The organism is Bradyrhizobium sp. CCBAU 53340, assembly GCF_015291645.1.
Classification (GTDB): Bacteria; Pseudomonadota; Alphaproteobacteria; order Rhizobiales; family Xanthobacteraceae; genus Bradyrhizobium.
Genome location: NZ_CP030055.1, coordinates 1471845 through 1700044 on the forward strand (window position 1 = coordinate 1471845; position 228200 = coordinate 1700044).

At 64.1% G+C, this 228200-nt stretch carries 201 protein-coding genes and 4 pseudogenes (2 of these 205 cut by a window edge); 120 read left to right on the top strand and 85 right to left on the bottom strand.

All coding sequences use genetic code 11. The features are described from left to right. The 3 genes from XH89_RS06920 to XH89_RS06930 form a co-directional block, all read left to right on the top strand. Window positions 1-131: the 3' portion of an amidase gene (locus tag XH89_RS06920; protein ID WP_194466353.1), read on the top strand. It extends 1294 nt beyond the left edge of the window; only the last 131 of its 1425 coding nucleotides appear in the window; the start codon falls outside the window, past its left edge; its stop codon occupies window positions 129-131. A 253-nt stretch (window positions 132-384) separates the two neighbouring features. After that, window positions 385-1389 (top strand): ABC transporter ATP-binding protein, encoded by a 1005-nt coding sequence (locus XH89_RS06925; RefSeq protein WP_371825202.1) that lies wholly within the window; start codon window positions 385-387, stop codon window positions 1387-1389. After that, window positions 1382-2353, top strand: coding sequence for an ABC transporter ATP-binding protein (locus XH89_RS06930; protein ID WP_194466355.1), 972 nt, complete (start codon window positions 1382-1384; stop codon window positions 2351-2353). Before XH89_RS06925 ends, XH89_RS06930 begins: the two co-directional genes overlap by 8 nt. 169 nt (window positions 2354-2522) lie before the next feature. Here XH89_RS06930 and XH89_RS06935 read toward each other — a convergent pair whose 3' ends face one another. Further along, window positions 2523-3929 (bottom strand): MFS transporter, encoded by a 1407-nt coding sequence (locus XH89_RS06935; protein WP_194466356.1) that lies wholly within the window; start codon window positions 3927-3929, stop codon window positions 2523-2525. A gap of 257 nt (window positions 3930-4186) precedes the next feature. On the opposite strand from XH89_RS06935, the gene XH89_RS06940 reads away from it, so the two are divergent. After that, window positions 4187-4495, top strand: coding sequence for a hypothetical protein (locus tag XH89_RS06940; protein ID WP_194466357.1), 309 nt, complete (start codon window positions 4187-4189; stop codon window positions 4493-4495). A 20-nt stretch (window positions 4496-4515) separates the two neighbouring features. Continuing rightward, window positions 4516-5409, top strand: coding sequence for a sigma-70 family RNA polymerase sigma factor (locus tag XH89_RS06945; protein WP_194466358.1), 894 nt, complete (start codon window positions 4516-4518; stop codon window positions 5407-5409). 3 nt (window positions 5410-5412) lie between these two features. Here the strand turns inward: XH89_RS06945 and XH89_RS06950 are convergent, their stop codons facing one another. Beyond that, entirely contained in the window at window positions 5413-7200 is a 1788-nt protein-coding gene (locus XH89_RS06950; protein ID WP_194466359.1) for a peptide ABC transporter substrate-binding protein, read from the bottom strand. Between the two features lie 391 nt (window positions 7201-7591). Here XH89_RS06950 and XH89_RS06955 point away from each other — a divergent pair, with 391 nt between their 5' ends. Then, window positions 7592-9913 (top strand): molybdopterin guanine dinucleotide-containing S/N-oxide reductase, encoded by a 2322-nt coding sequence (locus XH89_RS06955; RefSeq protein ID WP_194466360.1) that lies wholly within the window; start codon window positions 7592-7594, stop codon window positions 9911-9913. A gap of 30 nt (window positions 9914-9943) precedes the next feature. Here the strand turns inward: XH89_RS06955 and XH89_RS06960 are convergent, their stop codons facing one another. Further along, on the bottom strand, window positions 9944-10519 hold the full coding sequence (locus tag XH89_RS06960) for a TetR family transcriptional regulator (RefSeq protein WP_194466361.1): 576 nt from the start codon (window positions 10517-10519) through the stop codon (window positions 9944-9946). Between the two features lie 147 nt (window positions 10520-10666). Between XH89_RS06960 and XH89_RS06965 the strand changes: the two genes are divergently transcribed. Then, window positions 10667-12109, top strand: a complete 1443-nt coding sequence (locus XH89_RS06965; RefSeq protein ID WP_194466362.1) for an MATE family efflux transporter — start codon at window positions 10667-10669, stop codon at window positions 12107-12109. Window positions 12110-12113: 4 nt separating this feature from the next. Here the strand turns inward: XH89_RS06965 and XH89_RS06970 are convergent, their stop codons facing one another. Then, the gene (locus XH89_RS06970) at window positions 12114-12500 is read right to left on the bottom strand and encodes a hypothetical protein (RefSeq protein ID WP_194466363.1); all 387 of its coding nucleotides are present in this window, start codon (window positions 12498-12500) and stop codon (window positions 12114-12116) included. A gap of 212 nt (window positions 12501-12712) precedes the next feature. Between XH89_RS06970 and XH89_RS06975 the strand changes: the two genes are divergently transcribed. From XH89_RS06975 to XH89_RS07015, 9 genes are all read left to right on the top strand, one after another. Continuing rightward, the gene (locus tag XH89_RS06975; RefSeq protein WP_194466364.1) at window positions 12713-13507 is read left to right on the top strand and encodes a MetQ/NlpA family ABC transporter substrate-binding protein; all 795 of its coding nucleotides are present in this window, start codon (window positions 12713-12715) and stop codon (window positions 13505-13507) included. A gap of 126 nt (window positions 13508-13633) precedes the next feature. Next, a complete protein-coding gene (locus XH89_RS06980) occupies window positions 13634-14668 on the top strand; it encodes a putative FMN-dependent luciferase-like monooxygenase (RefSeq protein WP_194466365.1) in 1035 nt (344 codons plus the stop codon). Between the two features lie 32 nt (window positions 14669-14700). Further along, a complete protein-coding gene (locus XH89_RS06985; RefSeq protein ID WP_194466366.1) occupies window positions 14701-15300 on the top strand; it encodes a CMD domain protein in 600 nt (199 codons plus the stop codon). 15 nt (window positions 15301-15315) lie between these two features. Beyond that, on the top strand, window positions 15316-15894 hold the full coding sequence (locus XH89_RS06990) for an alkylhydroperoxidase domain protein (protein WP_194466367.1): 579 nt from the start codon (window positions 15316-15318) through the stop codon (window positions 15892-15894). Between the two features lie 61 nt (window positions 15895-15955). Next, window positions 15956-17107, top strand: a complete 1152-nt coding sequence (locus tag XH89_RS06995) for an ABC transporter substrate-binding protein (RefSeq protein WP_194466368.1) — start codon at window positions 15956-15958, stop codon at window positions 17105-17107. A gap of 53 nt (window positions 17108-17160) precedes the next feature. Continuing rightward, on the top strand, window positions 17161-18984 hold the full coding sequence (locus tag XH89_RS07000; RefSeq protein WP_194466369.1) for an ABC transporter permease: 1824 nt from the start codon (window positions 17161-17163) through the stop codon (window positions 18982-18984). After that, window positions 18984-19832: an ABC transporter ATP-binding protein gene (locus tag XH89_RS07005; protein WP_194466370.1), complete on the top strand. Its 849-nt coding sequence runs from the start codon at window positions 18984-18986 to the stop codon at window positions 19830-19832. The genes XH89_RS07000 and XH89_RS07005 overlap by 1 nt, the downstream gene beginning before the upstream one ends. After that, window positions 19829-20569, top strand: coding sequence for an ABC transporter ATP-binding protein (locus XH89_RS07010; protein WP_194466371.1), 741 nt, complete (start codon window positions 19829-19831; stop codon window positions 20567-20569). Before XH89_RS07005 ends, XH89_RS07010 begins: the two co-directional genes overlap by 4 nt. A 180-nt stretch (window positions 20570-20749) precedes the next feature. After that, window positions 20750-21775 carry a HoxN/HupN/NixA family nickel/cobalt transporter gene (locus XH89_RS07015; protein WP_246767754.1) on the top strand — a complete coding sequence of 342 codons (1026 nt, stop codon included), beginning with the start codon at window positions 20750-20752 and terminating at the stop codon, window positions 21773-21775. 5 nt (window positions 21776-21780) lie between these two features. Here XH89_RS07015 and XH89_RS07020 read toward each other — a convergent pair whose 3' ends face one another. Together XH89_RS07020 and XH89_RS07025 are read right to left on the bottom strand one after the other, a co-directional pair. Further along, a complete protein-coding gene (locus XH89_RS07020) occupies window positions 21781-23292 on the bottom strand; it encodes an ATP-binding protein (protein WP_194466372.1) in 1512 nt (503 codons plus the stop codon). A 105-nt stretch (window positions 23293-23397) separates the two neighbouring features. Next, window positions 23398-23722, bottom strand: a pseudogene (locus tag XH89_RS07025) (YkgJ family cysteine cluster protein); the annotation flags it as partial. 303 nt (window positions 23723-24025) lie between these two features. Between XH89_RS07025 and XH89_RS07030 the strand changes: the two are divergent. Both XH89_RS07030 and XH89_RS41195 read left to right on the top strand, forming a co-directional pair. Then, entirely contained in the window at window positions 24026-24913 is an 888-nt protein-coding gene (locus tag XH89_RS07030; RefSeq protein ID WP_246767755.1) for a Tat pathway signal protein, read from the top strand. After that, the gene (locus XH89_RS41195) at window positions 24889-25077 is read left to right on the top strand and encodes a hypothetical protein (RefSeq protein WP_246767756.1); all 189 of its coding nucleotides are present in this window, start codon (window positions 24889-24891) and stop codon (window positions 25075-25077) included. Before XH89_RS07030 ends, XH89_RS41195 begins: the two co-directional genes overlap by 25 nt. 25 nt (window positions 25078-25102) lie before the next feature. On the opposite strand, the gene XH89_RS07035 is transcribed toward XH89_RS41195, so the two are convergent. The 5 genes from XH89_RS07035 to XH89_RS07055 form a co-directional block, all read right to left on the bottom strand. Continuing rightward, a complete protein-coding gene (locus XH89_RS07035; protein WP_194466373.1) occupies window positions 25103-26167 on the bottom strand; it encodes a ketopantoate reductase family protein in 1065 nt (354 codons plus the stop codon). Between the two features lie 1110 nt (window positions 26168-27277). Beyond that, entirely contained in the window at window positions 27278-27913 is a 636-nt protein-coding gene (locus XH89_RS07040) for a MarR family winged helix-turn-helix transcriptional regulator (protein ID WP_194466374.1), read from the bottom strand. A 683-nt stretch (window positions 27914-28596) separates the two neighbouring features. After that, complete coding sequence (fliI, locus tag XH89_RS07045; RefSeq protein WP_194466375.1) at window positions 28597-29922, bottom strand: flagellar protein export ATPase FliI; 1326 nt, start codon at window positions 29920-29922, stop codon at window positions 28597-28599. 36 nt (window positions 29923-29958) lie between these two features. Next, window positions 29959-30687, bottom strand: a complete 729-nt coding sequence (flgF, locus tag XH89_RS07050; protein WP_194466376.1) for a flagellar basal-body rod protein FlgF — start codon at window positions 30685-30687, stop codon at window positions 29959-29961. Window positions 30688-30690: 3 nt separating this feature from the next. Continuing rightward, entirely contained in the window at window positions 30691-31482 is a 792-nt protein-coding gene (locus XH89_RS07055; RefSeq protein ID WP_194466377.1) for a DUF1217 domain-containing protein, read from the bottom strand. Between the two features lie 142 nt (window positions 31483-31624). On the opposite strand from XH89_RS07055, the gene motA reads away from it, so the two are divergent. The 38 genes from motA (at window position 31625) to XH89_RS07245 (ending at window position 63512) form a co-directional block, all read left to right on the top strand. Further along, window positions 31625-32521: a flagellar motor stator protein MotA gene (gene motA, locus XH89_RS07060; RefSeq protein WP_194466378.1), complete on the top strand. Its 897-nt coding sequence runs from the start codon at window positions 31625-31627 to the stop codon at window positions 32519-32521. Continuing rightward, complete coding sequence (locus XH89_RS07065) at window positions 32518-33459, top strand: flagellar motor switch protein FliM (protein WP_194466379.1); 942 nt, start codon at window positions 32518-32520, stop codon at window positions 33457-33459. Before motA ends, XH89_RS07065 begins: the two co-directional genes overlap by 4 nt. Continuing rightward, complete coding sequence (locus XH89_RS07070) at window positions 33440-33754, top strand: hypothetical protein (RefSeq protein ID WP_194466380.1); 315 nt, start codon at window positions 33440-33442, stop codon at window positions 33752-33754. Before XH89_RS07065 ends, XH89_RS07070 begins: the two co-directional genes overlap by 20 nt. 74 nt (window positions 33755-33828) lie before the next feature. Further along, a complete protein-coding gene (gene fliN, locus XH89_RS07075) occupies window positions 33829-34203 on the top strand; it encodes a flagellar motor switch protein FliN (RefSeq protein WP_027535981.1) in 375 nt (124 codons plus the stop codon). A 2-nt stretch (window positions 34204-34205) separates the two neighbouring features. Beyond that, a complete protein-coding gene (locus XH89_RS07080) occupies window positions 34206-35246 on the top strand; it encodes a flagellar motor switch protein FliG (protein ID WP_194466381.1) in 1041 nt (346 codons plus the stop codon). 13 nt (window positions 35247-35259) lie between these two features. Then, entirely contained in the window at window positions 35260-36345 is a 1086-nt protein-coding gene (gene flhB / locus XH89_RS07085) for a flagellar biosynthesis protein FlhB (RefSeq protein WP_194466382.1), read from the top strand. 64 nt (window positions 36346-36409) lie between these two features. Then, window positions 36410-36811 (top strand): flagellar basal body rod protein FlgB, encoded by a 402-nt coding sequence (flgB, locus tag XH89_RS07090; RefSeq protein ID WP_194466383.1) that lies wholly within the window; start codon window positions 36410-36412, stop codon window positions 36809-36811. Window positions 36812-36822: 11 nt separating this feature from the next. Beyond that, window positions 36823-37239 carry a flagellar basal body rod protein FlgC gene (flgC, locus tag XH89_RS07095; RefSeq protein WP_194466384.1) on the top strand — a complete coding sequence of 139 codons (417 nt, stop codon included), beginning with the start codon at window positions 36823-36825 and terminating at the stop codon, window positions 37237-37239. Between the two features lie 2 nt (window positions 37240-37241). Next, window positions 37242-37571: a flagellar hook-basal body complex protein FliE gene (locus XH89_RS07100; protein WP_194466385.1), complete on the top strand. Its 330-nt coding sequence runs from the start codon at window positions 37242-37244 to the stop codon at window positions 37569-37571. A gap of 19 nt (window positions 37572-37590) precedes the next feature. Then, window positions 37591-38382, top strand: coding sequence for a flagellar basal-body rod protein FlgG (gene flgG, locus XH89_RS07105; protein ID WP_194466386.1), 792 nt, complete (start codon window positions 37591-37593; stop codon window positions 38380-38382). A gap of 13 nt (window positions 38383-38395) precedes the next feature. Then, window positions 38396-38872 carry a flagellar basal body P-ring formation chaperone FlgA gene (gene flgA, locus XH89_RS07110; RefSeq protein ID WP_246767757.1) on the top strand — a complete coding sequence of 159 codons (477 nt, stop codon included), beginning with the start codon at window positions 38396-38398 and terminating at the stop codon, window positions 38870-38872. Continuing rightward, complete coding sequence (gene flgI / locus XH89_RS07115) at window positions 38869-39999, top strand: flagellar basal body P-ring protein FlgI (RefSeq protein WP_194466388.1); 1131 nt, start codon at window positions 38869-38871, stop codon at window positions 39997-39999. Before flgA ends, flgI begins: the two co-directional genes overlap by 4 nt. Before the next feature lie 67 nt (window positions 40000-40066). Beyond that, window positions 40067-40831: a MotE family protein gene (locus XH89_RS07120; RefSeq protein ID WP_194466389.1), complete on the top strand. Its 765-nt coding sequence runs from the start codon at window positions 40067-40069 to the stop codon at window positions 40829-40831. Next, the gene (flgH, locus tag XH89_RS07125; protein ID WP_194466390.1) at window positions 40832-41527 is read left to right on the top strand and encodes a flagellar basal body L-ring protein FlgH; all 696 of its coding nucleotides are present in this window, start codon (window positions 40832-40834) and stop codon (window positions 41525-41527) included. Window positions 41528-41557: 30 nt separating this feature from the next. Beyond that, the gene (fliL, locus tag XH89_RS07130) at window positions 41558-42001 is read left to right on the top strand and encodes a flagellar basal body-associated protein FliL (protein WP_194466391.1); all 444 of its coding nucleotides are present in this window, start codon (window positions 41558-41560) and stop codon (window positions 41999-42001) included. Further along, the gene (gene fliP, locus XH89_RS07135) at window positions 41998-42738 is read left to right on the top strand and encodes a flagellar type III secretion system pore protein FliP (RefSeq protein ID WP_194466392.1); all 741 of its coding nucleotides are present in this window, start codon (window positions 41998-42000) and stop codon (window positions 42736-42738) included. The genes fliL and fliP overlap by 4 nt, the downstream gene beginning before the upstream one ends. Window positions 42739-42980: 242 nt before the next feature. Then, entirely contained in the window at window positions 42981-43886 is a 906-nt protein-coding gene (locus tag XH89_RS07140) for a flagellin (protein ID WP_194466393.1), read from the top strand. 269 nt (window positions 43887-44155) lie between these two features. Continuing rightward, entirely contained in the window at window positions 44156-45064 is a 909-nt protein-coding gene (locus XH89_RS07145; RefSeq protein WP_194466394.1) for a flagellin, read from the top strand. Between the two features lie 285 nt (window positions 45065-45349). Further along, window positions 45350-46258: a flagellin gene (locus XH89_RS07150; protein ID WP_194466395.1), complete on the top strand. Its 909-nt coding sequence runs from the start codon at window positions 45350-45352 to the stop codon at window positions 46256-46258. Between the two features lie 307 nt (window positions 46259-46565). Continuing rightward, window positions 46566-48191 (top strand): flagellar basal-body MS-ring/collar protein FliF, encoded by a 1626-nt coding sequence (gene fliF, locus XH89_RS07155; protein ID WP_194466396.1) that lies wholly within the window; start codon window positions 46566-46568, stop codon window positions 48189-48191. Further along, entirely contained in the window at window positions 48188-48895 is a 708-nt protein-coding gene (locus XH89_RS07160; RefSeq protein WP_194466397.1) for a hypothetical protein, read from the top strand. The genes fliF and XH89_RS07160 overlap by 4 nt, the downstream gene beginning before the upstream one ends. A 7-nt stretch (window positions 48896-48902) precedes the next feature. Beyond that, window positions 48903-50222 (top strand): MotB family protein, encoded by a 1320-nt coding sequence (locus XH89_RS07165; RefSeq protein WP_194466398.1) that lies wholly within the window; start codon window positions 48903-48905, stop codon window positions 50220-50222. Beyond that, complete coding sequence (locus tag XH89_RS07170) at window positions 50219-51391, top strand: chemotaxis protein (protein WP_194466399.1); 1173 nt, start codon at window positions 50219-50221, stop codon at window positions 51389-51391. The genes XH89_RS07165 and XH89_RS07170 overlap by 4 nt, the downstream gene beginning before the upstream one ends. Then, on the top strand, window positions 51388-52722 hold the full coding sequence (locus tag XH89_RS07175) for a flagellar hook-length control protein FliK (protein WP_194466400.1): 1335 nt from the start codon (window positions 51388-51390) through the stop codon (window positions 52720-52722). The genes XH89_RS07170 and XH89_RS07175 overlap by 4 nt, the downstream gene beginning before the upstream one ends. After that, window positions 52673-53257 carry a lytic transglycosylase domain-containing protein gene (locus tag XH89_RS07180; RefSeq protein ID WP_194466401.1) on the top strand — a complete coding sequence of 195 codons (585 nt, stop codon included), beginning with the start codon at window positions 52673-52675 and terminating at the stop codon, window positions 53255-53257. Before XH89_RS07175 ends, XH89_RS07180 begins: the two co-directional genes overlap by 50 nt. Before the next feature lie 102 nt (window positions 53258-53359). Beyond that, window positions 53360-54613, top strand: a complete 1254-nt coding sequence (locus tag XH89_RS07185; RefSeq protein ID WP_194466402.1) for a flagellar hook protein FlgE — start codon at window positions 53360-53362, stop codon at window positions 54611-54613. Between the two features lie 46 nt (window positions 54614-54659). After that, window positions 54660-56135, top strand: coding sequence for a flagellar hook-associated protein FlgK (gene flgK / locus XH89_RS07190; protein ID WP_194466403.1), 1476 nt, complete (start codon window positions 54660-54662; stop codon window positions 56133-56135). Window positions 56136-56138: 3 nt separating this feature from the next. Next, window positions 56139-57185, top strand: a complete 1047-nt coding sequence (locus XH89_RS07195) for a flagellar hook-associated family protein (RefSeq protein WP_194466404.1) — start codon at window positions 56139-56141, stop codon at window positions 57183-57185. A 42-nt stretch (window positions 57186-57227) separates the two neighbouring features. Next, window positions 57228-57575 carry a flagellar biosynthesis regulator FlaF gene (gene flaF, locus XH89_RS07200; protein WP_194466405.1) on the top strand — a complete coding sequence of 116 codons (348 nt, stop codon included), beginning with the start codon at window positions 57228-57230 and terminating at the stop codon, window positions 57573-57575. Continuing rightward, complete coding sequence (gene flbT, locus XH89_RS07205) at window positions 57575-57985, top strand: flagellar biosynthesis repressor FlbT (RefSeq protein WP_194466406.1); 411 nt, start codon at window positions 57575-57577, stop codon at window positions 57983-57985. The genes flaF and flbT overlap by 1 nt, the downstream gene beginning before the upstream one ends. A gap of 14 nt (window positions 57986-57999) precedes the next feature. After that, window positions 58000-58422: a flagellar hook assembly protein FlgD gene (gene flgD / locus XH89_RS07210; RefSeq protein WP_194466407.1), complete on the top strand. Its 423-nt coding sequence runs from the start codon at window positions 58000-58002 to the stop codon at window positions 58420-58422. A 2-nt stretch (window positions 58423-58424) separates the two neighbouring features. Next, window positions 58425-58691 carry a flagellar biosynthesis protein FliQ gene (gene fliQ, locus XH89_RS07215; protein ID WP_194466408.1) on the top strand — a complete coding sequence of 89 codons (267 nt, stop codon included), beginning with the start codon at window positions 58425-58427 and terminating at the stop codon, window positions 58689-58691. Window positions 58692-58770: 79 nt separating this feature from the next. Then, window positions 58771-60852, top strand: coding sequence for a flagellar biosynthesis protein FlhA (gene flhA / locus XH89_RS07220; protein WP_194466409.1), 2082 nt, complete (start codon window positions 58771-58773; stop codon window positions 60850-60852). Beyond that, window positions 60849-61601 (top strand): flagellar biosynthesis protein FliR, encoded by a 753-nt coding sequence (fliR, locus tag XH89_RS07225; protein WP_194466410.1) that lies wholly within the window; start codon window positions 60849-60851, stop codon window positions 61599-61601. Before flhA ends, fliR begins: the two co-directional genes overlap by 4 nt. A 5-nt stretch (window positions 61602-61606) precedes the next feature. Then, window positions 61607-62026 carry a hypothetical protein gene (locus XH89_RS07230; protein ID WP_194468393.1) on the top strand — a complete coding sequence of 140 codons (420 nt, stop codon included), beginning with the start codon at window positions 61607-61609 and terminating at the stop codon, window positions 62024-62026. Beyond that, window positions 62023-62508: a rod-binding protein gene (locus XH89_RS07235; protein WP_194466411.1), complete on the top strand. Its 486-nt coding sequence runs from the start codon at window positions 62023-62025 to the stop codon at window positions 62506-62508. Before XH89_RS07230 ends, XH89_RS07235 begins: the two co-directional genes overlap by 4 nt. A gap of 24 nt (window positions 62509-62532) precedes the next feature. Then, window positions 62533-63057 (top strand): flagellar biosynthesis protein FlgN, encoded by a 525-nt coding sequence (locus XH89_RS07240; protein WP_194466412.1) that lies wholly within the window; start codon window positions 62533-62535, stop codon window positions 63055-63057. Continuing rightward, the gene (locus XH89_RS07245) at window positions 63054-63512 is read left to right on the top strand and encodes a hypothetical protein (RefSeq protein WP_194466413.1); all 459 of its coding nucleotides are present in this window, start codon (window positions 63054-63056) and stop codon (window positions 63510-63512) included. Before XH89_RS07240 ends, XH89_RS07245 begins: the two co-directional genes overlap by 4 nt. Before the next feature lie 121 nt (window positions 63513-63633). Here XH89_RS07245 and XH89_RS07250 read toward each other — a convergent pair whose 3' ends face one another. Further along, window positions 63634-64404, bottom strand: a complete 771-nt coding sequence (locus XH89_RS07250) for a response regulator transcription factor (RefSeq protein ID WP_194466414.1) — start codon at window positions 64402-64404, stop codon at window positions 63634-63636. Between the two features lie 810 nt (window positions 64405-65214). Between XH89_RS07250 and XH89_RS07255 the strand changes: the two genes are divergently transcribed. Then, window positions 65215-66159, top strand: coding sequence for a hypothetical protein (locus XH89_RS07255; protein WP_194466415.1), 945 nt, complete (start codon window positions 65215-65217; stop codon window positions 66157-66159). 13 nt (window positions 66160-66172) lie between these two features. Here XH89_RS07255 and XH89_RS07260 read toward each other — a convergent pair whose 3' ends face one another. Beyond that, window positions 66173-66751, bottom strand: coding sequence for a MarR family winged helix-turn-helix transcriptional regulator (locus tag XH89_RS07260; RefSeq protein ID WP_194466416.1), 579 nt, complete (start codon window positions 66749-66751; stop codon window positions 66173-66175). 539 nt (window positions 66752-67290) lie between these two features. On the opposite strand from XH89_RS07260, the gene XH89_RS07265 reads away from it, so the two are divergent. Then, window positions 67291-68517: an MFS transporter gene (locus tag XH89_RS07265; RefSeq protein ID WP_246767876.1), complete on the top strand. Its 1227-nt coding sequence runs from the start codon at window positions 67291-67293 to the stop codon at window positions 68515-68517. Window positions 68518-68630: 113 nt separating this feature from the next. Beyond that, complete coding sequence (locus XH89_RS07270) at window positions 68631-69518, top strand: dienelactone hydrolase family protein (protein ID WP_194466418.1); 888 nt, start codon at window positions 68631-68633, stop codon at window positions 69516-69518. Between the two features lie 40 nt (window positions 69519-69558). Here the strand turns inward: XH89_RS07270 and XH89_RS07275 are convergent, their stop codons facing one another. Further along, window positions 69559-70416, bottom strand: a complete 858-nt coding sequence (locus XH89_RS07275) for an SDR family oxidoreductase (RefSeq protein ID WP_194466419.1) — start codon at window positions 70414-70416, stop codon at window positions 69559-69561. Between the two features lie 148 nt (window positions 70417-70564). Here XH89_RS07275 and XH89_RS07280 point away from each other — a divergent pair, with 148 nt between their 5' ends. Continuing rightward, on the top strand, window positions 70565-71311 hold the full coding sequence (locus tag XH89_RS07280) for an HAD family hydrolase (protein WP_194466420.1): 747 nt from the start codon (window positions 70565-70567) through the stop codon (window positions 71309-71311). Window positions 71312-71324: 13 nt separating this feature from the next. On the opposite strand, the gene XH89_RS07285 is transcribed toward XH89_RS07280, so the two are convergent. Both XH89_RS07285 and XH89_RS07290 read right to left on the bottom strand, forming a co-directional pair. After that, window positions 71325-71732 carry a nuclear transport factor 2 family protein gene (locus XH89_RS07285; protein ID WP_194466421.1) on the bottom strand — a complete coding sequence of 136 codons (408 nt, stop codon included), beginning with the start codon at window positions 71730-71732 and terminating at the stop codon, window positions 71325-71327. Window positions 71733-71821: 89 nt separating this feature from the next. After that, a complete protein-coding gene (locus XH89_RS07290) occupies window positions 71822-73303 on the bottom strand; it encodes a mannitol dehydrogenase family protein (protein ID WP_194466422.1) in 1482 nt (493 codons plus the stop codon). A gap of 145 nt (window positions 73304-73448) precedes the next feature. Here XH89_RS07290 and XH89_RS07295 point away from each other — a divergent pair, with 145 nt between their 5' ends. The 6 genes from XH89_RS07295 (at window position 73449) to uxuA (ending at window position 79800) form a co-directional block, all read left to right on the top strand. Next, window positions 73449-74243, top strand: coding sequence for a FadR/GntR family transcriptional regulator (locus XH89_RS07295; protein WP_194466423.1), 795 nt, complete (start codon window positions 73449-73451; stop codon window positions 74241-74243). 87 nt (window positions 74244-74330) lie between these two features. Then, a complete protein-coding gene (locus XH89_RS07300; protein ID WP_194468394.1) occupies window positions 74331-75290 on the top strand; it encodes a sialic acid TRAP transporter substrate-binding protein SiaP in 960 nt (319 codons plus the stop codon). A 212-nt stretch (window positions 75291-75502) separates the two neighbouring features. After that, the gene (locus XH89_RS07305; protein WP_194466424.1) at window positions 75503-76081 is read left to right on the top strand and encodes a TRAP transporter small permease; all 579 of its coding nucleotides are present in this window, start codon (window positions 75503-75505) and stop codon (window positions 76079-76081) included. A 4-nt stretch (window positions 76082-76085) separates the two neighbouring features. Beyond that, on the top strand, window positions 76086-77492 hold the full coding sequence (locus XH89_RS07310) for a TRAP transporter large permease (RefSeq protein ID WP_194466425.1): 1407 nt from the start codon (window positions 76086-76088) through the stop codon (window positions 77490-77492). Beyond that, a complete protein-coding gene (locus tag XH89_RS07315) occupies window positions 77489-78538 on the top strand; it encodes an L-idonate 5-dehydrogenase (RefSeq protein WP_194466426.1) in 1050 nt (349 codons plus the stop codon). Before XH89_RS07310 ends, XH89_RS07315 begins: the two co-directional genes overlap by 4 nt. 74 nt (window positions 78539-78612) lie before the next feature. Beyond that, window positions 78613-79800 (top strand): mannonate dehydratase, encoded by a 1188-nt coding sequence (gene uxuA / locus XH89_RS07320; RefSeq protein ID WP_194468395.1) that lies wholly within the window; start codon window positions 78613-78615, stop codon window positions 79798-79800. 248 nt (window positions 79801-80048) lie between these two features. Here uxuA and XH89_RS07325 read toward each other — a convergent pair whose 3' ends face one another. Further along, complete coding sequence (locus XH89_RS07325) at window positions 80049-80705, bottom strand: TetR/AcrR family transcriptional regulator (RefSeq protein ID WP_194466427.1); 657 nt, start codon at window positions 80703-80705, stop codon at window positions 80049-80051. Between the two features lie 216 nt (window positions 80706-80921). Between XH89_RS07325 and XH89_RS07330 the strand changes: the two genes are divergently transcribed. From XH89_RS07330 to XH89_RS07340, 3 genes are all read left to right on the top strand, one after another. Next, the gene (locus XH89_RS07330) at window positions 80922-82259 is read left to right on the top strand and encodes an MFS transporter (protein WP_194466428.1); all 1338 of its coding nucleotides are present in this window, start codon (window positions 80922-80924) and stop codon (window positions 82257-82259) included. Window positions 82260-82281: 22 nt separating this feature from the next. Next, on the top strand, window positions 82282-83742 hold the full coding sequence (locus tag XH89_RS07335; protein WP_194466429.1) for a carboxylesterase/lipase family protein: 1461 nt from the start codon (window positions 82282-82284) through the stop codon (window positions 83740-83742). Between the two features lie 116 nt (window positions 83743-83858). Continuing rightward, window positions 83859-84017, top strand: a complete 159-nt coding sequence (locus XH89_RS07340; RefSeq protein ID WP_194466430.1) for a hypothetical protein — start codon at window positions 83859-83861, stop codon at window positions 84015-84017. A 15-nt stretch (window positions 84018-84032) separates the two neighbouring features. Here XH89_RS07340 and XH89_RS07345 read toward each other — a convergent pair whose 3' ends face one another. Together XH89_RS07345 and XH89_RS07350 are read right to left on the bottom strand one after the other, a co-directional pair. Next, entirely contained in the window at window positions 84033-85334 is a 1302-nt protein-coding gene (locus tag XH89_RS07345; protein WP_194468396.1) for an MFS transporter, read from the bottom strand. Between the two features lie 170 nt (window positions 85335-85504). Continuing rightward, entirely contained in the window at window positions 85505-86341 is an 837-nt protein-coding gene (locus XH89_RS07350; protein WP_194466431.1) for a transporter substrate-binding domain-containing protein, read from the bottom strand. A gap of 205 nt (window positions 86342-86546) precedes the next feature. Between XH89_RS07350 and XH89_RS07355 the strand changes: the two genes are divergently transcribed. The 9 genes from XH89_RS07355 to XH89_RS07395 all read left to right on the top strand — a co-directional run bounded on the left by XH89_RS07355 (window position 86547) and on the right by XH89_RS07395 (window position 94841). After that, a complete protein-coding gene (locus XH89_RS07355) occupies window positions 86547-87464 on the top strand; it encodes an NAD(P)-dependent oxidoreductase (RefSeq protein WP_194466432.1) in 918 nt (305 codons plus the stop codon). A gap of 214 nt (window positions 87465-87678) precedes the next feature. Beyond that, the gene (locus tag XH89_RS07360; RefSeq protein ID WP_194466433.1) at window positions 87679-88032 is read left to right on the top strand and encodes a RidA family protein; all 354 of its coding nucleotides are present in this window, start codon (window positions 87679-87681) and stop codon (window positions 88030-88032) included. Between the two features lie 111 nt (window positions 88033-88143). After that, entirely contained in the window at window positions 88144-89805 is a 1662-nt protein-coding gene (locus tag XH89_RS07365; protein ID WP_194466434.1) for a thiamine pyrophosphate-binding protein, read from the top strand. A gap of 3 nt (window positions 89806-89808) precedes the next feature. Next, window positions 89809-91074: an FAD-binding oxidoreductase gene (locus XH89_RS07370; protein ID WP_194466435.1), complete on the top strand. Its 1266-nt coding sequence runs from the start codon at window positions 89809-89811 to the stop codon at window positions 91072-91074. 9 nt (window positions 91075-91083) lie between these two features. Continuing rightward, a complete protein-coding gene (locus tag XH89_RS07375) occupies window positions 91084-91827 on the top strand; it encodes an aspartate/glutamate racemase family protein (protein ID WP_194466436.1) in 744 nt (247 codons plus the stop codon). Window positions 91828-91929: 102 nt separating this feature from the next. Then, on the top strand, window positions 91930-92631 hold the full coding sequence (locus XH89_RS07380) for a GntR family transcriptional regulator (RefSeq protein ID WP_246767758.1): 702 nt from the start codon (window positions 91930-91932) through the stop codon (window positions 92629-92631). A 234-nt stretch (window positions 92632-92865) separates the two neighbouring features. Next, window positions 92866-93408: a thiamine pyrophosphate-binding protein gene (locus XH89_RS07385; protein WP_194466438.1), complete on the top strand. Its 543-nt coding sequence runs from the start codon at window positions 92866-92868 to the stop codon at window positions 93406-93408. A gap of 5 nt (window positions 93409-93413) precedes the next feature. Next, window positions 93414-94004 carry a thiamine pyrophosphate-dependent enzyme gene (locus XH89_RS07390; RefSeq protein WP_194466439.1) on the top strand — a complete coding sequence of 197 codons (591 nt, stop codon included), beginning with the start codon at window positions 93414-93416 and terminating at the stop codon, window positions 94002-94004. A gap of 57 nt (window positions 94005-94061) precedes the next feature. Then, window positions 94062-94841, top strand: coding sequence for an SDR family NAD(P)-dependent oxidoreductase (locus XH89_RS07395; RefSeq protein WP_194466440.1), 780 nt, complete (start codon window positions 94062-94064; stop codon window positions 94839-94841). Between the two features lie 146 nt (window positions 94842-94987). Here XH89_RS07395 and XH89_RS07400 read toward each other — a convergent pair whose 3' ends face one another. The 3 genes from XH89_RS07400 to XH89_RS07410 are packed head-to-tail and all read right to left on the bottom strand — an operon-like array spanning window position 94988 to window position 98758. Next, window positions 94988-95782 (bottom strand): IclR family transcriptional regulator, encoded by a 795-nt coding sequence (locus XH89_RS07400; RefSeq protein ID WP_194466441.1) that lies wholly within the window; start codon window positions 95780-95782, stop codon window positions 94988-94990. A gap of 19 nt (window positions 95783-95801) precedes the next feature. Next, window positions 95802-97535, bottom strand: coding sequence for an FAD-dependent oxidoreductase (locus XH89_RS07405; protein ID WP_194466442.1), 1734 nt, complete (start codon window positions 97533-97535; stop codon window positions 95802-95804). Between the two features lie 8 nt (window positions 97536-97543). After that, complete coding sequence (locus XH89_RS07410) at window positions 97544-98758, bottom strand: ABC transporter substrate-binding protein (protein ID WP_194466443.1); 1215 nt, start codon at window positions 98756-98758, stop codon at window positions 97544-97546. Between the two features lie 329 nt (window positions 98759-99087). Between XH89_RS07410 and XH89_RS07415 the strand changes: the two genes are divergently transcribed. Next, complete coding sequence (locus tag XH89_RS07415) at window positions 99088-100389, top strand: MFS transporter (RefSeq protein ID WP_194466444.1); 1302 nt, start codon at window positions 99088-99090, stop codon at window positions 100387-100389. A 6-nt stretch (window positions 100390-100395) separates the two neighbouring features. Here XH89_RS07415 and XH89_RS07420 read toward each other — a convergent pair whose 3' ends face one another. Beyond that, entirely contained in the window at window positions 100396-101880 is a 1485-nt protein-coding gene (locus XH89_RS07420; RefSeq protein WP_246767759.1) for a hypothetical protein, read from the bottom strand. Between the two features lie 47 nt (window positions 101881-101927). Next, entirely contained in the window at window positions 101928-102896 is a 969-nt protein-coding gene (locus tag XH89_RS07425) for a LysR family transcriptional regulator (RefSeq protein ID WP_194466445.1), read from the bottom strand. 137 nt (window positions 102897-103033) lie between these two features. On the opposite strand from XH89_RS07425, the gene XH89_RS07430 reads away from it, so the two are divergent. From XH89_RS07430 to XH89_RS07455, 6 genes and pseudogenes are all read left to right on the top strand, one after another. Beyond that, entirely contained in the window at window positions 103034-104347 is a 1314-nt protein-coding gene (locus tag XH89_RS07430; protein ID WP_246767760.1) for a cation:dicarboxylate symporter family transporter, read from the top strand. 18 nt (window positions 104348-104365) lie between these two features. After that, entirely contained in the window at window positions 104366-105400 is a 1035-nt protein-coding gene (locus tag XH89_RS07435; RefSeq protein ID WP_194466447.1) for a PdxA family protein, read from the top strand. Continuing rightward, window positions 105390-106836: pseudogene (locus XH89_RS07440) on the top strand (MmgE/PrpD family protein). The gene XH89_RS07435 and the pseudogene XH89_RS07440 overlap by 11 nt, the downstream one beginning before the upstream one ends. 15 nt (window positions 106837-106851) lie before the next feature. After that, window positions 106852-108288: an MmgE/PrpD family protein gene (locus XH89_RS07445; protein WP_194466448.1), complete on the top strand. Its 1437-nt coding sequence runs from the start codon at window positions 106852-106854 to the stop codon at window positions 108286-108288. 121 nt (window positions 108289-108409) lie between these two features. Further along, window positions 108410-109200: pseudogene (locus XH89_RS07450) on the top strand (fumarylacetoacetate hydrolase family protein). Between the two features lie 192 nt (window positions 109201-109392). Further along, window positions 109393-109806, top strand: coding sequence for a hypothetical protein (locus tag XH89_RS07455; RefSeq protein WP_194466449.1), 414 nt, complete (start codon window positions 109393-109395; stop codon window positions 109804-109806). A 71-nt stretch (window positions 109807-109877) separates the two neighbouring features. On the opposite strand, the gene XH89_RS07460 is transcribed toward XH89_RS07455, so the two are convergent. Beyond that, window positions 109878-110729 carry a CoA ester lyase gene (locus XH89_RS07460; RefSeq protein ID WP_194466450.1) on the bottom strand — a complete coding sequence of 284 codons (852 nt, stop codon included), beginning with the start codon at window positions 110727-110729 and terminating at the stop codon, window positions 109878-109880. Then, window positions 110729-111181 (bottom strand): MaoC family dehydratase, encoded by a 453-nt coding sequence (locus XH89_RS07465; RefSeq protein ID WP_194466451.1) that lies wholly within the window; start codon window positions 111179-111181, stop codon window positions 110729-110731. Before XH89_RS07465 ends, XH89_RS07460 begins: the two co-directional genes overlap by 1 nt. A gap of 225 nt (window positions 111182-111406) precedes the next feature. Here XH89_RS07465 and XH89_RS07470 point away from each other — a divergent pair, with 225 nt between their 5' ends. Further along, window positions 111407-112573: an acyl-CoA dehydrogenase family protein gene (locus XH89_RS07470; RefSeq protein WP_194466452.1), complete on the top strand. Its 1167-nt coding sequence runs from the start codon at window positions 111407-111409 to the stop codon at window positions 112571-112573. A 29-nt stretch (window positions 112574-112602) separates the two neighbouring features. Here the strand turns inward: XH89_RS07470 and XH89_RS07475 are convergent, their stop codons facing one another. From XH89_RS07475 to XH89_RS07485, 3 genes are read right to left on the bottom strand one after another with little or no spacing between them, the layout of a single operon-like run. Next, the gene (locus XH89_RS07475; RefSeq protein ID WP_194466453.1) at window positions 112603-114180 is read right to left on the bottom strand and encodes an AMP-binding protein; all 1578 of its coding nucleotides are present in this window, start codon (window positions 114178-114180) and stop codon (window positions 112603-112605) included. Window positions 114181-114213: 33 nt separating this feature from the next. After that, complete coding sequence (upp, locus tag XH89_RS07480; protein WP_194466454.1) at window positions 114214-114849, bottom strand: uracil phosphoribosyltransferase; 636 nt, start codon at window positions 114847-114849, stop codon at window positions 114214-114216. 9 nt (window positions 114850-114858) lie between these two features. Next, window positions 114859-115662 (bottom strand): crotonase/enoyl-CoA hydratase family protein, encoded by an 804-nt coding sequence (locus tag XH89_RS07485; RefSeq protein WP_194466455.1) that lies wholly within the window; start codon window positions 115660-115662, stop codon window positions 114859-114861. 86 nt (window positions 115663-115748) lie between these two features. On the opposite strand from XH89_RS07485, the gene XH89_RS07490 reads away from it, so the two are divergent. Beyond that, window positions 115749-116330 (top strand): TetR/AcrR family transcriptional regulator, encoded by a 582-nt coding sequence (locus XH89_RS07490; protein ID WP_194466456.1) that lies wholly within the window; start codon window positions 115749-115751, stop codon window positions 116328-116330. 32 nt (window positions 116331-116362) lie between these two features. On the opposite strand, the gene XH89_RS07495 is transcribed toward XH89_RS07490, so the two are convergent. Beyond that, window positions 116363-116830: a hypothetical protein gene (locus tag XH89_RS07495; protein WP_194466457.1), complete on the bottom strand. Its 468-nt coding sequence runs from the start codon at window positions 116828-116830 to the stop codon at window positions 116363-116365. Window positions 116831-117428: 598 nt separating this feature from the next. On the opposite strand from XH89_RS07495, the gene XH89_RS07500 reads away from it, so the two are divergent. The 6 genes from XH89_RS07500 (at window position 117429) to XH89_RS07525 (ending at window position 125605) form a co-directional block, all read left to right on the top strand. Further along, the gene (locus tag XH89_RS07500) at window positions 117429-117518 is read left to right on the top strand and encodes a K(+)-transporting ATPase subunit F (protein WP_194466458.1); all 90 of its coding nucleotides are present in this window, start codon (window positions 117429-117431) and stop codon (window positions 117516-117518) included. A 71-nt stretch (window positions 117519-117589) separates the two neighbouring features. Beyond that, window positions 117590-119293, top strand: a complete 1704-nt coding sequence (gene kdpA, locus XH89_RS07505) for a potassium-transporting ATPase subunit KdpA (RefSeq protein WP_194466459.1) — start codon at window positions 117590-117592, stop codon at window positions 119291-119293. A 33-nt stretch (window positions 119294-119326) separates the two neighbouring features. Continuing rightward, complete coding sequence (gene kdpB, locus XH89_RS07510; RefSeq protein ID WP_194466460.1) at window positions 119327-121441, top strand: potassium-transporting ATPase subunit KdpB; 2115 nt, start codon at window positions 119327-119329, stop codon at window positions 121439-121441. Between the two features lie 109 nt (window positions 121442-121550). Next, window positions 121551-122156 (top strand): K(+)-transporting ATPase subunit C, encoded by a 606-nt coding sequence (locus XH89_RS07515; protein ID WP_194466461.1) that lies wholly within the window; start codon window positions 121551-121553, stop codon window positions 122154-122156. A gap of 39 nt (window positions 122157-122195) precedes the next feature. Then, window positions 122196-124919: a sensor histidine kinase KdpD gene (locus XH89_RS07520; RefSeq protein WP_194466462.1), complete on the top strand. Its 2724-nt coding sequence runs from the start codon at window positions 122196-122198 to the stop codon at window positions 124917-124919. After that, entirely contained in the window at window positions 124916-125605 is a 690-nt protein-coding gene (locus tag XH89_RS07525; protein ID WP_194466463.1) for a response regulator, read from the top strand. The genes XH89_RS07520 and XH89_RS07525 overlap by 4 nt, the downstream gene beginning before the upstream one ends. Window positions 125606-125674: 69 nt before the next feature. Here the strand turns inward: XH89_RS07525 and XH89_RS07530 are convergent, their stop codons facing one another. Beyond that, window positions 125675-126562: a Ku protein gene (locus tag XH89_RS07530; RefSeq protein WP_194466464.1), complete on the bottom strand. Its 888-nt coding sequence runs from the start codon at window positions 126560-126562 to the stop codon at window positions 125675-125677. A gap of 118 nt (window positions 126563-126680) precedes the next feature. Between XH89_RS07530 and ligD the strand changes: the two genes are divergently transcribed. Beyond that, window positions 126681-129338, top strand: a complete 2658-nt coding sequence (gene ligD, locus XH89_RS07535; protein WP_194466465.1) for a DNA ligase D — start codon at window positions 126681-126683, stop codon at window positions 129336-129338. Window positions 129339-129464: 126 nt separating this feature from the next. On the opposite strand, the gene XH89_RS07540 is transcribed toward ligD, so the two are convergent. Next, window positions 129465-129629 (bottom strand): DUF3309 family protein, encoded by a 165-nt coding sequence (locus XH89_RS07540; protein WP_018318514.1) that lies wholly within the window; start codon window positions 129627-129629, stop codon window positions 129465-129467. 182 nt (window positions 129630-129811) lie between these two features. Between XH89_RS07540 and XH89_RS07545 the strand changes: the two genes are divergently transcribed. Continuing rightward, window positions 129812-130129: a polyhydroxyalkanoic acid system family protein gene (locus XH89_RS07545; protein WP_194466466.1), complete on the top strand. Its 318-nt coding sequence runs from the start codon at window positions 129812-129814 to the stop codon at window positions 130127-130129. A gap of 3 nt (window positions 130130-130132) precedes the next feature. Here the strand turns inward: XH89_RS07545 and treY are convergent, their stop codons facing one another. Genes treY through XH89_RS07575 form a run of 6 tightly spaced genes read right to left on the bottom strand, consistent with a single transcriptional unit; the run spans window position 130133 to window position 144138 of the window. Beyond that, window positions 130133-132913 (bottom strand): malto-oligosyltrehalose synthase, encoded by a 2781-nt coding sequence (treY, locus tag XH89_RS07550; protein ID WP_194466467.1) that lies wholly within the window; start codon window positions 132911-132913, stop codon window positions 130133-130135. Window position 132914: 1 nt separating this feature from the next. Beyond that, window positions 132915-134666 carry a malto-oligosyltrehalose trehalohydrolase gene (treZ, locus tag XH89_RS07555; RefSeq protein WP_194466468.1) on the bottom strand — a complete coding sequence of 584 codons (1752 nt, stop codon included), beginning with the start codon at window positions 134664-134666 and terminating at the stop codon, window positions 132915-132917. After that, window positions 134663-136741, bottom strand: a complete 2079-nt coding sequence (gene glgX / locus XH89_RS07560) for a glycogen debranching protein GlgX (RefSeq protein ID WP_194466469.1) — start codon at window positions 136739-136741, stop codon at window positions 134663-134665. Before glgX ends, treZ begins: the two co-directional genes overlap by 4 nt. Window positions 136742-136744: 3 nt before the next feature. Continuing rightward, a complete protein-coding gene (gene glgB, locus XH89_RS07565; protein WP_194466470.1) occupies window positions 136745-138892 on the bottom strand; it encodes a 1,4-alpha-glucan branching protein GlgB in 2148 nt (715 codons plus the stop codon). Then, the gene (gene treS, locus XH89_RS07570; protein ID WP_194466471.1) at window positions 138885-142178 is read right to left on the bottom strand and encodes a maltose alpha-D-glucosyltransferase; all 3294 of its coding nucleotides are present in this window, start codon (window positions 142176-142178) and stop codon (window positions 138885-138887) included. The genes glgB and treS overlap by 8 nt, the downstream gene beginning before the upstream one ends. Window positions 142179-142188: 10 nt before the next feature. Continuing rightward, entirely contained in the window at window positions 142189-144138 is a 1950-nt protein-coding gene (locus tag XH89_RS07575) for a maltotransferase domain-containing protein (RefSeq protein ID WP_194466472.1), read from the bottom strand. A 204-nt stretch (window positions 144139-144342) separates the two neighbouring features. Between XH89_RS07575 and malQ the strand changes: the two genes are divergently transcribed. Further along, window positions 144343-146322, top strand: coding sequence for a 4-alpha-glucanotransferase (gene malQ / locus XH89_RS07580; RefSeq protein WP_194466473.1), 1980 nt, complete (start codon window positions 144343-144345; stop codon window positions 146320-146322). A 30-nt stretch (window positions 146323-146352) separates the two neighbouring features. Beyond that, window positions 146353-148155: a glycoside hydrolase family 15 protein gene (locus tag XH89_RS07585; RefSeq protein ID WP_194466474.1), complete on the top strand. Its 1803-nt coding sequence runs from the start codon at window positions 146353-146355 to the stop codon at window positions 148153-148155. Between the two features lie 12 nt (window positions 148156-148167). Here the strand turns inward: XH89_RS07585 and XH89_RS07590 are convergent, their stop codons facing one another. Genes XH89_RS07590 through XH89_RS07620 form a run of 7 tightly spaced genes read right to left on the bottom strand, consistent with a single transcriptional unit; the run spans window position 148168 to window position 156389 of the window. Continuing rightward, the gene (locus tag XH89_RS07590) at window positions 148168-148845 is read right to left on the bottom strand and encodes a phytanoyl-CoA dioxygenase family protein (RefSeq protein WP_210345238.1); all 678 of its coding nucleotides are present in this window, start codon (window positions 148843-148845) and stop codon (window positions 148168-148170) included. 25 nt (window positions 148846-148870) lie between these two features. Further along, on the bottom strand, window positions 148871-149683 hold the full coding sequence (locus tag XH89_RS07595) for an HAD family hydrolase (protein ID WP_194466476.1): 813 nt from the start codon (window positions 149681-149683) through the stop codon (window positions 148871-148873). Window positions 149684-149712: 29 nt separating this feature from the next. After that, window positions 149713-150252 carry a gluconokinase gene (locus tag XH89_RS07600; protein ID WP_194466477.1) on the bottom strand — a complete coding sequence of 180 codons (540 nt, stop codon included), beginning with the start codon at window positions 150250-150252 and terminating at the stop codon, window positions 149713-149715. Next, on the bottom strand, window positions 150239-150988 hold the full coding sequence (pgl, locus tag XH89_RS07605; RefSeq protein ID WP_194466478.1) for a 6-phosphogluconolactonase: 750 nt from the start codon (window positions 150986-150988) through the stop codon (window positions 150239-150241). The genes XH89_RS07600 and pgl overlap by 14 nt, the downstream gene beginning before the upstream one ends. Beyond that, window positions 150988-152499, bottom strand: coding sequence for a glucose-6-phosphate dehydrogenase (gene zwf, locus XH89_RS07610; protein WP_194466479.1), 1512 nt, complete (start codon window positions 152497-152499; stop codon window positions 150988-150990). The genes pgl and zwf overlap by 1 nt, the downstream gene beginning before the upstream one ends. Before the next feature lie 29 nt (window positions 152500-152528). Further along, window positions 152529-153527: a phosphogluconate dehydrogenase (NAD(+)-dependent, decarboxylating) gene (gene gnd / locus XH89_RS07615; RefSeq protein WP_194466480.1), complete on the bottom strand. Its 999-nt coding sequence runs from the start codon at window positions 153525-153527 to the stop codon at window positions 152529-152531. 12 nt (window positions 153528-153539) lie between these two features. Beyond that, the gene (locus XH89_RS07620; RefSeq protein WP_194466481.1) at window positions 153540-156389 is read right to left on the bottom strand and encodes a bifunctional transaldolase/phosoglucose isomerase; all 2850 of its coding nucleotides are present in this window, start codon (window positions 156387-156389) and stop codon (window positions 153540-153542) included. Between the two features lie 291 nt (window positions 156390-156680). Between XH89_RS07620 and XH89_RS07625 the strand changes: the two genes are divergently transcribed. The 4 genes from XH89_RS07625 (at window position 156681) to XH89_RS07640 (ending at window position 162432) form a co-directional block, all read left to right on the top strand. Then, window positions 156681-157358 carry an STM3941 family protein gene (locus XH89_RS07625; protein WP_194466482.1) on the top strand — a complete coding sequence of 226 codons (678 nt, stop codon included), beginning with the start codon at window positions 156681-156683 and terminating at the stop codon, window positions 157356-157358. A 298-nt stretch (window positions 157359-157656) separates the two neighbouring features. After that, complete coding sequence (locus tag XH89_RS07630) at window positions 157657-159600, top strand: PrkA family serine protein kinase (protein WP_194466483.1); 1944 nt, start codon at window positions 157657-157659, stop codon at window positions 159598-159600. 19 nt (window positions 159601-159619) lie between these two features. Next, complete coding sequence (locus XH89_RS07635; protein ID WP_194468398.1) at window positions 159620-160897, top strand: YeaH/YhbH family protein; 1278 nt, start codon at window positions 159620-159622, stop codon at window positions 160895-160897. After that, complete coding sequence (locus tag XH89_RS07640) at window positions 160894-162432, top strand: SpoVR family protein (protein WP_194466484.1); 1539 nt, start codon at window positions 160894-160896, stop codon at window positions 162430-162432. Before XH89_RS07635 ends, XH89_RS07640 begins: the two co-directional genes overlap by 4 nt. Window positions 162433-162556: 124 nt before the next feature. Here the strand turns inward: XH89_RS07640 and XH89_RS07645 are convergent, their stop codons facing one another. The 6 genes from XH89_RS07645 to XH89_RS07670 form a co-directional block, all read right to left on the bottom strand. Then, window positions 162557-162988: a DUF1801 domain-containing protein gene (locus tag XH89_RS07645; RefSeq protein ID WP_194466485.1), complete on the bottom strand. Its 432-nt coding sequence runs from the start codon at window positions 162986-162988 to the stop codon at window positions 162557-162559. Then, complete coding sequence (locus XH89_RS07650; protein ID WP_194466486.1) at window positions 162985-163197, bottom strand: hypothetical protein; 213 nt, start codon at window positions 163195-163197, stop codon at window positions 162985-162987. The genes XH89_RS07645 and XH89_RS07650 overlap by 4 nt, the downstream gene beginning before the upstream one ends. A 45-nt stretch (window positions 163198-163242) precedes the next feature. Beyond that, window positions 163243-163674, bottom strand: coding sequence for an SRPBCC domain-containing protein (locus XH89_RS07655; RefSeq protein ID WP_194466487.1), 432 nt, complete (start codon window positions 163672-163674; stop codon window positions 163243-163245). Further along, window positions 163671-163994 (bottom strand): helix-turn-helix transcriptional regulator, encoded by a 324-nt coding sequence (locus XH89_RS07660; protein WP_194466488.1) that lies wholly within the window; start codon window positions 163992-163994, stop codon window positions 163671-163673. The genes XH89_RS07655 and XH89_RS07660 overlap by 4 nt, the downstream gene beginning before the upstream one ends. A gap of 201 nt (window positions 163995-164195) precedes the next feature. After that, complete coding sequence (locus XH89_RS07665; RefSeq protein ID WP_194466489.1) at window positions 164196-164645, bottom strand: DsrE family protein; 450 nt, start codon at window positions 164643-164645, stop codon at window positions 164196-164198. Window positions 164646-164687: 42 nt separating this feature from the next. Next, window positions 164688-165299 (bottom strand): hypothetical protein, encoded by a 612-nt coding sequence (locus XH89_RS07670; protein WP_194468399.1) that lies wholly within the window; start codon window positions 165297-165299, stop codon window positions 164688-164690. A 209-nt stretch (window positions 165300-165508) separates the two neighbouring features. Between XH89_RS07670 and XH89_RS07675 the strand changes: the two genes are divergently transcribed. After that, window positions 165509-166093 (top strand): STM3941 family protein, encoded by a 585-nt coding sequence (locus tag XH89_RS07675; RefSeq protein WP_194466490.1) that lies wholly within the window; start codon window positions 165509-165511, stop codon window positions 166091-166093. Between the two features lie 153 nt (window positions 166094-166246). Here XH89_RS07675 and XH89_RS07680 read toward each other — a convergent pair whose 3' ends face one another. The 10 genes from XH89_RS07680 to pqqA all read right to left on the bottom strand — a co-directional run bounded on the left by XH89_RS07680 (window position 166247) and on the right by pqqA (window position 176412). Next, window positions 166247-167302 (bottom strand): 2-oxoacid:ferredoxin oxidoreductase subunit beta, encoded by a 1056-nt coding sequence (locus tag XH89_RS07680; RefSeq protein ID WP_194466491.1) that lies wholly within the window; start codon window positions 167300-167302, stop codon window positions 166247-166249. Next, window positions 167299-169146 (bottom strand): 2-oxoacid:acceptor oxidoreductase subunit alpha, encoded by a 1848-nt coding sequence (locus XH89_RS07685; protein ID WP_194466492.1) that lies wholly within the window; start codon window positions 169144-169146, stop codon window positions 167299-167301. The genes XH89_RS07680 and XH89_RS07685 overlap by 4 nt, the downstream gene beginning before the upstream one ends. After that, window positions 169116-170915 carry an FAD-dependent oxidoreductase gene (locus XH89_RS07690; protein ID WP_194466493.1) on the bottom strand — a complete coding sequence of 600 codons (1800 nt, stop codon included), beginning with the start codon at window positions 170913-170915 and terminating at the stop codon, window positions 169116-169118. Before XH89_RS07690 ends, XH89_RS07685 begins: the two co-directional genes overlap by 31 nt. Window positions 170916-171304: 389 nt before the next feature. Further along, window positions 171305-171982, bottom strand: coding sequence for a DUF4286 family protein (locus XH89_RS07695; RefSeq protein ID WP_194466494.1), 678 nt, complete (start codon window positions 171980-171982; stop codon window positions 171305-171307). A gap of 20 nt (window positions 171983-172002) precedes the next feature. Then, window positions 172003-172989 carry a prolyl aminopeptidase gene (gene pip / locus XH89_RS07700; RefSeq protein WP_194466495.1) on the bottom strand — a complete coding sequence of 329 codons (987 nt, stop codon included), beginning with the start codon at window positions 172987-172989 and terminating at the stop codon, window positions 172003-172005. Beyond that, the gene (gene pqqE / locus XH89_RS07705; RefSeq protein WP_194466496.1) at window positions 172979-174172 is read right to left on the bottom strand and encodes a pyrroloquinoline quinone biosynthesis protein PqqE; all 1194 of its coding nucleotides are present in this window, start codon (window positions 174170-174172) and stop codon (window positions 172979-172981) included. The genes pip and pqqE overlap by 11 nt, the downstream gene beginning before the upstream one ends. Then, a complete protein-coding gene (gene pqqD, locus XH89_RS07710; RefSeq protein ID WP_194466497.1) occupies window positions 174169-174480 on the bottom strand; it encodes a pyrroloquinoline quinone biosynthesis peptide chaperone PqqD in 312 nt (103 codons plus the stop codon). The genes pqqE and pqqD overlap by 4 nt, the downstream gene beginning before the upstream one ends. Window positions 174481-174492: 12 nt before the next feature. After that, window positions 174493-175248, bottom strand: coding sequence for a pyrroloquinoline-quinone synthase PqqC (gene pqqC, locus XH89_RS07715; protein WP_371825222.1), 756 nt, complete (start codon window positions 175246-175248; stop codon window positions 174493-174495). A 20-nt stretch (window positions 175249-175268) separates the two neighbouring features. After that, window positions 175269-176198: a pyrroloquinoline quinone biosynthesis protein PqqB gene (pqqB, locus tag XH89_RS07720; RefSeq protein ID WP_194466499.1), complete on the bottom strand. Its 930-nt coding sequence runs from the start codon at window positions 176196-176198 to the stop codon at window positions 175269-175271. A gap of 133 nt (window positions 176199-176331) precedes the next feature. Beyond that, window positions 176332-176412 (bottom strand): pyrroloquinoline quinone precursor peptide PqqA, encoded by an 81-nt coding sequence (pqqA, locus tag XH89_RS07725; protein WP_007595659.1) that lies wholly within the window; start codon window positions 176410-176412, stop codon window positions 176332-176334. Window positions 176413-176660: 248 nt separating this feature from the next. On the opposite strand from pqqA, the gene XH89_RS07730 reads away from it, so the two are divergent. The 5 genes from XH89_RS07730 (at window position 176661) to tarD (ending at window position 180514) form a co-directional block, all read left to right on the top strand. Beyond that, window positions 176661-176918, top strand: a complete 258-nt coding sequence (locus tag XH89_RS07730; RefSeq protein WP_194466500.1) for a hypothetical protein — start codon at window positions 176661-176663, stop codon at window positions 176916-176918. A 177-nt stretch (window positions 176919-177095) separates the two neighbouring features. Continuing rightward, window positions 177096-178496 (top strand): amidase family protein, encoded by a 1401-nt coding sequence (locus XH89_RS07735; protein ID WP_194466501.1) that lies wholly within the window; start codon window positions 177096-177098, stop codon window positions 178494-178496. A 2-nt stretch (window positions 178497-178498) separates the two neighbouring features. Continuing rightward, a complete protein-coding gene (locus tag XH89_RS07740; protein WP_194466502.1) occupies window positions 178499-178975 on the top strand; it encodes a glutathione peroxidase in 477 nt (158 codons plus the stop codon). Then, window positions 178972-179229 carry a DUF3297 family protein gene (locus XH89_RS07745; protein ID WP_092237479.1) on the top strand — a complete coding sequence of 86 codons (258 nt, stop codon included), beginning with the start codon at window positions 178972-178974 and terminating at the stop codon, window positions 179227-179229. The genes XH89_RS07740 and XH89_RS07745 overlap by 4 nt, the downstream gene beginning before the upstream one ends. Window positions 179230-179344: 115 nt before the next feature. After that, the gene (tarD, locus tag XH89_RS07750; RefSeq protein ID WP_194466503.1) at window positions 179345-180514 is read left to right on the top strand and encodes a D(-)-tartrate dehydratase; all 1170 of its coding nucleotides are present in this window, start codon (window positions 179345-179347) and stop codon (window positions 180512-180514) included. A 121-nt stretch (window positions 180515-180635) separates the two neighbouring features. Here tarD and XH89_RS07755 read toward each other — a convergent pair whose 3' ends face one another. From XH89_RS07755 to XH89_RS07765, 3 genes are all read right to left on the bottom strand, one after another. Then, on the bottom strand, window positions 180636-181823 hold the full coding sequence (locus XH89_RS07755; protein ID WP_194466504.1) for a DUF418 domain-containing protein: 1188 nt from the start codon (window positions 181821-181823) through the stop codon (window positions 180636-180638). A 46-nt stretch (window positions 181824-181869) separates the two neighbouring features. Beyond that, window positions 181870-183222, bottom strand: coding sequence for a malonyl-CoA decarboxylase (locus tag XH89_RS07760; RefSeq protein ID WP_194466505.1), 1353 nt, complete (start codon window positions 183220-183222; stop codon window positions 181870-181872). A gap of 174 nt (window positions 183223-183396) precedes the next feature. After that, entirely contained in the window at window positions 183397-184248 is an 852-nt protein-coding gene (locus XH89_RS07765) for a helix-turn-helix transcriptional regulator (RefSeq protein WP_194466506.1), read from the bottom strand. Between the two features lie 60 nt (window positions 184249-184308). Between XH89_RS07765 and XH89_RS07770 the strand changes: the two genes are divergently transcribed. Further along, complete coding sequence (locus XH89_RS07770; RefSeq protein WP_194466507.1) at window positions 184309-185481, top strand: MFS transporter; 1173 nt, start codon at window positions 184309-184311, stop codon at window positions 185479-185481. Between the two features lie 10 nt (window positions 185482-185491). Here XH89_RS07770 and XH89_RS07775 read toward each other — a convergent pair whose 3' ends face one another. The 3 genes from XH89_RS07775 to XH89_RS07785 all read right to left on the bottom strand — a co-directional run bounded on the left by XH89_RS07775 (window position 185492) and on the right by XH89_RS07785 (window position 188692). Beyond that, window positions 185492-186826, bottom strand: coding sequence for a hypothetical protein (locus XH89_RS07775; RefSeq protein WP_194466508.1), 1335 nt, complete (start codon window positions 186824-186826; stop codon window positions 185492-185494). A 188-nt stretch (window positions 186827-187014) separates the two neighbouring features. Next, the gene (locus tag XH89_RS07780) at window positions 187015-187728 is read right to left on the bottom strand and encodes an aspartate/glutamate racemase family protein (RefSeq protein ID WP_194466509.1); all 714 of its coding nucleotides are present in this window, start codon (window positions 187726-187728) and stop codon (window positions 187015-187017) included. 79 nt (window positions 187729-187807) lie between these two features. Next, on the bottom strand, window positions 187808-188692 hold the full coding sequence (locus tag XH89_RS07785; protein WP_194468400.1) for a LysR family transcriptional regulator: 885 nt from the start codon (window positions 188690-188692) through the stop codon (window positions 187808-187810). 217 nt (window positions 188693-188909) lie between these two features. On the opposite strand from XH89_RS07785, the gene aspA reads away from it, so the two are divergent. Together aspA and XH89_RS07795 are read left to right on the top strand one after the other, a co-directional pair. Beyond that, window positions 188910-190343 (top strand): aspartate ammonia-lyase, encoded by a 1434-nt coding sequence (gene aspA, locus XH89_RS07790; RefSeq protein WP_194466510.1) that lies wholly within the window; start codon window positions 188910-188912, stop codon window positions 190341-190343. Between the two features lie 42 nt (window positions 190344-190385). Continuing rightward, complete coding sequence (locus XH89_RS07795; RefSeq protein ID WP_210345239.1) at window positions 190386-191711, top strand: dicarboxylate/amino acid:cation symporter; 1326 nt, start codon at window positions 190386-190388, stop codon at window positions 191709-191711. Between the two features lie 184 nt (window positions 191712-191895). Here the strand turns inward: XH89_RS07795 and XH89_RS07800 are convergent, their stop codons facing one another. Continuing rightward, on the bottom strand, window positions 191896-192147 hold the full coding sequence (locus XH89_RS07800; RefSeq protein WP_194466511.1) for a histidine kinase: 252 nt from the start codon (window positions 192145-192147) through the stop codon (window positions 191896-191898). A gap of 134 nt (window positions 192148-192281) precedes the next feature. Further along, window positions 192282-193676: a cytochrome P450 gene (locus XH89_RS07805; protein WP_246767761.1), complete on the bottom strand. Its 1395-nt coding sequence runs from the start codon at window positions 193674-193676 to the stop codon at window positions 192282-192284. Window positions 193677-194974: 1298 nt separating this feature from the next. On the opposite strand from XH89_RS07805, the gene XH89_RS07810 reads away from it, so the two are divergent. Continuing rightward, a complete protein-coding gene (locus tag XH89_RS07810) occupies window positions 194975-195742 on the top strand; it encodes an RICIN domain-containing protein (RefSeq protein WP_194466513.1) in 768 nt (255 codons plus the stop codon). A gap of 389 nt (window positions 195743-196131) precedes the next feature. On the opposite strand, the gene XH89_RS07815 is transcribed toward XH89_RS07810, so the two are convergent. The 6 genes from XH89_RS07815 to XH89_RS07840 form a co-directional block, all read right to left on the bottom strand. Further along, window positions 196132-196980: an SDR family NAD(P)-dependent oxidoreductase gene (locus tag XH89_RS07815; RefSeq protein ID WP_194466514.1), complete on the bottom strand. Its 849-nt coding sequence runs from the start codon at window positions 196978-196980 to the stop codon at window positions 196132-196134. 288 nt (window positions 196981-197268) lie between these two features. Next, window positions 197269-197922 carry a nitroreductase family protein gene (locus XH89_RS07820; protein ID WP_246767762.1) on the bottom strand — a complete coding sequence of 218 codons (654 nt, stop codon included), beginning with the start codon at window positions 197920-197922 and terminating at the stop codon, window positions 197269-197271. A gap of 100 nt (window positions 197923-198022) precedes the next feature. Further along, window positions 198023-198940 carry an NADP-dependent oxidoreductase gene (locus tag XH89_RS07825; protein ID WP_194466515.1) on the bottom strand — a complete coding sequence of 306 codons (918 nt, stop codon included), beginning with the start codon at window positions 198938-198940 and terminating at the stop codon, window positions 198023-198025. A gap of 47 nt (window positions 198941-198987) precedes the next feature. Continuing rightward, the gene (locus tag XH89_RS07830; RefSeq protein ID WP_210345240.1) at window positions 198988-199404 is read right to left on the bottom strand and encodes a hypothetical protein; all 417 of its coding nucleotides are present in this window, start codon (window positions 199402-199404) and stop codon (window positions 198988-198990) included. Between the two features lie 126 nt (window positions 199405-199530). Beyond that, complete coding sequence (locus XH89_RS07835) at window positions 199531-200463, bottom strand: AraC family transcriptional regulator (protein ID WP_194466516.1); 933 nt, start codon at window positions 200461-200463, stop codon at window positions 199531-199533. Window positions 200464-200712: 249 nt separating this feature from the next. Continuing rightward, complete coding sequence (locus tag XH89_RS07840; protein ID WP_194466517.1) at window positions 200713-200940, bottom strand: hypothetical protein; 228 nt, start codon at window positions 200938-200940, stop codon at window positions 200713-200715. A 657-nt stretch (window positions 200941-201597) separates the two neighbouring features. On the opposite strand from XH89_RS07840, the pseudogene XH89_RS07845 reads away from it, so the two are divergent. Further along, window positions 201598-203133: pseudogene (locus tag XH89_RS07845) on the top strand (methyl-accepting chemotaxis protein); the annotation flags it as partial. 243 nt (window positions 203134-203376) lie between these two features. After that, complete coding sequence (locus tag XH89_RS07850; RefSeq protein ID WP_194466519.1) at window positions 203377-205644, top strand: cation:proton antiporter; 2268 nt, start codon at window positions 203377-203379, stop codon at window positions 205642-205644. 62 nt (window positions 205645-205706) lie between these two features. Here XH89_RS07850 and XH89_RS07855 read toward each other — a convergent pair whose 3' ends face one another. The 3 genes from XH89_RS07855 to XH89_RS07865 form a co-directional block, all read right to left on the bottom strand. Continuing rightward, a complete protein-coding gene (locus XH89_RS07855) occupies window positions 205707-206423 on the bottom strand; it encodes an imm11 family protein (RefSeq protein WP_194466520.1) in 717 nt (238 codons plus the stop codon). Between the two features lie 274 nt (window positions 206424-206697). Beyond that, window positions 206698-209853, bottom strand: coding sequence for an efflux RND transporter permease subunit (locus XH89_RS07860; protein ID WP_194466521.1), 3156 nt, complete (start codon window positions 209851-209853; stop codon window positions 206698-206700). A 13-nt stretch (window positions 209854-209866) separates the two neighbouring features. Further along, window positions 209867-211051 (bottom strand): efflux RND transporter periplasmic adaptor subunit, encoded by a 1185-nt coding sequence (locus XH89_RS07865; RefSeq protein WP_194466522.1) that lies wholly within the window; start codon window positions 211049-211051, stop codon window positions 209867-209869. A 254-nt stretch (window positions 211052-211305) separates the two neighbouring features. On the opposite strand from XH89_RS07865, the gene XH89_RS07870 reads away from it, so the two are divergent. Further along, window positions 211306-212097 (top strand): transporter substrate-binding domain-containing protein, encoded by a 792-nt coding sequence (locus XH89_RS07870; RefSeq protein ID WP_194466523.1) that lies wholly within the window; start codon window positions 211306-211308, stop codon window positions 212095-212097. 49 nt (window positions 212098-212146) lie between these two features. Here the strand turns inward: XH89_RS07870 and XH89_RS07875 are convergent, their stop codons facing one another. Then, entirely contained in the window at window positions 212147-213322 is a 1176-nt protein-coding gene (locus XH89_RS07875) for a YncE family protein (protein WP_194466524.1), read from the bottom strand. 236 nt (window positions 213323-213558) lie between these two features. Between XH89_RS07875 and XH89_RS07880 the strand changes: the two genes are divergently transcribed. Next, window positions 213559-215259 carry a phospholipase C gene (locus XH89_RS07880; protein WP_194466525.1) on the top strand — a complete coding sequence of 567 codons (1701 nt, stop codon included), beginning with the start codon at window positions 213559-213561 and terminating at the stop codon, window positions 215257-215259. 17 nt (window positions 215260-215276) lie between these two features. Next, entirely contained in the window at window positions 215277-216617 is a 1341-nt protein-coding gene (locus XH89_RS07885; protein WP_194466526.1) for a cytochrome-c peroxidase, read from the top strand. Window positions 216618-216625: 8 nt separating this feature from the next. Here XH89_RS07885 and XH89_RS07890 read toward each other — a convergent pair whose 3' ends face one another. The 4 genes from XH89_RS07890 to XH89_RS07905 all read right to left on the bottom strand — a co-directional run bounded on the left by XH89_RS07890 (window position 216626) and on the right by XH89_RS07905 (window position 220529). Further along, entirely contained in the window at window positions 216626-217267 is a 642-nt protein-coding gene (locus XH89_RS07890) for a glutathione S-transferase family protein (RefSeq protein WP_194466527.1), read from the bottom strand. Window positions 217268-217314: 47 nt separating this feature from the next. Beyond that, the gene (locus tag XH89_RS07895; RefSeq protein ID WP_194466528.1) at window positions 217315-218388 is read right to left on the bottom strand and encodes a hypothetical protein; all 1074 of its coding nucleotides are present in this window, start codon (window positions 218386-218388) and stop codon (window positions 217315-217317) included. A gap of 89 nt (window positions 218389-218477) precedes the next feature. Beyond that, on the bottom strand, window positions 218478-219971 hold the full coding sequence (locus tag XH89_RS07900) for an NAD(P)/FAD-dependent oxidoreductase (RefSeq protein WP_194466529.1): 1494 nt from the start codon (window positions 219969-219971) through the stop codon (window positions 218478-218480). A 108-nt stretch (window positions 219972-220079) separates the two neighbouring features. Then, the gene (locus tag XH89_RS07905; protein ID WP_057743125.1) at window positions 220080-220529 is read right to left on the bottom strand and encodes a cupin domain-containing protein; all 450 of its coding nucleotides are present in this window, start codon (window positions 220527-220529) and stop codon (window positions 220080-220082) included. A 186-nt stretch (window positions 220530-220715) separates the two neighbouring features. Between XH89_RS07905 and XH89_RS07910 the strand changes: the two genes are divergently transcribed. Next, window positions 220716-221741: an AraC family transcriptional regulator gene (locus tag XH89_RS07910; RefSeq protein ID WP_194466530.1), complete on the top strand. Its 1026-nt coding sequence runs from the start codon at window positions 220716-220718 to the stop codon at window positions 221739-221741. A 75-nt stretch (window positions 221742-221816) separates the two neighbouring features. Here XH89_RS07910 and XH89_RS07915 read toward each other — a convergent pair whose 3' ends face one another. After that, window positions 221817-223679, bottom strand: coding sequence for an ATP-binding protein (locus XH89_RS07915; protein ID WP_194466531.1), 1863 nt, complete (start codon window positions 223677-223679; stop codon window positions 221817-221819). Window positions 223680-223830: 151 nt separating this feature from the next. Beyond that, entirely contained in the window at window positions 223831-224463 is a 633-nt protein-coding gene (locus tag XH89_RS07920; RefSeq protein WP_194466532.1) for a helix-turn-helix domain-containing protein, read from the bottom strand. Window positions 224464-224687: 224 nt separating this feature from the next. Here XH89_RS07920 and XH89_RS07925 point away from each other — a divergent pair, with 224 nt between their 5' ends. The 3 genes in view from XH89_RS07925 to XH89_RS07935 are tightly spaced (at most 27 nt apart) and all read left to right on the top strand, a layout consistent with a single transcriptional unit that may run on beyond the window. After that, window positions 224688-226382 (top strand): peptide ABC transporter substrate-binding protein, encoded by a 1695-nt coding sequence (locus tag XH89_RS07925; RefSeq protein WP_194466533.1) that lies wholly within the window; start codon window positions 224688-224690, stop codon window positions 226380-226382. 27 nt (window positions 226383-226409) lie between these two features. Further along, a complete protein-coding gene (locus XH89_RS07930; RefSeq protein WP_194466534.1) occupies window positions 226410-227360 on the top strand; it encodes an ABC transporter permease in 951 nt (316 codons plus the stop codon). 4 nt (window positions 227361-227364) lie between these two features. Next, window positions 227365-228200: the 5' portion of an ABC transporter permease gene (locus XH89_RS07935; protein WP_194466535.1), read on the top strand. The gene runs 40 nt beyond the window's last position; 836 of the gene's 876 nt are visible here — the first part of the coding sequence; its start codon is at window positions 227365-227367; its stop codon lies off the right edge, out of view.

Here is a 228200-nt window from a genome sequence, read left to right on the forward strand (position 1 = left end):
GTGGTGTCGTCAGAGGAATGCCCATCGGTCTCCAGGTGATTGCGCCGCCGAACCAGGAGGCGCTCGTGCTGCGGGTCTGCCGGGCTTTCGAACTCGCCTGGCCCTGGGCCCAGCGAAGGCCGAGACCTTGACGGAGAAGCGCGCGATGCTTGAATGGCAAAACGTTCTCAGTCTTCTGGTCCGGCAGCGGCCCCCTGCTTCAGACCGGCCGACCGGAAGCGCCGCCGGATATGGCTGCTTGCCCGAAAACAACAACCGCGGTTTGGCCCGTACCGAAGATTGGCCGAATTTGGCGAGTGAGGATCCCCGGCTCTGGACGATTTCAACCGAGTTTCTTGTCGAGGCCGGGGCAGCCGAATGCACTCGAGTGGATCGGAGATGACCATGTCGCTGTTGCGGGTCGAGAATCTCCGGACCTATTTCGACACGCGATCCGGAGTGATGAAGGCCGTCGACGGCGTTGATCTCGAGGTTCGCGAGGGCACGACGCTTGGGATCGTCGGCGAATCCGGTAGCGGCAAGAGCGTCACCGCGCTCTCGATCATGCGCCTGATCGAGAAGCCGGGACGCATTCTGTCAGGCAGCCACATCTATTTTGAAGGTGAGGATCTCGCCGCGGTCTCCGAACGGGAGCTCGAGAGGGTCCGGGGAAATCGCGTGTCGATGGTGTTTCAGGAACCAATGACCTCGCTCAACCCGGTCTATACGGTCGGCAATCAGATCGTCGAAGCCATCAGGCTGCATCGTCGCGTGAGCGTTCGCGAGGCGCGCGAGCGTGCAATCGAGCTGCTGGAGCTCGTAGGAATTCCCTCGCCCGAGCGTCGTATCGATGCCTTTCCGCACCAGATGTCGGGGGGAATGCGGCAGCGCGTCATGATAGCGATGGCGCTCGCCTGCGAGCCCAAGCTCTTGATCGCCGATGAGCCGACGACTGCGCTCGACGTCACCATTCAGGCGCAGATTCTCGAACTGCTCCGGCAATTGCGCGACAAGCTGGCGATGGCGGTGATCCTGATCACCCACGATCTCGGCGTGGTCGCCGAGATGTGCGATGACGTTGCGGTGATGTATGCGGGCGAGGTGGTGGAGCGGGGCTCCGTCGACGCCGTCTTCCGCACCCCCCAACACCCCTATACCGAGGCATTGCTGAGGTCGATTCCTCTGTTGGGAATGACGCAGGCCGAGCCGCTGAACGTGATCCCCGGTATGGTTCCGAGCGCGCTCCAATGGCCGGTGGGCTGCCGGTTTGCGGCGCGTTGCAGCCACGCGTTCGACCGTTGCCACCGCGAAGCACCGGAGTTGGTCGCGACCAGCTCGGGATATGCAGCCTGCTGGCTGCGCGGAAATGCACCGGGTAGCGCCCAACGGGGAGCAGCCAGCAATGCATGAGCCGTTGTTGAATGCCCGTGGTGTTAAAAAACATTTCCCGATCCGGGGTGGGGTATTGGGACGCAACGTCGTCCATGCGCGGGCTGTTGACGGCATAGACTTGAGCGTCGACCCTGGCGAGACGCTTGGCCTGGTCGGCGAATCCGGCAGCGGCAAATCCACACTCGGACGGATTCTGGTAGGGCTGATGAGGCCGAGCGCCGGAGAGCTGTCGTTCAACGGCACGAAGATGGCCGGTCTGGACGGAGCGGAGCTGCGGCGCTCGCGGCGTCAAATGCAGTTCATCTTTCAGGATCCGAGCGGATCTCTCGATCCCCGCATGAAGATCCACGAGATCATTGGGGAGGGCCTCGATGCCCAGCGCGTCGAGCGTCCCGCGCGTGACAGGCTGATCGCCGAAATGCTCGACAGGGTGGGGCTGCGGCGGGAGGCCGCGCAACGCTATCCTCATGAGCTGTCAGGTGGCCAGCGTCAACGTGTCGGAATTGCACGGGCGCTCGTGCTTCGACCGAGACTCGTGGTTGCCGACGAGCCGGTGTCCGCGCTCGACGTCTCGATTCAATCGCAGGTGCTGAACCTGCTCGTGGAGCTCAAGCGCGAGCTGCGCCTGACCTACGTCTTCGTCTCGCACAATCTCGCGGCCGTCAGCTATGTCAGCGACCGCATCGCGGTGATGTATCTCGGCAAACTTGTCGAACTCACATCTGCCGAACGGCTCTGTCGTGCGCCCCTGCATCCCTATACCCAAGCACTATTGTCGGCAGTGCCGGAGCCGATTCCCGGCCGCCGGCGACAGACCGTCATCTTGCGGGGAGACATTCCCAATCCGATCCAGCCACCCTCCGGGTGCCGCTTTCGAACGCGTTGTCCGCTGGCACAGCCGATTTGCGCAGAAAAAGAGCCGCAGCTGGTCCCGAGGTTGATTGGCGTCGCAAATCATCTCGTTGCCTGCCATTTCGCGTGACCGGCTCTGTCACTGGTGCTTCATACCGAGCGTAGAACATCGCGTTCGTCCCACTGCAAGACAGGCGACAACGGCTGTCGCAGCTAGTTTCGTGATGTCACCGTGGTCATCGCGCTCCTGTTCCAAGACTTGGGCGATCGGCGCTGGCTAGCCTCTATCATTGTGAGCATCACGCATCTTGCGGGGCGGCTGCGCCGGAGATGCGTCGCCGTGCCGGCAGGAAGAAGCCCGCAATCGCGCCGGCCAGCGAGAGCGTTGCGGCGAGGCTCATCGCCGCAGCAAATCCGCTCTCGAAATGCGCGGCCGAATCGACCGCACCGTTGGCCGAGAAGCTTGCCACCAGCGCGGCGATGCCGAACATGCCGCCGAGGAAGCGGCCCATGTTGAAGACGCCGGACGCCTTACCCATTTCGGTCACCGCGACCGAGCTCAGGATGGCGTTTTGCGCTGCTGGCATCGCCATCGAGACGCCGACGCCGGCCAGCACCAGCGGCGCGACCAACGCGGAGTAGGGAACCGCGGCGCTCACGATCTCGGCGATCCAGCCGAGGCCGATCGCCTGCATCAGCAATCCCATCACTACCAGCGGCCGCTCGCCGAGCCTGTTGACGACTGCGCCGGCTACCGGGGCGGTGACGAACAGCGTCGCTGTCCACGGCAGCAGGCGCAGTCCGGCGCCGAAGGCGTCGAAGCCCAGCGTGATCTGCAGAAACTGCGGCAGTAAGAACAATACGCCGTACATCGCGGCATAGAACAGCACGCTTGCCGACATGCCGGAGGCGAGGGCGCGCGATGCAAACAGCCGCATCGGCACCATCGGCGCGGCCACGCGCAGCTCCCAGAACACGAAGCCGGCTGCGAACACCAGGCCTGACATCAGCGTGGCGGTTACTTCGCCGCTCGCCCACCCCACAGCGTTGCCGCGCAACAGGCTCCAGACCAGCGCGAGCGCCGCAAGCGCCACGAGCGACAGTCCTGGGATGTCCAATGCGGCGGCCGGTCCGAAGCTTTCGCGCAGCCGTGCCAGCACCAGGGCGATCGCCATCAGGCCGATCGGTAGGTTGATCCAGAACACCCAGCGCCAGCCGAAATGTTCGGTGATGAAGCCGCCGATGGCGGGGCCTATGATCAGCGCGCATCCGGTGATGCCGCTGAAGATGCCGAGCGCGCGGGCGCGCTCCTCTCGGCCGAACGTGCCGCTCAGGATCGCCATCGCGAGCGGCATCACGAGCGCGGCGCCGGCGCCTTGCAGCGCGCGGGCGGCGATCAGTGCGGTGGCATTGCCTGCCAGCGCGCAGGCCACTGACGCAACGACGAACAGGGCGATCCCGGTCGCAAACATGCGGCGGCGCCCGAAGCGGTCGCCGAGCGCGGCGCCGGTCAAGAGCAGCACGGCGAAGGTCAGGTTGAAAGCGTTGACGGTCCATTGCAGCGTCTCGACCGGACTGCCAAATTCGGTACGGATGGCCGCGAATGCCGTCGTGACGATCATGGCGTCCAGCGCCATCATGAAGGATGCCAGCGCGGTGACGCCAAGCACCCAGCTCTTCTCGGCGCGATTGGTCGGGGTCTGCATTGCCCTCTCTCCTTTTGCGGCGCCGTCCTGTCGCGGCGCACTCTGCGGGCTAGACGAGGCCGACGGGGCAAAGGGTGCGCCCGGAAATAATTTTTTGCGGGCCGAATCCTTTGGCGGCCGGCGAACGTCCTTGGGGGTGACGCGGCCATTGACACGAGCTTGAGCCGGGAAAATCGGAGCGCCGGCTTTCCGGCAAGGTCATGACAAAGTGGACGATGCTGCGACGAGCAACCAGGTGAATAGCTGAGGAGCGCGCGATGCGACGGACGTTGATCAGATACAAGGCCAAGCCGGAGCTGGCCGACAAGAACGCCGAGCTGGTCTCGGCCGTGTTTGCGGAATTGAAGGCCGCCAGCCCCGATGGCGTTCGCTATCTGACGCTGCGGCTGGAGGACGATACCTTCATCCATTTCGTCGAGGCTGCGGCCGAAGACGGCTCGAGCCCGATCCCGAAGCTCAAAGCGTTTCAAGCGTTCCAGGACGGCATCCGCGACCGCTGTGCGGAGCCGCCGCTGGTTCGTGATGTGAGAATCGTCGGCAACTACCGTATGCTGGACGAGTCCTGAACAGGCGAGGCGGAGGAACAATGGCGCCAGACCCACTGGCCACCATCGATATCGAGGCCGTGCTGGCGGGGATGCGACCGAGGCTGCATCGCTATTGCGCCCGCATGGTCGGTTCGGTCATCGACGGTGAGGACGTGCTGCAGGATGCGCTGATCAAGGCGATGGAAGCGCTGCAATCGGCCACGCCCGTCGTCGTCCACCCGGAGGGCTGGTTGTTCCGCATCGCGCACAACACCGCGCTGGATTTCCTGCGCCGCCGCAACCGGCAGGAGGCGCTTCATTTGGCTGAGGAGGTGGAGGTGATTGCCGACCAGCTCGATGACGTGGCAAGGCGCCAGATCGCCGCGACCAGCCTGCGTACCTTCATGCGGCTGCCGGTAGCGCAGCGGTCCAGCGTGATCCTGATGGACGTGCTGGGCTGCTCGCTTGCCGAGGTCTGCGACATCATGGATTTCAGCCTGCCGGCGGTGAAGGCCGCGCTGCATCGTGGGCGCACGCAGCTGCGTGAGTTCGCCGAGGAGCCGGACGACGCGCCGCAACCGGGCCTCTCGGAAGCCGACCGCGCGCGGCTCAACGCCTATGTCGGCCATTTCAATGCGCGCGACTTCGACGCCATCCGCGCCATGATCGCCGATGACGTCAGGCTCGAGCTCGTCAATCGCACCAGGTTGAAAGGCAAGGCCGAGGTGTCGAAATACTTCGGCAATTACGCGAAGGTCAGCGACTGGCACCTGGTGGCCGGACAGGTGGAGGGACGTCCGGCGATCCTGGTGTTCGATCCCAACGAGCCGAACGGGCCGCCGAAATATTTCATGCTGCTCAAATGGTCCGCCGACAAGCTCGCCACCATCAGGGATTTTCGTCACGCGGCCTACGTGATCGATGGTGCGGAGTGCGTGGTGGATAGAGGGTGATCGTCAGCTTCGATACCAGCTCGCCAAATTCCAGGTGGTGACATCCCACCCGGAGATGTCGGTCATGAGGCCATTGACGGCGCCACCGACGATGTAGCGTGACAGCAGCGGCAGGAACACGTTGGCCTCGCAGAAGATCTCGTTGACCTTGATCAGCAGCGCGGCGCGCTTGACCGGGTCGAGCTCATTCTGCGCGGTCTTGTAGGCCTTATCGACCTCCGGGTCGGACCAGCGCGAGACGTTGCGGCCGAGCCATTTGTTGTCCTTGCTTGCGATTTCCCAGGAGACGCATTGGTTCAGGAACCGCTCCGGGTCGGGCTGCGGCTGCGTCGCGTTGTACATCTCCATGTCGCAATAGAATTTCGTGTAGGTGTCGGGATTGCCGGCGTCCGACGAGAAGAACACCGATGCGGTGACCGATTTGAGCTCGAGCTCGATGCCGGCCTTCTGGCAGGCCTGCTTGATGATGGCCTGCGTCTTCTGACGCGGCGCGTTGGTCGAGGTCTGGAACACGTATTTCAGCTGCTTGCCGTCCTTCGCGCGGATGCCGTCGGGGCCGATCTTCCAGCCGGCCTCGTCGAGGATCTTGTTCGCCTTCTCGATGTTGAACTCGTATTTCAGCCTGCCCGATTTGAACTGCGGGGGCTGGTTGACGAAGCTCGCCGTGGCGATTGCGGCGCGGCCGTAGATGAACTTCTGGATCCCGTCGCGGTCGATCAGCAGGTTGAGCGCCCGGCGGACGGCCGGATCGGACAGTGTCGGGTGTTTTGTCCTGGCGTTGGATCGTTCGCCGTCGACCTCGGTCCAGGGGTCCGTGGTGTTGAGGATGATGAACTCGATGCCGCCGGCGGTCGTGTACTCGACCTTGCCTTTGCCACCAGTCTCCATGCGCTTGAGGATCTCGTCCTCGACCAGCAGATTCCAGGCATAGTCGTATTCGCCTGTTTGCAGCACGGCGCGCGCCGCGGAGACCGCATCGCCGCCGCCCTTGATCTCGAATGTATCGAAATAGGGCTGGTTCTTGACGTGATAGTCGGGATTGCGTTCGGCCCGGAGCAAATCGCCCGGCTTGAACTCGACGAATTTGTAGGGTCCGGTACCGACCGGCTTCAGATTGCCTGGCGCGTCGCGCGATTTCGCACCAGCAAAGTCGCCGAAATGATGCTTTGGCAGGATCTGGCCGACCGCGCCGATGAAGGGATCGGCCCAGAAGGGGGTTGGGGCCTTGAAGACCACCTTGACGGTGTGGTCGTCGATCTTCTCGACAATGATGTCCTTGTAGGATCCCGTGGTGTAGGCGGCCGTGGCGAGATCAGCGGCATAGGTCCAAGTGAAGACGACGTCGTCGGCGGTGAAGGGCTTGCCGTCATGCCATCTCACGCCCTGCTTCAGCTTCCAGATCACGCTGGTGCCGTCAGCAGAGAGACCGCCATTCGCCTTGGTCGGGACTTCGGCGGCGAGGCAGGGGATGAGATTGCCCTCCTTGTCCCAGCCGGCAAGCGGCTCGAAGAAGATGCGCGAGGCGACCTGATCCTTGGTGCCGAGCGCGAAATGCGGATTGAGCAAGGTGGGGGCTTGCCAGACCAGCATCTTGAGCGGACCGCCGCCGCCGGCCTTGGTTGGCTTGTAGGGGAGGGTGGCGTCGGCCATCGCGACGTCGTTCCAGAGCAGGATCTGGCTCGCAACCGGCGCTGTGATCCCGACCGCGGCCATGGTCTGGATGAACGAGCGCCGCGACAGCGTGCCCTGCTTAACCCCCGCGATGAACTCGCGGATGTCGTTTTCGTCCATCAGATGACCTCCACCTGCCACAAGAACAGTCGTCACCGGCCGCCCATCATGTTGCATCGGGCACGAGGCGGCAATGCCGACGATGGTGGAGAGTCCTGCGGCGAAATGGCGGGTGCGGGACAACGAGCGCAACTCCCTCCCCGTCATCCTTCGAGGCTCCGCTCGCGATGCATGCGCATCGCAAGCCTCGCACCTCAGGATGACGGGTCGCTGGAACGCAACGATGAGGCTTGAACTCCGCCACCAAGGGCTGCGATCTGCGGGATGCCGCCATGCGCGCAGGTTCCGGGCATCGGTAATCCGTTGCCCTGCGCGCGCGGCCCTCATTATATTGGCGCGATGATTGTGACCGGAGCTGCCTGCTCGGCGCTCCGTGATTGAGGGCCACGCGATGGACGATACAATTGGCTTTCCCGACCCCGGCCTGGATTTGTCTGACGGATTCAAGCCGCACACCTCGCATTGGGGCGTTTTTTCCGCGCGCAATGGCGAGTCCGGGCTCGAGGTAAGGGCCTATGCGGGCGATCCGGATCCGAACGGCATCATCGACAATTTTCCGGGTGCGTTGCGCCATCAGGCGCGCATCGCCCAACCGGCCATCCGGCGTGGCTGGCTCGAGCGCGGGCCCGGTCCCGATGACAGGCGCGGCCGCGACGAATTCGTCTCCGTCAGCTGGGAGAAGGCGCTCGATCTGCTCGGCGACGAGCTGGCACGCATCCGCGACACGCGCGGCCCCGGCGCGGTGTTCGGCGGCTCCTATGGCTGGTCGAGCGCAGGCCGCCTGCATCACGCGCAGAGCCAGGTCCACCGCTTCCTCAACATCGCCATGGGCGGCTATGTCCGCTCGGTGAACTCCTATTCGTCCGGCGCGTCCTCGGTGCTGCTGCCGCAGATCCTGGCGGGCTATGAGGACATCACCAAGCGCAACGTCACCTGGCAGCAGATCGCTGAAAAGACCGAGATCGTGCTCGCATTCGGCGGCATGGCGCTGAAGAATTCGATGGTGGCCGGCGGCTCCATCAGCAAGCATGTCGAACGCGGCGCTATGCAAGCGGCGCGCAAGCGCGGCTGCGAGTTCATCCTGATGAGCCCGCTGCGCGAGGACTTGCCGGTGGAAGCCGGTGCCGAATGGATGACATGCATCCCGGGCACCGACACCGCGCTGATGCTCGGCATGGTCCACACGCTGGTCAGCGAAGATTTGCACGACCAGGCTTTCCTCGATCGCTACACCGAGGGCTGGCCGGTGTTCCTGCGCTATCTCACCGGCGAGAGCGACGGGCAAGCCAAGGACGCCGCATGGGCTGCCGCGATCTGCGGCATCGACGCTGATGCGATCCGCAAGCTGGCGCGGCGCCTTGTCGGCAAGCGCGCGCTCATTACCATCTCGCATTCGCTGCAGCGCGCCGAGCATGGCGAGCAGCCGGTGTGGATGGGCATGGTGCTGGCGGCGGCACTCGGCCAGATCGGTCTTGCCGGCGGCGGTTATGCCTATTCGCTGGGCGCGATCGGCTATTACGGCCGCCGCGTCAACGACCTGCCTGGACCGACGCTGGGGCAGGGGCGCAACGGCGTCCGTGATTTCATCCCGGTGGCGCGAATCGCCGACATGCTGCTCAACCCTGGAAGCACCTATCGCTACAATGGCGAGACGCGCACCTATCCTGACATCCGACTGGTCTACTGGGCCGGCGGCAATCCCTTCCATCACCACCAGGACATCAACCGCCTGCGCAAGGCCTTTGCTAAGGTCGACACGCTGGTCGTGCACGAGCTCGCCTGGACCGCGACCGCCCGCCACGCCGACATCGTGCTGCCCTCGACCATGACGCTCGAGCGCGAGGACATCGGCTACTCCAGCAACGATCCCCTGATGGTCGCGATGCACCGCATCGCCGAGCCGTTCGGGCTCGCCCGCGACGACTACGAGATTTTTGCCGATCTCGCCGATCGCCTCGGCGCCCGCGAGCCCTTCACGGAGGGGCGCACTTCGCGGCAATGGCTGGAGCATCTCTACGAGCCGGTTCGCGCCTCGCTCGCCAAGCGCGGCCTGGAGGCCCCGAGCTTCGAGGAATTCTGGAAGCGCGGCAGCCTGGTGGTGCCGCAGCAGCCCGACGATGGCGGCCGCTTGCGCAGTTTCCGCGAAGATCCGGTCGCGCATCCGCTGCCGACGCCGAGCGGGCGCATCGAGATCTATTCCGCGAAGATCGCCGGCCATGGGGACGCGGATTGTCCGGGCCATCCGGTCTGGCTCGAGAAGAGCGACATGCCCAAACCCGGCGCGCCGTGCTTCCTCGTCGCCAATCAGCCGGTGACGCGGCTGCACAGCCAGCTCGATTTCGGCGGACATTCGCTGGGCGCAAAACATCGCGGCCGTGAGGTCGCGCGGATGAATCCGCGTGATGCTGATCCGCGGGGCATCAAGGACTGCGACATCATTCGCCTGTTCAACCAGCGTGGCGCCTGCCTCGCGGCGGTGCATGTCACCGACGACATTGCGCCCGGCGTCGTGCAACTGCCGACTGGCGCCTGGTACGATCCGATGGACCCGGAGGACGATGCGCCGCTCTGCGTTCACGGCAATCCGAACGTGCTCACCCGCGACATCGGCACCTCGTCCTTTGCGCAGGGCTGCACCGGGCAACTCACTACGGTGGAGGTGGAGAAGTTTACCGGCAACCTGCCGCCGATCCGGGCGTTTGATCCGGTGTAGCCACGCATGGCAGCCGGACGTGCGAGCGCGTCAGCGCTCGTTCGCGATTGTCACCGCAGCGTCCACCGCATTCTCCAGGATCTCGTCAGACAATGTCTTGTCGTTGACCGCGCGCGCCAATTGCAGCGCGCCGACCATAGTCGAATAGACCGTGATCGCCTTGCGCCGTCGCTCGTCTGCGGTACCGTGCCTGATTTGCTCCGCCATCAGCGCGACGATGTCGGAGACCTTGCCGGTAAAGGCATCGCGCGTTGCCTTGGGATGCCGCGCGATCTCGGCGACCAGCGCAGCGGTCGGGCAGCCGGTGCCGGCGCGATCGCGGTGTCGCGCTGAGAGATAGTCGCGGATCACGGTTTCGACCGCGACGCCATTCTCGAGATTGGCCTTGTGCCGCTCCTCGCGCCGGGTGAGTGCATCCAAGAGCACCTCCCGCACCAAATCCTCCTTGGAGGCGAAGTGGGTGTAGAAGGCGCCGTTGGTGAGACCGGCCTCCGACATGATGCCGGCGAGCCCGACCGCGGCGATCCCGCTCTCGCGGAACTGCGCCGAGGCGACATCGAGGATGTGCCGGCGGGTCTCGTCCTTGTGTCCTTTTTCGTAGCGCATGGCCTCAACTCCCTCCCGGTGCCCAGCCTGAATTTCATGGCCACGACATCGTGAGCGATTTGCTATTGCATTACGATCATAATAATACATTATGACCATAATTCAATAGCTGCCGCGGCAGCCTCGGAACAGAACAGGATCTCAGGAATGTCAGTCGAGGACGTCGCCGCACCGCCTTTGTCGGCAATAGAGGCTCCGGCGCGCAGCGCGGCCGCGCCTCGTCCGGCAGCGACGTCCGCCGACCAGCGGCGCGCCGCGCTTCTGACCGCGCCGATCCTGCCGACGCTGCTCAGGCTCGCGGCGCCGACGGTGACGGTGCTGGTGGCGCAGACCGCGGTGAACGTCGCCGAAGCCTATTATGTCGGCTATCTCGGCACCGATGCGTTGGCGGGTGCCGCGCTGGTGTTCCCGATCTTCATGCTGATGACCATGATGTCGAATGGCGGGTTCGGCTCCGGCGTCGCCTCATCGGTGGCACGCGCAGTCGGCGCCGGTCGCCGCGACGATGCGGATGCGGCGCTATTCCACGCCATCGTGCTTGCGATCATTGCGGGCGGGCTGTTCACGCTTGGGGTGCACTTCGGCGGCACGGCGCTGTTCCGTACGCTAGGCGGCCGCGACGGCGCGCTCGATGCAGCCGTCACCTATTCCAGCTATCTGTTCGCCGGCGCCATTCCAGCGTGGATCGTCAACCTCCAGGCCGCGGCGCTGCGCGGCTCCGGCAACGTCAAGGTGCCGGCGCTGGTGACGCTGATCGGCGCCATCGTGACCATTCCCGTCTCGCCGCTGCTGATCTTCGGCTTCGGCCCCGTCCCAAGTCTCGGCATTGGCGGCGCCGGCATTGCTTTCGGCCTGTATTACGGCGCAGCGATGCTGTTCCTGCTGCGCCACATGTCTACAGGCGCGTCCGGCCTGAGGCTGCACATCGTGCCGCTGCGCGCAAAGATCTTCGGCGACATGCTCAAGGTCGGCATCCCCACCGCGTTCAATGCCGTGCTGACCAACCTCACCGTCATCCTCGTCACCGGCGCAGTCGGCCTGTTCGGCACCTCGGCGCTCGCCGGCTACGGCATCGCCTCGCGGCTCGACTACATCATGATCCCGCTGCTGTTCGGGATCAGCACGGCAACGCTGACCATGGTCGGCGTCAACATGGGCGCGGGCCAGACCGCGCGGGCGCAGCGGATCGGCTGGGTCAGCGGCGCCGCCGGCATGATCATGACCGGCTCGATCGGGCTGCTGGTTGCGATCTTTCCGACCGCCTGGCTGCATCTATTCAGCCACGACGCCGGCGTCGTGAGCGAAGGCATGACTTACCTGCGCATCGTGGCGCCGGCCTATGCGGCGCTTGGGTTCGGCTTCGTCTCGTCGTTCGCAGTCCAGGGCACCGGCCGCGCGCTGGGCCCGCTTGCCGGCTCCATCGTGCGCATCCTGATCGCGGCTGGCGGCGGCTGGATCGCAGTCGCAAGCTTCGGGGCCGGAATGACCGGGCTCGCCACCATGGTCACCATATCGCTCGCCGCCTATGCGGCGATCTGCACGCTGATCATGCTGTCGCCGTCGACTTGGCGCGCCGAGCCGCGGGCCTGACTGATCAGCGGATGCTGGTCACGCCCACGGCCAGAACAGACAGCAGCAGCACGTTGGTCAACAACTGCAACGCGGTTTTCGGCTGCGCCATCCAGCACGAGACCTTCTCGGCGAAGCCGAGATGAGCGTCGAGGAATACCGGCTCGGTGGTGTGCCGGAAGAAACGCGGGAACTTCGGCCCAAGCCACGGCACCGCCAGGCCGTGGAATATCGAGGCGATCGCGACGAAGATCGCGGCGCCATAGCGCTCGCCGACGATCTCGGAGGCGCCCATCAGCTTCACCGTGAGCACGGCGCCGGCATAGATCGGCAACCCCTGGCACAGCGCATAGAGCAGGAAACCTTCGAGCCGGTTCAGCGCGGCAAACTTTGGAGCGGCGAGGGCGGTCATGGCGGATCTCCTTGGGTCTGTTGCCGCCATTCTCGCGTTCCCGGTCCGCGCGCGCCGTGATACATCTCACGCTGGCCGCCAAAGCCGTTCGTTTCGCGTTTGGTAGCGCTGAGAGAAACGTTGCCCGCCGCCGGCGGCAAATATGAATTTCCATTTCATTGATTTCGTCCGGCGGAGAAGCGAATACGGTTCCAATTGTTGTCGCTGAGTCCATGGAGACCAAGATGTCGTTTCGTCCCGCCCTGATCCTCGCAACCGTGCTCGCCGCCTGGTCGGCCGCAGCGAGCGCCGAGACCATCAAGATCGGCGTGACGCCGGGTCCGCATGCGCAGATTCTGGAGGCCGTGAAGCCGATCGCCGCCAAGCAGGGCCTCGACATCCACCTCATCGAATTCTCGGACTACGTGGTGCCGAATGCGGCGCTCGATGCCGGCGAGATCCAGGCCAATTCGTTTCAGAATCAGCCTTACCTGGACAACCAGAAGGCCGACCGCGGCTACAAGATCGAGTCGGTCGCGCTTACCGTGAATTTTCCGATCGGCGTCTATTCGAAGAAGCACAAGGCCTTCGCCGACATTCCCGAGGGCGGCAAGGTCTCGATCCCCAACGATCCGACCAATGGCGGCCGCGTCCTGCTGCTGCTGCGCGACAAGGGCGTGATCAAGCTGAAGGACGGCGTCGGCTTCAAGCCGACCGTGCTCGACATCAGCGAGAATCCGAAGAAGCTGAAATTCATCGAGGTCGATGCTGCGCAGGCGCCGCGCGCGCTCGACGACGTCGACGCAGCCGCGATCAACACCAATTATGCAACCCAGGCAGGCCTCGATCCGGTCAAGGATCCGATCCTGCGCGAGGACCCCAAGGGCCCCTACGTGAACCTGATCGCGGTGCGCAGCGCCGACAAGGACAAGCCCTGGGTCAAGACCCTGGTCGACAGCTACCACACGCCCGAGGTGAAGGAGTTCGTCCTCACCAAGTTCAAGGGCGCGGTGCTGCCGAGCTGGTAGGCAGCCTGCCCAGCCAAAGTTCTGCGTGGGAGACCGATCCCGGCGGGCAGCCTTGCACATTGCCCGCTTGTCTCCAGCTTCAGCAACCGACATCATCGGGGCCCATCCTCGCCCGACAGGGGTCGTATGAAACGCCTTGCAAATCTGAAACGCCTGGGATTCTTCACGCGCCTGCTCGATGAGGCCCCGCCGGCCGAGCGCTACCGCAATGCCGCCGAGCAGATCGTGCGCGCCGAGAAGGCCGGCCTCGATTCGGCGTGGATCGCGCAGCACCACTTTCACGAGCGCGAGGGCGGCCTGCCGTCGCCCTTCGCCTTCCTCGGCTATGTCGCGGCCCAGACCTCGCGCATCCGCCTCGGCACCGGCATTGTCACTCTGCCGCTGGAGAGCGCGGTGCGGGTGGCGGAGGACGCAGCTGTGCTCGATCTGCTCTGCAACGGCCGGTTCGAGCTCGGCGTCGGCACTGGCGGCAATCCGTCGGCCTTCGCTGCCTTCGGCCTTGACGGCACCCAGCGCAACGAGATCTTTGCGCGCAATCTGGAGGTGGTCCGCAAGGCGCTGACCGGCAGGCCGCTCGAGGGCGGCGACACGCTCTACCCGCAGCGGCCGCAGCTGGACAAGCGGATCTGGCAGGCGACCTTTTCGGTGGCGGGCGGCGCCCGCGCCGGCAAGGCCGGCGACGGTCTCTTGCTCTCGCGCACCCAGCCGCGGGCCAAGGACGCGCCAAACGCGACACTGGCCGAAATCCAGAACCCGATCATCGATGCTTATCTCGCCGCGCTGCCGCCGGGCGCCGAGCCTCGCATCATGGCCTCGCGCAGCGTGTTTGTCGCCGACGATCATCGCGAAGCGATACGGCTTGCCGATATCGGGCTGCGGCGCGCGCTGCCGCAATTCATGAAGAGCGGGCACCTTCCCCCGGGCGAGACGCTGGAGCAGATGATCACGGCGTTCGACACCCATGTCGGCGGCGCTGACGAAGTGATCGCCTCGCTGCGCACGGATGCGACGCTGGAGCGGATCACTGATCTGGTGTTCCAGGTCCATTCGGTGGATGCGCCGCACCCCTTTGTGCTGCGCTCGATCGAGCTGGTGGCGGACAAGGTCGCGCCGGCGCTGGGCTGGGCCCGGACGGCGCCCGAAGTGGCCCTCGCGGGCTAGTCGGGATTTGATGGATTGCACGAGGCATTATGATGAGTACGCCTGACATCATCGACACGCTTGCCGGCATCAAGCCGGGATCGGCGCTGGACGCCATTCGCGGAAAGCGCCTGCAAGCGCGCGAAAACGCGGAGAAGAGCTATCTCTCGCTGTTCGAGCCGATCGATGCCGGTGATTTTTCGCTGCTCGAACGCGCGGCAGTCGCGGCCTTCGTGATCGGGCTCCATGGCGAGTCCCCCGTTGCGGCCTTCTATCGCGACAAGCTTGCCGCGACCGCCGGCGGCGCGGTTCTGGTTAAGGCGATCGACGCCGAGATCGCGCGGGGCAAGACTTCGGGCCCCTATGGCTCGTTTCCGGCAGGCCCGCTGTCGGTCGAGAATACGGCAGGCCTGATTTATCGCGTGGACGCGGCGGGCAAGTCAGCCCTTGGTCCTCGCCTCGTTGCGGCGCTCGAGCATGCGCATCTTCTGGTGTTCCGGCCGCGTGATGCGGCATCCAGCGACGTGAAGGCGCTGCTCGGCGCCGGCTGGTCGACCACGGGCATCGTCACCTTCTCCCAACTCGTCGCGTTCCTGTCGTTCCAGGTGCGGGTCGTCAGCGGCTTGCGCACGCTTGCCGCCGCGACCGCATAAGAGGAGGCCGCCATCATGAGCGCAACCGTCAATCCGCCCGTCGTCTTCACCCAGGATGAGCTCGGCTGGGTCTCCTGGATCGAGCCGCTGCCCGAGGCCGAGCTGACCGAGCGGCATTTCAATGGGCTGGTCGAGCGCGCCCGCGCCAAGTCGGAATATTTCCGCCTGCTGGTGCGCGACCCCGAGGTGCTGGAGGCCCGCACCAAGACCGACAAGGACATCTTCTATAACGTCGCCGACGGCCTCCCGCGCGCCGAGCGCGAACTCGCCGCGGCTGCGACCTCCCGCTACAATGGCTGCATCTATTGCGCCTCGGTGCATGCGCGCTTTGCCAGCACCTATTCCAAGCGCCGCGAGGATGTGCAGAAGCTGCTCGATGAAGGCGTCAAGGCCGATCTCGGCGAACGCTGGAACGCCGTGGTCAAGGCCTCGGTCGCGCTGGCATCGACGCCAATCGCGTTCGGCCCGGACAATATTAAGGAGCTGCGCCGCGCGGGCCTCGACGACGCCGAGATCGTCGACGTCATCAACGGCGCCTCGTTCTTCAACTGGGCGAACCGGCTGATGCTGTCGCTCGGTGAGCCCTCGAAATAGGCGGTCTCACCGGCACAAAACTTGCTGCTTGTTATCAACACCTGAGTGGATGGAGCCGTGCATGAGCAACATCAATCGCCGAATCCTGGTCAAGGGCTCGCTCGCCATGATGGCGGGCGCGGCCTTCTCCCGCAGCGCCTTCGCCGACGCCGATCCGATCATGCTCGGCGTCAGCGGTCCGCTCACGGGGCCGAACGCACAATATGGCACGCAATGGAAGCAGGGCTTTGATCTCGCGCTCGACGAGATCACGGCCGCGGGCGGCATCAACGGCCGCAAGCTCGCCTATCAATTCGAGGACAGCCAGAGCGACCCGCGGCAATCGGTCGCGATCGCGCAGAAATTCGTCTCCGATCCCAAGATCGTGCTGGAGCTCGGCGACTTCTCCAGCCCCGCGTCGATGGCGGCCTCGCCGATCTATCAGCGCGGCGGCCTCGTGCAGTTCGGCTTCACCAATTCGCATCCCGACTTCACCAAGGGCGGCGACTTCATGTGGAGCACCTCGGTCAGCCAGGCCGACGAGCAACCGCTGCTGGCGCGCTATGCGGTGAAGAAGCTCGGCCTGAAGAAGCTTGCGGTGCTGCATCTCAACACCGATTGGGGCCGCACCAGCCGCGACTATTTCAACAGCGCCGCCAAGGAATATGGCGCGGAGATCGTCGTCACCGAAGGCTATATCGCCGAGGAGCGCGACTTCCGCTCCACGCTGGTGCGGGTGCGCGACGCCAATCCGGATGGCCTAGTCCTGATCTCCTATTATTCCGACGGTGCGCTGATCGCGCGCCAGGCGCGGCAGGTCGGGCTCAAGCAGGTGATCTGCGCCGCGAGCTCGGTCTATTCGCCGAAGTTCATCGAGCTTGGTGGTGATGCCGTCGAGGACGTCCATGTCGGCACGCGCTACTTTCCGGAAGATCCGCGGCCCGAGGTGCAGAACTTCATCGCCGGCTTCAAGAAGAAGTATAACGGACAGGAGCCGGATGCTTTCAACGCCTACGCCTACGACGCCATGAACATGGCCGCGGCCGTGCTGAAGATCGGTGGCACCGATCGCAAGGCGATCCGCGATGCCTTCGCCAAGGTGAAGGATGTCCCGAGCGTGATCTTCGGCACCGCGACGTTCGACGTCGCCACCCGCCGCGTCAAGGGTGCGATGAACGCCGAACTCGTCGTGCGCAACGGTCGCTTCGCGGTGTGGGACGGCAAGCCCACCTGATCTCTTGGCCGGGAGCTCTCGCTCCGGCCGTCTCCCTTCATTAGGAACCTTGTGTGTCTTCCTGGCTCGACTACACCATCAACGGGCTGATCGTCGGTAACGTCTACGCCCTCGTTGCAGTCGGGCTCGCGCTGATCTTCGGCGTTAGCCGGCTGATCAACTTTGCGCAGGGTTCGATCTACCTCGTCGGCGCCTATATCGGCTGGGTCGCGGTGGTGCAGCTGCATACGCCGCTGCCGCTCACCATCATCTTCGTTGCGGTGGTGGCGGCACTGGTCGGGCTGATCATCGAGCGGTTCGGCTTGCGGCCGCTGCAGAACTCCGTGCGCATCGCGCCGCTGCTGGCGACGATCGGCATCAGCTTCGTGCTCGACCAGCTGGTGATGCTGACCTTCTCGCCCAATCCGCGCGCGCTGCCGAGCCAGCTGCCTGACGTCCGCTACCAAATCGGCGGCGGCACCATCGGCCCGCTGGATCTCTTGATCGCCGGCGTCGGCATTTCCAGCGCGCTGCTGCTGTTCGTGTTCCTGCGCTATACCAAGCTCGGCTGGGCGGTGCGCGCCGCCTCGCAGGACCGCGACGCCGCGATGCAGATGGGTGTCGATGTCAACCGCGTCAATCAGGCGGTGTTCGGCATCGCGGCCGCGCTCGGTGGTGTCTCCGGCATGCTGGTCGGCATGTACTACAACCAGATCGACACCGCGATGAGCCTGCAGGCGACGCTGAAGGGCGTCGTCGCCGAGGTCGTCGGCGGTGCCGGCAATGTGCCCGGCGCTGTCATCGGCAGCATGCTGCTTGGCCTCGTCGAGAGCTACGGCGTCGCCGTATTCGGCACCAGCTACCGCAACCTGTTCGCCTTCCTGCTGCTGGTGGTCGTGCTGGTGCTGCGGCCGAACGGGCTGTTTGCCAGCGCCCGGCAGGCGCCGCCGGAGCCGCTCACCGGCACCTTCATTGCGCCGAGCCGCCCGGTGCGCATTCCGCGCTGGGCCCTGGCTGTCGCGGTCGCCGCGTTCGCGATCCTGCCGCTGCTGCCGGTGTCGTTCTACGTGCTTCAGACCCTGATCAACGCCTGGCTGCTCGGTATGCTCGCGCTGAGCCTGACGCTGGTCGCCGGCACGATCGGGCAAGTCTCGCTCGGACACGCCGCGCTGCTTGCGATCGGTGCCTATACCTCCGCGCTGCTGTCGCTGACATTGAATGTACCTGTCGGCCTTGCCATCATTGCTGGCGGTCTGATGAGCGCAGCCCTCGGCACCATCCTGATCTCGCCGTCGTTTCGGCTGCGCGGGCATTACGTCTCGATCGCGACGCTCGCGATCGGCGAGATCGTGTCGCTGGTGATTCTGAACTGGGAGAGCGTCACGCGCGGCCCCATCGGCATTTCCGGCATCCCGCCGCTGTCGCTGTTCGGCTACGAGCTGATCAGCCCGACCTCGATTTACTGGTTCAGCTTTGCCGTGATGGTCGTGCTGGCGCTGCTGCAGGCGCGTCTGCTCGGCTCGCATCTCGGTCGCAGTTTTCGCGCGATCCGCGACGACGATATCGCCGCGCGCGCCTATGGGCTCAGCCTGAACCGCTACAAGTCGCTCGCCTTCATCTTCGGCGGGTTTGCGGCCGGAGTCAGCGGCGGCATCGCCGCGCATCTCTATTCCTACATCAATCACGAAACCTTCAACACGCAGCAATCGATCCTAGCGCTGACGGTCGTGATCCTCGGCGGGCTCGGCAATGTCGTCGGCGCGATTCTCGGCGCGGTCGCGCTGGTCGGTTTGCCCGAAGTCTTCCGGATCGCGGCGGAGTACCGTATCCTGATCTACGGCATCGTGCTGCTGCTGCTGGTGCGGTTCAGGCCCCAGGGCCTGTTGGGGACGATCTGATGGCGGAGGCAGATGCACCGCTGTTGTCCCTGTGCGGGCTGACGCGCCGCTTCGGCGGCCTGACGGCTGTCGATGGTATCGATCTCGATCTCGCCAAGGGTGGGCTCGTCAGCATCATCGGCCCGAACGGTGCCGGCAAGACCACACTGTTCAATCTCGTGACCGGTCTCGATCGCCCGGATGCGGGCGAGGTTCGTTTCGAGGGACGGGACATCACCGGGCTTTCGCCGGAGCGGCTCGCCGCGCAGGGCATCGCGCGCACGTTCCAGCTTGGCCGCGTCTTCGGGAATCTCAGCGTGATGGACAACGTCCTCATTGGTGCCCACACGCGGCTGCGTGCCGTGAAGCCGGCCGTGCCTGTGATCGGCCCGCTGCTGGAACTGGGCCTGGCGCTGCTGCGGCCTGCCAGCGTGAAAGCCGAGGAAGAGCGGCTGCGCGAAGAAGTCAAAAGCATTCTCGCCCGCTTCGGCGAGCGGCTGCTGCCGCGGATCGATCAGCCGGCCTATAGCCTGTCCTACGCCAACCGCCGACGCGTCGAGATCGCCCGCGCGCTCGCGCTGAAGCCGCGGCTGTTGCTGCTGGATGAACCGACCGCCGGCATGAACCCGAGCGAGACCGCGGAGATGCAGGCGCTGGTCGCCGAATTGAAAGCCGAAGGGCTGACCATTCTCCTGATCGAGCACAAGCTGGAGATGGTGATGCAGCTATCCGATCGCGTCATCGTCATGGATGAAGGCAAGAAGATCGCTGAAGGGCCGGGCGATCAAGTGCGCAATGATCCCAAGGTGATCGAGGCCTATCTCGGCCACGGACTATCAGGGACGACGGAGCAGGAGAGCGCGGCATGACCACGAGCGCGCCCGAAGCGCTGCTGGCGCTGACTGATGTCAACACGTTCTACGGCCAGGCCCAGGTGCATTTCGACCTGTCCATCAAAGTCAATCGCGGCCATATCGTCTGCCTGCTCGGCGGCAATGCCAGCGGCAAGTCGACAACGATGAAGATCATCCTCGGCCTGGTGAAGCCGCGCTCGGGCGAGGTGACGTTCGACGGCGCCTCGCTGATCGGCCTCACCACGCCGCAGATCGTTCGCCGCGGCATCGCCTCGGTACCGGAGGCGCGGCGGCTGTTCGCGGATATGAGCGTCCGCGAGAACATTTTGATGGGCGCCTTCGTGCGCAACGACCGCGAGGCGGTGGCACAGGATCTCGACAAGATGCTGACGCTGTTCCCGAAGCTGGGTCAGCGGCTGACGCAGCGGGCCGGTTCGCTCTCCGGCGGCGAGCAGCAGATGGTCGCGATGGCGCGCGCGCTGATGAGCCGACCCAAGATGATCGTGATGGACGAACCGACCATGGGCCTGTCGCCGCTCTATGTCGACCGCGTGCTGGAACTGATCCGCACCATCAACCAGGAGGGCGTCTCGGTCTTCATGGTCGAGCAGAACGCCAGCCTCGCGCTCGAGATCGCGCACGAGGCCTACGTCCTCCAGACCGGCAGGATCGTGCTGTCGGGCCCGGCCCGGACGCTGAAGGAAGACCCCCGCGTGCGCGACGCCTATCTCGGTGGCTCGGAGGCCGCGTAAGGCACTGCTTTTCCCACATTGTCATGGCCGGGCTTGACCCGGCCATCTATGCCTTAGTTTTGCCGCTCCGAGGACGTGGATGCCCGGGACAAGCCCGGGCATGACGACCTCATTCGGGCTGGTCAGTATGACCATCCTGTGAAAATATCAAACCGTTGTGTGCAATGGGCGTGCGGCGGAATGCGTGTCGTGACGAGATGGTCTGTGCGGGCGATCGAGCCCGGAATGGTGCTGCTGTTCGGCGGGCTCCTCGCCGCCAACATCGCCGCATGGGCCTGGGCCTTTGCGGCGTTCGGCGACCGGACCGCAGTGATGGCGACTGCGCTGCTCGCCTGGGTGTTCGGCCTGCGCCATGCCGTCGATGCCGACCACATCGCCGCCATAGACAACGTCGTGCGCAAGCTGATGCAGACGGGCGATGCGCCGCGCAGCGTCGGCCTCTATTTCGCGCTCGGCCATTCCAGCGTGGTCGTCGTCGCGAGCACGCTGCTCGCACTCGGCGTGGTCAGCCTCGGCGGCGACAGCTTGCTGAGGGATATCGGCAGCCTGATCGGCACCTCGGTGTCGGCGCTGTTCCTGCTCGCGATTGCGGCGATCAATCTGGCGATTTTCGCCGGCCTGTGGCGGACGTTTCGCGCCGCGCGCGAGCAGGGCGTTCATGACGCCGCCGGGCTCGATGCGCTGCTCGGCCATCGCGGCTTTCTCGCGCGCCTGCTCGGCCCGATGTTCCGCCTGGTGACAAAGCCCTGGCACATGTTTCCGCTCGGATTGCTGTTCGGCCTCGGTTTCGACACCGCGACCGAGATCGGCCTGCTCAGCATCTCCGCCACCGAAGCGGCACGCGGTGCCTCGCTGGCCGACATCCTGGTCTTCCCCGCGCTGTTCGCGTCGGGCATGGCGCTGGTCGATACCGCCGACTCCGCGCTGATGGTCAGCGCCTATCGCTGGGCCTTCGTCGATCCCATGCGCAAGCTCTGGTACAACCTCACCATCACCGGCGCGTCCGTCGCGGTCGCGCTGTTCATCGGCGGCATCGAGGCGCTTGGCCTGATCTCCGATCGGCTTGGACTTGACGGCGGCGTGTGGGCGCTCGTCGACGCTCTCAATGAATCGCTCGCCAGTGTCGGTTTCGCGGTGATCTCGCTGTTCGCGATCGCCTGGCTGGTCTCGAGCCTGCTTTATCGCCGCATGTTCGCGGCGGCGTGACGGCGTTAGGCCGACGCCGCGCTTGGCATTTGCTCGGCCGGCTGATCGTCGCCGTTGGGATCGCCCGGCGCGGTCGCCCAGGCCAATTCCACCAGCGTCACGATCCGGCGCCCGCCGCCGTCGAGCTGGACCACGATCAGGCCTTGCTCTTCCATATAGCCGAGCAGCCGCTGCGCCCGGCGCAGCGAATGCGAGCCGTAGGCGCGGGCGATGGCGATGTCGCCGGGACATGGCCAGCCTTCCTTGGCCGCGCGCGCGATCATCATGAACACGCCCTGCATGTCGTCGGGCAGGATCGAAGCGCGCAGCGTCACTTCCTGCCATGCGTCGTCCTCGGCGATGTCAGTGCCGAGCCCTGCGCGTGCGTGTGTCAGCATGCGGCGGAATTCGCTCAAGTCGGGCACCGATGCACCGAGGCCTTCGATGCGGCAGCGAACCACGAACTCCTGATAGAGCACGCCGATGGCGCGGAAGCCGGCATCGGGTGCGGCCAGCACGGCCCGCAACGTGCGATCGACCCGCTCGCGCCGCTCCGCAAGCTCCTCGGCGTTGACCGGCTCTTTGACCACTTCGGAGCTGATCTCGGGCGCCGCCGCCTTGGCGGCACGTAGCTGCTCGAGCAGATCAGGCGCCGGCCGGCGCTGCGGCCGGCTGGCATCAGGCGGCGGTGCCGCCAGAATGACCGCGCGTGCATCTTCAAGCGTGGCCTCCGGCAACGGCATCAGCCGCGGCGTCGAATTGCGCGGGCTGGTGTCGGTCGGGCCGATGTTCAGCCGTAACGGACGGCGTGACAGCGCCGGTCCCAGCGCCATGAATTGCCCGCGTTCAAGATCGCGAAAGGCTTCCGCCTGCCGCCGCTCCATGCCGAGCAGATCGGCGGCGCGCGCCATGTCGATGTCGAGGAAGGTCCGGCCCATCAGGAAATTCGAGGCTTCGGCCGCGACGTTCTTGGCGAGCTTTGCCAGCCGCTGCGTCGCGATGATGCCGGCGAGCCCGCGCTTGCGGCCGCGGCACATCAGATTGGTCATGGCGCCGAGCGACAGTTTTCGCGCTTCGTCCGATACCTCGCCGGCAACCGCCGGCGCAAACAGCTGAGCCTCGTCGACCATCACCAGCATCGGGTACCAATGGTCGCGCTCGACGTCGAACATGCCACCGAGGAAGGCCGCCGCGCGCCGCATCTGGTTCTCGGCATCCAGCCCTTCGAGATTGAGCACGGTGGAAACCCGATGCAGCCGCGCACGTTCGCCAGCCACTTGCAGCCCGCGCTCGGTGTGGTCCTCGGCATCGATCACGAGATGGCCGAAGCGTTCGGCCAGCGTGACGAAATCGCCCTCGGGGTCGATGATGGCCTGTTGCACCCAGGGCGCGCTCTGCTCCAGGAGGCGCCGCAGCAGATGCGACTTGCCGGAGCCGGAATTGCCTTGCACCAGGAGCCGGGTCGCCAAGAGTTCCTCGAGGTCCATGGCCGCCGCGGCGCCCGCCGTGGTCAGCCCCATCTCGATCGCAACCGTCATGTCCCCGACTCAAGTCCCCGTCATCAGCGGCAAGGGACTTATCAATCGAAGCGGGATGCGTCGAGCAAAACAGGACGAATCATGCCCGGTTGCCCACGGCCGATTTCAGCCAAGATTCGAACCAAGATTCGAAAGCCGTAGAAGTGCGGGCCGGTAGGGGCCTGCGGTCGTCGTCCTCGTTCCCGGGAATCGCGCAGGAGCCGAATTCCTGCCTGATCCGTTCGATCTCGGCGATGCGCTCGTGCAGCCGCTGCAAATGCTCGGCCGATGTCGCTCGCCAGAATCTGAAAGCATCCGCGGTCAGCGGCAGGAATGCCGTTCCCGACAGTGTCGGTTCGGGGACGATGGTGCGTCCGAGCAACAGGAACCTGTTCTTGCCGGAGACGACGAGGGTCGCATAGCCACGATTGCCGATTCGCCTGATCCCATGATTTCCGGGCGGAGCGCCGGGCGACACGTTTGCGTGATGGGAGCTGTACGGCTATCCGTCAGCGCAGCGCGACATTGACGCCGATCTGCCCGCCATAGGCTACAACCGCCTCATGCTCGGTCAGCTCAACGAAGCGATGGCCGAATTCCTCGACGCCGGCCGCATCGTGCCGGACTCGCGTGGCGAGCGCTGCTCGACCGAGCTTTCCGGCCGAACTTGCGCCGCGTCAATGTCGGAGACGCTTGTACGCGGCATCCTCTCCGAGGCAGGGCGAGGATTTGCATGGTCAGCCGACGAGGTTTCATGGCGGGAGTTGCCTGTGCGGCCGTGCTGCGGCCGCAGCCGTCGCACGCCGCCGCGGCCATGACATATGAGGAGGCGGTGCGCACCACCTGGGCGCCGCTCCGCGCCGAAGGCGGCATCGGTGAAATCGTCCGTTACGCGACGCTGGCTGCCAACAGCCACAACACCCAGCCCTGGCGCTTCACTTTGGGGCCGCGAAGCATCGCCATCGCGCCTGACGTCGCGCGTCGTTGTCCCGCGGTCGATCCGAACGATCATCATGTCTTCGTCAGCCTTGGCTGCGCGGCCGAGAACCTGACGCATGCGGCCCTCGCCTTGGGGCTTCGGCCGGCGCTGCGCTTCGAAGCCGACACGATCAAGGCCGATTTCGAGAACGCTTCGGCGGAACGATCGCCGCTGCTGGCCGCGATCCCGCACCGGCAGTCGACGCGCGCGGTCTACGACGGCAAGCCTGTCGCGAACGATCTGCTGCGCGAGCTCGAGCAGGCAGGCCGCGGCGAAGGCGTCGCAATCCTCCTCATCACCGACCCCAAGCAGATGGCGGCGATCACGGACTACGTGGTCGAGGGCAACACGACGCAGATGCGTGACACCAGGTTCATGGACGAACTCAAGGCCTGGATGCGCTTCAGCGAGCGGGAAGCGGTCGCGACGATGGACGGCCTGTTCTCGCGTGCGTCGGGCAATCCGGCCTTGCCGCGATGGCTGGCGCAACCGCTGCTGCCGTTCGTGTTCACCGAACGCGGCGAGAATGACAAATATTGCGCCTGCATCGAAAGCTCGGCGGGCCTTGCGGTGTTCGTTGCCGAGCATGACGACGCGGCCATTGGGTCGAGGTGGGCCGCGCCTGCCAGCGCTTTGCGTTGCAGGCGACGGCGCGCGGACTGAAATATGCCTTCGTCAACCAGCCGGTCGAAGTGCCGCGCCTTCGCCGCCAGCTGGCCGCCTATCTCGATCTCGGTTCGCGCCGGCCCGATCTCGTGGTGCGTTTCGGCGCCGGGCCGGAGCTGCCGAAGTCCTTGCGCCGGCCCGTCGCTCAGGTGATTGCGTGAGGCGCAGCGCTGCGGCGCTGCCCCGTCACTGCGCGCCCGACCCGCCTTGGACGATCTTCTCGTTCAGCTTCTGGTCCACGGTCTCGACGGTGCGATCGATCTCGGCATTGGGCACGCCGAGCTGATGCGAGATCAGCTTCACCAACAGGTCGACGCGCTCGATGAAGGGGGCGCCGCTCGCCACCGCGCGCGCCGCCGACGAGGGCTTCAGCAGGCTTTCGGCGGCCTTGGCGTATTTCGCAAACGGCACCTGGTCCTCCGGATCGGCGCCGAGGCGGCGGGCGATGGCGTCGACATGGTCGTAGATCGTCTGCGAGCGCTTGAGGTCGCCGTGAACGGCGTCGCGGATCGACTGCGGCTCGTGCGGCGTGATGCAGCGGTAATTGCCGGTGAGCAGCATCGACCATTTCGCCAGCGGCACGAACAGGGAATCGAACACCTTCAGCTTCACCGGCACGTCCTTGCCGTCGAGCGTGACCGCGTCGATGTCGGCCTCCAGCTCGCGCAGCACCTTGTTGTGCTTCTCGTCGGCGAAGACCGAGGCCTTGAAGTTGGTGGGCAGGCCGACATGCAGCACGTTCGCGGCTTCTTCCGGCGGACGGAAGGCCTGCGGATCGGGCGAGCACAGCGTCACCAGCCCCGGCTCGAACCGCTCCCACACCTGCGCATTGGTGTAAGCCTCTTCGAGATCCATGTCTGATAGCGCCGGGATGCGCTTGAGATAAGGCAGCGGCGGCATGTTCATAATCGACAGGCACGGCAGCCTCGCCGCGGCGATCTTGACCATCAGCATGCGGACCGTGTGGTTGGTGTATTGCGGCTCCTGCATCGCCAGGCCGACCATGTCGTAGCGGGACACGTCGACATTCTGCGGTGTCACCGCATCCAACTTGCCGGGCAGGTCGCGCGAGAAGATCGCGCGGTGCACGGCCTCGTCCCGCAGCTTGATGCGCACCTCGGTACCGTCGCGGTTAATCAGCTCTGCGGTCTTGGCGCGGCAGACCAGGGTCACGTTGTGCCCGGCCATCAACAGCTTGGTGCCCAGCAGGGAGCCGTAGGAAGCCCCCAGAATCAATATGTTACGCGCCATGCTTCGTCCCCTGGAAGTGTCATGTGATTGTTGCGCCCGGAAGCCATAGCCCGAGGGCGGGTTGGCGGCATGTAAAGCGAACCGCGCCAGAATGGCAACTGGGATAATGCATACAAGGAACGGCCGATATTCCGTCGCCCGGGCGCAGCGCAAGTCAACGGCGAAACACCGCGACGTGGCGTCAAGTGGCCTTCGTAAAAGTATTCCGCTTTACCGAAATTCGGAATTAGCGTATGTGTCGCTCATCCCGGCTCATCCTTGAGGGGCGATCGTACGTCGTCACTGATCGCGAGCCGGGCTTGCGGTGGACGCGGCAGCGTCGGCGCGAGAGGTGCGGGCAGGGCGGGTAGTCCCTGTGAGCCCGAAACCGCGTGCGGACGAGCGGCGCTGTTCAATTCGTCTCGCCAACATTCTTCGGGCATGCGTGCACGCGGCCGAAAGACTCTGTGGCTTCAGGCGAATATGCGTACGGCAAAACCGTGTGGTCCTGGCCGTCGTCGCTACGGTCAAGCTGTCGCGGAGGTGTCAGCGAGCCCAACCGGGCGGACGGCATCGTCAATTCGCGAAGCGAGGGAGGCCAGAGGGAATTCGGCTCCCGGGAGAGCGCGGCATAAGCCGTCAACCCATCGCGCAGGGAAGGCCGAGTGATTGGCACCACCTGTATGCTGCTGTGCGGTCTCTTTGCGCTACATCTTCGCGCAGCAGACCGCGGGTGCGAGGTCAGCACCCGGTCTTCCCTGCGCCCTCTTGGACAAGAGGGTGGAGAGATCAAGCAAAGCTCGGGCGAATGCGCCGCGAGGTCGAGAAGGTGTGCCTGCGCCTACCCACTCGCCGTCATCGCCCGCCTTGTGCGCACCTGCGCACTGGGGCGGGCGATCCAGTATTCCAGAGGGGTTACGATCGAGCCGAGAAGCCGCGGCGTACTGGCTTCCCCGCTTTCGCGGGGAATGACAGTGTCATTTGGAGAACCGAATTGTCGCCTCATACTCCGTCATTGCGAGCGCAGCGAAGCAATCCAGAATCCCTCCGCGGAACGACTCTGGATTGCTTCGCTGCGCTCGCAATGACGATGGAGGGCAACGTGAGACCCGGCTCTAACGCCCCGCGGCCTCACCCCTGGCTTGCCACGCGCACGCGATCGAAATGCTCCTCGATCCTGGAGCGGTCGCGGGTGCGCTCGAAGCTGGTGCAGAGCAGCTCCGTCTCGTCGAGCGAGACGGGGGCGCGGTACAACCGGCACATGAACTCGGCGGTGCTGCGTCCCTTGCCTGAGCCGGGGCTGCGCTCGGCCAGGAACATGCAATCGCGGCAGATGCTGGCATCGAGCCGCTGATGGGCTGCATCGAGATGATTGAGAACCTCGCGGAGCGAGTCGCGCAACCTGACGCATTCCTCGGCGCCGAGCGAATTCACCGCATTGACCACGTGATTGATCGGATCATGCTGGCTCAGGCATTTCTCGCCCTGCGGGGTGACGTGCAGGACGACAGAGCGCTTGTCCTCCTGCGACGGCTTGCGCACCAGGAAGGACTTGCTCTCCAGCGTCTTCACGATCTGCGATGCGGTCGCTCTTGTCGCGCCGATGAAGCCGGCGAGCGCCGATGGCGTGCGCGAGAAGCGATTGGCGCGGCCGAGAAACCGCAGCGCCATCCATTCCCGATCGCGCAATCCGTGCTGATTGCCTTCGAAATACCAGGCTCTGGCTGCCTGAACCAGCAGCTCGACTGCTTCCCGTGCCAACGGCATGAATTCCTACCTCGCCCTGCGCGAGAAACGGTGCGGCCGATGGCATGCAAACCGCAGAGTCGTCGAACGTGAGCCCGAGCTGCCGTCACTGCCGGACGATGGATCGGAGTTGTTCAACCGAAGCCCCTGAGTTCAAGTTACACGCAGACGTTTCTTATGTTCCACCGAAAACGATGAATGAGCTTCTCAACAAAATCAAGTCAAGACACTCATGGAGGACGCACGTCGTTGCGGACGAAAGTAACGTTCAAGACAATCTCACTCCTTCAGAACACATGATGGTGAATGAATACGCAGTCAACAGGCGAGATGCACGTAGTTCTACGCCCGCTTGATTGCACCGTTGTCACACGTCGTTGATGCAAAGCTGATCGAAGCTTGTGCACTTCGGGCGGTGTGAGCACGAAAGTCATCCACAACTTCCGCGATCTGCTTCCGGAATGGCCAAGAAGGCGTCAGGGGAATTCGGAGGAATTGCACGCGCCGGTTGTTGCGTTGTTGCGCGCGGCGTGCCGCCTGCACATCGTTTGCCTAATCCGCCGATCGCGCTCATTCAAGCGGTGGAGATCGGCGCGGCAAAGCTCACCGGCGAACAGTCGCCTATGCAGTTTGTGCCACGACATGCGTGCATCGAGGGCAACATGCACGGATTCGATTCGCGCTCGCGGCGAGCTGCTTGGCCGCTACTCGCCCTTGAGCATGTCCCGCAGTTCGCGGAACGGATCGGCGCTCGGTGGCGCCGAAGCGTCCTGCCGCATCGCGTTGTAGATGCGCGGCACCATGTCGATCGCCTGGTCGAGCCCCGAATCACGGCCCGGCTGGTATCCGCCCATCAGGCGGAGGTCGCTTGTGTCCTCGTATTTGGCGATCAGGGTGCGCAATTTGCTCACCAGTTCGCGCTCTTCGGGGTCCCAGACGTTGTGGGCGAGGCGGGAGACCGAGGCCAGCACGTCCACGGCGGGATAGCGCGCCTGGTCGGCGATGTGCCGGGAGAGCACGATGTGCCCGTCCAGCGTGCTGCGGATGGTGTCGGCGATCGGCTCATTGTGATCGTCGCCGTCGACCAGCACGGAGAAGATGCCGGTGATGGTCCCGGATCCCTCCTCGCCGGGCCCGGCGCGCTCCAGGAGGCGCGGCAGATCGGTGAAGACCGTTGGGGCATAGCCGCGCGCGACAGCGGGCTCGCCGGCGGCGAGTGCGACCTCGCGGGCGGCGTGGGCGAAACGGGTGATCGAATCGACCACCAGCAGCACCGATTCGCCGCGGTCACGGAAATATTCGGCCATGGCCATTGCCGTCTTCGGCGCAAGACGCCGCATCATCGGGCTTTCGTCACCCGTCGAGACGATGGTGACGGCGCGGTTGCGGTCGTTGCCGAGCACGTCCTCTATGAATTCGCGCACCTCGCGGCCGCGCTCGCCGACCAGCGCCAGCACCACGGTGTCGAAGCCCTGGCTGCGGGCGAGCATCGCCAGCAGTGTCGATTTGCCGACACCGGAGCCGGCGAAGATGCCGACACGCTGGCCGGCGCAGATCGGGGCAAACAGGTCGATGACACGCACGCCGGTGCGCAGCGGCTTGTGGACGCGCGCCCGCTTCATCGCCGGCGGCGCCTCCGCCTCGGCCGAGACCGCCCGCGATCCCGGGGTGAGAGGGCCCATTCCGTCCAGCGGCGCGCCGAGCGCATTGATGACGCGACCCTTCCAGCTCGGATCCGGCGCGAACGACAAGGCCGGCATGCGGTAGGCGACCGAGCCGAGCCCGCCGCCGAATTGCCGATCAAACGGCTTGGCGATGATGCCGTCGCTGTCGATCCGCACCACTTCGCCGATCTGGGGTTTGCCGCCGGTATTGACGCCGATCAGCTCGCCCAGCTTGACCGAGCGCGACAGGCCGGAAACGCGGAAATGCGTCGGTGCGATCTCGGAGATCGCACCGCTGATGCTGGCCAGCGGCGTGCTCTGGTGAAGTTCGAGCAGCGCCCACTCGAGTTGCCGGAGAGCGTTCAAGGAAATCGTCCACCCATGTTACGCGCGAGGCGCAGTCTACTTGCTGGGGTCGCCCAGCGTCTGGATTGCGTTCCGGAGCGTGCTCTCGGTGCCGTCGATCAGCGAGTTGGTGCTGTCGAAGGCGCGCGAGGCCGCCATCAGCTTCGTCAACTCCATCATCGGATTGGCGCTGGAGCCCTCGACATAACCCTGCTTGAAGCCGTCCCGGCTGAAATCGGCGATGGCGGTGGCGGGCCGGTCGGGCGTGACTCCGGAATTGCCGTAACGTTCGAGATTGGCGTCCGCGGGAATGTTGAACAGTCCGATGGTGCCGATCTCGTTGTTGTCCTGGGTGATCGCGCCGCTGCGCGAGATCGAGACCGGTCCGCCGTTCGGGTCGAGCGTGAGCGGTGCGCCGCCGGAATCGATGACGGGAAAGCCCGACACCGTCTGAAGATCGCCGTTGGGGGCGATCTGGAGCCGGCCGTCGCGGGTATAGACCGTGCCGTTGGGGCCGGCGAAGGCGATAAAGCCCTGTCCGACCACGGCGACGTCGAGCGGATTGCCGGTCTCGGTGACGTTGCCGGCTTCGCGCGAGATGATGTTCTCGCCGGGCGAGGAGAACGCGACCGGGGTGGCGGCGGCCTTGGAGAGCACCGTCTCGAATTTCACGACGTCGGTGCGGAAACCCGACGTGTTGACGTTGGCGACGTTGTTGGCGATCGTCTGAAGACGCTTTTCAAGCGCGACCTGCGCCGACAATCCCACATAAAGAGCCGATTGCATGGCTTACCTGTTGAACCTGATGTTCTGAAGTGTCGTGAGCGTGCCGGTGTCCAGGCTCGCGGTCGACGTCGATGCGCCGGTAATCAGCACCAGCGCGGGGTTGGTCGAGGGGTCGCTCTGGGCCTGGGTTGCGTCCCACATCGCAGCGAAACGCTGCACGAACCTGGTGACCTTGGTCGGGTCCTGGAAATCCGTGAGATTGATCTTGTCGGTGATCATCTTGGCCTGCATGTCGATATCGGACGAGCTGATCGTCGGCGACCAGCCCATCGCGGTTTGCACTACCTGGGTCAGGGCCTTGTCGGCGAGGATCTGGTAGGGGCTCTTGATCGAGGAGGCTTTGCGCGTGAAATACAGCGCCAGCCGCAGGCCCTCGTTCTGGTCGCCGGCGTTCTGCTCCAATGTCTGGGTGGCATATTGGCTGGCCGTGCCGGTCGTGGCCGCGGCGCTCTGGGTCGCATTGGCGCCGAGTGCCGCGAAATTGAAGGCGGCGGCGAACTCCCGGTAGCGGGCGTCGGTCAACTTGTTGGCGAAGCTATTCGAGCTCGCGATACCCTCGGTCAGCACCTTCCGCATGAACGCCTTGGCGTAGATCATGTCGTCGAGGCCGTAGGCCTTCATCGCATAGGAATAGAGCCTGTAGTTATTGAGGAAGTCGTCGATACTCTTCACCTTGCCGATATTGGCGAGGTAGTAGGCGGTATCTCGGCTGACGTCGGGCTGCTGCTCGACCTGAGTGAGCGACCTGCTCATGTCCGTAGTCAGTCTGGTGTAGTCCGCGATGGTGGAAAGCATGGCACGCGTCCCTTTTGCCGCCGTTGCGACATCGTCCCAAATTGCCGCCAATTGCTTGCGCGGGGCTGGCCTTGCCGAAGCCAGCTTCGCGCAAGGCTCGCCGACTAGGTATTCCCGGTGGGATCGGCGATGGAGTGGCGGGTTGCTCAGTTTCGTGGGGGTTTTCATCACGGTAGTGGCGCTGCTCGGCGGATTTGCCGCCATGGGCGGGCACCTGGCCGTCCTGATGCAGCCGTGGGAATTCGTGATCATCATGGGCACCGCGGTCGGCACCTTCATCGTGGCCAATCCGTGGAAAACGGTCGTGGATACCGGGGTTGCGTGCATGCAGGCCATCACCGGCGCGGTGCCGGGAGAGCGCTATTATCTCGATCTGCTTGGTGCGCTTCACGCCCTGATGCGCGAGCTGCGCGGCAAGGGCCGCAACGAGGTCGAGGCGCATATCGACGATCCCTCGTCCTCGGAGATTTTCAAGGCGTTTCCGAGCGTGCTCGGGGATCCGGCGCTGCTCCAGTTCATCTGCGACTATGTCCGCCTCATCATCATGGGCAATGCGCGCACGCACGAGATCGAGGCGCTGATGGATGAGGAGATCCATACCATCGTGAAGAGCAAGCTGACGCCCTACCATGCGCTGGTGACGGTGTCCGAGGCGCTGCCGGCGCTCGGTATCGTCGCCGCCGTGCTCGGTGTCATCAAGGCCATGGGCGCGCTCGATCAGTCGCCGAAGCTGCTGGGCGGCTTCATCGGCGCGGCGCTGGTCGGCACTTTCGCCGGCATCTTCCTGTCCTACGGCATCATTTCGCCCTTCGCGCTGAAGATCAAGATGACGCGCGAGAAGAAGTGCCGGCCCTACATCATCGTCAAGCAGACGCTGCTGGCGTTCATGAACGGCGCCATGCCGCAGATCGCCGTCGAGCACGGCCGCAAGATGATCGCGAGCGGCGAGCGGCCGTCGATCGACGTCGTCGAGAACGAGACGATCGCGGGTCCTAAGGTCGTCGTGACCGATGCTGAACCCAAGGCTGCACGCGCATGACGATGGAAGACGTCGAGGTCGATCAGCGGAAGCAGTTGCCGAACTATCTGCTGGACGCCGCCGGCATTTCGATCGAACGCATGCCGATGCTCAATGTGATCTTCGATCGCATGGCAGCATCGTGCACGGACAGCCTGCAGCCGTTGGCTGGCACGCCCTGCTACTTCTCGGTCAACGGCATCACCAACGACCGCGTCGGCGACATCATCAAGGACTACGAGGGCAACGCGGTCGCCGCCGTGCTCTATGCCGAGCAGTGGGACTCCCGCGTCATCATCGTGCTCGACCGGGACTTCGTGTTCACCATGGTGGAGGCGATGTTCGGCTCCGACGGCGCCGAGCCGCCGCTCGACGTCGAGCGCGCGTTCTCGAACATCGAGATCCGCCTGGTCCAGGCGCTGTTCGAGCGTTTCGCCAAGGCACTTCAGACCGCCTTCGTCGGCACGTCCAACGTCACCTTCCGGGTCGAGCGGGTCGAGACCGCCATGGCATCGCTGGCGATCGGGCGCAGCGGCAACATGTCGATCTGTGCCAACATCATGTTGCAGGCGCTCTATCGCGGCGGGCAGATGTTCCTGATCATTCCGCACTCTGCGCTCAATCCGCTTCGGCAGAAGCTTACTCACGTCGTCGTCAGCGAAGGCGGCGCTGCCGATCCGCGCTGGCGCGAGCAGATGGAGAGCGAGGTCCATCGCACCGAGGTGACGTTGAGCGCAGTGCTCGACGAGAAGATGATAACCCTCGATGACGTCGTGAAGTTCAAGGTGGGGCAGGTCCTGGAGCTCGAGGCCACGCCGCGCACGCTGGCGCGGCTCGAGAGCAACAACCAGGTGCTGTTCTGGTGTCAGATCGGCCAGCTCGATGGCTACTACGCCATGCAGGTGGCAGATCCCGTCGATCAGAAGCGGGAGTTCGTCGATGATATCCTATCTCGTTGATGCGGTGCTGCTGATCGCGCTCGCCTTCACCAGCATGCGGGTGACCCGGATGCACCGCGAGCTGGCGCGGCTGCGCAGCTATCAGGGCGAGTTCTCGACCATCGTCCACGAGACCGCGGGCGCGTTCGACACGGTGATCACGGCGGCGCACGATTCCACTGCAAATCTGGGTCGGCTCGCCAACGTGCTGAGCGCGAAGATCGACCAGGCCCATGAAGCGATTGCCGCACTCGATGCGCGCAGCGGGCTCCAGGCTGCTGCGACCGCGAATGGTGCCGAGGCCAACAAGCATTAGAGCCGGGCCGGCTGAAGAGACAGACCGGAACGTTGCGGCGCTCCGGGGGCGGAAATACCAAGAGGCGATACCAAATGGCGCAATCCTTCGACTACGAGTCTGCAACCGCATCCGACGATGCCGAGACCTCTCCGCTGGAGCGGCTGGCCGAGATCGCTGCGCGCACCGCGGAAGAAACCGGCAAGTTCGCCAATGTCGATGCCATCCTGCGCATTCCCGTCACCATGCAGGTGGTGCTGGGATCGGCGACGATTCCGGTTGCGAATTTGATGAAGCTCGGCCGCGGCGCCGTGGTTCCGCTCGATCACCGGGTTGGCGAGCCCGTGGATGTCGTGGTCAACGGCCGCGTCGTTGCTCGCGGCGAAGTCGTCGTCGTGGAAGAGGACAATTCGCGCTTCGGTGTCTCGCTCACCGAGATCGTCGGACCGCTGGGGCAGGGTGATTCCTGACCATGGCGGCACAGGTCGGCGTCGCTCCCGTCAAGCAGCGAGGCGTTGCCGCGCTGGGCGGAACAGAAAAGGTCGCAGCGCTCCTGCTGGCGATGGGCCGTCAGGCCGCCGCGAGCGTGCTTGCGCAGTTCGAGCCCCAGGATATCCGCATCGTCACCAAGGCCGCGGCCGAGCTGCGGCCGATCACGGCGCAGGAACTGGAAGGGATCGTCGAGGAGTTTGCCCAGCAGTTCTCGATGGGCGCGAATATCCTCGGAACCATCGGCGGCCTCGAGGCGGTGCTGGGCGACGTGCTGCCTGCCGACCAGGTCACGGCGATCATGTCGGACTTGCTTGGCAATTCAAGCCGGTCGGTGTGGGATCGCGTCTCGTCGGTGTCGGAAAACTCGCTGGCGACCTACCTCTCGAAGGAGCATCCGCAGACGGCGGCGCTGATCCTGTCCAAGGTCAAGCCGTCCTGCGCGGCCAAGGTGATGAGCCAGCTGCCCTCGAGCCTGCGCAACGAGCTGATGCGGCGCGTGCTCAGCCTCAAGCCGATCGTCGACGACGCGATGAAGGTTCTCGAGAAGACGCTGCACGAGGACCTGACGCTCAACTTCGCCCGCAACCTCGGCGCCGATACCTACGCCCGTGTCGCCGACATCATCAACAAGATGGAGCGCGGCCATATCGAGGACATGCTGAAGAGCCTGTCGGAGAAGCGGCCGAAGTCGGCCGAAGTGCTGAAGGAGCTGCTGTTCACCTTCGACGACGTCGTCAACCTGACGCCGAAGGCGCGCACCATGATCTTCGATCAGGTGCCGACCGATCGCATCGTCGTGGCGCTGAAGGGGACCGACAGGCAATTCCGCGAGCTGATCCTGTCCTCGGTCGCCTCGCGCGTCCGTCGCGTCGTCGAACACGAGCTCGCGATCGGCGAGCCTTCGAACCAGCGCGACGTGCTGGAGGCGCGCCGCGTGATCACCGATCTCGCACTCGACCTCGCCGAGAAGGGTGAAATCGAGCTCAACCCCGACCAGGAGGATGAGCTGGTCTTCCGCTGACCGCTGAACGGGCATGGCAGAGACATCCGACCAGGAGAGCAAAACAGAAGAGCCGACCGAGAAGAAAGTCCGCGATGCGCTCGAACAGGGCAAGATTCCGGTCTCTCGGGAGGCGTCGATGTTCGCGTCCATGGCGGCGCTGATGGTGATTCAGGCGTTCCTGATCGGGCAGGGCGTGCAGCAGCTGACGCCGACATTGATGGGCTTCCTCGACGATCCCGGTGGCTTTCGCCTCAGGACCGCGGCGGACGCGCAGAACCTTCTCACCGTCGTGGGCCTCGAAGCCTTGCGGTTCCTGGTCCCCCTCGTCGTGATCCTGGCGGTGTTCGGGCTCGCAGCCTCGCTGTTGCAAAATGCGCCGCGGCTCGTGTTGGACCGCATCATGCCGGATTTCTCCCGCATCTCGCCGGCCAGCGGCTGGAGCCGCATCTTCGGAACGCAGGGTCTCGTGGAGTTCGCCAAATCGCTGTTCAAGCTCGCCTCGGTGACGTCAGTCGTCTGCTTCGTGCTGCGATCGTCGGAAGCGAGGGCATTCGAGGCGATGTATACCGATCCGGTCGCGCTGCCGGAGATGATCCTCACCATCGCGATGCGGATCGTGTCGGCAATCTGCATCGCGACGATTGTGCTGGTCGCAATCGATCTTGCCTGGGCGCGCTTCCACTGGCGGCGTGAGCTGCGCATGACCAAGCAGGAGATCAAGGACGAGCACAAGCAGGCCGAGGGCGATCCCCTGGTCAAGGCGCGCCTGCGGTCGCTGGCGCGCGACCGTTCGCGCCAGCGCATGATCGCTTCCGCCGCACGGGCGACGCTGGTGATCGCCAATCCGACGCATTTCGCGATCGCGCTGCGCTATCAGCGCGAGGAGAATCCGGCTCCGCTCGTGGTCGCCAAGGGCATGGATCTGGTTGCGCTGAAAATCCGCGAGGTCGCCGAGCAGAACAAGATTCCGGTGATCGAAAACAAGGCGCTCGCCCGCGCGCTCTACGAGGCGGTGCAGGTCGACCAGGTGATTCCGGCCGAGTTCTTCCGTCCTGTCGCCGAGATTATCTACTTCTTGCAGTCGAAGCAGTCGCCTCGGCCCGAGAAGGTCCAGTAGATTTCCGAGGATGGTGCTTCGCGCAACAGCTTGACGAAAGCTTAACGCCCTACGGTCCTTTCCAATGAACCATAATGGGGCCGTCGTGGGACCGCTTTATCTCTTCGAACTCGCATCGTCGCAAGCGCGCTGGCTGGAGCTTCGTCAGTCGACCATCGCCACCAACGTCGCCAATGCCAATACGCCAGGATTCAAGGCGCGCGACGTGGAGCCCTTCAACAGGGTGCTCGATGGAATGCCGGTCAGACTTGCGACGACGTCGCCCGCGCATATGCAGCTGTCTCCGGCCGAAACCGATACGCGCGCGACCGCAAAGAAGGACAGCTGGGACGTCGTCCACTCCGGGAACTCGGTCAGCCTCGAGCAGGAGATGATCAAGGGCAGCGACGTCAACCGCGACTATTCGATGAATTCGGCGATCGTGCGCTCGTTCAACCGCATGATCCTGAGCAGTGCGAAGACCTGAGGTGAACTAACATGCTGGACGCTCTATCGGCTTCATTGACGGTCGCAAGTTCCGGGCTCGAAGCGCAATCGACCCGCATGCGCGTCGTCTCGGAGAATCTCGCGAACGCAAGCTCGACCGGACGCACTGCGGGTGCGAATCCTTATCAGCGCAAGACGATCACCTTCGATGCCGCATTGGATCGTGCCTCGGGTACCCAGCTGGCGAAGGTCAAGGAGATCGGGGTCGACACCACGCCGTATCGTGTCGAGTACGATCCGGGCCATCCCGCCGCGGACAAGGCCGGCTATGTCAAGATGCCCAACGTCAACATGATGATCGAGATGGCGGACATGCGGGAAGTCAATCGCTCCTATGAAGCCAATCTTCAGGTCGTGAAGCAGGTGCGGTCGATGCTCGGTATGACCATCGATCTGCTGAGGGGCTGACAATGCTTGAGGCGATTTCATCCACCGCGATCACCGCGGGACAGGCGGCGTCCCGTGCGACCGAAACACAGTCGATTGCACCGACGGCGACGTCCGCGGTCCAGTCCACCGACGATCTTGGCTTCGATTCCGTGATGAAGCAGGTGACCACGGACGCGATCGGAACGTTGAAGGCCGGCGAGGCGGCGTCGATCTCGGCAATGCAGGGCAAGGAATCGACGCGCAAGGTCGTCGAAGCGCTGATGTCAGCCGAGCAGGCCCTGCAGACGGCGGTCGCGGTCCGCGACAAGGTCGTGCAGGCCTATCAAGAAGTCGTTCGCATGTCGATTTGATCCGAGGGAGTGACCTTAAGTGAAATCGCTCGCCATTGCCGCGACGGGCATGAATGCCCAGCAGACCAACATCGAAGTCATCGCGAACAACATCGCCAACATCAACACGACGTCGTTCAAGCGCGCGCGTGCGGAATTCACCGATCTGTTCTACCAGATGGACCGCATGCAGGGCGTCTCGAATGTCAACGGCTCCTCGCCGATCCCGGAAGGCGCCAATCTCGGCCTCGGCGTCAAGTCCGCCGCGATCCGCAAGCTGCACATTCAGGGCGCGCTCACCCAGACCGGCAACCCTTATGACTTGGCGATCAACGGCCGCGGCTGGTTCCAGGTGCTTGGTCCCAACAACGAGGTGCAATACACCCGCGCCGGCTCGTTCAACACCAATGCCAACGGCCAACTGGTGACGATGGACGGCTACTTGCTGGACCCCAACATCACGGTCCCGCAGGGAACGGTGCAGGTCACTGTCAACCAGACCGGTCAGGTGTTCGCCAAGCTGGACACGGAAGTCAATCCGCGGCAGATCGGCCAGCTGAACCTTGCCAATTTCGCCAATGAAGCGGGCCTCGAGCCGCTGGGCAGCAATCTGTATCGCGAGACCACCGCCTCAGGCACGCCGGTCGTCGGCCTGCCCGGCGATGCCGGCTACGGCAAGATCAACCAGCATTATCTCGAGGCCTCGAACGTCGATCCCGTCAAGGAGATCACCGAGTTGATCTCGGCGCAGCGAGCTTACGAGATGAATGCCAAGGTCATCCAGGCGTCGGATGAAATGGCGCAGACGGTATCGAAGAATCTCAGTCGCTAGTCCCGGTGTGTCGATGTTGAACAGGGTGAGCCTGATCGCGCGCGGCTTGGCCGCTGCGCTGCTGGTTCTCGTCTCCGCGCGGCTCGCCGTGGCGGACGAGCGACGACTTCCTGTGCCGGCGGTCGCGATTCGCGCCGGCGAGCTGATCAAGGACGACATGATCACCGAGCGCTCTTTCGCGCCGAACGTGCTCGGCGTCGCCCTGTTCGTCGAAGGGCGTCAGGTCTTGGTCGGACGCATGGCGCGGCGGGCGCTGCTGCCGGGGCAACCGATCCCGACCAATTCGGTGGAGGATCCCTGGACCATCGCCCGTGGCGCCACGGTCAAGGTCGTGGTCGAGGATTCGGGTCTGTCGATCGTGACCTACGGCGCCGCGATGCAATCGGGCGCGCCAGGCTCCCTCATCACCGTGCGGAACACCGACACGGGCGTGATCATCCGGGCCATTGTCCAGCCGGACGGCACCGTCAAGGTCGCGGACGGGTCATGACCAGATTCCTGCTTGCGCTCGCCCTGATTGTTTCCGCCGCCAGTGCTCAGGCCGCGGTCCGCATCAAGGACATCGCTGATATCAAGGGCCTGCGCGAAAACCAGATCGTGGGCTACGGTCTCGTCATCGGCCTCAATGGCACCGGCGACACCCTGCGCAACGCGCCGTTCACGGAACAGTCGCTCCAGTCGATGCTCGAAAACATGGGCATCAATGTCCGGAACGAGACGACCAGTACAACCAATCCGGCGCGGCCGACCACTCTGCGCACGCGCAACGTCGCGGCCGTGATGGTGACTGCGGACCTGCTGCCGTCGATCGGGCCGGGCGAACGGATGGACGTGACGGTGTCGTCGCTCGGAGATGCGACGTCACTGCTCGGTGGCACGCTGGTGATGACGTCGCTACGCGCCGCCGACGGTGCGGTCTACGCGGTGGCGCAGGGCGCCGTCACGGTCGCCGGTTACAGCGTTGGGGGCCAGGCCCAGAACCTCAGCCAGGGAACGCCGACGGCGGGTCGCATTCCGAACGGTGCGCTGGTCGAGCGCGAGGTGCAGGGAAGTCTCCATGAGATGGAATATCTGGTGCTGGAGCTGAAAAACCCCGACTTCGTTACCGCGACGCGAATCCTCGACGCCGTCAATCGCTATGCCGGCGGGCGCTATCGCGCCCAGATCGCCTTCGAGCGCGACTACCGGACGATAGTGCTGTCGAAGCCGCGCTATGTCGGGCCGGTGCGATTTCTCGCCGAGATCGGCGAACTGACCGTCGAGCCCGACACGCCGGCGCGGGTGGTGATCAATGAACGCACCGGCACGGTGGTGATCGGACGCGACGTGCGGATCTCGACCGTTGCCGTCACACACGGAAATCTGACGGTCCGCGTCACCGAATTGCCCGTGGTGTCGCAGCCGGCGCCGTTCTCGCAAGGCCAGACGGTCGTCGTGCCGCAGACCGTGGTCGAGGCCAACGAGGCCGGCTCGCAGGTGGCGATCCTGAGCGGCGTCGATCTCCAGCGCCTGGTGCGAGGGCTCAATCAGATCGGACTGAAGCCATCAGGCATCATCGCGATCCTCCAGGCGATCAAGACGGCCGGCGCGCTGCAGGCCGAAGTCATCGTGCAATGATGCATAAGCGTCGTGCAAGCTTGGTCGCTCAATGCTCTGGTCTCGACCGAGAATCGTACGCGGCCCGATGCTGAAGCTGGATCACAAAGCGCAACTTCTACTCCTGGCCGCGTTGTTCGCGCTCGCGAGCGGCTCGCCCGTGCTGGCGCTGGACGAGCCGAAGCCGTCAAAGCCGCTCAATTTGCTTTCCTTCGCCCGCGCGCGTGCGCCTGGGCCGCAGAAACCGCACGGATCGACGGCACCGGCATCAAGCGAAAACATACGAGCGACGGCCTGGGTGGCCGAAGAGCCTGGCCCCGCGACGACCGGTGCGGTGCCGACGTCGGCTGCGCCTCCGCCGGCACCCGCACCTGTGCCGCCGCGTCCGGCGAAGCCCGGCAGCGTGACCGCCCCGCCGAAGCCGGCGCCGGCTCAGGGGGGCGCGCCTGCGGACAACGAAGTCGCGCTGTTCTGTAGCAACGTGGCCGACCCCGCCGTCGATGCCAGGCTCGCCTGGCAGCTGAAAGAATTGGAAAAGGCCGAGAGCCAGCTGCGCGATCGGATCGCCGAAGTCGAGGCCAAGCGGGCCGAATATGAGAAATGGATGGCGCTTCGCGACGATTTCCTGAAGAAGGCCGAGGCGAGCGTCGTCGAGATCTATTCGCGCATGAAGCCGGACGCGGCCGCGACCCAGATCGCCGGCATGGCCGATGAGACCGCCGCTGCGGTGCTTGCAAAGCTCAGCCCGAGGAGTTCCAGCGCGATCTTCAATGAGATGGAGACGTCGCGTGCGGCCCATCTCGCCGATCTGCTCGGCGGAATGCGTCGCGTAGACGACGGAAAGACCAAGTAGATGAAGCAGCCGATCCTCATCCTGTCGCTCGTGCTTCTTGCCGGATGCTCCCATGACCCGGCCGAGATCCTGACCGGCCCGCAGGTGTCGCCGGTCGGTAGCGGCCTGAGATCGCAGGCCGCTCCGATTCCCGTGACGCCGCGCGTCCGAACCCCCGTGAGCTATCGGTCGACCTGGGACGACGGCACCGATCTCTACCGCGACCCGCGCGCCTGTCGCACCGGTGACGTCGTGACGGTGATCATCTCGATGCAGGACAAGGCAAAGCTCGACAACAAGACCGATCGCTCGCGCGATTCGCAGATCAAGTTCGGGCTCGACTGGCTGATGAACGTCGCCGGATGGAGCGACGCCGGCCAGGCCAACGCCAACCTCTCGACCAACAGCCAGATCAAGGGCAACGGCCAGATCGATCGCGCAGAGGACATCAAACTTTCGATCGCCGCCGTCGTCACCGACGTGTTGCCGAACGGAAACATGATGATCAGCGGTTCACAGGAATTCAAGGTCAATACCGAGATGCGCGTGCTCAATGTCGGCGGCATCGTACGTCCACGCGACATCTCGCGCGGCAACACGATCTCCTACGAGAAGATCGCCGAGGCGCGCGTGTCGTATGGCGGTCGGGGAAATCTGTCTGACGTGCAGCAGCCTGGATGGGGACATCGGATCTATGATGCCGTGGCACCGTTCTGAAGCTCGCGCGTCGCGGGAGCAGGGGGCGTCATGCGCCTGATTGCCGCCATCGTCGTGCTGACCCTGGTCGCGATCGGGGCGGGTGCGCTTGCGGGCTTGCACCTGTTCGCCGCAGCCGAACGCGTCGCCGACGCGAAGAAGGGCGCTACCCCGCCGCCGATTGCGTCGAGCTATACCGGCAGCGCCCGGCTTCGGAAGCTGTCGCCGATCGTGACCAATCTCGCGGCGCCGGCCAACAACTGGGCCCGGGTCGAGGCCTCCATGGTGATCGACAGCATGAGCGACGAGGATGCCGGCATCCTCGCCGCCCATATCAGCGAGGACATCGTCACCTACTTGCGTTCAGCCTCGGTCACGCAGTTCGAAGGGACGCGCGGGCTTCAGCATCTGCGCGACGACCTGTCCGAACGCGCCAGCATCCGCTCGTCCGGCAAGGTCCGCGAATTGATCATTGAGACGTTGGTGATCCAGTGAAATTGAGAGTCCTGCTGCTCGCGTTGCTGTTGGTCGTGCTGCCCGAAGTGGCGTTCGCCCAGATCCCGGACCTCAATTCGCTGCTGCCGCCGGGCAACGGCTCGACCAGCGGCCGCATCATTCAGCTGATGGCGCTGCTGACGGTGCTGTCCGTCGCGCCGGGGCTGCTCATCATGGTGACGAGCTTCACCCGCTTCGCCGTCGCGCTGTCTTTTCTTCGCGCCGGCCTCGGTCTGCAGACGACGCCTCCGAACCTGGTGCTGATCAGCCTCGCACTGTTCATGACCTTCTACGTCATGGCCCCGACCTTCGATCGCGCCTGGGAAACCGGCGTGCAGCCGCTGATGAAGAACGAGATCTCGGAGGAAGAGGCCTATCTGAAGATCAGCGATCCGTTTCGAGAGTTCATGCTGGCGCATGTCCGCGACAAGGATCTGCAAACGTTCGAGTCGCTTGCTGCGGAAAGCTTCCGCAAGAAGCTCGACGACAAGCGTATCGACATGCGCATCATCATCCCGGCCTTCATGATCTCCGAGCTCCGGCGTTCGTTCGAAATCGGATTCCTCATCATCCTGCCGTTCCTCGTCATCGACATGATCGTGGCGACGCTGACCATGTCGATGGGCATGATGATGATGCCGCCCTCGATCCTCGCGCTGCCGTTCAAGGTGCTGTTCTTCGTGCTGATCGACGGCTGGAATCTGCTTGCCTCCGGGCTGGTCCGCTCGTTCTCGTAAAGCGCGATCATCGACCTAACGGTTGGTTAAGGTTAGCAAGCCGTAACATTAACCATATGATTTTGTTGAAGAACTCAATTCCGTCTTAATCCGGAAGCAAGATTCGACGTGCTAGCAATGCGGCACGGCGGGTTGGACCCTACCCACATCAGTCCAAAGGCATGATGCCGCCCCTCCGTACCGGTGAAAGCCCGGTATGTCCCCTCGTGAAAATGTAACGCGTACATAAAGGGACATTCGCAATGTCAAGCCTGCTTACGAACTCGACCGCAATGACCGCCCTCCAGACCTTGCGGTCTGTGAGCTCGCAACTCGCTACCACGCAGACCCGCATCTCGACCGGCCAGCGCGTCTCGACCGCGTCGGACAACGCCGCCTATTGGTCGATCGCAACCTCGATGCGCGCTGACAACGCCGCGCTCTCCGCCGTCTCCGACTCGCTCGGTCTGTCGGCCGCGACCGTCGACACTGAATACACCGCTCTGACCTCGGTTGTCGGTGACAGCAACGGTGGTCTGACCAAGCTGCAGTCGCTGCTGGTCGAAGCCAAGACCGCAGGTATCGACCGAACCAAGATCCAGGCGGACGTCACCCAGATCCAGCAGCAGATGCAGGCGACCGCGTCCGCGGCGACCTTCAACGGCGTGAACTGGCTCAGCACGACGACGGCCACCCCGACGACGGTTGACCTTGTGTCGTCGTACTCCCGCGTCGGCGGCACGCCGACCACCGGCGCCATCACCCTGACCGTTGCCAACTACTCGCTCTATACCTCGTCCACCAGCGGTATCCTGGACAAGGTGAGCGGCGGTGCGTCGGTCAACACGATCGACATCTCTACGCTGACCGACTCGGCAGCCGACCAGACCACGCTCGATGGTTACATCGCGCAGGTCACCGGTGCGATCAACTCGGTGGCTTCGGCCGCCGCGAACCTCGGCGCCGTCAAGAACCGTATCTCGACCAACACGGACTTCGTGAAGTCGCTGATGGACTCGGTGAGCCGCGGTATCGGCCAGCTCGTCGACGCCGACATGAACCAGGAGTCGACTCGTCTGTCGGCCCTCCAGGTCCAGCAGCAGCTCGGCGTGCAGGCGCTCTCGATCGCCAACAGCAGCAGCCAGAGCATCCTGTCGCTGTTCCGCTAAGTCTGGCGACAATCTGAGGGGGCCGCGCTTCTCGCAAAGCGCGGCCCTTTCGTTTGATGCCCCGTCCTGCGCTCGCAGCAACTTTGGTTTCCCTGTTGCGGCGGGGACACAGAGCCACAAGCCTCGCACAAGCTTCGAGCGCTACGATCGCCGTACGACAGGTTGGGCCCTAACCGGATATCCGCAGCCCAAAGGCATGACGCCGCCCTGTCGTACCGGTGCAAGTCCGGTATGTCCCCAAACAACTCGATCTTCAAAGGGACATCAAAATGGGTTCTAGCCTTCTCACTAACTCCGCCGCTATGACCGCGCTGCAGACGCTGCGCAACGTCAGCTCCAGCCTGCAGACCACGGAAAACCGCATCTCGACCGGCCAGCGCGTCGCCACCGCGTCGGATAACGCTGCCTACTGGTCGATCGCAACTTCGATGCGCGCCGACAACGCCGCGCTCTCCGCCGTCTCCGACTCGCTCGGTCTGTCGGCTGCGACCGTCGACACCGAATACACTGCTCTCACCGCGGTCGTCGGCGACAGCACCGGCGGCCTGACCAAGCTGCAGGCGCTGCTGGTCGAAGCCAAGACCGCCGGCATCGACCGCACCAAGATCCAGGCCGACATCACCCAGATCCAGCAGCAGATGAAGGGCACCGCCAATGCGGCGACCTTCAACGGCGTGAACTGGCTGAGCACGACGACGGCCACGCCCGCGACCTTCGACCTGGTGTCGTCGTTCTCGCGCGTCGGCGGCACGCCGACCATCGGCTCGATCACGCTGACGATCTCGAACTACTCGCTCTATACCTCGTCCACCAGCGGCATCCTGGACACGGTGAGCGGCGGTGCATCGGTCGACACGATCAGCATCAGCACGCTGACCGACTCGGCGGCCGACCAGACCACGCTGGATGGCTACATTCAGCAGGTCACGACCGCGATCAACTCGGTGGCTTCGGCCGCCGCCGATCTCGGCGCCGTCAAGAACCGCATTGCGACCAACACCGACTTCGTCAAGACCCTGATGGATTCGGTGAACCGCGGTGTCGGTCAGCTCGTCGACGCCGACATGAACGCGGAATCCACCCGCCTTCAGGCGCTGCAAACCCAGCAGCAGCTCGGTGTTCAGGCGCTCTCGATCGCCAACCAGAACAGCCAGAGCATCCTCTCGCTGTTCCGCTAGGCTTGAAAACGATCTGAGGGAGCCGCGCTTCTCGCGAAGCGCGGCTCTTTTCGTTTCGGCGTGAATTGTCGCGCCAAGTTCTCGGCTCAGCGCCCCGGACTGGCTCACCCGCCTGTCGTGCGGTCACAGAGCCACAAGCTTCGCGCAAACTTCGCGTGCTATCGCCGCCGTTACGTCAGGTTGAGCGCGTATTTCCGCAGCTCAAAGGCATGATGCCGCCCTGTCGTACCGGTGCAAGCCCGGTATGTCCCAAAATTTCAATTCGTTTTCAAGGGGACGTCAAACATGAGTTCTAGCCTTCTCACCAATTCCGCAGCGATGACCGCGCTGCAGACCCTGCGCAACGTCAGCTCGAGCCTGCAGACCACGGAAAACCGGATCTCGACCGGCCAACGCGTCGCTACCGCATCGGACAACGCTGCTTACTGGTCGATAGCAACCTCGATGCGCGCCGACAACGCCGCACTCTCCGCCGTCTCCGACTCGCTCGGTCTGTCGGCTGCGACCGTCGACACCGAATATACCGCTCTCACCGCGGTTGTGGGCGACAGCACCGGCGGCCTCACCAAGCTGCAGTCGCTGCTGGTCGAAGCCAAGACCGCGGGTATCGACCGCACCAAGATCCAGGCCGACATCACCCAGATCCAGCAGCAGATGAAGGGCACCGCCGCGGCCGCGACCTTCAACGGCGTGAACTGGCTGAGCACGACGACGGCCACGCCCGCGACCTTCGACCTGGTGTCGTCGTTCTCGCGCGTCGGTGGCACGCCCACCATCGGCTCCATCACGCTGACGATCTCGAACTATTCGCTTTACACCTCGTCTACCAGCGGCATTCTGGACAAGGTGAGCGGCGGTGCCTCGGTCGATACGATCAGCATCAGCACGCTGACTGACTCGGCAGCTGACCAGACCACGCTGGATGGTTACATCACACAGGTCACTGCGGCGATCAACTCGGTAGCTTCGGCCGCCGCCGACCTCGGCGCCGTCAAGAACCGCCTCGCGACCAACACCGACTTCGTCAAGACCCTGATGGATTCGGTGTCCCGCGGCGTGGGCCAGCTCGTCGACGCCGACATGAACGCGGAATCGACCCGCCTGCAGGCGCTGCAGACCCAGCAACAGCTCGGCGTCCAGGCGCTCTCGATCGCCAACCAGAACAGCCAGAGCATCCTCTCGCTGTTCAAGTAGGCCTTCGGCTTCGAGCAGACCGTGCTTCCCCCGGGGAGCACGGTCCCGCCGTGATCGGCGGACGTCACGGCACATGATGCGCCCGCCATCGATTTTCCGACGCCAGACCTCGTGCAAGCTGTTTGTAGCCGATCGCGCGCTTGCGCGTTCGATCGTCCGCCCGTCGTTGTCGCATTGTCGGCGTCACTCCGAGTACTTGTAAAATTGCAACGCCTCGACCGCGAAGCGACGCATTCGCATTTTCGCGCAACCTTCAGACAAGGTTGGCAGCGGAGTGTCCTCACCATTCGCATTGGTACGAGGTCATATGCTCAGTCGCGCGCAGCTACAGCAGCTGCTCAACAATCTGCTGGAACTTGGGCCGCGACGTCTGATGGCCTTGGGATTGATCGGCTTCGCCGTTCTCGTCACCGTGGTCGGGGGCGCCTATTATCTGAGCCGGCCGGAATTCGAATCCCTCTATACCGGCCTGACCCGTGAGGACGTCACGCGCATCGGCGCGGCGCTGCGCGAGCAGAACATCGCCTTCGACATCAATGCGGCCGGTGACGCCGTTTCCGTTCGTCCGAGCCAGACGAGTCAGGCCCGGATGCTGCTGGCCGAGAAGGGGCTGCCGACCAGCGCCAATTCCGGCTACGAGCTGTTCGACAAGATCGGATCGCTTGGGCTGACCTCCTTCATGCAGGAAGTCACCAAGCTTCGCGCCCTCGAGGGCGAGATCGCGCGCACCGTTCAGCTGATGAAGGGCGTCAAGGCAGCGCGGGTGCACATCGTAATGCCGGTGCGTGGCTCGTTCCGCTCGACGCAGCAGCCGCCCTCGGCGTCGGTCGTGCTGCGCACCGATGGTGCGATCGAGGCGCGCACGGCGCAATCGATCCGCCATCTCGTCGCGGCCGCCATTCCCGGCATGACGCGCGACAAGGTCACCGTGCTCGATGCCGACGGCTCGATGCTGCTGGCCGAGGAGGACGAAGCCAGCGCCGCGCCGACCAAGATGGCGAACCTTCAGAAGACCGTCGGCGGCATGGTGCAGGAGAATATCCGCAAGGCGCTGACGCCCTATCTGGGCCTGGACAATTTCGAGGTCAGCGTGGCGCCGCAGCTCTCGACCGACAAGCGCCAGATCAACGAGACCGTCTACGATCCGGAAGCCCGCGCCGAGCGCTCCGTCCGCAATGTCCGCGAAAACGAGAAGTCATCGAACGCCGACCGCTCGACGCCGACCACCGTGCAGCAGAACCTGCCGGATCAGCAGGTCAATGCCGGCGGCACCAAGAATTCCAGCGAAGACAAGACGCGCCGCGAGGACGTCACCAATTTCGAGGTCTCGTCCAAGACCACGACGACGGTGAGCGACGGTTACACGGTCAAGAAGCTGTTCATCGCCGTGCTGGTCAATCGCGCGCGGCTCATCGCCGATCTCGGCGACAAGACCAATCAGGCCATCGTCGACAGCAAGCTCGCCGAAATCAGCCAGCTCGCAGCCACCGCCGGCGGGCTGGACAAGGCGCGCGGCGACCAGATCCAGGTGACCGCGGTCGACTTCGTCGAGGGCTCGCGCGATCTCGCGCCGGTGCCGCCGATCAGCTTCGTCGAGATGATGAACAAACAGCTCGGCAGCGTCATCAACGCGGTGACGATCCTGGCCGTCGCCTCGATGCTGGTCTGGTTCGGGCTTCGACCTGCGGTCAACGGCATCCTGACCCATCGTGCGGCGCAGGAGCAGACCGAAGCGGCGGAGGCCGCCGAGCTCGAAGCTGTCTCGGCTCTTGCCCTGGCCGAGAGCGAGGACCCCGAGCTCAACCTCGTCGAGGACCTCGAAGGCAAGATGCAGCGGACGCCGCAGAAGCGGCTGGAGCAGATCGTTCGCCTCGATCAGATGCAGGCGGCAGCAATCCTTAAAGACTGGATGCGACGCGAGGAGGCGGCATGAACGCGGCAATCGGAAAACTCCTGACGCAATTCGACGCCAACGGCCGGGCCAAGTCACCTCCACCCCCGCCGCCGAAGATTCAGGACGTTCTGGCAAGGAAGGAAATCCGGCGCGAGCCCCAATCGCAGCCGCAACCTCAAGCGCAGCGTCAGGAGCGTCCGGCCCAAGCGCAGCCGCAACTTCAGCCGCCGCCCGCACAGGAGGCGGCCCCCGTCAATCTCCTCGAAGACGCCTATCGGCGCGGCCATACCGCAGGTCTCGCGGAAGGCGAGGCCAAGCTTGCCGAGGAGCGGGTTCGCAGCGCGATCCGGCTCGGCGAAGAGCGGGCCAAATGGTCCGACCAGCAGGCGGTCGCGATCGTCAACGGCTTTGATGCCGCCTGCCGCGAGATCGAGAGCAACATCGCCAGCTCCGTGGCCCGGATCCTGCTGCCGTTCCTCGCCGAGGCGGTTCGCGACAAGGCGATCGGATCCCTGGTCGAGCAGATCTCGGCGTTGACCTCCAATTCTCCGGTGCCGGCGTTCCGTGTCACCGGCCCGAGCGAGCTCATCGATCTCGTCAGGACGCAACTCAATCTCGCCGGCCGCACCGGCGTCGAATACCAGTCCGCCGACACCGTCGAGGTTCGTGTCCTTGCCGATCAGACGGCGATCGAGACGCAGATCTCGACCTGGATGGACCGGCTGAAAGAAGCGCGTCGGTAATCGCGCCATGGAAGAGGTCAAGCACGAGCTCGTCATCATCCGCAGGCGAGGCGCCTTCGAGGACGAGAAGGCGCATGGCGGCGTCTGGAAGATTGCCTACGCGGACTTCATGACCGCGATGATGGCGTTCTTCCTGGTGATGTGGCTGCTCAACGCCCTCAACCAGGACCAGAAGCAGGTGGTCGCGAGCTACTTCAACCCGATCAAGCTTGCGGAGAACGCGCCCGCGCCGAAAGGCCTGAAGGATCTCACCAAGAAGGAGCCGACGACGTTCGACGGCCAGGACGGCAAGCGGCAGCCCGCGGGGCCGAACGAGGAGCGCCGCGGCGACTCGCCGACGGCCGAGAAGCCGCCGTTCTATGAGGAGAAGGTTCTGTTTCGCGATCCCTACGCGACGCTCGCCGAAATTGCAGCCAGCTCCAACCAGGCCTCGGGTCAGCGGCGCGCCGGTGCGCTGACGTCTGCGGAAGAAGACGGCCTCAAGGGTGGCGATGCCTATCGTGATCCGTTCGATCCCGGCTATTGGAAGCTCGCGCCCGAGGCCTCGAAGGAAGCCGACCGGATCATGGACGGCGAGCCGAAGCCGAATGCATCCGCGCGCGACAACCCAGCCGCTACCAATCAGGGCGACCCGCGCCGCGGCACGACCGATGACACGGGCGGCAGCGTCGCCCCCGACGCCCCGGCGTCGTCCACGAGCTTGTCGCCGCTGTTGCCGCCGGGACCGGCGCCATCATCGTCTGCGCGCGACAACAGCGTCCAGCCGAATACGCAGGCCAACCTTCAGGCCAGTGCCGCGCTTCAGGCGCGTCCCGCCGATGCTCCGAAGGAATCCGAGCCGCGCGATGCGGCCCAGACCCAGCAGCCGACCATCAAGCAGCTTCAGTCTGCGATTGCCGATGCCCTGTCGGATATCAAGGCCGGCGCCGGACCGGTGGCTGAAGTTCGTCAGGTCGAAGAGGGTCTGCTGGTCAGCCTGACCGACGATGCGAGCTTCGGCATGTTCGCGGTCGGCTCCGCCGAGCCGCGACCGGAGCTCGTCCGCGTCATCGACAAGATCGGCCCGCTGCTCGCGAAGCGCCGCGGCATGATCATCGTGCGCGGTCACACTGACAATCGTCCCTACAAATCGGACGCCTACGACAATTGGCGGCTGTCTACGGCGCGCGCGCAAATGGCCTACTACATGCTGGTGCGCTCCGGCATCGATGCGCTGCGGATCGAGCATGTCGAAGGCTATGCCGACCGCCGACCGAAACTGCCCAACGATCCGGCGGCACCGCAAAATCGGCGGATCGAGATCCTGATCCGGGAGAAACGCCCTTGATCAGGCCGCTCCTCCGCGCCGCGCTGCTGATGGTGCTTTCGCTTGCGGCGACACGCGCATCTGCTGAAGCTGCGCCGCCGTCCGGCGAACCGTATGAGCTCGTCCGGGCATTGCAGGCGGTGCAGGATGGCATCGCCAGTGGCGACACCGCGGCGCATGGCAGCCATATCGCGCTGATCCGGCAGATCGGCGAGAAGTTTCTCGCCGCCGATCCCGGCGTGTGGAGCAATCCGCAGAATGGCCAGGCGGTTGTGATCTATCTGCTATCAGGGGGTGCTCCGCAGATCGTCCGCAAGCTGCCGCGCGACAAGATCAATGTCGACGCCAAGCTGTTCGATGGTGCGCTCGCTTACGTCGAGGGACGGCAGGACGAGGCGAGAGACCTGCTCAAGGACATCAAGCCGCGCACAATTTCGTCCGGCATGGGCGGGCAGGTCGCGCTGGTCCAGGGCGCGCTGTTCGCACGCTCCGAGTCATCGTTCGCGATCGAGCGCCTCGATGACGCGCGCCTGCTGCTGCCTGGCACGCTCGTCGAAGAGGCGGCGCTGCGCCGCGAGGTCCTGCTGGTCGGGCAAGCCGAGGATTTCGACAAGTTCGAGTTCCTGACGCTGGCCTATATCCGCCACTACCGCAGTTCGATCTATGCCGGTGATTTCTGGCAGCGCTTTTCCACGGGCCTGACGCAATCGAGCCTGGCGCTGGATGATCGCCGCTTTGCGCGGATCGCGGCGCTGCTGGAACAGGTCGATCGCGCCAGCCGCCTCAAGCTCTATCTGGTGATCGCGCGCGGCGCACTGATCCGTGGCAAGCTCACCGTCGTCAGGCTCGCAGGCGAGCGGGCTCTGACGCTCAGCGCCGATGCCACGGCGGATCGCGAGCGCGCCCATTTGTATCGTGGTGCGTCTCGTGCACTGACCGACGAGTATGACGGCGGCTTGGCCGAGTTGAAGGCGCTCGACCGCTCGAAGCTGTCGGAACGCGACGTCCAGCTCCTCAACGCAACCCTCCAGCTCGCGCTCGACGTCCGCAAGCCGATCGCCGGCGCGCCGACCGATAAGCCTCCGCCCACGCCGGCGCGGATCGATCTTGCGTCGTCCGACGCAATGCTCGCGCGGGCAAAGACGCAGCTCGACGAACTGGAGCCGCTCACCAAGGATCGTCGTCCATGACCAAACTGAGTGGAACCACCGGACAGCTTTTCTCAGGCCTGGCCGAAAGCCTGACGCGCGGGGTGTCTCGCTCGACAAAGGGCGCGGCAACGACGGGCGGGAAAACCGTCGACGATTCCTCGTTCCACGATCTGCTCCACACCGTCTCGAACATGGCGAAGCGGGCATTGGACGATCAGGGCGCCGACACGACTGCGAAGGCCGCTTCGGTGCGCCCCCGCCTGGCTCCGCTGAGCGAGCGCGCAACGAAGGATGAGTCGGTGCGGGAGCGCGCCGAGGAGACCAGGTCGTCGGGCAAGGACCCGGTCGACCAATCCGCGAAAGCGGATGTCCCGATCAGATTGAGCGTTCCGACGGTCGTGGGTCAGGAGCTCGCCGCCGCGCCTGCCATGTCGTTGCAGGCGCCGCAGCCGTCAAGCGACAAGGAGATGTCGGCTCGTGACGAGCGGCCGATGGCAACAAAGCGTAACGTCCAAAGCGTGGCAAGCACCGCGACGGCAGATGCCGCGCGATCCGCCGCTCCGCAGTCGACCGTCGCGCGTTCAGCGACCGATGCATCGGGTCCGCGCCCGCAGCCTCCGGCCGTGCAGGGCGCGGCGATAGCCCAGGCTATGCCGCAGGGAAGTGACGTTCAGCCGAAGGCCATGCCCGTCACACCCGGCTTCGAAGTCGTCACGGCGAATGTCGAGCGCGCGGCCAAGGCCGCGGGCCGGGACGCGCTGCCGGAAACGATCAAGGTCACGGTGCTTCAGCAGGAAACGCATCTGCCTCCCGTTGCGCAGTTCAGCGCGACCCAGCAAGTCGCGAACGCCGTGGTATCCGAGCTCAAGAGCTCAGCCGCGCCGACTGCATCCACCGCGACCGACCTCGTGGGCGCCCCGAGCAACTCTCCGGATCAGCCGCTCAAAATCCTCACCGTCAATCTCGAGCCGCCGTCGCTCGGCAATGTCACCATGCGCCTTCGTCTGGTCGGAAACGAGGTCTCGGTTCAGCTGGCCGCCGAGCGCAAGGACACCAGCACGATGCTGGATCAGCAGCGCGACCAGATCCGCGACCTGATGCAGTCGGTAGGCTACGTAGCCGACGTTGCGCCGGTGCAGCACGGCTCGCTCGACGGATTCCAGTCCGGATCCGGCCAGTCGCAGCCGCAGCTCTCCGGCCAGCAACAGCAATCATCCCAATCTCAAGGCGCGTTCGGCGGCGCCGGCACGTCGTCCGGTCAGTCGGATGGCGGGACTAGGCAAGCCCGGCAGGAACAACAGCCCAACCAGGAGGCACGCCATGACCAGGACGTGGCGCCGCATACTCGTCGCGGCTCTGTTTATCTGTAGTGCCGGCGCTGCCGCGGCGGCGACGACCGACACGACGGGCCCCTGCGAGCGCGAGATGGCGCGCGCCTCGCAGCAGCACGGAATTCCGCTCGGCATTCTCTATGCCGTCGGCCTCACCGAGACCGGCCGGCGCGGTGCACTCTATCCTTACGCGCTCGGCGCCGAAGGACAGACCGTGTTCGCCAAGGACGTGGACGATGCGATGGCGAATTTCGAGGCGATGCGAGCCAAGGGTATCAAGCTGATCGATCTCGGCTGCATGCAGATCAACCACTATTTCCACGGCGACAAGTTCGCGTCGGTGCGCGCGATGTTCGATCCGGCAAAGAACGTCGACTACGCCGCGCGTTTCCTGAAAGAGCTGAAGCAGCGCGAGGGAAGCTGGACCATGGCGGTCGCGCGCTACAATGCCGGTCCCAGCAATCAACCGGCGCAGAAGCGGTACGTCTGCCACATCGTGGCGCATCTCGTTTCCAGCGGCTTCGGCGCATGGACCGACAAGGCGCGCTCGTTCTGCCAACCGAAGACGACGTGAAATGACGAAGCACGACATGAAGTTGTGTATCGCCGCGAACCATCAGCCCCGCGCAAGCAAGACCCCCCATTGTAATTCCAATCTGCGAAAGGAGCCCACTACATGAGCCTGTATGGTGTTATGCGCACCGGCGTTTCCGGGATGAATGCGCAATCCAACAAGCTGTCGACGGTCTCGGACAACATCGCGAACGTCAACACGGTCGGCTACAAGCGGGCTTCGACGGAATTCTCCTCACTGATCCTGAAGAGCGGCTCCGGCAATTACGATTCCGGCGCGGTCGAGACCACGGTCCGCTACGCCATCACCGATCCCGGTAACCTCCAGTTCACGACCTCGACGACGGACCTTGCGGTCCAGGGCAACGGCTTCTTCGTGGTGCAGGACGCCAACGGCAACAACTTCCTCACGCGTGCCGGCTCGTTCGTGCCTGACAGCACCGGCAATCTCGTCAACACCGCCGGCTTCCAGTTGATGGGCTATAACATCCAGAATGGCGCCGCACCCAGTGTTGCTGCCAACGGCTTCGGCGGCCTCCAGGTGATCAACGTCAACAAGATGGCGTTGCAGGCCGCGCCGTCGACCTTGGCCACCGTTGCTGCCAATCTGGATCCGAGCGCCGCGATCGTTGCTGCGCCCGCCGCGGCGGCTGGTCCAGGAAACTACACGTCGAAGACGTCGATGGTGACCTACGACAACATCGGCAATCCGGTGACGCTCGACGTCTACGCCGCCAAGACCGCCGCGAACACCTGGGACATCGAGGTCTACAACGGCGCAGCCGCGCTGACGAGCGGTCCCTCTGCCGCGACCACGTTCAAGTTCGACGTGAGTTCGACCGGAAAAGGCAAGCTGGACCTTGTGGGTCCGCCGCCGAGCGCGACGTCGCTCACGGTCGCCATTCCCGGCGGATCTGGCACGTTCAAGATCGACATGTCGGCCATGACGCAGGTCGCCTCGAGCTTCGACTTCAAGGCGACCGTCGACGGCAATGCACCGTCCGCCGTCGACAAGGTCAACATCGACAGCAAGGGCGTGGTCACCGCGGTGCTCAAGAACGGCACCCAGTTGCCGAGCTTCCAGATCGCGCTCGCGACAGTGCCGAGCCCGGACCATCTGACGCCCGAGGTTGGCAACGTCTATTCGCCAAACCTGGATTCCGGAAACGTGCAGGTGGGCCTCGCCGGCCAGGGTGGTCTCGGAACCATTCAGTCGGGCGCGTTGGAAGACTCCAACGTCGATCTCGCGAACGAATTGACCTCGATGATCGAGGCCCAGCGCGGCTTCACCGCGAATTCGAAATCGTTCCAGACCGGCGCCGATCTACTCGACGTCGTTGTCAACCTGAAGCGCTGAGTCTCTCAGCGCCGATTCCGGGCAAGAGAACGTTCAAGAGCACGCCATGTCCATTACCTCGGCCCTCGACTCCGCCCGCTCCTCGCTCATGGCGTCGGGCATCCAGTCGTCGACCATTTCGCGCAACATCGCCGGAGCCAGTACAGCCGGCTATTCGCGCAAGATCGCCGTGCTGGACAATCTTCCCGGTGCCGGCGTCTATGTGGCGGCGATCCAGCGGGCCGCTTCGTCAGGCCTCTACAGCAACGTCCTGACCGCGACCTCCGCTGCTGCCACGCAGAGCGCGATCTATGACGGTCTTCAGAAGATCGCCTCTGCCACGGTGGACGATCCGCAGCTCGACCAGTCGCCCACGGCGCAGCTGAATGCGCTGAAGCAGGCGTTGCAGCAATATGCCAACGCGCCTGACAACACCACGTTGGCGCAGGCAGCCGTCACGTCCGCGAAGGACATGGCGACCGCGCTCAACCAGGCAACCCAGACCGTGCAGTCGGTCCGCGAGGGCGCGGATGCCGACATCAATATCTCGGTCCAGAACATCAACCAGCTGCTCTCCCAGTTTCAGGCCGTCAATACGGCGATCGTGAAGGGGACGATCGCCGGCGACGATGTGACCGATTATCTCGACCAGCGCGACAGTATCGTTTCGAAGCTGTCCCAGGAGGTCGGCGTCACGATGTCGATCCGCACCAACGGCGATGCCGCGCTCTACACCGACAGCGGCGTGGTGTTGTTCGACAAGACGGCGCGGACGGTGAGCTTCGCCCCGACCACCTCCTACTCGGCGAGCATCTCGGGTAACGCGGTCTTTATCGACGGCGTACCCGTGACCGGCGCCAATTCGGTGATGCCGATCAAGTCCGGCAAGCTCGCCGGTCTCGCCCAATTGCGCGACAACGACACGGTCACCTATCAGAGTCAGCTCGACGAAATCGCTCGCGGCCTGATCAATGCCTTCAAGGAAAGCGATCAATCGGGCGCGGCGCTGCCCGACGTTCCCGGGCTTTTCACCTACCCCGGCGCGCCGGCAATGCCGGCAAGCGCGACGGTCTCGGTGGGACTGGCCGGAACAATTTCTGTTGCTGCATCGGTCGATCCGAAGCTGGGCGGCAACCCAAATCTGCTGCGCGACGGCGCGATCAGCGGCAACGTCGCCTACAAATACAATACCGCCGGCAACGGCGGCTATTCGGTTCGGCTTCAGCAGCTCATCGGCAATATGGATGCGTCGCAGCCGTTCGACGCGACCACGCAAGGCAAGCCGAACGGCAGCCTGATCGACTATGCGTCGTCGTCGACGAGCTGGATCGAGAACCAACGCAAGACCGCCAACGACAACTCGCAGTACCAGAACACGCTGCTCACCCGCAGCACGACGGCGCTGTCGAACGTCAACGGCGTCAACATGGACGACGAGATGTCATTGATGCTCCAGGTCGAGCGCACCTATTCGGCATCGTCGAAGATCATCACGACCGTCGACCAGATGTTGCAGAGCCTGCTGGCAGCCGTGGGGAATTAAGTCATGATGAGCGCAAACTACATTTCCACCCTGATGCTGTCCTCGTCATTGAGGTACTCGATCACGAACAATCAGGCCGCGCTGAGCAAGGCGTCGACGGAGGCGACCACCGGCCGCTTCGCCGATGTCGGCCTCGAACTCGGAGCCACGACGGGCGGCGACGTCACCCTGCGGGCGGACCTGAGCTTCGCCGATCAGCTGGTCGATACCAACGGGCTCGTCGCGGGACGCCTGGACGTGACCCAGGACCGCATCACCCAGCTCAGCTCGACCGCGACGGACTTTCTCAAGGACCTGATCGCGGCCCGCAGCACCGACGGCGGCGGACGGATCATCCTGCCGCCCGCGTCCTCCAACCTGCAGGATCTGATCGGCGCGCTGAACATTTCCTACAACGGCTCGTACCTGTTCTCGGGCATCAATACGCAGACCCAGCCGATCACGGCTTACACAGCCGGCTCGGCCAGCAAGAACCAGGTCGATAGTGATTTCCTTTCGACTTTCGGCTTCTCGCAATCCTCGGCTAGCGTGAGCAGCATTACTCCGGCCCAGATGCAGACGTTCCTCAACACCAGCTTCGATGCGGAGTTCACAAGCCCGGCCTGGAACGCCAACTGGTCGTCGGCCACCGACCAGGTCATGCAGAGTCGCATCTCCACGACCGAGATTGCCGATACGTCAGTGAGCGCCAACCAGATCGGCTTCCGCAAGCTGGCCGAGGCCTACACCATGATGGCCGATCTCGGCAACGCGAACCTCAATCAATCGACGTTCCAGGTCGTGGTGGACAAGGCCATAGGCCTCGTCGGCAGCGCGATCACCGACCTCGCGACGCTCGGCGGCGACGTCGGCACGGTTCAGCAGCGGATCACCACCGCGACCGACAAGCTCAAGACCCAGAAGGACATCCTGAACAATCAGATCGTCGGCATGGAGAAGGTCGATTCGGCGGAAGCGGCGACACGCGTCAATGCACTGCAGACCCAGATCCAGACGGCGCTCGCGCTCACCTCCCAGCTCCAGAAGATCAGCCTCATCAACTATCTCTGAGCCTTTTCATTTTCCTGCTAATTCCTGCGCAGAGTTGTCCGGATGACGTTTGAAGCCTATGAGACGGTCGTTGAAGATAGTGGTTACGAGGCGCGGGGGCGCGAGCGTCAAGCGCTCAGTCTCGGTATCGACCGGCTGGAGCGGCTCCAGAAGGAGCAGCGCTTCAATATGGAGGATCAGGTCCAGAGCCTGCTCTATGTCCGGCGGCTGTGGACCATCTTCATCGAGGATCTTGCGCATCCCGAGAACGGGCTGCCCGAGCAGCTGCGCGCCGACATCATCTCGATCGGCTTGTGGGTGGTCAAGGAAGCGGATCGCCTGCGCGAAGAAAAGTCGAACGACGTGATGCAACTCGTCGAAATCAACCGCCTGATCCGAGACGCGCTTTAATGAAGATCTCCTTGCGGGCCGGCGAACGGGTCTACATCAACGGCGCGGTGCTGCGCGTGGACCGCAAGGTCTCGCTCGAGCTCGTCAATGACGTGATGTTCCTGCTCGAAGGGCAGGTGATGCAGGCCTCCGATGCCACTACGGCGATGCGCCAGCTCTATTTCATCGTCCAGCTGATGCTGATGAACCCGACGGATATCGCTGCCGCCGCCTCGCTCTATGCGCAGCATCACGCCGCGCTGCTCGCGGTGTGTGAGAACCGCGAGATGCTGGACGGGCTCGCCGCGATCGACGAGATGGTCGGCGGGACCCGCTATTTCGAGGCGCTCAAGCGGATCCGGGCGCTGTTTCCCCTGGAGCAGGCGATCCTGGCCGGCGCCACCACGGAATCCCCAATCAAGGCTGCCTGACAGCGGAGAGCTACATGAACGTCACCAGCGCGACCGATAGCACGAGCACCAGTTCGACCAGCTCGAGTTCGTCTACGTCGGGCACGTCGAGCACGGGCGTCGACTACAATACCTTCCTCCAGCTTCTCATCGCCGAGATGAAGAACCAGGATCCGACCAATCCGATGGATACGTCGCAATATATGAGCCAGTTCGCGCAGCTGTCGTCGGTCGAGCAGGCGATGCAGACCAATACGAAGCTGGATTCGCTGCTGTCGTCCCAGTCGTTGTCGCAGGCGGACGGGCTGATCGGAAAGACCGTCAGCTTCGCCGATTCGACCGGAGCGACCTTCACCGGCAAGGTCGCGTCGATCTCCATCAACAACAACGGGTCCGTCGCGACACTCCAGGACGGCACCAAGGTTGCGGTCGGCCCTGGCCTCACGATCAGCGGCTAACCATGAACGAGCGGGATGCCCTCGACATCGTCCAGGCGGCGATCTGGACCATTCTCGTCGCCTGCGGACCCGCGGTCGGCGCGGCGATGCTGGTCGGCATCGCCATTGCGCTGATCCAGGCCCTGACCCAGATCCAGGAAGCGACGCTGACCTTCGTTCCGAAGATCATCGTGATCCTCGTCGTCGTGGCCATCTCCGGCTCCTTCATCGGAGCGCACCTCTCCACTTTCACCGAGATGGTCTATTCGCGGATCGAGCACGGCTTCTGATCTGCCGGCATGGCCGGCCACCACCCTCGCGTAAGCTTTGCCGGGCAGATTGCGGGGCGGACCCTGCTGCCGGTGACCTATGGCCGATACGTTAGCTGCTAGCCTGCCGAACCCGCGACGCTTCGGCGCGGATGCCTTCTTCGCAGGCGGTATCGTGACCATGCTCACGATCCTGTTCCTGCCGATTCCTCCTGTATTGATCGACCTCGGCCTTGCCGTTTCGATCGCGCTGTCGGCCCTGATCCTGATGGTCGCACTGTGGATCCAGCGGCCGCTCGACTTCTCGGCTTTCCCGACCGTGCTCCTGATCGCGACGATCTTGCGGCTCGCGCTGAACATCGCGACCACCCGCCTGATCCTGTCACGCGGCGGGGAGGGCGAGCAGGCTGCAGGCCATGTGGTCGCAGGTTTCTCGAAATTCGTCATGGGCGGCGACTTCGTCATCGGCCTGATCATCTTCGCAATCCTGGTCACGGTGAACTTCGTCGTGATCACCAAGGGCGCAACGCGTATTGCGGAAGTCGGCGCCCGCTTCACCCTGGACGCCATCCCCGGCAAGCAGATGGCGATCGACGCGGATCTTTCCGCGGGTCTGATCGACGACAAGGAGGCACAGCGCCGGCGCCGCGAGCTCGAGGAAGAGAGCGCGTTCTTCGGTGCGATGGACGGCGCCTCGAAGTTCGTCCGCGGTGACGCCATTGCCGGCCTGATCATCACGGCGATCAACATTTTCGGCGGCATCATCATCGGCGTCACCCATCACGGGCTGACCTTGTCGCGCGCCGCCGACGTCTACACCAAGCTCTCCGTCGGCGACGGTCTGGTGTCGCAGATGCCGGCGCTGATCGTGTCGCTGTCTGCGGGTCTTCTGGTCTCCAAGGGCGGCACCAGGGGGTCGGCGGAGCAGGCGGTGCTGCGTCAGCTCGGCGGCTATCCGCGCGCGGTGTCGGCTGCGTCCTTGATGATGTTCGTGCTTGCCTTGATGCCGGGTCTGCCGATGCCGCCATTCGTGCTCCTGGGCGGCGTCATGGCGTTCGTCGGCTATTCGCTGCCGAGGCGGCAGGCGGCCGCGAAGCAGAAGGAAGATGCACGCAAGGCCGAAGAGCGCGCGCAGAGCGAGGCCAAGGAATCCGTCAAGGAATCGCTCAAGACCGCCGAGATCGAGCTGTCGCTGGGCAGCCATCTGTCGGTTCACCTGCTCGGTTCGCGCAACGAGCTCGCGCACCGCGTCAGCAAGATCCGCAAGAAGTTCGCCAAGCAGTACGGCTTCGTCGTTCCCGAGATCAAGCTGTCCGACAATCTGTCGATCGACCCGAAGGGATACCAGATCCGGATTCACGATACCCGTGTCGCTCATGGCGAACTCAGGATCGGCGAGATCATGGTGCTGGTGGACAAGGACGGCAAGCCGGACGTGCCGGGCGATGAGGTGATCGAACCCGCCTTCGGCATGAAGGCACTGTGGGTGACGGAAGCCTTCGTCGACGAAGTCCGGCGGCAGGGCTGCAAGCCGGTCGACAATCTGTCGGTCCTGCTCACGCATCTGAGCGAAGTGCTGAGGGCGAACCTGTCGCAGCTGCTCTCCTACAAGGACATGCGCGGACTGCTTGACCGGCTCGAGCCCGAGTACAAGCGCCTGGTCGACGATCTCTGCCCGTCGCAGATCTCCTATTCCGGCCTATTGGCGATCCTGAAGATCCTGCTGGCTGAGCGGGTATCGATCCGGAACCTGCATCTGATCCTGGAAGCGATTGCCGAGATTGCGCCTCACGTGCGTCGTTCCGAGCAGGTCGCCGAGCATGTGCGCATGCGCCTGGCCCAGCAGATCTGCGGCGATCTCTCCGACAACGGCGTGCTCAACGTCCTTCGTCTCGGCAACCGCTGGGATCTTGCGTTCCACCAGAGCCTGAAACGCGACGGCAAGGGCGACGTCGTCGAGTTCGATGCCGATCCGCGGCTGATCGAGCAGTTCGCGACCGAAGCGAGTGCCGCGATCCGGAAGTTCACGGAAGACGGCACCAGCGTGGTGCTGGCGGTGACCCCGGAAGCGCGCCCCTATGTCCGCATGATTCTGGAGCGCGTGTTTCCGACACTGCCGGTGCTGTCGCATGTGGAGGTCGCCCGCAGCGCGGAGATCCGGGCACTCGGAGGCATCTCGTGATCGCAGGGCTCACCGACAACGTGCTCGCCACGTTCATCGTGTTCTGCCGTATCGGCGCCTGCCTGATGCTCGTGCCCGGCTATTCCAGCGTGAACGTTCCGCCGCAGATCCGCCTGTTCGTCGCCCTGGTCACGACGTTCGCACTGACGCCAATCCTGCTCTCGCTCCTGAAGCCCCTCGTGGACGGCGCATCGCCCTTGACGCTGGCGCTCCTGATCGGCACTGAGCTCCTGGTCGGCAGCGTCATCGGTCTCGGCGGGCGCGTCTTCTTCCTCGCGCTCCAGACCATGCTCGCCGTGATGGCAAGCGCAATCGGGCTCAGCAGCATCCCGGGTACGCCGGTGGGCGACACCGATCCGGCGCCGCCCGTGGTGCCGCTGATCATGGCCGCCGTCACCACGCTGTTCTTCCTGACCGATCAGCACTGGCAGGTTCTGCACGGGTTGATGAACTCCTACGACGTCTGGCATCCTGGCGAGAAGCTGAGCGGCGAGATGGCGCTGAACCAGCTCGTCAGCCGCCTTACCGACGCGTTCGTGCTGACGCTGCGGATTACGAGCCCCTTCATCGTCTATTCGGTCGTCGTCAATTTTTCGGTTGGTCTCATCAACAAGCTGACGCCGGCCATACCGGTCTATTTCGTCTCGGTGCCGTTCGTCCTGTTCGGTGGCTTCCTGCTGCTCTACCTCACCAGCGACGAGTTGCTGACGCAGTTCATGCTCGGCCTGTCGTCATGGCTGGCGGGGTGACGATGATGACATCCCGGGCGGACAAGCTCAGTCGAATCGTCTCGCTGGTAAAGCTCCAGCTTCGGCTGGCCGAATGGCAGCTCGTGCAACTGCGCCAGCAGGAGCAGGCCATGCAGGAAGAGCAGGCGTGGCTGGTAGGGACTCTGAACGAGGCAAGACCGCCAGCGGGATCGTCGAGCGAGTCGATCGCGCGGCGGCTCAACAGAACGAGCGTCGGCGTGCGCCTCGTGCAGGAGCGCGCTTCGATGCAGCATGACAAGGTCCGCGCGGAGAACCGGCGCGTAAAGCAGCTCGAGGAAGTCGCAAAGGCGGCGCTCGCCGATAAGCTGCGTCAGGCCGAGCAGCGATCGCTTGAGGAAATCACGGGGACCCATGCCGCCATGCGTGACCTGATGCCGCGGCCAGCCAGCCGGAACAAGACATGATTGTAACTGCGACGTCCGACCTCGTCCTCGACGTTCTCGACGCCGCCGATCCGGTAGCGCAGCGGACGGCGACGGCAAAGCTCGAGGCGCTGAGATCGTCGGATGCCGATTTTGCTGCGACGATGGACGCTGCGGCCAGCAAGGCGGCTGATCAATCTTCCGCAGGTGCGGCCGAGGCGCAATCGGGTGTGGTGAACGGGCCGCCAGTGCAGGTGATCAAGAAGCCCGGTCCCGACGAGGTCTATCGCAAGTTCGAAGCGTTCATCCTCCAGACCTTCGTCGAGACGATGTTGCCGAAGGAGTCCGAGGAAGTATTCGGCAAGGGCACCGCCGGCGGCATCTGGAAATCGATGCTGGCCGAGCAGCTCGGCAATCAGCTGGCGAAGGGCAAGGGGATCGGAATTGCCAAGCAGCTCGCGTCCGCACATCCGGCAGGGCCGGATATGACGGGGAAGGCGGGTGATGGATCTCGGAATGGGTGACGAAGGTTGAGGGGTGAATTTGCTATGCAGGTAGAACAGAGCGCGACGGCTCCGGCGATGGAGCAGCCGGTCATGGATACAGAGGCGATGACGGAAGCTGCGCCGGGCGATGCTCTGTTGCCGGCGTTGCTGCTCGATATCGGCGCCGTCATGATCACCGACGACGCTGAAGCAGCAAGATTGGAGGCGACGCGATCCGAGGAGATCAGCGGCCTGCTGGCTGCAATTCGTCGGCTCGAAGGCATCGTGGAGGAAGAGACCACTGCACTCGCGATGGGACAGAAGGTCGACTTCGACGATTTCAGCGCCCGGAAGAGCCGCAGCATGCTGGAATTCGTCCGCCTGATGCGCGCACGGATGCATCTCGGCGTCGAGACCGAGATCACCGAGGAAATTCAGCGGCTGCGTGAGAAGCTGGAGCGAAACCGCTCCCTCCTTGAAATGCACTACGATGCGGTGCGCGAGGTCGCGACCATCATTGTCAAGGCGATCAAGGATGCCGAATCGGACGGCACCTACACGGGTCGCGCAGCGCGGGACGGAAAATGATCAAGCTCGTTCTGGCCGGTCTCTGGGTCTGCATCCTCACCGCGGGCACGAGCTATGGCGTGGCCTACTGGAAAGAGAACGGCACCCTATTGTCCGGGAAGGACGAATATCTCGATGGGCTGCAATATCAGAAGACGCGGGCGCTGAGTGTGCCCATGGTCGAGAGCGGCGCGGTTCAGGGCTATATCGTCGCGCGTTTCGTCTACACCGTGGAGGCGAAGACGATGCACCAGCTCACCGTGCCGCCCGAGCCGTTCGTCGTGGACGAAGCCTTTCGCCGGATCTACGCGGACGAGCGCCTCGATTTCAGGAAGCTCGCCCGCTACGACCTCTCCGTCCTGACTGCCGCGATCAAGCAGCGCGTCAACGAGCGGATGCAGGCCGACATCGTCCAGGACGTGCTGGTCGAGGACTTCAACTACGTCTCCAAGGAAGAATTCCAGCAGAAGCCGTAACGCGCCGGGCGGCGAGACGGCATCGGCATAACCGACATTCTGACGTCGAAATCAAATCGGCCTCTAACGGGATCTCCCCGCAGAGGCCGACGCTCGTTTTGTAAACCGTGGCTCAAGCGCCTCAGTTGCCGGCCGGGTATGCCGCCGGCGCGGCATGGGCCCGATTCAGCAGGATGCCGACCTCATCGAGATCCTGCATCGGCTCGTCGATTGCTTCGTTGGCGGGGATGTTGAGCCGGTAGCCGACGTAGCGCCGTGCCACGATGGCGTCGAAGCCGAGGCGGTCGCGGAGCTTCTTGCGCAGCTTGCTGACGTGACTCTCGATCACGCTCTCGTCGAACGTGGATTCGAAGATGCCGTAGACCGCGTTGAAGATCTGCGTCTTGGTGATCCACTTGCCGTGATTGCTGACCATATATTCGAGAATGCGCAGCTCGCGGCGGGGCAAGGTGAGGGCATGGCCCGCGATCTCGGGGTCACGGCCGTTGAAGAAGACCTGGATCCTGGTCTCGCAAGGCCTGGGCAGCTCGCCGACCCGGCGGCGCGCGATCGCGGCCGTTCGGGCCAGGATCTCACGCAGGTGGATCGGCACGTGGACGACGTCGTCGACGCCGGATTCAAACAGCTCCAGCGTGTTCTTGAGCATCTTCTGGCCGCTCATCGCGATGATCGGGGCCGCTGAGCGCTTGCGCATCGCCCGTGGCAAACTTCCGCGGGCATCGCAATCCCCCAGAAGGAAGGCATCAACGGCTGCCAAGTCCGATTCGTTGGCGGATTGCAGCCAGTCCCAGAATTCTCCGGAGGTGAAGCCGATCGACGATACGCCTTCGCGAACGAGCCCTCCTACGTAGCTGTTCGTGACGCTCTCGCGATCATCAACGATTATATACATCAGTCAGTCGCCCCTGTTTCGCACTTGCAGCGGCCGGGAGGTTTATTGTGATGCCCCGGCTCGCAGCCATGCTGTTTGACGATATTCCCTCCCGCGAACCGTTTTTACGTTTCGATATTCGCGGGCAGCCCTACGCCTTCAGTGCCTGCGTGAGCAGGCCTGTTACTTCGACTCGATACTGAACGCTTACTGCGTGAAGCCCGGCCGGTGCCTTACGGATCACCTTGCGGGGCGGGTTGAGAAAGCGACTTGGTACAGTTGCGTCACGTTGCTCATCGCGTTCGAACACTACTGAACTCAGTCGATCTCCTCGCCAACGGGCGAGAATCACTTGCTGTACACCGTAACAATTGCCGAATTCCGATCAAGCGTGCGAAACAAAGCGTTTGCTACGTGTGCTTGATGCTGTTGGTTTGTTTCCGGTTGTTTCTTTGTATTTCAGAGCGCACCAGTTGATTTGAAATTCGAACTAGTTTCGCACCGTGGTGGTTGTAAAGTTCCACATGTCCGTACAAACACAGCTATTTTGGGTAGTGTCGCCGAACCGTCACAGTGAGGGGTTTTCAACCCCGAATTGACTCTCCTGGGTGCGCACCCGCCTGCGACAATTCGACTCACATATGGCGGCGAGACTCCAGTTTGGCAAAATCTTGGCGAGTGTGTGTCTTTCGAGTCGCACTTTTGCCTCTTGCATGACTCCTCGGACCCCCGACGCATCACGCGTGACGAAGAATTTTCGACGCGCACGTTTCAGGCAAGCTTCGCCAACTAGGTTCGTTCGACAGATCGATACGAACGGAGCATTTTCAAATGTCGTCCGACGGAAAAGCGCGTCCCGCAGAAGCTGCGGATGCGTCCCCCGCGGTGAAGCCCACTCCGGAAGCGCGCGACACGAAGCTCAATAACAATGCGCGCTCCGCCAAGCCCGCGATGAGCGCGAAGCCCGCATCAGCGTCGAGCGACGAAGCTGCAGCGAAGGAAGCGCTCGAGGGATTGAAGCGTATCCGTGCCAAGGCACGCCTGGACAAGATGGCGATACCGAAGCCTGCGCCGACGGTGATCAAGCCGGCGGTGATCGTGGCCAAGCCGCCGCCGCCACGCCCGACCTGGGTCGCGCCGCTCGCGACGCTGGCGGTTGCTGCCATCCTCGTGGTTTGCGCCTGTACCGGCGTCATTGCCTATCTCACCACGCAGCCGAGCCAGACCAATGTTGCGGCCAATGCCGAGATCAGGAATCTGCGCGACACGGTCGCCCAGCTGCGCAAGCAATTGTCGGGCGTATCCGAGAACCTCGATGGTCTGCGCACGGCGGTCGATCAGTCGAGCAAAGCGACCAGCGATCGCTTCGGCCGCTTTGCCGAGAATCTGGACCGCATCGAGCGGGTGAGCTCGTCGTCGACGGCGAAGCTCGACAGGCTGGCCCAGGCCCAGGTCCAGCCGCCGGCTCCCGTGGCCGCGCAGGCGGTGTCGCCATCGCCGGCCATGCCGATGATGGCCTCGGTCACCGCGCCCGAGACCACGGGCTCGGTGTCCCCGATCGAACGCAGCTCTGCACCACGAAAGGTGGTCAAGGGCTGGTCAGTCCGCCAGGCCTATGAGGGTGTCGCGATTCTTCAGGGACCGAGCGGTGTCGTCGAGGCCGTGCTCGGCCAGCAGGTTCCGAGCCTCGGCCGAGTCGAAGAGATCAGGTACGAGAACGGCCGTCTGGTCGTCGACATCAGCGGCGGCGGCGTCGTCTATTCCGCGCGCAGGTGAGCGGCCGGCAATTCTATTGGCGGTGATGCTCGAAGCTGGTGCATAGCAGGTCGATCTCCGCCTCCGCGATCGGCGCGCGAAACAGCCGGCAGGTGAACTCGACCGTGGTCCGGTTCTCGGAGCTGGTGCGGTCCTCGCGGAGGAAGATGCATCGCCTGCAGACGTCGGTATGGTGCCGCTGCTCGGCGGCCTCCGCCTGATCGAGGACGTGTCGCAAGGTGTCGCGAAAACCGATCTTGCTGTCCTCATTGAGAACGGCAATGGCATCCACGAGGCCGCTTACGGGATCGCGCGCCAGAAACTTCTTGCCCTGCTGCGTCACGCTCAGCATCACCGAACGCTTGTCCTTGGCGGAGCGCTTCCGTTCCAGATAGCCAAGACGCTCGAGCTCGCCGATGATGAAGGAGGCGGTGCCACGCGTGGTGCCGACATAGCTCGCCAGCGCCGAAGGCGTCCGGGAGAAGCGATTGGCGCGGGAGAGGAATCGCAGTGCCATCCACTCACGGTCGCGCATGCCGTGCTTGGTGCCTTCGAACCACAGGATCCGCGCAACCTGTCCCAATAACTCAATTGTTTCACGAGCCAAATTCATATCGATGCCAGATCGGATAAAGGTCTATTCAATTGAGCCCTTGGGTGCGAAATCGCTGCGCATCGGAATGAAGCTGTCGAGCATTGCCTCGCTCGAAGCAGAAGCGATTGCCGCGCTTGAAGACGCTTCTCCGTCCTGGAGATGGAACATTCGGCAGTGGAACTAGAGCGTCACGACGAAAGTTCGAGTAAATATGACGGCTCAACTGATCTGAAAATTTCAGTCAAATGGCGCGAGCTCGCGTCGTTTGGCGGGCGATGTGCAGTCTCCGGGCAACATGATGTGTCGACGCGGCCACGATCGGGCCTGTTTGTTGCGGCGGAACGCTTCGAATTACGAGAAACCGCGCAGATCATGTCACACATGCTGGTGGGTACGCAGCGAGAGAACCCCTTTTTTCGGTTAATGGATGTTGCGACGCAGCGCGGCGAGGCGGTTAAATCAAGCACAGGTTCAGGTCAGGGAGAGTGTCGTTGGGAAACGAGCAAGCCGAACCGTTCAGCGTCAAACGCGCAGCACTGGCCGCCACCGTCGGCAACATGCTCGAGTTCTACGACTTCATCACCTACAGCTTCTTCGCGATCCAGATCGGCCACACCTTCTTTCCGACCGGAAGCGAGTACGGGAGCCTGATGCTGTCGCTGGCGACGTTCGGAGCCGGCTTCGTGACGCGGCCAATCGGCGGCATCGTGCTCGGCATCTACTCCGACCGGATCGGCCGGCGGCCAGCGATGCTGCTGAGCTTTGCCTTGATGGGCGCTGCAATCCTGACCATTACGTTCACGCCGTCGTACAATTCGATCGGCCTTGCGGCGCCGATCATCGTGATCGCGGCCCGCATGGTGCAGGGTTTTGCGCTCGGCGGCGAAGTCGGACCGACCACGGCCTATCTCATCGAGATCGCGCCGCCCGAGCATCGAGCGCTGGTGGTGGCATGGCAGCCTGCGAGCCAGGAAATCGCTGCGACGACCGGGGCGCTCGTGGGCGTCATTCTCAGCAAGATCATGGCGCCGGAGATGCTGGACCTCTATGGCTGGCGCGTGGCGTTTCTGATCGGCGCGGTTTGTCTGCCGTTCGGTGTCTGGATGCGCCGGACCTTGCCGGAGACGATCCCGCAGGCTGAAGCCGGCGTCACAGTGGAAGAAAGCACGAGTCATCTCTCCCTGGCCCGTCGCCACACCGGGCTGATCGTGCTGGCGCTGATGATTCTGGCCAGCGGCACCATCTCGACCTATGTGACGCAATACATGACGACCTATGCGCAGAACACGTTGCATGTCTCCTCGACATTGGCCTTTGCCGTCTCGCTGGTCAGCAACGGCATCCAGTTTGCCGGCGCGCTGGTCGGCGGCTGGCTCGCCGATCGTCTCGGCCGCAAGCCGGTGATGGTCTGGCCGCAGCTCGCGATGCTGCTGCTGACCTATCCGGTCTTCCTCTGGATCGTTCATGCACCCGGCATGCTGTCGCTGCTGGCCGGCTTCGGCGTGCTCTCCGTCATTGGCTCGCTGCCCTTCACCGCGTTCTACGCGACGTTCACCGAGGCATTGCCCCAGAACATCCGCGGTGGCGTATTCGCCACCGTCTACGCGGTTGCCATCGCGAGCTTCGGCGGTACCGCGCAGCTCGTGGTGACATGGTTGCTCCATGTCACGGGCGATCCGCTGGCGCCGGCCTGGTACCTGCTGCTCGCGGCGGTCGTTGGACTGGCCGCGATGAGTCTGATGCCGGAAACTGCGCCGGTGAAACGGCGTAGGCGTCGGGTCTGAAGGGCCCTGCGCTCGCACGCTGGTGATTTGCGTTTCGCCGGCAATTATTGGCGAATGCGCCGCCTGAAGGATCAGGACAAGACGCCGGGGCGAGGCATCAGAAGGATCAACCGATGAGTATCGACACCACCTTCACGTCCGACGTCGTAGGGCTGATCAAGCCGCCCCCGGTATCGCGCCGCGGGTTTATGAGTGCGACCGCGGCCGTCGCCGCCGGCTATACGCTTGCGGCAGGTCCCGTCCGCGCCGAGGTGATCACCACCGACACCAGTGGCCTTCAGGCGGGCGATGCCAAGATCAAGGTCGGTTCCGAAGAGATGCCGGCCTATTTCGCGCGCCCCGCGGGCAACGCCAAGGCGCCGGTGATCATCGTGGCAATGGAGATCTTCGGCCTGCACGAATACATCAAGGATGTGACGCGGCGCCTCGCCAAGCTCGGCGCCTTCGCCGTCGCGCCAGACTATTATTTCCGCAAGGGCGCCGATCTCACCAAGATCACCGAGATCAAGGACCTGCTGCAGATCGTCGATGCCAAGCCTGATGCCGAGCTGCTCTCCGATCTGGACGCGACGGTGGCCTGGGCAGGATCGCAAGGCGGCGATACCACGAAGCTCGGTATCATCGGCTTCTGCCGCGGCGGGCGTACCGTCTGGGAATATGCCGCGCATAGCGGCACGCTCAAGGCCGGCGTCGCCTTCTATGGTCCGCCGGTCGATTCGCCCAATCCGCTGTGGCCGAAGAGCCCGATGCAGCTCGCGCCCGAAATGAAGGCCCCGGTGCTCGGCCTCTATGGCGGCGCCGACACCGGCATTCCGGTCGCGCAGGTCAAGCGGCTCAAGGCGGCGCTCGAGCAGAACAAGAAGACCGCCGAGTTCAAGATCTATCCGGAAGCGCCGCACGGCTTCCATGCCGACTATCGCAGCAGCTATCGCAAGGACGCCGCGGAAGATGGCTGGAAGCAGGCGCAGGCCTGGTTCAAGAAATATGGCGTGTTGAGCTGACGTTGGACATCAAGGGGCGGCTGATCGACCGCCCTTTGTCTTAAGGCGAAAGCTTCGCCTCTCCCGCGCGCCGCAGCGCATCGAGGCCGTGCCGATAGGTCGGATAGGCCAGCGTGACGCCGAGTTCTCGCTTCAGTCGCGCGTTGGAGACGCGGGCGCTGCTGGCATAGAAGCTGCGCGCCATCGTCGACATCTCGGCGGTCGCGAAGGCTTCTTCGGCCGGCGGCGCAATGCCCATCAGCTGCGCGGCATAGCTGATCACGTCCTGCGGCGGCGCGGGCTCGTCGTCGCAGACGTTCCAGGTGCCGCCCCCGCCATGGTTGATCGCGGCCATGATCGCGCTCGCGATGTCGTCGACATGAATGCGGTTGAAGACCTGGCCGGGCTTGATGATGCGGCGTGCGGTACCGCTGCGTAGCGTCACCAGCGCGTTGCGGCCGGGGCCGTAGATGCCGGCAAGCCGCAGGATCGCGATATTGCCACGGGCCGTGTCGGTCCAGGCCTGCTCTGCCGCGACCCGCAGCCGCGCGCGGTCGAGGGAAGATTGCGGCGGCGTGCTCTCGTCGACCCATCCGCCGGCGTGATCGCCGTAGACGCCGATGGTGGAGAGATAGACCACCTTGCGGCGACCGGCGGCCACCACATCGCCGAGCGCTGCGAGTGCGGGATCTCCGCTGCTGCCCGGTGGGATCGATATCAGGAGGACGTCAGCGTCGCTGATGCGCTGGACCGTCGCGCCGGCCGGACGGCTGTCGGAAAGGCCATGCAGCTCGATCCCGGCAAGATCATCCCGCTTGGCGGGATCGCGGACCGTGCCGGCGATATGCGAGAAGCTGCCGCCGAACCTGCGGACGAAATGCCGGGCGCTATAACCGAGGCCGAGGATGAAGAGCCGCATGCGTCTGCCGTGCCGGGTTCGAGTTCCAGATCGCGCGAAGCCCGCGCGTCCTCGCTCATAAGAGATTTTTGGGGCCGGCAAAAGATATTGCGATTTTACTCGCCGGCCGCTGCAGGCGATGGTCGCTCGTGACAGGGAGGCGTCGACCATGCAGGCAGAAACGATCGCGCCAGCGGATGCGGCGGAGCTGATCCGAAACGCTGCCGCGCTGATCTTCGATGTCGACGGCACCCTGGCCGAGACGGAGGAGCTGCATCGGCGCGCTTTCAACCTCGCCTTCGCCCGTCACGGTCTCGACTGGCAGTGGGACCGTGCCGTCTACAAGGACCTGCTGCGGGTGACCGGCGGCAAGGAGCGCATTCGTGCCTACCACACCAGGCAATGGATCGCGCCGCCCTTGTCGGACGCTGATATCGCCGAACTGCACAGCATCAAGACCGCACACTACGCCGAGCTGGTCGAGACCGGTTGCTGCGCCTTGCGGCCCGGCGTGGCGGAACTGCTCACGGCGGCAAAGGCGCGCGGCCAGCGGCTTGCGATCGCGACCACCACTTCGCACGGCAATATCGAGGCGCTGCTGTCGCGGGCGCTGGGAGCACAATGGGCCGCGGCTTTCGACGCGATCGTGGCCGGCGATGATGTCAGGGACAAGAAGCCGGCACCCGACGTCTATCTCGAGATCCTGGCGCGGCTGAAGCTTCAACCGTCCGACTGCGTCGCGATCGAGGATTCCGCCAACGGGCTGGTCGCGGCCTCGCGGGCCAGCATTCCCGTGCTCATCACCCGCAGCATGTACTTCCGCGATGATGACTTCCGGGACGCCCGGTTCGTGCTGGATGACCTGTCGGACCTCGCCATCGAACCGAAAATCTCAAAACAACCCCATGCACAGTAGAGCGCCGTCGCGGTCAGTGCACCCGGTGGCTCGCTCTATCGTCCTCAGCCTGCTCGACAATCTGTGCAATCGGGCTCGACTGGTGGTGCACCAGGCGCCAGTCGTCGCCGACGCGGCGAAAATGGTTGGCGGCGGCGAGCGCGGTGCCGTCGACGATCTCGATGCAAAGCACGCGGGCACTGTCGCCGTCGACGATCGCCTGCGGCTCGGCGCAGACGATCTGCGGTCGTTCCGGGTTCTGCAGGATGTCGCGCCAGCTTCCGATCACCGTGGCATGGCCGACGATCGCAGGCCAGCCGGGATGAATGCAGGAAATGGCGTCGTCATCCGCCCACATCCGTTTCATGCCGTCAAAATCGCCCGTCGAAAAGGCGGCGTAGAAAGCTGCGTTCGCGGCGATGACCTTGCTGTCCTTTGCCATGCCTCTCGGGTGGGGCAACGGCAGGCAAAAATCAAGCGCGACTTCAGTCCGACTTTGAACGCAGTGCAGCATCGCTGCCCACTTTCTGGTCACGCCGAAACCAGCGTCTCCACCGCGCGCCGCGCCCCGTCCTTGTAGAGACGTCCGAGCGCCGCAGTCACGGCCTCGCGCAGGCGCGGATCGGCACCGAGCGGCCCGAACACCTTGGTCACGCCGAGCAATGCGGGCGCGAGCCGTTCCGCGACTGGGCCGGCCTCACGCGCCAGGCTTGCGAACTCGCCTGCGAGGGGATCGCGCACGTCGATCGCGCGACCCTGCTCGTCGAGCGCGGTGACGTAGCGCATCCAGCCGGCCACCGCGAGCGCATGCGTCGCGATCGGCAGGCCCCTGGCGAGGCGATCCTGCATCGCGCCGAGCAGGCGTTGCGGCAGCTTTTGCGAGCCGTCCATCGCGATCTGCCAGGTGCGATGATGCAGCGCCGGATTGGCGAAGCGCTCGAGCAGCGAGGCGCGATAGGCGGCAAGGTCGGTGCCTGATGGCATCGTCAGCGTTACCGCGGCTTCTTCCATCACCTGCGCGGCGAGGCGCGCGAAATGCGGATCGACCATCGTGTCGGCGATGGTCTTGTAGCCGGCGAGATAGCCGAGATAGGCGAGCGCCGAATGGCTGGCGTTGAGCAGCCGCAGCTTCATCAGCTCGAACGGCTTGACGTCGGTGACGAGTTCAACGCCCGCGGCCGCGAGATCCGGGCGGCCCGCGCAGAAGCGATCCTCGACCACCCATTGCGTGAATGGCTCGGTCATCACAGGCCAGGCGTCGCGCATCCCGAGCGCTGCAGCGACCGCTTCACGGTCTGCATCCGTTGTCTCAGGCACGATGCGGTCGACCATGGTGCAGGGGAAGGCGACGACATCGGCGATCCACTTGCCGAGGTCCTTCGAGCGAAGCGCGGCGAACTGCGTCACGATCCGCTGCACGGTGTGGCCGTTGGCGGCGAGATTGTCGCAGCACAGCACGGTGAAAGGTTGAAGGCCAAGCGCCCGCCGACGTGCCAGCGCCGCCACGATGAAGCCCGGTGCCGAGCGCGGCGCGTCAAGATTGTTCAGGTCGTGCACGACGTCAGCATGCCGCTCGTCGAGATCGCCGGTCTGCGGCGTGTGGCAATAGCCCTTCTCGGTGACCGTGAGCGAGACGATGCGAATGGCACGATCGGCCATCCGCTCGACCAGCGCAGCCGGCTTCTCGCGGGCGACGACACTGTCGAGCAGTGCGCCGATGACGCGATGCTCGGTGCCTTCGGCGGCGCGCACGGCGACGGTGTAAAGGTGATCCTGCGGGGCGAGGGCGTCACGCGTCGCGGGGCTGCGCAGGCTCGCGCCGACAATGCCCCAGGAACTGGCCGATGACGTGGATCCCGCCGCAAGGCAATCATCGACGACGACAGCCTGATGGGCGCGGTGAAACGCGCCAAGACCGAGATGCACGATGCCTGGAGTGACGCGCGAACGGTCATAGGCCGGGCGGCGGATGCGAGGCGCCAGCCGGTCGAGATTGGCGCTCATAAGGCGCATGGACGTCTCCCTCTGCTTTGCCGCTGCTTGACATGGCGGCCATATCAGGTCAATGCTCCGGTCAATTGGTAAGACCAATTTTCCAAAATTGGCGGGCCGCCGGGCTGGAAAGCCGTCTTGGCGCGACCCTTTCGGGGAGGCCAGCGTGCCGCTGGAAGCTGTGGAGGCGAGACGGCTCTATCGCCAGGTCGCCGATCAATTGCGAAGCCTGATCGACAGCGGCGAGTACGCGGTCGGCAGCCGTTTGCCGACCGAGCGCGAGCTCGCCGATCAGCTCAAGGTCTCGCGGCCGACGGTGCGCGAAGCCCTGATCGCGCTCGAGGTGGAGGGGCGCGTCCGCATCCGCGTCGGGTCCGGCATCTATGTGACCGAGCCTGCCGACGCCACGCCGGTTCCTTCAGCCGTCATCGAAGGTCCGTTCGAGCTGCTGCGTGCCCGCGAATTCCTGGAAAGCGCCATTGCCGAGCAGGCCGCGCGGGTGGCGACCAAGGATGACATCGCCCGCATCGACGCGGCCCTCGACGCGATGGAGAATGTCGAACATCCCGGCGAGGCCTCGATGGTCCATGATCGCGCTTTCCATGTCGCGATCGCCGGCTGTCTCGGCAATGCCGTGCTGGTGCGCGTGGTCGGCGAGCTGTTCGATCAGCGCCTCAATCCCTATTTCGCGCAGCTTGCACATTATTTCGAGAATCCGGGCACTTGGCGTACTGCGCTCGACGAGCATCGGGCCGTGCGCGACGCCATTGCGGCGCGCCGGCCAATGACCGCTCACGACGCCATGCGCGACCACCTTGCGCATTCGCAGGAGCGCTTTGCGCAGAACTTTGGCGCTGAGACAGGCGCAGGGGCGCCGGTGGCGCGATCCGCGGCCGCGCCGGCGAAACCAAAGCGAGCGTCAAACAAAGCCGCCAAGAGCAGCGGCGGCCGACGACGATGAGATTGGGCGACCCGCCCCGATTCCAGGGCGGGTGAACAAGAAGCAGACTTAGTCAGTGGAGGATATTCAGTGTTGAAGAAAACGACGATGGTTCTGGCGATGTCGGTCGCCGCAATGTTTGCGACCACCGGGGCCGGCATGGCGCAGACCAAGCTGAAATGGGCCCATGTCTACGAGACCTCGGAGCCGTTCCACACCGCATCGGTGTGGGCCGCGCAGGAGATCGGCAAGCGCACCAACGGGCGCTACCAGATCGACGTCTATCCGGCCTCGCAGCTCGGCAAGGAAGCCGACATCAACCAGGGGCTCTCGCTCGGCTCGGTCGATATCATCATCTCCGGCTCGAGCTTCGCGGCCAAGAGCTTCCCGCCGATCGGCGTGACTTATTATCCCTACACCTTCCGCGACGCCGATCATCTGCTGGCCTACACCAAGAGCGACATCTTCAAGGAGCTCGCCAAGGGCTATGAAGAGAAGAGCGGCCACCACATCGTCGCGGTGACCTATTACGGCGTGCGCCAGACCTCGTCGAACAAGCCGATCAAGACCTGCGCCGACATGAAGGGCCTGAAGATGCGCGTGCCCGACGTGCCGGCCTACCTTGCGATGCCGCGCGCCTGCGGCGCCAACACCGCGCCGATCGCGTTCGCCGAAGTCTATCTCGCACTCCAGAACGGCACGGTCGAGGCACAGGAGAACCCGCTGACCACGATCGAGGCCAAGAAGTTCTACGAGGTGCAGAAGCACATCGTGCTGACCGGCCATATCGTCGACCACCTCAATACGGTGATCGCGGGCGCGCTCTGGAAGAAGCTCAGCGACGAGGACAAGAAGATCTTCACCGACGTCGCTCAGGAAGCCGCGGCCAAGGCGACCGAGGAGATCAAGCAGAACGAGGCCAAGCTAGTCGCCTTCTTCAAGGAGAAGGGCCTGACCGTGACCGAGGTCGACAAGAACGAATTCCGCGACGCCGTTCTCAAGAACGTTCCGTTCGAGACCTTCGGCTATCGCAAAGCCGACTGGGAGCGGATCCAGGCGGTGAAATAAGCAAGATCCTCGTGGTGAGGAGCGCGGAACGCGCGTCTCGAACCATGAAGGCCCGGGTGTCGCTCAGGCGTCGCCCGGGGCCATCCTTCGAGACGCTTGCTTTGCAAGCTCCTCAGGATGAGGAGCGGAGTTCGCAGAACTAGGTCGTCGTCCGGGATCGGCTCTTCCAGCCACCCCGGACCGACGATGGAACGGTTTGAGGGAGTAACACCATGTCGACCGCCGAAATACACCGGCAGATCACCGGGGAGGAGATCGCCCATACCTTCGAGGAGGAGGCGACGCCGAAGGTCGATCTCGGCATCTACGCCTTCGAGGATTGGGTGGCGCTGGCGATCTTCTGGGTGATGGCGCTCGCCGTCTTCCTCCAGTTCTTCACCCGCTACGTGCTCAACGACAGCTACGCCTGGACCGAGGAGATCGCGACCTACTGCCTGATCGGCGTGGTCTTCATCGGTGCCTCGATGTGCGTGCGGCTGTCGCGGCACATCCAGGTCGATCTGATCTACCGCTATCTGCCTGGTGTCGTCGCGCGCACGCTGTCCACATTGATCGACCTGATCCGGATCGTCTTCTTCGGCTACGCCATCAAGCTGGTCTGGGTCTACATCCAGATCATTGGCGATGAGTCCATGACCACGATCAACTTTCCCAAGAACTACGTCTATTACGCGGTGCTGGCAGGCTTCGTGCTGATGTTCGCGCGCTCGCTGCAGGTCGCCCTGCAGCATCTGCGGCAGGGCTATTCGATCCTCGAACGCCCCGGCGCCTACGACGGTTTTGAAGGGTAATCTCATGCTGCTGTTGCTTGGCGGTTTTCTCATCCTGATGCTGCTCGGCGTTCCCGTGGCGATTGCCATGGCCGCGTCCTCGCTGCTCTACATCCTGGTCAGCGGCGTGACGCCCGACGTCACGCTCGCGCAGCGCATGATCGCGGGCGTCGAGAGCTTTCCGCTGCTCGCCGTGCCGTTCTTCATCCTGGCCGGCAATCTCATGAACATCGCCGGCGTCACCGGACGCATCTACAAATTCGCGGTCGCGCTTGTGGGGTGGATGCGCGGCGGTCTCGGCCACGTCAACATCATCGGTTCCGTGATCTTCTCCGGCATGTCCGGCACCGCGATCGCGGATGCCGCCGGTCTCGGCACCATCGAGATCAAGGCGATGAAGGACCACGGCTACACCACCGAGTTCTCGGTCGGCGTCACCGCGGCCTCGGCCACGCTCGGGCCGATCATTCCGCCGTCGCTGCCCTTCGTGATCTACGGCATGATGGCCAACGTCTCGATCGGTGCGCTGTTCTTGGGCGGCGTCATTCCCGGCATCGTCATGACGCTGCTGATGATGGCCACCGTCACCTATTTCGCGCACCGGAACAAATGGGGCAGCGATACGCCGTTCTCCTGGTCGCAGCTCGGCTCGGCCGGCCTCGAAATCGTCATCGTGTTCTCGTTCCCGCTGGCGATCTGGCTGATGGTGCTGGCCGGGATGTCGACCAACCTGGCCGTCGTCATCGGGCTCGGCGCGCTGCTCGCGATCGACTGGTACTTCGACTTCTCGGCGGTGATGGCGCTGATGGCGCCCGTCATCCTGATCGGCGGCATGACGCTCGGCTGGTTCACGCCGACCGAAGCCGCCGTCGCGGCGGTGATCTGGTCGCTGTTTCTCGGCCTCGTGCGCTACCGCACCATGACCTTGAAGACCGTGGCGAAGGCGACCTTCGACACCATCGAGACCACAGCCTCGGTCCTCTTCATCGTCACCGCAGCCTCGATCTTCGCCTGGCTGCTGACGGTGTCGCAGGCGGCCCAGCTGCTCTCGGACTGGATGCTCAGCATCACCCACAACAAATGGGTGTTCCTGGCGCTCGCCAACGTGTTGATCCTGTTCGTCGGCTGCTTCATCGACACCACGGCCGCGATCACCATTCTGGTGCCGATCCTGCTGCCGATCGTGCTCAAGCTCGGGATCGACCCGATCCATTTCGGCTTGATCATGACGCTGAACCTGATGATCGGCCTGTTGCACCCGCCGCTCGGCATGGTGCTGTTCGTGCTCGCGCGCGTGGCAAAGCTCTCGGTCGAGCGAACGACGGTGGCGATCCTGCCTTGGCTGGTGCCGCTGCTGCTCGCGTTGATCGCGATCACCTACATTCCCGACCTGACCCTCTGGCTGCCGAAATACATGGGACTCTCCAAATGACCTCGACCTTTCTCGCCGCAACGCTGTTCGGGCCCGAAGATCTGCGCATGGTGGAGCATCCGCTTCCCAAGCTCACCGAGGGCATGGTCCGCATCCGCTTCGGTGCCGGCGGCATCTGCGGCTCGGACATGCACTACTTCCGTCACGCCCGGACCGGCGACTTCGTGGTGAAGTCGCCGCTGGTGCTTGGTCATGAGATCTCGGGCGAGGTCGTGGAGATCGCGGGCTCCGCGGCGAGCCTGAAGATCGGCGACCGCGTCGCTGTCAATCCGTCGCGCTGGTGCGGCCATTGCGGCGCCTGCCGTGAGGGCCGGCAGAACCTCTGCGAGAACATCTACTTCATGGGCTCGGCGTCGAAGACGCCGCACATGCAGGGCGGCTTTGCGAACTATTTCGACGCGGTGCCCGCGCAGTGCGTCAAGATTCCCGATCATGTCTCCTACCAGGCCGCTGCGCTGGCCGAGCCGCTCGCGGTCTGCCTGCACGCGGTGGCACGTGCCGGCAACATCGAGGGCAAGCGCGGCATCATCTTCGGTGCCGGCCCGATCGGGCTGCTGACCATGCTGGCCGCGCGTCGCGCCGGGATGGCGGACATTACGGTGGCCGACATCGCGCCGGCGCCGCTCGCCTTCGCGACACGGCTCGGCGCCTCGCATGTCGAGAACGTGTCCAGCGGCGAAGAGGGCCTGAAAGCGCAGGCCGCCGCGCGCCCCTACGATGTTGCGTTCGAGGTCTCGGGCACGGCTGCGGGTCTTGCCAGTGCGATCGGGATCGTGCGGCGCGGCGGCGTGGTGGTGCAGATCGGCAATCTGCCGGGCGGCCAAATTCCGACGCCGTCGAACGCGGTGATGGCCAAGGAGATCGACCTGCGCGGCTCGTTCCGCTTCGGCCTCGAATTCATGACGGCGGTGGAACTGATCGGCGCCGGCAGCGTCGACGTGCTGTCGCTGGTCACCGCCGAGCGGCCGCTGTCGACCGCGCCGGATGCGCTGCGGCTGGCGCTCGACCGCTCGCAGAGCGTCAAGGTCGTGCTGACCGCAAATTGACTTTTGTTTGACGCGTTTTCTTCACGCGAACCGGTATCTACTTCGCTCGAAAACGCTTTGGGAGAGAGCCCATGATGCTCGAAGGGTGGCGCTGGTACGGGCCCGATGATCCTGTCTCGCTCGACGATGTCCGCCAGGCCGGGGCGACGGACATTGTCTCGGCGTTGCATCAGGTGCCGATCGGGGAGGCCTGGACGCGCAAGGCGGTCGAGGAACGCAAGAACTTCATCGAGAACGGCCAGCCGGGCCGCTCGCAATTGACTTGGTCGGTGGTGGAATCGATTCCGATCCCCGACGACGTCAAGCGTCTCGGGGGCCAGGCAACGAAGTCCATCGAGGCGTGGATCGCGAGCCTGGAGGCCGTCGCCGCCTCCGGCATCAAGATCATCTGCTACAACTTCATGCCTGTGGTCGACTGGTGCCGCACTGACCTTGAATGGGAGCTGCCGAACGGCGCCCGCGCCATGCGCTTCGACCAGGATCGCTTTGCGGCATTCGAGCTGCATATTCTGAAGCGGCCGGCCGCGGTTCAGGAATACTCGCCTGAGCAGCAGGCGCGTGCGAAAGCGCTGTTCGAGAAGATGAGCCAGGCCGACATCGACTATCTCGTCATGGTGATCGCCAGTGCGCTGCCGGGCTCGACCACCGAGCCGATGACGATCCCGCAATTCCGCGACCGGCTGGAGACTTATCGCGACATCACGCCAAAAATCCTGCGGCGGCATCTGGCTGAATTTCTCGCGCGCGCGACGCCGGTTGCCGAGCAGCTCGGCGTGTCGCTGACGCTGCATCCGGACGACCCGCCGCGACCCCTGTTCGGCCTGCCGCGCATTGCCTCTTCGGCCGACGACTATCAGGCGCTGTTCGATGCCGTGCCGTCGAAGGCCAACGGCATCTGCCTGTGCACCGGCTCGCTCGGCGTGCGGCCTGAGAATAATCTGCCCGAAATGGCCGAACGTTTCGGCCCGCGCATTGCCTTTGCGCATCTGCGCGCCACCAAGCGCGAGGCCGATGGCTTGTCCTTCCACGAGTCCGACCATCTCGACGGCGACGTCGACATGGTCGCGGTGCTCAAGGCGCTGCTGAAGGAGAACGCGCGGCGGTCACCGGACAACAGGATCGTGTTCCGCCCCGATCACGGGCACCGCATGCTGGACGATCTCGCCGCCACCAAGCGCACCAATCCCGGCTACACCGCAATCGGCCGCCTGCGCGGCCTTGCGGAGCTGCGCGGTGCGATCAGGGCGATCGGGCATCGGTGAGGGGGACAAAGCTCCATCCACGTCGTCATTGCGAGGAGCCGTTGTGACGAAGCAATGACCCGGAGGCTTGTCGCAGGTATGACCGTCACCCTGAGGTGCGCGCCCTGGGGCGCAGCGCGCCGCAGGGCGAGTCTCGAAGGGCGACGGCCCGGCTGGAGCAATTCGGCCGTTCATCCTTCGAGGCTCCCAGCGCGATGCTGTGCGCATCGCGCCGTTCGCGCCTCAGGATGACGGAGCTGCTAGTTTCGCTAGTTCGCCCGCTTCTTCCCCAGCCACGCCAATATCATCTCCACGATCTGCGTCCGGCTCCTCGCCAGCACCTTGGGCTCGCTGAGATCGCGGTCGAACAGGGCGCCGAACGTGTGCCGGTTGGCGACGCGGAAGAAGCAGTAGGAGGAGATCGCCAGATGCAGATCGATGGCGTCGACGTCGTCGCGGAAAACGCCTTCGCTGCGGCCGCGCTTGAGGAGACGATCGAGCGTCGCGATCACGCTGGCGTTGAGCTGGCGCAGCTGCTGGTTCTGCTTCAGGTGCTTGCCATGGTGGATGTTCTCGATTGAGACGAGGCGGATGAAATTCGGATTGCGCTCGTCGTGGTCGAAGGTCGCCTCGATCAGCCGGCGCAGGCCCTCGCGCGCGTCGCAGCTTGCGATATCGAGCTGGTCCTCCAGCGCGCGGATGCTGCGATAGGCCTCCTCCAGCACCGCGAGGTAGAGCTGCTCCTTGCCGCCGAAATAATAATAGATCATCCGCTTCGACGTGCGCGTCCGCGCCGCGATGGCATCGACCCGGGCGCCGGAATAGCCCTCCGAGGCGAATTCGGCCATCGCCACTTCGAGGATGTCGCGCTTGGTGCGCTCGGGGTCGTTGGTGCGCTTCGATGGTGGCGGCATGCGCTTGAGCATCACAATTTCTCCCGCCAGCCTCTATGGATCACCTTGAAGGTGAAGGCAAATTTCGCCCAATCCGACAACTTTTTGAACCCGCCTTGCATAAACGTACTAGTTCGTACATTATGGGCTGAAGCCAAGGTCGCGGCAACCAAAAGCAAGAAGCGCGGGCGCCGGCCGGACGGACAGGGCGCGGGACGCGACCGATCTCGCACACGGGGAGGATTATTGATGAGCTCGATCTCAACTGCATCGCTGCACGCGCCATCCAGCGCGGACGTTTCGCAAAGCAAGCTGCCCAAGCGCGCCGCGCTGGTCAGCTTCGTCGGCAGTATGCTGGAATACTACGATTTCTTCATCTACGGCACCGCGGCGGCGCTGATCTTTCCAAAAGTGTTCTTCGCCAATGTCGATCCCGGCACCGCGACGCTGCTGGCGCTGCTGTCGTTCGGCATCGGCTATATCGCGCGGCCCGTCGGCGCCGTGATCCTCGGCCATTTCGGCGACCGCATCGGCCGCAAGACGGTGCTGCTGTTCACGCTGGTGGTGATGGGCTTCTCGACGCTGGCGATCGGCCTGTTGCCCGATGCCAAGACGATCGGCAATGCCGCGCCCATCATCCTGACGCTGCTGCGCCTGTTGCAGGGCCTGTCGGCGGCCGGCGAGCAGAGCGGGGCGAACTCGCTGACGCTGGAGCATTCCGCCAATTCCAACCGCGCCTTCTTCACGAGCTGGACGCTGAGCGGCACCCAGGCCGGTGCGATCCTGGCGACGCTGGTGTTCATTCCCGTCGCCAGCATGCCGGAAGACCAATTGCTGAGCTGGGGCTGGCGCATTCCGTTCCTGCTCTCGGCGCTGGTGCTGCTGGTCGCCTATCTGGTGCGCCGAACCATGCCGGAAACGCCTGTGTTCGAGGACATCAAGGACAAGGCGCAGGTGGCGCGCTTCCCCGTCATCGCGCTGCTGCGTGACTATTGGCCGGACGTGCTGCGCGTCATCGTCTGCGCGCTGATCGCGACCGTCAGCACGCTGACCGCGGTGTTCGCGCTCGGCTATGCTACCAGCAAGTTCGGCGTCGCGCGTCCGACCATGCTGTGGGCCGGCGTGCTTGGCAATGTCGTGGCGCTGTTCGCGCAGCCGCTCTGGGCCTTGCTCGCCGACAGGATCGGCCGCAAGCCGGTGTTCATCGGCGGCGTGCTCGGCTGCGCCGTGCTGCTGTTCCCTTACTTCATGCTGGTGACGTCGGGCAGCACGCCCGCGATCTTCGCCGCCGCGATCGGCCTCTACATCATCTACTCGGCGCCGAACGCGATCTGGCCGTCGTTCTATGCGGAGATGTTCGAAGCGCGCGTGCGCTATTCCGGCACCGCGATCGGCACCCAGCTCGGCTTCCTTGCCGCCGGCTTCACGCCGCTGGTGAGCGCGAGCCTGGTCGGCGAAGGCCCGACCGGCTGGATCCCGGTTGCGATCTTCGTCGCGGGCTGCTGCGTCGCCTCGGCCGCGGCCGCAATGACCGCGCGCGAAACCCACAAGGTCGACATCGCCGATCTCGGCAAGCGCCGCGCATAAGCGCAGGACGGGATGAGGATCGATGCTGACCAACGCTGTTCCAACCACGCTCGGCCCCATTGTCGGGGCCGAGCAGGGGCACATCCGCGCCTTCAAGGGCGTGCCCTTCGCGACCGCGCGGCGCTTCGCCAGGGCGACGCCGCCGCCTGCGTGGACGGAGCCGCGTCGCTGCACGGAGTACGGCGCCTATGCGCAGCAGCCCGGGCATCTCGATCAGGCGGAGGACTCCTGTCTCAGCCTCAACATCTGGATGCCTGATGGAGCCGATCGTCCGCTGCCGGTGCTGTTCTTCATCCATGGCGGCGCCTTCGTCACCGGCGGCGGCGCCGACTATGACGGCGCATTCCTCGCCGCGCCTGGCCCGGCCGTCATCGTCACCATCAACTACCGGCTCGGCCCGCTCGGCTTCCTGCAACTGCATCGTCACGGACTAGCCGAGGCCAACAATCTGGCGATCTCGGATTCGCTAGCCGCGCTCGACTGGGTCCACGCCAACATCGCCAATTTCGGCGGCGATCCCCAGAAGGTGACGCTGGCGGGCCAATCGGCCGGTGCGTCCCTGGTGATCGCGCTCGCGACGCTGCCGCAGGCGAAAGGCAAGTTCGCTCGCGCGCTGGCGCTGAGCGCGCCGGGTCGCAACATCATGAGCGCCGATCATGCCGACATCGTCGCGCGCCGTGTGCTGGCCGAGCTCGAACTTGAGAATGATGCGAGCGCAATCGCATCGGTGCCGCTGACAAAGCTCTTTGCAGCTGTCGAGCGTGTCGGCCGCAGGATCGCCGACGAAACGGATTCAGGCACCGTGTTCGGGCCGGTGCTCGACGGCAGCGTAATCCCGCGCGAGCCGCGCGATGCCTTCGCCGATGGAAGCTTGCGCGACATACCGCTCTGGCTCGGCTCCTGCCGTGACGAGATGGCGATGTTTTTGAAGAGCACGCCGCCGGCGGCGATGATCCGCACCACCGAGCGCAATTTGCGCACAGCTTTCGGCGATGCCGGCTGGGAGCGGTTGCTGGCCTATTATCGCGGTTCGGCGCGCCTCGACGAGGATCCCTATGAGGCGCTGCTGTCCGATGCATTCTGGCATCGCCCGATGGCTGATCTGGCGCGAAGCCACGCGGCAGCGGGCGGCGCGGTGTGGCTCAGCCGATTCGACCATCGCCCGGCGCTGGAGCCGTTCCTGTCGCAGGGGCCGACGCATGGCGCCGACAATGCCTGCCTCTGGGCGCACCTGCCTGACTTCATCGACCGCCCGATCCTGAAGCGCAAGGGCGGTCCGATGACGCGAGCCGACATCGACGTCGCGGCGCGGTTTCAGATCAGCCTGCTGCGGTTCGTGACATCAGGGGTGCCCGACGTTGCGGAAGCCTGGCCACGGTTTGAACCGGCCAAGGAGCCGCTGGCCATCTTCGGCCAGCCGTTTCGCATTGTGTCCCTCAAGGAAGGCGCGCGCTTCCGCATCTGGGCGGAACTGGGCGCGTGAGACTGGGCGATCGGTGCGCCAAGCCGGCACCTGTAATCTGCTTCACAGGCGGATGCGCCGATCTGCGCTAGATGAAGTCAGGCCCCGCGTCCGCGCGGCCGGCTTCGGAGCTGGCGATGATTGCTGCACTGGCAAGAGCAATATCCCGCGCGACGGGATCCAATGTCGATGTCGAAACTCTGAAGATCCTCGTGATCTTCTCGGGCGCGGGCCTCCTGGTCTCGCTCGTCGCAGCGATGTTCTACGGACAGGCGCTCAACGCGGCATTGTTCTGAGCGCCCTGCAATCCGTCAGGCCACCGAATCCCTGGAGCGGCTCCGGTTATCAGGCGCGAGCGGGGGTGCGTGCTTCAGCGGAGCAACTTCGCGTGGCGCGGCCTCGCTGCTTGAGGCGTGCGCGACCGGCGTGAGGTCGGTGTCGCGCCATGCGACGAACCAGATCAACAAGCCGAGGACCGCGAGCGCGGCGCCGACGGGACCGGTCGAGGTCCAGCCGAGCCCCTGGCGAATGGCAAGGCCGCCGAGGAAGGGGCCGAGCGCATTGGCGGTGTTGAACGCCGAATGGTTGAGCGCGGCGGCGAGCGCCTGCGCGTCTCCCGCGACATCCATCAGCCGCGTCTGCAAGATGGCACCGAGCGCGACGCTGGCGCCGATCGCAAAGATGTCGATCGCGAGCAGCCAGCGATTGCCGGCGACAAGCGGAAACGCCAGCAGCGCCACGGTGGCAAACACCAGGATGCCGCCCGCCGTCGGCATCAAGGCGCGATCGGCGAAGCGCGGCACGAACAGATTGCCGAGCGTGGCGCCGATGCCGAAGATCGCCAGGAAGAATGGAATGACCTCGGTGCTGACCTTGGTGACCTCGATCAACGTCGTCGCCAGATAGGTGTAGACGGCGAACATGCCGCCGAAGCCGATGGCGCTGATCGCGAGCGTGGTCCAGACCCGGCGGCTTTTGAGCGCGCCGAGCTCGCGCAGCGGATCCGACCGGCCGGCCTGGTCGCGCGGCGCGAACAGCGCGCACAGCAACACGGTGAGGAGCGCCAGCACCGACACGAGACCGAAGCTCGCGCGCCAGCCGAGCGCCTGGCCGATCAGATTGGCCAAGGGCACGCCGATGATGGTGGCGACGGTCAGACCCAGCATCACCTGGCCGACCGCCTGCGAGCGGCGATGTTGCGGAACGAGCGAGGCCGCCACCAGCGCAGCGATGCCGAAATAGGCGCCGTGGGGCAGGCCCGAGAGGAAGCGGGCCGCGACCATCGAGCCGAAGCTCGGTGCCAGCGCGGTGAGGGCGTTGCCGAGCGCGAACACGGCCATCAGCGCCAGGAGCTGCGTGCGCCGCGCGAATTTCGCGCCGAGCACGGCGATCAGCGGCGCGCCCAGCACCACGCCGAGCGCGTAGGCGCTGATCGCGTGTCCGGCCGTCGGCTCGTCGATATGAAGATCGGCCGCGAAGAACGGCAGCAGGCTCATCGATGCGAATTCGGTGGTCCCGATCGCAAAGCCGCCCATCGCGAGCGAGAACAGGACGATGGCGAGACGAGGGGGCGCTGAATGGCGAGGTGAGGTCGCGTGAGGCGAGGTCGTCATGTGTCCTGCATGGGTGACGGCAACGGGAACCAGCCCAGCGAACGTCGCCATCCCTGCAGTCTTTGTCTCACCTACTTAACCGCGCGCCTGTCAGCGTCAACGGCGGAACGATCACAAAGACCGATCGCATATCAGCATCCCGGTCTGTACGGGACATCTCAGCGGATCCATCAGAACTGCACCTCGCCCGGAATGTCCTCGGCGCTGAGGCCAACGGTTTGATAGGCCTTCAGCAGCCATTCGCGGGTCTGGCCGAGCGACCGGTTGTAGTCGGCCCAGGCGCTGAGGAAATCCTTGTAGCGACGATCGGCTTCGGCGCGGATGCCGAGATTGGTCGGCAGCGTCAGCAGCGGCCGCGGGATCGCGAGCTCGCCAAGCGTCGGATTCTTCTTCAGCGTGAAGATCGACAGCACCGCCAGCGAGACGTTGCAATCGGCGCGGCCGGTCGCCACCGCGAGGATCGCCTCGTCGCGGGTCTTGAAGCCGAGGATGTCAGCCTTCGGGCAATAACGGCGCGCGATGGTCTCGTGCGTCGAGCCGATGTCGACGGCGATCTTGACCTCGGGCTTGTTGAGCTCGGCCCAGGCCTGCGGCTTGGCAAAGCCCTTCTTGGTGATGACGGTGAAGGAGTGCACCAGGATCGGCGTCGAGAAGTCGATCACGAGCGAACGCTCGGGCGTCGGGTTCACGGCGAAGGCGAGGTCGACCTTGTCGGCTTGCAGATCGAGGATCTGGTTGCCCCAGGTCGATTCCAGCATCTCGACCTTGGCGCCGAGCTTGCCAGCGATGTCGTTCGCCATGTCGATGCAGGCGCCCGACCATTGATTGGTGGCGAGGTCCTTGTGGAAATAGGGATCCTGGCCGGCGATGACAGCGATGCGCAGCACGCCGCTCTTCTTGATGCGATCGAGCGTGGAAGTTGGCGCGGTGTCGGCCTTGGCCGATGTGGTTGCGGCCATAGCGGCGCCCGCCAGTGCCACGGTGGTGAGTGCATCCCTGCGGTTCATGGTCAGTAACTCCCTGTCGGCTGCGGCCCGCCGACTATTTCTGTATTCAGGACATAATGCAATATGGTATTGCGGCATTGCCGGGGATTTGAGCGATGAGGCAGGTTGGAGCCTAGTCCGTTGGCAAAGCGAGAGAAAACTCCGTGAAGCCGGGCCGGATATGGGACCGGCCGGGCGGGTGCTTGGAATTGAGAGGAGAGAGTCCGTGCGTGCTGTTTTCGTCGATGCCAACGACACCCTGGCCGCGGTCACCGAGAAGCTGCTGGGCGCGGCGAAACTGCCCGTCGACATCAACCGCAATCCTTCGATCAAGCCTGACGATCTTCCCGGCCTGCTCGGCGATGCCGAGATCATGATCGTCGACCACACCGCGGTGCCATCAGGCGTTGCGGCGAAGTGTGCCAAGCTGAAGCATGTCGTTTTCCTCGGCACCGGCGCGCGCAGCTACATGAATCCGGAAGAGCTTAGCGAGCGCGGCATCACAGTCCACACCATCAAGGGTTATGGCGATACGGCCGTGGCCGAATGCGCGATCGCGCTGATGTGGGCGTCTGCCAAAGGCTTTGGCGAGATGGATCGCGGCATGCGCGAGGGCAACTGGCTGCGCCGCGATGCCGTGCAGCTCACCGGCAAGACGCTCGGTCTGATCGGCTTCGGCGGCATCGCCGCGGAAGCTGCACGCATGGCGGCCGGCTGCGGCATGAAGGTGATCGCATGGAACAGGACGCCGAAGACGCATCCGGGCGTCGAATTCGTATCGCTGGAGAAGTTGCTGGCGGACAGCCATGTCGTCTCGCTGCATCTGTTGCTCAACGACGAGACCAAGGGCTTTCTGTCCCGCGAGCGCATCGCGCAGATGCGCAAGGGCAGCATTTTGATCAACACCGCGCGCGGCGCCATCGTCAACGAAGACGCGATGCTGGAGGCGCTGCGCTCGGGCCACATTGCCCATGCCGGGCTCGACGTCTTCACCATCGAGCCGCTCCCGGCAGGTCATGCCCTCACAAAGCTGCCAAACGTGACGCTGTCGGCGCATTCGGCGTTCCGCACGCCCGAGGCGAGCGACAGTCTCATCGGCGCCGCACTCGATCACTGCCGCCGCATCATCGCCACCGGGAAGTAAAGCATGAACAGGAGTGGTCGCGATGGCTTCACCTCTCCCCAGCGGGGAGAGGTCGAATTGCATCTGGCGATGCAAAGCATCGTCCAGTGCAATTCGGGTGAGGGGTCGCAGCGAAAACTGTAACCCCTCACCCGGATCGCATCTTTGCGATGCGATCCGACCTCTCCCTATGGGAGAGGTAAACCAAACCCATTCCGCGCAATAAGGACATCCCATGACCGACATCGCCCGCATCGACCAGAACGCCCGCCGCAGCCGCGCTTCCGTGTTCGGCGACCTCGTTTTCCTCGCTGGCCAAGTGGCTGACACCAAGAGCGCTGACATCACCCAGCAGACCAAAGAGGCGCTGGCGAAAGTCGACGACATGCTGGCGCGCGCCGGGACCGACAAGTCGCGCCTGCTCAGCGTTCAGGTCTGGCTCAAGACCATGGACGATTTCGACGCCATGAATGCGATTTATGACGCCTGGGTCGTGCCCGGCAACGCGCCGTGCCGTGCCTGCGGCAAGGTCGAGCTCGCCGATCCCGCCTACCGCATCGAGGTGATCGCAATTGCCGCGCGGCGCTGACATGCGCGCCGATGCCCTCTGCACTGCCAGCATCGGTCTTGCACCTGATGTGCGCCTGTCCTACGCCACCAGGAGCAAAAACACATTCGCTAAAGCCGTCAGGGAGCTGTCATGACCATCAGAAACACCCGCACCGGGGGCCAGATCCTGATCGATCAGCTGGTCGCGCAAGGCGTCGAGCGCGTCACCTGCGTGCCGGGCGAGAGCTATCTGGCGGCACTCGATGCGCTGCATGACAGCCCGATCGACGTCGTGATCTGCCGCGCCGAAGGCGGCGCCGCGATGATGGCGGAAGCCTATGGCAAGCTCACGGGGCGGCCGGGTGTCTGCTTCGTCACTCGCGGTCCCGGCGCTACCAATGCCAGCCATGGCGTCCACATCGCGATGCAGGACTCCACGCCGATGATCCTGTTCGTCGGCCAGGTCGATACCGGCATGCTTGGCCGCGAGGCGTTCCAGGAGCTCGACTACAAGGCGGTGTTCGGCTCGATGGCGAAATGGGCGGTCGAGATCGATCGCCCGGACCGCATTCCCGAGCTGGTCGCGCGCGCCTTCCGCGTCGCCATGCAGGGCCGCCCCGGTCCCGTCGTGATCGCGTTGCCCGAGAACATGCTGACCGAGACCGCCGCCGTTGCCGATGCCATGCGCATCGAGCCGGCGGTGAGCTGGCCGGCGCCCGCTGATATCGAGCGCGTCGGTGCGCTGCTTGCCAGCGCCAAGGCGCCGCTGGTCATTCTCGGTGGCTCGCGCTGGACCGATGATGCCACCAAGAGCATCGCACGCTTTGCCGAGTGGTTCGACCTGCCGGTCGCGACCTCGTTCCGCCGGGCGTCGCTGATCGATGCCGATCATTCGCATTACGCCGGCGATCTCGGCATCGGGCCGAGCCCGAGCCTGAAGGCGCGCATCGACAATGCCGATGTCATCCTTCTCATCGGCGGCCGCATGTCGGAAATGCCATCCTCGTCCTACACGCTGCTCGACATTCCCTCGCCGAAGCAAAAGCTGATCCATGTGCATCCAGGCTCGGAAGAGCTCGGCCGCGTCTATCAGCCCGAGCTGGCGATCCAGGCGACGCCCGCTTCATTCGCCGCCGCCGTTGAAAATCTGAAGCCCTCAGGCGCAGTAGCCTGGAAGGGCGAAGCCGCCAAGGCGCACGCCGATTATCTCGCCTGGACCGAGAAGGCGCGCGAGCTGCCGGGCGCGTTCCAGTATGGCCAGGTCATGACCTGGCTGCGCGACCGGCTGCCGAAAGATGCGATCGTCTGCAACGGCGCCGGCAACTACGCCGGCTGGATCCATCGTCATCACCGCTTCCACAGCTTCGCCTCGCAGCTCGCGCCGACCTCGGGCTCGATGGGCTATGGCGTGCCGGCGGGGGTGCTGGCCAAGCGGCAATTTCCTGATCGTGTCGTCGTCGCGTTTGCCGGCGACGGCTGCTTCCTGATGAATGGCCAGGAATTCGCGACTGCCGTGCAGTATGATGCGCCGCTGGTCGTGATCGTCGTCGACAATTCGCAATACGGCACCATCCGCATGCACCAGGAGCGCGACTATCCCGGTCGCGTGGTCGGCACCCAGCTCAAGAATCCGGATTTTGCGATGTACGCGAAAGCCTTCGGCGGCCATGGCGAGCGTGTCGAGCGCACCGAAGAATTCGCACCGGCATTCGAGCGGGCGCTCGCCTCAGGCAAGCCGTCGATCCTCCATTGCATCATCGATCCGCGCGCGATCTCGGTCGGCAAGGATTTTACCCCGGCGGTGAAGGCGTAAGCGATGCCGGAGAACCGCCACGTCGCCATCATCGGAGCCGGCGCGGTCGGGGTGATCAGCGCTATCGAGGCGCTGCGCGAGGGCCATCGCGTCACGCTGATCGACGCGGGCGAGCCCGGTGGCGAGCAGGCGGCGAGCTACGGCAATGCCGGCTGGCTCTCCTCGCATTCAGTGATCCCGCCGGCCGAGCCGGGCGTCTGGAAGAAGGTGCCGGGCTATCTGATGGATCCGCTCGGCCCGCTTGCGATCCGCTGGTCTTATCTGCCGAAGGCGCTGCCCTGGCTGGTCAAATATCTGCTGTCGGGCTGGACCGAGGCGCGCGTGGAGAAGACCGCTTTCGCGCTGCGCGATCTCCTGAAGGACGCGCCGCTCTTGCACCGGAAGCTCGCAGAAGAGGCTGGTGTCCCCGAGCTGATCGAGCGCAACGGCGTGATGCACGTGTTTCCGTCGCGCGGCAATTTCGACAACGATCTCGGCTGGCGCCTGCGCAAGAAGGTCGGGGTCGCATGGATGGAGCTGAACGCCGACGAGATGCGTCAGCGCGAGCCGGACCTGCATCCGCGCTACACCTTTGGTGTGGTGGTGGAGGAGGCCGGCCGTTGCCGCGATCCCGGCGCGTATGTTGCGGCCCTTGCACAGCACGCGCTGGCGAGCGGCGCGAAGCTGGTCCATGCCAGGGCGACCGGTCTGAGGTTGAACGGCAACAAGCTCGTGGCCGTTCTCACCGACACTGGTGAAATTCCTTGCGATGCCGCGGTGGTCGCTGCGGGTGCACGTTCGAAGCAGCTCACCGCATCTGTCGGCGATCCCTTGCCGCTCGAAACCGAGCGCGGCTATCACGTCATGATCGAGAACCCTGAAACAGGTCCGCGCAGCTCGATGATGGCCTCCGACGCCAAGATGGTGGTGAACTGGACCAACAAGGGCCTGCGCGCCGCCGGTACGGTCGAGATCGCGGGCCTTGAGGCCGCGCCGAACTGGAAGCGCGCCGAGATTTTGCGCGACCATCTCTTCAGCATGTTCCCGAAACTGCCGAGGGACATTCCGGCCTCGCGCATCAAGACATGGTTCGGTCACCGGCCGAGCATGCCCGATGGGCGTCCCTGCATCGGCTATTCGCGCGCCTCGCGCGACATCGTCTATGCGTTCGGCCATGGTCATGTCGGCCTGGTCGGATCGGCCCGCACCGGCCGTCTCGTCGCGCAGCTCCTGAGCGACAAGCGGCCTGAAATTCCGCTCGCGCCGTTCGCACCCAATCGCTTCCTCTGAGATCGCACCATGACCATTCCAGCGAATTCGTCCTCTCGCATCGCCCGCGGCGGCAAGGCCATCTATGGCGCGCCGCTCGGCATCCTGATGCTGGAAGCGCGCTTTCCGCGCATTCCCGGCGACATGGGCAATGGCACGACCTGGCCGTTTCCAGTGCTCTATCACGTGGTGAGCGGTGCATCGCCCGAGAAGGTGGTGCTGAACGGCGCGGCCGGCCTGCTGCCAGATTTCATCGATGCGGCGAAGGACCTGGTGCGGCTCGGGGCGGAGGCCATTACCACCAATTGCGGATTCCTCTCGCTGTTTCAGAAAGAGATCGCGGCCGCTGTCGGCGTGCCCGTTGCGACCTCGTCGCTGATGCAGGTGCCGTGGGTGCAGGCGACCTTGCCGCCCGGCAAGCGCGTCGGTCTCGTGACGGTATCGGGTTCAACCCTGACGCCGGCCCATCTCGAAGGTGCCGGCGTGCCGCTCGATACGCCACTGGTCGGCACCGAGCACGGCAAGGAATTTTTTCGTGTGCTGATCAAGGCCGAGAAGGACGACATGGATGTGGCCCAGGCCGAGCGCGACGTGGTCGAGGCGGGCAAGGAGCTGGTTGCCAAGAACCCCGATGTCGGGGCCATCGTGCTCGAATGCACCAACATGCCGCCTTACGCGGCGGCGTTGCAGGCCGAAGTCGGGTTGCCGGTCTACGACATCTATTCCATGATCACCTGGTTTCATGCTGGACTGCGCCCGCGCGTGTTTGCGTGAATCCGGCTGTCGCAAGCTCTTCACAACCTCTGCTCTCGTTTGCATTGCAATCGCACCTGCAGCCCCGATATATTGGGCTGTGTTCGGGCATGAATGCTGATGATGAGCAACGTGGAACTGGCCTCCGATAGTATCGTCGATCGCGTCTATGAGCAGCTCAAGGCGATGGCCGTGAGCTATGAGTTCAAGCCGGGCGAACGGCTCAACGAAGGCGAGCTGGCCAAGCGCCTCGGCGTCAGCCGCACGCCGCTGCGCGAAGCGCTCAACCGTCTCAACACCGAGGGCTTCCTGCGCTTCACGCCGGGCAAAGGCTTCTTTTGCCGCGAGCTCGACGCGCACGAGATCTTCGATCTCTACGAATTGCGCAAGTCGATCGAGGTCGCCTCGGTCCGCCTCGCCATCAAGCGCGCCAGGGACGAGGACATCGACGCGCTCCTGAAATTCCTCGAAGCCACCGGCCCCGATCCGGGCGACCGCACATCGGTGGAGCTGGTCGAGCTCGACGAGACCTTCCACGAACGCCTGATGGCGATGTCGAACAATGCCGAGATGCTGCGCGTGCTGCGCAACGTCAACGCCCGCATCCGCTTCGTGCGCTGGATCGACATGGACAGCATCAACCGCTCCAACACGCAAGCAGAGCATCGCGCGGTAATTGAAGGTCTGAAAGCGCGCGACGAGGCGACCTGCATCTCGGTGCTGGAAAAGCACATCGACCGCCGCCTCGATCGCATCACCTCCGCGATCAAGGAAGGCTACGCGCAGATCTATATGCCGGCGGCGGCGAGATCGGCGACGAATTGAGTTCTCTTCCTGTCGCTGCGATGACAGCATCGTAGGGTGGGCAAAGCGAAGCGTGCCCACCACCTGATCGTGGGCACGGCGCAAGTGCGCCTTTGCCCACCCTACGATTTCGGACTCGCAGAGAGATACTTTTCACCAGCTATACAATCCTTCAATATCTGCTCGTGCCAGACGGTCAGAGCCTTCGCGCGCAAACATCGCTAGTTTGCCGCTCGAGTTTCACGGAGACGTCTGGTGCACAGCCCCAAGCCCAATTTGAAGCCCAATCCCGACATCGACTGGCCGAGCGAGCTCTATCGCATCCTCAAGGCCGCCGACGTCCGGCAGATGTCCTACGTCCCCGACGCAGGCCACAGCCAGCTGATCCGCATGCTCTCCGCCGATGCTGACGTCACCACCAACGTGCTGACGACCGAGGAGGAGGGCATCGCGATTGCCGCGGGCGCCTGGCTCGGCGGCCAGCGCAGCGTACTCTTGATGCAATCGAGCGGCGTCGGCAATTGCATCAACATGCTGTCGCTGGCTGCGATCGGCCGCTTCCCGCTTCTCATGCTGGTGACGATGCGCGGCGAATGGGCCGAGTTCAATCCTTGGCAGGTGCCGATGAGCCGCGCGACACAGCCCTCTCTTGAGGCGATCGGCCTGAAGGTGATGCGCGCGGAGACGGCGGAGGATCTGGTCGAGACCGTCGAAGCCGCAGCCTCACTCGCCTACGAGTCCGACCAGCAGATCGCGGTCCTGATCGGGCAGCGCCTGATCGGCAAGAAGAAGTGGTGATGTTAATGTCCGTTCCCTCCCAGCTCGATCGCCGGGCCGCCGTTGCGGCTCTTCTCAAGGACCGCAACAACATGCTGGTCGTCTCCGGCCTGGGTTCGCCGACCTACGATCTGCATTCCATCGGAGATCACGACGGCAATTTCTATCTCTGGGGTGCCATGGGCGGCGCCGCGCTGATCGGTCTTGGTCTCGCGCAGGCCCAGCCGGGCAAGCGCGTTATCGCCCTGACCGGCGATGGCGAGCAGCTGATGGGACTCGGCGGCATCGCCACCATCGGTGTTGCGCGACCTGGGAATCTCGACATCGTCGTGATCGACAACCAGCATTTTGGCGAGACCGGGATGCAGGCGAGCCACACCGGCCGCGGTGTCGATCTCACCGCGATTGCCACGGCTTGCGGCTTCGCTACAACCGGAACCGTGCGGACGCTCGAGGAGGTGCAACGTCTGGCATCTGATATCGCCAAGCCGGCCGACGGCCCACGGCTGTTTGTCATCAAGGTCAGGGCTGAAAATCCGCCGCGCTCGCTGCCCTCGCGCGATGCCGTCTTTATCAAGAACCGGTTCCGTGCTCATCTCGGTTTCGCGGCGGCTTGAACCGGGGTTTCATCCGGGATAGCTCGCTGCCTGAGCAGCTATTCTGGAGTGAGACCCATGAAACTATCCGGCAAGGTCGCCTCCATCACAGGCGCGGCACGCGGCATCGGCAAGGCCTGTGCAAAACGATTCCTCGATGACGGCGTCAAGGTCGTCATCTCGGATGTCGATGCCGAAGGTCTCGCCGCGACGGCCGCCGAGCTGGGCCGGCCCGATGCGCTGCGAACCGTGGTCGGCAATGTCGCCAAGCGCGCCGACGTCGATCAGCTCGTCGCGACCGCCGTGAAGGAGTTCGGTCGGCTCGACATCATGGTCAACAATGCCGGCGTCGCGCGCAACCGGGACATCCTCGAGATTACGGAAGCGGAATTCGACGAGATCATCGGCATCAATTTGAAGGGCGCTTTCTTCGGCGTCCAGGCCGCGGCGAAGCAGATGATTGCGCGGGGCGGCGGCGGGGTCATCATCAACATGTCCTCGGTGAACGCGCTGCTGGCGATCCCGGCGCTTGCGACTTACGCGATGTCCAAGGGCGGCATGAAGCAGCTGACGTCGGTCGCGGCCGTCGCGCTCGCCCCGCACAACATCCGCGTCGTCGCGGTTGGGCCCGGCACGATTTTGACCGACATGGTGGCGTCCTCGATCTACACCTCCGAGGATGCGCGGAAAACCGTGATGTCGCGCACCCCGGCCGGGCGCGGCGGCGAACCGAGCGAGGTGGCCTCGGTCGTGGCGTTCCTTGCCAGCGACGATGCGTCCTACATCACCGGGCAGACCATATATCCGGACGGCGGCCGGCTGGTCCTGAACTACACGGTGCCGGTGAAGGAGAAGTAGGCGGCTCCGTTCTCGCTGTCATCGCCCGCGAAGGCGGGCGATCCAGTACGCCGAGACAGCGATGATAGGGCCGATGGGCCCGCGGCATACTGGATGCCCCGCCTGCGCGGGGCATGACAGTGGCTGTTGTGTCAGGCTGCGAAGGCTCACTCCGCCGCCGCCGTCACCCCATAGCCCAGCCGCTTCGAGATCCCACCCGCGCAATCGCGCAGGGCATGCGCGATCGGGCTGTCCCACCGCGCGTCGAACGTGCCTTCCGGTCCCATCGCGGTAATGACCAGCGCGACGTGGCCGGAATGGTCGAACACCGGCGCCGAGAACGCATTGACGCCGGGCAGGGGATCGCCGAGTGCGCGGGCGAGGCCGTGCTTGCGGACCTCGGTGAGCATCTCCGCGACCTTCGCGCCTTTCACGGCTCGCTTCGGATTGTAGCCGACGCCGAGGCGATCGAGCCCGCTTTCGAGCGCGGCGTTGATGGTCTTTTCCGGCAGGAACGCCGCAAACGCGCGGCCCGTGGCGGTCTCCAAGAGGGCCATCACCGAGCCGGCGCGCATCACGATATGGACCGGTTGGCCCGGCTCTTCCAGCTGCACCACGGTCGGGCCATGCGTGCCCCAGACCGCGAGCGAGACCGCATGGCCGATCTGGCTTGCGAGCGCGGCGATCTTCGGCTGCGCGATGCGCACGCCCGAGAGGCGGCGCAGGCTGATCAGGCCGAGCTCCAGCGCGAGCGCGCCGATCTCGTACCGGCCGGTGGTCTCGTCCTGCTCGATCAGGCCGATCCGGGAGAAACTTGCGAGATACGGATGCGCCTTGGCCGGCGTCATGCCGGCCTCGCGGGCGAGATCGCGCAGCATCATCGGCTCGCCGGTTTTTGCGAGCGCGCGGAGCAATTCTCCGCCGACCTCGATCGACTGAATGCCGCGGCTTTCTTTCTTCATGCGCCTCCTGGCGTTTCGCTCAGGCCGCGTCGCGCTTGGCAGCGTTATCGGCGAGATGACGACCGGCAATGTAGCCGAAGGTCAGCGCCGGCCCAAGCGTGATGCCGGCGCCGGGATAATTGCCGCCCATGATGCTCGCCATGTCGTTGCCGGCGGCATAGAGCCCGGGAATCACCCGGCCCTCGGCGTCGAGCGCGCGCGCATTCTGGTCGGTGACGATGCCGGCATAGGTGCCGAGATCGCCGACCACCATCTTGATGGCGTAGAACGGCCCGTTCTCGATCGGCGCGATGCAGGGGTTCGGCCCGTGCATGGCGTCGCCCTGGTAGCGGTTATAGGCCTTTGAGCCCTTGCCGAAGGCGGCGTCGTGACCGAGCGGCGCGGTCTCGTTGAACTGCCTGACGGTCTCCGTGAACGCCTTGGCGTCGATGCCGGCCTTCGCCGCAAGCGCCTCCAACGTGTCGCCGCACATGAGATAGCCGGTTTGCAAGTGATGACCCAGCGGCATCGGAAAGGGCGGCACGCAGCCGAGGCCATATTTGCGCAGCGTCCTGTGATCGCAGACGAGGAAGGATGCGATCTCCCCGCCGGGCTTGGCCGCCTTGACCATGGCCTGGACGAAGTCGTGATAGGAATTGCCCTCATTGGCAAAGCGCTTGCCGTCGCGCATCACCGCGATCACGCCGGGTTTGGCGCGGTCGATGAAATGCGGCATCACGCCCTTCGAGCCGTCCTTGCGCGTTGTCAACGACACCGGCACCCAGGCCGCCGCGTTCGGCAGCCGATCCTCGACATGCCCACCGGCGCTCTCGGCGAGGCGCAGGCCGTCGCCGGTATTGCCGGTCGGGCCGGGCGAGAAATGCTCATTGCCGGTCGGCGCGTGCGGAAACATCTTCTTGCGACGTTCGACATCGTGCGGAAAACCGCCGCAGGCGAGCACGACGCCCTGTCTCGCGCGAACACGGATGTTGCGACCCTCACGCGAGACGATCGCGCCTGTCACCGCTCCGTTCTCGACCGTCAGCTCGCGGACAGGCGAGGACAGCCACATCGGAATCTTCAGGTCTTGCGCCGACTTTGCGAGGCGTCCCGCCAGCGCATTGCCGTTGGTCAGCGTCATGCCGCGGCCATAGCGCAGCACGTCCATCAGATGCCGCGATAGTCGTTTTGCAACATAGACCGCCGAGGTCAGCGACTTCGTCACGCGCATGAAGTGGATGATCTCCTTGCCGGAGCCGAGCATCATGCCGAACACGGTGAGCTCGGGCAGCGGCATGCCGAGCGTCTTGATGAGGTCGCCAAGCTCGCGGCCGTCGAACGGGCGCGTCACCATGGAGCGGCCGCCCTGGGCGCCGCCCGGCGCTTCGGCGTGATAGTCCGGGAACACCAGCGGCATGTCGAAGCGCAGGGATGTCTTGGTGGTGAAGAAATCGACCGCCTCGGGCCCGGCCGACAGGAACGCATCGACGCGCGCCGCGTCGAAATTGTTACCGGCCTCGTGCCGCAAATAGGTGCGGGCCTGATCCGGCGTCTCCGCGATGCCGTAGGCTTTCGCCAGCGAGGTGCCGGGAATCCACAGCCAGCCGCCGGAGCGGGCGGTGGTGCCGCCAAAGCGCGGCTCCTTCTCGACGATCAGCACGTCGAGGCCGCGATATCTCGCGGTGATCGCGGCCGACATGCCGGAGCAACCCGATCCGGCCACGAGCACATCGCACTCGTAGGTTTCGCTTGCGCTATGCTCGCTGCCGGTCATGTCTCACCTCACTTCTTTAGGAGTGGGCACTTGGATTCGGAGACCGGACGGAAGGCGTCCTCGCCCTTCACGGTCTTGATGATGTCAAGATAATCCCAAGGCTCCTTGGACTGCTCGGGCGACTTCACCTTGGCGAGGTACATGTCGCGGATGACGCGGCCGTCCTCGCGCAACTTGCCGCCGTGAACAAAAGTATCCTCGATCGGTAGCTCGCGCATCTTGGCCATCACCTTGGCGGGATCGTCGGTGCCGGCGGCCTTGATGCCTTTGAGGTAATGCAGAACGGAGCCATAGACGCCGGTATGGATCATGGTCGGCATCACATTGGTGCGCTCGAAAAATTTCTTCGACCAGGCGCGGGTGGCCTCGTCCATGTTCCAGTACGAGGCCGTGGTCATGTAGGTGCCCTGCGCGGCCTTGAGCCCGATCGCGTGCACGTCGGTGTCGAACATCAACAGGCCGACGAGCTTCTGGCCGCCCTGGACCAGGCCGAACTCTCCGGACTGCTTGATGGCGTTGTCGGTGTCCTGGCCGGCATTGGCGAAGGCGACCACGTCAGCTTTCGAGCTCTGCGCCTGCAGCGCAAACGACGAAAAATCCGCGGTGTTGGTCGGATGCTTGACGCCGCCGAGCACCTTGCCGCCCAATTCGTTGATGAAGCGGGTGGCGTCCTTCTCGAGTTGCTGGCCGAAGGCATAGTCCGCAGTGATGAAGTACCAGGATTTGCCGCCTTCCTTGATCACGGCGGACGCCGTCACCTTGGACAGCGCGTACGTGTCGTAGGTGAAGTGCACGGTGTTCGGGCTGCACAGCTCGTCGGTCAAGGAGCTCGCGCCGGGGCCGGAGAGCAGGGCGATCTTGTTGCGCTCGCGCACCATGTTGTGCACGGCGATCGCGATGCCGGAATTGGGGATGTCGACGACGGCATCGACCTTACCGTTGTCGAACCAGCCGCGCACGATATTGACGCCGACGTCGGTCTTCATCTGGTGGTCGGCGCTGATGATCTCGATCGGCTTGCCGAGCACGGTCGGCCCGAATTCCTCCACCGCCATCTTGGCCGCTTCGACCGAGCCCGGCCCGGAATTGTCGCGGCCCCAACTCGACAGATCCGTCAGCACGCCGATCCGCACCACGTCGTCGGAGACTTGCGCATTTGCGACGGTGGTCATGGCAGTCGACATCATGGCCGCGAGCATGGCGCAGGCCAAAAGCCCTCTCATCGAAGTTTCCTCTCTTTTTGGGCCGCTTGGCGCGGCCGGTAGTTCTCCGGCTAAATTAGATATTAGCAAATAAATTTGTCAATGGCGAATTGCGTCTTCTGTCGAATCCCCACGCGTGTCCCGGACGCGCTGCAACGCCCCTTAGCGTTGCAGCGCAGAGCCGGGACCCATGCCGCAACGAGTGCTCGCGGACGTATGGGCCCCGGCTCGGCAGCGCATCACTTCGTGCCGCGCAGCGTCCGGGGCACGAGAGCGAACAAACACTCTCACAAGTTGCAACCCTCGCCACAATTGGCCATGATGCCCACTGGAATATGGGGCGGATGGCAATGACTGCAGCAATGGGGATCTCCGGCGAAACGGAGAGATCGGCGACGGCGCATGTGGTGTGGGCGAGTGCGCTCGGCACCGCGATCGAGTGGTACGACTTCCTGATCTACGGCACGGCCGCCGCGCTCGTGCTGAACAAGCTGTTCTTCCCGAGCTTCGATCCCTTCGTCGGCACGTTCGCGGCATTCTCGACCTATGCGGTCGGCTTCGTCGCGCGGCCGATCGGCGGCGCCATCATCGGGCATTACGGCGACCGGCTTGGACGCAAGACGATGCTGGTCGCGACCATGATCGCGATGGGCCTCGGCACGTTCCTGATCGGCTGCCTGCCGACCTACGGCCAGATCGGCGTGTGGGCCCCGATCCTGCTCGTGTTGCTGCGCTTCGTGCAGGGCATCGGTCTCGGCGGCGAATGGAGCGGTGCGGTGGTCATGGTGGTCGAGCACGCCGGTAACAGGCGCGGCTTCTACGGCAGCTTGGTGCAGATCGGCTTTCCCGTCGGCGTTGCGGCCTCGACCGGCATTTTCGGCTTGATGACGCAACTGCCCGAGGCGGACTTCCTGAGCTGGGGGTGGCGCGTGCCGTTCTGGATCAGCATTCTGCTGGTCGGCGTCGGCTTCATCGTGCGGCTGCGGCTCGCCGAGACGCCGCATTTCAAGGACGTGGTCGAGCGCAAGGAGGTACTGGCGCAGCCGGTGTGGGACGTATTGCGGCGCGACTGGCGCAGCTTTCTGCTTGCCGTCGGCATTACGGTATCGGAAGTCGGGCTCGCCTATCTCCTCACCGTCTTCATCGTGGTCTATGCCACGACCAAGCTCGGGCTGTCGCGCCAGGTGATCCTCAATGCGGTGGTCTACGCCGCGATCGTCGAGTTCGCGACGTTGCCGCTCGCCGGCTGGCTGTCCGATATCTTCGGCCGCAAGGCGCTCTATCTCGCCGGCGGCGTGTTCTCGGTGGCGCTGGCATTTCCGCTGTTCTGGTTCCTCGACACAAGAGAGCCGGTCCTGATCACGCTTGCGCTCGTCGTCACCATGACGCTGACGCATGGGCTGCTGTTCGGACCCAAAGCCGCGTTCATGCCCGAGCTGTTCCGCACCCAGGTGCGCTATAGCGGTGCCTCGCTCGGCGCCAATGTCGCAGCTGCGCTCAGCGGCGGTTTCTCGCCGCTGATCGCAACCGCGCTGCTCGCCTCGGCCGGCACTTACTGGCCGGTGTCGCTCTACATCATCGCGCTGTCGATCATCACCATCATCGCGACGCTGATGAGCCCGGAGACGGCGCGCGACACTCTGAAGTCGTGAGAGTCCCTACCGGCAGGCGGGATTCGCCGCATCCGGAAATACCAGGAAGGTGATGGTCGCCGGCGCAAGTCGGATTGCGCCGGCGGATGCTATGCGTGGCGCGAGCGGTGGCAATTTGTCGTCGGCGCCCAGCGCAAGCATCCTGCCATTCAATTGCACAGTCGTGCCCTGGAGCTGTGCGGCATGCAGCGTGTATCGTTCGCCTGATGCTGGCAGCCTCACGGCGCGTGACCTGCGCCGCGACGCGTTGATCGCAAGCACGGACACCGCACCGCGCCCGCCCGGATGGCAATGCGCATAGAGATGCAGGTCGGGCGCGGTGGCCGCGCCGGCGTCGAGCACGATCGGTCCCATCAGCCGGTGCCAGAGCAGCGCGGCCCAGTAGTTCGGCCGAGGCCGGAACGTGCCTTCGTCGAGCAGGCCATAGTCACTGGCGGCGAGCGTGTTGTGCATCACCACCTGGACGCCGACCCTTGCCAGCCGGCCCAGCTGGTCGAGATAGCGGAACGTGTCGAGAAACGTCTTGTCCCCGCGGTTGCCGCCGCAGGCTGCATCCGCCGTTTCCGTCAGCCAGATCGGCTTGCCCGGCTCGAAAGCGTCGCGCATGGCGCGGTAGGTCGCGAGCGCGGTGTCGGTGCGTGCCAGCCATTCCTCGGAGAGTGCCTGCGACGGATCATTGCGGCCGCCGCAGCGCGGCGAGACCGCGTTGTAATGATGATACGAGAAGCGATCGACGCCGGGACCTGACGCGGCCAGCAGGTCGCGCGTGGTGATACCGGTCGGCGATGGCGAGGGCGCATCGCCGACCGAGCCGGGGCCGACGATCAGCGTGTCCGGCGCAGCGCGGCGCATCCATTCGCGAAAGACCTTGATGTCGCGGCCATAGGCCTTCGCATCGTATCCCGGCGGAGCGCCGTTCGTTGCCGCAAGCGTCGGCTCGTTCATGAATTCGGCAGCGGCGATGCGGCCGTCCAGCGAGCGCGTGAAATCGACGAGGCGTTGCGCCTGATCCGGCTTCCACACGCCATCAGCGTCGCGGCTGCCGAGACTGACCGCGAAGGAGGTGACGATCGCGGCATCGGCCGCGCGCGCAAAGTCGATCACGCCCCGCCACTGCGCGCGGGTCAATACGGCGTTGTATCCGGTCGGTGGTTTCGCCGGTGGGGTCTCGGCATCGGCAAAGAACGTCGCGTTGGCCCAGGTGCCGCTGATGCGAACATAGGCCGGCGACAGCGCGGCTGCGAGCATGCGCAGACGTTGGTTGGAAAGATCGATCTGGGCTCTCAAGCTGTAGCGATCGTGTTGATTGAACGGGCGGTCCGCATGCGGATAAGGTTTCCAGAACCGCCCGCCGGTCACTTCCACCATCTCGATATTGTAGGACTGGAAGCGCGCATCGACCGTGCCGATCGTCTTTAGCCCGGCGGGCGCAATCGCTACGTCGCCGGCGTACGCTGCGCTCGCCGCCGCCACGACGGGGCTGGCCAGCAAGATGCGCCGCCAAAGCGGCCGGGGAAACGGCGCGGGCCGGGCCGCCGTCACCTGGTCCTAGCCGCCGAAGAGGCGGCTTTTCCAACCGGCCGTCCCTTGCGCACCGAACCCCAGAAGTTCTCGGCCGCTCGCGTCATGCGGGCGCGCGTGCGGAACAGCGAGACGTTGATCGGAATGTCCCATTCCGTGCCGCCGGCGCGCAGCAATCGGCCATTGTCGAGATCGGCGCGGACGAGGCTCATCGGCGCCCATGTCACGCCGCGCCCTTCGCGCGCCATGTCGATCAGCAGCATGACCGGCGCCGCGAAGCCGGGCGTGAGCCAGGCCGGTGGATCCTTGACTACCAGGAACGATGTGACGAGCCGTCCCACGCCCGAGCCCGGATGATAGGCGAGATAGGGCAGCGGCGCACCGGATGCGCCGGGAAGGGCGTAGCGAGGCTGCGCGCTCTTGCTGCGGCGTCCGCCGCGGCCCGGCCTTGCCGCCGGCGCGCTGATCGGAATCAGCGTGTCGGTGGCCAGATCGATGCGCTGGAAGCGGTCCATGTCGAGCCGGCTCACCAGTGACGGATGGTAATGCGCCAGCATGAAGTGCGCCTGCGCATCCAGCAGCAGCTTCTCGCATCCGGCGAAATTCGACGCGACGAGCTGGACGGCCGAGCCGGCGCGCGCGCCGTCCGAGTTGCGGATCCATTGCGGAAAGAAGGTCTGCGACAGGGAATGCGTGGCTACAAATGTGAGGGTCTCGGCCCTCAGCCGCGCCACCTCGAGCGCTTCTTCGCGACCGAGCAGAACCCGGCGCAGCACGTCTTCAGCGACGGGACGAAAGGTCTCGCCTGCGGCCGTCAACGTGATGGTGTGGGTCGAGCGTTCGAACAGCTGTGTGCCCAACCAGTCCTCGAGCGACTTGATGCGGCGGCTCAGCGCCGGCTGGGTCACATGCCGTCGCTCGGCGGCGCGGGAGAACCCGCCCTCCTCGGCGATGGCAAGGAAGTCCTCCAGCCAGATCAGGTCCATAATGACGTTTTGTCCTCAAATCATACCGATACGGCATTAGCCCCTGAGAGGCCGCTGGTCCAATGTAAACGCCATCACACGACAAGAAGAAAGCACCATCGACGCATGGCGCGATGAGGGCATTGGAGGAAAGCAAATTGCAGATCGCCGCAACCCCGCTGTCCGAGCCCCTATCGGGCACGGTTTCCGCACGCCGCCGCAAGCCGTTCTGGCGCGAGCAATATGTCCTGGTGGTTGCCGGCGCCGCGCTTGGTGCGGTGTTGGGCGCTCTGTTTCCGAACTTTGCGGTGGAGCTCAAGCCGCTCGGCGACGTCTTCATATCCCTGATCAAGATGACGATCGCGCCGCTGATCTTCCTGGTGGTCGTTACCGGCATCGCGCAGGTCGGCGACATGAAGGCGGTTGGGCGCATCGGGATCAAGGCCTTTGCCTATTTCGAGGTGGTGACGACGATCTGCCTCTTGATCAGCTTCGTCGTGGTGCGTTGGGTGCAGCCTGGTGCGGGCGTGGCCCATGCCACCGCACAACAGGCCGAAGCAGTCGCACGCTATCAGCAAGCCCCTGTCGGTTCGCTGTCGGCCTACATCCAGCACATTGTTCCCGAGAGTTTCGTCGGCGCGTTCGCAGCCGGCGATGTGCTTCAGGTCCTCGTGCTCGCATTGCTGTGCGGCATCGGCCTGTTGCTGCTCGGCGACAAGGCCGCGCCGCTGCGGACTGGCCTCGAGCGTGTGACCGAGCTCGTCTTCAGCGTCGTTCACGTCGTTGTGGCGCTGGCGCCGATCGGCGCGTTCGGAGCCATGGCGTTCACGGTGGCGAAGTTCGGCGCCGCGACGCTCTATGCGCTGGCGATGCTGGTCGGCACGGCCTGGGCGATGATGGCGTTCTTCATCTTCATCATTCTCGGAACGATCTGCCGCCTGGTCGGCATTCGTCTGGTGGATCTCTTGCGCCTCTTGCGTACCGAGCTGCTTGTGGTGCTCGGAACCTCTTCGTCAGAGACCGCAATTCCCGGGATGATGGAGAAGCTGCCGAAGGCGGGTGTCGGTCATGCCGTCGCCGGCCTCGTCATTCCCTCTGGCTATTCCTTCAACCTCGACGGCGTCGCGCTGACGCTGCCGCTCTCGACGATCTTCGTCGCCCAGGTCTACGGCGTCGAGCTCTCGGCTGCGCAGCAACTCAGCCTGTTCGTGGTGATGCTGTTCACCAGCAAGGGCGCGGCCGGTGTCACCGGCGGCGCGTTCGCAGCGCTTGCCGCGACCGTGGTCGCCGCCGGTCTTCCGGCCGAAGGGCTGGCCCTGCTGCTTGGCATCGACCGCTTCATGTCGCTGGCCCGCGCCATCACCAACACCATCGGCAACGCGGTCGCCTCGATCGTGGTCGCCAAATGGGACGGCGAATTCAATCGCGAGGACTGGGCTCAGTCCGCCGAATACATCCAGCAAGCGAAGTAAAGATCCAAGGTTTTCACTATGGCCACCAACAGCAATGAACTGCCCGTCATCGCGCTGACCCCGGGCGACTGCACCGGCATCGGCCCCGAACAGATCGCGCGCATCCTCTCCGACGATCGCCTCGCCGACGTTGCGCGCCTCGTCGTGGTCGGCGATGCCCGCGTGCTCGACATGGGCATGGAACACGCCGGCGTGAAGCTGAAGGTCGAACGCATCGCCTCGCCGAAGGCCGCCAGATGGGGCCGCGACGCGGTGCAGCTCGTCGATTTGGGCAATATCGATCCCGCCAAATTTCCGCTCGGCAAGGCCAGTGCCGAATCCGGCCGGCTGACCGGCGAGACGCTGTCGCGCGCGATCAATTTCTCCAGGGACGGCGAAGTCGATGCCATCACCTTCGCCCCGCTCAACAAGCGCGCGATGTTCGACGGCGGCTGGAAGTTCCCCGACGAGCACAAGATGTTCGCGAGCCTGCTCGGCCACACCAGCTACTTCTCCGAGATGAACGTGCTCGACGGGCAGTGGATGTCGCGCGTGACGGGGCATCAGTCGCTGCGCGAGGCGCTCGACGATATCAATCCGGAGAGCATCACCGATGCGATCACGCTGGTCGATCGCATGATGAAGCGAGCGGGCGTCGCCAAGCCGCGCATCGCCGTCGCCGCCCTCAATCCGCATGCCGGCGAGAACGGCCTGTTCGGCCGCGACGAGATCGAGATGATCCGGCCCACCGTCGAGGCCGTCGCCAAGACGGGCGTCGCCTGTACCGGGCCTTATCCCGCCGACACCGTCTATATCCGCGCTTTCGCCGGCGAGTTCGACAGTGTAGTCGCGATGTATCACGACCAGGGCCAGATCGCGACCAAGCTGCGCGGCTTCAACCGCGGCGTCACGGTCACCGCTGGGCTCGAGACCGTGTTCACGACACCGTCGCACGGCACGGCGTTCGATATCACAGGTCAAGGCGTCGCCAATACCGGTGCGCTGGAGAGCGCGGTCCGCCTTGCCGCCAAGCTGGTGTCGATCAAGGTCAAGGAGGCCGTCTATGCGCATTGATCGCAGGACCCTGCTCCAGGCGGCGGCCGCGCTTCCGCTCGCCACTGTCGGCAGCGACGTTGCCTTTGCACAGGCCCCGGCCGCAACGCCCGCCGTGGCTCCGCCGAAGGACGTCACCCGCGCGCTGGCGCACTATCTCGTCACGGCGCAATACGATGAACTGCCGGCGAACGTGCGCAAACAGGGTGTGCGCACGCTCCTGAACTGGGTCGGTGTCGCCATCGGTGGCTCGCATCACGAGACGGTCGATATCGCTGTCTCCGCGCTAGGACCGTTCTCCGGCCCGCAGCAGGCCTCGCTGTTCGGGCGGCGCGAGCGGTTCGACATCATGAATGCCGCCTTCATCAACGGCGTGTCGAGCCACATCTTCGACTATGACGACACCCACCTGAAGACGATCATCCATCCCGCGGGGCCCGTCGCTTCCGCCATCCTCGCCCTGTCAGAGATGCAGCCGGTTTCCGGCAAGGAGTTCCTGAATGCGCTGGTGCTCGGCGTCGAGACCGAGTGCCGGATCGGCAATGCCGTCTATCCCAATCATTTCGACGTTGGTTGGCACATCACCGGAACGGCCGGCGTATTCGGCTCCGCGGCCGCCGTCGGCAAGCTGCTCAAGCTGAACGAGCAACAGATGGTCTGGGCGCTGGGCCTCGCCGCCTGTGGGCTTGCGCGAGTCCTTCGGCTCAATGAACAAGAGCTTCAATCCGGGACGCGCGGCAAGCAACGGCATCTTCGCCGCGATGCTGGCGTCGAAGAATTTCACGTCCTCCGACAGCATGATCGAGGCCAAGCGCGGCTGGGCCAATACGGTCAGCACCAAGCAGGATTTCACGGAAATCACCACCGATCTCGGCAAGCGATATGAAGCGGAGTTGAATACCTATAAGCCGTTCGCTTGCGGAATCGTGCTGCATCCGGCGATCGATGCCGCGATCCAGCTGCGCAACGAGAACAAGCTCGCCGCAGACCAGATCGACCATGTCGAGCTCAAGGTCCACCCGCTGGTGCTGGAGCTCACCGGCAAGAAGACGCCGCAGCGCGGCCTCGAAGGCAAGTTCAGCATCTACCACGCAGTCGCGGTCGCCATCGTCGAAGGCGCCGGCGGCGAGAAGCAGTTCAGCGATCGCGCCGTGACTGATCCCGCCATTGTCGCGTTGCGGGCGAAGGTCAATCCGGTGATCACGCCGGGCATCAAGCCGGAGCAGGTCGATCTCACCATCGTGCTCAAGGACGGCCGCAGGCTCAACCGCTACATCGAGCATGCGATCGGCAGCCTCGAGGTGCCGATGACCGACAAGCAGCTCGAGACGAAGTTCTCCGACCTTGCCGACGGCATCATTCCGGCAGGGACGGTTCGGCGCGTGATGGACGCCTGCTGGGGCGTCGAGGCGCTACCGAATGCGGCGGAGATCGCAAAGATGTCGGTCGCGGCCTGATCGAGGGAGAGAAGCATGCCGACACGCCGCCATTTCCTGCAATCCGCCGGTTCGGTTGCTGCTCTCGCGGCCACCGGCGGTCGTCCGGCTCTCGCGGCAGGCCCGGGCGTGACGGAGCGGCTCGCCCGCTACATGGTTGCCGCGCGGGATCAGGAGTTGCCCGAGCAGGTGCTGCGTGAATGCAAGCACCGCATCCTCGACACGTTCGGCGCGATGATATCGGGCTCTTGGATGAAGCCGGGCGAGACGGCGCTGAAATATGTGCGCACGCTCGGCGGCGAGGCCCAGGCCTCCGTGGTCGGCTCCGACCTCCGCACCACGGCGGTCAACGCCGCATTGGCGAACGCGATGTGCGCCCATGCCGACGAGACCGACGATTTCGAGCCGGTCACCAAGGCGCATCCAGGATGTTCGGTGGTGCCGGCCGCGCTCGCGATCGGCGAGCGTGAGCATCGCAGCGGACAGGATGTCATTCGCGCGGTCGCGCTCGGCTACGATCTGACCTGCCGCCTGCTGATGGCGCTGGGCCCGGATCTCGTGCGCGGCACGCACCGGAGCGCCGAGGGAACGTCGTCGACTTTCGGCGCGCTCGGCGCGGCTGCCTCGCTGGCGCGGCTCGACGAGAAGGGGATGCGTTACGCGATCTCCTATTCGGCGCAGCAGGTCTCCGGCCTGTGGAGCTGGGTCAAGGACCACGATCATATCGAGAAGGCCTTCGACTTTGCCGGCATGGGCGCCCGCAACGGCGTCATGGCCGTCGACATGGTGCTCAACGGCCTGACCGGCGTCAACGACGTGCTCGACGGCACTCATAACCTCTTCATCGCGCTCTCGACCGATCCGAAGCCGGAAGAGATGGTGAAGGATCTCGGCAAGCTGTTCTATGTCACGGAAACCGCGATCAAGACCTTCTCGGTCGGCTATCCCATCCAGTCTCCGCTGGACGCCATGCTGACGCTGCGCAGGCAGCACAGCCTGACGCCAGATAACGTCCGTAGCATCCTGGTCAAGCTGCCGACCGACGCGATGGGGATCGTCGGCGAGAGTGCGATGCCTGACGTCAATTGCCAGCATCTCGTCGCGGTCGCGCTGGTCAAGGGCGCGGTGTCGTTCAACGACAGCCATGATGTGGCGCTGATGCATGATGCGAAGATCCTGGAGCAGCGTGCCAAAGTGACGCTGGCCGGTGACAAGGCATTGATGGACCCGGCAGCGCCGCGCGGGGCTGTCGTCGAGGTGACATTGGCCGATGGCAAGAAGGTCGAGCACTTCACGAAGTACCCGCCGGGCACCAAGGAGAATCCGCTGAGCACGGACGCCGTCGCGGCAAAGACGCGGGATCTGATCGCGCCGGTACTCGGGAGCGACAGAGCCGAGAGGCTGATCGATCAGATGAGAAATCTCGAGCAGCTCGACGATATCGGCAAGCTGAGGCCACTGCTAACGGCGTGATTGATCGCTTGTTGTTCAACTGCGCCACGACTTAAGGCCTAGCGGATGGCCCATTGGCCGGATGCAGGTTTGGCTCTAAGAACGACTGGAGGAAACGAATGCCCGAGCAAGGGAACAGGACATGACAAAGACCACGCGACGAAATGTGCTCACGGCCGCGGCCGCAATGACGGCAACGAGCCTTGCGGATGCTGCTCCAGCAGCAGCGCAGGCCGGGCCCAAGCCGATCTTCGCGGTGCCGATGGTCACGATTCCGATCGTCGGCGAGACCAGTGTGTTCCAGGTCCGCCGCATCTACTGCATCGGGCGCAACTATGCCGCGCACGCGATCGAGCGCGGCTCGGATCCGAACCGTGAGCCACCGTTCTTCTTCCAGAAGCCGACCGACGCGATCCAGAATGTCGCGATCGGCGAGGTCGCCGACCATCCCTATCCATCGCTGACCAAGAACTATCATCACGAGGTCGAGTGGTCGCGGCGCTGAAATCCGGCGGCACCAACATCCCGGCCGAGAAAGCGCTCGATCATGTCTACGGCTACGCGCTCGGTCTCGACATGACCCGGCGCGATCTGCAGAACGGCATGGCCGCGGAGAAGAAGCCCTGGGAGATCGGCAAGAGTTTTGACCACGCCGCGGTGCTCGGTCCGATCCACCCCGCGAGCAAGACCGGCCATTTCGAGAAGAGCGCCATCTCGCTCGCGGTGAACGGCACCGTGCGGCAGAGCTCGGATCTCAGCAAGATGATCTGGAGCGTCGCCGAGCAGATCGCCAAGTTGTCGGAAGCGTTCGAGCTCAAGGCCGGCGACATCATCTATTCCGGCACGCCGGAGAATGTCGGTCCGGTGGTGAAGGGCGACGTGCTGCTGTGCAAGCTCGATGGCTTGCCGGATATGTCGATCAAGATCGTCTAGCTCTTGCTTCTTCCCGCCTGCGGGGAGAAGTGCGGATTGTGTTGCGCTGACGGCCTCCGCTGGAACCCGGATTGACGGCGGAGGCCTTTGAATTGCCTGAGTTCCATCGGCTGCTGCCTCGTGTTCGGCATCGAACAAACCTCAAGCGGCCATATTTCAGTAAGAGTGATCTCCGGTGAGGGAGGCGCTCTGATGAAGAAAGTTTTGATCACTGCCATCGTGATGCTGGCCGGCGTGCCTGCAAGCGCCGTTGCGCAGGAGCGCGCGGGCTCCGCGGCGTTAGGCGCCGTGTCCGGCGCGATCGTGCTGGGGCCGGTCGGTGCCGTTGCGGGCGCAGTGATCGGCTATACCGCCGGTCCTTCAATCGCACGGTCATGGGGCGTCGGAGGTTCGCGTTCGGCAAGACACCGGCAGCCACGTCGTGAGGCGTACGGAGCTACCGCCAACCGTGTTCCGCCGCGCACGCGCGAGGCGATGGAGGCCAACGGTCAGATGAGCGCGGCCAGCAATCCGCCGGTCCAAGCCGCTCCCGCGGTACAACCGGCTCAGGTTGCGCCTGCGGCGCCAGCGGAGACCGCGATGCCCCCCGTTCAGGGATTCGACTGAGACGACCCTGGGCTGCGGCGGTCTTCGGCCGCAGCCGGTCCACCGTCCGCGCGATCAGCGCGGCGACCATTCTAGAGCTGGCCCAGAATTTTCTTCGCGGCGCGAAGATGCGGCTTGTCGATCATCTGGCCGTCGAGCCGCAGCGTGCCGGAATTCGGATTGCTCGTGAAGGCCGCGATCACCTTCTCCGCCCAGATGCGCTCGGCATCGGTCGGCGCGAATGCCGCGTTGACGATGTCGACATGCTTGGGATGGATCAGCGCCTTCGCCGAAAAGCCGTCGCGGCGCGCCGCGCGGGTCTCCTGCTCGAGGCCGGCGAGGTTGTCGATGTCGGTATAGACGGTGTCGATCGGCGCGACTTCGGCCGCCGCCGCCGCCATCAGGCAGAGATCGCGCGCCAGGCGATAGGGACTGTGGAATACGCCGCCTGAGGCCTTCTCGGTCGCGCCGAGCGAGGCCGATAGATCCTCCGCACCCCACATCAGGCCGCCAAGGCGAGGGGAACAGCCCTTGTAGCTGCCGAGCCCGAAGATCGAGCTGGCCGTCTCCGTCGCGACGCAAACGATGCGTGTCACGCCTGTTGTGATGCCGGATGCAGCTTCCAGCGCTTCGAGCCAGGTCGCGACCTGGCGCACGTCATCGCCTCCTTGCGATTTCGGCAGCACGATGCCGTCGGGCTTGCCCGGCATCACCGCGGCAAGATCAGTCAGCGTCATGCCGGTGTCGAGCGCATTGACACGGACATAGAGCTGGTGCGGGCCGGGGCGGCTCTTCAGCATCGCCAGCGTCAGGGTGCGCGCCTCGGGCTTCTTGTCGGTGACGACGGAGTCTTCGAGGTCGATGATCAGCGCGTCGGCCTTGCCTTCGCTGGCCTTGTCGAATTTGCGCGGGGAATCGCCCGGCACGAACAACATCGAGCGCATCAGACCGGCCTCTTGTGCATCATCGCCATGCGTCGGCATTTGCCGACGATCTCGTCGTTCTGGTTCAGGGCGTGATGCTCGAACTCGACGATGCCCGCTCTCGGGCGCGATTTGGATTCTCTCAAGGAAAGCACCTTCGTCGTCGCCCGCAAGGTGTCGCCATGGAAGACCGGTTTTGGAAAAGTCACGTCGGTCATGCCGAGATTGGCAACAGTTGTGCCCATGGTCGTATCATAGACCGTCATGCCGATCATGATGCCGAGGGTATAAAGGCTGTTGAAAATGCGCTGGCCGAACTCGGTCTTCTCAGCGAAATGCGCGTCGATATGCAGCGGCTGCGGGTTGAGCGTCAGCAGGCTGAATAGGGTGTTGTCCATTTCCGTGACGGTTCGGGTCAGCGGATGCCTGAACTCCTGGCCCACGGAGAAGTCTTCGAAATAGAGTCCGGCCATCGCGGTTTCCCTCCTTGCGAAATAACGGTGCGCATAGCTTTGCGCCGCATGACGCCATGCATGTTAGACACAGTTGATAGACAAATTCACGTATCTGTATTCGGTTTTTCGAGCTAAAGAACGAAAAGCGAAGGCATGTCGGGGCGCGGCAAGCGGCCATGGCCTTTGCGGGGAACGCGATCGGGAGATGGCGCAGTCGCGGCTCCCAACGAGGAGACCAAGAACATGGATTTCGCGCTCACCGATCAGCAGGAAGCCATTCGCGACGCCATCGCCAAGATATGCGAAGGCTTTCCCGACGCCTATTGGCTGAAGAAGGATCACGACGGCGGCTTCCCGCACGACTTCCACAAGGCGCTGGCCGATGCCGGCTGGCTCGGCATCTGCGTTCCGGAAGAATATGGTGGCTCGGGCCTCGGTATCACCGAAGCGGCGATCATGATGCGCACCATCGCCGAGTCAGGTGCCGGCATGTCCGGCGCCTCCGCGGTGCATATCAACGTGTTCGGTCTCAACCCCGTCGTCGTGTTCGGCACCGAAGAGCAGCGCAAGCGCATGCTGCCGCCGATGGTCGAGGGTCGCGAGAAGGCGTGCTTCGCCGTCACCGAACCCAACACCGGGCTCAATACCACCCAGCTCAAGACCCGCGCGGTCGCCAAGAACGACCGCTACATCGTCAATGGCCAGAAGGTGTGGATCTCGACCGCGCAGGTCGCGCACAAGATCCTGCTGCTGGCACGCACCACGCCGCTGGAGGAGGTGCGCTCGCCGACCCACGGCCTTAGCCTGTTCTACACCGACTTCGATCGCAACAAGATCAAGGTCCACGAGATCGAGAAAATGGGCCGCAAGATCGTCGATTCCAACGAGCTGTTCTTCGAGGATTTTGAGATCCCGATGGAGGACCGCATCGGCGAAGAGGGCAAGGGGTTTCAGTACATCCTCGAAGGCATGAATCCCGAGCGCATCCTGATCGCGGCCGAAGCTGTCGGCCTCGGCAAGCTCGCGCTGTCGCGCGCGACCGAATACGCCAAGACGCGCGTCGTGTTCAATCGTCCGATCGGCAAAAATCAAGGCATCCAGCATCCACTTGCGGTGAACTGGATCGAGCTCGAAGCGGCCTGGCTGATGGTGATGCAGGCGGCTTGGCAATACGACAAGGGCTTGCCCTGCGGCGCAGGCGCGAATGCCGCGAAGTATTTCGCAGGCGAAGCCGGCTACCATGCTTGCGAACAGGCGGTGATGACCCACGGCGGTTTCGGCTACGCCAAGGAGTTTCACGTCGAGCGTTACTTGCGGGAGGTCCTGATCCCGCGCATCGCGCCGGTCAGCCCGCAACTCGCGCTCAGCTTCATCGCGGAAAAGGTGCTGGGGCTCGCCAAATCGTACTAGAAACACGTCGTACGAGAGGACACCAGGCGCTAGCTCAGCTCGGCCGCGATCCGCTCCATCGCCATGGTGCGGAGCTTTGCGCGCTGGATCTTGACGCCATTGGCGCTGTCGGTGACGGGGAAGGCGTCCACGACATAGATCCGTGCCGGCACCTTGTAGCCGGCCAGCCGCTCGCGCAGGCGTGCCGTCAGCACCTCCAGACGCGGCGAGGTGCCTGCCGGAATGACGAAGGCGACGCAGCGCGCCTGACCCTTCAGATCGACCGCGACGACCTGGGCATCGGCAACGCCGGCGCAGGATTTGAGCTCGTCCTCGATCTCGCCGGGCGCAACCAGGAAGCCGCCGAGCCGCATGGCATCACCCGCGCGGGTCTCATAGACGAAGGCGCCGTCGCCGCGGAGCCGTCCGATGTCGCCGGTGCGGAAGAAGCCGTCCGGAGTGATCGCATCGCGCGTTGCCTCGGCGTTGTTGAAATAGCCGAGGAAGCGTGAGGGCGCGCTGATCTCGATCTCGCCGGAGACGCCATCAGCCGCGAGCTCACCGGTCTCGGTGTTGCGCACGCGGACTTTCGCCGCTGGTGACATCGGCCAGCCGCCGCCCTCGATGCGATCGGCGAAGGCGTCGCTGGCGCGGGCGATCGAGAACAGCGCCTGCACCTCGCTGGAGCCGTAGAGGCCAAACAGCGGCAGGCCGTGTGTCTCTGCCTCCGCAGCCAGCTCGCGCCATCCGGGCTGAAAGGCGGCAAAGCCACAGACTTCGAGATGCGGGAACGGCCGCGGTGCGTCGGCGAGAGCGAGGATGCGGCGGAACATCTCGTCGGAGCCGAAGGCGTGCGTGATCCTGTGGTCGCCGAGGATCTTCAGCGCCGGTGCCGGCTCGAAGGCGTCGAGCACATGCACGGTCGCGCCAGCCGCGATGAAGCCGAGCAGGCTCGTCATGCCAAAGGTGCCGCAGAATGGCAGCATGGCCAGCAGCGCGTGACGCTGCGGGGAAAGCTGGAGCGCCTTGGCGACAGATTGGGCATGGGTTGCGAGCGTCCGCTGCGAATGCGCGACCAGTTTTGGTCCTTTGGTCGTGCCCGATGTGGTGTAGAGCAGCACGGGCAGATCGACATCATCCCGGATCCGAGCCGGCGGACAGGGCTGGTCGAATGCGTCGAACCGAACGCAGGGCCATTGCGCGGGGACCGCGTCCGCACCGATCACGGCGAGCGTTTGCAGCGCGGGGACATCGTCCCTGGCAATGTCGGCGAGAATGGCAGCGAAATCGATCGAGCGGAACGCCGCTTCGGTCACCAGCAGCTTCGCGCCTGACAGTTTCAGGAGATGCGCGACCTCCGCGCTACGATAGCGCGTATTGACGGCGGCGACGATCGCGCCCAGCCTAGCGGCGGCAATCAGCAGCGCGATCCATTCGATCCGGTTGACCAGCCAGACCGCGACAACGTCGCCCTTGCCGATATCCTGCGCGGCAAGCCAGGCCGTGGTCTGCTCGACCTTCTCGGCAAACTCCGCGCGTGAGATGGGCGTGCCATCGAACACGAAAGCGGGATCGGCTGATGTCCCCGATCCGATCAGCGACTGCAGTGAAACAGTGTCGGCGTGCATGGCAACCGGAGTAGCCCGATCGCGCAAACCTGTCTACTTGGTGCCGAACATCCGGTCGCCGGCATCGCCGAGGCCTGGCACGATGTAGCCGTGGTCGTTGAGCCGCTCGTCGATCGCGGCGGTCCAGATCGGCACGTCAGGATGCTCGCTTTGGAACTGCGCGATGCCCTCGGGGGCCGACAGCAGACAGACGAAGCGGATGTCGCGGGCGCCGCGGTCCTTGAGCAGCGACGCGCCGGCGCAGGCCGAGTTGCCGGTCGCCAGCATCGGGTCCATCAGGATCACGGTGCGGTCGGACAGGTCCTGCGGCGCCTTGAAGTAATATTCCACGGCCTGCAAGGTCTCGGGGTCGCGGTAGAGCCCGATATGGGCGATGCGGGCAGAGGGCATCAGCGCCAGCATGCCGTCCAGGAAGCCGACGCCGGCGCGCAGGATCGGCGCCAGCGTGAGCTTCTTGCCGGCGATCTTTGGCGCCTGCATCGGCGAAATCGGCGTCTCGATCTCGACCAGCTCCAGCGGCAGGTCGCGCGTCACTTCATAGCCGAGCAGCATCCCGATCTCGTTCAGGATCTCGCGAAAGCTCTTGGTCGAGCGGTCCTTCTCCCGCATCAGGGAAAGCTTGTGCTGGACCAGGGGATGGGCGACGACGTTCACGCTGCTTGTGCTCATAGAGCCGATCTAACACGGTTCCGTGAAACTGCGCCAGATCGGCCGGGCGTTTTCCGCAAGGAGCGGGGTGGCCTGGCCGGGCATCGCAACTGCCGTTCGTGCCCGGTTGCTCGCCTCGTAGGCAGCCATGGTCAATTCGCGGTCGATCGCGTTGCGCATGGCGTCCATCGCCGGCTGGCGCAGCCGCTGTTTTGCAGTCGCATGCGACGGCTTGTGGATGGCCCGAAGCGCTGCGATGGTCGCCTCGAGCTCGCCATCGATCGCCTGCGGCGCAACCACGCGATCGAGAAACCCGGCGGTCAGCGCCTCGTCCGGCTCGTACATCTCGCCGAGCACCGCGGTACGGCTGAGCCAGGCCGGATGCAGGCGGCTGCGTGCAAGCTCGATGGCGAAGCTGGGCGGTGCGATGCCGATTGCGACCTCGTTCAGCCCCATCCGATGCGGTCCGCGCGCACCCAGCCTGACGTCGCAGGCGAGCAGCAAGAATGTCCCCATCGGAAAGGCGTGCCCTTCCATTACGCCGATGGTCGGATGCGGAAACGACAGCAGCCGCAGCGCCAGCTCGGCGCCGGCCCGGACCATGTCGAGACTCCTGGCGGCATCGCCCGCGGCGAACAGTTTCAGGTCGAAGCCGGCGGAGAAGATGCCCGGTCGCGCCGAACGCAGCACCGCGATCTCGGCTTCCTTCTCGGCGCGGTCGAACGCGGCTGCGATTTTGTCTAGCATCGTCGTGGACATCACATTGAGCTTGCCGTCGTCGAGTACGACCTGCGCCACGCCGTCCCTCAGTTCGTAAGTCACTCCGTTCGCCATTTGCCGCTCCTTGTCGTCATTGCAGGCTTGACTGTCGGAAGCTGATGTAGACCAATCAATATAATTGTTGCCTGGAGGAAAGCCCCATGCCGGCCGTGCCAAAACACCGCCAGCCCATCATCAACGCCGCGGTGACGCTATTCCGCCGCCAGGGATTTGCCCGCACCGGCCTCAACGACATCGTCGACGTCAGCGGTGCGCCAAAGGGCTCGCTCTACCATTACTTTCCCGATGGAAAGTCCTCGATTGCGGTGGCCGCGGTCGAGGAAGCCGGCCGCCGCGTGGCCGAAACGGTGGCAAGGCTCGCCGGCGAGTACGGCTCGACCGCCGAGCTGCTGCGCGCACATGCGCGGCTGCTGGCAGGATGGATGCAGGGCTCCGGCTTTCGCAACGGCTGTCCGATCACGACCGTCCTGCTCGAGCTTGCGCCGCGCGAGCGTGCCGTTGCGGAGGCCGGCCGCAAGGCCTATGCGGCGCGCATCGCGCTGCTTCGCGACAAGCTGGTTGCGGATGGGTTCACCAGGCCGCGCGCGGAAACGCTCGCCGTGCTCTGCACGTCGGCGCTCCAGGGGGCGCTGATCCAGGCCCGTGTCGAGCGCAGCGGCCGGCCGATCGAGATAACGGCGGCGGAGCTGGCGCGGTTCATCGAAGCGGAAGCGGCGAGGTGAGGGAGCTACAACTTTAGAGTTTCGGCGTTCGCTCAGCTGAAATTCTCGCAAGACGCCGGCTCATAGAGCGGCTCTGCCGCGGGGCGCACATTGGGAACGCTCGGCCGCGGCATTTCAACGGCCCGCGCCTGGACTTCCACGAACGCGGACAGCAGCGCGATCGCGAGGTCGCCATGGCAACCTTCGACGGCCGCGTCCAGCCAGTCCGGAAGCTCGCGTTCACGCGACAGCGCGCAATGCCACTCGCCTTCGTCGTAGGCGATGCGGCGGACGTGCCACAGCGGCAGTTCGAGCTCCATCAGCGCCAGCGCTGCATCGGCCCAGGCCTCCGCATCGATCAGGCGCATGAGGCGCGCGGTGCGCTCGGACTGTCCGAGCGCGGCAGTGCGGCGGCAGGCCTTGTCGATGATCTCGAGCATCAAGGGCCGGGTCATGCCTTGCGCATGGCGCAGGCGGTCGCCGAGCGAGGAGGGATCGTCATGAGGGAGCGTGGCGGACATTCAGCCTCCGGCGTCGGTCAGTCGGCCGGCCTCTTCAGGGTGGCGGGAACGCCATTTGAAAACGAGAGGGGAAGGGGATGGGAGATATAGGAATCTCATAAAGACGGGGAAGGGTGCGATCGTGCACCAACCTCAGCTGTCATTCCCGCGAACGCGGGGATCCATAACCACAGGGAGATGTTGTCGAGCCAAATCAGTAACCGCGAGTCATCGCCAAACTCCTCCCTGTGGCTATGGGTCCCGGATCTGCGCTTCGCTTGTCCGGGACGACGGCGGAGGTTGCCTCGCGAGCCGTGCCCAACCGCATGCCTCCGCCCTTTATGAAATTCCTATAACTTCGTCAGAGCCCTCGTCTCGAAAACCTATGCCCGGGAATGGCATCTCAGCGCGGTCAAAAGTCCCGGCTGGCCTGCGGAAATGCGTTGCGCTTCCTTCTGCGAGCTCTGGCCGGGTCCCCGAGAACGTGTTGCTCCCGATAGAGGGACGCAACGAGGAGCATCTCCATGATGGACATTCTGATGCTGGCGCTGGGCTTTGGCTTCTTTGCCCTGGCGATCGGCTACACCTACGTCTGCGAACGGCTGTAACGGAGCGAACCATGATCTTCGATTATGCGATCGCCGGCGCCGTCTCGTTCGGTCTCCTGGTCTACCTCACCTATGCGCTGCTGCGGCCGGAGCGGTTCTGAGCCGCGCTTGCCGCTTGTCGAATTGCTGCTGGCGCTGTTGCGCCGGGCACCAAGTCTGAAGGGTTGATTCCATGACCATGATCGGTTGGCTCCAGATCATTCTATTCTGCGTCATCATCGTTGCGCTGACAAAGCCGCTCGGCTGGTACTTGACGCGCGTGTTCAATGGGGAGAAGACATTTCTCTCGCCGGTGCTGCGCCCGATCGAGGCCGGCATCTACTGGATCTCAGGCGTCGACGAGAAGCGCGAGCAGCATTGGCTGACCTACACGGTCGCCATGCTGCTGTTCCATGTCGGTGGCTTCCTGATCATCTACGGCGTGATGCGCTTGCAGGCCGTGCTGCCCTTCAATCCGGCCGGGCAGACGGCGGTCGCCGAAGATCTCTCGTTCAATACGGCGATCTCCTTCATCACCAACACCAACTGGCAGAACTACGGTGGCGAGAGCACGATCTCCTATCTGGTGCAGATGGTCGGCCTGACGCACCAGAACTTCCTCTCGGCCGCGACCGGCATCGCGCTTGCCGTGGCGCTGATCCGCGGCTTCTCGCGCGCTTCAGTGCGCACGGTCGGCAATTTCTGGGTCGATGTTGTCAGATGTACGCTCTACGTGCTGCTGCCGATCTGCATCGTCTATACGTTGTTCCTGGTCTGGCAGGGCATGCCGCAGACCCTCAGCGACTATGTCGAGGCCACGACGCTCGAGGGTGCCAAGCAGACCATCGCGGTTGGCCCGGTCGCCTCGCAGGTGGCGATCAAGATGCTCGGCACCAACGGCGGCGGCTTCTTCAATGCCAACGCGGCGCATCCGTTCGAGAACCCGACCGCACTGTCGAACTTCGTGCAGATGCTGTCGATCTTCGCGCTGGGCGCTGCGCTGACCAACGTGTTCGGCCGCATGGTCGGCAGCCAGCGCCAGGGCTGGGCGATCCTCGCCGTGATGGGCGTGCTGTTCGTCGCCGGCGTCGCCGTGACCTATTGGGCGGAAGCCAATGGCACCTCGACGCTGCAGGCGCTTGGACTTGCCGGTGGCAATATGGAGGGCAAGGAAGTTCGCTTCGGCATCGTCGCCTCCTCGCTGTTCGCCGTGATCACGACGGCCGCCTCCTGCGGCGCGGTCAACGCCATGCATGACAGCTTTACCGCGCTCGGCGGCATGATCCCGCTGATCAACATCGAGCTCGGCGAAATCATCGTCGGCGGCGTCGGCGCCGGCATGTACGGCATGCTGCTGTTCGTCATTCTGGCGATCTTCGTCGCCGGCCTGATGGTCGGCCGCACGCCGGAATATGTCGGCAAGAAGATCGAGGCGTGCGAGGTCAAGATGGCGATGCTGGCCATCCTGGTGCTGCCGCTGATGATCTTGGGCTGGACAGCGGTCGGCGTGGTCTATCCGCCTGCGGTCGCCTCGATGGCGAATGCCGGGCCGCACGGCTTCACCGAGGTGCTCTACGCCTACACCTCGGGGGCCGGCAACAACGGATCGGCCTTCGCGGGCCTCACCGGCAACACCTTCTTCTACAACCTGACGCTGGCTAGCGCGATGTTTGTCGGCCGCTTCTTCATGATCGTTCCGGCCATGGCGATCGCGGGCTCGCTTGCGCAGAAGAAATCGATCCCGCCGTCGATGGGCACGTTCCCGACCACGGGCGGGCTGTTCGTCGGCCTCGTCGTCGGCGTGATCCTGATCATGGGTGGCCTGACCTTCTTCCCGGCACTCGCGCTCGGCCCGATCGTCGAACATCTGGCGATGAACGCAGGCCAGCTGTTCTGACTGAACCTCTTCTGATTGTCTGGAGTGACCTCCATGGATACGATGAAACAGCAAAAGCGCGCGCCGATGTCGGCAATGCTCGATCCCAGAATCGTGCTGCCCGCGATCCGCGCCTCCTTCGCCAAGCTCGATCCGCGGCTGATGGTGAAGAACCCCGTGATGTTCGTGGTCGAGGTCGTGGCCGCGCTCACCACCGTGATCTTCCTACGTGACGTCGTCACCGGCGGTGCCAGTCTCGGCTTCACCTTCCAGATCATTATCTGGCTCTGGTTCACGGTGCTGTTCGCCAATTTCGCCGAGGCGGTGGCCGAGGGCCGCGGCAAGGCGCAGGCGGATTCGCTGCGCAAGACCCGCACCGAAAGCCAGGCCAAGCTCCTGAATGGGGCAGGCCAGGACTTCAAGCTGGTGCCGGGCACGAGCCTGAAGGTCGGCGACATCGTGTTGGTCGAGGCCGGCGACACCATCCCCTCCGACGGCGAGGTGATCGAGGGCGTGGCCTCCGTCAACGAGGCCGCCATCACCGGCGAATCCGCACCCGTAATCCGCGAATCCGGCGGTGACCGTTCGGCGGTCACGGGCGGCACGCAGGTGCTGTCCGACTGGATCCGCGTCCGCATCACCGCCGCCCAGGGCTCGACCTTCATCGACCGCATGATCAAGCTGGTCGAGGGCGCCGAGCGGGCGAAGACGCCGAACGAGATCGCGCTCAACATCCTGCTCGCCGGCCTCACCATCATCTTCGTGTTCGCCACCGTCACCATCCCGAGCTATGCGGCCTATGCCGGCGGCTCGATCTCGATCATCGTGCTGGTCGCGCTGTTCGTGACGCTGATCCCGACCACCATCGGTGCGCTGCTCTCGGCGATCGGCATTGCCGGCATGGATCGCCTGGTGCGCTTCAACGTGCTGGCGATGTCCGGCCGCGCGGTCGAGGCGGCCGGTGACGTCGACACGCTGCTGCTCGACAAGACCGGCACCATCACGCTCGGCAACCGCCAGGCAACGGCATTCCGCCCCGTGCGCGGGGTGACCGAACACGAACTGGCAGATGCGGCCCAGCTCGCCTCGCTCGCCGACGAGACGCCGGAGGGCCGCTCCATCGTCGTGCTCGCCAAGGAAAAGTACGGCATCCGCAGCCGCGACATGGCCGAGCTGGGCGCGACCTTCATTCCGTTCACGGCGCAGACCCGCATGAGTGGCGTCGATGCCGGCGGTTCGTCGGTGCGCAAGGGCGCGGTCGATGCCATGTTGAACTATGTGGGCGGTGGGGCACCGCTGGCCGTGGCCTCCGGCAATACCGCGCGCGCCATTCAGCCTGCCGCGCTCTCGGAGATCGGCCGCGAGATCCAGGCCATTGCCGATGAAGTGTCGAAGTCCGGCGGCACGCCGCTGGCGGTTGCCAAGGACGGCAAGCTGCTCGGCATCATCCAGCTCAAGGACATCGTCAAGGGCGGCATCCGCGAGCGCTTTGCCGAGCTGCGCCGCATGGGCATTCGTACCATCATGATCACAGGCGACAACCCGATGACCGCTGCCGCGATCGCAGCGGAAGCCGGCGTCGACGACTTCCTGGCTCAGGCAACGCCCGAGGACAAGCTCAAGCTGATCCGCGACGAGCAGGCCAAGGGCAAGCTGGTCGCCATGTGCGGCGACGGCACCAACGACGCGCCGGCGCTCGCCCAGGCCGACGTCGGTGTCGCCATGAACACCGGTACGCAAGCGGCCCGCGAGGCCGGCAACATGGTCGACCTCGATTCCAACCCGACCAAATTGATTGAGGTGGTCGAGATCGGCAAGCAGCTGTTGATGACGCGGGGTGCGCTGACGACGTTCTCGATCGCCAACGACGTCGCCAAGTATTTCGCGATCATCCCGGCGATGTTCCTGGCATTCTACCCGCAGCTCAACGTGCTGAACGTCATGAACCTGTCGAGCCCGCAAAGTGCCATCCTGTCGGCGATCATCTTCAACGCGCTCATCATCATCGGCTTGATCCCGCTGGCGCTGAAGGGCGTCGCCTATCGCGCCGTCGGTGCTGGTGCGCTGCTTCGGCGCAACCTCTTGATCTACGGCCTCGGCGGCATCGTCATTCCCTTCATCGGCATCAAGGCGATCGACCTCGTCGTTGTCGCCCTGCACCTGGCTTAAGTCCGTCATTGCGAGCGAAGCGAAGCAATCCAGAAATGTTTCTACAATTGACGGCCTGGATTGCTTCGTCGCTTCGCTCCTCGCAATGACGGAAAATCGGAGAAAACACATGCTGAGAGAAATCCGCCCCGCCATCGTCCTGTTGCTGGTGCTCACCGCCATCACGGGCCTGGCCTACCCGCTCGCCATGACCGGTCTTGCCGGCGCGATCTTTCCCGCCAAGGCGCAAGGCAGTCTGATCGAGCACGACGGCAAGGTGGTTGGCTCCGCCCTGATCGGCCAGGAATTTAGGGGCGACAAATATTTCCACGGCCGCCCCTCGGCGACGCTGGCGCCGGACCCCAATGATTCGAGCAAGACGGTTGCGGCGCCCTACAACGCGGCCAATTCGGGCGGCTCCAATCTCGGCCCGACCAGCAAGGCGCTGGCCGACCGGCTGAAGGAGGATGTGGACAAGCTGAAGGCTGAGAACCCGAGCGCCGCCATTCCGGTCGACCTGGTCACGACCTCGGCGAGCGGCCTCGACCCCGATATTTCGCCTGAGGCCGCGGAATTTCAGGTGCCGCGCGTCGCCAAGGCGCGCATTATGCCGGAAGCTTCGCTAAAGCAACTCGTCGCCGCCAACACCGAGGGCCGCTGGCTCGGCCTGCTCGGCGAACCCAGGGTTAACGTTCTGGCGCTGAATCTCGCGCTGGATCGTGCGTCCGCGAAGTAGCGTCTAGGCCCGCAATATCAGGATGATTATATTGGCCTGATGGTTCAGCAGCGCCGCGATCCCGAACAACGTCCATCGCCCGAGGCGCTGCTGGAAGCCGCGCGCCGGGAAGAGAGTGCGAGCGGCAAGCTGAAGATCTTCGTCGGCGCCGCCCCGGGCGTCGGCAAGACCTATGAGATGCTGCAGAGCGCCCATGCCAGGCGCAAGGCCGGCATCGACGTCGTGGTCGGCTTCGTCGAGACTCATGGCCGCGCCGAGACCGAAGCGCTGGTGCGGGGGCTCGAGGTCGTCCCGCGCAAGCGGCTCGACTACCGCGGCCAGATCGTCGAGGAGATGGACCTCGATGCCGTGATCGCGCGGCGGCCGCAAATCGCGCTGGTGGACGAGCTCGCCCACACCAACGCCGCCGGCAGCCGCCATCCCAAACGCTATCTCGACGTCGAGGAGCTGCTCTCCCACGGCATCGACGTCTACACCGCCGTCAACATCCAGCACATCGAGAGCCTGAACGACGTCGTCGCCCAGATTACCCATGTGCGGGTGCGCGAAACCGTGCCTGATTCGATCTTCGACCGCGCCGACGCGATCGAGCTGATCGACCTCACGCCGGACGATTTGATCCAGCGTCTGCGGGAAGGCAAGGTCTACGTCCCCAAGCACGCCGAGCGGGCGCTGGAGCATTATTTCTCGCCGGGCAATCTGACCGCGCTGCGCGAGCTCGCGCTGCGCCGCACGGCCGAACGGGTCGACGAGCAACTGCTCACCCACATGCAGGCCAATGCCATCGCCGGCCCCTGGGCGGCGGGCGAGCGCATCCTGGTCTGCGTCAGCGAAGATCCGCGCGCGGCGGGGCTCGTGCGCTACACCAAGCGGCTGGCCGATCGGCTGCACGCGCCGTTCACCGCGATCTCGATCGAGACGCGGCGCGCGCTGCAGCTCTCGGACGAGGAGCGCGACGGGCTTGCCGACACGCTGCGGCTTGCGGAGTCGCTCGGCGGCGAGGCGCTGACCATTCCGGCCGTCGGCCGCCGCATTGCCGACGACGTCATCAATTTCGCCCAAGGCAACAACGTCACCCAGATCGTGATCGGTAAGTCGACGCGATCGCGCTGGTTCGAGATGACGCGCGGCTCCGTCGTGCATGATCTGGTGCGGCGCGCCGGCAATATCAGCGTTCATGTGATACCGGGCGACGAGTTGCCGAGCGAGGCGGTGCCGAAGACGGCCGTGCAGACCGCGGCGAGGTCCGAGCCGTTCAATCCGCTGCCCTATCTGAAATCGCTCGGCATCGTGCTGATCGGTCTCGGTGCCGCCGAGCTGCTGCAGCCGCGGTTCGGCATCGAGAACGTGGACCTTGTGCTGCTCACTGCAGTGGTTGCGGTCGCGGTGCGCTACGGCTTGTGGCCGTCGTTGCTTGCGAGCTTAGCCGCCTCGCTCGCCTACAATTTCTTCTTCCTGCCGCCGGTCTACACCTTCACCATCACGGATCCGACCAACGTCGCGGCGTTCTTCTTCTTCATGCTGATCGCGATCCTGGTCTCCAATGTGGCTGCCCGCGTGCGCACGCAGGCCGACACCGCGATCGGACGCATCCGTACCACCGAGCAGCTCTATGCGTTCAGTCGCAAGCTTGCCGGCACCGCCACGCTCGACGACGTGCTGTGGGCCTCGGCCTATCAGATCGCGCTGATGCTGAAGGTCCGCGTCGTGCTGCTGTTACCGGAGGACGGACTTTTGACGGTGAAGTCAGGCTATCCGCCGGAGGACCAGCTCGACCAGGCCGATCTGGCGGCGGCCAACTGGGCCTGGAGCAATGACCGCTCCGCTGGCCGAGGTGCCGATACGCTGCCGGGCGCCAAGCGGCTGTTTCTGCCGATGCGGACCGGGCGCGGGCCGATCGGCGTGATCGGTATCGACAACGACCGCACCGGCCCGCTGCTGACACCGGACCAGCGCCGGCTGCTGGACGCGCTTGTGGATCAGGGCGCGCTCGCGATCGAGCGCGTGCTGCTGGTCGAGGACATGGACCGGGTCAAGCGCACGGTGGAATCCGAGCGGCTGCGCGCGGCGCTGCTCACCTCGATCTCGCATGATCTCAAGACGCCGCTCGCCTCCGTGTTGGGCGCGGCCTCGACCATGCGCGATCTCGCCGGCGCGCTGTCCGACACCGAGAAGCGCGATCTGCTCGCGACCGTGATCGACGAGTCCGAGCGGCTCAATCGCTTCATCGCCAATCTGCTCGACATGACCAAGCTGGAATCCGGCGCCATCGTTCCCAACACCGCGCTGCACGATCTCAGTGAGATCGTCGGCAGCGCGCTGCGGCGGGCCTCGAAGATCCTCACCGCGCACAAGGTCGAGTTGGTCCTGGCCGCGGACTTGCCGATGCTCGAGCTCGATGCCGTGCTGTTCGAGCAGGTGCTGTTCAACCTGCTCGACAACGCCGCAAAATATTCTCCGCCCGAGACCACGATCGCGATCAGGAGCCGGCGTGAGCGTGATCAGGTGGCACTGGAAGTCGTCGACGAAGGCGCAGGCATTCCGCCCGACGAGCTCGAAAGCGTTTTCGACAAGTTCTATCGCGTGCAGAAGGGCGATCATGTTCGTCCCGGCACCGGGCTCGGGCTTGCCATCTCCCGTGGCTTCATCGAGGCGATGCGCGGCACGATCTCGGCCGCCAACCGCAGCGACCGGAGCGGCGCGATCCTCACCATCCGTCTGCCCGTCCCCGCGCAGACCCACGCATTGGATACCGCCGCATGAGTGCCGCCCCGATCAAGGTTTTGGTGATCGACGACGAGCCGCCAATCCGCAAATTGCTGCGGATGGGCTTGTCGACGCAAGGCTACGAGATTCTGGAGGCCTCGAACGGCAAGGTCGCGCTGGAGAAGCTCACTGAAGGGCCGGCACTGATCATCCTCGATCTCGGCCTGCCCGACATCCAGGGCCACGAGCTGCTGCGCACCATCCGCGCCCGTAATGAGAGCGTGCCGATCGTGGTGCTGTCGAGCCGCGGCGACGAGGCCGGCAAGGTGCAGGCGCTCGATCTCGGCGCAGATGATTATCTGACCAAGCCGTTCGGCATGGATGAGCTTCTGGCGCGCCTGCGCGCGGCGCTGCGGCATCAGCTGCAGGTGCAAGGCGAGCGTCCAGTGTTCCGCACCGGCGATCTCTCAGTCGATCTGGTGCGCCGCATCGTCAAGCTCGGCGAGCGCGAGGTCAAGCTGTCGCCCAAGGAATACGACCTGTTGCGCGTGCTGGTGCAGCATGCCGGCAAGGTGCTGACCCACAGATTCCTGCTCAAGGAGCTCTGGGACGAACTGACCGACGCGCAGTACTTGCGCGTCTATGTCCGCCAGCTCCGTCAGAAGATCGAAGCCGATCCGGAGCGGCCGCACTATGTGCTGACCGAGACGGGGATCGGGTATCGGCTGAAGGCGGGAGATTGACGCTCTGTTGGGACGCGATTCTGCTTCCACATCGTCATTGCTTCGCGGCGCTCGCAATGACGGAGCAAATCAACCCGCCTTCCGATGCCGCGCGGTGGACCGGTGCGTCTTCTTGGTAGCCTGCCGCCGCCCCGTGGCCCGCCTTGCATGCGATTTCGTCGCGGTCTTCTTCCCGCCGCCACGTCCCTTCAAGCTCTGCTTCAGCGCATCCATCAGGCTGACGACGTTGCTCGGGCGTTCCTCCGGCTCGGGCAGCTCGATCTTCTTGCCGCTCGCCTTCCGTTTCACCAGCGCCTTCAGGGCGTTCTCGTATTCGTCTTTGAACTTGCTCGGATCAAAATGCGCCGCCTTGGTGTGCAGGATGTGACCGGCCAGCTCGACCATGTCCTTGGTGATCTTCGGGCTCTTGATGTCGTCGAAGAACTGGTCCTCTTCGCGCAGCTCGTAGGGAAAGCGCAGCGTGGTGCCGAGCAGGCCCTTGCCGAGCGGCTCGATCGCGATGATGTGCTCGCGATTGGTCAGCACGATTTTTGCGAGCGCGACGCGGTCCTGGTCCTTCATGGCGTCGCGGATCACGGCAAAGGCGTCGATCGCCGCCTTGCCTTCGGGCGCGATGTAATAGGGATGGTTGAGATAGCGCTGATCGATCTCCTCGCTCGGCACGAAGCTTTCGATATCGATGGTGTGGTTGCTCTCGATCTGGACGGCCTCGAGCTCTTCCGGCTCGACATCGACATATTTGCCCTTGGAGAGCTCGTAGCCGCGGCCCTTCTGGTCGCTCTCGACGACATCGCCGGTCTCCGAATCCACCATCTGCTGCTTGAGGCGGTTGCCGGTCTCCCGGTTGATCAGATGAAACCGGGTCTTCTCGGCCGCCGTGGTCGCGGGGTAGAGCACGACCGGACAGCTGACCAGCGACAGTTTCAACGTTCCCTTCCAATAGGCGCGCGGAGCCATTTCATTCTCCAGTGATTTCAAGGCGTTTTGGAACCCCAACCGCGCCATTGGGTTTTGGTTCCGGGTGGGACTTTTGCCGTGATAGGCTTCAACGCGATCAGAGGATGTGGGACCCGTCGTGCTGCAAAAACTCTCCACCTACCGAAAGAAACGTGATTTCGAGAAAACGCCCGAACCGTCGGGCAAGACCGCGGTGGCGCCATCAAAGCAGCGGCGCTTCGTGATCCAGAAACACGATGCGACACGGCTGCATTACGACTTCCGCCTCGAATTCGACGGCGTCTTCAAATCCTGGGCGGTGACGAAGGGACCCTCGCTTGATCCGCACGACAAGCGGCTGGCGGTCGAGGTCGAGGACCATCCGCTCGATTATGGCGATTTCGAAGGAACGATCCCCGAGGGACAGTATGGCGGCGGCACGGTGATGCTGTGGGACCGCGGCACCTGGGAATCCGACGATCCCGAAGCCGGCTTCAAAAAGGGCGACCTCAAGTTCACCCTGCATGGTGACAAGCTGCATGGCAGCTGGGTGCTGGTGCGGATGCGCAACCGCGGCGGCGAAAAGCGCACCAACTGGCTACTGATCAAGCATCGTGACGAGTATGCCAGCGAGGACGAAGATATATTGGCGGAGGACAAGTCCGTCGCTTCCGGCCGCGCGATGGATCAGATCGCCGGCGGCAAGGGGCGGGCGCCAAAGCCGTTCATGCTGGCGAAGGGCACGGGCAAGGCCGATGCTGTCTGGCAATCCAATCGCGCCGAGGAGACCAAAGGACGCACCGTCAAGCCGGCACCGCGCGCGGCGTTGAAGCGCGGCAAGGCCGCGAAGAAGGCTACGACCGCGACGACGGCCAAAAAGGTCTCGGAGATGCCGGACTTCGTCGCGCCGCAGCTCTGCACGCCGGTGGAACGGCCGCCCGCCGCCGATGGCTGGTGCCACGAGATCAAGTTCGACGGTTATCGCGTCCAGCTCCGCGTCGAGGACGGCGAAGCGACGTTGAAGACACGCAAGGGCCTCGACTGGACCGACAAGTTCGCGTCGATCGCAAAGGAAGCGAGCGAATTACCGGACGTCATGGTCGACGGCGAGATCGTCGCTCTCGACCGCAACGGTGCGCCGAACTTTTCCTCGCTGCAGGCCGCGTTGTCGGACGGCAAGGATGAAGATCTGATCTTTTTTGCCTTCGACCTGCTGTTCGCCGACGGCCTGGACTTTCGCCGTCTGCCGCTTGGCGAGCGCAAGGAGCGCCTGAAGAAATTGCTGGCGGCGCGCCGGAAGAAGACGAGCCAGATCCGCTATGTCGAGCATTTCGAGAGCGGCGGCGATGCAGTGCTGCAATCGGCCTGCAAGCTGGAGCTCGAGGGCGTGGTGTCGAAGAAGCTCGACGCGCCGTATCGGTCGGGACGTACCGAGAGCTGGACCAAGGCGAAATGCCGGGCGGGACATGAGGTCGTGATCGGGGGCTACAAGACCACCAATGGAAAGTTCCGATCGCTGATGGCGGGCGTGCATCGCGGCGATCACCTCGCCTTCGTCGGGATGGTCGGGACAGGATTTGGGGCCGATAAGATCAAGCGCATCATGCCGTCGCTGAAGGCCATGGAGGCCAAGGAAAGCCCGTTCGGCGGCAAGAATGCGCCGAAGAAGGCGCGCGAGGTGCACTGGCTGAAGCCCGAGCTCGTCGCCGAGATCGAGTTCGCCGGCTTTACGGCTGACGGCAATATCCGCCAAGCCGCCTTCAAGGGCCTGCGGCAGGACAAGCCGGCCGAGGAAGTCGAGGCGGAAACGCCCGTGGATACGGAACTGGCAAAGCCTTCGGCGAGGAAGCGCGCCGCACCGAAAGCGGCCAAGCCGAACAATGCCGGCACCGCCGAAGTGATGGGTGTCGTCATCTCCAAGCCGGACAAGGAGCTGTGGCCCGACGGCGGTGACGGCGAGGGCGTGACGAAGCTCGATCTCGCACGCTATCTCGAGGTCGTCGGCCCCTGGATGATCGAACATCTCAAGGGCCGCCCCTGTTCGATCTTGCGCGCACCTGACGGCATCGGCGGTGAGAAGTTCTTCCAGCGGCACGCCATGCAGGGCACCTCGAACCTGCTGGAGCTGGCCAGGGTTTCCGGCGATCGCAAGCCCTATTTGCAGATCGACCGCGTCGAAGGCCTCGCCGCGGTCGCGCAGATCGGCGGCGTTGAGCTGCATCCCTGGAATTGCGCGCCTGACGCCTATGACACGCCGGGACGGCTGGTGTTCGATCTCGACCCCGCGCCTGATGTCAAATTTACCGAGGTCGTCGAAGCGGCGAAGGAGGTGCGGCAGCGGCTGACCGACATCGACATGGAGAGCTTTTGCAAGACCACCGGCGGCAAGGGCATCCACGTGGTGGTGCCGCTGCTCTACGGCGCGCGCGACAAGGTGAGCTGGAAGGAAGCCAAGGCGTTCGCGCAAGGCGTCTGCCAGTGGATGGCCAACGAGGATCCCGAACGTTATCTGCTCAACATGTCCAAGAAGCTGCGCAACGGAAAGATATTCCTCGACTATCTGCGCAACGATCGTATGTCGACCGCCGTCGCGCCGCTGTCGCCGCGCGCACGCGCCGGCGCCACGGTATCGATGCCGCTGACCTGGGCGCAGGTGAAGAGCGACCTCGATCCGAAGAAATACACGGTGCGGACGGTGCCGGGGCTGCTGGCGCGATCGAAGGCGTGGGATGGCTATGATGACGCGGCCGCGTCGATCAAGTCGGCGATCAAGAAGCTGGCCGGGAAGGTGAGGTAGGTCGGTGCGGCGGGCTCAACTCTCGTAGGGTGGGCAAAGCGAAGCGTGCCCACCATCTCTTTGTTGCAGCGAAGATAAGGTGGGCACGGCGCAAGAGCGCCTTTGCCCACCCTACAAGATCTCGTGCTAGATCCGTCCCATCAGCAGCAATATCAGCAGAATGACGATGACGAGCCCTAGGCCGCCGCCGCCGTAATAGCCGGTGCCGTAGAACGGGCCGCCGCCGATACCACTGAAGCCGCCAAGCAGCGCGATGACCAAAATGATCAGAATGATCGTACCGATAGACATGCGAATCTCCTCCAGCCCTTCGTAGAAAGGGTTGTCTGCACGTGCCCCGTTGTGCGGGGGCAACTTGCCTTATGTTCTAAAGTTCCGGATTTGAACCGGGCGCCATCTCGCAACTTGCATGGAACCTTGGCGCGTCCCGCCGGCATGATTATGTGAGGATCAGTCACGACGGGGCAGAGATCATGTCAGCACCGCTAGTTGTTTCCATTTCGCATCGGCTCGGCCGCGAGGAGGCGGTCCGCCGGCTCAAGACCGGGCTTGGCCGTGCGGCGGTCAGTATCCCTGTGATGCAGGTCGAGGAAGAGCGCTGGAGCGGCGATACCATGAACTTCCGCATCCGCGCGCTCGGACAGATCGCGAGCGGGCAGGTCGACGTCGCCGACGACCACGTCAAGGTCGAGGTGGTGCTGCCGTGGTTGTTGCAGCGCTTTGCCGAGATGGCGCAGGCGACCATTCGCAAGCGCGGACAATTGCTGCTGACCAAGGATGGGGGCAAGTAGGTTTCAGGTACTCACGCGCTGCCGCGGCCTCATGGTGCTCGCCGTGCGCGCCTCGAGGACGGCAGCCGGAAAGTCACGAAAGGCCTGCGCCACCGGCAATTCGCCATTCACGAGGTCCGGCGCGCTGTAGCCGGTGATGTCGACGGTTGCATCAAAACCCTCGAGCGCAGGCCATTCCCGCCCCGCCTGTGTGAAGGGGGCGAACCGGCATCCGACCACCACGATTGCCGCGGCGCGGCCATGTCGGCGCGCGAAGGCGATGACATGGTCGGCGTGGGCACCACGGACCTCGAGCGGCTGGTAGTCGCCCTGTGCAAAGACGTCGGCGAGGCGGTTGCGCAACTTGAGGAGATGTCGCGTCCAGGCCAGCTTGAGCTGACCATCCGGCCAGCTCTTGATCAGTTCACTCCAATGCGGTGTATCCAGGGACGCCAGCGCGGCCTTCCGTGCAGCAAAATCCACGGCGCGGCGGTTGTCGGGATCGACCAGCGACAGGTCCCAGTATTCGGTGCCCTGGTAAAAATCGGATACGCCCGGCAGCGTCGCCTTGAGCGTGAGCTGACTCAGCGAGTTCAGCGCACCGAGCAGCGCGACGCGGCGGGCCAGGGTCTGGAGCGCCTGCAAGAATTCGCCTGACAGCGCGGGATCGAGGATCTTGGCGATGAAGCTCGTGACGCCGTTCTCATACGCTTGATGCGGATTGAGCCAGCTGGTCTCTTCCTTGCCCTCGCGCGCCGCCTTGAGCGCATAGGCCTGAATGCGCTCGACGAAGCCGGCATCCGGCCCCGCAAGCGGCAATGCGCCGAGCAGGGTCTGGTAGAGCATGTACTCGAACGTCGCCGATGGCGCGCGCAGATGGCCGTGCAGCGATAGGTGCGGCGCGTTCAGCACCTTCCAGCGCGCGACTGCGCTGGTCCATTCGCCCGGCAGTTCGCTTAGCGCCGCGATCCGCACCCGGGCGTCCTCGCCGCGCTTGGTGTCATGGGTGGCCGTCGCCGTCATTCCCAGTGGCCATTCCTTGGCCCGGGCCCGCATCGCCTCGTGGAAGGCGGCAATGGAAAGGCCCTTGCTCGCGGGATCGCCGCCGACCTCGTTCAAGGCGAGCAGACTGTGGAATTGATAGAACGCGGTGTCCTCCAGCGACTTCGCCATGACAGGCCCGGTGAATTGTTGCACCTTCAGCGCAAAACGGCGCACGCGCGGCGCGCTGTGCGGTGGACGGCCGGGCCTGAGCAGGTCCATGGTGAGAGCATCGCGCAGGAAGTCGAAAATGCCCTCGTCGGCCGCGAACCATTCGGCGCGGGCGCGCGCGATGGTGTCGTCGATCAGCTTGCGGTCATCGGCGGTCGGGCCGCTATGCGTCAGATAGGTGCGGTAGACCGGGAAGTGCAGCACGTACAATTCCAGCGCCTGCCGCAGGCTGTCTGCGGAGAAGTCGCGGGTCGAGTAGTGGCCATTGGCAATTCGCGCCAGCAGCCGCGTCAACACAGTAAATTCGCTGGTCAGGAGCGTTTCCAGCACGCGGCGTTTGGCGTCCTTGACGTAAGGCGCGAGCCGTGGCGGCCGGTTGCTGATCTGCCGCCAGGTCTCGTCCAGCGCCTCAAGTCCCTTGGCGTCGACTAGGACCTGGGTGATGACGTTCATCCATTCATAGCCGGTGGTGCCCTGAACGCCGGCGAAGTGCGGCAGCCGCTCGTGCTCGCACAGGATCTTCTCGATCACCGTGTAGAACGGCTTTGTGTTGCCTTGCGCGTCGCGCACCAGCCGGCGCAGCCGCTGGCAATATTGCGCGGGATCGCGCAGGCCGTCGATGTGATCGAGGCGGATGCCTTGCAGCCTGCCGTCGGCAACGAGCTGTTTCACCAGCCGGTGCGTGGCGGCAAAGGTGCTCGCGTCCTCGACGCGCAGGCCCGCAAGCCCATTGACGTCGAAGAAACGGCGATAGTTGATGTCGCTGGAGGCCAGCCGCCAATGGCCGAGCTTGTAGTTCTGCCGCTCCAAGAGATGATGCAGCGCCAGCGTCTGCGCCGGGCGATCCTTGGCTGCGCGATAGGCGGCAAGGCCGTGGATGATGATGTCGGCGCTGCCCGTGATCTCCATCAGCTCGGCCTTGAAGCTCGGAGCTTCCTTGCGGTTCGGCCGCCGCAGGCCGGTGTAGCGCGTGGCGAGCGAGAGCAGGCGCTTGCCGGCGACCGTATCTGCGGCGTCGGCCTCCTTCACGATCATCCGCAGGATCTCGCCATAACGCTCCGGCGCGATGGGCAGGCGATGCTCGAAATACCAGGCGGAAAAGCTGCCTTCGCCTGCGTCGTAGCGCAGCTCGATGTCGCCGCGCTCGAGCGCCTCGCCATAGGAGACGCCGAGGATCGGCAGCAGTACGCCCCCGCGGGCCCGATAGGCCAGCTGGTCCCAGTCGATGTCGAAGGAGACGGCATGCGGCGAGGCCTGGCCCCATTCCAGCACATCGAGCCACCAGGGATTGTCGGCGAAGTGCACGCCGACATGGTTGGGCACGAAATCGATGATCAGTCCGAGGTCGTGCTTGGTCAGCGCCTCGCTCAGCCGCGCAAAACCCGCCTCGCCACCGAGCTCTGGATTGAATTGGCTGTGATCGACGGTGTCGTAGCCATGCGTGGAGCCCTTGCGGGCCTTCATCACCGGCGAGGCATAGAGATGCGTGATGCCGAGCGCCTTCAGATAGGGCACGATAGAAGCGGCCTTGTCGAAGTCGAAATCGGCCGTGAGCTGAAGCCGATATGTCGCGAGTGGAATCGCGGAAGGCATATCAACCTCCGAGATGCCAGACCACAGACCATGGTGGAAGCCGATCGGCCGCGCTGCCCCAGATCGGCGCGCCGGCCTTGTTGCCGGAATACGCGATGTCCTTGTCGGAGAGATTGGCGACCAGGCGCAGCGTGGCGCCGTCGCCCATGTGCCAGTGCGCCGTGAGCAGTCCGTTGTCAACTGCCTCGGCATCGCCGAAGCGCGCGCCCTTCAACCGCGGCATGATCTCCTTGCGGCGAAGGGCGAGGAGCTCTCGCACCAATCCAAGCCGCGCTTCCTGCTGCGGCGAGCGGCCGGTCCAGTCGAGCACGGCCGATTGCGGCGTTGCCGGATCGAGCGGATCCGGCACCTCGTCACCGAATTTCGCATACGCCCAGGCATATTCCTGCTTGCGGCCCTTGCGCACGGCATCCGCGAGCCCGCCCTGGAAATCGCAGAAGAACGGGAAGGGGACCTGCGAGCCCCATTCCTCGCCTTGAAACAGCATCGGCACCATCGGCGCGAGCAGCGTCACCGCGAGCGCGGCCTCGATCGCTCTCGGCGATGCCAGGCTCTCGAGCCGGTCGCCCAGCGGACGGTTGCCGATCTGGTCGTGATTTTGCAGGAAGTTGACGAAGGTGGCCGGCGGCAGCGCGCCGCTCGCCTCGCCACGCGGCTTCTTGCCCCAGAATTCCGAGATCTCGCCCTGGTAGACGAAGCCGGACGCGAGCGCGCGGGCCAGATCCATGCGCGGGGTCTGGTAGTCGGCATAATATCCGGCGTGCTCGCCGGTCAGCATCACATGCCAGACATGGTGATAGTCGTCGTTCCACTGCGCACGATATTTACCGCCCGGCGGCTCCTGCGCGGCGTCGAGCAGGCTGGCGCGATTGTCGCCGTTCTCCAGCACGAGATGGATGCGGCGGCCCGTGACCCTGGCGAGCTCGCCGGTGGCGACGCTGAGGTCCTGCAGCATCGACTGCTCGCCGGGGATCGCCATGATGTGGTTGGCGGCATCGAGCCGCAAGCCGTCGAAGCGGTAGTCGGTGAGCCAGGACAGTGCGTTCTCGACCGCGAAGGCGCGGACCTGCGGCACGCGATAATCGATCGCGCTGCCCCAGGGCGTATGCGCGTCGGTGAAAAAGCTTGGCGCATAACGGCCGAGATAGTTTCCTTCAGGACCGAAATGATTGTAGACGACGTCCAGAAACACCATCAGCCCGCGCAGATGGGCCTCGTCGATCAGCGTCTTCAGATCTTCCGGGCGGCCATAGGCGCTGTCGGGCGCGTACCACAGCACGCCGTCATAGCCCCAGCCGCAGCGGCCCGCGAAATCGGCGAGCGGCATCAGCTCCAGCGCCGTGATACCGGTCGCAACGAGATGATCGAGCTTGTCGATCATGGCACGGTAGCTGCCTTCGCGCGTGAAGGTGCCGACATGCGTCTCGACCAGCACCGTCTCTTCCCACGGGCGGCCGCGCCAATCTTTCGCGCGCCATGCGAAGCCGTCGTGATCGATCACCTCGCTCGGGCCGAACACGTCCTCGGGCTGGAATGCGGACGCCGGATCGGGCACGTCGATCTCGTCATCGATCCTGAACTTGTAGGGGCTGCCGACGGGCAGGCCGCCGATCTCGGCGACATACCAGCCATCCTGTCGGCGCTGCATGGCATGTCGTCGGTCGAGCAGGAGATCGACACGGCGTGCGCCCGGCGCCCACAGTCGGAACGACACGCCGTCCTTGGTCGGCTTCGCCCCGAAGGATGGTCTCATAACGCCCCCGCGAAGGCGAGCACGGAGCGCGGCGGCGCCTTGCTGTCGCTTCCGGGCAGGAAATCAATGCTGTTCAGCTTGGCATCCGTCGTGTTCAGGATTTGCTGCCAGCTCTTGTATTCGGTCATTTTGGGCAATTTGAATGCGATTTCTTCGGGGGCGGCGTTCAATACGATAAAGATCGCCGCCCGGCCCGGTTCCATCGGACCCATCACATAAGAGAGGAACCGCCCATCCGGGAATGTCCAGTCGCTCTCGGTCATCTCGTTGCCTTCGGGCGTCAGCCACAGCGCGCCGTAGGAGATGCCGTCCTTGGGCCGGCCGTCGAGCCAGCGATGGCTGCGAAGCTGCGAGAAGCGATGGCGAATGTCGGTGAGACCGGCGACGAAATCGACCATGTCGTCGTCGTCCTTGCCAAGATTGTCCCAGCCGACCCAACCGACCTCGTTGTCCTGGCAATAGGCGTTGTTGTTGCCGGATTGCGTGTTGCCGACCTCGTCGCCGGCGAGGATCAGCGGAACGCCCTGCGCCAGCATCAGGCAGGCCAGCGCGTTCTTGCGCAGCTGCCGCCGCAGCGCCAGGATATTCGGATCGTCGGTCGGGCCCTCGACGCCGCAATTGTTGCTGTGGTTGTCGTTGGAGCCGTCGCGATTGTCCTCGCCGTTGGCCTCGTTGTGCTTCTCGTTGTAGCTGAAGAGGTCGGCCAGCGTGAACCCGTCATGGACGGTGATGTGGTTGATGCTGGCGCGCGGCCGCCGGCCGTCATGATTGAACAGGTCCGAGGACGCCGTCATGCGGCTGGAGATGTCGCCGATCAGGCTGCCTTCGCCGCTCCAGTAGCGGCGCATGGCGCTGCGATAGCGATCGTTCCACTCCGACCATTGCGATGGGAAGGCGCCGACCTGGTAGCCGCCGAGGCCAAGGTCCCACGGCTCGGCGACGAGCTTGACGGTGGCGAGCACAGGGTCCTGGCGGATCGCGGTGAGGAATGAGATGCCGCGATCAAAACCATTGGGCCCGCGCGCGAGCGTGGTGGCAAGGTCGAAGCGAAAACCATCGACATGGCAGACCTCGACCCAGTAGCGCAGGCTATCCATCACCATCTGCAGCACGCGCGGATGGGTCAGGTTCACCGAGGAGCCGCAGCCGGTGAAGTCGTCGTAATAGCGCGGGTTCTCGCGGTTCAGCCAGTAATAGGAGGCATTGTCGATGCCGCGATAGCACAGCGTCGGGCCGAGATGGTTGCCTTCGGCGGTGTGGTTGTAGACGACATCTAGCATCACTTCGATGCCGGCATCGTGCAGGCGCGCCACCGTGGTGCGGAAGGAATCCAGCGCGTTGTCCTGGGCATAGCGCTGCTCCGGCGCGAAGAAGGACAGCGTGTTGTAGCCCCAGTAATTGGCGAGCTTCTTCTCCACCAGGATGCGGTCGTCGACGAAGCTGTGGATCGGCAGCAGTTCGACGGTCGTGACGCCGAGCTTCTTCAAATGTTCGATCATCGCCGGCGACGACAGGCCGCCATAGGTGCCGCGCAGATTTGGCGGCACGTCGTCACGCTTCTGCGTCAGGCCCTTGACGTGGGCCTCGTAGATGATGGTGTCTTCCCAGGGGATGTTGGGCCGGATCTCGCGCCGGCCCCAGTTGAAGGTCTCGTCGACCACGACGGCCTTGGGCATGCCGCGCGCATTGTCGCGCCGGTCGAACGACAAATCCTCGCGTGCCGAGCCGGTGCGATAGGCGAAATGCGCATCGCTCCAGACCAGCCGCCCGGCAAGGCGCTTGGCGTAGGGATCGAGCAGCAGCTTGTTGGCGTTGAAGCGGTGACCGTGCTCGGGCTCATAGGGGCCGTGCACGCGATAGCCGTAGAGCTGGCCAGGCGAGACGTCGTTGAGATAGCCATGCCAGACATCTTCGGTACGTTCAGGCAGCTCGATGCGCTCGAGCTCGCGTCGGCCTTGCGTGTCGAACAGGCAGAGCTCGACCTTCTGCGCATGGGCTGAGAACAGCGCGAAGTTGGTGCCGCGTCCGTCCCAGCTTGCCCCGAGACGCGCGGGCGATCCAGCAGTCAGACGCATCGGTCAGCTTTCCGGAACGAGGAAGATCGCGGCGAGTGGCGGAATGGTGAGGCGGAGCTCGGGCGCCTTGCCGTCAACGGTCTGAACCTCGCCGATGTTCCCGACATTGGTGCCGCCATAATGGGCGGAGTCCGAGTTGAACACCTCTTTCCACTTGCCGGCGAAGGGCACGCGCACACGGTAATTGCGATAGACGTTGGGCGAGAAGTTGATGACCACGAGACACCGCGCGTGCTCGTCAAAGCCCTTGCGCAGCCAGGCGAACACGTTGCGGTTGGCATCGTCAGTGATCAGCCATTCGAAGCCGGCCTGGTCGCAATCCATCTGGTGCAGCGCCGGCACCGCGCGATAGAGCCGGTTGAGGTCGCGGACCAGCGCCTGGACGCCGGAATGGTATTTGTATTCAAGCAGGTGCCAGTCGAGCGACTGGTCGTGATTCCATTCGCGGCTCTGTGCGATCTCGCCGCCCATGAACAACAGCTTCTTGCCGGGATGGCCGAACATGAAGCTGTAATAGGCGCGCAAATTCGCAAAGCGCTGCCACTCATCGCCGGGCATGCGGCCGAAGATCGAGCGCTTGCCGTGAACGACCTCGTCATGCGACAGCGGCAGGATGAAGTTTTCAGAGAAAGCGTAGTGCAGGCCGAACAGGATTTCGCCGTGGTGATATTTGCGGTGGATCGGATCCTTGCTGATGTAGTTCAGCGTGTCGTGCATCCAGCCCATGTTCCACTTGTAACCGAAGCCGAGCCCGCCGAATTCGACCGGGCGCGAGACCTGCGGCCACGCTGTGGATTCTTCCGCCGCCGTGGTTGCCTGCGGGAAGCGAGCAAACAATTCGGTGTTGAAACGGCGCAGGAAGTTGATCGCCTCGATATTCTCGCGGCCGCCATACTGGTTCGGAACCCAGGCGCCAGGCGGGCGGCTGTAGTCGAGATAGAGCATGGACGCAACCGCATCGACGCGCAGGCCGTCGATCGCGTAGCGCTCCAACCAGAACAGCGCGTTCGACACCAGGAAGTTGGTCACTTCGGTGCGGCCGTAATTGTAGATCAGCGTACCCCAGTCGAGATGGCGGCCCTGCAGCGGATTGGCATGCTCGTACAGCGCAGTGCCGTCGAAGCTGCCGAGCCCGTGCGGATCGTCGGGGAAATGACCGGGCACCCAGTCGAGCAGCACGCCGATGCCCTCGCGATGGCAGGCGTCGACCAGCGCGGCAAAATCCTCAGGTCCGCCGAACCGGCTGGTCGGCGCATAGAGCCCGGTCGGCTGATAACCCCAGGAGCCGTCGAACGGATGCTCGCTCACGGGCAGGAATTCGAGATGCGTAAAACCCATGTCGCGGGCATAGGCCGGCAATTGCTCGGCGAGCTCGCGATAGGTCAGCCATTCATTGCCGTCCTTGCGTCGCCACGAGCCGAGATGGACCTCGTAGATCGACATCGGCGCCGACAGCGCGTTGATGCCGTCAGGGGCCGGCCGCGGCCGCGGCAAATGCGCCTCGTCGAACACGATCGACGCAGTCTTCGGCCGAACTTCGCTCGCGAACGCCATGGGATCGGATTTCAGCGGCAGCAGATGGCCGTGCGGCCCGATGATCTCGAATTTGTAATGGTCGCCCGCCTTGGCGTTCGGGATGAACAATTCCCAATAGCCGGCGCCGCGCACCCGCATCGGGTGCCGCCGCCCGTCCCAGAAATTGAAATCGCCGACCACGGACACGCGCCGCGCGTTCGGCGCCAGCACGACGAAGCCGATGCCGTCGATGCCTTCCAGCCGCATCGGGTGCGCACCGAGCTTGTCGTAGAGACGCTGATGGGTGCCTTCGCCGAGCAAATAGAGGTCGAAATCGGTCAGGATCGGCGGAAAGCGATAGGCGTCCTCGAACTCGACGACATTGTCACCGAATTTGGCGCGAAGCTGGTAGTGCCTGGAGCCGTTGGGCAGGGCGCCGATGAACAGGCCTGACGCGTGGACGCGATCGAGCCTCGCCACCTCGCCGTGCTCACCGACGGCCTCGACATTGGAGGCCTCTGGCAGGAAGGCGCGCACCACGCTTCTACCGCCCTCGGGATGCATCCCGAGATAGTGGAAGGGGTCGGAGTGGCGGCCCTCGATGATGGCGTAGGCTTCGGCTGGCAGTTTAGGCATGGGCTTCGCTCCCGGCGCTGGACAGAATGCGAAGCAGGCCGGTCAGCGGCGCATGGAGCCCCTCCGGCCGGTGGGACAGCTCGTACTCTACCTCGTCGAACGCTTGATCAAGCAGGAAAAACCTTAACATGCTTTCCGCTGAATGTTTCCTTCCCGGCCAGAGCCGCCGGTCGGTCACGGCGTCATGATAGGCGGACAGGAAGGTCCGGGTGGCGCGGTCACGCCATTCGTCGAGCGCGGCTGTCAGCCGGCCGTGCTCGTCGTTCCCCCCTGAGATCGCCCGGTTCAGCGCCGCGTTAACCGAAAGATCAATCGAGCGGACCAGGCCCGCGACGTCGCGCGCGGCCGGCAGCCTGCGCCGCTTGTCGGCGAGGGCAAGATGCGGATGGCCGTCGAAATCGATGATGAAGATGTCGTCCTTCACGATCAGAGTTTGCCCGAGGCGGAAGTCGCCATGATGACGGATGTTCAACCCGCCGATGTCGGATGGCAAGAGCGCATTGATGTGGTCCGGCAAGGTCGCGCGCATCGCGACAAGCTGGTCGATCAGAGGCCGGTCGCTCTCGCGCAGGCCGTCCCGGCTCTCGGCCAGCCGGTCGAAGACTCGTTCCGCCCGTCCCTTGAGGTCGGACGCCCATTTCTTGACGTCGGCAGGAGCGATCGGCTCGGGGGCAAGCTCGGCAGATGTTGCGGCGGCGAGCGCCACGTGCAACTCGGCGAGCCGACGGCCGGTCTGCGCCATGAAGTGCAGATAAGGCGCCTGCTCCTGGGTCTCGCGATGCGATTCGCCCGGCGGCAGCACCCGCTGCTCGTCGATATAGCGATCGAGATAGCCCGTGGTGACGATCCAGCCGTCGCCCTGGTTTTCGACATAGGCATGCAGAACGCCGAGCGCGCTGCAGGCTTCGCCCTCGATCAGCTCGACGCTGCCGAGCAGTGCCGGCGTATTGGGGAAGCGCGCGACCTCGGTGAGATAGTGGCCGATCTCGACCTCCGGATTGGCACCGCTTTCGAGCCGGCGGTAAATCTTGGCGACATATTGGTTGTCGACCAGCGCGGTGCTGTTCGACTGCTCGATCGCACGGATGCGCGCAGGCTCCTTGACGGTGTATTCGGCGAACCGGCTGGTCGCCTTGAACTCCAGCCGCAGATTGTTCTCGTCCACCACCAGGTTCTGCGACAGGCCTCGCAGCAGCAGTCCGATGAAGATCTGGTCGGTCGCGACGTCGAGCAGCGTGCCTTCGCGTGCGCCCTGGCGAACGGCGGCGAGCGCCTTCGGGTTGAAGCGCTCGCGGTCGAAGCGGACCCACTCGATCTGCATCGGCAGCACGTAGCGCGTCGTGACGTCGTCATGCGCCGTCTCGAAGAACGCGATCCACGGCCTGTTGTCGCCGATGTCGCTGAACGGTACGGCCGAGGTCAGCGTCGCCTTGATGTGCTTGGGATTGTGCTCGGGATACCAGCGCGTCCGTGACAAGAATCCCGGCAGCACGTCGCGCTCGAACACGCTGCGCTCGCGGGCGAGCGAGACCCAATTCGAGTTCACCGGCACCACCAGCGTCTCGAATTCCGGCACCGCGCGCGGGATCACCGGCTCGGATTTGTCGCGCTCCTGGAGCTGGAACCAGTAGAAGCCGTAGGGCCCGAGCGTGATCATGTAGGGCAGTTCGCCGATCGCCGGGAAGCGGGTGCGGCCGAGCATCTCCTGCGGGATGCGGTCCTTCCACGGCGACAGATCGAGCTCGGTCGCCTGCGCCGCGCGCGAGAGGTTGGCGACGCAGAGGATCACCTCGTCGCGATATTGCCGGACATAGGCCAGCACCGCGCGGTTTGCCGGGCGGATGAAGGTCATGGTGCCGCGGCCGAAAGCCAGCGTCGACTTGCGCACCGAGATCAGGCGCTTGGTGGCGCTGAGCAGCGAAGACAGGCTGCGCGACTGGGCCTCCACATTGACGGACTCATAGCCGTAGACGGGATCCATGATCAGCGGCGCGTAGAGGCGGGCGGGATCGCAACGCGAGAAGCCGCCATTGCGATCCGGGCTCCACTGCATCGGCGTGCGCACGCCGTTGCGGTCGCCGAGATAGATGTTGTCGCCCATGCCGATCTCGTCGCCGTAATAGATGATCGGCGTGCCGGGGAATGACAGCAGCAGCGAGTTCATCAGCTCGATCTTGCGCCGGTCATTGTCCATCAACGGCGCGAGGCGCCGGCGGATGCCGACATTGATGCGGGCGCGGGGATCATTGGCGTAGGTGGTCCAGAGATAGTCGCGCTCGACGTCGGTGACCATCTCCAGCGTCAGCTCGTCATGGTTGCGCAGGAATAGCGCCCATTGGCAGCTCGCGGGGATATCGGGCGTCTGGCGCAGGATGTCGGTGATCGGGAAACGGTCTTCCTGCGCGATTGCCATGTAGATGCGCGGCATCAGCGGGAAGTGGTAGGCCATGTGGCATTCGTCGCCGCGGCCGAAATATTCCTGCACGTCTTCAGGCCATTGATTGGCCTCGGCGAGCAGGAGCTTTCCCTTGGAATAGGCATCCAGCTCCTGGCGCAGGCGCTTGATGATCGCATGCGTCTCGGGGAGATTCTCGTTCGAGGTGCCTTCGCGCTCGCAGAGATAGGGAATGGCGTCGAGCCGGAAGCCGTCGACACCGGCGTCGAGCCAGCGCTTCATCACCTGGATGATGGCACTGACGACGCGCGGATTGTCGAAATTCAGGTCGGGCTGGTGCGAGAAGAAGCGGTGCCAGTAGAATGCGCCGGCCTCGGGATCCCAGGTCCAGTTCGACTTCTCGGTGTCGGTGAAAATGATCCGCGTGCCCTGGTATTTCTGGTCGGTGTCGCTCCAGACATACCAATTGCGGGCGCTGGAACCGGCCGGGCTGCGGCGCGCGCGCTTGAACCATTTGTGCTGGTCCGAGGTGTGGTTGACGACGAGCTCGGTGATGACGCGCAAGCCGCGCTTTTGCGCCTCCTGGATGAAGCGCTTGAAGTCCTTCATCGTCCCGAAATCGGGATTGACCGCGCCGTAATCGCCGATGTCGTAACCGTCGTCGCGGCCCGGCGATGGATAGAACGGCAGCAGCCACAGCGCGGTGACGCCGAGGTCCTGGAGATAAGGCAGCTTCTCGGTCAGTCCGGCGAAATCGCCGATGCCGTCATTGTTGCTGTCGGCAAAGGCCTTGACGTGGAGCTGGTAGATGATGGCGTCCTTGTACCAGAACTCATCCACGATCTCGGCAGCCTCGGCCTTCTTGGTGTCGACGGAAGACAGTACATTCATGGCGTGATCCTTACGCCAGGCAGCGGAATAGCAGCGCCGGATCGCGGTCGGGATCGATACGCAACCTGATCCCGCCCCATTCGATGCGGGACTGTTCGCCTGTCACGAGATTTTCGAGCGAGGTGACGTGGCGGCGTTCGCCGCCGACGTCGATGGTGAGGTCGCCGAGCGACAACCAGAATTCTCGCACGTGGCGCGAGAGGGCGATGGCCGCGACAATGATGTTGGCTGGTTCGGTTGTCTCCTTCACGAAAGCGATCGTCTCGCCGTCCTCGATGGCGAGAAAGCGACGCAAATTTGTCGTTTGCTGGAGTGCGGCGTTGTCGTTGCGGATGCGATTGAGCGCGGCAATGTAGGTCTTGATGTTGCCGGGCTTTTCCCAATCGCGCTGCCTGATCTGGTACTTCTCGGAATCCAGATATTCTTCGCGGCCGGGGATGGCCTCGTGCTCGAGCAGCTCAAAGCCGCTATAGAGGCCGTAATTCCCTGATAGCATCGCGGCCAGCGCGACGCGCGATTTGAACATCCAGGCTTCGCCGCCCTGGAGATGATAGGGTAGCAGATCAAGCGTGTTGACGAACAGGTTCGCCCGATAGAAGTCCCGCTCCGGATAGCGCGAGAGCTCGCCGAGATATTGCTCCAGCTCCCACTTCAAGGTGCGCCAGGGGAAATAGCTGAAGGATTGTGCGAAGCCGAGCTTGGCGAGGCCCTTCATCAGCTTCGGTCGTGCAAAGGTCTTGGAGAACAGGATCACCTCGGGATGCCGCTGCCTGATGTCGCGGATCAGCCACTCCCAGAACGGAAGCGGTGCGGTGTCGTGATTGTCGATCGCAAAGATGGTGACACCGTGGTCGATCCAGAACAGCATGGCATCTCGGAAGGCGTTCCACAGCCCGATCCGGTCGACCGAGGCGAAATCGGGGATGACGATATCCGAATAGGGGCCGTCCGCCGTCCGCACCGAACGATCCGGACGCCATTTGAACCATTCAGGATGCTGCGCCAGCCAGGGATGATCCGGCGAGCATTGCACGGCGAAATCGAGCGCGATCTCGAGGTCGTATTCGAGGCAGGTCGCGACCAGCGCGCGGAAATCCTCGATGGTGCCGAGCTCGGGATGCAGCGCATCGTGGCCGCCCTCGGCCGAGCCGATCGCATAGGGCGAGCCGGGCTCGCCTTCGGTCGCGACCGCCGTGTTGTTGCGGCCCTTCCGGCGGGTGCGGCCGATCGGGTGGATCGGCGTGAAATACAGGACATCAAAGCCCATTGCGGCGATATCGGGTACACGCGCGATGCAGTCGCGGAGCGTGCCGTGCTGGCCGGCAACCGCGCTCTGGCTGCGCGGCATCATTTGATACCAGGCACCGAAGCGCGCTTTGTCGCGGTCGATAACAAGCGGGAAGAGCGGCGAGCGGGTCAGGTCGGGGCGCGCCTGGCTCTCGGCCATGGCCTCGCTCAGCTCAGTCGCCAGCAGCGGCGTGACATCTCCGCTGCCGAGATAGTCCTCGCATTGCCTGACGATCACGGTCGCGGCGTCCTGTCGCGCGCCATGCGCCTTGGTCAACAGGCCGGCGCCCTCGATGGCATCGAGCGTGATGTCGCCGCCGTTGAGCTGCTTGCGCTCGACGCCGTGGCGCCAGGTGGCAAATTCGTCGGTCCAGGCTTCGATGGCATAAACATATTGACCTGCTTCGGTCGGCACGAACGTGCCCGACCAGCGGTCATCGCCATGGTGGGTCATGGTCTCGCGCCGCCACTCGCGCTCCTGCTCGCCGCGCCAGATCAGCGCGGCACTGATTGTGGCATCGCCGCCGCGATAGATGTCGGCCCACACGTCGACCGGCTCGCCCGCAATGCGCTTCACGGCGAAGCGGCCGCCATCGATCGAGGGATAGACGTCTTCGATCAGGAAAGCGCTGCCTGAAGCGGCACTCTCGACAGTTTGAATTGTCTTGTTCACGGTGATGCCATTGACAAGAAAGCAGGGGCCCGTTTCCCTTGTCGGGAACCTACGCTTGGTACCACTATAGAAAGCCGCTTGTGTGTCATTGGTTCCCTTGGGAACGGCAGGTGCGGTTTGTGAGTTAAGTGCGACTAACCTCTTCCGCGACCACGTTAAAATCGATGCCACCGGCCGACTGATGGCCTGCAAGCTGCGTGCCGAATGGACCTTTTAGCTCAAGCCCGGATCAAGGGCGTTCAATCCGAATTCGTCGATGCCCTCGGAAAGCTGCGGGTCACCGCGCCCGAGGCGCTCAAATCCATCCTCGATGCCCTGCCGGAAAAGCGGGTCTATCGCTTCGTCAGCGGGCCGGTCGTGGTGCGCGCGCTCGGCAATCCCCGCACGGAGCTCGCTTCCATTGGCGCCGCACCGCTGCACTGGAAGATCATCGGCAGGGGCCAATTCGGCGGCAAACCCGACGTGATTGCGCAAGGCAATACGCGCGAGCCTGTGATCGCCTGGCCCGCCGGCTTGCCGCTCGGCTACCACCGGCTGACATTGACCGATGCCGGAGGTGCAAGCGAAGAGGTGCCGATGATCGTGGCGCCCGAACGGGCCTTCGGCGGCGATTTCGACCGCGGCTGGCTGCTGGCCGTGCAGCTCTACAGCGTCCGCTCGGACCGCAATTGGGGGATCGGGGATTTCACCGATCTGGCCGGTCTGGTCCGGCTCGCAAAACAGCTGGGCGCTGACGGTGTCGGGCTCAATCCGCTGCACGTCCTGTTCGATGACCAGCCGGGCGATTGCAGTCCTTATTCGCCCAACAGCCGGCTGTTTCTCAATCCGCTCTATATTGACGTCGAGGCCATCCCGGAATATTCGGCCGACCTCGTCCCGGACGCGGCCGCGACCGCCGCGCGGCTGCGCGAAGGGGATCGTGTCCCGTATGTCGACATGGCGGCGCTGAAATGGCTCGGCCTGCGCGCCGCCTTTGACAGTTTCGTAAAAAGCGCGAGCGGCGTCCGCCGCAACCAGTTTGATGCATTTCGCGCAGAGCAGGGGCCATTATTGTCCCGCTTCGCCTGCTTCGAGGTGCTGCGCCATCGGTTCGCCGCGCCGTGGTGGGAATGGCCAGCGGCGTGGCGGCAACCGGACGATGCCAAATGTGCCCAATTGCACAACGGTCCCGACAAGCGCGAGATCGAGTTCGTCGAATTCGCGCAATGGACCGCTGACGCGCAATTGCACGCGGCCAAGGAGCTGTCTGCCCAGCTCGGCATGCGCGTCGGCCTCTATCTCGACGTCGCCGTCGGCGTGCAGTCCAACGGCTTCGATGCCTGGAACGAGCAGACGGCGATCTCCCGCCACCTCGCGGTCGGCGCGCCGCCCGATGTCCTCAACACGGTCGGGCAGGATTGGGGCCTCGCCGGCTTCAACGCGGGCGGCCTGGAAGCGCAATCCTTCGTGCCGTTCGCCGACATGCTGGCGGCCTCGATGCGCCATGCCGGCGCTATCAGGCTCGATCACGTGCTGGGCCTGAAGCGGCTTTATCTGGTGCCGCGCGGCTTCAAGCCCGACAACGGCGCCTATGTGCAGATGCCGCTCGAAGCACTGCTCGCTGCGGTCGTCCGCGAGAGCGTCACCCACAAATGCATCGTGATCGGCGAAGACCTCGGCACCGTACCGGAAGGTTTTCGCGAGACCATGCAGGATTTCGGCATCTGGTCCTACCTCGTCATGATGTTCGAGCGCGACGATGCCGGCCATTTCCGCAATGTCGATCATTACCGCCCGAACGCGCTGGTCACGCTGAATACGCACGACCTCTGCACCTATGCGGGCTGGCGCTCGTTCAGCGATCTCAGGATGAAGCGTTCGCTCGGGCTCGATCCCGGCGAGGACGACCAGGCGCGCTGGAATGCGCTCGGCGGGCTCGACGCGATCTTGCGCCAGAACGGCATTAACGCCAACGATCTCTATTCGGTGCTCAATTTCCTGTCGCGTACGCCGTCGCGGCTGCTCGCGGTGTCGATGGAGGACCTGCTTGGCGTGATCGACCAGCCCAACATTCCCGGCACGATCGACGAGCATCCGAACTGGCGCCAGCGCCTGCCTGTGGCGCTCGACAAGATCGCCGCAAAGGTCGATCTGGCGGCCCTGAAGGCCGCGACGCGGGAACGTTCGTTGCACGGCGGGAGTTGATACACCGGGATTTTCAAGGCTCGGAAGGCATTGTCGGAGAAAATCGAGGACTATGCGCTGATCGGCGACTGCGAGACGGTGGCGCTGGTCGGGCGCAACGGCTCGATCGACTGGCTGTGCTGGCCGGCCTTCGATTCCGATGCCTGTTTTGCCGCCCTCCTCGGGACCAACAGGAACGGCCGCTGGCTGATCGCGCCGAGTGAGGACGCTACTGCGATCTCGCGCCGTTATCTCGGCGATACCCTGATCCTCGAAACGCGCTTCGAGACGGAAGGCGGCACTGTCGCGCTAGTCGATTTCATGCCGCCGCGCGGTAAGGCCTCCGACGTCGTGCGGCTGGTGCGTGGCCTCTCGGGCACCGTGAAGATGCGGATGGAGCTCGTGATCCGTTTCGGCTTCGGGGTCGACATTCCCTGGGTGCGGCGGATTGATCATTCGCTGCTGGCGGTCGCCGGGCAAGACATGACGGTGCTGCGCACCCCGGTCGAGACGCGCGGCGAGGATCTAACGACGGTTTCCGACTTCGAGGTTCACGCCGGCGAGACCGTGCCGTTCGTGCTGACCTATGGTCCTTCGCATCTCGATCCGCCCCAGGCGATCGACCCCGACCTCGCGCTTCAGGAGACCGAAAAATTCTGGAAGGAATGGTCCAGCCGTTCCACGCATGACGGCGAATATCGCGATCTCATCATGCGCTCGCTGATCACGCTGAAGGCGCTGACGTTCGGTCCCACCGGCGGCATCGTCGCCGCACCGACCACGTCGTTGCCGGAAAAGCTCGGCGGCGCCAGAAATTGGGATTACCGCTTCTGCTGGCTGCGCGATGCCACCTTCACGCTGCTGGCGCTGATGAACTCGGGCTATACCGAAGAAGCTTCGGCCTGGCACAATTGGCTCTTGCGCGCCGCGGCCGGCTCGCCCGCCAACATGCAGATCATGTACGGCATCTGGGGCCAGCGGCGGCTGCTGGAATGGGAAGCGGGCTGGCTCGACGGCTATGAGGGCGCCCGGCCGGTGCGCGTCGGCAACGCCGCGCATGCGCAGCTTCAGCTCGACGTCTACGGCGAATTGATCGACGCCTTCCACCAGTCGCGCATGGCCAAACTGAAGCTCGACGACGAGGCGACCTGGGCGCTGGAATGCGCAGTGCTCAAGCATCTCGCCGAGGTCTGGGACCAGCCCGATCACGGCATCTGGGAGCGGCGTGGCCAGCCCCGGCACTACGTCTTCTCCAAGGTCATGACCTGGGTCGCCTTCGACCGGGCGATCAAGAGTGCCGAGACCTTCGGCTTCAAGGCGCCGCTGTTGCACTGGCGCACGCTGCGCGAAGCGATTCATCGCGACGTCTGCTACAGGGGCTTTGATGCCGAGGAGGGCGCCTTCGTCGAGTCCTACGGCTCGAAGCTGCTCGATGCCAGCGTGCTGCTGCTGCCGGGGGTCGGCTTTTTGCCCGCGGACGATCCGCGCGTCCGCGGCACAATTGCCGCCGTCGAGAAGCATATAATGCGCGACGGCTTCGTGCTGCGGCACGATCCGCGCGAGGTCTCCGGGGAGAGGCAGCCCATCGAGGGCGCGTTTCTGGCTTGCACCTTGTGGCTCGCCGACGCCTACGTGCTGTCGGGCAATCTCGACCAGGCGCAGGTCTTGTTCGACCGCGTGGTCGGCGTCGCTAACGATGTCGGGCTGCTGGCCGAGGAATATGATTCAGGCGCCCGGCGCCAGACCGGAAACTTCCCGCAGGCGCTGACCCACATCGCCCTGATCAACACCGCGCATAATCTTTCAGCGGCGAGGCAGAAGAGCGAGAAGCCGGCGATGCAGCGCTCGAAGTAACGATGCTGGTCGCTAGATCCCCAGCCATTCCAGGCCGCCGGGGAGTTCGCTGACTGCAAAATCCACCTGTAACACGCGGCGATGCATCGGGTTGGTGGCAGCGTTCGATGCATGGAGAATGGGCGTGGCATAGAGCCAGATGTCGCCGAGGGCGGCCAGGCACACGACCGTGCCGCAACGCCGGACGACGTCCCGCAGCCCGTCTTCCGGAATCCGCCCAAGCTTATGGGATCCGGGTGCGATTAATAGCGGTGCGTTGCCGGCAGGGACCGGATCGATATGAATCCGCAGGGTCACCATGCCCGACAGCAGGGCAAAGGGCGGCTCGACATGCTGCATGCCGTCCTTGACGCTCCAGGTCTCGAAGCCTTCAACGGCGACACGTTCTTTCACAGCGATGGTTCGATCCTGATGCCAGCCCAGCGCCCAGTTCGTTGCCGTCGTCTTGTCGAAGAGGATGGCCCGGACCGGTCGGCAACCGTCGCCGAGCACCGACGCGGCGCAGCTTCCGATACCTCCGCTCGCGGCAAGAAAGGGCGCGAGACCCTCGATGCCTCTCAGCCTCAGCCCCGCGTGATCGGGTGGCAGATGGGACAGGATCGAATTGAGGTGGTGCAATTGATCGGAGGTCAGCGCTTGCCGGAATAGCTGCGCGCCGTCGCTTAGGAAAGTCAGCTGTTCAAGTTCCAAGGTCGCGTACCCGATGGTCGATCGCTCAACCCGCCCCATTCCGCGTCAGGATCATCTCCATCGCCTCGGCAAAACCGTCCTGCTCGTTGGTCGCGGTGACGTGGGTGGCCTGGTCCTTGACGTTGTCGGTGGCGTTGCCCATGGCGATCGAGGTGCCGCTCACGCGGAACATCGCGAGGTCGTTCTGCATGTCGCCGATGGTGGCGACCGCGTCCAGGGAAATGCCGAGGCGCCTGGCCATGGCCTGCACGAAGGTGCCCTTGTTGAAGCCGGGCGGGGTGATGTCGAGATAATAGGTCTGCGAGCGGACCGCGGTGGCCTCATTGCCGAGCGCCTGCTGCATCGCCTTCTCGCATCGCTCGAGCCCGGCAGCATCGGCGCTGGCACCGACGATCTTGCAGGCGCTGGCAAGGTAGGGCGAAAAATCCGTCACAAAGGTCGGGTCGGAACGGATCGTGTGCTGCTCATGCGCGACATATTTGCCGCTGGGGTTATCGATCAGCCATTTGTCGGTGGTGAAGAGCCAGATGTCGGCGTCGAATTCCCGGAGGATCTGCAGGCTTCGCTCCGCCGCACCTTTCGGGATCAGATGCTGCTCGACCGGATTCATCTCGGGATCGACGATCGAGGAGCCGTTGAACGGGCCGACCGGCAGCCAGAGCGCCAGCGGTTCGATCAGGAAACGCATGCCGATCGCGGGGCGGCTGGAGGTGATGGTGAAGCCGATGCCGCCCTGGTGCAGCCGCTGCACCGCGCGCCTCGCACGGTCCGTCAGCGTCTTGTCCTTGGTGAGCAACGTGCCGTCGACGTCGGAAACGACCAGTGAGATTTTCGTCATGGCAGGACCCTGATGGCAGTACCTTGGGGTTAAACGGCCTTGCTCTTGCCGCCGTCGATCTTCAGCTGCCGCACGATGCCATCCACGATCGCCTCGACCGATTCGTCGATCGAGGCCGTGATGACGTGCTCGCTCGCCTCGGGCGGCTCCAGCGTGTTGAACTGGCTGGTCAGGAGGCCCGGCGGCATGAAATGGCCCTTGCGGTGCGCCAGCCGGTCGGCGATCAGCTCCTGCGTGCCCTTGAGGAAGATGAAACGGACGTCGTCGCGTCCGCGCAGCAGCACGTCGCGATAGGTGTGCTTGAGCGCCGAGCAGGCGATGATGATCTGCTCGCCCTTGTTGCAGACCCGCGAGATCTCGTCGGCGATGGCGTTGAGCCAGGGCCAGCGGTCCTCGTCGGTGAGCGGATGGCCGGCCCTCATCTTCTCGACATTGCTTGCGGGGTGAAAGCTGTCGCCATCCTCGAATCGCCAGCCAAGGCGTTCCCCAAGTGCTGCTGCAATCGTGCTCTTGCCCGAGCCCGAGACGCCCATCACGATCAACGCACAAGGTGCTTTAACGCGGCCCACGAATTCCCTCCGGAAGCGCGGCCCTGTCGACCAGCCAGACGGTCTCACCATTCGAGCGCGCGCGTAACGCAGGCAGAGTCTCGCCATTGAACAGGCGCGTCAAGATCGGCTGCTTGTCATGCCCTGATATCTCGAACAGCATCTCGCGGCACGAGGCCAGCGTGGGAAGCGTCAGCGAGACGCGCGGCACGAAGGGCGCCACATTGGCCTTGGGCACGCCGACGACCCAGCGCGCGGTTTCCTCGATCTCGGGATAGCCGGGAAACAGCGAGGCGGTGTGGCCGTCCGGGCCGGCGCCCATCAGGACGAGATCGAACAGCGGCCGCGCGGGATCGAGGCTGTCAGACCCGTAGAAGGCCCGCAGCTCGCGCGCATAGGCCTCGGCGCCCTGGTCCGGCGTTTTGGCCGTGGTCGGGATCGGATGGATATGGCCTGGTGGCGCGTTGCGGTCGAGAAAGATCGCCCGTGCGACCGCCATGTTGTTGAGGGGATCGCTGTCGGGAACGAAACGTTCGTCACCGATGAACCAGTGCACGCGATCCCAGGGAATCTTCCCGCGCCAGGCCTCGCTGCCGAGCAGCTGATAGAGCTTCTTCGGGCTCGACCCGCCGGTGAGGCAGATCGCGATGCGGCCGGGATTGGCTGAAATGCGCGCCATCACCCGCTCGGCTGCGGCTTGCGCCAGCGCCTCGGCGTCTGCGACGACGATCAGCTTCGGCTCTGCGGCCGCCGCCATCACGAAAACTTCCGCCAGCTGCGGCCGTCGCGCCGCAGCAGCTCATCGGCGCAGGCCGGGCCGTCGCTGCCGGCTCCATAGGTCTCGATGCCGTCGCTGCCTGCGGTCTTCCAGGCGTCGAGGAAGGGCTGCACCGCCGCCCAGCCGGCTTCGATGCCGTCGGCGCGCTGGAACAGGATGTTGTCGCCGATCATGCAGTCGTAGATCAGCGTTTCGTAGCCGGTGGAAGGATCGGCGCGGAAATAGTCGCCATACCTGAACTTCATCTCGACGCCGTCGATCGTGATGCTCGGTCCCGGGATCTTGGCGTTGAACTGAAGCTCGATGGTCTCGGTCGGCGCGATGCCGATGGTCAGGAAGTTTTGCGACAGCCGATCGACCGTCGTGCCCGAGAACATCGACAGCGGCGCCTGCTTGAACTTGATCGCCACTTCCGTGCGCTTGTGGCCTAGCGCCTTGCCGGTGCGCAAATAGAACGGCACGCCGGCCCAGCGCCAATTGTCGATCATCAATTTCAGCGCGACGAAGGTCTCGGTGGTGCTGCCGGGCTTGACGTCCTCGGTCTTGCGGTAGTCGGGGATCTCGTCGTCGCCGACGCGGCCGGCGAGATATTGTGCGCGCACCGAGTTTCGCAGCGCTTCCTCGTGGTTCGGCTGCTGGATCGAGGTGAGTACCTCGGCCTTCTCGGAGCGCACCGAATGGGCGTCGAAGCGCGCCGGCGGCTCCATCGCAACCAGTGACATCAGCTGGAACAGATGGTTCGGCACCATGTCGCGCAGCGCGCCGGTGGCGTCATAGAAGCCGCCGCGATGGCCGACGCCGAGCTTTTCCTCGACCGTGATCTGGATGTGGTCGATATGGTTGCGATTCCAGATCGGCTCGAACATGCCATTGGCGAAGCGCAGCACCAGGATGTTCTGCACCGTCTCCTTGCCGAGATAATGATCGATCCGGTAGATCTGGTGCTCGTCCATGATCTTGAGCAGCTCGGCATTCAGCGCCTTGGCCGAGGCAAGGTCGGTGCCGAACGGCTTTTCGATCACCAGCCGCCGCCAGGCACCGTTCTCCCTCATCATGCCGGTGCGGCCGAGCTCGCGCGCGGTCGGTGCGAACGCGGCGGGCGGGGTTGCCAGATAGAACAGGCGGTTGCCGCCGGTGTCCTGCGCGCATTCCAGCGAATCCAGATGCTCGCGCAAGCGGTCGAAGGAGGGCGGGTCCTTTGCGTCGGCTTCGACGAAGGTCACGCATTCCAGCAGCCGCGTCGCGATGTCGTCGTCCACCGGCCGCGTCGCGAATTGCTTGAGGCCCTTCAACAGGCTGTCGCGCAGTTCGTCGTCCGACTGGCCCCTGCGGGCCACGCCGACGACGCAGAATTTTTCCGGCAGCAGATGCTCGGCGGCCAGATTGTACAGCGAGGGCATCACCAGGCGATGGGTGAGATCGCCGGTGACACCAAAAATGACGAAGGCGCAGTTTTCCGGCTTGCGTTTTTCTTGCGGGTCTTTTGTCACGAGCGATCGGCCTTCGCTTTGGGAAGTTCTTATTTGGGCTTCGAAGCGTCCGGCTGCTTCGGCTCCTTGTGGCCGCCGAACCCCGCGCGCATCGCGGAGAGAATTTTTTCGGCGAAGGTGTGTTTCTTGCGGGAACGGAATCGTGTGTAGAGCGCCGCGGTCAGGACTTCGGCCGGCACGGCCTCGTCGATGGCGGCATTCACGGTCCAGCGCCCCTCGCCGGAATCCTCCACGAAACCGGAATATTCCGAAAGCTGCGGGCTGTCGGCGAGCGCGGTCGAGGTGAGGTCGAGCAGCCAGGACGGGATCACGCTGCCGCGTCGCCAGACTTCGGCGATGTCGGCAAGATCGAAATCGTAGCGATGATCGGCGGGCAGGGCGTCGATGTTGGCGTTCTTGAGGATATCGAAGCCTTCGGCATAGGCCTGCATCAGGCCGTACTCGATGCCGTTGTGGATCATCTTGACGAAATGCCCCGCGCCGACGGGACCGGCATGGATATAGCCCTGCTCGATCCGGGGATCGCGGCCCTCGCGTCCCTCGGTGCGCGGAATGTCGCCTGCGCCGGGCGCAAGGGCGGCGAAGATCGGATCGAGCCGGTCGACCACCTGCTTCTCGCCGCCGATCATCATGCAATAGCCGCGGTCGAGACCCCAGACGCCGCCTGAGGTGCCGACATCGACATAGTGGATGCCGCGCGCCTTCAGCGCCTTCCCGCGGCGGACGTCGTCCTGCCAGAAGGTGTTGCCGCCGTCGATGATGACGTCGCCGTCCTGCATCACGCCCGCGATCGTCTCGATCGTCGCTTCCGTGATGCGCCCCGCGGGCAGCATCACCCAGGCCGTGCGCGGCCGCTCCAGCTTCGAGATGAACTCTTCCAGCGTTGCCGAGCCGACTGCGCCGTCGGCGGCAAGGCCGGCGACGGCCTTGGCGTCCTTGTCATAGACCACGGTGGAATGGCCGTGGCGCATCAGCCGGCGAACGATGTTGCCGCCCATCCGGCCGAGGCCGATCATGCCGAGTTGCATGTGCGAGATCCCTTAATTCAGTGCGTCGTTCAGCGCGGCATTGAGCGCCGCGAGACCTTTCTTGAGCGGGCCTTTCAGGTGCACCCGAAGCGCGCGCCGGCCGCGCTCGGTGAGCACGTCGAAATCGCCGCGCGCTTGCGCCGCCTTGATCACGCCGAAGCTGGCCTTCTGGCCCGGCACCGGAAGATCCTTGGCGTCGTCGGCGGTGATCTGAAGGAACACGCCGCTGTCGGGCCCGCCCTTGTAGGCCTGGCCGGTCGAGTGCAGGAAGCGCGGGCCGAACTCGGCGGCAGTCGCCAGATGCCGTTTCTCGAGGACGGCGGTCCGCATCTGCTGCAGCGCTTCGATGTTGGCCTTGTCGCGCGCGATATAGCCGAGCAGGGCGAAATAGTCGCCGCGTCGCGAGCGCGTGATGTGTGCCTTCAGCCAGGAGGTGAGGTCGCCATTGGCGCCCATCGTGCGGAGCGCAGCGGCGTTGTGGTCGTCGGTGTAGAGATCGAACTCCTTGGTGCTCACGACCGGCTCTTCGGCCGGCAGCGCGCCGGTCTTCTCAAACGCCGACGTCAGCTCGCGGGTCTTGATCTTGGCTGCTTCCACGTCCGGCTGGTCGAACGGGTTGATGCCGAGGATCGCGCCCGCAACCGCGGTTGCCATCTCGAAGCGGAAGAATTCCTGGCCGAGATGGTCGATCGACTTCATCACGATGCGCACCACCGGATGGCCAGCCGCTTCGATCCCGGCGAGCGCCGAGTCATGGGCGGCATCGGTTTCGCCCTCGGTGCGGATGTCGATGAAAAAGCGGTCATTGCCGTAAGCCGCGGACTCGCCGAGCGGCTCGCCGGCGATCGGGATCAGGCCCTTGCCCTCCTTGCCGGTCGATTCCGCGATCAACTGCTCGGCCCAGGCGCCGAAATCGGCGATCTTCTTCGACGAAAGTATCGTCACCTTGTCACGGCCTTCGAGGCCGGCGAGGCCCATGGCGAGACCAAGCTGGACGCCCGGGTTCTCGGCTGGCGGCACGTCCGGTCCGCAGGAGCGGGCCATCGCCAGCGCATGGTTGAGGAAAGTCCTGACGTCGATGCCGGCCGTGGCCGCCGGCACGAGGCCGAACGGCGACAGCACGGAATAGCGGCCGCCGATCGAGGGCTCGCCATGGAAGATGCGGGCATAGTTCAGCTTCTTGGCCGCCTTCTCCAGCGAGGAGCCGGGATCGGTCACCGCGATGAAGCGGAAGCCGGTCCTGGCCTTGGGGCCGAGGGCCTGCGCGACGCGCTCGTGGAAATAGTCCTTCATCGCATTCGGCTCGGTGGTGCCGCCGGACTTGCTGGAGACGATGAACACGGTGTTGGCGATGTCGATCTTGGCTTCCATCGCCCGCACCTCTGCCGGGTCGGTAGAGTCGAGCACATGCAGCTTCGGAAAGCCCGGCTTCCGCGCAAAGGTCTCGGCCAGCACCTCTGGCCCGAGGCTCGATCCGCCCATGCCGAGCACGACGGCGTCGGAGAACTTCTGGCCCTTCACGCGGCTGGCGTAATCCTCGTAGTCGGCGACATCGGCCTTGGCGGCGCTGTCGAGCCAGCCGAGCCATTTGTCCTCATCCGTCCCGGTCCAGACCGACTTGTCGCGCTGCCAGAGCCTGCGGATCTTGGCCGATGCGCGCCACTCCTCGGTGCTCTTGGCCACGGCCTTGCCGAGCCCGTCGCCGAGCGAAAGCTGCTGGCGGTCGATCGCGGGCCCGAGCACGGTCGCGCGCTTGTGGGCGACGGCGCCATAGAGCTTGTCGGCGGCATCCGCGAACTGCTTGACGCCGTCCTTGACGAGCTCCTCGGTGATCGCATCGAGCGAGACGCCGGAGCGCTCCAGCTCCTCCAGCACGCGCCTGGCATCCTCGACATTCTCTTCCAGGCTATCGCGCAGCTTGCCATGGTCGCGGAACGCATCGAGCGTCGCCGGCGGCACGGTGTTGATGGTGTCGGGGCCGATCAGCTCCTCGACATAGAGCACGTCGCTGTAGTCCTTGTTCTTGGTGCCGGTCGAGGCCCACAGCATGCGCTGCGGCTTGGCGCCCTTGGCGGCGAGCTTCTCCCAGCGGGGACCCGAGAACAGCCGCTTGTAATCCTGGTAGGCGACCTTGGCGTTGGCGATCGCGACCTTGCCCTTCAGCGCGGCGAGCCGCTCCTTCTCGCTGGGGTCGTTGGCTCGCGCGATCTTCTCGTCGAGCTGCTTGTCGACCATGGTGTCGATGCGGCTGACGAAGAAGCTGGCCACGCTCGCGACATGGGAGGGATCGCCGCCGCCGGCGACGTACTTTTCGAGGCCGGCGAGATAGGCCTCGGCGACCTCCAGATAGACTGCCCTCGAGAACAGCAGCGTGATGTTGATGCTGATGCCGTCGCCGATCAGTGTTTCGATGGCCGGCAGGCCCTCTGGCGTCGCCGGCACCTTGACCATCAGGTTCTTGCGGCCAACGTCCTTCCAGAGCCGCCGCGCCTCGGCGACCGTGCCTGACGTGTCCATCGCAAGATAGGGCGAGACTTCGAGGCTGACATAGCCGTCGCCGCCCTTGAGTCGGTCATAGATCGGGCGGAGCACGTCGGCCGCTGCCTGGATGTCGTCGACCGCGACCGCCTCGAACAGGTCGGCCACGGTCCGGTCGCCGCGCTTCAGCGCCTTGCCGATCGGAGCGTCGTATTCGTCCGAGCTGCCGATCGCCTTCTCGAAGATCGACGGATTGGAGGTGACGCCCTTGACGCCGTCGGTGTCGATCAGCCGCTTCAGGTCGCCCTTGGCGATGAAGCCGCGGGCCAGGAAGTCCAGCCAGACAGCTTGGCCGTGCTTTTCCAGTTCTTTGACGGGATTCATGATGATTATTTATCTCCAAGCCTTCGGGCGAGGGGTTTCCGCCCCGGTCCTGACGCGCTATCCTGTAGCTAACATGCTCCCGGGAGGGAACCAATCCAGGACATAGGCGTCATACTCCTAGTGTAACTCCGTCGCGATCATGGCGATCCAGGCGGCAATTGTGGTTTTGCGTAATAAAAATTTTGGCTGACATTGTTCGGCTGGGGTCTTGTTGCGTGAGCTCGATCTGTCGCGTCACGGAGTGTCGTCAGCGGATATCGATCCGTCTGATTGTCATTGGCTCGGTCGCGAATGGCCATGCTGGGGGAAAGCATGCACGCACGTCCTGATGGCGTTACCATCGCTGCCAACCGGCAATCGATTGCGCCGGGCGTCTGTATCGACGCATCCCATGACCTCGAAATCGGTCAATGCGTCATGCGCCTGCGGCTGCTGGTCGCGGCCGGCTTTGTGATGACGCTGCTGAGCGCGAGCCTTGTTTTCAAATCAAGTCTTGCCTTCGACTGGTGGGGCGACATCGGCAGCTACGATACGACGATGGGCTATCTCGGTGTTGCGCTGTTTGGCCCCGTCACCTCCTGGCTGATCTGGATCCTGCCGGCCGAACGCGGGCCGGTCGTGATCGTCACCCCCTACGGCATCCGCGACTTGCGGATGGGCAATGAATTTCTGCCGTGGGACTCCATTGCGGATGTCTCGGCTGAGGATGTCAGGGGGCACAAGGCGGTTGTGCTGACGCCGACGCCCGCCTTGCAGCGGCAGCTCTCCTACATCCATGGCTCGGCACATGGCACGTCGAATGAACGGATTGTTATCCGTTCGGAGGGATTGGCGACCGATTTTGACACGCTGCTGAGCGCTTGCCGCGACTGTCATGCCGCAAGCCACCGGGCCGCTGTCAGCCAGGCCACCGCATTGCAGCAGGAAGATGAATACACGGCGCAATCCGTCGTCCTGCAAGCGCCATAAGTTTGCCGCCGCAGATCGTCATGTTGCAGTGCCGGAGGGAGGTGTCTCCGGTATCGCCCGGATGTGGCGAGCGAGTGACAATTTCTGGAAATGAGCGAAGATAGACCGAGATTCGCTCAAATTACAGGCAAGTGCCTGTTCGTAATTCACGGAGTGCCTACCTTGTGCGTTGCGTCGCGTCAGCACCAGGGTGTCCAATGATCGTCATGTGCTCACGCTGATTCGAGAAGCGGCCTGAGGAACGGTCTAGTAACTGCTTTCGTTTCAGCTTGTAGCGGAACTCACGCGGAGAGGGATCATGTACAACGATTCTCTATTCAACGCTTTCGCTCGGTCGTTCGAGGCGAGAAGCCAGCACGACATGTCGATGGCGGAATATCTGGAATCGTGTCGAAGCGATCCCATGAAATACGCGAACGCGGCCGAACGACTGCTAGCTGCCATCGGTGACCCCCAGACGATTGACACGGCCAAGGATACCCGCCTTGGCCGTATTTTTTTGAACCGCACCATCCGTATCTATCCGGCCTTTGCCGGCTTCTACGGCATGGAAGAGACTATCGAGCGCATCGTCGGCTTCTTCCGTCACGCGGCGCAGGGTCTCGAAGAGCGCAAGCAGATTCTCTATCTGCTCGGCCCGGTCGGCGGCGGCAAATCCTCGCTTGCCGAGCGGCTCAAGTCGCTGATGGAAGTGCAGCCGATCTACGTGCTCAAGGCCGGCGATGAACTCTCGCCGGTGTTCGAGAGCCCGCTCAGCCTGTTCGATCCTGATCATCTCGGGCCGATGCTGGAGGAGAAGTACGGCATTCCGCGCCGGCGGCTCACCGGCCTGATGAGCCCGTGGTGCTATAAGCGGCTGGAAGCCTTCGGCGGCGACATTTCTCAGTTCAGGGTCGCGAAAATCCAGCCGTCGCGGCTGCGCCAGATTGCAATCTCCAAGACGGAGCCCGGCGACGAGAACAACCAGGACATCTCCTCGCTGGTCGGCAAGGTAGATATCCGCAAGCTCGAGACCTATGCGCAGAACGATCCTGATGCCTACAGCTATTCCGGCGGTCTCAATCGCGCCAACCAGGGCATCTTGGAATTCGTCGAGATGTTCAAGGCGCCGATCAAGATGCTGCACCCGCTGCTGACTGCAACGCAGGAGGGTAATTACATCGGCACCGAGAATATCGGCGCGATCCCCTTCACCGGCGTCATTCTCGCGCACTCCAACGAAGCGGAGTGGGCGAGCTTCAAGGCCAACAAGAACAACGAAGCCTTCATCGACCGCATCTGCGTCATCAAGGTGCCCTACTGCCTGCGGGTCACCGAGGAGCAGAAGATCTACGAGAAGCTGATCCAGGGCTCCGAGCTCGCCTCCGCGCCTTGCGCGCCGTCGACGCTGGAGACGCTGGCGCGCTTCTCGGTGATGTCGCGCCTGCGCAAGCACGAGAACTCCACCCTGTTCGCCAAGATGCGGGTCTATGACGGCGAGAGCCTGAAGGAATCCGATCCGAAGGCGCGCAGCGTCCAGGAATATCGCGATGCCGCCGGGGTCGACGAGGGCATGGACGGCGTGTCCACCCGCTTCGCCTTCAAGATCCTGGCTGCGACCTTCAACCACGATCCGCAGGAAGTCGCCGCCGATGCCGTGCATCTGATGTACGCGCTGGAGCAGTCGATCCGCAGGGAGCAGCTGCCCGAGGAAGTCGAGAAGCGCTATCTCGAATTCATCAAGGCCGAGCTGGCGCCGCGCTATGCCGAGTTCATCGGCAACGAGATCCAGAAGGCGTATCTCGAATCCTACTCGGATTACGGCCAGAACCTGTTCGACCGCTACGTCGACTACGCCGATGCCTGGATCGAGGACCAGGACTTCAAGGATCCCGACACCGGCCAGCTGCTCGATCGCGAGCTTTTGAACCAGGAGCTGACGAAAATCGAGAAGCCGGCGGGCATCGCCAACCCCAAGGACTTCCGCAACGAAGTCGTCAAATTCTCGTTACGCTCCCGGGCCCAGAACGGCGGCAAGAATCCGACCTGGACCTCCTACGAGAAGATTCGCGATGTGATCGAAAAGCGGATATTCTCTCAGGTCGAGGACCTGCTTCCGGTCATCTCGTTCGGTTCGAAGAAGGACGGCGAGACGGAGAAGAAGCACGGCGAGTTCGTGGCACGCATGGTGGAGCGCGGCTACACCGAGCGTCAGGTTCGCCGACTGGTCGAATGGTACATGCGCGTGAAGCAAGCCGGTTGAGGCGGATGAGAAAGTGGCCATTCACATTATTGACAGGCGCCTGAATCCAGGCGGCAAGAGTCTTGAGAACCGCCAGCGGTTCTTGCGTCGGGCCAAATCCCTGGTGCAGGGCGCCGTCAAGAAGACCTCGCAGGAACGCGATATCAAGGACGTCCTGGAGGGTGGTGAGGTCACGATCCCGCTCGACGGCATGCACGAGCCGCGGTTCCGCCGTGAAGGCGGAACGCGCGACATGGTGCTGCCCGGCAACAAGAAGTTCATCGAGGGCGACTATCTCCAGCGCCAGGGCCAGGGCAGCGCCAAGGATTCTGGTCCCGGCGAAGGCGACAGCGAGGACGCCTTCCGCTTCGTGCTCTCCCGCGACGAGTTCGTCGATCTCTTCCTCGACGATCTCGAATTGCCTGACCTCGCCAAGCGCAAGATCGCGCAGACCGAGAGCGAAGGCATCCAGCGCGCGGGCTACACCACGTCGGGTTCGCCCGCCAATATCTCGGTCAGCCGCACCGTGAAGCTGGCGCTCGCCCGCCGCATCGCGCTCAAGCGTCCCAGCAAGGACGAGATCGACGAGCTGGAAGCCGAGATTGCTGCCTGCACCGACGAGGACGAACGCGTCGAGCTCATCGCCCGGCTCGAGAAGCTGAAGGCGAAGACCAAGCGCATTCCCTTCATCGATCCGCTCGACATCCGCTACCGCCGCTACGAGAAAGTGCCGCGGCCGGTCGCACAGGCCGTGATGTTCTGCCTGATGGACGTCTCGGGCTCGATGTCCGAGCACATGAAGGATCTGGCCAAACGCTTCTACATGCTGCTCTACGTGTTCCTGAAGCGGCGCTACAAGCATGTCGAGATCGTCTTCATCCGCCACACCGACCGTGCCGAGGAGGTCGACGAGCAGACCTTCTTCTATGGACCGGCCTCCGGCGGCACGCTGGTCTCCAGCGCGCTGCAGGCGATGCACGAGATCGTGCGCGCGCGCTTCAATCCGTCGGATTGGAATATCTACGCCGCGCAAGCCTCCGACGGCGACAATTCCTATTCCGACGGCGAGCTCACCGGCCTGCTGCTGACCGAAAAGATCCTGCCGGTCTGTCAGTTCTTCGCCTATCTCGAGGTCGGCGAGTCCGGTGGCAGTGCCTTCGATCTCTCCGATTCCTCGCTCTGGACTCTCTACGAGCGCCTGCGCAACTCTGGCGCACCGCTCTCGATGCGCAAGGTCAGCGAGCGCAGCGAGATCTTTCCGGTGTTCCACGATCTGTTCCAGCGCCGCGAAACTGCCCAGGAGAAAGCCGCTCCATGACGGAACGCTTGTTCGAAGGCGCCGATTGGGATTTCCACACCTTGCAGCGCATCACCGATGCCTGCGAGGAGGTGGCGCTGAAGGATCTCGGGCTCGACGTCTACCCGAACCAGATCGAAGTCATCACCGCCGAGCAGATGCTGGATGCTTATTCGTCGGTCGGCATGCCGCTGTTCTACAAGCACTGGTCGTTCGGCAAGCATTTCGCCTTCCACGAGGCGTCCTACCGCAAGGGCCTGATGGGCCTTGCCTATGAGATCGTGATCAACTCCTCGCCTTGCATCTCCTATCTCATGGAGGAGAACACGGCGACGATGCAGACGCTGGTGATCGCGCACGCCGCCTTCGGCCACAACCACTTCTTCAAGAACAATTATCTGTTCAAGCAGTGGACCGACGCGGAAGGGATTCTCGACTATCTGGATTTCGCCAAGAACTACGTCATGCAGTGCGAGGAGCGCTACGGCCGTATCGAGGTCGAGCGCACGCTGGACGCGGCGCATGCGCTGATGTCGCACGGCATCGACCGCTATCCCGGCAAGAAGCAGCTCGATCTGCGCGAGGAGGAGAAGCGGGCCGGGCGCCGCCGTCAGCATGAGGAGGAAGTCTTCAACGACCTCTGGCGCACCGTGCCCAAGGGCGCCTCGAAAGCTCGGACCGCGATCTCCCTCGAACGGCGCCGCAAGCTGCTCGGCCTGCCGCAGGAAAACCTGCTTTACTTCCTGGAAAAGAGCGCCCCGCGGCTGGCGCCCTGGCAGCGCGAGCTGCTGCGCATCGTCCGCCACATCGCGCAATATTTCTATCCGCAGAGCCAGACCAAGGTGATGAACGAGGGGACGGCGACCTACGTCCACTATCGCATCATGAGCAAGCTGCATCAGCAGGGCCGCATCACCGACGGCAATTTCCTCGAATTCCTGGGATCGCACACCAACGTGGTGTTCCAGCCCGAATTCGACGATCCGCGCTACTCCGGCTTCAATCCCTATGCGCTGGGCTTTGCCGTGATGCAGGACATCGAGCGCATCGTCACCAATCCGGAAGATGAAGACCGCGAGTGGTTCCCCGACATCGCCGGCAAGGGCGACGTGATGGGCGTGCTGCGCGACGTCTGGGCCAATTACCGCGACGAGAGCTTCATCGGCCAGTTCTTGAGTCCGAAGCTGATGCGCCACTTCCGCATGTTCCATCTCCACGACGATCCCGAGGAGCGTGCCGGCATCCGGGTCGACGCCATCCACGACGAGCGCGGCTTCCGCCGCGTCCGCCGCGAGCTCGCGCGGCAACATGATGTCGGCTTCATCGACGCAAATATCGAGGTGGTCGACGTCGATCTCTCCGGCGATCGCCGGCTGATCCTGCATCACCGCGTCATCAAGGGTTCGCAGCTCAACGAGACCGACGCCAAGCGGGTGCTGCAGCATCTGGCCGATCTCTGGACCTACGACGTCGCGCTGATCGAGGTCGATGCCAACGACAAGGTGCTGCGCGAATACGTCGTCAGCCCGCGTCCGATCCCGGCGGCGGTGGCCTGAGGCGGGCGTCTTCCGCTTAAAGATGGGCCCTCACTAGTGCGCCGAAAAAGGTGCGTTCCCTCCCCCACTACGGGGGAGGGAACAGAGAGGGCACCGCCGCCGGCTGAACGCGATCTTCAGCTCATCACGCCTTCTTCTTCACCGGCTTCTTCTTCGCCTTGGACGCATTCAGCTCCACCGCTGCGCGGATCAGCGCCTTCAACGCCTTCTCGTTGATCTTTTCGGCCTCGCTGATATCGATCGCGCGCCGCACATTGCCGTCGAGGCTGGAGTTGAACAGGCCGGCCGGGTCATCCAGCGCCGCGCCCTTGGCAAAGGTCAGTTTCACCACTTCCTTGTAAGTCTCGCCGGTGCAGATGATGCCGTCGTGCTCCCACACGGGAACGCCGCGCCATTTCCATTCCTCGACGACCTCGGGATCGGTCTCCTTGATCAGCGCGCGGACGCGCTTGAGCGTCTCGCCGCGCCAGTCGCCGAGCTCCTTGATCCGGCCGTCGATCAGCTTCGAGGGCGACGGACCGTCCGTTTCCTTCTTTGCGGTCACGGCCTTCTTCATAAGCGCGCCTCGCTGCTGCGGCCAAGATACGGCAGCGCGAACAGATAGAGCCCGGTCGCGAGCAGGGGGATCAGCGGCACGAAGGCCAGGAGGCCAATCCATGTCGCTTGGATCTGCATGGTCAGCGCAACGATGTTGGCGATGACGGCAAGCGTGAAAGCAATCGACAGCCAGCGATGGATCTGCCTGATCCACATGTTCGAGCTCATTCAGGTCTCCTGTGAAAATGTCGGGATTGAACGCCGGTGGCCGGGCTATTCCGCCCGCGCCAGCAGCTCGTCCAGCTTGGTGAAGAACTGCTTCCAGCCGGCATGCGCGCCGCCATAAGCCTGCTTCTGGCTGGGACGGAAGCCCGCCTGCTCGACGCGCAGATGCGTGCCTGATCCTTGCGGGGTCAGCGTGAAGGTCACCACGCTCTTGAGGTCGTAGGCCGGGTCTTCATGCGTGAAATTCCAGGTGTAGGCGAGGGTGCGCTGCGGCTCGATGGCGAGTACCTCGCAATCCAGCACGCCGCCCCATTCGCCGCGGAGATTGAAGCGGTGGCCGACATCAGGCTTGAAGTCGTTCTTCATCAGCCATTCCTCGATCAGATGCGGCTGCGTCAGCGCGCGCCACAGCCTGTCAGGCGGATAGGCAAATTCGCGCTCGATGATCACGGAGCGTGTTTCGGTCGCAGCCTCAGTCATTGGTCCATCCTCTTCAGGAGATCATCGAGCGCATCGAGCCGGTTCTGCCAGAAGCCGGCCATCTGGCTGGTCCAGTCGATCAGCGGATTGAGCGCACCGGGCTGCGCGCTGTAATGGGTCTGGCGTCCTTCATGGCGGTCGCGCACCAGGCCCGCCTGCTTCAGCGCGCCGAGATGCTTCGAGACCGCCGGCTGGGAAACGCCCGATAGCGCCGTCAGTGCCCCGACCGTCTGCTCGCCCCCGCGGCACAGCCGCTCGAAGATCGCCCGCCGCGTCGGGTCGGCGAGCGTCCTGAACAGGAGGTCGTGGGCGGCGGACATGGAAGATCCATAACTCGGAGGTTATGGATTAATTCATAACCGCAGGGTTATAGGTCTGTCAAGAGCGGCAGGGGGAAATGACGGTGGCTCGCGCAGCCCTCTTTCCCGTCATTGCGAGCGAAGCGAAGCAATCCAGAGCGTCGCAGCGGAGGGATTCTGGATTGCTTCGCTGCGCTCGCAATGACAGGGAGCGCGGCGCTCCTACGGCCGCAAATACAGATACCCCTGCGACTGCAGCTCGGCGAGGCGGACCACGCCGCCCTTCTCGGCGCTCACGAAGCCCGGCAGCAATTCCCGCAGCGTGATGTTTTGCGCCTTCATCGTGTTGCCGCAGGCGGCGAGCTCGACGCCGTCCTTGGAGAAGTCACCGACGCGCTTGCCGACGTCGGGGCTTGCCTGCGCCGAATGAAACGCCTTCAGCGCCGGCCCGTGGATCACCAGCGCGAGCGTGACATGGTCGGGGCCGCCGACGCCGTCGATGTGGTTCTGGATGTTGCCGAGCACGAAATTGACCTTGTCGGCGTCGCTGAGGTGATAGACGACCTTCAGCTTGCTCGATGGCGTGGTTTCGGTCGCAGCCTTGGCGCGCGAGGCGGCAAAGGCTGTGCCCAGGGCCGAGACGGTGCTCCACAAGATGTTCCGGCGGTTCATGGCGATCTCCTTGCGACCAAGCCCCATCTCGCAGGAGACATATCACTTGTGGCGCAGCGCGGCGAGTTCCTTGCGGTCGGTCACGAGCGCGGCGCACTCGCTGTTGTCGGCCCTGTCGAGCCTGAAAATCCCGTCGTCGCTGCCGGCGACCAGCGATCGCTCGGCCTCGTCATCGGGCTTGTTGTGCAGCCAGACCCTGACGCTATCGAGCCGCACGATGGTGGATTTGTCGTCTTTCGACAGCGCGATGCCGATGCCGCCGCCCTCGCAATCGACGCCGCAGCCAAGCCGCACTTCGTTGCCGTCCTTGGTGAACACCGTGTGGTGACAGGACCCGCTGGAGTCGAAATCGCCGCTGCGGTGGCGATAGCGGAAGCCGAGCCGGAAGGAGCTGTGCAGCTGCTTGTCCTCGCCGTCGGTCTCGGCCGAGACCAGCAGCTCCATCGAGGCGACCTTCTGCTTCGGATGCCGCGCCAGATGCTCGGCATCGTAGCGGCGGACGAAGCAGGCATAGGCCGTCTTGCCCGCATACATCCGCGCGTTGAATGTCTCGACTTCGGTCTTGCTGGCCTCGCGGGGGTCGTCGGCGTCCTCAGCGCGTGCAGCGCCCACGAAGGCCAGCAGGGCAAGCGGAAGGACAAGAGCAAGCTTCATGATCACACCGGACACGTCTGCCATTGACGGCCCGCATCAGGACGGTCGGGCCGACTGGCGATTAGTCGCAGGCCGCGCGCCGTGCGTTCAAGTGCGAATGCCTCGCACTCCCGTGGGCAGCTTCGCGCAAGGTTCCAGGCTTACCCCCTTGGAGGGAGGGGGTGTGGATGGACCCCGGGTTGCTGCAAATGGCTGGAGGCGATTGAAAAATGTCCGAAAGTCAGACCTTGCCCAATCTTGCGATCGGCTATTCCCGCGCCCGGCTGCTGATGTTGTTCGGCGGTAGCTTGTTGCTGACGCTGCTCTGCGCCGGACTCGTATTCAGCTGGCAGGAAGGCACCAGCGTCACCTCCTTCCTGGTCGCCGCCTGCTATATCGGCGCGGTGTTTTTCGGTCTCACCACCTGCAGGATGCTCTGGCGGCTGGTCACCGCCAAGCAGCCGCTGCTCTTCATCAGCCGTGTCGGTATTCGCGACACCAGGCTCGCCGGCGAGACCATCGCCTGGAGCGCCGTGCGAAAGATCTTCCCATGGGAGCAGCGCGGGCAGAAGTTCGTGGTGCTCAAGGTCGATCCCCTCATCGCCCAGCGATTCTCCAGGGGTTTTGCGACGCAGGCCCTGACGCTGCTGAACAAGGCGCTTGGCACCGACAGCGTGATCGTCAATGCCGGCGGCCTGACCATGGCCACCGAAACATTGCTCGAGACCTGCCAGCAATATTGGGGGGCCGGACGGCCCGCCCCTGTCGACGAAGCCGTGCCGGCGTCTGAAGCTCAGCCCGAGCCGGTCAGCTGAGATTTGGGTTCAGTGTTAGCCCTGTCCTCGATGCCGTAGGGTGGGCAAAGGCGCAACGCGCCGTGCCCACGATCTCTCACGCGATTGATGGAGGGGGTGGGCACGGCGCAAGCGCGCCTTTGCCCACCCTACAGATGCGTCACGTCGGACGTGTCACCGCAAACTGGCGTTGATCTTGTCCAGCACCGCCGAGCCCGGGCACAGCGTATCCGCTTCAAGCGTGTTGAGCGGTGTCTCGACCGTGTTGAGATGGGCGTGCAGATCGTCCGCATCGGGATCGACATAGAGCAGCCCGGTGACGATCTGGCCCTTGGCGGCGTGCTTGGCGAGGAAGGTCTGGGCGCCGAGCCGGTCGTGCGGATCGTAGTCGGCGTCGATCTTGCGCAGCGCTATCTTGCTGCCGTCGTGCTGCTCGACCACCTGCACGGTACCGGGCGCGTAATCGACCGCGATCGGATCGCGGCCGACCAGCACGTCGAGCCGGTTCACCGCGTCATTGTGCTCGCGGACATAGTCGAAGCTCTTGGTCGATCCGGCGTGGTTGTTGAAGGCGATGCAGGGGCTGATGACGTCGATGAAGGACGCGCCCTTGTGGCCGATCGCGGCCGCGATCAGCGGCACCAGCTGATTCTTGTCGCCGGAGAACGAGCGCGCCACGAAGGTGGCGCCGAGTTGCAACGCGATCGCGACGAGGTCGATGGCGTTGTCGGTGTTGGTGACGCCCTTCTTGCTCTTCGAGCCGCGGTCGGCGGTTGCCGAGAATTGGCCCTTGGTCAGGCCGTAGACGCCGTTGTTCTCCACGATATAGGTCATGTTGACGCCGCGCCGGATCGAATGCGCGAACTGGCCAAAACCGATCGAGGCGGAATCGCCGTCGCCCGAGACGCCGAGATAGATCAGGTCGCGGTTGGCGAGGTTCGCGCCGGTCAGCACGGATGGCATGCGGCCGTGCACGGAGTTGAAGCCGTGCGAATTGCCGAGGAAGTAGTCCGGCGTCTTCGACGAGCAGCCGATGCCGGAGATCTTTGCGACACGGTGCGGCTCGATCGAGAGCTCGTAGCAGGCCTCGATGATCGAGGCCGTGATCGAGTCATGGCCGCAGCCGGCGCATAGCGTCGAGATCTTGCCCTCGTAGTCGCGATGCGTGTAGCCGAGCTCGTTCTTCTTGAGCCCCGGATGATGAAACTTCGGCTTGGCAATATAGGTCATGACACGGCCTTGCGGAGCGGGGTCACCTTGAGGTGATCCTGGTGGTCGCCAATGGCTTTTGCAATGAAGCGGGCGGTGATCGGGGTGCCGTCATAATGCACGATCGGCACGAGGCGGACCGGATCGATGCCGTTCTCGTTGACGATGAGCTGACGGAGCTGGCTGTCGCGGTTCTGCTCGACCACATAGACGAAGTCGTGCTCGGCGAGGAAGCTGGCGACGCTGGAGTGGAACGGGAAGGCGCGAATGCGCAGGCGATCGAGCTGGTGCCCGCGTGCTTCCAATAGTCCGATCGCCTCGTCCATCGCCGGCGAGGTCGAGCCGAAATAGATCACGCCATATTTGGTCGGCCGTTCCGCATTGGCCTGCAGCGGCCGCGGCACGAGGTCCTGCGCGGTCTCGAACTTGCGCACGAGCCGCTGCATGTTGTCAGCATAGACAGTGCCTTCCTCGGAATAACGCGCATAGCGGTCGCGCGAGGTGCCGCGCGTGAAGTAGGAGCCCTTGGTCGGATGCGTGCCGGGATAGGTGCGGTAGGGGATGCCGTCGCCGTCGACATCGAGATAGCGGCCGAAGTCGCGGCCTTCCTCCAGCATCTCCGCAGTCATCACCTTGCCGCGGTCATATTGCTTGGCGTCGTCCCACTTCAGGGGCCGGCAGAGCCGGTGGTTCATGCCGATGTCGAGATCGAGCATCAGGAAGATCGTGGTCTGCAGACGCTCGGCGAGGTCGAACGCGGCGGCCGCGAACTCGAACGCCTCGGCCGGATCTTCGGGGAACAGCAGCACATGCTTGGTGTCGCCATGCGAGGCATAGGCGCAGGCGATGATGTCGCATTGCTGGGTGCGGGTCGGCATGCCCGTCGAGGGGCCGGCACGCTGGATGTTCATGATCACGGCCGGGATCTCGGCAAAGTAAGAAAGGCCGATGAACTCGGTCATCAGCGAGATGCCGGGCCCCGAGGTCGCTGTGAAGGCGCGCGCGCCGTTCCAGGAGGCGCCGATGACGATGCCGATCGAAGCCAGTTCGTCCTCGCCCTGTACGATCGCGTACTTGGCTTTGCCGGTTTCCGGATCGTGCCGGTACTTCTTGCAATGGGCGGTGAAAGCTTCGGCCACCGACGAGGACGGCGTGATCGGATACCAGGCACACACCGTGGCGCCGCCATAGACGGCGCCAAGCGCGGCAGCGCTGTTGCCCTCGATGAAGATGCGGTCGCCGACCTTGTCAGATTTCTTCACCCTGAGACCGATCGGGCATTTCAAATTCTGCAGTGCCCAGTCGCGGCCGAGATGCAGCGCGTGGACGTTGGAGGAGAGCAGCTTCTCCTTGCCCTTGTACTGCTCGCTGATCAGCTGCTCGATCAGCTTCGGGTCCATCTCGAGCAGCGCACTGAGCGCGCCGAGATAGATGATGTTCTTGAACAGCTGGCGCTGGCGCGGATCGGTGTAGGTCGAGTTGGTGATCGCGGTCAGCGGCACGCCGATCACGGTGATGTCGTCGCGGAATTTGGTCGACGGCATCGGCTTGGTGGAATCGTAGAACAGATAGCCGCCGGGCTCGATGCCGGCGACGTCCTTGTCCCAGGTCTGCGGGTTCATCGCCACCATCATGTCGACGCCGCCGCGGGCGCCGAGATGGCCGTCTTCCGTCACCCGCACCTCATACCAGGTCGGCAGGCCCTGGATGTTGGAGGGGAAGATGTTGCGCGGGGAGACCGGCACGCCATGGCGCAGGATCGCGCGTGCGAACATCTCGTTCGCGCTGGCCGAGCCCGAGCCATTGACGTTGGCGAAGCGGACGACGAAGTCGTTTACGCTGCTGATCGGCTTTTTGTCGGACATGTCGAACCTGCGTGAGTCATCTCGATGAAATATTTCTGCATGTCCCAGGCCCCGGTGGGACAACGCTCGGCGCACAGCCCGCAATGCAGGCAGACGTCCTCGTCCTTGACCATGACGCGTCCGGTCTTGAGATCGGACGAGACGTAGAGATCCTGATCCGGGTGCGGCGAGGGCGCCTTAAGGCGCGTGCGCAGGTCGCTTTCCTCACCATTGCCGGTGAAGGTGATGCAATCCATCGGGCAGATGTCGGCGCAGGCATCGCATTCGATGCAGAGCGAGGTCGAGAACACGGTCTGGACGTCGCAGTTCAGGCAGCGATGGGCCTCGCCGAGCGCGAGCTTGACGTCATAGCCGAGCTCGACCTCGGTCTTGATGTCCTTCAGCGCGACCACCTTGTCGCGATGCGGCACCTTGAAGCGCTTGTCGATGGAGATGTCGTTGTCATAGCTCCATTCGTGGATGCCCATCTTTTGCGAGGAGACCTGCACCTCAGGCAGTGGCCGCTCGGTGATGTCCTCGCCGGAGAGCAGCTTGTGGATCGACAACGCGGCATCGTGGCCGTGCGCGACCGCCCAGATGATGTTCTTCGGGCCGAATGCGGCATCGCCGCCGAAGAACACTTTCGGGTTGGTCGAGACAAAGGTCTTCGGGTCGACCTTGGGCATGTGCCATTTGTCGAACTCGATGCCGCAATCCTGCTCGATCCAGGGGAAGGCATTCTCCTGGCCGACCGCGACCAGCACGTCGTCGCACGGAATGGTCTGATCGGGATCGCCCGAGGGCACCAGATTGCGGCGGCCTTTTGCGTCGTATTCGGCTTTGACGTGCTGGAAGGTGACGCCGATCAGCTTGCCGGCGACGTGCTTGAAGGCCACCGGAACCATGTAGTTGAGGATCGGGATATCCTCGTGGATGGCGTCTTCCTTCTCCCAGGGCGAGGCCTTCATCTCCTCGAAGCCGGAGCGCACCACCACCGTGACTTTCTCGCCGCCGAGGCGGCGCGCGGTGCGGCAGCAATCCATCGCGGTGTTGCCGCCGCCGAGCACGATCACGCGCTTGCCGATCTTGTCGGTGTGCCCGAACGAAACCGAGGAGAGCCAGTCAATTCCGATATGGATGTTGGCAGCGGCTTCCTTGCGGCCGGGAATGTCGAGCTCGCGGCCGCGCGGCGCGCCGGAGCCGACGAAGATCGCGTCGTATTTCTCGGCGAGCAGCGCCTTCATGCTCTCGATGCGATGGCCGCCCTTGAATTCGACGCCGAGACCCAGGATGTAGCCGGTCTCCTCGTCGATCACCGAATTGGGCAGGCGGAATTTGGGGATCTGCGTCCGCATCATGCCGCCGGCTTCGGGATCGCCGTCGAACACGGTGCAGTGATAGCCGAGCGGCGCAAGATCACGCGCCACCGTCAGCGAGGCCGGACCGCCGCCGACGAATGCGACGCGCTTGCCGTTCTTCGCGGTCGGCTTCGGCAGCCGTTGCTTAATGTCGTCCTTGAAGTCGGCCGCGACGCGCTTCAAGCGGCAGATCGCTACCGGCGTCTCCTCGACGCGGCCGCGGCGGCACGCCGGCTCGCAAGGACGATCGCAGGTGCGTCCCAGGATTCCGGGAAACACGTTCGATTTCCAATTGATCATGTAGGCGTCGCTGTAGCGGCCTTGTGCGATCAGTCGGATGTATTCGGGAACCGGGGTGTGCGCAGGACAGGCCCACTGGCAATCGACCACTTTGTGAAAGTAGTCGGGGGCCGCGATATCGGTCGGTTTCATTCCTACCCTCGTCCGCGCAGGCTCAAAGACCTGGCGGCCTCTTCTTGAGCTTGTCCACGCTTAACGCGCGGCGATCTGGTTTCTGAATGACGTCATTGGGTTAGCTTATTAGAACCGTCCCGGAGTACAACGGCAAATTTTCGTGCGTCCCCGCTTTCATGGGAGCCAAGCGCGCACAGCATTAACAGCCGCACGCACTCATGCGGCAGTGCAGCATGAGCTCTCCGCGCGTCGAAGATCTCGTGCCCCGGACGCAGCGCAGCGCCTCTTCGGTGGTGCTCTGCAGAGCCGGGGCCCATGCATCAGCAAGTGCGTGGCCTGCTGGGCCCCGGCACTGCGCAGCAACGCTTGCGCGTTGCGGCGCGTCGGGGACACGAGAGCAACGCGCTTCAGCTGCTCGCGATATCGCTCTTCGCCAGATCCCACATCAGGCTGTAGGTGCCGACGGAAACGGGAGGCGGAAATGGCGCCGCGGCGGGGCCGGTAAAGCGTTCGGCGATGACGGCCGAGACCGCACCGACGCGGATGCCGTCGATCAGCACGAACCAGTCGCGTGCGCCTTCGTTGCGCACGGCCGGAATTTCAGGCGTTGCGCCGGACAATTCCGATTCGCTCTCGAGCAGATGCATCGAGATGATGCCTTCGCATGTCTCCGGCGCCAGCTTTTCTTGCAGTGCATCACGCCATGCGCTCGCATTGTCTGGATGAGGCCGTAACCGCACGAGCCCGAGCGCGGCCCCGCGGCCGCTCCCCTTGCTGATGGTGATGCGCGCGACCACGCGCAGCATGTCCTTGAAGCGCGCCATGGTCCGCCGCGACCAATCGGTCGGATTGGCAAGCCGCGCCCGGTAGGCGGGACTGTCGAGCACGGCGAGCGTCGCGGTCGAATAGAGGCAGAGATATTTGGGATTGGCGGCGTGCGCGACATAGCGTCGTGCTTCGAGAAAGCCTTCGATCGCGACGCGTTCTTCGAGATGTTCGCGATCGTACCAGTGGTTGAAATCGGCCTCATCTGAAGCGTCGATGTTCATCGACGTCAGCAGCATGCCCTTCCCGGCAAGCGGCATTTTCTTGTCCTTGTTTCGCGCTAGCGCGCGGCCTTTGACGCAAGATCCGCGATCGACCTCATCACCGCGTCCCGCACGCCGGCATCATAGAGCGAATGGCCGGCCTCTTCCACGATCCTGACCTCGGAACCCGGCCACACTTTCGCGAGCCGTGCGGATGTCTCAGGCGGGCACAACAGGTCGTAGCGGCCTTGCACGATAATGCCGGGGATGTCTTTCAGCCTGGCAGCATTTCGCAACAACTGCTCTTCGCCCATGAAGGAGTTGTTGGCGAAATAATGCGCCTCCATGAACGGCGTCGCCGGCAGCGTGCGCCAGACGTTGAGCGAGGCAAGATCAAGTCGCGTCTTGGCCGCCTTGTGCTCCGACAGCGCGCGCTCGGTGTCATGCCAGGCACGCGAGGCCGGACCATGTATAGCGGGATCGGCATCGAGAATACGGCGATAATAGGCTTGCACCGGTCGCGCGCGCTCCTCCGGCGGCAGCACGCTGAGAAAATCCTCGTGCAAGGCCGGGTAGAATTGCGCCAGTCGCGCGGTAAAGGCGGTCTCGACTTCTCCCTGCGTGCCCAGAAACGTCGCGCGCAGCGCAATGCCGGAGACGCGCTCGGGATGGGCCTCTGCATAGGCCAGCGCCAGCGTCGCGCCCCAGGAGCCGCCCACTACGATCCAGCGTGTGATGCCGAACTTTTCGCGGATCTTCTCCATGTCGGCGATCAGATGCGCCGTGGTGTTGTGCTCGCGCGAGCCCTTCGGCCGGCTGCGGCCGCAGCCACGCTGGTCGAACAGCACCGCGTGCATGCGCTCGGGATCAAACAGCCGGCGATGATCAGGCTGGCAGCCGCTGCCGGGGCCGCCGTGCAGATAGATCGCGGGAATGCCGCCTTCGCGGCCGACGCTTTCGACATGGAGCTCGTGGCCGTCGCCGACATCAAGCATATCGGAGGTCAGCGGCGCGAAGGGATCGGCGCGCCTGGCGGCGGTACCTGCGTCGGCGTCAGGCCCCATTCTCGGATTCCAGGGTGCCACCGGCGAAGTTGCGGTAGAGGAAGCGGTTGGTCTCGCCTTCGGCCTCGGTTTCCGCCTGCTTGAAGATGGTCTCGTGCAGCGGCGACAGCGCGCAGGCCGGATCGGTGTTGGCGGCATCGCCTGTCAGCGCAAAGGCCTGGCAGCGGCAGCCGCCGAAATCGATCTCGCGGAACTCGCAGGTCTTGCACGGCTCTTTCATCCAGCCGGTGCCGCGATAACGGTTGAAGGCCTCGGAGTTCTGCCAGATCCAGGCGATCGAATGGTTGGAACGCACCGACAAGAAGTCGAGTCCGGTGATGCTCTCGGCGGCGTGGCAGGGCAGCACCTTGCCGGCGGGGGAGATGTTGAAGAACTGCCGGCCCCAGCCGCCCATGCACTTCTTCGGCCGCTGCGCGTAATAATCAGGCACGACGTAGTCGATCGCGAGCGTGCCCTTCAGCCGCTCGCGCGCTTCTTCGACGAGGCGGGTGCACTCATCGAGTTGCGCCACCGTCGGCATCAGCGCGGCGCGGTTCTTCAGCGCCCAGCCGTAATACTGCACATTGGCGACCTCGAGCCGGTCGGCGTCGAGATCGATGGACATCTGGATGATGTCGGGGAGCTGATGCAAATTCTGCCGGTGCATCACCGCATTCACGGTGAGCGGCAAGTCGAGCTCGCGCGTCCATTTGGCGACCTCGAGCTTCTTGCGATGGCCGCCCTTGTAGCCGGCGACGCGATCGGCAAGGCCTTCCTCGATGCCCTGGAAGGAGATCTGCACATGGCAGAGCCCGGCATCGGCAAGCTCGCCGAGCTTCTCGCGCGTCAGCAGCACGGCCGAAGTGATGAGGTTGGTGTAGAGCCCGACGTCGCTGGCATGCTTGACCAGCTCGACCAGGTCTTTCCGCGCGGTCGGCTCGCCGCCGGAGAAATGCACCTGCAGCACGCCGATCTCGGCGAGCTCGCTCAGAACCTTCTTCCATTCGTCGGTGGTCAGCTCCTTGCCCGAGCGATCGAGCTCGACGGGATTGGAGCAATAGGGGCATTGCAGCGGGCAGCGATGCGTGATTTCCAGCAGCACCGCAAGCGGAATGCCGAAGGTCTCAGCCGTCGAGCGCTGCTTCTCCAGCACCGCAAGGCTATCGCTGGCGTCGGGCGGGATGGTCGGGAGCACATCGCTCATGGCGTCTTCTCCCTGATCTCGGTCAAAAAACCCTTGTCAGCGAGATCCTGCAGCATGGCGATGACATCGGTCAGGATTGCCTCGCGCGGCGCGGCGTATTTCGCCGCCAATTGATCGGCGACCTCGCCGACATTGCGCTTGCCGTCGCAGAGCTGCAAGACCTCGACCGCGATCTCGTCCGGCGCCAGCACCCGTTCCGGCGCCAGGATCACCCAGACCTTGCGCGTCTCGTCATATTTCAGCTTGGCATGCCGCGGCAGCACGGGGCGGCTTGCCTCGCTGACGCTGATGTTCCGCGGCCCGGCCATGGCTTGGTCCTCTTAACCCGCCTTGGGCACGAACGCGCCCGGCGGAATGTTGCCTTCGACATAGGCATGATAGAGCGCGTCGAGCTGCACCCACAACACGTTGGTCTTGAAGATCAGCGCATTGCAGACGGAAGCGCGCTCCTCCGGCGTCCGGGCATGCGTCCTGACATAGTCGAGCGCGAAATTGGCATCGCGCGGCGCCTGTGTCAGGCGGCGCTTGAAGTAGCTCATGATGTCGGGATTGACGAAGTCGTAGTGCTGCAACATGCCGGCGATGCGCTCTTCGTGGATGCTCGGCGCGAACAGCTCCGTGAGCGAGGAGGCGATCGCCTCCAGCGGGCTCTTCTCGCGGCAATAGTGCACATAGGCTTCGACCGCAAAACGCGTTGCCGGCAGGATTCCCTCGGTCGATTCCACATAGGCCGTGTCGAGCCCCAGGCCTTCGGTCAATTTGATCCAGCGCTCGATGCCGCCCTCTGAGCCGACGTCGCCGTCATGATCCTCGATGCGGTGGCGCCATTCCAGGCGCGTGGCGCGGTCGCGGAAGCGCGAGATCACGACCGCGTCCTTGATCGGGATGGTGCTCTGGTAATAATAGCGGTTCAGCGCCCAGGCCTGCACCTGGCCCTTGTTCAGCTTGCCGCCGTGCAGCAGCTTATGGAACGGATGCAGGCTGTGATAGCGCGTCGCGCCGATATGGCGCAGCGTGGCCTCCAGCTCCTCGGCCGAGTTGAGCCTGATATCCTTGCCGATCGAGAGCGCAGTCATTCCCGTCATGGATACAGCAGTCACAGCACGATCTCCGTTCCGTCGGCGGGAATCTGCCACCCCGCTTGTTCAGCAGTCTTGCGTTCAGCCGAGGCAGGCAGCAGCGCCGGGTTCGAGTTGTTGATATGAAGAAATATCTTTCTTCCGATCGAGAGATCGGCGAGCCGCGCAATCGCGCCGTCGTCGCCGGACATCGCGACATGGCCCATGCTCTTGCCGGTTTTGTGGCCGAGCCCGGCCTTGATCATCTCGTCGTCCCGCCACACCGTGCCGTCGAAGAACACCAGTGCGGCGCCGTCGATCTCGGCCTTGAGCGCGTCGGTCACCTCGGCGCAGGCGGCGATGAAATAGAAATACTTGCCGGTCGCCTTGTCGGTGATCTTCAGGCCCAGCGTATCACCCTCGCCATTCTCGCCGCCGGGATGCGCCTTGCCTTCCAGGTACCAGGCCGATTTTCCCGGCACCGCGAAGGCCAGCACCTCGAGGCCTGAGCGTGCACCGTCGGCCAGCCGCGGCTCGAACGGCTCACTGATTGCGATCGGCTGCCGCTTGACGTTCTTCTCGTTCAGCACGTTGAAGATGCTGTTGCTGGCCAGGATCGCCAGCACCTTCTCATGCGCATAAACCGTGAAGGGCGAGCCCTCGCGCATCGACAGCAGGCCAGCGACCGCATCCACTTCGCTGTTGGTCAGGATCACGCCTGCAACAGGCGTATGACGCAGCGCCCCGGCCTTGGGATGCAACTGCGGCGTGGCATTCAATTGCTGGCGCAGATCCGGGGAGGCATTGATCAGGAACCAGTGCTCGCCGTCGCCGCTAAAGGCGACTGAGGCCTGGGTTCGATACAACTCATGGCCGTGGCTACGTGCGGCCCGGCAGCCCTCGCAACCGCAGTTCCATTGCGGGACTCCGCCGCCGGCCCCGGCGCCCAGGACGACGACGCGAAGCATGATCCGTCTCCTGGAAGCAACGTCGCGAGGTGGATCTCAAGTCCACAAGGTTCGGTCCGACACAATCTCCATCATTCGGAAACCGATCGTGACCGAAAGATCCACCTGCGCAGAACGCTTAACTGCCGACCGCTTACTTGCGGGTGGCGCTCACATACATGTTGATTTCCATGCCGCAGGGCACTTCGACGATCTTGGGGGCTTTCCAGGCCATTTTGGCTCTCCATTTCGCGACTTCGGACGTTTCCGCCCGGGGTTAAATTACTGCCGGCGTTAAAGTTCGCCAGTGAAATTTTCCCGAGCACGAGCATACTGCGCCGCGAAACATGGGCGGGGAACAGTACTTTCTGGTGATACGGCTCTGCGCGTGGCGCATTCGGTCGCGAACCCTGTCCTGATAAAGCAGTTGTGAGTGCACTGCAGCTTTCAATCCGGTACAGGCGCCTCTAGCTGGATCTCATGATGCCCAAATATTTCTTCAACACGCGTATCGGCGATGAATTGATCGTGGACCCCGAAGGCGAGGATCTGCGCAATCCCGATCGTGCCTGGGAGGTTGCCCGCCAGATGATCCTGGAGGTGGTGAAGTCCGAAGGCGCCCAGCCGGCCCTGCTCGAGGCCGTCATCGAGGTGACCGACGTCGAGGGCGAGATCGTGCTGGAGTTTCCCTTCACCGAGGCGCTGCTGGACATGCCGGACCAGTCGGCGACGCGGCATTAGGGGCCCGAACTCTCTCCCCGTCATTGCGAGCGCAGCGAAGCAATGTAGAATCCCCTCCGCGGCGGCAGTCTGGATTGCTTCGCTGCGCTCGCAATGACGGGAAGGTTTCCCCTGCGAAATCCGCATGGCTTTGCCGCGTTCCCGGCGCTAAAAGACGCCGGTCACACGGAGCACGTCATGCAAGATCTCTGGCGCCTGTCGGCCGCCGACCTCGCCACTCTCGTCAAATCCAGGAAGGTGTCGGTCAAAGAGGCGGCCAAGGCCGGCCTCGAGCGCCTGGATGCTGTCAATCCCAGGCTCAACGCCGTGATCGACCACCGGCCGGAGGACGTGCTCAAGCAGGCTGACGCGGTCGATGCCGCCATTGCCAGGGGCGAGGACCCCGGCGTGCTCGCCGGCGTCCCCGTCACCATCAAGGCCAATGTCGACCAGGCGGGCTTTGCCACCACCAACGGCCTCAAGCTCCAGCGCGATCTGATCGCACGCGAGGACAATCCTGTCGTCGCCAATTTCCGCAAAGCGGGCGCCATTCTGCTCGGGCGCACCAATTGCCCGGCCTTCTCCTATCGCTGGTTCACCACCAACCTCGTCCATGGCGACACCAAGAACCCGCGCGATGCTTCGCTGACCCCGGGCGGCTCGTCCGGCGGCGCCGGCTCGGCAGTCGCGGCCGGGATCGGCGCCATCGCCCACGGCACCGATATCGCCGGCTCGATCCGCTATCCCGCCTATGCTTGCGGCGTGCACGGCCTGCGCCCGACGCTCGGCCGCATCCCGGCTTTCAATCCGGCGCTCCCGGAGCGCCCGATCGGCCCGCAGATCATGGCCGTCTCGGGCCCCTTGGCCCGCACCGTCAACGACTTGCGCATCTCGCTCGCGGCGATGTCGGCGCGCGACGTGCGTGATCCCTGGTATGTGCCGGTGCCGCTGGAAGGCCCCGCGCGCGAGAAGCGCGCCGCGATCTGCCTCAATCCGGATGGCCTTGCCACCACAGCTGAGGTGAAGGCCGCCGTGACCGACGCCGGCAAGCGCCTCGAGCGCGCGGGCTGGACCGTCGACATGATCGAGAACACCCCGCCGATGCGCGAAGCCGTCGAATGGCAGCGCAAGCTCTGGCTCGGCGATGGCTTCGAGGCGCAGCTCGCAATGGCCGAGCGCGAGGGCGATCCCGGCGCGCTGGCCTGCCTCAACGGCAACCGCTCCAAGGTCACGCCGATGGACCAGGCGAATTACGCGCAGGCGCTGACCCGTCGCGCCACGCTGACGCGCGAATGGATGCTGTTCTTCGAAAAATACGCCGTGGTGCTGACGCCGGTTTCCGGCGAGCTGCCGTTCCCCGATCATCTCGACCGCAAGGATTCGGCCTCCTTCGAGCGCGTCTGGGAAGCGCAGATGCCGCAGATCGCGACACCCTTCATGGGCCTGCCGGGCCTCGTGGTCTCCACCGGTCTCGTCGGCAAGAGTCCGGTCGGCGTGCAGATCGTCTCCGGCCGCTATCGCGAGGATCTCTGCCTGCTCGCCGGCGAAGCGATCGAGGCGGGCGGCGTGCCGCCATCGCCGATCGATCCCGTGGGTTAGCGATGTCTGAGATTTACGATTTCAAGGCCAATTCGCTTGCAGGCGAAGAGGTCGCCCTGCGCCGCTTCGAAGGGCAGGTGCTCTTGATCGTCAACACCGCGAGCAAATGCGGCTTCACGCCGCAATATCGCGGCCTTGAGGATCTGCACCGCGACCTGTCGCCGCGCGGCTTCTCCGTGCTCGGCTTTCCTTGCAATCAGTTCGGCGCGCAGGAGCCGGGGCAGGCAGCTGAGATCCAGGCGTTCTGCTCCACCAATTACGACGTCACCTTCCCGCTGTTTGAGAAGATCGACGTCAATGGGCCGAAGGCCCATCCGCTGTACGAGTACCTGAAACGCCAGCAATCCGGCCTGCTTGGTTCCTCCATCAAATGGAATTTCACCAAATTCCTGGTGGACCGTGCCGGCAAGGTAATCGCGCGCTACGCGCCGACCGCACGGCCCGAAGGGCTGCGCAATCAAATTGAGACCCTGTTATGAGCGAGACATCAATGAGCGACGAATTTCCTGATCGACTGTCGGTCGACCCCAACAGCCCCTATTACAACGCGGACATCCTGTCGCGCGACGTCGGCATCCGCTTCAAGGGCATCGAGAAGACCAATGTCGAAGAGTACTGCATCAGCGAAGGCTGGGTCCGCGTCACCGCCGGCAACGCCAAGGATCGCTACGGCAATCCGCTGACCATCAAGGTGCATGGGCCAGTGGAGCCGTATTTTAGGGACAAGAAGTAAGCGCGTCGCACCTAAATGTTTCCCCGTCACCCTGAGGTGCTCGCCTCTTCGGCGAGCCTCGAAGGATGACGGGGAGGCAGGCGAAGTTGCTCCCGATTACCGAAGGCTGAACACCATGTCCGTCCGCATCGTCGACGTCCGCGAGATCACCAAGCCGATCTCATCGCCGATCCGCAACGCCTATATCGACTTCACCAAGATGACGACGAGCCTCGTTGCCGTCGTCACCGATGTGGTTCGCGATGGCAAGCGCGTCGTCGGCTACGGCTTCAACTCCAACGGCCGCTACGGGCAGAGCGGCCTGATCCGCGAACGCTTCGCCTCGCGCATTCTCGAAGCCGATCCGAAGAAGCTTCTGAACGAGGCCGGCGACAATCTCGACCCTGACAAGGTCTGGGGTGCGATGATGACCAACGAGAAGCCCGGTGGCCACGGTGAGCGCTCGGTCGCGGTCGGCACCATCGACATGGCGGTGTGGGACGCGGTCGCCAAGATCGCAGGCAAGCCGCTGTTTCGCCTGCTCGCCGAACGCCATGGCCGGCCGGCCAATCCGCGCGTCTTCGTCTATGCCGCCGGTGGCTATTATTATCCGGGCAAGGGGCTCTCGATGCTGCGCGGCGAGATGCGCGGTTATCTCGATCGCGGCTACAACGTCGTGAAGATGAAGATCGGCGGTGCTGATATCGACGAGGATCGCATCCGCATCGAGGCGGTGCTGGAAGAGATTGGCCAGGACGCGCAGCTCGCGGTCGACGCCAACGGCCGCTTCAATTTGGAGACCGGCATCGCCTACGCCAAGATGCTGCGGGACTATCCGCTGTTCTGGTACGAAGAGGTCGGCGATCCTCTTGACTACGCGCTGCAGGCCGCGCTCGCCGAATTCTATCCGGGCCCGATGGCGACAGGCGAGAACCTGTTCAGCCACCAGGACGCCCGCAATCTGATCCGCTACGGCGGCATGCGCCCCGACCGCGACTGGCTGCAATTCGACTGCGCGCTGTCCTATGGCCTCTGCGAATACCAGCGCACGCTCGAAGTGCTGAAGACCTACGGTTGGTCCCCCAGCCGCTGCATCCCGCACGGCGGCCACCAGATGTCACTGAACATCGCGGCGGGCCTGGGTCTCGGCGGCAACGAAAGCTACCCCGACCTGTTCCAGCCCTATGGCGGCTTCCCCGACGGCGTCCGCGTCGAGAACGGCCACATCACCATGCCCGATCTCCCCGGCATCGGCTTCGAAGGCAAGTCCGATCTCTACAAGGAGATGAAGGCGCTGGCGGAGTAGGGAGGCGACGGCGTCTCCAACAACTCGGTGTCATCCCCGCGCATGCGGGGATCCATAACCCCAGGGAGGAGTTACGGCGCGAGCTGGTCACTCCGAGTCTTCGCCAAATCCAATCCTGCGGCTATGGGTCCCGGATCTGCGCTTCGCTTGTCCGGGACGACAGTTGAGTTCGCACGGCCACCTCTGCCACCGCCATTGGCTGCCGCACCCCATACATCAACGACCGCCACAGCCATTCGAGCGGGCCGTAGCGGTAGCGGCGCAGCCACCAGGCGCTGAACAGCACCTGTGCGATGTAGACGACGATGCCGATGGCGAGGGCCGCGGTGATGCCGAGCCGCCCGAACAAGCCAAGGCCGTAGCCGTAAAAGATCCAGCCGAAGATGACGGATTGCGCGACGTAATTGGTGAAGGCCATTCGTCCCAACGGCGCGGCCCAGCCGAGCAGCTTCTTGCCGCGCTCGAAGCTGGCGATGCCGAGGATGGCGGCGCCGTAGCCCAGCGCCAGCAGGATGGTGCCGAGTGGCTCGCTGCCGCCGTAAAGCAGGCCTGCGCCGAGAGCGACCGCAGGGAGCGCGATGACGAACAGGCCGCGTATATTTTGCACAATGCCGCTGCGCCAGGCCAGCGCGCCCAGGAGAAACAGCCCGATCGTGCGCAGGAAGACGAATGCGTGCAGGGAGGCGATGAGGGGAATTTCGCGCAAGCGAAACGCCAGCACGTCGAGGAAGCCGCCGGTCGCATAGATGCGATTGGCATCCAGCACATCCCGCCAGATTACGCTCCTCGAGGGAAACAATCCCTCCGGCGGAAAGTCCTGTATGGCCAGATACAGCGTCAGGGATGCCAGCGCGGCGAGAGCGATCAGCCAGCGCGAACCAAACAGCAATGGCAGCACGATGAATCCAGCCAGCGCATATTCGGTGAGGATGTCGCCGTTCCAGATCAGGCACAGGTGAATGATGCCGAACAGCAGCAGCGCGGCGAGCCGGCGCACGAGCAGAACGGCGCGGCGCCCGCTCTTGGCAAGGCGGTCGAACTGAATGGCAAGGCCCGCGCCGAACAGTAGCGAAAACAGCGCGAACGCCTTGAGCTCGATCGCCTGCGTCAGGATCGTCTCAACAGTGTGATCGATTGGCGAGGTGAGCGTCTTCGGCCCCAGAAACTGCTCGAAGATCGAAACGCGAAATTCCATCACGACGTTGATGGCCATGACGCCGAACAGGGCTATGCCCCTGAGCACGTCGATGGTCTCAATGCGATCCGAGGGATTTGTCGGCCGGGGAGATGCTGCGCTATCGGAAGTCATTGTGATCTGAATTCCAATAGCGCCCTGGCGACTTCTCGTCCGCCTGCTACGACAGCCTCATATCCAGCAGCCGTCGCCCTTCGCCCTTCAGCAGCTTCTTCACCGCGCTCGAGGCCACCACTTCGCCGTCATTGGCATAGGCTTCGTGGTTCTTCTCGATGTCGTCGAGGCGGTAGAGGTAGTTCACCATAACGCCGGCGGATTCGCGCAGGCCCTTGGGCGAGAGGTCGCCGAGCCAGTTGATGCGCTCCAGCCGTGCGCCGTTGCCGAGATGGAAGCGGGCGACGGAGTCGATCAGGCGGCCCTTCGACGTGCGCGCCTTCAGGAAGTAGTGCGCGGCGAGCGGCTCGATCACGGCGCGCAGCTGCGTCGTCGTCTCCGGGTTCTCATACCATTTGGGATCGTCGAGGCGCTTGAGGATCTCGCGGTCCTCGTCCGACAGCGGCAAATCCTTGTCCTGCTTGATCCATGGCATGAAGCCCGGCACCGGCGACAGCGTCACGAAGGTGTCGAGCTTCGGCGTCTCGCGACGTAGCTCCTCGACCACCTGCTTGATCAGGAAGCTGCCGAAGGAGATGCCGCCGAGGCCACGTTGGGTATTCGAGATCGAATAAAAGACGGCGGTGCGCGCCTTCTCGATCGGAAGATGCTGGCGATCGACCGCGAGCAGCGGCGCGATCGCGCCGGGAATGGTCTCGGTCAGCGCCACCTCGACGAAGATCAGGGGTTCGTCCACCATCGCCGGATGGAAGAACGCGTAACAGCGGCGGTCGACCGGATCGATGCGGCGGCGCAGATCGTCCCAGTCGCTGATCTCGTGCACAGCCTCATAGCGGATGATCTTTTCGAGGATGTTGGCCGGGGTCGACCAGTCAATCCGGCGCAGCACGAGAAACCCCCTGTTGAACCACGAAGAAAGAAGATGCGAGACGTCGCGGTCGAGCGCGGCGAGGTCGGTGTGTCCGTTCATCATGCCGAGCAGATCGGCACGCATGGCGACGAGATCGCCGGTGCCGCCGGGCGCGCGGTTGAGGCGGCGGATCAGCTCCTGCCGCCGCGGTTCCGAGGCGAAATGCAGTGCGCTCGCATCCTCGTCGCTCGGCTGGGTGCGCCACTTTTCGATCGCCTTGGTCAGGCGCTCACGATCCGGGCCGAAATCGCGCACCAGCCCTTCGAAGAAGGCGCGGCGCCCTGCCGCATCCAACTCCTGGTAGATGTCGAGCACCTCACGCGCCATGGCGGTGCCCGAGGCTTCGCCGCGGCCCGACAGCAGCGCGCCGCAGAGCGCGATCAGCCCGTCGGCATCCTGCTTGGCATCGGTGGAATCCCCCCGGCGCAGCAGCGTGCGGCCGCGTTCGGAAATTGTGGCGAGCAGGTCGGAGAAGAAGGCATTGGCCATCTGGGCTTTTCGAATCCGGGTTTGTGCGGTGCGGAAGCTTACACGGGATTTAGGCGGAAGCCGATCACAATCAAGCAGGGGAATTTTGTATCTTTCGTGGTGTGCCATGCATCCCCGAAGGCGCTGTCATGCCCCGCGAAGGCGGGGCATCCAGCACGCCGCGGCTGCTCGGTTCTAGCCGTGCCGTCTCGCAGTACTGGATCGCCCGGTCGAGCCGGGCGATGACACCGCGTGTGTGGCAAACTCCGTCGGCGTCCGCCCGGTCACCTGGCGGAACGCGGCCGAGAATGCCGGCACGCTGGCGTAGCCGAGTTGCGTCGCGAGCTGCTTCACCGAGACGTTCGCATCCGTGGACAGTTTCTGGATCGCAGCGGCGATCCGCGCGCGCTGGCACCAGCTCTTGAAGCTCAGCTGCGTCTCCGTCGAGAACAGCCGCGACAGCGTGCGCGCGGAGGTGCCGACCTCGCGTGCCAGCGTGTCGATGTCGTGCAGGCCGGTGGGATCGTCGAGCACGATCATCGCGGCGCGCCGGCAGCGCGGCTCGTGCGGCAGCGGCACGAAGGTCGCGGAATCCTCGGCCTGGTGCAATTCCAGCATCACCAGGCGCACCAGCAGTTCGGTGCGCTCCTCGGTATTGCGCGCGTCGAACAAAGCCAGGATCGCCTGGTTGAGCAGCGGCGACACCCGCACCACGAACTCCCGGGTCAGTCCCTCGTAACGCTTTTCGCGCTTCAGCCAGGCGAGGTCGAAATAGAGCGTGCGCATCTCGATGTCGGCGAGCAGGTCGATGGCGTGTTCCAGCCCGGCCGGCACCCAGACCGCGCGGTCCGGCGGCACCAGCCAGCGCCCGCCTGGCGTCGTCACCTGCATCGTGCCCTTCGCCGCATAAATCAGCTGCGACTCGCGGTGCATGTGCAGATCGATCCGCATGCCCTTGGGATAGTCGCGCGCGACCAGGTGCACGCCCGCGGTGGAGCGATGATTACCCTGGACCTCCCGGAGGATTGGCGTTTCGACGACAGTCATTGGCAGCATTCCGTCATGCCCATGACATATAACTCATTCCGGAGCAGGAGAGGATTCCGAATGAATAGCCCCGTCAGGGTCATCAGTTTCGTCAACGCAGGCCATTTCATCGACCATTATTCGATGCTGATCTTCGCCGCCGCCGTGATCATCATGGGGCCGGCGCTCGGCATGGCCTATTCGGAACTGCTTCCCTATGCGACCCCCGGCTTCATCGCCTTCGGCGCCGGCTCGCTGCTGACCGGCTGGTTAGGGGACCGCTGGAGCCGCCGCCACATGATGCTGATCTTCTTCATCGGCATCGGCGCCTCCATGATCTCGGTCGGCTTCGTGCAGACGCCGCTCCAACTCGGCGGCGCGCTGCTTGCGATCGGCGTGTTCGCCTCGATCTACCACCCTGTCGGGACCGCGATGATCGTGTCCTATGCCGAGAGGCTCGGCCGCGAGATGGGCATCAACGGTGTCTGGGGCAATCTCGGGGTTGCCTCCTCGGCGCTGGTCACTGGCGTGATCGGCCAATATCTCGGCTGGCGCTTTGCCTTCATCATCCCCGGCATCGTCACCATCCTGATCGGCCTCGCCTTCGCGATGTCGGTCGTGCACGAGGACCGCAAGGGCTCCAAGCAGGCGGCGGCGCAGGCGCGCGTCGCCAAGCAAGACATGTGGCGCGTGGTGCTGTCGCTGCTGATCGTCGTGATTGCGATCTCGACGACCTTCAACGCCGTCACCGTTGCGCTGCCAAAGCTGTTCGCGGAGCGGCTCGCGGATCTCACCAAGAGTCCCGCGCTGCTCGGGGTCATCGCCGCCTGCGTCTATGTGTTCGGCGCGATGACGCAGTACACAATCGGCCGGCTGCTCGACCGTTACTCGCTGAAGACGGTGGCGCTGCCGCTGTCCTTCATGCTGGCGCCGTTCCTGTATCTCGCCGCGAGCCTGTCGAATCTGCCGCTGATCCTGGTCTCGATCGGCATCGTCATGGGCGCGTTCGGACAGGTCACGGTGAACGACGCCATGGTCGGCAAATACACCAGCGAGGAATGGCGCTCGCGCGCCTACGCGGTCCGCTATTTCATCGGCTTCACCGCGGCGGGCGCCTCGGTCGGCCTCGTCGCCTGGCTCTACGAGCAGGGCGGCTTCGTCACCATGCTGCACGCCTTCGCCGGCTTGTGCCTGCTCGCGATCGCCGCGGCGATCATCCTGCCGCGCGAGATCCGCACGCCGGTGGCGGCGTGAGGCCGCGCTTCTATGGAAGCTGGTCGATCCGGTTCAGGATGCGCGATTGCCAGGACTGAAGGTTCGGGTCGTTCAAACGGGCTTTCGCTTGCTCGCGGACTTCGGCGGTCGGAGACTTCCGCGGCGGAGCAAACTGCCGCTCGAGTTGCTTTTCGAGAAGCGAGGTTACTTCGGCGTTCATCGGAACGAACATCAGCTCGATCATGACTTCGTCCGCGAAGTCTCGTTCATCGAGGTTGATGTCCGTGATTGCCTTCAAACCCAATTCGATCCGCATGGGGTCGCGGGTCGCAAACAGCCGAAGGATATGGTCCTTCAGTAGCTGAGTTTGCGGCCGGGCTGCATTTACAGCGATCTGTAACCAGCTCCACCGCGCGGAGTGGAACGTATCCGCATCGAGAGTGTCCTTGAGATCGAAATACTTCTCGATTCCGGTCAGCACCTCGTCGTACGGAAATGGGTTGACGGGCGCCCTGAGCGGACCGACGTCCGTTCCCACGGCGTTCGTTAGGAAGGACATCCGATCGATTGGAGTTCCAACGGCGATTGAAGGCAACTGCTTCCAAAACGGGAAGCGGTATACCTTGCTTTCAAGGCTGCCTTCGATGCGCCGCGCCAGGAGACGGTCCTGGCCGTCGATCCGTTCAAAAGTCTCGTACATTGTGCCCGTAAATCCTTGCGGCATACCTGGCGTGATCTGCCCATTGGGATTTCTCGACCACACGATTCGCAGGAGAAGGCCGTCTCCGAGATTGACGATCGTCTTTTGCGTCGCGCATTTGCCGGGAAAACCGCGCAGCAGGAATTGGAGGGCGAGTTTGGCATTGTCTTTGGCCAGGCATGTGGGCCCCTCGGCCTGCTCATAGACCGCCCATGTGCTATCCCTGCGATCGGTGCTCTTGAGCGCAAGTGTATAGGCTGAAGTGGCCAACACGTTGATGCAGGCCTGGTCGCACAACCGTCCATTGTTGAAGTCATCGACGGCGAGAAGCGTATGATCCGCATGCAGCGGCTCGGCCTTCTCGGGGACCAGCTTGGCGATGATGGCTCTCTTCTGCGCGACGAACTCGTCCTCTTGCGCTACCGACCGGGCGTGGAAGCCATACGTCATCGCGATAGACAGGATAGGGCCGAGCGCCAGGCCAAAGCGCGCCGTTGCGAAGCCATAAAACATGACGGCGACGAAGGGCGCGGCAAAAATCAGAAAACTAACAAGCAGCGCGGGCGGCAAGATGATGAGCCAGCCGAAGAAATCGCCATGTGCGGCGACATATCCCCACTCAGCCCGGAGCACGATGGCGAGAACGGCAGCGGAGATGGCGGCCTCGCCCGCAAACTTGATCACCGATAACCATCGACGCATTCAGGGAGCACTCTCGACCGGATCCTGCCGCTAGTCTGGAGGACACTTGGCTAAGTCGAGCTTAATGCTCGTCTGAAGATTGCTTCGGATGATTAATGCAGCCTGGCGGGGAATTGCCGAATTTCGTGGCGGATTTGCTTGAATCGGTGCGCGCCTGCTTTCATTCCGCTCTAGGCGACTTCCCGCACCGCCTCCTGCGGCACCGTCAGGCACGATCTGACGCAGGCCTGTGCGAGAAGGTCGGTCGGATCCAGCAAGGCCGCGCCGATATCGCTGTCGAGCGCGGCGAGGGCGAGGGGGATTTCCGTGCAGGCCATGGCGATGTGCGAGCAGCCCCTGGCCGCGAGCGCCTCTGCTTCCCGGCCGAGGATGCCGGCCGCTTCATCCGTGTGTCCCGCCTTCACCAGTCGGATCGCGCGCATGACCTCGGCTTGCGCCTTCGCGTCAGGCACCACGCAGGTATAGCCGCGTTCGGTGAGGCGCTGCTGGTAGATGCCGGCGCGGACCGTGCCATCGGTGGCAAGCAGGCCGATGGTCGGGCTTGTCTGCTGCCGGGGAAGCGCGTCGGCAACGGCGTCGACGATGTGGATGATCGGCACCGGCGTCTCGCCCTGCAGCGCGCCGTGCCAATGGTGGGCTGTGTTGCAGGGGATGGCGATCCGGGTCGCGCCCGACAGCTCGAGCCGGCGCAGGGCATTCAGCATGGCGGGGAGGGGATCCGGGCCCTGGCCGAGAATGGCGGCGGTGCGGTCGGGCACATCAGTCGCCGAGCACACCACCATCTGGATGTGGTCCTGGTCGCAGGATGCGGGGGTGTTCCTGACGATCTTGCCCATGAAATCCACGGTCGCCATCGGGCCCATGCCGCCCAGAATGCCAAGCATCTTTGTCTCCTTGTTGGAGCCACGATGCATGGTTGCATCAGGCAAATCCAATGCCCGTTCAGAACGGCATATGCGGCTTCTACATAGTTTTGGGCGCGGCCGATTGTGCGGCGTTCCAGACCTTTTCCACGATCGGGCGGGTTCGCCGCGCGCTGCGATAGAGCCGGACTTCCAGGGGAATCTCCGGTCCGACGATGGCGAGGGTGCCCTCGTCCAGCTCCCGGGCCACGAGGCTGCGCGGCAGCCACGCCAGCCCATAGCCTTCCAGCGCCATGAACTTCAGCCCCTCGGCCATGGCGTTCTCGTTGGTGTGGGTCACGTGCGCCGGCGGCGAGCCGGCCTGGGCCTGCGCGAACGTGGCGACCCGCCCGAGAAATGAATTCGAGGCGTAGCTCAGCAGGGGCAACGAAGCCGTGTCGTCTCCTGCCAACGTCGCGCTGCGGACGGCGACGAAACTGTCCATGCCGACGACGATGTGGGGATAGAGCTCCGGCTCGAGCAGGATCGGCACGTTGGCATGGTGGAAGGTGAGCAGGAAATCATAGCTGCCTTCGACCAGCGCCTGCAGGCAACTGTGGAAATCGTCGGGCAGCAACCGGCTGCCGATTGGCCCGACATCCTTTTCGATGGCCCGGAACCAGCGCGGAAAGAAATGAAGTGACAGCGTGTGCAGCGCAGCGATCGAGACGACCTGCGTGCTCGGCCGCTTGCTCGCCTGCAGCGCGAGACGACTCGCATGGAGCATGCGAACCGTCTCTTCCGCAGTCTCCAGGAATTCGCGTCCCTCGGCGGTCAGCGTCGTCGGGTAGCTGCTGCGGTCAACGAGGGACACACCGAGCCAGAGTTCCAGCGCCTGGATCCTGCGGCTGAACGCGGATTGCGTCACGTGCCGCTCGTCCGCCGCGCGCGAGAAGCTGCGGGTTCGCGCCAGGCTGAGAAAATCCTCCAGCCATTTCAATTCCATCGTGTCTGCTCCGGGAGAGACTCGGTCAGGAAGATGCCCTGATCTTTCGCGGAAATCTATGCATAATCGGAATAAAGCTTGCCAGCATAACATTGGACGCCGCTCCATCGTCAGGCGCATGCATCCCGCCGCAATGCCAAGCCTTAGCGCGACAATCCTCAGCGCGAGGCTCACGGCCACTGTCTCCGGACAACGGAGCTGACCAGCGGGAGATGAGATGCGGACGGAACATGATCTGCTTGGCGAGCGCGACGTGCCCCGTGATGCCTATTACGGCATCCACACGCTGCGCGCCGTCGAGAACTTTCCGATCTCTGGGATCGCGATCTCGGCCTATCCCGAGCTGATCGGCGCACTCGCCGCCATCAAGCAGGCGGCGGCGCTGTCCAACATGGAGCTCGGCCTGCTCGACCAGCGTCGCGGGCGGGCCATCGTCGCGGCCTGCGAGGAATTGCGCGCCGGCCGGCTTCACGACCAGTTCGTCGTCGACGTCATCCAGGGCGGCGCCGGCACCTCCACCAACATGAACGCCAACGAGGTGATCGCGAACCGGGCCTTGGAGATTCTCGGCCATGCCCGGGGCGAATACGCCGCGCTGCATCCGAACGAGCACGTCAATATGAGCCAGAGCACCAACGACGTGTACCCCACGGCGTTGAAGATCGCGACCTCTCATGGCTTGCAGAATCTGGTGAAGGCGATGGAGGTCCTGCGCCTCGCTTTCGCCGGCAAGGCCGAGGCGTTCAAGGATGTCCTGAAGATGGGCCGGACCCAGTTGCAGGACGCGGTGCCGATGACGCTGGGGCAGGAGTTCAACACCTATGCCGTCATGATCGGCGAGGATCAGGAGCGCCTGCGCGAAGCAGGCCTGCTGATCCACGAGATCAACATGGGCGCAACCGCCATCGGCACCGGCATCAACGCGCATCCGGATTATGCGCGCCTCGTCTGCCGCTATCTGAATGCGATCACGGGATTGCCGCTGGTGACCGCGCCCGATCTGGTCGAGGCGACGCAGGATTGCGGCGCCTTCGTTCAGATCTCCGGCGTGCTGAAGCGCGTCGCGGTCAAGATCTCCAAGATCTGCAACGACCTGCGGCTGCTCTCGAGCGGGCCGCGGGCCGGGTTCGGCGAGATCAATTTGCCGGCGGTCCAGGCCGGCTCCTCGATCATGCCCGGCAAGGTCAATCCGGTCATCCCCGAGGTCGTCAACCAGGTCGCCTTCGAAGTGATCGGCAACGACGTCACCGTGACGATGGCCGCCGAAGCCGGCCAGTTGCAGCTCAATGCGTTCGAGCCGATCATCGCGCACAGCCTGTTCAAGAGCGTCAGCCATCTCAGCCAGGCCTGCCTGACGCTGGAGCGGAGCTGCGTCGCGGGCATCACTGCCAACCGCGATCGCCTGCGCGCCGATGTCGAGAACTCGATCGGCCTCGTCACCGCACTCAATCCGTATATCGGTTACGCGGCCGCGACGGCGGTCGCCGTGGAGGCTCATGCGTCCGGCCGCGGCGTTGCCGAGCTCGTGCGCGAGCGTGGGCTGCTCACCGAGGCGACGCTCGCGGCGATCCTGAAGCCGGAGATGCTGACGCGGCCGCAAAGTCTTGCTGCTGCGGACCAGGACGGCCGCCAGCCACAGCCAGTCAGCTGAAACGATCAGAACAAAATGGGTGCCTAAGGGAGGTAATGGATAATGACGATCAATGCCGACAATTCGCCTGTGCGATCCAATCGCCTGACCAATGCTCTGGTGGTCAGCCTGCTGCTGGGGATCCTGGCGGGCTATGCCTGTCATGAGCTGGCACCGACGCCGGAGACGGCGAAGACCATCGCCGGCTATTTCTCGATTCTGACCGACGTGTTCCTGCGCATGATCAAGATGATCATTGCACCGCTCGTCTTCGCCACCATCGTCTCAGGGATTACCAGCCTCGGCTCCGAAGGCGGCGCGGTCGGCCGCATTGCCGCCAGATCCATGGGCTGGTTCATCTCGGCCTCGCTGGTCTCTCTCGGCCTCGGCATGGTCTTTGCGAACCTGTTCGCGCCGGGGCACGGCCTGCAGCTGCCGCTGCCCAGTGCCGATGCCACCAACACCCTGCAGACCACCGGCTTCAATCTGAAGGACTTCATCACCCACGTGTTTCCGACCAGCATCGCCCAGGCGATGTCGACGAACGAGATCCTGCAGATCCTGGTCTTCGCGGTGTTCTTCGGGCTGGCGCTCAGCAGGCTGAAGACGAGCCATGCCAGGACCATCGCGGCGTCGATCGACGAGCTGGTCCACATCATGCTGCAGATCACGAACTTCGTGATGAAGTTCGCGCCGCTCGGCGTGTTCGCGGCCATTGCGGCCGTGATCACCACGCAGGGGCTTGGCGTTCTCGTGACCTACGGCAAGTTCATCGCGACCTTCTATTTCAGCCTCGCGGTGCTCTGGAGCGTCCTCGTTCTCGTCGGCTTGCTGGCCCTTGGCCGGCCCGTCCTCGATCTCCTCGGCCTGTTGCGCCAGCCGATGCTGCTGGCCTTCTCGACCGCGAGCAGCGAGGCGGCATACCCCAAGATGATCGAGCAACTGACGAAGTTCGGCGTCAGCGAGCGCATCTCGGGCTTCGTGCTGCCGCTGGGCTATTCGTTCAACCTGGACGGCTCGATGATGTACCAGGCTTTCGCGGCCCTGTTCATCGCCCAGGCCTACGGCATTGAGCTGAGCTTCACGCAGCAGCTCGTCATGCTGCTGGTGATGATGGTCACCAGCAAGGGCATCGCCGGCGTGCCGCGCGCCGGGCTCGTGGTCGTGGCCGCGACCCTGCCGATGTTCAACCTGCCGGTGGGCGGCATGCTTCTCGTCATGGGCATCGACCAGTTCCTGGACATGGGCCGCACCATGACCAACGTCATCGGCAACGGCATTGCCACCGCCGCTGTGGCCAGGTGGGAAGACCAGCGTGGCTTGATCGAAGAGGCCTCTTCCGAGGCAGCCGCGCCGGCCGTTGCCGTCGTGGGTGTGGCGGGCGGATAGCCTGCCAGGGCGTGTACGCATAGATCCGCGATGTCCGCTTATTGCCCAGCAGTGGCGCAAGAGCGGACATCGTACGAGGTCCGGGAAGGGACCAACAGGCGACGTTCGGAACGAAAGGGCGTCAACCGAGGCGGCATTATTGAATCACGAAGAGCAGCGAGACCGCGGTCGTTTAGGGTGGCGCTCATTGTTTTAGCGCAGCACGCGCGGTCTTGATGTAGTCCATGCATTCGGGCCAATCTTCCTCTGTCACTTCGTTTTCGGCACCGCTAAGCGCCTTGCGCAAGGTTGCTTTCACGGGAGCGGGATGTTTCTTCCCGAGCTCCGCCTTGATCATCTCAAGACCCTTCTGACAATCGGATTTGCTGTCCGCCAGGGCCGCGGTCGCGGTAAACATCACGGCTGCCGATGCGACTAACAAGATTGAACGCAGCATGTCTTCTCCTCCATTGCCTTTTGCTTGTTCGGCGGGCCAGGCTCGAAAAAGTCGGCCCCGTCAGGCTACGATCCTTACCGAGTTCTGTTCCGTCGGGCCGCGTGCTTCCTCCGCTCGGCAGATGTTTCGACCAATTAAAGCTCTCTCCTCGGAACCAACTGCATCGGCAGCCCCTTTTCGGGGCGTAACGTAACGCGCTGAACGGGCCAGACCTCGGCGTGCGGCAGCAGCCGCATTTCGAAGCGGCGGGTCAAGACAGCAAGAACGATTGCAGCTTCCTGCAGAGCAAAGGACGAACCGATACAAGTCCGAGGCCCGATCCCGAAGGGCAGATAGGCAAAACGTGAAATTCCGCCGCGATTCTCCGGTAAGAAACGTGAGGGGTCGAATGCATCGGGGTGGCTCCACAGCGCGCGGTGTCGATGAAGAACATACGGCGCTATCACGATCAGGGAGCCTGGCTTGACCGGCATATCACCCAGCACGTCAGCCTCCACCGCAGCCCGGCTGAGTGCGGCGATCGGTGGGTAGAGGCGGAGCGCTTCTTCTATGACTGCCTTTGTCACGACCAGCCGGTCGACGAGGTCGTCCCCCGGCTTCGATAATTCCCGCTCGGCCTCCTCCAGGACTCGCGAGCGCCAATCGGGCACCTGCGAAAGCAAGAATATCGACCAAGCAAGCGTGTTGGCCGTGGTCTCATGCCCCGCCGAAAGAAAGGTGAGGATGTTCGAGCGAACCTCCATCCGTGAGAGCTGCCGTCCGGTCGAAGGATCCAGCGAACGCAACAGCAAGGTCAAAAGATCGTCCGGCTCATCGTTTGCGGCGGCGGCCGCAAGCCTTTGGACTCTCCGATGGATGATCGTATCGATCACCCCTTCGAAATAAATCATCGTGCGGCGCAAGCGGCGATGACCAGGGCGTGGCACGAATTTGGGTACACCGAGCAGGTCCAGCGCCCCGATGCGGCCGATCGTGCTGAAATACGCATTCATCGCCAGGCGAAATTCCTCGAAGTCGCCGCCGATGCCGTCGGAGAAGATGGTAAGTGCGAGCACGTTCAAGGTGACCAAGGCCATCTCGGCGGCGACGTCTACGACGGCGCCGTCTCCTAGTCCTGTCCATCGCGCGGCGAGTTCATTCGCAGCCGCTATCATCGCCGTCGCGAAAGAGCTGACGGTTCGGCGAGCGAATACAGGGGCCAGTATTCGTCGTTGAAGCTCCCAACGCTCTCCTTCGACGCTCAGCAAACCATCGGACAGTCCGGATGCGAGAATGCGGCGTTGGATCGTATCTTTCCGATAGTTCTTCGCATTGTCCATCAGCACGCGCTTGATGGCCTGCGGATGGTGAACCAGAAATGCATCGACGAACGGCAGGCGAATTTTGGCTATTGGCTCTTGAAAAAAATCCGCACTCCAGCATTCAAGCGGGCTTCGCCTCAGTTTGATCAATAGCTCGAGAAATCCCAACCGGCTTGGCGGAGGGCGCGGGGCAGGTGGGCAATAATACAATTCGTCGCGGCGCAACATCAGCATGGGCCCGGAAAAAACGACCCAAAATTGAACCTTACCGGAACGGGAATAAGTGGCAATTGGTTCCCTTCCCCATCGATCAGGCGCTCATCTCCGTTCCGCCCTTTGCGACGGATCGCAATCTCAATTCGGTCTCATGCAGCAATGTTCTGATTTTCGCTCTGGTAACAAGCGGCGGTCGAGGTAAGCACGCCCCCGAGTCCGGTTCGCCGCCGATAGCCGACGCCCTGGTGGCCTCAGGCTTGCCAAGCCACAACTCGACTGTCCCATGATGTTCAGTACTCCCGGCGCTCTAATCCGCAATTGGATCGGCAGCCGGGAGCATTGGTGGGGCTGGTAAGACAAGCGATGTCATGTTCGCTCTTGAGTGACAACCCCCAAAACTTCAAACTCCGGTAGTTGTACGGAATCCATTTTCGGAACGGGGTGTTCTACAAAAAGAACACCGGAGAGATTTGAAAACCGATTATTACTTTATCCGGGATTGCCGCAGTCGGGGCTGGAACCACGCTGCGGCTTTTCCTGTTAGGCAAGTTCACTACAGCTACAGACACGTTCCTCAGCCGCAGCTTCAGCTGTGTCCGCTGCGGACCTCGACACGGACATGGACCGCGCTCTGCCCGGTCGCCCATGCGCTCGGGCGTCACTAGACTTAGAGCCAATTGGCGTAGGCGCGAACGTCGATCATCGGCACAGTTGTCATCGTCTGTCGCCTTGCGATCAGTTCGAACAGAAACGCGGCGGCCGCTGGTCGCCTTCTCGTCATGGGCATCGACCAGCTCCTGGACATGGGGCGAACCATCACCAACGTCATCGGCAACGGCATTGCCAGCCGCCGTGGCCAGGTGGGAAGACAAGCGTGGACTGATTGAAGAGAGATCGTCAGAGGAGGCGGTGTCGGCAGTGGCCGTCGCCGCTGCCTAAAGCGCGATGACGATTCATCCTGATCTCATCGCGCTTGAGGGCGCGTACTCATAAATCTACGATGTCCGCTCATACCCCAACAGCGGCGCAAAAGCGGACATTGTCCGAGATCCGAGAGGGGCCAGAAGCGACAAAGCTGTTCAAACATCTCATCGGCCCGTACGAGTACAGAACACGACATCTGTAGAGCGGAGACAGACATTCCACTTGTGGTTTATGACCAGCTGGATATCCTCGATGCGGCCAAAAAGGGGTTCTTTGCGTAACCCGCATTTTGCTTAAGTCTTTCCTTTTGTGTTGCTCACGAGCTCCGCGCCCGCGCAAAGCTGCCCCTTCGGATAGCGATAGCCAATCCCAGGAGTGAACGCACGATGCAAAACAAATACCTATGTTTGGTCCTCGCGATGCTTGGCCCCACGCTCGCGTGGCTTTCGCCCAATGCTGCTTCGGCGTTCGAAGATGTCAATATGGGGACAACAATCACGGTCGAGGGCGGACATATTGTGGCGCATTGGGCCACAACGGGCTTCGATCACTACAATATCCGCTGGTCGGCGAATGGCGGGCGCGAAACGCAAGTCGAGCGCGATGGTGACAAGACCTTTGTTTACCTGACCCCTTACCAGTCTGGCGTCGTCTATTCGATTTCCGTTCAAGGCTGCGAGAAGAACTTTGCGAGCAGCTCGAAATGCACGAGCTGGGAGGCAGCATCATGCGGCAACCCGCGCAGTCCATGCGCTGGCCCGATTCCGCTGCCGATCAAAAGCCGCGGCGGGCTCTGCCTCGACGTCGATGCGCCGAACCAGCATGTGAATGGAGCGCGCGTGCAGGTGTGGACCTGCAACGGCTCGGACCAGCAACTCTGGACGATCAATGGCGGGCGCATCGTCAGCCTTGCCGGAAAGTGCCTCGATGCAAATCTGGCGGAGATCCACAACAACGGCGGCAAAATACAGGTTTGGGATTGCAATAATAGCGCGCAGCAGAACTGGCGGCAGGAAGGGCTGGAACTGCGCAATGGTGGCGGCAAGTGTCTCGACGTCAATGCACCGATGCTGCATCAGGATGGCGGCATCGTGCAGCTTTGGGACTGCAACCACACGATCCAGCAAAGCTGGAGCCAACCGGGGTTGTTGTAGAACCGTATCTGCGGCCGGGCGACCAGAGCAAGGCCCCGGGATATGTCCCGGGGGTCAGGTAGGCGATCGCATATGGCAATTTGCGCGAGCTGAGTGCACGCCTCGTCCTACGAGACGACCGCGGAGCCTGTCATCGGGCCGCGCTTTGCGCGGACCCGGTGGCGGTCTTCTCAGGATGAGGCTAAGCAGCATCGGTGCTCGTCAAAAAATGGGGCCGCACACTCCGTCCTCATCCTGAGACGCCCGCCGACGGCGGGCGTCTCGAAGGATGGCCGCAGGGGAGTCTCTCCTAGATGCGATTGCCCCAGGGGGCCCCGGGGCTCAGCGCCAGCCGCGCCGGCGGGCGATGACGTCCTGGAGTGATCATGACGCGATCGCCCGCTCTACGCTCAACGTTTCGGGGTGCGGCCGCGGATGTGGTCAAAGCCTTGCTTGATTGCGGCGAAGCGTGCTTCGACGAACGGCTCGAATTCGGTGTCGGTTAAGATATACGGCCAGTCGTTCTCGACGCCTTCGCGGACGAGTTCACCGACATAAAGGGGATCGATGCCCTGAGAGACGCGTTCCCGGATCATGTTGATCTGCTCGGCACGCGGGCCCGACGTCGGCGGGGCAGGGATCGCCCCCTCGAAGCGCTTGGGGAGGTTGCGTCCTGAGTTCATGATCTGAGTGCGGATGAACCCGGGACACAGCACGGATACGCCGATGCCGCGCGGGGCGAGTTCAAGCCGCAGGCCCTCAGACAGCGCAACCACACCATATTTTGAAACGTTGTATGCATTGCTCGCCCCTGAAATCAGGCCGGCGATCGAGGCTGTGGAGACGATATGTCCACCCTCGCCATGCTGCTCGATCAACGGCCCGAAGATCTCGATCCCCCAAATGGTCGCCATCAGGTTGACGCCCAGGGTCCAATTCCACGACGCCTCGGTCCAGGCGCCATAGGGCCCGCCGCCGCCGACGCCCGCATTGTTGACCAGGATATGCACCTTGCCATAGCGGGCGGTCGTGGCTTCAGCGGCCGCCACGAGTTCGGCTTTGATTGAGACGTCGGCTTTCACGCCCTCGACATCGACGTTGGTGAGCCTCAGTTGCTTGAGCGCCGCGGACAGGGCCTCTTCTTCAATATCGCAAAGCATGACTTTCGCCCCCGCCTGGGCGAAAGCGGTCGCGATCCCCAGGCCAATGCCTGACGCTGCACCGGTTACGAACGCCGTCTTTCCAGCGAGTTCTTTCACGCGCATTCTCCTTCGGCCAGCCGAGACTCTTGCACCAAAACGTCAGGTTGTACCCGGCCGGCATATGATCGTACTTTCAAGCGATTTGGAAGCCTGCCGGATGTCCGCGTCTGGCCCTCGCGTCAATTTGCTGGGCCGACAAGGGTGGCCACTATCGGAAGCGCGGCGGACGTGGTCAATTCATGAGCACACGTCCCATTTCCTATTTGTCGCTCTACGGTGACAGCGCACTCAATTGACCCACTTGGCAAACGCGGGCCCAAGCTGTTCGCCGAGTAGGACGATTGACTATGCGAGTTCCAGCACATCGGCCACCGGACGGCGCGGCTTCTGCGGCCAGTTTCCCGCACGCACCGGCCCCATGGACAACAGCATGACCGGCACTTCGTCCTCGGCCAGTCCGAACTCGCGGTGCACTGCTTCGGCATCGAAACCGATCATCGGCGTCGAACCCAGGCCCAGCGAGTGGGCCGCGTAGATCATCGCCGCCGCGCCGAAGGTGCCGGAGCGTACTGCTTCGTCGCGTTGGCGCTGTGGGTGCTCCATATACAGATCGCGTGCGGGAATTTCCCAATCCGGCACCATCTTCGCCGGCATAATGCCCGCTTCCACCAACGGTGCCAGGCGCTCTGGTATTACGCTGGTATCGGCCAACTGGCCGCAGACGATAAAGGTAACGGCTGCTTCGGTGATCGCGGGCTGATCCCAGGCAAGCGGACGCAACCGAGCCTTGGCTTCAGGCGTGCGTACCGCGATGAAGCGCCAGTTCTGCAGGTGGAAGGACGTCGGCGCGGTGGTGCCGATTCGCACCAACTCGCGGATTTGGTCGTCGCTCAAGGTGGCAGCGGGATCGTAGTACTTGGCGGCGCTGCGGCTCAGGATGGATTCGACGACTGCATTGGTCATGGTGATTCCGTCGCTCGTGGGGATTCCGTCGGCCATGGTGATTCCTGTGGGTGAAGGGATAGGTCGAAGTACGGGCGTGTTTTCATTGCATGGGTGCGAGCCAGCCGGCTGCGTGGATCAAAGGGGCGTGCCTCGCTCAGGGACGAACGCGGATGATCGTCTTCCCACTGATCCGCTTGGTCGGATTGAGAGCGGCGACGGCATCGTCGAGGATCGCCACGGTGCCGATATTCGTCCGCAGTCGTCCGTCACGCACCCGCTGGACGATCTCACTCAGCTGGGCGCGATCAGACTCGACGACGAAGTCGACTGCCAGGCCGTCGGCGGGCCGCGCCTCGCATGGCCCAACGACGCACACCAGCGCTCCTCCGGCTCGAACCAGCCGCGCGGATCGCTTCCCGATGTCGCCGCCGATAAGATCGAACACCAAATCGACGCCGCCGACGTCTTCCAAAGCGTCGTTCTCGAGGTCGACGAATTCCTGCGCGCCGAAGTCGAGCGCCTTCTGACGGTCGGCGGCGCGTCCGGTGCCGATGAGGTAGGCGCCGGACTCGCGTGCGAGCTGGATCACCATCGAACCGACTGCGCCAGCCGCGCCGTGCACCAGGACGCTCTGCCCCGCCCGAAGGCGGCCGTGCTGGAACAGTCCCTGCCATGCGGTGAGGCCCGAGATTGGCAGACTCGCGCCCACCGTGAAGTCGACGTCGCCCGGGAGCGGCGCGAGGTTGCGTGCCTCTATGGCCACATACTCCGCCAGGGTGCCGTCGCGATACCAGTCGGCGAGGCCGAACACTCGCTGTCCCACCGACAGCCCCGTCGTTCCGTAGCCGAGAGCGGTGACAACTCCGGCGAGCTCGTGCCCAGGGATCGACGGCGTTCGATCCCGGTCGAGGCGATCGGTCCAGGTCGAGGGCCACTCCAGCTCAGTCCCGACGAATCCCGACGCATGAACCTGAACGACGACGTCGTTGATCGCTGCCTGCGGCTTGGGCCGCTCCGCCAGCTTCATCCCGGCCTTTCCCGCAGCCTGGTTCGTTACCACAATTGCCTTCATGGTCATTCTCCTCGGTCAATTGTCGCTTTGGCGGAAGCAAGCGGCCTTCAGGCGCTTACGGTCTGCATCTGTATCGCATCAGGCTTCTGCAGGCAGAGCACCACCAACAGCGCCCCGCCGTTTGCCCAGTAATACCAGGCATCGAGACCGGCAAAGCCGAGGACAAACGGCACCGTCACGAAGATGATGCCGACGAGAGCATCAACCGCGACATGAAATGAGAACGGGATAATCCGGACGACGCCCGTCCTGTGATTGGTAAAGAACGTCAGAATGACCGCTGCCACGCCGGTGGCGACCGCGATCCATTTTGCCGAAGGATTTGAACCGCCGAGTCCGAGCACGAAGGGCAAGGCGATCAAGCTCGCGGCAACAGGATAGTCCAGGTAAGCGTGCATCGTCCTGGTGACGAACCTGGGATCGAAGCGGGTCGAGGGATGGGTGGCTTGCTGAGTAACTTGCACGATCGACTCCTTGGTTTGAGTGGCGCTGTTCGCAACGCAACTCACCTAGGATCGCGCAGGAGGCTGGAGCAAGACACGCGAAGAAAGTACGGACTGTCTGCAAGACAGTTGGGACGATGTGCAAATCTATGACGATTCAAGATCACGACTATCGGTCGGAGGAATTCCAAAACGTTGGGAAAATGCACGCGCAAAGGCGGCCGCCGACTGGTATCCGGCCTGAGCTGCAACTTCCTTCACGCTTGCTTTGGAGCTGCTGAGCCTGGCCAAAGCCTTCTGCAATCTCCATTCCGTGACATAAGCCATGGGCGCAACACCGACGAGTTCCGTAAACCGCTCCGCGAAGCGGCTTCTCGACATGCCGCTTGCTTTTGCGAGAGTTTCGACCGTCCATTGATCGCCAGGCGTTTTGTGCACCAGTTCAAGAGAGCGACCGATATGACGATCCGTCATCGCGGTCATGACGTTGGCCAGGGGCGGATGACGTTCGACGCTTGCCCGCACAGCCTCGATAAAGAAAACTTCCGACAGACGCGCGATCGAAGCGGCGGCACCGACCTCGTCACTCAGTGCTCGCCGCGCAACCAGGCGCAGTGACTCGTCAAGCAGCGGGTAGCGATCGCGGTCGGCCTGGGTTATCACGATAACCTCGGGCAATGCGCCAAGCAGCGGATGATCGGCGCCTTGCGAAAAGCCCAGATGACCACAGACCATTTGCGTCGTGGCTTGAGGGTCACTCTTGCCAATCACAAACGCGCCCCTGCCGTCGTAACCCGATTCCTGGATCACGCGTTCCAGCGGTGCCGGCGCCCGGCCGAAACGATCGGCAAGGACGTGGCCCCGACCACGGGGAATCAATACGACATCGCCCGCTTCAAGAACGATATTGCTGCCGGACGGGAGGCTCACATGGCAGCGCCCCTGGATCACAAAATGGAACCGGGCGGCCTGCTCATATTCTGGAACGGTAATGGCCCAGGGCGGCGAATAGTCAGTCCGGAAGTAAAGCGTTCCTTTGAGCCTGATGGTCTCGAAGACATCACTCAAAATGTCGAACATACGGGCCATCTCGTCCAGCTACAGACCCCGCGCCCGCGTTGCATGATAGCAGACTTCGCCTCGCATGTCGCCGACGGGTCAAAGGCTGCCTTCGGCGGCTCCGGCGTGGCTTTCCGCTCGGGCCCTCGGAAGCGGACCGTGGAAGGCCAGGTGGTGAGGTCAGCCCCGGACCATGAGCCGCTATGAGCAATCGCAACGACCAAACACCACTCGCGTGGACCCGGACCGCACTCGGTGCGCTTGATACTCTTACGGCAAACTCTGCAAAACCTGTTGAAACGTTCGGAGTGCTTCGCTTTGACGCGGCGTTCCTTCGTCCTTTCTGCACACTCCCTCGAGTGCTCCCTTGATGCCGCCGCTCACGCAGTCGAGTTCGTGCTCGCCCAGAACCTCGCTCTTCGCGTTGATTGCATCAGTCACCACGTGTCTCCTTTGGTTGGCGCGATCATCCGACGCTGATGCGACGACATTTGTCATCACCGCTCTCGCCGGTATGTGACAGCCATCACAGAATGTCTTATTTAAACGCGGTGCTCGCCCATAAGCAGCAGACCTCAGCCGCAGCTTTAGCTGTGTCGCTACGGACCTCGCTCGGACATGGACCGCGCGTGCCGCCCGGTCAGGTCGGCTATCGGTCAAAATCAGCAATACTCTGATTGATCCGAAAATCTCTCTTAGGCCGCAAAAGCCGACGTCTGCGTCTTTATGAGTATGCGCCCGAGCCGGCTCATTCCCAAAGGCGCTATGCGCCTCGCTTGAAAGCCTCGGCAGATGGCCATGGCCCGATTTTGGCTCGGGTCGCGCGAAGCACAGCCGTAGCATTTCACCCCGGTCTTTGATGCAAGACGCGACTAGCCGATGCAAATTTCGCATAACATTTCGCCTGTGGCGTTGCGCTCGGCGTCCTCAGTGAAAGTCCTCGTCAAGCTTTCGATTGCAAGCTTCAGCATTCATTGCAGCGACAAGGGATTTCGCATGAAGAAGATCAAGATCGCGTGGCGGCTCGGCATGCTCACGCTCGGCAGCGTGCTCGCGATGATGGTTCTCGTTGGCGTGTCCCTGGTCCAGCTGCGCGATCAGATGGAGGCCGAAAGGACGCGGGCGCTGCGCGGCGCCGTGGACGCGGTCGCATCGCAGATCGCGGCCTATCAGCAGGATGTGCAGTCAGGCCACATGAGCCGCGACGACATGATTGCGAAGATCAGGGAGATCGTCGCGAAGTCGCGCTATGACGGCGGCAATTACTTCTTTGTCTACGATTGGGACGGGCTCAATCTCGCCGATGGCGGCACGCCTGAAAATGTCGGGAAGAACCTGATCGACAAGGGCGATGTCAACGGACACCTGTTCCGGCGCGAGATCGTCGAGCTTGCACATAGCGTCGGTACCGGAACCGTCACCTACTACTTTCCCCGCAGCGGCCAGCCGGAGCCGCTGCGCAAAAGGGCCTTCGTCAGGGCGCTTCCGGACCTGAAATTGATGGTCATCAGCGGCATGTATGTCGACGATCTCGACGCCTCGTTCAGGGGCGCGGCGCTGCGGCTCGGCGGTCTCGCCCTGCTGGTCGTGCTCATGAGCGTGGCGTTTGCGGTTCTGATCGCGGGAACGATCTCCCGGCCGCTGCGTCGCCTCGAGGGCCGTCTGCGCGAGATCGTAGCGGGTGAGATCGAGGGAGACATTCCAGGGTTGGACCGCCGGGACGAGATTGGCGCAATGGCCGCGGCGGTCGCCGTCTTGCGTGATCATTCGGCCGATCGATTGTCGCTCCAGGCCTCGCAGGCGAAGCTCAAGATGCAGGCGGAAAACGAGCTGAAAGACGTTCTTGCGCGGGCGACCTCGTCCTTCGAGGAAACGGTCGTCGGCTCGGTGGACGAGGTCGTTGCGGTGGCCGGTCATATTGCCGACGCGATCCAGGAGCTGGAGCGGTTCAACGCCGACAATTTGTTGTGCAGCCGTACGGCGTCGACGTCCGCAGGCGACATCGCCGGCAGCGTGCAGACCATGGCCGCCGGGGTCGAGCAACTCGATGCCTCCACCCGCAACATCAATGGTCGCGCCCAGGAAGCGAGCCAGGTGGCCGATATCGCCAGCAACCGCGCGACACAGGCCGGATTGATGGTCGAGAGCATGGTGCAAGCCGCGACAAGAATAGGAAGCGTCGTGGAATTGATCAGCGATATCGCCGGCCAGACCAACCTGCTGGCGCTCAATGCGACCATCGAGGCCGCCAGGGCAGGTGAAGCGGGGCGGGGATTCGCGGTGGTGGCCGCGGAGGTCAAGACGCTTGCGACGCAGACCGCGCGGGCGACGGAGGACATTTCCTCCCAGGTGCTCGGCATCCAGTCGGCGACGCAGGCGGCGGCCGGCGAGATCGCCGCGATCGTTGATGTCATCAGGGATATCAGGGAGCAGAGCGCGACCATTGCCAAAGAGGTTCAGGAACAGAGCGGCGCCACCAGCGACATCAATCGCGCGGCGAGGTGTGCCGCGGAAGGGGCCGAGCATCTGCAGAAATCGGTCGAGGACGTTTGTTCGAAGGCCGTCGTGGGTCAGTCGATTGCGCAAGGCGCGGGCACCCGCGCAGAGGCGCTGCGAAGCAGATTCGGCGATTTGAACGACGCGGCGCTGGGATTCGTGCGGCGGCTCCAGGCTCTCCAGTCGGCGGCGTAGAATTTCGCCAACCGCGCACCGGCCGATGATGTCATTCTACCGGTGTCTTGCCCGACGGAGCAAGCTGATTCGGTAAAAGCGAATAACGCGAGCTTTTTCAGCTCCCTCCTCTACTGTGCATGGGGTTGTTTTCAAGTTTCACCTTGAACCGGCCGTGAGAGACGGGAACCCGCTCCACCTCCCGCAAGTTCTATCCCTGTGGTCCGGCAACTTGCCGGATCGCCAACGGGGGAAGACACCTGCATGCAGTGGAGCCTGCTCCGACCGGTCGGCCTCGTCCCTGCGGCGCTCGTCCTCACCACTATGGCCGCCAGCGCCGAAGGCGGCAAATCGGCCGGCCCTTCCGAATTCCTGCTGGTGGCGCAGATCGTGCTGCTGATCGCGGTGGGGCGCGGCCTCGGCGAGCTCATGCAGCGGATCGGCCAGCCCTCGGTGATCGGCGAACTGCTTGCCGGCATCCTGCTCGGGCCGTCGCTGTTCGGCTGGCTCTGGCCCGAGGCGCAAGCCGCGATCTTCCCGAAAACACCCGAGCAGAAGGCGATGCTCGACGGCATCGCGCAGTTCGGCATCCTGCTGCTGCTGTTGCTCACCGGCATGGAGACCGACCTCAAGCTGGTCAGGAGGATCGGCAAGGCCGCGATCGCGATCTCGATCGCCGGCATCCTGGTGCCCTTCGCCTGCGGCTTTGTGCTCGGCGAATTCCTGCCCGATGCGCTGTTGCCCAAGCAGGAGCAGCGGCTGGTGGCGTCGTTGTTCATGGGCACGGCGCTGTCGATCTCCTCGGTGAAGATCGTCGCCGTGGTCGTGCGCGAGATGAACTTCATGCGCCGCAATGTCGGCCAGATCATCGTCGCGACGGCCGTGATCGACGACACCATCGGCTGGATCATCATCGCCGTCATCTTCAGCCTCGCCTCGCAGGGCGCGCTGGATCTCGCCTCGGTGGCGCAGGCGCTGGTGGGCACGTTAGCCTTCCTTGCGGTCAGCTTCACCATCGGCCGCCGCCTGGTGTTCCAGCTCATTCGTTGGGCCAATGACAACCTCGTCAGCGCGGCGGCTGTCATCACGGTGATCCTGCTGTTGATGGGCGTCATGGCGCTGATCACCCATGCGATCGGCGTCCACACCGTGCTCGGCGCCTTCGTCGCCGGCATCCTGGTCGGGGAGTCCCCGATCCTGACCCGGCAGATCGACGAGCGCTTGCGGGGGCTGATCTCGAGCTTCTTCATGCCGGTGTTTTTCGGCCTTGCTGGTCTCAGCACCGATCTGTCAGTGCTGCGCGATCCGAGCCTTCTGATGCTTACGGCCCTGCTCGTCGTGATCGCCAGCGTTGGCAAGTTCGGCGGCGCCTTTGTCGGCGGCACGATCGGCGGGCTGAGCACGCGGGAATCTCTGGCGCTGGCGAGCGGCATGAATGCGCGCGGCTCGACCGAGGTCATCATCGCCACCATCGGCCTTTCTATCGGCGTGCTCAGCCAGGTCATGTTCACGATGATTGTGACCATGGCGATCGTGACCACGATGGCGATGCCGCCGATGCTGCGCGCGGCGCTGGCAAGGCTGCCGATGAACCAGGAGGAGAAGGAGCGGCTGGAGCGTGAGGAATTCGAGAAGCGCGGCTTCGTCGCCAATCTCGAACGCCCCTTGCTGGCCGTGGACGAAAGCGTCAACGCGACCTTTGCTTCCCACCTCATCGGCCTGATCGCCGGCATGCGCGGCCTGCCGATCACAGTGCTGCACATCGGCAAGCGCGCCGGGGAGCAGGAGAAGATCCGCGACGAGGAAGAGAGCCACGAAGCCGTCGTGAAGAAAGCGGCCGAGACCGTCTCCGCCAATGGTGACGGTGAGGTCGGCAGCGTCGATGTCGTTACCCGCGCCAGGCGCGCCGAGCTCGGCGAGACCATCGCTGAGGAGGCGCGCAAGGGTTTTGATCTGCTCGTCGTCGGCGTCGACAGGGCCGCCGCCGCCAAGGATCGTTTCGACCAGAGGATCGAGGATATCGCCGCAAAGTTCGAGGGACCGCTCGCGATCGTGGCGGCCAAGGGCAAGCATCTGAAGCAGCCGATGCCGGACGGACTGAACATCCTCGTTCCGGTCTCCGGCAGCGGTGTCTCCAAGCGCGGCGCCGAGGTCGCGGTGGCGCTGACGCAGGCCGGGTCAGGCTCGCTGCGCGTGATCTATGTGGCAACGACGCGGGACAAGGGCGCACAGCGCGGCGCCTCCCGCGGCCTCGGTCAGGAAGCAGGCATCCTGAAGGACGCCAGCGATCTCGCCGCCCGCTACGACGTCGACATCACCACCACGCTGCGTGTGAACCGGGCGCCGGAGGCTGCGATCCTGCGCGAGATCGACACCACCGACGTCGATCTCGTGGTCATGGGCGTCGACCGCATCCAGGCCGATCATCTCTCTTTCGGCGGCGTCGCCGATGCCGTGCTCAGGCAGTCGAAGGTCTCGGTGCTCCTGGTGTCGAGCGGCGAGGCGCGTCAGGCGCCCGCGGAAAAGGCCTAGCAGGCAACAGCCCCATCGGCTCCGAGCATCGGGCCCGACGACCGCGACCGGAGACGGCGCGGTCACTCCCGCCGATTCGCTAACTTCGCCTTCTCGCGGATCTCTGCCAGCGTCGGAAGCGGCTCTTCGCGCGTGCCGATCCGCTCCGCCTGCACGCCGCGAACCTTGGCGGCTTTGAGTGCGGCCAGCAGCTTGTCGGTGACGAAGATCGATGCGGGATGCCACCTCGGACGCCAGATCTGCGTATCGCCTATCGCCGCGAGGTCGACGTGCTTCGGGCCCATCATGCGATTGATGTAGCCCTCACGCAGCCAGTATTCCTCCGCGCTCATCGGGTCGCTGCGCTTTTGATGCAGCGTTTTCTCGACTTCTTTTGGATCCGGCGGCTGCATTCGCATCGCGGCGTAGTCGAAACAGTCAATGCGCTTGAGCAAGTTGCATAAGTGCCATTCGCCCGGCACTGTTGCGCCGTCCTCCCACTGCAGGGTGAAGGGACGGAATTCGCTCTCCCCGGGGGCGTCCCGCTCCAGCACCGATTTCATTCCGGCGCTGACCACCGGCGTGTCAGCACCAGTCAAGATCAATGCCGGAATCTGCTTGCGCGGCTTGCAGAGCAGGCGTGCCTCGGTGGGAAGAGGCTTGTCGTACCAGCGCTCGACCGCCGCGAAATCGACCGACGCCGTCAGCGCCACGTTCCAGCCGGCCACGTCCATCACCACCCGCGTGCCGAATGGCCATGCTGGCGTGATCTCGTAAACCCGTGGGGGCGCTTTCGCCATCGCCGATACGCTCCTAGACCGCGGCAGGCATAGTGGCCTGCAACACCGGCAGCCCTTTGACACAACATGAGACAACGTGGTGGAACGGCTGAGCGGTCGAAGGGATGTGGCCCGGCGCAGCGTCGAGCACCAACGCGTATGGCGCGTTCTGGTTCGCCTTCCAGACGAATTTTGTAACGCTCCCAAGCGGCGCAGATGTGACGATTTTATTTTGTCGCGCGCACTGCGAGAGGTCGTAGTGAGGACGGACGGTCGACGTCAATCCTGGGTCCAGCTAGGACTTCACCTCCGCGACCGCTTTCGCCTTCGGCGCCTTCTTCGAAGCGCGCCAGTTCTCAAACCGCTGCACCACCACGAAGAACGCGGGCACGAACAGCACCGCCAGACAGGTCGAGGCCAGCATCCCCGAGAACACGGTGATGCCGATCGATTTGCGCGCGCTGGCGCCGGCGCCGGTCGCGAGCACCAGCGGCACCACGCCGAGGATAAAGGCGAACGAAGTCATCAGGATCGGGCGGAAACGTGCGCGTGCCGCCTCGATCGCCGATTCCAGGATCGGCTTGCCGTCGCGGCCGTGCAGCTCGAGCCCGACCTCGACGATTAGGATGGCGTTCTTGGCCGACAGCGCGATCAGGAGGATCAGGCCGATCTGGCAATAGAGGTTGTTGTCAATCTTGAGCCCGGACAGGATCAGCATCGGCCCGAGCAGCGACAGCGGCACGGCGAGGATCACCGAGATCGGCGCGTACCAGCTCTCATACTGGCCGGCGAGCACGAGATAGACCAGCAGCATGGCGAGGCCGAACACCCAGTAGATCTGGTTCGAGACCGCTTTCTCCTGATACGACATCGCGGTCCATTCATAACCGGTGCCCGGCGGCAGCGTCTTGTCGGCGATGTCCTCCATCAGCGTCAGCGACTGGCCGGAGGAGTAGCCCTGCGCCGGCAGGCCGATCACGGTCGAAGAGGGATAAAGATTGTAGAGGCTGATCAGCGAGGGGCCTGTGGCCGGCGTGATCGTGGCGACGGTGCCGATCGGGATCATGTCGCCGTTCGAGTTGCGCACCATCATGTTGGCGATGTCGCGCTCGGTGACGCGGAAGGCGGGATCGGCCTGGGTGTAGACCTGGAACACCCGGCCGAACTTGTTGAACTGGTTGACGAAGGACGAACCGAGATAGGTCGACAGCGCCGCGAACACCTGATCCGTCGTCACGTGCAGCGTCTGGGTCTTGATGCGGTCGATCTCGACATTGAACTGCGGCACCGACGAGCGGAATGACGACTGCACGCGCTGCAGCGCGCTCTGGCTCTGGCCGTTGCTGACCATCGCGCCGGTGATGGCCTGGAGCTTGGCAAAATCGCTATTGCCGTCGCGCAGCTCAACCTGCATCGAGAAGCCGGCGGCGTTGCCGATGCCCTGGATCGGCGGCGGTGGCAGCACCAGCGTGCGCGCCTCCATGATATCAGCGACCTTGTCGTTCAGCCCATAGACCAGCGAGCGCAGGTCCTCGCCTTTGCCGCGTGCCTCCCAGTCCTTCAGGATGATGTAGGCGACGCCGGCATTGGCAAGGCTGGCGCTGTTGTCGAGCGCGGAGATGCCGGCGATGGTGATGACCTGCTGGACGCCGGGCGTGGCCTTGATGATGTCGGCGGCCTTGTCGAGCACCTTCTGGGTCCGTTCCAGCGAGGCGCCGTCGGGCAATTGCACGGCGGCGATGAGATAGCCCTGGTCCTCGATCGGCAGGAAGCCGGTCGGCACCCGGGACAGGCCGTAGCCGCTGAGCCCGATCACGATCAGTGCGAACGCGACCGAGATGGTGGCGTGCTTCACCAGGAACGTGATCAGCCTCGTATAGCCGTGCTCGACCTTGTCGTAGACGGCGTTGAAGCCACGGTAGAAGAAATTACGTTGCTCCGGCGGCACCGCAGGCCGCAGCCACAGCGCGCATTGGGTCGGCTTCAGCGTCGCCGCGTTGATGGCGGACAAAAGCGCCGTCGCCGCGATCACCAGCGCGAATTGCGAGTAGATGCGCCCCGTGAGGCCGGCGAGGAACGAGGCCGGCAAAAATACCGATATCAACACCAGCGTGATGCCGACGATCGGTGCGAACAGCGCATCCATCGCCTTGATCGCGGCGTCGTGGCCGTTCATGCCCCGCTCGATATTGTGCGCGGCGCCTTCCACTACGACGATGGCGTCGTCGACGACGATGCCGATTGCCAGCACGATCGCAAACAGGGTCGACATGTTGATGGTGAAGCCGAGCGCCGCCATCGCGGCGAAGGCACCGATGATGGTGACAGGCACGGTGGTTGCCGGCACCAGCATCGCACGCCAGTCCTGCAGGAACACCAGGATAACGACCAGCACGAGCAGGCCGGCCTCGATCAGGGTCATGTAGACCTCATGCACCGAGGCATTGACGAATTTCGTGGTGTCGAACGGCGTGTCGTATTTGATGCCTTCCGGAAAGCGCTTGGCGAGCTCCACCATCTTCTTTTCGACGGCCTGTTCGACCTCGAGCGCGTTGGCGCCGGGCGACTGGAATACGCCGATGCCGGTGGCCGGCTGCTTGTTGAGCGAGAAGATCTGGCTGTAGGTCTGCGCGCCGAGCTCGACCGAACCAACGTCGCGCACGCGGGTGACGTCGCCGCTGGTCCCCGACTTGACGATGATGTTCTCGAACTGGGTGGCGTCGTCGAGACGCCCGTTGACGTTCAGCGTGTACTGGAACGCTTGTCCCGGCGGCGTCGGCGGCGCGCCGACCTGTCCGGCCGAGACCTGCTGGCTCTGCTCCTGGATCGCGTTGATGACGTCCTGCGGCACGAGACCGCGGACCTGGAGCTTGTTGGGATCAAGCCAGACCCGCATCGAATACTGGCCGGCACCGAACACGGTGACGTTGCCGACGCCGGGCAGGCGCGAGAGTTCGTCGCGGACATTGATGGTGGCGTAGTTGCTCAAGTAGAGGCTATCGAAGGTCTTGTCCGGCGAGGTCAGCGTCACGAACAGGAGGATCGAGGTCGAGCGCTTCTGCACGGTCACGCCCTGGTTCTGCACGGCAGACGGCAGTTGCGAGAGCGCGCTGGAGACGCGGTTCTGGACCAGCACCTGCGCAAAGTTGAGATCGGTGCCGATCTTGAAAGTCACCGTCAGCGTATAGGTGCCGTCGGAGCCGCTGTAGGACTGCATGTAGAGCATGTCCTCGACGCCGTTGACTTGTTGTTCGATCGGCAGCGCCACGGTGTCGATCACGGTCTTGGCGCTGGCGCCGGGATAGCGCGTCGTCACCTGCACCGTCGGCGGCACCACGTCGGGATATTGGGCGATCGCGAGGTTGAACAGCGCGACGCCGCCGATCAGGATCATCAGCAGCGCGATGACGTTCGAGAGGACCGGCCGCTCGATGAAGAACTTTGAGATCATGGCGCGCGGCCCTTCACTTGCTCGAGGCCTGCGGTTGCTCGATCTTGGTCTGCTGCGGGTCGATCTTCTGGCCCGGGATCACGCGCAGCAGGCCTGAGGTGACCACGCGGTCATCAGGCTTGAGGCCGCTTTCGATCACACGCAGGCCGTTGTCGGCCGGGCCGATTTGCACCTTGCGCTGCTCGACGACATTGTCCTTGTTGGCAACCAGCAGATAGCGTCCGCCCTGGTCGCTGCCGAGCGCGGTATCGGGAACGAGAAGGGCGTCCTTTTCCTGGGTGAACGGTACGCGGACACGGACGAAATAGCCTGGCAGCAGCACCCGCTTGTCATTGGGCACGACGCCGCGCACGGCGAGCGTTCCGGTCGACGAATTGAGAGTCGGCGCGACGTAGTCGAGCTTGCCCTCGTGCGGATAGCCGGTCTCGGTCTGCAGGCCGATTTCAATCGGGAACTGCTTGAGGTCGGCGGAAGTGAGGCCCCGGCGCGCGGCTTCGGCTCGGATGCGCAGCACGTCCTGCTCGTTGACAGTGAAGTTCACATAGATTGGGTCCATCGCGACGATGGTCGCGAGCTGGGTCGGGGAGGAGACGCCGACGAGCTCGCCGATCGAAACCATGTGCGCGCTGACGATGCCGTCGAACGGCGCGGTCACCTTGGTGTAGCCGTAGTTCACCTCGGCGAGCCTGGTGTTGGCCTGGGCCTGCTGAAGGTTGGCCTGGGCGTTATCTCGGGTCGAGGTCGAGGTGTCGAGAGTGGCCTGCGAGACAGCCTGGCGCTGCACCAGGTCGACCTGCCGCTTGTAGTCGGCCTCAGCCTGTTTGAGTGAGGCCTGCGCGCCGGTCTCGGCCGCCTGCGCCTGGTCGAGCTTGAGCTTGTAGGTCTCCGGCTCGATCGTGAACAGCTGGGCGCCCTGCTTGACGAAGGTGCCATCGGCGTAGTCGATCGTTTGCAGAAAACCCTGCACCCGCGCGACGAGGTCGACGCTCTTGATCGGCGCGGTGTTGCCGGTGGCCTCGATGTAGCGCGTGACCGGACGCTGCACCGGCGTCGCGACATCCACCTTGGGCGGCGGCGGCGCGACGAACGTGTTCTTGTCCTCGCAGCCGGCCAGCGTAACCACCGCGGCCGCGGTGGCCAGGGCCCGCCCGATATGCCTCCACGCGTCGTGAAGTCGTGCGGGATGAGCTGAGGTCATTCGGTGGCCCCCGATGATTGCCTGTCGGTGCGGCAGGCTACCAACAAATGACCAGCCGTGGAACACCATAGCCATGGCAGTCACAGGCCTTGCACTGCAAACCGTGGCGTGGCCTTTGATGGCTTTGTCATGACAAACCGCTTTTCACCGAGGCCATGTTTGACCAGAATTGTCGTCAAAGGCCGCGCGACGGGCGCAAGGCGGGCGACGGGCAGGCAAGTGGACCACAAGAAGAAGCGCGAGGAGACAATGACATGCCAACGCCATTCTGGTCGGGCCTTGCCGGGCTTGCTCTTGCGGCGGCGGTTGCCATGCCCGCGCTAGCCGATGGTCTGAAGGACGAGATCGCGCCGACCGGCACGCTGCGGGTCGCGATCGCGATCAGCCCGGTGGGCGGAGCGTTCTGGTCGACCAGGACCGAAGCCGGCTATACCGGCGTTCCCGTCGATCTCGGCAAGGCGCTGGCCGCGCAGCTCGGCATCTCCGTCGACTATGTCGTGTACCAGAACTCCGGGCAGATCACCGACGCCGCCGGCAAAGGCGCGTGGGACATCACCTGGTTGCCGAAAGATCCCGAGCGTGAGACCAAGATGATGTTCGGTCCGATCTACGAGGTCGCCGACGCCACCTATATCGTCAAGGCTGGTTCGACCGTGACCAATTTCGCCACGCTCGACCAACCCGGCATCAAGGTCGCAGCCGTCAATGCCACGACCACGATGCGCGGCGCTGTTGCGCATCTGAAGAACGCGAAGGTCACGGGCTATCAGACCTACGACGAAATCTTCGGCCTCCTGAAGAGCGGTGAGATCAACGCCTTCGCGCTGTCGCGCGACCAGCTCAACAAGATGGCGCAGAAGATTCTGGGGACCAAGGTGCTGGACGAGACCTTCAAGAAGACCGTGACGGCCGTTGCGGTCCCGCTCGGCCACAGCCAGGCTCTGGCGTTCGTGACCAAGTTCATGAACGAGGCCGTGACCAACGGCACCTTGCGCAAGGCCTATGACGATAATGGTCTGAAGGACGCGCCGATCCGCACCGAATAGGTTTGTCCTTTGCCGACCACATTGGAGTTCACACCCGATCGATGAGCCCTTACGGCTCGGCGGTTCGGATGCCGGCAGGGCTCACCTGCATCTTGAGCGTCGATGTCCTGGTCAGCGCCTTGCCGTCGAACGAAAATGCGATCAGCTCGCTCTCGACCATGCACTCGGTCACGAGATATTTGGAGTCCTTCGACCACACCATGCCCTGGCACCAATGGCCGATCTTCGCCTCCGTTACCGGCGCGAGCTCGGCGCCGGAAATCCTGTAGACCTTCAGCAAGCCGAAATCGTTGAAGAAGGTTGAGGCGGAGGGCTTGTTCGAGCCGTTCATGACGCTGACTGCGACGTAGTTGCCGTCCGGGGACATCTTCACGCCCTCGGGCGTCTGTCCCACGCTGACCGTGCTGACGACGCGGATCGGTTTTGCGTTCATGTCGATCAGGCTGATCGTGTCCGTGTCGCCGCCGCCGGCGCCGACATTGCCGACGACGGCCGTCGCGCTGCCGGTGAGGTCGATGTCGTAGGGACGCACGCCGGAAAAGAGATCGCGCTTGGCGTATTCGACCTTGTTGCCGTCCACGGTCAGCAGCGAGGTCCGGCTGTCGCCGTCGCGGGTGACCAGTGCGGTCGTGCCGTCATGGGAAAAGACGGCATGGCTCGGACCCGATTTGGCGTCGCCGAGCTGGATCTTGCCCGCTTGCGTCACGGTGTTGCCGTTGATGGTGAACACCGAGACCGTGCCCTCGCTGCGGTTCGCGACCAGCGCCAGGGTCGCGGAACGGTTGATCGAGACGCCGGCCGCGCCCGCGCCGGCCTGCAACGTTGCGAGCACTTTGGGAGGCGAAGACTTCAGGTCGATCACGGAGAGCTTGTCGTCGGGCACCGTCTTGGTCGCATCCGCCGGGTCGACCTTCATGGCGCCCGTGACCAGCGCAAAGGAGCCGTCCGGCGCGATCGCCACGCTCGGCGGCGGACCGACGACGCTCGCAGGAGCCGGTACTTCGCCGAGCAGCTTGAGCGCGCCGTCGGTGAAATCGATAACGCTGACCGTGTCGGGCAGGGGCTGCTTGCGCACCACGGCACTGCCGTTCTCCAGCGCCATCTTGCCGTCATTGGCGGTGACAACGATTTCGGCATGGACGGCAAAATTTGCCAGGCCGGCCATCGAGCCCGCAACGATTGTCGATGCAGCGCGGTACAGACGCGTGCGATGAACAGCTCTCATGTTTTTCCCCCGCAAGGCTTGTTTTTGCTCGACAAAACTAAATGCGACCTGCGTGACTTTGCAACAATTCCGGAACCGCGATTTTTTATTGCGTGCATGGAATAATCGCTGATGGCGGGATGCCTGTAAGATTTTTTGTCCCAACGACCGTGCAAAGTGTCTCTCGCGTCAAACTGACACAGCTCTGTCACCCGTGATCGCTACGGTTATGGGGTCAATCCTTCGGGGCAAAAAAAATGAAATCCAGATTTTTGACGACGGCTGCGATCTTCGCGGCCGCGACGACGCTTGCGTGCAGCATTCCGGTGTTCGCGGACGACTTCGACCGGGATCACGATAGCGATCATCGCCATCCGCATCACATCCATACCGAAACGCCGATCAAGCATCTCGTGATCATCTTCAACGAGAACCGCTCGTTCGACCATTATTTCGCGACCTATCCGAACGCTGCCAATCCCTCGGGCTCGATTCCCTTCGCGCCGAAGCCGCATACACCGAAGGTCAACAATCTCGCCAACGCCAATCTGCTGGTGAACAATCCGAACAACAATCCGGCGAATGGCACCGGCGCAACCGATCCGTTCCGTCTTGATCGTACCCAGGCCAATACGCGCTCGCAGAACCACGCCTATACGCCCGAGCAGGAGGCCGTCGACAACGGCAAGGAAGACCTGTTCCCGAAATTCACCGGCCGCGGCACTGCCGGCGGCGCCGGCGCGTTCGGCACCAACGGTCAGGTGATGGGCTATTTCGACGGCAACACGACCACCGCCTTGTGGAATTACGCCCAGCACTTCGCCATGAGCGACAATGCCTGGACCGACACGTTCGGCCCGTCGACCCCGGGCGCGCTCGAAGTGGTTGCGGGTCAGACCAACGGCGCGGTGAACATCGTCGGTACGTCGACGCAGACCGTTCCCGATGGCCAGGGCGGCCTGACACTGATCGGGGACACCGATCCGGGCATCGATGCCTGCTCGAGCACGACCAGCACCGTATTGATGAACGGCAAGAATATCGGCGACCTGCTGAACGACGAGCACATCAGCTGGGGCAGCTTTATGGGCGGCTTCGACCTGACGCTCAAGAACGCCAACGGAACGACCGGATGCGCACGTAGCACCTTCTCGACCGTGATCGGCGCCGCCACCGCGGATTACATCCCGCATCACGCTTGGTTCCAGTACTACAAGTCGACCGCCAACCCGACCCATGCGCGGCCGAGTTCGGTGCGCGCGATCGGCCATACGCATGACTTCAATGGCAAGGTCGACCCGGCCAACCACAATTATGATCTCGAAGACTTTTACGCTGCGGTGAAAGCCGGCAACTTCCCGGCCGTCTCCTACATCAAGACGCCGGCCTATCAGGACGGTCATGCCGGCTATTCGGACCCGCTCGACGAGCAGGTCGGCACTGTCGAGCTGGTCAACTTCCTGCAGAAGCAGCCGGAATGGCGTGAGACCGCCGTCATCATCACCTATGACGACTCCGACGGCTGGTACGATCACCAGTACGTCGCGCCGAAGACCGCGTCCTACGATCCGACTGCCGATCAGGTCAACGGTCCGGGCCTGTGCGGCCTCGGTCCGCAGACGCAGCCGGCACCGAACGGCCTTGGCGGCAAGCCGGTGAACGGCCGCTGCGGTCCTGGCACCCGCATCCCCTTCATCGTGGTCTCGCCCTACGCCAAGACCAACCACGTGAGCCGCACTTACATCTCGCAGGCTTCCGTCGTGCGGTTCGTCGAGGACAACTGGCTGCATGGCAAGCGGCTGGGTGCCGGTTCGTTCGATGCGACCTCGGGGTCGATCATGGACCTGTTCGATTTCGAGCATGACCACAGCCATGACCTCCGCATCGATGCGCTGTTCCTCGATCCGACAACGGGCACGGTGATGGTCAGCCCGCCGGACGAGCACCATCACCACTAGTCCGACGGAACGTCAGAATGAACAGCCGCATTTTGTGGCTCCTCGGCGCCGGCCTGCTCGCTCTGGCCGGCGCCGTCTTTGCGGCGGACGCGCAAGGATTTGCAGATGCCAACGCTGGCGCGAATCCGAACCCGGTTCGTCTGATGCGTCCGCCCGCCGCTCCGTTGTCCGCGATGGCGCTGCTCGGCAGGGAGATCTTCTACGATGCCTCGCTGTCGTCATCCGGTTCGCTGTCATGTGCGTCCTGCCACAGCCCGGACCACGGCTATGGCCCGCCGAACGACGGTCCGGTGATGCTCGGTGGCGCCAGTCTGACGCGGCAAGGCGCGCGTGCAGTGCCGTCGCTGACCTATCTTGAGCGTCAGCCGAATTTCAGCATCGGCCCCGACAAGGCTGACGACGACAACGTTATGGATCTCGCGCAGATGGCCGCGCTGGGCCGAGAGGCTGCGCGCACGACCAAGACTGCGGGCGGCACCGGCGCTTCGGCCAACATCGTGCCGCAGGGCGGTCTGTTCTGGGATGGCCGCGCCGACACGCTTCAGGATCAGGCCTTGTTTCCGTTGCTCGATCCCAATGAGATGGACGGCGGCAGTGCCGAGATCGTTGCCGGCAAGTTGCGCCGTGCGCCCTACGCCAGCCGCTTCGTTGAGCTGTTCGGCGTGGGCGTGATGAGAAATCAGCGGCTGCTGATTGCGGAGGCGATGTTCGCGGTCGCGCGCTATCAAGTGGAAGAGCCGAGCTTCCATCCCTACAGCAGCAAGTATGATTACTGGCTCGAAGGCAAGGCGCGGCTCTCCGAGAGTGAGCTGCGGGGCCTTCAATTGTTCAACGATCCCGGCAAGGCCAATTGTGCCGGTTGCCACACCTCGGCGCCGTCCCGCGATGGCCTGCCGCCGCTCTTCACCGACCACCAATACGAGGCGCTCGGAGCGCCGCGCAACGCGGCGCTCGCCGGCAACAAGGATCCCTCTTATTTCGATCTCGGCGTCTGCGGCCCGCAGCGCACTGATGCGGTCGAGCAGACGCAATATTGCGGTATGTTCCTGACGCCGACACTGCGCAACACTGCGACGCGTCACGCCTTCTTTCACAACGGCGTCTTCAAGACGCTCGAAGAGGTGCTGGATTTCTACAATTTCCGCGACATACATCCGGACAAGGTGTTTCCGCGTACTGCCGACGGCACGGTGCGGAAATACGACGACCTGCCCGAGACATATCACGCCAATGTCGACATCGCCGATCCGCCGTTCGATCGTCGCCTCGGCGACAAGCCGGCGATGACCGCGCAGGACGAGGCCGACATCATTGCGTTCCTGAAGACGCTGACCGACGGCTACAAGGTGGAGGACTAGGCAGGTCCCTACAATCCCGGTGATCTCGCCGCCCAGGCCTTGGTGGCCTGGCAGCTCTCCATCGCTCGGGCGTAGGCCGGACGCGCCGTGGTGCGGGCGAGATAGTCTCGCTCGATAGGACCGGGGACGTAGTTGCCCGTTCGCAGCCCGAGCAGGAGCGCGTAGCTCACCGAGATATCGGCGGCAGTGAATCGGTCGCCGGCGAGATAAGGGCAATCCGCGAGGCGACGGATCACCAGCCCCAGCCGGCTCTCGAAGGTCTCGATTGCCCACCGGGTCACCCGGGCATTCCGCTCGGCTTCGGGCGCCAGTTCCCTGCCGACAAAGACTGTATTCAGCGGCCCGGCGAGCCCGGCCTCGCCCAAATGGAGAAATTGCAGATAGGACGCGAAGGCGGGATGATCAGGGGCGACGGCAAGCGAATTTGAGCCGTAGCGAGCGAGCAGGTATTCGAGAATCGCAATCGATTCGACCATGATCGTCTCGCCGTCCTGCAGCGCGGGAATGAAGCCGGCGGGGTTGATCGCGAGGAAATCGCGATCATTCTCGACGGCGAACAGATCGACCGGGCGCAGCCGATAAGCCAATCCCAATTCCTCGAGCAGCCAAACGACGCGGAAGCCACGACCTTCGCCATAGACGGTGAGCATAGTTGAACGTTCCTGGATTGGGCTGGATATACTAGCTCGCAGACGATCTAGCGCGGCTTGATCTCCGCATATTTCACCATCGCCTTGTCGAACTTGCGCTTGAACAGCCACATCGCGGCGAGAATCTCGCGGAAGCTGGCCGAGCCTCGTGCCCGGTCTGCCTTGCCGAAGGCGAAGATGCTGTTGTTGCGCAGGTGCTTCATGATGGTGGGATTGGACACCCTGTAGTTCAACAGGTCGCCTGACTTCAGTGCCGACCGCGTCGGTGCCGGAATGATCTGGATCAGCTCGAACAGCTTCATCTGGTCGATTGGATCGGGCAGCGTCTTCACGATCGCCGGGATTTCGGCGAACAGCTCCGCATGGGCGTTCATGAGGCCGTCGCGCACATTGGTCCAGTGATTGAAGCGGCGATCGGTGCCGCGCGACCGCGCCTCTTCCTTGTCGTCGCGCGCGTTCAATGCAGGATCGGCGGCCGCGATCGTGCCCTTGATGGTCTCCCATTTGCGCTGGCCGTTGCGGTCCTCGGAGGGGCCGGTCTGCAGGCTGCCCATATAGGTGTTCGAGCGCGCATTGCGGACGTTCTGCTTGCCGTTCGTCTCCGCATAGAACAGCCCGAGGCTGATGCGGCCTGCGGCGGCAGCATCAGCCGGCGCAAGCCCCTTGGCGCGCGCAATCGCAGTGCCGAGATCGATCACGTCCTTGAACGGTGTTGCCGAATTCTGGGCGCGGGCGGGCGGCGCCTCCATGATCTCGAAGATGTCTGCATATTCGTCGACCAGCGGCTCGATGTCGGCATCGAAATAGGCCGGCGGAATCCCGAACTTGTTCGGCTTGCCGATCCGCGAGGGCAGGGCGTCGGTGAGATCCTTGTAGGTGCTGATGACAGCCACGCGCGCCAGATAGAGCGCCTGGCCCGGCAGGTTCGGCAACGGCTCCTTCGTTTCGATCTGGCGGCGCCGCTCGGCCAGGATCGATTTGAAATCGCCGAGCGCGCGATCGTAGGTCGCTTGCGCTTCCGATTGCGCCGGCGTCAGCGCTTGCGCCCGGCTCGCGCCGGGCATCGTGAGGAGGAGCGCAAGCGCCGCCACGGCCGCGGCGGCGTGACATCGTCGTCCCATGGCGAGTTCCCATGTCCGGAGATTCGTCGATCATGGGATCGTAAGCATCAAACCCGCGACCTGGCGAGTTTCAAATCGGGCCCCCGATCTCATCCCGCCGCCCGGTACTCCGGCGCCGAAGCCAGGAACCTGGCGTAGGCGTCCGCATCGGGCGGCTGGAAACGCCCGGCGAGCCCGCCGCGCTTCTGCTGCGTCGCGCCCATGTCGGCCATCAGTTCGTCGAAATGACGGTAGTGATACGGCGCGACGCAGAGGCCGCCATAGACGCCGGCGGCCGGCCGCTCGACGCGCTTGAAGTGCAGCATCATCTCGATGTTGTCGCGCATCTGCTGCGTTGTCGGCTGCCGTGCGAGTTGTCCGTCGGCATAGCGCACCAGCCAGTTCGCGGCGAGGTCGGCGCAGAGCACCGTGCAGAACGATGAGTTGAAGCCGACGAAGCCGAGGTCGGGCAGATCAGGGTTGGCGATCAGGCGGTAGAGCCGGTACTGCCCGTCCGCGTCGACCAGCTTCTGCTGATAGGCGTTGGGAAGGAAGGGCACGCCGAGCTTGTAGCCGATCGCGAGCACGGCGACGTCGGCGCCGACACGCTCGCCGCCGCTCATCACGATCGTGTCGCCTTCATAATGATCGAACGTGCCGAACACCGCCTTGATCCGGCCGTCGGCGACCATCGGATAGAAGCCCGGCGTTGCGATCGGCACCGAGCAGTTGACGCCGTCCTCGATCCGTTCTTTCGGCACCATCCCACATTGCTTCAGCTTGAGCTGCGCCTTGAGCAGGCTCTCCAGCCCGCGCCAGTTCGCCCAGGCCAGCGGCGCGGAGATGCGGTGCGCGAGCCGTGCCATCGTGCTCGCATCCCAGCCCTGAAACATCTCCTCCTGTGCGCGGGTGTAGAGGATGCGCTTGAAATTGACGAGCCCGCCGATGAAATAGGGGATGCGCCACACCGGCTCGCGCATCACGATGGTGACCTCGCGCGCGCCCGACTTCACCGCGTTCACGGCGATGTCGGTCGCTGACTTCGAGCCGCCGAGCACGACGACGCGGCGTCCTTTCGCCAGTGCCGGGTCGCCGTATTGCGACGAGTGCAGGATCTGCCCGCCCTGCGCCAGGAAACCGTCTTCGCCCGGGCAATGCAGCTCGCGCGGCTCGTTGAACTGTCCGATGCAGACCGCGACGAAATCGAAATCCTCGTTGCTGCTCGCGCCGCTCTTGGTCGTCAGCGTCAGCGTCCAGCCTGGCTTGCCGTCGGCACGCCGGGCCATGCCGGCCACTTCAGTGTTGAGGCGCAGCATGTGGTCGAGCCCGAACCTCCTGGCGTAGTCTGCCAGATAGGCGTGGACCTGCGGTCCGGTCGGCCATTCCGGGTAGGTATCAGGCATGGCGAGATCGGTGTAGCGGTAGAGCTCCTTCGGGCTCTGGGTCTGCACGTCGGGATAGGATCGCGACGGCTCCCACACGCCGCCGAGATCGCCGCGGCGCTCGACGATGGTGACGCGGTGGCCGCGGGTGGAGAACGCCTTTGCGGTGGCAAGGCCGGAGACGCCGGCGCCGATCACGCAGACATGCTTGGGGCTGACCATGGGTGGGCTCGCAATCGATGTGGTTTGCGCGCGAGCGGCTTCGTTCGGCTGCAAGGCGCGGCCGGCGGAGCTGCAAGCAGATGAAGGGTGAACGAGGAGGCGGGACGCCTAGTCGTTGGCCTCGGGCGGCAGGAAGTCGACCTCATGCAGCGCCGAGATGCGCACGACCTCGGCGGGGTCGGTCAGATTGTGGAGCTGGTTGAACAGCGCCTCCAGCTTCTGCATCGGCGAGACCCAGAACAGCGCGCGGCACGGCTTGTCGGACTTGTTGAAATAGCCGTGGGGGATACCGCGCGGCATGCGCACGAGATCGCCGGCATGGGCCTTGACCCAGACGCCGTCGAGCTTGAGGTCGAGCGTGCCTTCCTGCACCAGGATGAACTCGTCCTGGGTCGGATGGATGTGCACCGGCACGAACTGGCCGGGATCGCTGTTGGTCTCGAACGCAAAGGTGGAATCGGTGACGGCCTTGGGGAAATAGACCTGACCAAGGATGTTCCAGCTCTTGCCGCCATAGCCCGTGCCGTTCGCGGTAATGCCCTTTTCGAGTGCAGTCATGGCTTGCTCCTCATGGATTCCGGCGGGGACAAAGCTTCGGCCAGCTATGGCCCCCTGTCTATCCGCTAAACGAATCCAGGTGAGCCTGTTGCCATGCAGCATGATGTTTTCGAGCAACGGCCCTTTTCGCCCCCGGACGATTATTATAGGCTTAAAGCAATTCCGTGATGCCATGCGTGGTCGACGATGTCCGCAGCCGTGCAGGAAATGAGTGCAAGGATGTCCCAAGCCGAACGGCTTGCGGCCTTCGCGCGCGTCACCACCGATGATGTCGATGAAGCGGCCGAACAGATCGGGCGCATCTTCTGTCCGCACGATCTCAAGCCGGAAGGTGCGCGCGCAGCCGGCTTCTCCGCGCGGCACAATTGCGCTGATTTCGACGGCTTTTCCATCAACTACGTTGCCTATGGCGGATCGGTGAGCATCGATCCCGGCTGCCTCGACCGCTTCTTCCTGGTCCAGATCCCGCTCTCGGGCACAGCTCGCATTCGTGTCGGCGAGGGCGAATTCGATGCTGCTCCCGACCGGACCGCCTCGCTGCTGTCGCCAACCATCCCGACCCGGATGGCCTGGAGTGACTGTGCGCAGGCGATCCTGCTGCTCGATCGTCGGATGGTCGAACAACGTGCTGCGGCGCTGTCCGGCTCGGCGGCCGGCCCGGTCGAGTTCGATCCCGCGGTCGACCTGAACACGCCGTCGGGCCAAGCCGTGCGAACCAGTCTTGCCGAATTGATGACGCTCGCCGAACGGCTCGGACCATCCGGCCTGATGTCGCCGATCGCGATGGCCGATTGGCGCGAGGCGCTGCTCGATCGCCTCCTCAACGGCCTGCGGCATGGCCGGTCGGATGCGATCAGGAGGTTCTCGGGGCAAGCCGAGCGTTTGCCACGCGCACTCCGCGCCGCGCGCGACCATCTTGCCGACAATTCCGGCGAGCCGCTCGACCTTGCGCAGCTTGCCTGCGCGGCGGGGATCGGCATCCGGGCGCTTCAGCTCGGCTTCCGGCGTCACTTCGGCCTGTCGATCTCGGAGATGCTGCTCGACCTGCGCCTCGCCGGTCTGCACGCCCGGCTCGCGCAGGCCTCACCTGAGGTCTCGATCACCGACATCGCCTTCGACCTCGGCTTTACCCATCTCGGCCGCATGGCCGGCGCCTACCGTGCAAAATTCGGCGAGACGCCATCGGCGACACTGCGGCGGCGGATGAGCTGAAGTCGGGCTCGGGGGCGGTCGTGCTCACCTCTCCCTACGGGAGAGGTGAGCCCCTTCTGCCTAGCGCGGGAGGCGCTACTTTCGCGACCGCGTCGCGCCGCTGTCCTCGGCGGCCTGCCTGCGCAGAAAACCCTCGAGATCGGCCTGGACCGAATAGGGCGTCGGGATCGCATCGCCCGCGGCGTCGACGGCGGTGTCGAGCGAGCGGCGCAGCATGCGTGCGAGCTCGGCCTTGCGGTAGGGCTTTGTCAGAAGCGGCGCACCCATGGTGGCGCCTCCCGGCGTGTGCTGGGAGTCGTGGGCGTAGCCCGAAGTGAACAGCACGCGAAGCGAGGGTCGCGCGGCCACCATCTGGTCGGCGAGCTCGCGCCCGTTGAGGCCGCCGGCCATCACGATGTCGGTGAACAGCAGGTCGAACGGCGTGCCGTCGGCGGCGATCGCAAGCGCCTCGGTCGCACTGGCGGCGGGGATGACCTTGTAGCCGAGGCTCTTCAGCTGCACCGTGACGTATTGGCGGACGTCGGGGTCGTCCTCGACGCAGAGGATGGTCTCCGTTCCGCCCACGATCTTGCGCGTATCATAGCTTGCGGGGCGAAGCGCGCTGGTCTCGGCCTTCGGCAGGTAGATCGTGAAGACCGTGCCGTGGCCTTCTTCTGATCTGACCTTGATGCCGCCGCCCGACTGCTTGACGAAGCCGAACACCATGCTGAGCCCGAGACCGGTGCCCTTGCCGACCTCCTTGGTCGAGAAGAACGGATCGAAGATGCGCTCGACATGCGCCTGCGGAATGCCGGTGCCGGTGTCGGCGACCTCGATCTCGACATAGTCGCCGGCATAGCCGGCGCCGACCGCGACGGCCTCGCGCACGCCGAACACGACGTTGCGCGTCCTCAGCGTCAGGCGGCCGCCGTCCGGCATGGCGTCGCGGGCATTGATCGCGAGGTTGAGCAGCGCCGAGGACAGCTGCCCGCGATCGGCGAAGGCGAGCCAGACATTGCCGTCGAACTTCCTGACGATCTCGATCTTCTTGTCGAAGGTCGCCAGCAGCAGCTTTACGAGCTCTTCGAGCAGGTCGTTGACGTCGATCTCGGCCGGCTGCAGCGCCTGCTTGCGCGCAAAGGACAGCAGGCTCGAGGTCAGCGCCGCGCCGCGATCGGCGGCTTCGCTGATCAGCTTGGTGATGGTGGCGAGCGGCGGGTTGTCCTTCACGGCGTCGGCGAGGATCTCGATCGTGCCCGTGATCACCGTGAGCATGTTGTTGAACTCGTGCGCGATGCCGCCGGTGAGCTGGCCGACTGCCTCCATCTTCTGGGCCTGGATCAACTGCTCCTCGGCGGCACGCTTCTGCGTCACGTCCTTGACGAAGACGTTGATGACGGTGCGGCCGCCGAGGCGAAGCGCCGTGCTCGACGCTTCGGCGAGAATCTCGTCGCCGTTCCGATGCACGAGGCTCACTTCGAAACGGATGCCGATCGGCGTGTCGGACAGTTCCGGCAACAGCCGCATCATGCGCTGCCTGAAGCCTGGTCGCTGCGGCTCGGCGACGAGGAGCTCGACGACGTCGGCGCCGATCGCCTCGGTGCGCGACCATCCGGTCAGGGCCTCGGCCTGAGGGCTCCACTCCAGCACAATTCCGCTGTCGTCGGTCTGAACGAAGGCATCGAGCGCGGTCCTGATGACGGCTTGCGTCATCTGCGCGCTGTCTGTGCGTGCCTGCGCCTGCTCCGCCAGTTGCGCGGCGATGCGCTTCTCTGATGTCGCGATCCTGGTTGCGCAAAGCCGTGCGAGCAGCACTGCCACAGCGGCGCTTGCGAGCAGGGCAACCATCTGGGCGGCGCCGAACCCGGAGCCGGTCACGGCATAGGAGACGAGGAGCGCCACAGCGGTCACGACGCCCTGTGCGGCCATCGCTGAGGTCAGAAGCCCGCTGAGTTTCATGGTCTCACACCACCGACATCAGCCGCGGATCCCCAAGGGGCCTCCAAGTCCGCCCTGTCAAATGAGTCCGGCTCCCCTGTGAGCTACAGACTCCCTGCGGCGGCGTCGAGGGCAATTTCCGGCGGTACCGGGGCGAGGTCTTCGTTCGGGCTCAACCTGCCGGCGAATCGGTCTGGCGCAGCGTCGTGACCCAGATGACGCGCGCCGTCTGTTGGGTCGGATTGTCGAACATGTGGGGGACGATGCTCGGAAAGCGGAAGCTGTCGCCCGCTTCGAGCACATGGGCCTGGTTGTCCAGCCACAGCCTCAGGCTGCCGGAGAGGATGTAGCCGGCCTTCTCGCCGGTGTGCTGCAGGAAGTCGGTGCCTGAGGACGCGCCGGGATTGAGCGTGAGCTCGTAGAGTTCGAGCTGTCCCTTGCCTTCCGGGGTGAGCGCTTCCTTGACGACGCCGCTGGCGGTGAGCCGCAGCAGCCGCCTGTTGTTCTTGCGCACGATGTAGCGCTGCACATCGGCGGGATCGCTGGTTTCGAAGAAATAGGAGATGGGCACATCGAGCGCGATAGAGAGCAGGCGCAGCGTGCGGATCGACGGCATGGCGCGCGCGCGTTCGAGCTGGCTGATCATGCCGGTGGACAGTCCGGTCTTGTTGGCGACGTCCTGGATCGAGAGGCCGGCGCGCTGGCGCAAGAGCCGTACGGTCTCGCCGAGGCGCGCATCGACCGCATCCTCGGCCTCGGTCGTCGGGGCGTCCTTCGGACTATCGGTGTCGCCGCGACCATCCATGTCGCTTCTCCCATGCATCTGCATCGTCTCGGCCGCGGACAGAATCGGTCCGAAGCTTCAGTCGGAGTGAAAAGATCGCGCATACTAGCAATGCGATTGACAGCTGTATTTAGTCATGGTGAAATTTTGATCGAAAAATTTAGAAGCACTAAAGCCCACTCCTGTCCCCTTGCCGGGGTCTCGGGGCGCGGGAGAGGTGCCGCGTGCGGGAACGGAGACTGGTCATGGCAGACAGCACCGGCAAGTTCGGCGTTGGCGGATTGCATCATCTCGGCATTCCAAATCGGCGGCAATTCTTCCAGCTCGGCGCAGGCGCCGCAGCAGGATGGACGCTGTCGGGCAACGCCTTTGCCCAGACGGAACGCCCGAGCAGTCCGCCGGACAAGCCGCGCGGGCAAGTGATCGCGGCGCTGTCGCAGGAGCCGACCGTATTTCATCCCTTGATGCCCGGTATCGAGGTCGACCAGGGCATCTGGTGGCAGGTGTTCTCGCTGCTCTGGTACATCGATCCCGAGGGCAATTTCGTTCCCGATCTCGCCCGCGAAGTGCCGACCATCGAGAATGGCGGCCTGTCGGCCGACGGTCTGACCTGGAAAATCAAGCTGCGCAGCGACGTGAAATGGCATGACGGCACGCCGTTCACGGCCGAGGACGTGAAATTCTCGCTCGAGCTGATCAACGATTCAAATTTCCGCGCGCGCAGCCGCGTCGGTCATAGCCTCGTCAAAGACATCAAGGTCGTCGCGCCCGACGAGATCCATTGGCGAATGGAAGCGCCGTATTCGCCCTACATGTCGATCCTGGGTTCGCTGACCTTCATCGTGCCGAAGCATATCCTGGAGAAGGTGTCCGATCCGAACAGCTCGCCGTTCCACAATGCGCCCGTCGGCACCGGGCCGTTCCGCTGGGGCGAGCGTGTGCCCGGGGACCACATCCTGCTCAACGCGAACACCGGCTATCACGGCAAGGGGCCGTACGTCGAACGCGTCGTCTTTAAGTACATCCCCGATCTCACCGTGCTCTACACGCAATTCAGGACCGGCCAGGTCGACTACACCGGCCTGCAAGGCATCCTGCCGAACTTCGTGCAGGAGGCGAAGACGCTGAAGGGTCACAAGGTCGTCGTCTCCTCGACCTCCTCGGTGGAACATATCGCGCCCAATCTGGAATTCGGCCCCTTTGCCGACCGTGCGGTGCGCGAAGCGCTTTATCTCGGCATCAACAAGCAGGCGATCATCGACGCGCTCTATTACGGCCTGCCGACGCAGACCGAGACTTTCGTGCCGCAGCAGGCCTGGTCGTTCCAGCAAGGCCTGCCTCAGCACAAATACGATCCGGCGAAGGCCAATGCGCTGCTCGATGCCGCCGGCTGGGTGCGCGGCTCCGGCGGCGTGCGCGAAAAGGGCGGTGTGAAGCTCGAATTCACCAACTCGACGACCTCAGGCAATGCCGTACGCGAGCAGACCCAGCAATTGTTGATCCAGGACTGGCGTGCAATCGGCGCGGCGATGCGCGTCAACAACATGCCGGCCGCCGTGATCTGGGGCGATTTCTGGCAGCAATCGAAGTTCAACTCGGTGATCGTGGGCGTGAACTTCATGCTGGGCAGCGATCCTGATGTGACGCCGCGGTTCGGCTCCGGTGCGATTCCGGCCAAGGGCGGCCGCGGTTACAACACCTACCAATATCAGAGCGCGGAGGCCGATCGTCTTCTTGCCGAGGGCGCGAGGCAATTCGATCTCGCGCAGCGCAAGACGACCTATGGCGAGCTGCAAAAGCTGATCCGCAACGATCTTGCGATGCTGCCGCTGTTCCAGGGGTTCATCGCCGAGGGCGTGAAGGAGGGGCTGCAAGGCTTCCGCCCCAACATCAACACGTCGATCAATTGCTGGAACGTCCGCGAATGGTACTGGGCCTGATGAATCAGGCTGGCTGGATCGCCTGAGATGGCCCGTTACGTCCTCAACCGTCTGGCGCAGGCGGTGATGCTGCTGGTGATCGTCTCGGCGATCGGCTTTGCCATCCTGCATCTGGCGCCGGGTGGTCCACTGTCGCAATTCGCGGCCTCCGCGCAGATGACGCAGGAGGATCTCGCCCGTGTCTCCAAACAGCTCGGGCTCGATCGGCCGCTGCCGATCCAGTATCTCGACTGGTTCGGCCGCATGCTGAAGGGGGACTGGGGCAAGTCCTATCGCGACGGCGAGGCGGTGCTGTCGGTCATCTCCTCGCATCTCGGCGCGACGCTGGAGCTGATGATCACCGCGACCATCATCGCGGTGCTGCTCGGCTGCTGGATCGGCATATCGGGTGCGCTCCGGCGCTATTCGTTGTTCGATTCGCTTGCCACCGTCAGCGCCATGATCGCGCTGTCGATACCGACCTTCTGGTTCGGGCTCGTCACCATCTACGTATTCTCGGTGACGCTCGGCTGGCTGCCGGCGGGCAATCGCGAGACCGTCGGCGACGGGTCTTTCCTCGACCTGCTGCATCATCTGATCGCGCCGGCGATGGTGCTGGCGCTGGTCGAGACTGCGATGTGGGGTCGCTTCATGCGCTCCTCCATGCTCGAGGTGATCAACCAGGATTACATCCGCACCGCGCGCGCCAAGGGCATGCCGGAATGGCGCATCCTCACTGTGCACGCGCTGCGCAATGCGCTGCTGCCGATGATCACGGTGGCGGGCCTGCAATTTCCGACGCTGCTCGGCGGCGCGCTGGTGGCCGAGACGGTGTTCACCTGGCCCGGCATGGGCCGGCTGTTCCTGGATTCGATCGGCTATCGCGACTATCCGGTGGTGATGGGCATTCTGATGTTCTCGGCCATGATGGTGCTGATCGGCTCGCTGATTGCCGACATCCTCTACGCCGTCGTCGATCCGCGGATCCGGGTGGGCTGAAGCGATGGCGACTGCAGTGTTGTCCACCGTTCAAACCACGCCCAGCCAAGGCGCGTGGCGACGTTTCTGCCGGCACCGGCTCGCCTTGGCCGGCGCGGTGATCATTGTGGTCCTAGTCCTCGGCGCGGCGTTCGGGCCTTATCTCTTGCCGTTCGACGACACCTATATCGACGTCATGAAGCGGTTCGCGCCGCCGCTCTCGGGCGCGCACATCCTCGGTACTGACGAACTCGGCCGCGACGTGCTGGCGCGGCTGATGATGGGCGCGCGCATCTCGCTGTCGATCGGCTTCGTCGCGATGGCGATTGCGATGGTAGTCGGCATCGTCGTCGGCGCCTTTGCCGGCTTCTATGGCGGCGTCGTCGGTGCGGTGCTGATGCGGCTCGTCGATGCCGTGCTGTGCTTTCCGACCATCTTCCTGCTGCTCGCCCTGGCCGCGCTCACCGAGCCCGGTTTCGTCACCACCACCGTATTGATCGCGGCGACGGCCTGGATGTGGGTGGCCCGCGTCGTCGAGGCCCAGGTGCGCTCGCTGCGGGAGCGCGAGTTCGCGGTCGCCGCGCTCGCCTTCGGTTCGTCGAACCTGCGGATCATGTTCCGCGAGCTCGTGCCCAATGCGATCGCGCCGATCGTCGTGGCGGCGACGCTCAACGTCGCCAAGGCGATCCTGCTGGAATCCTATCTCAGCTATCTCGGCTATGGCATTCAGCCGCCGGCCGCGAGCCTCGGCAACATGCTCAACAATGCGCAGATCTATCTGACCAGCGCGCCGTGGCTTGCGATCGCGCCGGGCGTCGTCATCACGCTGGCCGTGACCAGCTTCAATTTCCTCGGTGATGG

What these genes read in the sequence shown, in the direction of transcription:
- XH89_RS06925 (WP_371825202.1), top strand. Translation starts at nt 385, where the DNA reads ATGTCGCTGTTGCGGGTCGAGAATCTCCGGACCTATTTCGACACGCGA.
- XH89_RS06930 (WP_194466355.1), top strand. Translation starts at nt 1,382, where the DNA reads ATGCATGAGCCGTTGTTGAATGCCCGTGGTGTTAAAAAACATTTCCCG.
- XH89_RS06935 (WP_194466356.1), bottom strand. Translation starts at nt 3,929, where the DNA reads ATGCAGACCCCGACCAATCGCGCCGAGAAGAGCTGGGTGCTTGGCGTC.
- XH89_RS06940 (WP_194466357.1), top strand. Translation starts at nt 4,187, where the DNA reads ATGCGACGGACGTTGATCAGATACAAGGCCAAGCCGGAGCTGGCCGAC.
- XH89_RS06945 (WP_194466358.1), top strand. Translation starts at nt 4,516, where the DNA reads ATGGCGCCAGACCCACTGGCCACCATCGATATCGAGGCCGTGCTGGCG.
- XH89_RS06950 (WP_194466359.1), bottom strand. Translation starts at nt 7,200, where the DNA reads ATGGACGAAAACGACATCCGCGAGTTCATCGCGGGGGTTAAGCAGGGC.
- XH89_RS06955 (WP_194466360.1), top strand. Translation starts at nt 7,592, where the DNA reads ATGGACGATACAATTGGCTTTCCCGACCCCGGCCTGGATTTGTCTGAC.
- XH89_RS06960 (WP_194466361.1), bottom strand. Translation starts at nt 10,519, where the DNA reads ATGCGCTACGAAAAAGGACACAAGGACGAGACCCGCCGGCACATCCTC.
- XH89_RS06965 (WP_194466362.1), top strand. Translation starts at nt 10,667, where the DNA reads ATGTCAGTCGAGGACGTCGCCGCACCGCCTTTGTCGGCAATAGAGGCT.
- XH89_RS06970 (WP_194466363.1), bottom strand. Translation starts at nt 12,500, where the DNA reads ATGACCGCCCTCGCCGCTCCAAAGTTTGCCGCGCTGAACCGGCTCGAA.
- XH89_RS06975 (WP_194466364.1), top strand. Translation starts at nt 12,713, where the DNA reads ATGGAGACCAAGATGTCGTTTCGTCCCGCCCTGATCCTCGCAACCGTG.
- XH89_RS06980 (WP_194466365.1), top strand. Translation starts at nt 13,634, where the DNA reads ATGAAACGCCTTGCAAATCTGAAACGCCTGGGATTCTTCACGCGCCTG.
- XH89_RS06985 (WP_194466366.1), top strand. Translation starts at nt 14,701, where the DNA reads ATGAGTACGCCTGACATCATCGACACGCTTGCCGGCATCAAGCCGGGA.
- XH89_RS06990 (WP_194466367.1), top strand. Translation starts at nt 15,316, where the DNA reads ATGAGCGCAACCGTCAATCCGCCCGTCGTCTTCACCCAGGATGAGCTC.
- XH89_RS06995 (WP_194466368.1), top strand. Translation starts at nt 15,956, where the DNA reads ATGAGCAACATCAATCGCCGAATCCTGGTCAAGGGCTCGCTCGCCATG.
- XH89_RS07005 (WP_194466370.1), top strand. Translation starts at nt 18,984, where the DNA reads ATGGCGGAGGCAGATGCACCGCTGTTGTCCCTGTGCGGGCTGACGCGC.
- XH89_RS07010 (WP_194466371.1), top strand. Translation starts at nt 19,829, where the DNA reads ATGACCACGAGCGCGCCCGAAGCGCTGCTGGCGCTGACTGATGTCAAC.
- XH89_RS07015 (WP_246767754.1), top strand. Translation starts at nt 20,750, where the DNA reads ATGCGTGTCGTGACGAGATGGTCTGTGCGGGCGATCGAGCCCGGAATG.
- XH89_RS07020 (WP_194466372.1), bottom strand. Translation starts at nt 23,292, where the DNA reads ATGACGGTTGCGATCGAGATGGGGCTGACCACGGCGGGCGCCGCGGCG.
- XH89_RS07030 (WP_246767755.1), top strand. Translation starts at nt 24,026, where the DNA reads ATGGCGGGAGTTGCCTGTGCGGCCGTGCTGCGGCCGCAGCCGTCGCAC.
- XH89_RS07035 (WP_194466373.1), bottom strand. Translation starts at nt 26,167, where the DNA reads ATGGCGCGTAACATATTGATTCTGGGGGCTTCCTACGGCTCCCTGCTG.
- XH89_RS07040 (WP_194466374.1), bottom strand. Translation starts at nt 27,913, where the DNA reads ATGCCGTTGGCACGGGAAGCAGTCGAGCTGCTGGTTCAGGCAGCCAGA.
- flgF (WP_194466376.1), bottom strand. Translation starts at nt 30,687, where the DNA reads ATGCAATCGGCTCTTTATGTGGGATTGTCGGCGCAGGTCGCGCTTGAA.
- XH89_RS07055 (WP_194466377.1), bottom strand. Translation starts at nt 31,482, where the DNA reads ATGCTTTCCACCATCGCGGACTACACCAGACTGACTACGGACATGAGC.
- XH89_RS07065 (WP_194466379.1), top strand. Translation starts at nt 32,518, where the DNA reads ATGACGATGGAAGACGTCGAGGTCGATCAGCGGAAGCAGTTGCCGAAC.
- XH89_RS07070 (WP_194466380.1), top strand. Translation starts at nt 33,440, where the DNA reads ATGATATCCTATCTCGTTGATGCGGTGCTGCTGATCGCGCTCGCCTTC.
- fliN (WP_027535981.1), top strand. Translation starts at nt 33,829, where the DNA reads ATGGCGCAATCCTTCGACTACGAGTCTGCAACCGCATCCGACGATGCC.
- XH89_RS07080 (WP_194466381.1), top strand. Translation starts at nt 34,206, where the DNA reads ATGGCGGCACAGGTCGGCGTCGCTCCCGTCAAGCAGCGAGGCGTTGCC.
- flhB (WP_194466382.1), top strand. Translation starts at nt 35,260, where the DNA reads ATGGCAGAGACATCCGACCAGGAGAGCAAAACAGAAGAGCCGACCGAG.
- flgB (WP_194466383.1), top strand. Translation starts at nt 36,410, where the DNA reads ATGAACCATAATGGGGCCGTCGTGGGACCGCTTTATCTCTTCGAACTC.
- flgC (WP_194466384.1), top strand. Translation starts at nt 36,823, where the DNA reads ATGCTGGACGCTCTATCGGCTTCATTGACGGTCGCAAGTTCCGGGCTC.
- XH89_RS07100 (WP_194466385.1), top strand. Translation starts at nt 37,242, where the DNA reads ATGCTTGAGGCGATTTCATCCACCGCGATCACCGCGGGACAGGCGGCG.
- flgA (WP_246767757.1), top strand. Translation starts at nt 38,396, where the DNA reads ATGTTGAACAGGGTGAGCCTGATCGCGCGCGGCTTGGCCGCTGCGCTG.
- flgI (WP_194466388.1), top strand. Translation starts at nt 38,869, where the DNA reads ATGACCAGATTCCTGCTTGCGCTCGCCCTGATTGTTTCCGCCGCCAGT.
- XH89_RS07120 (WP_194466389.1), top strand. Translation starts at nt 40,067, where the DNA reads ATGCTGAAGCTGGATCACAAAGCGCAACTTCTACTCCTGGCCGCGTTG.
- flgH (WP_194466390.1), top strand. Translation starts at nt 40,832, where the DNA reads ATGAAGCAGCCGATCCTCATCCTGTCGCTCGTGCTTCTTGCCGGATGC.
- fliL (WP_194466391.1), top strand. Translation starts at nt 41,558, where the DNA reads ATGCGCCTGATTGCCGCCATCGTCGTGCTGACCCTGGTCGCGATCGGG.
- XH89_RS07140 (WP_194466393.1), top strand. Translation starts at nt 42,981, where the DNA reads ATGTCAAGCCTGCTTACGAACTCGACCGCAATGACCGCCCTCCAGACC.
- XH89_RS07145 (WP_194466394.1), top strand. Translation starts at nt 44,156, where the DNA reads ATGGGTTCTAGCCTTCTCACTAACTCCGCCGCTATGACCGCGCTGCAG.
- XH89_RS07150 (WP_194466395.1), top strand. Translation starts at nt 45,350, where the DNA reads ATGAGTTCTAGCCTTCTCACCAATTCCGCAGCGATGACCGCGCTGCAG.
- fliF (WP_194466396.1), top strand. Translation starts at nt 46,566, where the DNA reads ATGCTCAGTCGCGCGCAGCTACAGCAGCTGCTCAACAATCTGCTGGAA.
- XH89_RS07160 (WP_194466397.1), top strand. Translation starts at nt 48,188, where the DNA reads ATGAACGCGGCAATCGGAAAACTCCTGACGCAATTCGACGCCAACGGC.
- XH89_RS07165 (WP_194466398.1), top strand. Translation starts at nt 48,903, where the DNA reads ATGGAAGAGGTCAAGCACGAGCTCGTCATCATCCGCAGGCGAGGCGCC.
- XH89_RS07175 (WP_194466400.1), top strand. Translation starts at nt 51,388, where the DNA reads ATGACCAAACTGAGTGGAACCACCGGACAGCTTTTCTCAGGCCTGGCC.
- XH89_RS07180 (WP_194466401.1), top strand. Translation starts at nt 52,673, where the DNA reads ATGACCAGGACGTGGCGCCGCATACTCGTCGCGGCTCTGTTTATCTGT.
- XH89_RS07185 (WP_194466402.1), top strand. Translation starts at nt 53,360, where the DNA reads ATGAGCCTGTATGGTGTTATGCGCACCGGCGTTTCCGGGATGAATGCG.
- flgK (WP_194466403.1), top strand. Translation starts at nt 54,660, where the DNA reads ATGTCCATTACCTCGGCCCTCGACTCCGCCCGCTCCTCGCTCATGGCG.
- XH89_RS07195 (WP_194466404.1), top strand. Translation starts at nt 56,139, where the DNA reads ATGATGAGCGCAAACTACATTTCCACCCTGATGCTGTCCTCGTCATTG.
- flaF (WP_194466405.1), top strand. Translation starts at nt 57,228, where the DNA reads ATGACGTTTGAAGCCTATGAGACGGTCGTTGAAGATAGTGGTTACGAG.
- flbT (WP_194466406.1), top strand. Translation starts at nt 57,575, where the DNA reads ATGAAGATCTCCTTGCGGGCCGGCGAACGGGTCTACATCAACGGCGCG.
- flgD (WP_194466407.1), top strand. Translation starts at nt 58,000, where the DNA reads ATGAACGTCACCAGCGCGACCGATAGCACGAGCACCAGTTCGACCAGC.
- fliQ (WP_194466408.1), top strand. Translation starts at nt 58,425, where the DNA reads ATGAACGAGCGGGATGCCCTCGACATCGTCCAGGCGGCGATCTGGACC.
- flhA (WP_194466409.1), top strand. Translation starts at nt 58,771, where the DNA reads ATGGCCGATACGTTAGCTGCTAGCCTGCCGAACCCGCGACGCTTCGGC.
- XH89_RS07230 (WP_194468393.1), top strand. Translation starts at nt 61,607, where the DNA reads ATGACATCCCGGGCGGACAAGCTCAGTCGAATCGTCTCGCTGGTAAAG.
- XH89_RS07235 (WP_194466411.1), top strand. Translation starts at nt 62,023, where the DNA reads ATGATTGTAACTGCGACGTCCGACCTCGTCCTCGACGTTCTCGACGCC.
- XH89_RS07240 (WP_194466412.1), top strand. Translation starts at nt 62,533, where the DNA reads ATGCAGGTAGAACAGAGCGCGACGGCTCCGGCGATGGAGCAGCCGGTC.
- XH89_RS07245 (WP_194466413.1), top strand. Translation starts at nt 63,054, where the DNA reads ATGATCAAGCTCGTTCTGGCCGGTCTCTGGGTCTGCATCCTCACCGCG.
- XH89_RS07250 (WP_194466414.1), bottom strand. Translation starts at nt 64,404, where the DNA reads ATGTATATAATCGTTGATGATCGCGAGAGCGTCACGAACAGCTACGTA.
- XH89_RS07255 (WP_194466415.1), top strand. Translation starts at nt 65,215, where the DNA reads ATGTCGTCCGACGGAAAAGCGCGTCCCGCAGAAGCTGCGGATGCGTCC.
- XH89_RS07260 (WP_194466416.1), bottom strand. Translation starts at nt 66,751, where the DNA reads ATGAATTTGGCTCGTGAAACAATTGAGTTATTGGGACAGGTTGCGCGG.
- XH89_RS07265 (WP_246767876.1), top strand. Translation starts at nt 67,291, where the DNA reads ATGCTCGAGTTCTACGACTTCATCACCTACAGCTTCTTCGCGATCCAG.
- XH89_RS07270 (WP_194466418.1), top strand. Translation starts at nt 68,631, where the DNA reads ATGAGTATCGACACCACCTTCACGTCCGACGTCGTAGGGCTGATCAAG.
- XH89_RS07275 (WP_194466419.1), bottom strand. Translation starts at nt 70,416, where the DNA reads ATGCGGCTCTTCATCCTCGGCCTCGGTTATAGCGCCCGGCATTTCGTC.
- XH89_RS07280 (WP_194466420.1), top strand. Translation starts at nt 70,565, where the DNA reads ATGCAGGCAGAAACGATCGCGCCAGCGGATGCGGCGGAGCTGATCCGA.
- XH89_RS07285 (WP_194466421.1), bottom strand. Translation starts at nt 71,732, where the DNA reads ATGGCAAAGGACAGCAAGGTCATCGCCGCGAACGCAGCTTTCTACGCC.
- XH89_RS07290 (WP_194466422.1), bottom strand. Translation starts at nt 73,303, where the DNA reads ATGCGCCTTATGAGCGCCAATCTCGACCGGCTGGCGCCTCGCATCCGC.
- XH89_RS07300 (WP_194468394.1), top strand. Translation starts at nt 74,331, where the DNA reads ATGGTTCTGGCGATGTCGGTCGCCGCAATGTTTGCGACCACCGGGGCC.
- XH89_RS07305 (WP_194466424.1), top strand. Translation starts at nt 75,503, where the DNA reads ATGTCGACCGCCGAAATACACCGGCAGATCACCGGGGAGGAGATCGCC.
- XH89_RS07310 (WP_194466425.1), top strand. Translation starts at nt 76,086, where the DNA reads ATGCTGCTGTTGCTTGGCGGTTTTCTCATCCTGATGCTGCTCGGCGTT.
- XH89_RS07315 (WP_194466426.1), top strand. Translation starts at nt 77,489, where the DNA reads ATGACCTCGACCTTTCTCGCCGCAACGCTGTTCGGGCCCGAAGATCTG.
- uxuA (WP_194468395.1), top strand. Translation starts at nt 78,613, where the DNA reads ATGCTCGAAGGGTGGCGCTGGTACGGGCCCGATGATCCTGTCTCGCTC.
- XH89_RS07325 (WP_194466427.1), bottom strand. Translation starts at nt 80,705, where the DNA reads ATGCTCAAGCGCATGCCGCCACCATCGAAGCGCACCAACGACCCCGAG.
- XH89_RS07330 (WP_194466428.1), top strand. Translation starts at nt 80,922, where the DNA reads ATGAGCTCGATCTCAACTGCATCGCTGCACGCGCCATCCAGCGCGGAC.
- XH89_RS07335 (WP_194466429.1), top strand. Translation starts at nt 82,282, where the DNA reads ATGCTGACCAACGCTGTTCCAACCACGCTCGGCCCCATTGTCGGGGCC.
- XH89_RS07340 (WP_194466430.1), top strand. Translation starts at nt 83,859, where the DNA reads ATGATTGCTGCACTGGCAAGAGCAATATCCCGCGCGACGGGATCCAAT.
- XH89_RS07345 (WP_194468396.1), bottom strand. Translation starts at nt 85,334, where the DNA reads ATGACGACCTCGCCTCACGCGACCTCACCTCGCCATTCAGCGCCCCCT.
- XH89_RS07350 (WP_194466431.1), bottom strand. Translation starts at nt 86,341, where the DNA reads ATGAACCGCAGGGATGCACTCACCACCGTGGCACTGGCGGGCGCCGCT.
- XH89_RS07360 (WP_194466433.1), top strand. Translation starts at nt 87,679, where the DNA reads ATGACCGACATCGCCCGCATCGACCAGAACGCCCGCCGCAGCCGCGCT.
- XH89_RS07365 (WP_194466434.1), top strand. Translation starts at nt 88,144, where the DNA reads ATGACCATCAGAAACACCCGCACCGGGGGCCAGATCCTGATCGATCAG.
- XH89_RS07370 (WP_194466435.1), top strand. Translation starts at nt 89,809, where the DNA reads ATGCCGGAGAACCGCCACGTCGCCATCATCGGAGCCGGCGCGGTCGGG.
- XH89_RS07375 (WP_194466436.1), top strand. Translation starts at nt 91,084, where the DNA reads ATGACCATTCCAGCGAATTCGTCCTCTCGCATCGCCCGCGGCGGCAAG.
- XH89_RS07380 (WP_246767758.1), top strand. Translation starts at nt 91,930, where the DNA reads ATGAGCAACGTGGAACTGGCCTCCGATAGTATCGTCGATCGCGTCTAT.
- XH89_RS07390 (WP_194466439.1), top strand. Translation starts at nt 93,414, where the DNA reads ATGTCCGTTCCCTCCCAGCTCGATCGCCGGGCCGCCGTTGCGGCTCTT.
- XH89_RS07395 (WP_194466440.1), top strand. Translation starts at nt 94,062, where the DNA reads ATGAAACTATCCGGCAAGGTCGCCTCCATCACAGGCGCGGCACGCGGC.
- XH89_RS07400 (WP_194466441.1), bottom strand. Translation starts at nt 95,782, where the DNA reads ATGAAGAAAGAAAGCCGCGGCATTCAGTCGATCGAGGTCGGCGGAGAA.
- XH89_RS07405 (WP_194466442.1), bottom strand. Translation starts at nt 97,535, where the DNA reads ATGACCGGCAGCGAGCATAGCGCAAGCGAAACCTACGAGTGCGATGTG.
- XH89_RS07410 (WP_194466443.1), bottom strand. Translation starts at nt 98,758, where the DNA reads ATGAGAGGGCTTTTGGCCTGCGCCATGCTCGCGGCCATGATGTCGACT.
- XH89_RS07415 (WP_194466444.1), top strand. Translation starts at nt 99,088, where the DNA reads ATGACTGCAGCAATGGGGATCTCCGGCGAAACGGAGAGATCGGCGACG.
- XH89_RS07425 (WP_194466445.1), bottom strand. Translation starts at nt 102,896, where the DNA reads ATGGACCTGATCTGGCTGGAGGACTTCCTTGCCATCGCCGAGGAGGGC.
- XH89_RS07435 (WP_194466447.1), top strand. Translation starts at nt 104,366, where the DNA reads ATGGCCACCAACAGCAATGAACTGCCCGTCATCGCGCTGACCCCGGGC.
- XH89_RS07445 (WP_194466448.1), top strand. Translation starts at nt 106,852, where the DNA reads ATGCCGACACGCCGCCATTTCCTGCAATCCGCCGGTTCGGTTGCTGCT.
- XH89_RS07455 (WP_194466449.1), top strand. Translation starts at nt 109,393, where the DNA reads ATGAAGAAAGTTTTGATCACTGCCATCGTGATGCTGGCCGGCGTGCCT.
- XH89_RS07460 (WP_194466450.1), bottom strand. Translation starts at nt 110,729, where the DNA reads ATGCGCTCGATGTTGTTCGTGCCGGGCGATTCCCCGCGCAAATTCGAC.
- XH89_RS07465 (WP_194466451.1), bottom strand. Translation starts at nt 111,181, where the DNA reads ATGGCCGGACTCTATTTCGAAGACTTCTCCGTGGGCCAGGAGTTCAGG.
- XH89_RS07470 (WP_194466452.1), top strand. Translation starts at nt 111,407, where the DNA reads ATGGATTTCGCGCTCACCGATCAGCAGGAAGCCATTCGCGACGCCATC.
- XH89_RS07475 (WP_194466453.1), bottom strand. Translation starts at nt 114,180, where the DNA reads ATGCACGCCGACACTGTTTCACTGCAGTCGCTGATCGGATCGGGGACA.
- upp (WP_194466454.1), bottom strand. Translation starts at nt 114,849, where the DNA reads ATGAGCACAAGCAGCGTGAACGTCGTCGCCCATCCCCTGGTCCAGCAC.
- XH89_RS07485 (WP_194466455.1), bottom strand. Translation starts at nt 115,662, where the DNA reads ATGGCGAACGGAGTGACTTACGAACTGAGGGACGGCGTGGCGCAGGTC.
- XH89_RS07490 (WP_194466456.1), top strand. Translation starts at nt 115,749, where the DNA reads ATGCCGGCCGTGCCAAAACACCGCCAGCCCATCATCAACGCCGCGGTG.
- XH89_RS07495 (WP_194466457.1), bottom strand. Translation starts at nt 116,830, where the DNA reads ATGTCCGCCACGCTCCCTCATGACGATCCCTCCTCGCTCGGCGACCGC.
- XH89_RS07500 (WP_194466458.1), top strand. Translation starts at nt 117,429, where the DNA reads ATGATCTTCGATTATGCGATCGCCGGCGCCGTCTCGTTCGGTCTCCTG.
- kdpA (WP_194466459.1), top strand. Translation starts at nt 117,590, where the DNA reads ATGACCATGATCGGTTGGCTCCAGATCATTCTATTCTGCGTCATCATC.
- kdpB (WP_194466460.1), top strand. Translation starts at nt 119,327, where the DNA reads ATGGATACGATGAAACAGCAAAAGCGCGCGCCGATGTCGGCAATGCTC.
- XH89_RS07515 (WP_194466461.1), top strand. Translation starts at nt 121,551, where the DNA reads ATGCTGAGAGAAATCCGCCCCGCCATCGTCCTGTTGCTGGTGCTCACC.
- XH89_RS07520 (WP_194466462.1), top strand. Translation starts at nt 122,196, where the DNA reads ATGGTTCAGCAGCGCCGCGATCCCGAACAACGTCCATCGCCCGAGGCG.
- XH89_RS07525 (WP_194466463.1), top strand. Translation starts at nt 124,916, where the DNA reads ATGAGTGCCGCCCCGATCAAGGTTTTGGTGATCGACGACGAGCCGCCA.
- XH89_RS07530 (WP_194466464.1), bottom strand. Translation starts at nt 126,562, where the DNA reads ATGGCTCCGCGCGCCTATTGGAAGGGAACGTTGAAACTGTCGCTGGTC.
- XH89_RS07540 (WP_018318514.1), bottom strand. Translation starts at nt 129,629, where the DNA reads ATGTCTATCGGTACGATCATTCTGATCATTTTGGTCATCGCGCTGCTT.
- XH89_RS07545 (WP_194466466.1), top strand. Translation starts at nt 129,812, where the DNA reads ATGTCAGCACCGCTAGTTGTTTCCATTTCGCATCGGCTCGGCCGCGAG.
- treY (WP_194466467.1), bottom strand. Translation starts at nt 132,913, where the DNA reads ATGCCTTCCGCGATTCCACTCGCGACATATCGGCTTCAGCTCACGGCC.
- treZ (WP_194466468.1), bottom strand. Translation starts at nt 134,666, where the DNA reads ATGAGACCATCCTTCGGGGCGAAGCCGACCAAGGACGGCGTGTCGTTC.
- glgX (WP_194466469.1), bottom strand. Translation starts at nt 136,741, where the DNA reads ATGCGTCTGACTGCTGGATCGCCCGCGCGTCTCGGGGCAAGCTGGGAC.
- glgB (WP_194466470.1), bottom strand. Translation starts at nt 138,892, where the DNA reads ATGCCTAAACTGCCAGCCGAAGCCTACGCCATCATCGAGGGCCGCCAC.
- treS (WP_194466471.1), bottom strand. Translation starts at nt 142,178, where the DNA reads ATGAATGTACTGTCTTCCGTCGACACCAAGAAGGCCGAGGCTGCCGAG.
- malQ (WP_194466473.1), top strand. Translation starts at nt 144,343, where the DNA reads ATGGACCTTTTAGCTCAAGCCCGGATCAAGGGCGTTCAATCCGAATTC.
- XH89_RS07595 (WP_194466476.1), bottom strand. Translation starts at nt 149,683, where the DNA reads ATGACGAAAATCTCACTGGTCGTTTCCGACGTCGACGGCACGTTGCTC.
- pgl (WP_194466478.1), bottom strand. Translation starts at nt 150,988, where the DNA reads ATGGCGGCGGCCGCAGAGCCGAAGCTGATCGTCGTCGCAGACGCCGAG.
- gnd (WP_194466480.1), bottom strand. Translation starts at nt 153,527, where the DNA reads ATGCAACTCGGCATGATCGGCCTCGGCCGGATGGGCGGCAACATCGTT.
- XH89_RS07620 (WP_194466481.1), bottom strand. Translation starts at nt 156,389, where the DNA reads ATGAATCCCGTCAAAGAACTGGAAAAGCACGGCCAAGCTGTCTGGCTG.
- XH89_RS07625 (WP_194466482.1), top strand. Translation starts at nt 156,681, where the DNA reads ATGGCCATGCTGGGGGAAAGCATGCACGCACGTCCTGATGGCGTTACC.
- XH89_RS07630 (WP_194466483.1), top strand. Translation starts at nt 157,657, where the DNA reads ATGTACAACGATTCTCTATTCAACGCTTTCGCTCGGTCGTTCGAGGCG.
- XH89_RS07640 (WP_194466484.1), top strand. Translation starts at nt 160,894, where the DNA reads ATGACGGAACGCTTGTTCGAAGGCGCCGATTGGGATTTCCACACCTTG.
- XH89_RS07645 (WP_194466485.1), bottom strand. Translation starts at nt 162,988, where the DNA reads ATGAAGAAGGCCGTGACCGCAAAGAAGGAAACGGACGGTCCGTCGCCC.
- XH89_RS07650 (WP_194466486.1), bottom strand. Translation starts at nt 163,197, where the DNA reads ATGAGCTCGAACATGTGGATCAGGCAGATCCATCGCTGGCTGTCGATT.
- XH89_RS07655 (WP_194466487.1), bottom strand. Translation starts at nt 163,674, where the DNA reads ATGACTGAGGCTGCGACCGAAACACGCTCCGTGATCATCGAGCGCGAA.
- XH89_RS07660 (WP_194466488.1), bottom strand. Translation starts at nt 163,994, where the DNA reads ATGTCCGCCGCCCACGACCTCCTGTTCAGGACGCTCGCCGACCCGACG.
- XH89_RS07665 (WP_194466489.1), bottom strand. Translation starts at nt 164,645, where the DNA reads ATGAACCGCCGGAACATCTTGTGGAGCACCGTCTCGGCCCTGGGCACA.
- XH89_RS07670 (WP_194468399.1), bottom strand. Translation starts at nt 165,299, where the DNA reads ATGAAGCTTGCTCTTGTCCTTCCGCTTGCCCTGCTGGCCTTCGTGGGC.
- XH89_RS07675 (WP_194466490.1), top strand. Translation starts at nt 165,509, where the DNA reads ATGTCCGAAAGTCAGACCTTGCCCAATCTTGCGATCGGCTATTCCCGC.
- XH89_RS07680 (WP_194466491.1), bottom strand. Translation starts at nt 167,302, where the DNA reads ATGACCTATATTGCCAAGCCGAAGTTTCATCATCCGGGGCTCAAGAAG.
- XH89_RS07685 (WP_194466492.1), bottom strand. Translation starts at nt 169,146, where the DNA reads ATGTCCGACAAAAAGCCGATCAGCAGCGTAAACGACTTCGTCGTCCGC.
- XH89_RS07690 (WP_194466493.1), bottom strand. Translation starts at nt 170,915, where the DNA reads ATGAAACCGACCGATATCGCGGCCCCCGACTACTTTCACAAAGTGGTC.
- XH89_RS07695 (WP_194466494.1), bottom strand. Translation starts at nt 171,982, where the DNA reads ATGCCGCTTGCCGGGAAGGGCATGCTGCTGACGTCGATGAACATCGAC.
- pip (WP_194466495.1), bottom strand. Translation starts at nt 172,989, where the DNA reads ATGGGGCCTGACGCCGACGCAGGTACCGCCGCCAGGCGCGCCGATCCC.
- pqqE (WP_194466496.1), bottom strand. Translation starts at nt 174,172, where the DNA reads ATGAGCGATGTGCTCCCGACCATCCCGCCCGACGCCAGCGATAGCCTT.
- pqqD (WP_194466497.1), bottom strand. Translation starts at nt 174,480, where the DNA reads ATGGCCGGGCCGCGGAACATCAGCGTCAGCGAGGCAAGCCGCCCCGTG.
- pqqC (WP_371825222.1), bottom strand. Translation starts at nt 175,248, where the DNA reads ATGACTGCGCTCTCGATCGGCAAGGATATCAGGCTCAACTCGGCCGAG.
- pqqB (WP_194466499.1), bottom strand. Translation starts at nt 176,198, where the DNA reads ATGCTTCGCGTCGTCGTCCTGGGCGCCGGGGCCGGCGGCGGAGTCCCG.
- pqqA (WP_007595659.1), bottom strand. Translation starts at nt 176,412, where the DNA reads ATGGCCTGGAAAGCCCCCAAGATCGTCGAAGTGCCCTGCGGCATGGAA.
- XH89_RS07730 (WP_194466500.1), top strand. Translation starts at nt 176,661, where the DNA reads ATGCCCAAATATTTCTTCAACACGCGTATCGGCGATGAATTGATCGTG.
- XH89_RS07735 (WP_194466501.1), top strand. Translation starts at nt 177,096, where the DNA reads ATGCAAGATCTCTGGCGCCTGTCGGCCGCCGACCTCGCCACTCTCGTC.
- XH89_RS07740 (WP_194466502.1), top strand. Translation starts at nt 178,499, where the DNA reads ATGTCTGAGATTTACGATTTCAAGGCCAATTCGCTTGCAGGCGAAGAG.
- XH89_RS07745 (WP_092237479.1), top strand. Translation starts at nt 178,972, where the DNA reads ATGAGCGAGACATCAATGAGCGACGAATTTCCTGATCGACTGTCGGTC.
- tarD (WP_194466503.1), top strand. Translation starts at nt 179,345, where the DNA reads ATGTCCGTCCGCATCGTCGACGTCCGCGAGATCACCAAGCCGATCTCA.
- XH89_RS07755 (WP_194466504.1), bottom strand. Translation starts at nt 181,823, where the DNA reads ATGACTTCCGATAGCGCAGCATCTCCCCGGCCGACAAATCCCTCGGAT.
- XH89_RS07760 (WP_194466505.1), bottom strand. Translation starts at nt 183,222, where the DNA reads ATGGCCAATGCCTTCTTCTCCGACCTGCTCGCCACAATTTCCGAACGC.
- XH89_RS07765 (WP_194466506.1), bottom strand. Translation starts at nt 184,248, where the DNA reads ATGACTGTCGTCGAAACGCCAATCCTCCGGGAGGTCCAGGGTAATCAT.
- XH89_RS07770 (WP_194466507.1), top strand. Translation starts at nt 184,309, where the DNA reads ATGAATAGCCCCGTCAGGGTCATCAGTTTCGTCAACGCAGGCCATTTC.
- XH89_RS07780 (WP_194466509.1), bottom strand. Translation starts at nt 187,728, where the DNA reads ATGCTTGGCATTCTGGGCGGCATGGGCCCGATGGCGACCGTGGATTTC.
- XH89_RS07785 (WP_194468400.1), bottom strand. Translation starts at nt 188,692, where the DNA reads ATGGAATTGAAATGGCTGGAGGATTTTCTCAGCCTGGCGCGAACCCGC.
- aspA (WP_194466510.1), top strand. Translation starts at nt 188,910, where the DNA reads ATGCGGACGGAACATGATCTGCTTGGCGAGCGCGACGTGCCCCGTGAT.
- XH89_RS07795 (WP_210345239.1), top strand. Translation starts at nt 190,386, where the DNA reads ATGACGATCAATGCCGACAATTCGCCTGTGCGATCCAATCGCCTGACC.
- XH89_RS07800 (WP_194466511.1), bottom strand. Translation starts at nt 192,147, where the DNA reads ATGCTGCGTTCAATCTTGTTAGTCGCATCGGCAGCCGTGATGTTTACC.
- XH89_RS07805 (WP_246767761.1), bottom strand. Translation starts at nt 193,676, where the DNA reads ATGTTGCGCCGCGACGAATTGTATTATTGCCCACCTGCCCCGCGCCCT.
- XH89_RS07810 (WP_194466513.1), top strand. Translation starts at nt 194,975, where the DNA reads ATGCAAAACAAATACCTATGTTTGGTCCTCGCGATGCTTGGCCCCACG.
- XH89_RS07820 (WP_246767762.1), bottom strand. Translation starts at nt 197,922, where the DNA reads ATGGCCGACGGAATCCCCACGAGCGACGGAATCACCATGACCAATGCA.
- XH89_RS07825 (WP_194466515.1), bottom strand. Translation starts at nt 198,940, where the DNA reads ATGAAGGCAATTGTGGTAACGAACCAGGCTGCGGGAAAGGCCGGGATG.
- XH89_RS07835 (WP_194466516.1), bottom strand. Translation starts at nt 200,463, where the DNA reads ATGTTCGACATTTTGAGTGATGTCTTCGAGACCATCAGGCTCAAAGGA.
- XH89_RS07840 (WP_194466517.1), bottom strand. Translation starts at nt 200,940, where the DNA reads ATGACAAATGTCGTCGCATCAGCGTCGGATGATCGCGCCAACCAAAGG.
- XH89_RS07850 (WP_194466519.1), top strand. Translation starts at nt 203,377, where the DNA reads ATGCAGTGGAGCCTGCTCCGACCGGTCGGCCTCGTCCCTGCGGCGCTC.
- XH89_RS07855 (WP_194466520.1), bottom strand. Translation starts at nt 206,423, where the DNA reads ATGGCGAAAGCGCCCCCACGGGTTTACGAGATCACGCCAGCATGGCCA.
- XH89_RS07860 (WP_194466521.1), bottom strand. Translation starts at nt 209,853, where the DNA reads ATGATCTCAAAGTTCTTCATCGAGCGGCCGGTCCTCTCGAACGTCATC.
- XH89_RS07865 (WP_194466522.1), bottom strand. Translation starts at nt 211,051, where the DNA reads ATGACCTCAGCTCATCCCGCACGACTTCACGACGCGTGGAGGCATATC.
- XH89_RS07870 (WP_194466523.1), top strand. Translation starts at nt 211,306, where the DNA reads ATGCCAACGCCATTCTGGTCGGGCCTTGCCGGGCTTGCTCTTGCGGCG.
- XH89_RS07875 (WP_194466524.1), bottom strand. Translation starts at nt 213,322, where the DNA reads ATGAGAGCTGTTCATCGCACGCGTCTGTACCGCGCTGCATCGACAATC.
- XH89_RS07880 (WP_194466525.1), top strand. Translation starts at nt 213,559, where the DNA reads ATGAAATCCAGATTTTTGACGACGGCTGCGATCTTCGCGGCCGCGACG.
- XH89_RS07885 (WP_194466526.1), top strand. Translation starts at nt 215,277, where the DNA reads ATGAACAGCCGCATTTTGTGGCTCCTCGGCGCCGGCCTGCTCGCTCTG.
- XH89_RS07890 (WP_194466527.1), bottom strand. Translation starts at nt 217,267, where the DNA reads ATGCTCACCGTCTATGGCGAAGGTCGTGGCTTCCGCGTCGTTTGGCTG.
- XH89_RS07895 (WP_194466528.1), bottom strand. Translation starts at nt 218,388, where the DNA reads ATGGGACGACGATGTCACGCCGCCGCGGCCGTGGCGGCGCTTGCGCTC.
- XH89_RS07900 (WP_194466529.1), bottom strand. Translation starts at nt 219,971, where the DNA reads ATGGTCAGCCCCAAGCATGTCTGCGTGATCGGCGCCGGCGTCTCCGGC.
- XH89_RS07905 (WP_057743125.1), bottom strand. Translation starts at nt 220,529, where the DNA reads ATGACTGCACTCGAAAAGGGCATTACCGCGAACGGCACGGGCTATGGC.
- XH89_RS07910 (WP_194466530.1), top strand. Translation starts at nt 220,716, where the DNA reads ATGTCCGCAGCCGTGCAGGAAATGAGTGCAAGGATGTCCCAAGCCGAA.
- XH89_RS07915 (WP_194466531.1), bottom strand. Translation starts at nt 223,679, where the DNA reads ATGAAACTCAGCGGGCTTCTGACCTCAGCGATGGCCGCACAGGGCGTC.
- XH89_RS07920 (WP_194466532.1), bottom strand. Translation starts at nt 224,463, where the DNA reads ATGGATGGTCGCGGCGACACCGATAGTCCGAAGGACGCCCCGACGACC.
- XH89_RS07925 (WP_194466533.1), top strand. Translation starts at nt 224,688, where the DNA reads ATGGCAGACAGCACCGGCAAGTTCGGCGTTGGCGGATTGCATCATCTC.
- XH89_RS07930 (WP_194466534.1), top strand. Translation starts at nt 226,410, where the DNA reads ATGGCCCGTTACGTCCTCAACCGTCTGGCGCAGGCGGTGATGCTGCTG.